The organism is Streptomyces arenae, from assembly GCF_022343545.1.
GTDB lineage: Bacteria > Actinomycetota > Actinomycetes > Streptomycetales > Streptomycetaceae > Streptomyces > Streptomyces humi.
Map to the genome: position 1 here is coordinate 114,645 of NZ_JAKQYH010000097.1, position 171,085 is coordinate 285,729.

Genomic DNA, 171,085 nt, shown 5'->3' on the forward strand with positions numbered 1-171,085 from the left:
CGAAGGTCTCGTCCCCGGTGGTCAGGTCGAGGTCGATCGTGTAGCGGTGGACGTCGAGGAGCTCGGCGCGGCTCTGCGCTTCGTCGCGAGTCAGTACGGACATGCGGGCCATGCTGCCCGATGACACCGACGACGCACAGGGGTGGGTGCGCTACGCGGCTTATGTCCGCCGCGCGGCCGCGGTACGGGACGCGTAGGCGCTGGTGGACGCGCCGTCCCGCGCCGTGCGCGGCCCGCAACCGCGCGCCCGTTCGAGCGCCCCGGCCCGCGGGGGTCGCCCGGCGGCGCCGGGGCGCTCTGCCAGGCGTACGGCGCGCGCTCCGGTCAGTGCGGGTCCGCCGCCGCCCCCTTGGTGTTGACCGTGTCCTCGGCGATGGACTCGTGGTGCCGGATCACCTCGGCGATGATGAAGTTCAGGAACTTCTCGGCGAAGGCCGGGTCGAGTTTCGCGTTCTCGGCGAGGGCGCGCAGCCGGGCGATCTGCCGGGCCTCGCGGGCCGGGTCGGCCGGGGGCAGCCGGTGGACCGCCTTGAGGCGCCCGACCTGCTGGGTGGCCTTGAAACGCTCGGCGAGCATGTGGACGACGGCCGCGTCGATGTTGTCGATGCTGTCGCGCAGCCGGCCGAGCTCCGCGCGGACGGCGGGGTCGACGTCACCGGTACCGGTGTTGCTGGTGGTCATGGACGTCAACCCTACGGGGGGCGGTCGCGTGCTCCCTAAGGGCCTTCGGCGGGGCCCGGCGCCGGCGGACCGGATTCGCCGGGCTCCGGGAGGTCGTCGTTCCAGTCCTCGGGCACGGCCCGGCTCTGCTGGGCGCGGAAGCGCACGGGGGCCGTGCCGACGCGGCGGGTGAACAGGCGGGAGAAGTAGGCCGGATCGTCGTAGCCGACGCGGCGGGCGACGGCGGCGACGGACAGTTCGGTGGTGGCGAGGAGTTCCTGGGCGCGGCCGAGCCGGATGCCGATCAGGTAGTCCTTGGGGCTGCACCCGGCGACCCGGCGGACGGCGGTGCGCAGCTCGGCGGGGGTCATGCCGTGCCGGGCCGCGTGGTCGGCGACGGTCATGCCGGTGCAGGCGTCCCGGGCGAGCGCGTGCAGCACCGGGTCGCCGTCGGGGGCGAGGTCGGCGCGCGCGTGCCGCAGGGCGACGAGGAGCTCGTGCACGGCGGCGCCGGTCTCGACCTCCAGGAGGGGGTTGCCCCGGCGGGCGGCGCGCGCGATGCGGGCGATGACGTCGCGGGGGCCGGTGGCGTCCGCGAGGGGCACCACGGGCCGCTCGGGCTCGATGTAGCCGAGTTCCGTGTAGGTCGCGGTGTCGGGTCCGGTGAAGGTCACGAACGCCTCGTCCCAGCCGGTGTCCGGGTCGGGCCCGTAGTGGTGCGGGACGCCGGGCGTGAGCCACACCAGCGCGGGCGCCACGACGGCGGTACCGCGCCCGTCGGGCGTGCGGTACCAGCCCCGGCCTGCGCTGATCACCACGGCGACGTGATGGTCCAGCAGGCGCGGGCCGACGGCGGGCACCGCGCCGTACTGGAGTCCGACGCCCCAGCAGACCAGGCCGAGCCGGCGGTGGACGGCGCCGGGTGTGAAGAACCGCATCCAGGTACGGAAGATCGGCGGGCCGCCCGGCACTGCGCGCTCCTTGCTGTCGGCTCTTTCGTCCAAGTGCTGCCGATCTTTGTCCATGGTCCGGGCGCCCGCCGACAGGTCAGGCTGAGCCTATGGGTGACTTCACGGTGGGCGAAACCGATTTCCTGCTGGACGGGCGGCCGGTGCGGCTGCTGTCCGGCGCGCTGCACTACTTCCGGGTGCACGAGGAGCAGTGGCGCCACCGGCTCGCGCTGCTGCGCGCCATGGGGCTGAACTGCGTGGAGACGTACGTGCCGTGGAACCTGCACGAGCCGCGGCCGGGCGGCTTCCGGGACGTCGGAGCCCTCGGCCGGTTCCTGGACGCGGCACGGGAGGCCGGTCTGTGGGCGATCGTGCGGCCGGGACCGTACATCTGCGCGGAGTGGGAGAACGGCGGTCTGCCGCACTGGGTGACCGGGGAGCTGGGCGCACGCGCGCGCACGCGGGACGAGCGTTTCCTCGGGTACGTGGACGCGTGGTTCCGCCGGCTGCTGCCCGAGGTGGTGTCCCGGCAGCTGGACCGCGGCGGCCCGGTGATCATGGTGCAGGTCGAGAACGAGTACGGCAGCTACGGATCCGACGCCGCCTACCTGGCCCACCTCACCGACCTGCTGCGCGCGGAGGGCGTCACGGTGCCGCTGGTCACCTCGGACGGCCCCGAGGACCACATGCTCACCGGCGGCTCGGTCCCCGGCCTGCTCGCCACGGCGAACTTCGGCTCCCACGCGCGCGAGGCCTTCGAGGTGCTGCGCCGCCACCAGCCGGGGGGCCCGCTGATGTGCATGGAGTTCTGGTGCGGCTGGTTCGACCACTGGGGCGGCGAACACGTCGTACGGGACGCGCGGGACGCGGCGGCGGCCCTGCGGGAGATCCTGGAGTGCGGGGCGTCGGTCAACGTCTACATGGCGCACGGCGGCACCAACTTCGCCGGCTGGGCGGGCGCCAACCGGCCCGGCGGCGAACTGCACGAGGGTCCGCTGGAGCCGGACGTGACCTCGTACGACTACGACGCCCCGATCGACGAGTACGGACGCCCCACCGAGAAGTTCTGGCGCTTCCGCGAGGTCCTGGCCGAGTACCACGACGGCCCTCTGCCCGAACCGCCGCCCGCACCGGCCGCGTCGGACGCGCCGGCGGACGTGACGGTGACCGGCTGGGCGCCCCTGACCGCCGTCCTGGAGACCCTGGGCACCCCGGAGCGCGTCCACGCCGTCCCGCCGACCTTCGAGGAGCTGGGCATCGCCCGGGGCCTGATCCGCTACGAGGTGGACGTCCCCGGCCCGCGCCGGCCGTACCCCCTCACCGCGCGGGGCCTGCGCGACCTCGCGGTGGTCTACGTCGACGGGGAGCGGGCCGGGGTGCTCACCGAGGAGGAACCCCAGCTCAAGAAGCCGGTCGCGGGCCCCGCGCGCGTGGAGCTCTGGGTGGAGTCGCTGGGCCGCGTCAACTACGGCCCCCGCTCGGGCGAGACGAAGGGCATCACCGGCGGCGTCCTGCACGAACGCCAGTTCCTGCACGGGGTACGCGCGCGTGGCCTGGATCTCGACGCCTTCGACGGCGGTGTGGCCGCGGTGCCGTTCGGTTCCCCTCCGGCGGACGGCGTCCCGGGCCTGTACCGGGGCACGCTGACGGTGCGCGGGGCCGGCGACGCCCGCCTGCACCTGCCGGGCTGGACCCGCGGCTTCGTCTGGATCAACGGCTTCAACCTGGGCCGCTACTGGTCGACGGGACCGCAGGACTCGCTGTACGTCCCCGGCCCGGTGCTGAAGGAGGGCGAGAACGAGATCTGGATCCTGGAACTCCAGGACACCGAACAGCAGACGGTACGCACGACGCCTCTTTAGGGGCGCGGGGATCGCCGTCCCCCGCATACTGGAAAGGAAGCTCCGGCGGCGTCTGTGGGGGTAAGGGACGTGGCGAACGGCGGCCCGGTGGAACACGGCTACCCGCACCTGGACACCGTGCGGGCCGCCGTCACGGCGTTGTACCGCCGCCTGTCCTACGACACCGTCCAGACCTTCGCCACCAGCGTCGCCCCCGCCGACGTCGCGTTCTGCGACACCGACGACCTCCATCTCGGCTCGCAGCGCGTCGCCCACGGGATCGTGCGGCACTTCCGTCTGCCGGACGCCCGGATGATCGTCGGCTTCAAGGACATGACCCACGCGGCGAACGTCGAACTCACCGCGGGTCCCGAGTACTTCGTCGAACTGAACGACCGTTTCCGCACCCACCGCAGGGACATCGGCGCGGCCCTCGCCCACGAGGTGACGCACGTCTACCTGCACCGTCTGGACCTGTCCTTCCCGAGCACCCGGGAGAACGAGATCCTGACGGACACGGTGACCACCTACCTCGGCGCGGGCTGGCTGCTCCTTGACGCGTACCGGGAGCACGGGGAGGCCTCCCAGAAGCTCGGCTACCTCACGCCCGAGGAGTTCGGCTACGTCCTGGCCAAGCGCTCCCTCGTGTTCGGCGAGGACCCGTCCGTGTGGTTCACCAGCCCGCAGGCGTACACGGCGTACCAGAAGGGCATGGCCAGGGCCCGCCAGGACGAGGAGCAGCCGCCGCTGACCGCGGCCGGCTGGGCGGGCCGCCGCCGCTACGCGCGCGACCGCCGTCACGCGCCCGGCGCGCCCGCCCCGCAGCCCGGTGCCCCCTACGCCTTCACCCCCGACAGCGGCGGCCGGCTGCGGGTCTCGTTCCCGTGCCCGACCTGCCACCAGCGGATCAGGGTGCCGGTACGGGGCCGGGTCCGGGCGCGCTGCTCGCTGTGCCGGACGGTACTGGAGTGCGACACCTGAGGGCCGCCCCCGAGCGGACCGCCAGGGCCGTCCCCGCGCGGCGGCGCACCGGTCACGCCCCGTACACCGCCCCCGGCGGCTCCGCTTCGGCCAGCAGCTTCAGTGTCGCCCCGCCCGCCTCGGCCGGGGTCCACCGCGCCCCTTTGTCGGCGGTCGGACCGGGCCGCCAGCCCTCCATGACGGTGATCCGGCCGCCCTCCGTCTCGAACACCCGCCCGGTGACTCCGGTGCTCGCGGCGGAGCCCAGCCAGACCACGAGCGGGGAGACGTTCTCCGGGGCCATGGCGTCGAAACCGGAGCCGGGAGCGGCCATGGTGGTGGCGAACGTGCGCTCGGTCATCCGGGTGCGGGCGGCCGGGGCGACGGCGTTGACCTGGACGCCGTAGCGGGCGAGTTCGGCCGCCGCGACCAGGGTGAGGCCCACGATGCCGGCCTTCGCGGCGCTGTAGTTGCCCTGTCCGACCGAGCCCAGCAGACCGGCCCCGCTGCTGGTGTTGACGATCCGGGCCACCGGGGTCCGGTCCGCCTTGGCCTCGGCCCGCCAGTGCGCCGCCGCGTGCCGAAGGGGCAGGAAGTGACCCTTGAGGTGCACCCTCATCACCGCGTCCCAGTCGTCCTCGCCGAGGTTGACCAGCATCCGGTCGCGCAGGAACCCGGCGTTGTTGACGAGGGTGTCGAGGCGGCCGTACGCGTCCAGGGCCGTCGCCACCAGGGACGCGGCCCCGGCGTCGGTCGCGATGTCACCCCCGTGCGCCACCGCCTCGCCGCCGGCCGCCCGGATCTCGTCCACGACGGCCCGGGCGGGACTGTCCGGGCCCGGCACGCCGTCGAGGCCGACGCCGAGGTCGTTCACGACGACCCGGGCGCCCTCGGCGGCGAAGGCGAGCGCGTGGGCCCGGCCGAGCCCGCGCCCGGCACCGGTGACGGCCACGACCCGGCCCGCACAGATTCCGCTCATCCCAGTCCTCCTTGTCCACAGTCCTTGTTGGCGGTCGCGGCGTCGAGGAAGGCCGGCCGCTCCCCGCCCCCGTGCACGAGCAGGCTGGCCCCGGTGATGTAGGCGGCCGCGTCGGAGGCGAGGAAGACGGCGGCGGCCCCGACGTCGGACGGAACGGCGAGACGGCCGAGCGGAACGGTCCGTGAGACGGCGTCGATGCCGTCCGGACCGCCGTAGTGGAGGCCGGCCAGCTCGGTGCGGACCATGCCGACGACCAGCGTGTTGACCCGAACCCGCGGCGCCCACTCCACCGCCATGGACCGGGCGAGGCTCTCCAGCCCGGCCTTGGCCGCGCCGTAGGCGGCCGACCCCGGCGAGGGCCGGCCGCCGCTGACGCTGCCGACCATCACCACCGCTCCCCCGGCCCGGCTGAGCCGCTGGTACGCGGCGAGGGAGGCGGTCAGCGGGGTGACGAGATTGAGCTCGATCACCCGGGCGTGCCGCTCCGCTTCGGCGTCGGCGAGCCTCCGGTAAGGGGTGCCGCCCGCGTTGTTGACGAGCACGTCGACCCGCGGCAGGGCGTCGAAGAAGGCGCGGACGGCGGGCGGGTCGCGCAGGTCGAGAGGGGCGAACTCGACACCGTCCAGGGGCTGTTCGGGCGGTCGGCGGGCGCAGGCCAGCACCCGGGCGCCGGTCTCGGCGAAGGCGCGGGCGATCCCGGCGCCCACGCCTCTGGTGCCGCCGGTGACGACCACGATCCTGCCGCTCGGCGAGTTATCCACAGGGCCTCCCGCTCGTCCGCACCGGCTGCTAGCTTCGAAGCCTCACCTAACAAATGTTTGGTGGAAAGGCAGCTGAGTGCGAAGGTAGCTGATGCGTCCATGGGTGTCTCCACCTCGTCCCCGGAAAAGGGAATCTCGCTCGTCACGGTCGACTTCCCGCCGGTGAACGCGCTGCCGGTGCACGGCTGGTGCGAGCTGGCCGACGCCGTGCGCGCCGCCGGCCGCGATCCCGCGGTGCGCTGCGTGGTGCTGGCCGCCGAGGGCCGGGGCTTCAACGCGGGCGTGGACATCAAGGAGCTCCAGGCCGCCGGGAACGAGGCGCTGATCGGCGTGAACCGCGGTTGCGCGGAGGCCTTCGCGGCGGTGTACGAGTGCGAGACCCCGGTGGTGGCCGCGGTGCACGGCTTCTGCCTGGGCGGCGGGATAGGTCTGGTGGGCAACGCGGACGCGATCGTGGCGAGCGAGGACGCCGTGTTCGGCCTTCCCGAGCTGGACCGGGGCGCGCTGGGCGCCGCCACGCACCTGGCCCGGCTGGTGCCGCCGCACATGATGCGGACGCTGTACTACACCTCGCGCACGGCGACCGCGGCCGAGCTGCACGCGCACGGCTCGGTGTGGCGGGTCGTCCCGCGCGGGGAACTGGACGCGGCCGCCCTGGAGCTGGCGCGGGAGATCGCCGTGAAGGACGGCAGCCTGCTGCGGCTGGCCAAGGCCGCCATCAACGGCGTCGACCCCGTCGACGTACGGCGGAGCTACCGCTTCGAACAGGGCTTCACCTTCGAGGCCGCCCTCAGCGGGGTGGCCGACCGGGTCCGTGACACCTTCGGAAAGGAGGGTGCTGGGAGTGCCGAAAACGACTGACAAGACGATGACCGCCGACGAGGTCGTCGCCCGGCTGACGAGCGGCATGACCCTCGGCATCGGCGGCTGGGGTTCCCGACGCAAACCGATGTCCCTGGTCAGAGCGTTACTTCGGGCCGGTATCGACGATCTCACCCTGGTCTCGTACGGCGGTCCCGACGTCGGGATGCTGGTCGCGGCCGGCCGGGTGCGCAGGCTGGTGACGGCCTTCGTCACGCTCGACTCCGTCCCGCTCGAACCGCACTACCGCGCGGCCCGCGAACGCGGCGCACTCGAACTGACCGAGGTGGACGAGGGCATGTTCATGTGGGGCCTGCACGCGGCGGCGAACCGGCTGCCGTTCCTCCCGGTGCGGGCCGGCCTCGGCTCGGACGTCATGCGGGTCAACCCGGGCCTGCGGACGGTCACCTCGCCGTACGACGACGGGGAGACGTTCGTGGCGATGCCCGCCCTCCGGCTGGACGCGGCCCTGGTCCACGTCAACCGCGCCGACCGGCTGGGCAACGGACAGTACCTGGGCCCGGACCCCTACTTCGACGACCTGTTCTGCGCGGCGGCGGACACGGCCTACGTCTCCTGTGAACGGCTGGTGGACACCGCCGAGTTGACGAAGGCGGCGGCCCCGCAGTCGCTGCTGGTCAAACGGCTCGACGTGACGGGGGTGGTGGAGGCCCCGGGCGGCGCCCACTTCACGTCCTGTGCTCCGGACTACGGCCGGGACGAGGAGTTCCAGCGGTGGTACGCGAGCACTCCGTGGGAGGACTTCGCGACACGCTTCCTGGCCGGTGACGAACAGGCCTACCGGTCGGCGGTGCGTGACTGGCAGGAGGAGCAGGCCCGATGAACGTTCTCCGCTCCGAGTACTGCGTGCTGGCCTGTGCCGAGGCCTGGCGCGGCTCCGGTGAGATCCTGGCGAGCCCGATGGGCCTGATCCCCTCCCTGGGCGCACGGCTGGCCCGGCTCACCTTCGCCCCGGACCTGCTGCTCACCGACGGCGAGGCGACCCTGGTCCGGCCGGACGGGACACCCGAGGGCTGGCTGCCCTACCGTCAGCATCTCGCGCTGGTGGCCGGCGGACGGCGGCACGTGATGATGGGCGCGAGCCAGCTCGACCGGTACGGCAACCAGAACATCTCGTGCATCGGCGACTGGGCCCGGCCCCGGCGGCAGTTGCTCGGGGTGCGCGGGGCGACCCTGAACACACTGAACAACCCGACGAGTTACTGGGTGCCGAAGCACTCACGGCGGGTGTTCGTGGCGCGGGTCGACATGGTGTGCGGGGTGGGTTACGACCGGGTGGCCCGGCATCCGGGCACGGAACGCTTCCACCGGATCCACCGGGTGGTCACCGACCTCGGTGTCCTCGACTTCGAGACCCCGGACCACTCGATGCGGCTGGCGGCGCTGCATCCGGGGGTGCGCGTCGACGAGGTCCGGGAGGCGACGGACTTCGAGCTCGTGGTGCCGGACGAGGTGCCGTACACCCGCGAGCCGGACGCGGAGGAGCTGCGGCTGATCCGCGAAGTGCTCGATCCCGGTGGTGCGCGGACGAGGGAGGTCGCCGGCTGATGGAGACGGCGCTGACGCGGCTGGTGGGGATCCGGCATCCGGTCGTGCAGACGGGGATGGGCTGGGTGGCCGGCCCCCGGCTGGTCTCGGCCACGGCCGACGCCGGGGCCCTCGGCATCCTGGCCTCCGCCACGATGACCCTGGACCAGTTGCGGGCCGCGATAGCGGAGGTTCGGTGCCGCACGGACGCCCCGTTCGGGGTGAACCTGCGGGCGGACGCGGCCGACGCCGGTGACCGGGTGCGGCTGATCGTCGACGGGGGTGTGCGGGTGGCGTCCTTCGCGCTGGCTCCCGCCCCCGAGCTGATCACCGAGCTGAAGGCGGCGGGCGTGGTGGTGATCCCGTCCGTCGGGGCCCGGCGGCACGCCGAGAAGGTGGCGGCGTGGGGCGCGGACGCGGTGATCGTGCAGGGCGGCGAGGGCGGCGGGCACACCGGTGAGGTGGCGACCAGCGTGCTGCTGCCGCAGGTGGTGGACGCGGTGCGGATACCGGTGGTGGCCGCCGGCGGTTTCTTCGACGGGCGGGGGCTGATGGCGGCGCTGGCGTACGGCGCGGCGGGCGTGGCGATGGGCACCCGGTTCCTGCTCACCTCCGACTCGACGGTGCCGGACGCGGTCAAGGCGAGATATCTGGCGGCGACGGTCAAGGACGTCACGGTGACCAGGGCGGTGGACGGGCTGCCGCACCGGATGCTGCGGTCCGATCTGGTGGCCGCGTTGGAGCGTTCGGGCCGGGCCCGGAGTCTGCTGCATGCCATACGGCGGGCGGCGGGGTTCCGGAAGCTGTCCGGGCTCACCTGGCGGCACCTGGTCCGGGACGGCCTGGCCCTGCGGCACGGCAAGGAGCTGTCGTGGAGTCAGGTGCTGCTGGCCGCGAACACGCCGATGCTGCTCAGGTCGGCGATGGTGGACGGCCGTACGGACCTGGGGGTGATGGCGGCCGGGCAGGTCGCCGGGGTGATCGACGACCTGCCGTCGTGCGCGGAACTGGTGGAACGGATCATGAAGGAGGCCGAGGAGGTCAGAACCCGCCTCACAACAGCTCGATGAACATGGCCTTCACAGCCGTTCGATGATCGTCACGTTCGCCTGGCCGCCGCCCTCGCACATCGTCTGGAGGCCGAACCGGCCGTCGGTGCGTTCCAGTTCGTGGAGGAGGGTCGTCATGAGCTTGACACCGGTCGCGCCGAGGGGGTGACCGAGGGCGATGGCGCCACCGTTGACGTTGACCCTGGCGGGGTCGGCGCCGGTCTCCTTGAGCCAGGCGAGGACGACCGGGGCGAACGCCTCGTTGATCTCGACGAGGTCGATGGCGTCGATGGTCAGGCCGGTCTTCTTCAGGGCGTGGGCGGTGGCCGGGATGGGCGCGGAGAGCATGCGGATGGGGTCCTCGCCGCGGACGGAGAGGTGGTGGACGCGGGCTCGGGGACGCAGTCCGTGTTCGCGGACGGCCCGTTCGGAGGCGAGGAGCATCGCGGCGGCGCCGTCGGAGACCTGGGAGGAGCAGGCGGCGGTGATGGTGCCGCCGTCGACGACCGGCTTGAGGGCGGCCATCTTCTCCAGGGAGGTGTCCCGGCGCGGGCCCTCGTCCACCGGGACGTGACCGTAGGGGACCGTCTCGCGTTCGAAGCGGCCCTCGTCGATGGCGCTCAGTGCCCGCCGGTGGGAGCGCAGGGCGAACTCCTCCTGGTCCTGGCGGCTGATGCCCCACTTGGCGGCGATCATCTCGGCGCCGGCGAACTGGTTGACGGGCTGCCGTCCGTAGCGGGACCGCCAGCCCTCGCTGCCCAGGAAGGGCCCCTCGGTCAGGCCCAGCGGCTCGGCGGCCTGGCGGGAGGCGAACGCGATGGGGATCTGGGACATGTTCTGGACGCCGCCGGCGACCACCAGGTCCTGAGTGCCCGACAGGACGGCCTGCGCGGCGAAGTGCACGGCCTGCTGCGAGGACCCGCACTGCCGGTCGACGGTGACGCCCGGCACCTCCTCGGGCAGACCGGCCGCCAGCCAGCTGGTGCGGGCGATGTCACCGGCCTGCGGTCCGACCGCGTCGAGGCAGCCGAAGACGACGTCCTCGACGGCGGCCGGGTCCACGCCGGACCGCTCGACCAGGGCGGTCAGCACATGGGCGCCCAGGTCGGCCGGGTGGACCCCGCTCAGTCCGCCCCCGCGCCGACCGACCGGCGTGCGCACCGCTTCGACTATGTAGGCCTCGGCCATGTCATCGACTCCCTGCCCAGAAAGGGGTTTTCAACGAATGGGTGAGCTACTCACGGACGGCGATCCCGTCCAGCACCATCGACAGGTACTGCCGGGCGATCTCCTCCGGGCTGTGCTGTCCGCCCGGCCGGTACCAGGACGCGGCCACCCACACGGTGTCGCGCACGAACCGGTAGGTGAGACGGACGTCGAGGTCGGCGCGGAAGACGCGCGCGGCGACCCCGCGTTCCAGCGTGGCCAGCCACGCCTTCTCGAACCGGCGCTGCGACTCGGCGAGAAAGGCGAACCTGTCCTGCGCGACCAGCTGCCTGCTCTCCTTCTGGTAGATCGCCACGGCGGCGCGGTGCCGGTCGATCTCCCGGAAGGACTCGGTGACGAGGGCTTCGAGGGTCTCGCGGGGGCCGAGCGCGGCGTCCAGGACGGTGTCGTAGCCGTCCCAGAGCTCGTCGAGGAAGGTCCGCAGGATCTCCTCCAACATCGATTCCTTGGAGTCGAAGTGGTAGTAGAGGCTGCCCGCGAGCATGCCCGCGTGGTCGGCGATCTTGCGTACGGTGGTGGCGTTGTAGCCCTGTTCGGCGAAGACCTCGGCGGCGGTCTCGAGGAGTTCACGGCGCCGGGCGGGGGCGGCGGTCACCTGGGGCTTCTTCTTGGTCGGCACGGGTCCATTGTGGTCGCTCCGGGGGTCAGGGATGCTGGCCGCTGACGGAGACGACCTCGCCGGTGAGGTAGGAGGAGTAGCCGGACGCCAGGAAGACGATCGCGTTGGCCACCTCCCAGGGTTCGGCGTGGCGCCCGAAGGCCTCGCGGGCGGTGAGTTCCGCCAGCAGGTCGGCCGAGGTCACCTTCACCAGGTGGGGGTGCATGGCGAGGCTCGGCGCCACGGCGTTGACCCGGACCCCGTACTCGGCGGCCTCGATCGCCGCGCAGCGGGTCAGCGCCATCACCCCGGCCTTGGCGGCGGCGTAGTGCGCCTGCCCGGCCTGGGCCCGCCAGCCGAGCACGGAGGAGTTGTTGACGACCACCCCGCCGTGCCCGCCCTCCCGGAACCGCCGCAGGGCGGCCCGCAGGCACCGGAAGGTGCCGCCCAGGGTGACGTCGAGGACCCGCGACCACTGGTCGTCACTCATGTCGACGAGCGCCGAAGTGCCGCCGAGCCCCGCGTTGTTGACGACGATGTCCAGGCGTCCGTGGTCCCGGACGGCGGTGTCGAACAGGGCCCCCACCTGCGCCTCGTCGGTCACGTCGCACGCGACGGCACCGACGGCGCCGGGGAACTCCCGGGCGAGTCCGGCCTCGTGCTCCTTGAGCCGCCGGGCGTGCGCGTCGCTGATCAGTACGCGCGCGCCCTCCTCCAGGAAGCGCCGTGCGGTCGCCCCGCCGATCCCCGCCCCGGCCGCGGCGGTGATGACGGCGGTGCGGCCCTCGAGCAGCCCGTGCCCGGGCACGTACTCCGGAGTCTCGACGCCTGTCATAGGGCCACGCTAACCTACCAAACACTTGTTAGGGAAGGACGGTGACGGAGGCAGTGGACCTGACCCACACCCCGGCGGACGAGGAGTTCCGCGCCGAGGCCCGCGCCTGGCTGACGGCGCATGTGCCGGCCCGCCCGCTCCCCTCCCTGGAGACCACGGAGGGCTTCGCGGCGCACCGCGAGTGGGAGGCCGAACTGGCCGCCGACCGCTGGTCGGTGGTGTCCTGGCCGGAACGGTACGGCGGCCGGGACGCGGGACTGGTCCGATGGCTGGTCTTCGAGGAGGAGTACTACGCGGCGGGTGCGCCGGGCCGGGTCGGCCAGAACGGCGTCAGCCTGCTCGCGCCGACCCTCTTCGACCACGGCACCGAGGAGCAACGCACCCGGGTGCTGCCGCCGATGGCCACCGGGGAGGTGGTCTGGGCGCAGGCCTGGTCCGAACCGGAGGCCGGTTCCGACCTGGCCGCCCTGCGGTCCAGGGCGGTGCGGACGGCCGGCGGCTGGCTGCTGACCGGCCAGAAGACCTGGTCGTCACGGGCGGCCTTCGCGGACCGCGCCTTCGGCCTGTTCCGCAGCGATCCCGACACCCTCAGACCGCACCAGGGGCTCACGTACCTGATGTTCGACCTGCGCGCGCCGGGCGTGACCGTCCGGCCCATCGGCCGCCTCGACGGGAAGCCCGCCTTCGCCGAACTCTTCCTGGACCAGGTGTTCGTGCCGGACGAGGACGTGATCGGCGAACCGGGCCAGGGCTGGCGGATCGCGATGTCGACGGCGGGCAACGAGCGAGGGCTGACCCTGCGGTCGCCGGGCCGGTTCCTGGCCCGCGCCGACCGGCTGCTGAGCCTCTGGCAGGAGCAGGGGGCCCCGGAGTCCGCCGCGGCCGCGGTCGCCGACGCCGTCATCCGCGCCCGCGCCTATCAGCTGTTCACCTACGCGGCCGCCTCGCGCCACCTGGACGGCGAGGCGCTGGGCCCGGAGTCCAGCCTCAACAAGGTGTTCTGGTCCGAGCTGGACCTCGCGCTGCACGAGACGGCGCTCGACCTGCTGGGCCCGGCGGGCGAGGAGGCCGGCTCACCGTGGTCCGAGGGGTATGTCTTCGCGCTCGCCGGCCCCATCTACGCGGGCACCAACGAGATCCAGCGCGACATCATCGCCGAGCGCCTGCTCGGCCTGCCGAAGGGACGCCGCTGACATGCGTTTCCTCCTCGACACCGAGCAGCGCGACTTCGCGTCCGCCCTGCGGGCGCTGCTGGCGGCGGCGGACACCCCGCGGGTGGTACGGGACTGGAGCCGCGGTGAGCACGCGAGCGGGCGGGCGCTGTGGGGTCGTATCGCCGAGGCGGGGGTGTTCGGTCTTGCGGTGCCGGAGGAGTACGGCGGGGCGGGCCGCCGGCCGGTCGAACTCGCCGTCGCCTGCGTCGAGTTGGGGCGGTACGCGATGCCCGGGCCGGTGGCGGAGACAGTGGCGGCGGCGGTGCTGCTCGATGACGGCGAGGGCCTCGCCAAGCGGTTCCTGCCGGGGATCACGTCGGGAGAGACGATGGCCACGGTGGCGTCCGAGAGCCACGGGTACGGCTTCGCGCTGGACGGGGACGCGGCCGATGTGCGGCTGGCGGCCACGCCGGAGGGGCTGCGGTTGTCGCCCGGTGCCGGTGCGGTGCGCCGGTCCCTGGATCCGGCGCGCCGGCTCACCCCGCTGCCGCCGGTCGGCGAGCTGGTCGGCGCGGAGCCGGTATGGGCGGAGGCAGTGCTCTGGGCCCGGCTGGCGACGGCCGCCCAGGCGCTGGGCGTGGGGCTGGCGCTGCTCGACCGGACGGTGGAGTACGTCAAGCAGCGCACCCAGTTCGGCGTGCCCATCGGGTCGTTCCAGGCGGTCCGGCATCGGCTGGCCGACGTGAAGATCGCGTTGGAGTTCGCCCGGCCGATGGTGTTCGGGGCGGCCGTGACGATGAGTCCGGCGGACGTGGCCGCGGCGAAGCTCAGCGCGTGCGAGGCCGGGTACGCGGCGGCGCGGGCGGCACTGCAACTGCACGGGGCGATCGGGTACACGGCGGAGTACGACCTGTCGCTCTGGCTGACCAAGGCGCGGGCCCTCCGGGGGGCTTGGGGTGCGCCGGAGGAGTGCAGACGGGTGGTCCTCGGTCGTCCTTAGGCTGCGGGCCGGTGGGGGCTGGTCGCGCAGTTCCCCGCGCCCCTGCGGGGCGCGTCAGTGATCGCCTCTTGTCAGCTCCCGGTACTCCTCCTGGGTCGGCTTGGGGATGTGGGTGTCGGGGCCGAACATTCCCCTGGCCAGGCTCGCCCGTACCCGCTGCGAGAGCGTGACCTTCCGCCGTACCCCGTTGGCGTCCTCCAGTGGGCCCAGTTCGTAGGGCGGGTTCTGTTCGTGCTGGGTGAGGGTGAACAGCTGGGCCTGGCTGAGGGGTTCGTGGACCTCGATGTACTCGCCGTGCGGAAGCATCTTGATGAGGCCGGTCTCCCTGCCGTGCAGCACCTTGTCGCGGTCCCGGCGTTGCAGTCCGAGACAGATCCGCTTGGTGACGACGAAGGCGAGGACGGGGGCGACGAAGACGGAGATCCGTACGAACCAGGTGATCGTGTTGATGGAGAGATGCAGGTGGGTGGCCACGATGTCGTTGCCGCCGCCGATCAGCAGCACGAAGTAGACGGTGAGCCAGGCGACGCCGAGGGCGGTGCGGACGGGGGCGTTGCGCGGCCGGTCGAGGATGTGGTGTTCACGTCGGTCGCCGGTGATCCACGCCTCGATGAACGGGTAGACGCCGATGGCGAGGAGGAAGAGCGGGAAGAGCGAGAAGGGGATGAAGACGCCCAGTTCCAGGGTGTGCCCCCAGGCGTTGATCTCCCAGCCGGGCATCACCCGGATCAGGCCCTCGGAGAAACCTAGGTACCAGTCGGGCTGGGCGCCCGTGGTCACCAGGTCGGGGCGGTAGGGGCCGAACGCCCAGACCGGGTTGATGGTGGCGATGCCGCCGATGACCGCGAGGACACCGAAGACGAGGAAGAAGAAGCCGCCGGCCTTGGCCATGTAGACCGGCAGGAAGGGCATGCCGACCACGCTCTTCTGGTCGCGTCCGGGCGCCGGGTACTGGGTGTGCTTGTGGTAGAAGACCAGGATCAGGTGGGCGACGACCAGGCCCAGCATGATCCCGGGCAGCAGCAGGACGTGGATCGGGAAGAAGCGCGAGATGATGTCGTGCCCCGGGAACTCCCCGCCGAACAGGAACATCGAGAGGTACGAGCCGACGATCGGGATGGACAGGATCGCGCCGTCGGCGAACCGGACGCCGGTGCCGGAGAGCAGGTCGTCCGGGAGCGAGTAGCCGGTCAGGCCGGTGAGGATGGCCAGGAACAGCAGGGTCCAGCCGAGCAGCCAGTTGACCTCGCGGGGCTTGCGGAAGGCGCCGGTGAAGAAGACCCGCATCATGTGGACGACCATCCCGGCCACGAAGACCAGCGCCGCCCAGTGGTGGATCTGCCGGATCAGCAGGCCGCCGCGCACGTCGAAGCTGATGTGCAGCGTCGACTCGTACGCCTTGGTCATGATGATGCCGTTCATCGGCTCGTAGCTGCCGTGGTAGACGACCTCGGCGCCGCTGGGCTCGAAGAACAGGGTGAGGTAGACGCCCGTGAGGATCAGGATGAGGAAGCTGTAGAGGCAGATCTCACCGAGCATGAAGGACCAGTGGTCCGGGAACACCTTGCGCATGTTGGCCTTGGCAAGGCTGTAGATCCCGAGCCGCCCGTCCGCCCAGTCCGCGAGTTTCTCGCCCTTGCCGGGCGGAGCCGCCCGGTCCGCTGAACTCCCCAGCCGTGCCTGTCCGTTCACCGTTCGCGCGCCGTCGTCCATACGTCGCCCGCCTCCCCGCCGGATCACCCCTCAGGGTGGCATGCCGGAGCGCTACAGCCAACGGGGCGACGTAAACTCAGGCCGCCCCGACGCCCGGCCCGATGCCCACTCCGGCACCCGGCCCGACGATGCCCGCCGCCCGCGCCGCCGCCAGCCACTGCGGGAACTCTCCGACGACCCGGTCGTACAGCTCCCCGTCCGGGACCTTCCGCGGGTCCGAACCGGCGTGGAAGAAGCCCGCGTTGTCCACCACCCGCTTCCCCGGCACCGCCAGCTCGTCGAGCCTGCGCAGGAAGTCGAACTGCTTGCTGCGCGGGTCGCCGAAGCCGACGAACTGCCAGAACAGCGGCAGCTTCGCCGCCTTGCACAGGTAGCGTTCCGCGGCGAGCTTGTTGACCGGGCCGCCGTCGGTCTGGAAGACGACCAGGGCGGGTGCCGTGGCGCCGCTGTCGAGGTAGTGGTCGATGACCGCGTCCATGGCGAGGTGGTAGCTGGTCCTGCCCATGTGCCCCAGCCCGGCCGCGATCTTCTCGATCCGGCCCTCGTGGCCGGCGAGTTCGATGTCGGTGACCGCGTCGATGTCGGTGGAGAAGAAGACGACGGGCACCCGGCCGTCGTCGTCGAGGTGCGCGGAGAGCCCCAGCACCCGGTCGGCCAGCGCCTGGACGCTGCCGTCCGCGTAGTACGGCTTCATGGAGCCGGAGTAGTCGACGACCAGGTAGACGGCGGCACGCAGGCCGTCGAGTCCGTGCTTGGTGAGGGAGATCCCGGCGGAGCGGTAGGTACCGACGAGGGCGGGCGCCGTCCGCTCCACCTTGCTGAGACTGATCGCGGCCATCGTCTGCTCCCTCAACCCGTGGTCAGGAGGCCGAGGTTACTTGATCAGCGGACATGCGGCGGCGCCTGCCCGGTCGTCCGGTCGGGGACTGTGGGGCAGGCGCCGTCAGTGTTCCGTACGCCTTTGTACGGGACGTTCTCAGGAGGTCGTCAGACCATCAGCGAGCGGTCCGTCGGGCGGATCGGGGCCGGGAGGTCGCTCGCTCCGGTGAGGAAGCGGTCGACGCCCTTGGCGGCCGAGCGGCCCTCGGCGATCGCCCAGACGATCAGGGACTGGCCGCGGCCCGCGTCACCGGCGACGAAGACACCCGGCACGTTGGTCTGGAAGTCGGCGTCGCGGGCGACGTTGCCGCGCTCGTCGAGGTCGAGACCGAACTGCTCGACCAGGCCGTTGGCCCGGTCGGTGCCGGTGAAGCCCATGGCCAGGGTGACCAGCTGAGCGGGGATCTTCCGCTCGGTGCCCGGCTTCGGGGTCAGCTTGCCGTCGACGAACTCCACCTCGGTGAGGTGCAGCCACTGGACGTTGCCGTCCTCGTCGCCCTCGAAGTGGGTGGTGGAGACGGAGTAGACCCGCTCGCCGCCCTCCTCGTGCGCCGAGGTGACCTTGTAGAGCATCGGGAAGGTCGGCCACGGCTGGTGCGGCGCGCGGTCCTCGCCCGGCCGGGGCATGATCTCCAGCTGGGTGACGGAGGCCGCGCCCTGGCGGTGGGCGGTGCCCACGCAGTCCGCGCCCGTGTCACCGCCGCCGATCACGACGACGTGCTTGCCCTCGGCCGTGATCGGAGAGGTGACGTAGTCGCCCTCCTGGACCTTGTTGGACAGCGGCAGGTACTCCATCGCCTGGTAGACGCCCTTGAGTTCACGGCCGGGGACCGGGAGGTCACGGGCGGTGGTGGCGCCGGCGGCGATGACGACCGCGTCGTACCGCTTCTTCAGGTCGGTCGCCTTGAGGTCGACGCCGATCTCGATCCCGGTACGGAAGCGGGTGCCCTCCGCGCGCATCTGCTCGATACGGCGGTTGATGTGCCGCTTCTCCATCTTGAACTCGGGGATGCCGTAGCGGAGCAGGCCGCCGATGCGGTCGGCGCGCTCGTAGACGGCGACCGTGTGGCCGGCCCGGGTCAGCTGCTGGGCGGCGGCCAGACCCGCCGGACCGGACCCGATGACGGCGACGGTCTTGCCCGACAGGCGCTCGGGGGCCTGCGGGGCGACGGTGCCCGCGTCCCACGCCTTGTCGATGATGGAGACCTCGACGTTCTTGATGGTGACAGGCGGCTGGTTGATGCCGAGCACGCACGCCGACTCGCAGGGGGCCGGGCAGAGGCGACCGGTGAACTCCGGGAAGTTGTTGGTCGCGTGCAGCCGCTCCGACGCGGCGGTCCAGTCCTCGCGGTAGGCGAAGTCGTTCCACTCGGGGATCAGGTTCCCGAGCGGACAGCCGTTGTGGCAGAACGGGATGCCGCAGTCCATGCACCGGCTGGCCTGCTTGCTGATGATCGGCAGCAGCGAGCCGGGGACGTAGACCTCGTTCCAGTCCCGGACCCGGTCGGCGACGGGGCGGGTCTCGGCGACCTCACGGCCGTGGTTCAGGAAGCCCTTCGGGTCAGCCATTGATCGCCGCCTCCATCATCTTCTCGTGGGTCTCGGTCTCGGAGAGACCCGCTCGCTCGGCGGCGTCCTTGGCGGCGAGCACTGCCTTGAAAGTACCGGGAATGATCTTGCTGAACCGCTGCACGGCCGTGTCCCAGTCGGCGAGCAGCTTCTCGGCGACCGTGGAGCCGGTCTCCTCGGCGTGCCGGCGCACCACGTCGTGCAGCCACTGCCTGTCGGTGTCGTCGAGCGCCTCGACGGCCTCCAGGTTGCCGGCGTTGACGTTGTCGACGTTCAGGTCGATCACGTACGCGATGCCGCCGGACATACCGGCCGCGAAGTTGCGGCCCGTCTCACCAAGGACCACCGCGTGACCACCGGTCATGTACTCGCAGCCGTGGTCGCCCACGCCTTCCGAGACGACGGTCGCGCCGGAGTTGCGGACGCAGAACCGCTCGCCGGTGCGGCCGCGCAGGAACAGCTCGCCGCCGGTCGCACCGTAGGCGATGGTGTTGCCCGCGATGGTGGAGTACTCCGCGAGGTGGTCGGCGTTCCGGTCCGGACGGACGATCACCCGGCCGCCGGACAGGCCCTTGCCGACGTAGTCGTTGGCGTCGCCCTCCAGGCGGAGCGTGACACCGCGCGGCAGGAAGGCGCCGAAGGACTGGCCGGCCGAGCCGGTGAAGGTGATGTCGATGGTGTCGTCGGGCAGGCCCGCGCCGCCGAACTTCTTCGTCACCTCGTGGCCGAGCATGGTGCCGACCGTGCGGTTGATGTTGCGCACCTTGACCTGGGCGCGCACCGGGTGGGCGTCGGTGGCGCTGGAGGCGGCCAGGGCGTCCGCGGCGAGCTTGATCAGCTCGTTGTCCAGGGCCTTCTCCAGGCCGTGGTCCTGCGCGATCGTCTGGTGCAGGGCCGCGCCCTCGGGCAGCTCGGGCACGTGGAAGAGCGGGGTCAGGTCCAGGCCCTGCGCCTTCCAGTGGTCGACGGCACGGGTGACGTCCAGCGTCTCCGCGTGGCCGACGGCCTCCTCGATGGTGCGGAAGCCCAGCTCGGCGAGGATCTCGCGGACCTCCTCGGCGATGAACTGGAAGAAGTTCACCACGTACTCGGCCTTGCCGTTGAAGCGGTCGCGCAGCACCGGGTTCTGGGTGGCGACGCCGACCGGGCAGGTGTCGAGGTGGCAGACGCGCATCATGATGCAGCCGGAGACGACGAGCGGCGCGGTCGCGAAACCGAACTCCTCGGCGCCGAGCAGCGCGGCGATGACCACGTCCCGGCCGGTCTTCAGCTGGCCGTCGGTCTGCACCACGATGCGGTCGCGCAGGCCGTTGAGCAGCAGGGTCTGCTGGGTCTCGGCGAGGCCGAGCTCCCAGGGGCCGCCCGCGTGCTTCAGCGAGGTCAGCGGGGAGGCACCCGTGCCGCCGTCGTGACCGGAGATCAGCACCACGTCCGCGTGCGCCTTGGAGACGCCCGCGGCGACCGTGCCGACGCCGACCTCGGAGACCAGCTTGACGTGGATCCGGGCCTTCGGGTTCGCGTTCTTGAGGTCGTGGATCAGCTGAGCCAGGTCCTCGATGGAGTAGATGTCGTGGTGCGGCGGCGGCGAGATCAGGCCGACACCCGGGGTGGAGTGCCGGGTCTTGGCGACCCACGGGTAGACCTTGTGGCCGGGCAGCTGGCCGCCCTCGCCGGGCTTGGCGCCCTGGGCCATCTTGATCTGGATGTCGTCCGCGTTGACCAGGTACTCGGAGGTGACACCGAAGCGACCGGAGGCGACCTGCTTGATCGCGCTGCGCCGCGCCGGGTCGTACAGGCGCTCCGGGTCCTCGCCGCCCTCACCGGTGTTGGACTTGCCGCCCAGCTGGTTCATGGCGATGGCGAGGGTCTCGTGGGCCTCACGCGAGATGGAGCCGTACGACATGGCGCCGGTGGAGAAGCGCTTGACGATCTCGGAGACCGGCTCGACCTCGTCGATGGAGATCGACGGGCGGTCGCTCTTGAAGCCGAAGAGCCCGCGCAGCGTCATCAGGCGCTCGGACTGCTCGTTCACGCGGTCCGTGTACTTCTTGAAGATGTCGTAGCGGTTCGAGCGCGTGGAGTGCTGGAGGCGGAAGACCGTCTCCGGGTCGAACAGGTGCGGCTCGCCCTCGCGGCGCCACTGGTACTCGCCGCCTATGTCGAGGGCACGGTGCGCCGGCGCGATGCCGGAGGCCGGGTAGGCCTTGGCGTGCCGGGCGGCGACCTCCTTGGCGATGACGTCGATGCCGACGCCGCCGATCTTGGAGGCGGTGCCGTTGAAGTACTTCTCCACGAAGCCCGCTTCGAGACCGACGGCCTCGAAGACCTGGGCGCCGCGGTAGGAGGCGACCGTCGAGATGCCCATCTTGGACATGACCTTCAGGACGCCCTTGCCGAGGGCGTAGATCAGGTTGCGGATGGCCTGCTCGGCCTCGATGCCCGGCAGGAAGGTGCCCGCGCGGACCAGGTCCTCGACGGACTCCATGGCCAGGTACGGGTTGACGGCGGCCGCGCCGAAGCCGATCAGCAGGGCGACGTGGTGGACCTCGCGGACGTCACCGGCCTCGACGAGCAGGCCCACGTGGGTGCGCTGCTTGGTACGGATGAGGTGGTGGTGCACGGCGGCGGTGAGCAGCAGCGAGGGGATCGGCGCGTGCTCGGCGTCCGAGTGGCGGTCCGACAGGACGATCAGCCGGGCGCCGTTCTCGATGGCGGCGTCGGCCTCGGCGCAGATCTCCTCGATGCGCGCGGCGAGCGAGTCGCCGCCGCCGGAGACCCGGTACAGGCCGGACAGGGTCGCGGCCTTGAAGCCGGGCATGTCGCCGTCGGCGTTGATGTGGATGAGCTTGGCCAGCTCGTCGTTGTCGATCACCGGGAAGGGCAGCACGACGCTGCGACAGGACGCGGCGGTCGGCTCCAGCAGGTTGCCGGCGGGGCCGAGGGACGAGCGCAGGGAGGTGACGAGCTCCTCCCGGATGGCGTCCAGCGGCGGGTTGGTGACCTGCGCGAACAGCTGGGTGAAGTAGTCGAAGAGCAGCCGCGGGCGGGCGGACAGCGCGGCGATCGGCGAGTCGGTGCCCATGGAGCCGATCGGCTCGGCGCCGGCCTTGGCCATCGGCGCCAGGATGACGCGCAGCTCCTCCTCGGTGTAGCCGAAGGTCTGCTGGCGGCGGGTGACCGAGGCGTGGGTGTGCACGATGTGCTCGCGCTCGGGCAGGTCGCCGAGCTCGATCTCGCCGGCCTCCAGCCACTCCGCGTACGGGTGCTCGGCGGCGAGGGCCGCCTTGATCTCGTCGTCCTCGATGATGCGGTGCTCGACGGTGTCGACGAGGAACATCCGGCCCGGCTGGAGGCGGCCCTTGCGGACGACCTTCGACGGGTCGATGTCGAGGACGCCGACCTCGGAGCCGAGGACGACCAGGCCGTCGTCGGTGACCCAGTAGCGGCCGGGGCGCAGGCCGTTGCGGTCGAGCACGGCACCGACCTGGGAGCCGTCGGTGAAGGTGACGCAGGCGGGGCCGTCCCAGGGCTCCATCATCGTGGAGTGGTAGCCGTAGAAGGCGCGGCGGGCCGCGTCCATGGAGTCGTGGTTCTCCCACGCCTCCGGGATCATCATCAGCACGGAGTGCGGCAGCGAACGGCCGCCCAGGTGCAGGAGTTCGAGCACCTCGTCGAAGGACGCCGAGTCGGAGGCGTCGGGCGTACAGATCGGGAAGACCCGGTCGAGCTTCTCCTGCGGGCCGAACAGGTCGGAGACCAGCTGGGACTCGCGGGCGACCATCCAGTTGCGGTTGCCCTTGACGGTGTTGATCTCACCGTTGTGGGCGACGAACCGGTACGGGTGGGCGAGCGGCCACGACGGGAAGGTGTTGGTGGAGAACCGGGAGTGCACGAGCGCGATCGCGGACGCGAAGCGGCGGTCGGACAGGTCCGGGAAGAAGGGCTCGAGCTGGCCGGTGGTCAGCATGCCCTTGTAGACGATGGTCCGCGCGGACAGCGACGGGAAGTAGACGCCCACCTCGCGCTCGGCGCGCTTGCGCAGCACGAACGCCTTGCGGTCCAGCGCGATGCCCTCGCTGGCGTGGTCGGTCACGAAGACCTGCCGGAAGACCGGCATGGTGGAACGGGCGGTGGCGCCGAGCAGTTCCGGGGCGACCGGGACCTCGCGCCAGCCGAGGACGGTGAGGCCCTCCTCGTCCGCGATCGTCTCGATCCGCGAGACGGCGTCCTCGGTGCCGTCCTCCGGGAGGAAGGCGATACCGACGGCGTAGGAACCGGCCGCCGGCAGGTCGAATCCGGCCACCTCACGGAAGAAGGTGTCGGGCACCTGGGAGAGCAGGCCCGCACCGTCGCCGGAGTCCGGCTCGGAACCGGTGGCGCCGCGGTGCTCCAGGTTGCGCAGCACCGTGAGCGCCTGCTCGACCAGCGCATGGCTCGCCTCGCCGGTGAGGGTGGCCACGAAGCCGACGCCACAGGCGTCGCGCTCGTTGCGGGGGTCGTACATACCCTGCGCAGCAGGGCGAGCATCCATGAAGGACCAGTTCTGGCCATTCGCGGAGTGCTGGGACGGCTGGCGCGGCGTACGCATCGGCTCTCCCGTCGTCGTCAGTGGCATATAGCAGGTGCCGAGGGACGACGCTGGCCCTCTGCGTTTTTTGTTGCGAAATTTCACGCAGGTTACATGATGGAGCGATTCTCGGGAACCGGATACACCGTTCCAACATGCGGACGCCGCAGGGGTTTACGGCGGGGTACCGCGCCGGGCGGCGAAGGCGGTGGGGGACCGATCGGGACAGATCCGTGTCCATCGGTCCGCGGGGGGTGGGGATGAGCGTCGTGTCACCCCGAAGGTGCATGACAGGCGTCATTGCCTGCGGCGCTTACGGCTCATGCCCAGTGGTTAAGCATTCGAAACCAGCGAGTAACGGCTACTTATGCGGCCCAACGCATAAGTAGCGGTCCGCCTATCCTACGGCCGTTCCGAACAGTGCGCCCAGGGCGTACGTCACACCGGCCGCCGCGCCACCGAGGGCGAGCTGCCGCAGCCCGCTGAACCACCAGCTCCGTGCGGTCACCTTGGCCACCACGGCACCGCAGCCGAACAGCCCGGCGAGGGCCAGCAGCAGGGCGGGCCAGAGCGCGGTGGCACCGAGCAGGAACGGCAGCACGGGGAGGAGGGCGCCCAGCGCGAACGACCCGAAGGACGACACGGCGGCGACCAGCGGCGACGGCAGATCACCGGGGTCGATCCCCAGCTCCTCGCGCGCGTGTATCTCAAGGGCCTGCTCGGGATCGGCGGACAGCTGCCGGGCGACCTCCCGCGCGAGCGCCGGCTCCACGCCCCTCGCCTCGTACAGCGCGGCCAGCTCGGCCTCCTCGTCCTGCGGATGGCGGCGCAGCTCCCGGCGCTCGACGTCCAGCTCGGCCTCGACGAGTTCGCGCTGCGAGGCGACGGACGTGTACTCGCCCGCCGCCATGGAGAAGGCACCGGCGGCGAGCCCCGCGAGGCCGGTGATGACGATGGTCTGGTGACCGACGGCGCCGCCCGCCACGCCGGTCATCAGCGCGAGGTTGGAGACCAGGCCGTCCATGGCACCGAAGACGGCGGGCCGTAGCCAGCCGCCGTTGACGTCGCGGTGGGTGTGGTTGTCGCGGTGGGCCGCGTGGAGCGTCGCTTCGGTTTCGATGATGGCCATGAGGGTCCCCCAGGAGTCTCGTGAGGCGGCCTCGCATAAGCTGAGGCAAAGCTAACTTTGGACAAGTTCTATCTTTTGACAACGCCACAGTACGTCGCCGCATTCCACGTCGCCAGCAAGGAAAGGCTGGGCTAACCTGCGGTTTTACCGCTCACCGCTCAGGTGTGCGAGGGCTTGCACAGCTGTCGACCGGGTGATGTAGAGACCTGGGAGGCTGCGGTCAACCGCCGTTGGTGGGACACATCCGCAAACGGTTCCGCGCCCGTGCGCGAAGCCCCTCCCGGAGAGGCCCGCCCATGCCATCTGTCGTCTGCGCCACCTCGGTCCCCCTCCCCGACGAGCCCGCCCCCGCCCCGCGCGAGCGGGCCCGGGGCGCGCTGCTCGGGCTGGCCGTCGGGGACGCGCTCGGGGCGCCGGCGGAGAACATGAAGCCCTCCGAGATCCGCGCCCGCTGGGGCCGCATCACGGGGTACGTCACCGACAACCCGGCGGGGACCGACGACACGGAGTACGCGATCTTCTCCGGTCTGCTCCTCGCCCGGCACGGCTCGGCGCTCACCCCCGGCCATGTCGAGGCGGCCTGGCACGAGTGGATCGCCAGCCGCGCCGAGGGCCCCTTCAGGGGCGCGGGCTTCAGCGAACGCGGCACGCTGGAGAACCTGCGCCGGGGCCTCGCCGCGCCGATCTCCGCCCAGCACCGGCACGCCTGGAGCGACGGCCTGGCCATGCGGGCGGCACCCTTCGGGGTCTTCGCGGCCGGCCGCCCCGCCGAAGCGGCCCGTCTCGTCGCCATCGACGGCTCCGTGAGCCACGAGGGCGAGGGCATCTACGGCGGCCAGGCGGTGGCGGCGGGCGTGGCGGCGGCCATGGCGGGGGCTCCCCCCACGGCGGTGGTCGCGGCCGCGCTCGCGGTGATCCCGGACGACTCCTGGACGGCGCGTTCGCTGCGCCGGGCCGTGTCGGTGGCCCACCGCGGGGAGCGGGCGGTCCGCTCGGCGGTGGTCATCGGCGGCTACCCGTGGACCGACCTGGCCCCCGAGGCGGTGGCCCTGGCCTTCGGCGCGTACGCGGCGGCCGACGGCGACTTCCGGGACGCGGTGCTGACCGCCGTCAACATGGGCCGCGACGCGGACACCACGGCGGCGGTCGCGGGCGCGCTGGCGGGGGCGACCCGGGGCGAGGCCGCGATCCCGCCGGAGTGGGGCGCGGCGATCGGCCCGGCTCGCGGGAGCTGCCTGCCGTCGATGGCGGGACAGCACGTACTGGAGGTGGCGGAACGGCTGACGCGGACGGCGCCGACGAGGACGGCGCCGGCAGAGCTGACGGGGACGGCGCCGGCGGAGCTGACGGGGACGGCACCGGCGGAGACCGAGCGCCACTCCTCGGCGTCCGCCTTTCTTCCGAACGAGTCGGGTGGTGGGCGGGCGAGGCTCCGGGGGTCCGGAGGGCGGACCCCCCTGCGCGTCACCGGCAGCGAGGGCCGGCGGTGAACCGGCGCCGGATCGAGGGGCTGTTGCTCGGCCTCGCCGCCGGGGACGCCGCCGGCTGGCCCGCCGCCCGGCACCGCGCCGCCCGCATGCCGGAGTGGACCCGCCGTCTCACCCGCGAACTGGACACCTTCGCCGAACAGAACGCGACCACCACCCTCCCCGTCCCCATCGCCCTCAACCAGTCCCCCGAGCCGCTCCGCCTCGGCCCCTCCGACGACGCCGAATGGGCCGCCTTCGCCGCCGAGGCCGTCCTCCGCGCCGGCGACGACACCCTCCTCGGCGACCTCAGCCGCGAGCTCCGCACCCGCGCCGCCATCGACCTCACCTGGACCGCCGTGGCCTCCGAGGTCGCCGCCGCCGCGGAACGCGCCCCCGAGGTCGAGTCCGCCGTGCTCCCGCTGCGCGCCCGCATCTCCGTGCGCGCCGGTCTCGGCAACCTCGCCACCGGTCTGCGCCCGCCGGCATCCGGTCACGACAACCCGCACTACTTCGACGACGCCGCCTGCGTCCGCGCCTGCGCGCTCGCCGTCGCCCACCCCGGCGACCCGCGACGCGCCGCCGACCTCGCCGAGTTCGACGCCCGCTACACCCAGGACGGCGACGGCGTGCACGGCGCCCGCGCCATGGCCGCCGCCCTCGCCCTCGCCCTGGCCGGCGCCGAGGTCGAGGCGTGCGTGGCCGCCGCCCTCGCCGAACTCCCGGAGTCCACCGAGATCGGCCGCAACGCCCGCCACGCCCTGACCCTCACCGGCGCGGCCGACACCGCGTTCGCCGCCGTCCCCCTCCTCGAACACCAGATCGTCGACCACGTCTACAGCTACGGCATCGCGGCCGCCGAGACCGTCCCGGTCGCCCTCGCCCTGGCCACCGCCGCGCGCGGCCGGATCGCCGAGGCCGTACCGGCCGCCGCCTGTCTGTCCAGGGTCGCCGACTCCGCCCCCGCGCTGGCCGGCGCGCTCACCGGCGCCCTCGGCGGCGCCGAGTCCATCCCGCCGTCCTGGCGGGACGCCTGCCGGACCCTCTCCGGCTGCGCCCTCCCTCGCCTCACCGGCACCGACCTCGTGGAACTCGCCGGACTCCTGGAAGCCGCACAACCGGCCCGTCCAGGTGGATGATTCGGTGCATGACGCCCAAAGGAGAAGAAAGCACCGGCGCTTCGCTCGACGAGCGGATCACCGGGGCCCTCGTCGGGGCCGCCGTCGGCGACGCGCTCGGCGGCCCGGTCGAGGGCTACTCCCCCGACCAGATCCTCGAACGCCACGGCGGCCGCGTGCACGGCATCGTCGGCCCCTGGAACGGCGACGCCTGGCGCACCGCCCGCCCCGTCGCGCCGTACCACAAGGGCGACGGGCACGTCACCGACGACACCTTGATGACCCATGCGCTGGTACGGGTGTACGACCGCGTCCGCGATCACCTCGACGCGTACGCGATCGCCGACCATCTGGTCCCCGACCTGATGACCAACCCGCGCTGGATCCCCGAGCTGGAGGCGGAGACCATCCCGCTGCACCGGATCTTCCTCGCGGAGAAATGGCTGGCGGCCCGCCTCCACTACGGCCACGTCGACCCGCGGGAGGCCGGCGCCGGCAACATCGTCAACTGCGGTGCGGCGATGTACATGGCACCGGTCGGCCTGGTCAACGCGGCGAACCCGGGCGCCGCGTACGCCGAGGCGCTGGACGTCGCGGGCGCCCACCAGTCGTCGTACGGCAGGGAGGCGGCGGGCGTCTTCGCGGCGGCGGTGGCGGCGGGGGCCGCGCCGGGAGCCACCCCGGACTCCGTCGTCACCGCCTGCCTGTCCCTGGCCAAGGACGGCACCCGCGAGGCGATCGAGAGCGTCTGCGAGGAGGCCGTGCGCCACTCCGACTTCGAGTCGGCGCTCGTTCCCCTCCGTGAGGCGGTCGCCCCCTACGACACGGTGGGGCCCGACTACCGCTCCCCCTCGCTCGGCGCCCGCCGCCCCTCCCGCCTCCACTCCATCGAGGAACTCCCGGTCGCGCTCGGCATGTTGCTGGTGGCCGACGGCGACTACCGGCGGGCCGTGCTCGGTGCCGTCAACTACGGCCGGGACTGCGACTCCATCGCGACGATGGCGGGCGCGGTCGCCGGGGCACTGGGTTCGCCGGTGCCGGAGGAGTGGTCGAAGCGGGTGGCGGAGGCGAGCCGCCTCGACCTCTGGGAGCCGCCGCGCGTCCTGACCGGGGTGGCCCGGGAGGTCTTCGCCCGCGACCTCGGACGCCGGCGTGCCCACGAGGAGTCCTTCGCCCGGCTCGGAGGCCCGAGTTGCTCCGCCTGACCTGGGTCCAGCCGGAGGACCTGCTGGGCCACGAGTTGCGCCAGGCGCGGCAGGACGGGCGGGAGCCGGCGGCGGTCGAGGCGCGGTGGCGGGCAGCGGGGGGTGCGGAGGCACCCACGCGGGCCGGGGCGTCGCCGGACCGGGCGTCCCGTTATCTGCGGCAGCTGGCGGAGGACCTGCTGGACGAACTCGCGGATCTGCCGAGCAGGTTGAACGAGCCGACGGAGCTGGCCGACATCAGGGCGCTGTGTCCTGAGTGGCCGGACGCGCCACGGGGAGGGCGGTGCGGGCCGTCGTGCGACTGCGGGGGCGCGGGGGCGGGTCGCGCAGTTCCCCGCGCCCCTATGGGGCGCGCTGCCCAGCCGTGTCCTGCCCAGCTGCGGGCAGGCGTGTCGCAGGGCGGCACGGGTGGGCGCAGCGGCACCATGCTCGCGCCGGTAGGCGACACCCGCCGCCCCCGGCCCCCAGCCCCCCGCGCCTACCACGCCGCCTGGCTCGGCAGAGCCGTCGGGTGTCTGCTCGGCAAGCCCGTCGAGAAGCTGCCCCTGCACGCCATCCGCGACCTCGCCCGGGCCACCGGCAACTGGCCGCTCAACCAGTACTTCACCGCCCGGGGCGTACCGGCCGAACTGCTCGCCGCGCACCCCTGGAACCGCCGCTCGGCGCCCACCTCCCTCGCCGAGAACATCGACGGCATGCCCGAGGACGACGACCTGAACTACCCCCTCCTGAACGTCCTCCTCCTCCAGCGCCACGGCCGTGACTTCACCACCGCCGACGTGGCGCGGCTCTGGCTCGACGAACTCCCCGCCGGCCGTACCTTCACCGCCGAACGCGTCGCCTACCGCAACCTCCTCAGCGGTGTCGAACCCCCGTACACCGCCCGGCACCGCAACCCCTTCCGGGAATGGATCGGCGCCCTGATCCGTGCCGACGTGCACGGCTGGACCAACCCGGGCGATCCGGCCGCCGCCGCCGGGCAGGCGCACCGTGACGCCACCCTCACGCACACCGCCAACGGCGTCTACGCGGCGATGTTCACGGCGGCCGTCATCGCCACCGCCGCCACCGGGACCCATGACGTCCACGCCTGTCTGCGCACCGGCCTCTCCGTGGTCCCGCCCCGCTCCCGCCTCGCCGTCGCGCTCGACCACGCGATCCGGCTCGCCGGGACCCACGAGGACTTCGAGACGGTCGTGGACGAACTCCACCGCGTGCACTCCCCCACCCACCACTGGGTGCACGCCGTCCCCAACACCGCCCTGATCGCCGCCGCCCTCACCCACGCCGACGGGGACTTCACCGGCGCCGTCACCCGCGCGGTGAGCGGCGGCTGGGACACCGACTCGAACGGCGCGACCGCGGGCTCCGTCGCCGGACTGCTGGCGGGTGACCCCGACGCCCTCCCCGACCGCTGGACGACCCCGCTCAAGAACCGACTCGCCACCTCGGTCGCCGGCTTCGACGGCACCGGTTTCGACGCCCTCGCCCACCTCACCCACCTGGAGGCGACCCGCCCATGACCCATATCGCCGTACTCGGCAGCACGAACATGGACCTCGTCGCGTACGCCGAGAAGGCGCCGCGCCTCGGCGAGACCGTGACGGGACGGGAGTTCCGTACGATCCCCGGCGGCAAGGGCGCCAACCAGGCGATCGCCGCCGCCCGCGCCGGCGCCACCGTCTCGATGATCGGCGCGGTCGGCCACGACTCCTACGGCGCCCGGCTGCGCGAGACCCTGGAACACTCCGGCGTGGACACCGACTCGCTGCGCACCATCGAGTGCCCCTCCGGCACCGCGCACATCGTCGTGGACGACGGGGGCGGCAACGCGATCGTCGTGGTCCCCGGCGCGAACGGCACCGTCGACCATCTCGCCCCGGGCGACGAAGGTGTCATCGCGTCCGCCGACACGCTCCTCCTCCAGCTGGAGATCCCCCTCGCGGCGGTCGTGGCGGGCGCGCAGGCCGCCCGCAGGCACGGCGTCCACACCATCCTCACGCCGTCCCCTGTCATCCCCCTCCCGAGCGAACTCCTCGACAGCATCGACCTGTTGGTGGCCAACGAACGGGAGGCGGCGGCACTCACCGAGCGCACGGACCCGCGCGACGCCGCCGCCGCGCTGCTCGGCCTGGTGCCCCAGGTCGTCGTCACGCTCGGCGCGGCCGGCAGCCTCTACCTGACCCGCGACGCCGCTCCTCTCGTCATCCCCGCGCCCCGGGTGGCCGCCGTCGACTCGACAGGCGCGGGCGACACCTTCGTCGGCGCGCTCGCGGTGGCCCTCGCCGAGGAGAAACCGGTCCGCGAGGCCCTGTCCTGGGCCGCCGCCGCGGCCGCGCTCGCCGTCCAGCGGGAAGGGGCGTCGACGTCGATGCCGTACCGCCCAGAGATCGAGGCCCAGTACACGGCATGAGTACGACAACACAGCCCCAGCCCCTCGGCGGACTGCGCGTCCTCGACCTGGCCACCCTCTTCGCCGGTCCGCTCGCCGCCACCCTGCTCGGTGACTTCGGTGCCGAGGTCGTCAAGGTCGAGCACCCCACCAAGCCCGATCCCTCCCGCGGCCACGGCCCGGCCAGGCAGGGCGTCGGCCTGTGGTGGAAGGTCCTCGGCCGCAACAAGCGCGCCATCACCCTCGACCTGTCCAGGCCCGGCGGCCGCGCGACGCTGCTGAAGCTCGCCGCGACCGCCGACGTGGTCATCGAGAACTTCCGACCCGGCACCCTGGAGAAGTGGGACCTCGGCTGGGCGGAGCTGTCCGCCGTGAACCCCCGGCTGATCCTGACCCGGGTCACCGCCTTCGGCCAGTTCGGCCCCTACGCCCACCGTCCCGGCTTCGGCACCCTCGCCGAGGCGATGAGCGGGTTCGCGGCGATCACCGGTGAACCGGACGCGCCTCCCACGCTGCCGCCGTTCGGTCTCGCCGACTCCATCGCGGCGCTCGCGACGGCGTACGCCGTGCTGACCGCGCTCGCCGGCCGGGACCGCACCGGTGAGGGCCAGGTCGTCGACATGGCGATCATCGAACCGATCCTGACGGTGCTCGGCGCCCAGCCCACCTGGTACGACCAGCTCGGCTACGTCCAGGAGCGCACCGGCAACCGGTCCGCCAACAACGCCCCGCGCAACACCTACCGCACGGCGGACGGGGACTGGGTCGCGGTCTCCACCTCGGCCCAGTCGATCGCGGAACGCGTGCTGCGGCTGGTCGGGCGCCCGGAGCTGATCGACGAGCCGTGGTTCGCGACCGGCGCCGACCGGGCCGCGCACGCCGACGTCCTGGACGCGGCCGTCGGTGACTGGGTCGCCACCCGCTCCCGCGCCGAGGTGCTGGCCGAGTTCGAGAAGGCGGAGGCGGCGGTGGCCCCGATCCAGGACGTCCGGGACGTCATGGCGGACCCCCAGTACCAGGCGCTGAACACGATCACCACGGTGCCCGACCCCGAACTGGGGCCGCTGCGCATGCAGAACGTCCTCTTCCGGCTCTCCGCGACCCCCGGCGCGATCCGCTGGGCGGGCCGCCCGCACGGCGCGGACACCGACGAGGTCCTCACCGAGCTGGGTCTGACCGGGGCGCAGGTGCGGGCGCTGCGCGAGGAGGGTGCCGTATGACCGTCGTGCCGTTCCCGCTGACCTGGCTGTACGTCCCCGGGGACCGGCCGCGTGTCGTCACCAAGGCGCTGGCGTCCGGGGCGGACGTGGTGGTGGTCGACCTGGAGGACGCGGTCGCCCCCGACCGCAAGGACTACGCGCGTGCCGCCACCGCCGAGTTGCTCACCCAGCGCCGGCCGGTCCCGGTGCACGTCCGGATCAACGGCCTGGACACCCCCTGGGCCGAGGCCGACCTGACGGCCCTGCTCGGTCTCCCCGGCCTCGACGGGCTGCGGCTGCCGAAGGTGACCAGCCCGGCCGACATCCACCACGTCGCCGGCCGGACCACCGCCCTCCCCCTCTACGCCCTGCTGGAGTCGGCCCTCGGCATCGAGCACGCCTACGCCATCGCCGCCGCCCATCCCGCTCTGCGGGGCATCTCCCTCGGCGAGGCGGACCTGCGGGCCGACCTGGGCGTACGGGACGACACCGGCCTGGACTGGTCCCGCTCCCGGATCGTGGTCGCCGCCCGGGCGGCGGGTCTCGCCCCGCCGCCCCAGTCGGTGCACCCCGACACCCGCGACCTCAAGGGTCTGGCCGCGTCCTGCGCCCACGGCCGTGCCCTGGGTTTCCTGGGCCGCGCCGCCATCCACCCGCGCCAGCTCCCGATCATCGAGCGGGCCTACCTCCCCACGGAGGCCGAGGTGGAACAGGCGGAGACCGTCATCAAGGCGGCCACCACGGAACAGGGCGCCCAGGCCCTCCCGGACGGCAGCTTCATCGACGCGGCGGTGGTGGCGGCGGCCCGCAGAACCCTGTCCCTGGTAAGCCACCGCTGACCTGTTCTCTCCGCCGCACCGCTGACCTGTTTTCTCCGCCGCAGCGGCAAACACGCCCACGGCGCTCTCCGGCGGTGCCGGGCCGACCGCGACCCGTCGGCCCGCATGCGAAGAGGGCACCCGATCGGATCTCGGGCGCCCTCTTCGTCGTATCGCAGCAGGTCAGCTCTTTTTGGTCGCCGACCCGGCCTCGTCCTTGACCTCGTCCTCGGCCTCGTCCTCGGCTTCCGCCTCGTTCTCGCCCTCGGCGTCGGTCTCGGCTTCGGGAGCCTTCTCGGTGTCAGCGGGTTCAGCGGCCTCGCCCGTACCGTCGGCCTCACCGTCGGAGACGCCCGGCTCGACCACCGTTTCCCGGCCCGGCCGCTTCTTCGCGGAGAGCACGATGTACAGCACCGCGAGCAGGAACACGATCATCGCGGTCCAGTCGTTGAGCCGCAGGCCGAGGATGTGGTGGGCGTCGTCGACGCGCATGTACTCGATCCAGCCGCGGCCCACGCAGTACGCGGCGACGTACAGGGCGAAGGCACGGCCATGGCCGAGCTTGAAGCGCCGGTCGGCCCACATCACGAGGAAGGCGACGCCGATGCACCACAGCGACTCGTACAGGAACGTCGGGTGATAGTAGCCCGGGACCCGGCCGCCCTCGGAGGAGGTGATGTGCAGGGCCCAGGGCACGTGGGTCTCGCGGCCGTACAGCTCCTGGTTGAACCAGTTGCCCCAGCGGCCGATCGCCTGGGCCAGGGCGATACCGGGGGCGATGGCGTCGGCGTACGCCGGGAGCGGGATGCCACGGCGCCGGCAGCCGATCCACGCACCCACCGCGCCGAGCGCGATCGCGCCCCAGATACCGAGGCCGCCCTGCCACACCTTGAACGCGTCGACCCAGTCACGGCCCTCGCTGAAGTACAGCTCGTAGTCCGTGATCACGTGGTAGAGACGTCCGCCGACCAGGCCGAACGGCACCGCCCAGACAGCGATGTCGGCCACCGTGCCGGCCCGCCCGCCGCGGGCGATCCAGCGCTTGTTTCCGAGCCAGACGGCTACGAAGACACCGATGATGATGCAGAAGGCGTAGCCGCGCAGCGGAATGGGACCGAGGTGGATCACTCCGCGCGAAGGGCTGGGAATGTAGGCGATTGTTTCCATGGCAGGGTCGACGCTACCGTGCCGGACCGGGCCGACGGCAACCAGCCCGGCTACGGCTCCATAACAGGGGCATGAGAATCGCTTACCCCCGCCTACCCCTTGTTCGCGTCCTCGACCAGCTGCTTCAGCTTCGCCGGGGTCATGGTCTGGTCCTGGTAGATGTTCTTTCCGTCGAGCAGGACCGTCGGCGTGCCGCTGAACCCGCCCGCCTGGAAGGCCTGGTTGGACTTCACCACCCAGGCGTTGTGCGTGCCGTCGTTGACGCACGTGCGGAAGGCCGGCGTGTCGAGGCCCTTGACCTTGCCGGCCAGCCCGATCAGCTTGCCGTTGTCGGCGAAGGCGTCGTCGGTCTCCTCGGGCTGGTTCTCGTAGAGCACGTCGTGGAAGTCGCGGAACTTCCCGGCGTCCTGGGCGCAGGCCGCCGCGTTGGCCGCGTGCCGGGAGCCGCTGCCGCCGAGGTTGCCGTCGATCAGGGTGGCCAGGTGGTACTCGATCCTGAGTTTCCCGGAGTCGACCAGCTCGTGGAGCGTGGGCCGGTACGCCGTCTCGAAGGCCTTGCAGGCCGGGCAGCGGAAGTCCTCCCAGACGGTGAGCGTCGCCTTGGCGCCGTCCTTGCCGACCGGGATCGCAAGACTGTCCTTGCCCTGCGCGCCCGACGGCGCCACGACCGGCCCCGAGCTCTCGCTCTTCTTGTCCTTGCCCGCGTTCGCGGCGACGACGCCGATCACCGCGGCCAGGCCCAGCACGCAGACCACGCTCGCGCCCACGATCAGTGCGCGCCGCCGCCTGTCCGCGGCCCTGTGCTTCTCGCGCTCGGCCGCCAGCCGTTCACGGGCCATCCGCTTTCCGTCACGATTCTTCTCGCTCACACCCCCAGAACGAACCGGGGAGGCGCACCGCGCCTCCCCGGTCCCAGGTCCACCCGTTCGAGTGACCGAATGTTCTGTCATGCCCGGGGGCACCCCCGAGGGTCACGCCTGTCCGCGCACGCCCTTCGCCAGTTCACCGGCGAGTTCACGGACCGCCGTGACACCGGCCGCGGCGTCCGGCGCCTCCAGCATCCGCTTCACGAAGGCCGAGCCGACGATCACCCCGTCGGCGAACCCGGCCACCTCGGCGGCCTGGACCGCGTCGGAGACGCCGAGGCCGACGCAGACGGGCAGCCCGGTACCGGTGGCGCGGGTGCGGTCGACCAGGTCGTGGGCCTGCGCGCCGACCGATTCACGCGTACCGGTGACACCCATCAGCGACGCCGCGTAGACGAAGCCGCTGCCCGCCGCCGTGATCGTGGCGAGCCGTTCGTCCTTGCTGCTCGGCGCCACCACGAAGACCGTCGCGAGGCCGTGCTTCTCGGCGTGTTCCCGCCACAGCGCCGACTCCTGGACCGGCAGGTCGGGCAGGATGCAGCCGACGCCGCCCGCCTCGGCCAGTTCGGCGGTGAAGCGCTCGACGCCGTAGCGGTCGATGGGGTTCCAGTACGTCATGACGAGGATCGGCTTGCCGGTGGCCGCGAAGGCCTCCCGCACGGTCCGCATCACGTCCGCGATCCGGACGCCGCCGCGCAGGGCGATGTCGTCGGCGGTCTGGATGACCGGGCCGTCCAGGACGGGGTCGCTGTGCGGCAGCCCCACCTCGACGACGTCCGCGCCGCCGTCGAGGACCGCCTTGATCGCCTCGATGCCGCCATCCACGGTCGGGAACCCGGCCGGGAGGTAGGCGATGAGCGCGGCACGGCCCTCGCCCTTGGCCGCGGCGAGGGTCTCGTCCAGCAGCTGAATGTTCCCGCTCACTTGGCGTCCCCCTCGATCTCGGCGGTGGCGGTGGCGTCGGCGGCGACCTCGGCGTCGGTGTCGTACAGGCCGAAGTAGCGCGCGGCGGTGTCCATGTCCTTGTCGCCGCGCCCGGACAGGTTGACGACGATCAGGCCGTCCTTGCCGAGCTCCCTGCCGACCTCCAGGGCACCGGCGAGGGCGTGGGCGCTCTCGATGGCCGGGATGATGCCCTCGGTGCGGGAGAGCAGGCGCAGGGCCTGCATGGCCGCGTCGTCGGTGACCGCCCGGTACTCGCCGCGGCCCGAGTCCTTGAGGTAGGAGTGCTCCGGGCCGATGCCCGGGTAGTCCAGACCGGCCGAGATCGAGTACGGCTCGGTGATCTGGCCCTCGTCGTCCTGGAGGACGTAGGACCGGGAGCCGTGCAGGATGCCGGGTTCGCCTGCGGTGAGGGTGGCCGCGTGCTCGCCGGTCTCGATGCCGTGGCCTGCCGGCTCGCAGCCGATGAGGCGGACGGTCTCGTCGGGGATGAACGCGTGGAAGAGGCCGATGGCGTTGGAACCGCCGCCGACACAGGCGACCGCCGCGTCGGGGAGGCGGCCGGCGCGCTCCAGGAGCTGGCGGCGGGCCTCCACGCCGATGACCCGGTGGAAGTCGCGGACCATGGCCGGGAAGGGGTGCGGTCCGGCGACCGTGCCGAACAGGTAGTGGGTGCGGTCGACGTTGGCCACCCAGTCGCGGAACGCCTCGTTGATGGCGTCCTTGAGGGTGCGGCTGCCGGACTTCACGGCGATGACCTCGGCGCCGAGCATGCGCATCCGGGCCACGTTGAGGGCCTGGCGCTGGGTGTCGATCTCGCCCATGTAGATGGTGCAGTCGAGGCCGAACAGGGCGCAGGCGGTGGCGGTGGCGACGCCGTGCTGGCCGGCGCCGGTCTCCGCGATGACCCGGGTCTTGCCCATGCGCTTGGTGAGCAGGGCCTGGCCGAGCACGTTGTTGATCTTGTGGGAGCCGGTGTGGTTGAGGTCCTCGCGCTTGAGGAAGACGCGGGCGCCGCCCGCGTGCTCCGCGAAGCGGGGGACCTCGGTCAGGGAGCTGGGGCGGCCGGTGTAGTTGACCAGCAGGTCGTCGAGCTCGCGGGCGAACTCGGGGTCGCTCTTGGCCTTGTCGTACTCGACGGCGACCTCGTCCACGGCGGCGACCAGGGCCTCCGGGATGAACTTGCCGCCGAAGGCGCCGAAGTAGCCCTCGGCGCTGGGCACCTGACCGGTGGGGTCAGGGAAGAAGAAATCGCTGGGCATGCCAGAACCTCACGGTGAGTGCGTGTGAAAAACACTGTTCGCCGTGGGGCGGGGGGTTGTTCGTTGGCTGCGGGCCGTCAGTGGCTTGTCGCGCAGTTCCCCGCGCCCCTAACGGGGCGCTGCCATCGGCGTCCGTTCACCTGTCCCGGTTCGTCGCCGATGACGTAGCGGACGCGGCGGCCGTAGACTCGGCGGGCCGGCGCACGGCAACCGCGGGGCCGGCAGCCGCGCGCGAGGCGGGCGTACCGGTCCACTGTCGTCGGCACCGGGAGAGTCATCGGGGTCAGCCTAGCGGGTGATCAGCCTCGGCCGTGCCGGAGTGCGGGGTGTTCGCCCGCGGCCACCAGGTCGGCCACCGCCGACTTGGGGTCGCGGCCCGTCACCAGGGACTCGCCGACCAGGACCGCGTCGGCGCCCGCGTTGGCGTACGCGATCAGGTCGTGCGGGCCGCGGACGCCGGACTCGGCGACCTTGACGACGGAGGCGGGGATCTCGGGGGCGACGCGCTCGAAGGTGGTGCGGTCGACCTCCAGGGTCTTCAGGTTGCGCGCGTTGACACCGATGATCTTGGCACCCGCGTCCACCGCGCGCTCCACCTCGTCCTCGTCGTGGACCTCGACGAGCGGGGTCAGGCCGATGGACTCGGCGCGCTCGATCAGCGACTCCAGGGCCGGCTGCTCCAGGGCGGCGACGATCAGCAGCGCGAGGTCGGCGCCGTAGGCCCGGGCCTCCCACAGCTGGTACGACGTGACGATGAAGTCCTTGCGCAGCACCGGGATGTCCACCCGGGCCCGGACCGCCTCCAGGTCGGCCAGCGAGCCGCCGAAGCGGCGCTGCTCGGTCAGGACCGAGATGACGGCCGCGCCGCCCGCCTCGTAGTCCGCGGCGAGCCCGGCCGGGTCGGCGATCGCGGCCAGCGCGCCCTTGGACGGGCTGGAGCGCTTGACCTCGCAGATGACCTTGACGCCCTCACCGCGCAGCGCGGCCACGCCGTCCTTGGCGGCGGGCGCCTTCGCCGCGCGCTCCTTGAGCTCGTCGAGGCTGACGCGCGCCTGCCGCTCCGCGAGGTCGGCACGGACTCCGTCGATGATCTCGTCGAGCACACTCACGCGAGCGGCCCCCTTTCGGACGGTTCTTCCAGGCGGTCAAATCCCATGAGTAAGAAACCCATGGTCAATCCGATGGTATCCGCAGGACGGCGCAGGCCCCGCATCCGGTTGACGGCGATCCCACTACCTGGACTTTCAGTAGTTGATCAAGGATGCAACCAGCCGCCGAACGGCAGGTTCCGGACAACGGTGAAGACCAGCACCAACGCGCCCAGGCTCCACATCTGCACCGGCCTGAGCTCGATCCGGGCGGGCCGGCCGCGCACCGCGCGTACCACCCAGACGGTCCACACCACGGCGAAGGCCGCATAGGCGACGACCCCGGCGGCGTTGTCCTGGAGCGCGGCCAGGAAGTCGCCGTGCACGAGCGCGTGCGCGCCGCGCAGTCCGCCGCAGCCGGGGCAGTACAGGCCGGTGAGCCGGTAGAGCGGGCAGACCGGGTAGTGGCCGGGCTGGTTGGGGTCGACGGTGCCGACGTAGGCGAAGGCCCCCACGACCGCGGCCATCACCCCCGCGGGCACGGCCAGCCGGCCGCGCAGGGCGGAGGGCGCCGGGACGGCTGCGCTGGGTCTGTCGGCGTTCACGCCTCGCATTGTGCCCCGTACCGGTCGGCACGCGCGCGCGAGGGGCGCCCCGGAGACTCCGGGGCGCCCCTCGCGGGAAAGTCCGGGGATCAGCCCTCGACGCCGGCCGGCTCGGCCTTGACGACCGGGGCCGGGGTGGTGGTGTAGGAGATCGCGCCGCTCTCCTTGGGCTGGCCGAGCCCCATGGAGCGCATGATCAGGCCGACCACGCCACCGAGGGCCACGATCACCATGCCGGCCCAGAAGCCCACCGGCTGCGCCATCACCATGAAGGCGCCCGAGACACAGAAACCGATGAAGGCGATGATGACGCCGGTCCAGGCGGCCGGGGTGTGACCGTGGCTGCTGCCCGCCATGACTTGCTCCTCGTTTGACTGGTGCGTGTCGTACGGGCCGTCCGTGCGAGCTCGTACGTGTCCTTCCGGACGCTCGTCCTCCATTGTCCCGTACGCCTGCTCGCGCAGGACGCGGGGGTGGCGTCTGATTCACCACATCCGGTCACCCGCCCCGCAGGGGCGCGGGGGACCGCACCACCAGCCATGACGTACCCGCGGCCGGGTCACGGCGTCAGACAGGGCCTAGGCCCCGGTGGGGTCCTCTCCGCGGTCCAGCGCCTTCCAGATGTCCTCGGGACGGTCGGGGTCCACCGGCTTCGGCGCGCGCCGCGGCCGCTGCGCCCCGGTGCCGCGCTCGTAGCGCCCGGACATCGCGGGCCACAGCCGGCCGTAGCGCAGCGCGAGCAGCCCGGCGACCAGGATGAGCGCACCGCCGACCGCGGCGACGTACGGCCAGCCGGTATGGCTGAGGGCGTCGACCGTGGCCGAGGTGTCGCCGCTGGCCTGGGCGGCCTTCTCGTCGAGCGCGGAGTCGTCGGAGGCACCCAGCAGGGCGGCGGCGGCGATCCCGGCGCCGGACAGCGCGAGCAGTCCGGAGACCATGAAGCGGCCGGCCCTGCGGACGGCGAAGACGGCGACGAGCGCGGCGAGGCCCACTATGGCGAGGGCCGCGGGGACGCCCGTGACGTCGCTGCCCTTGGCGGTCAGCGGGAAGTCGCCGCCGGCCACCGTCGCGGTGCCCTCCGCCCAGCGCTGCCGGGTGGACAGCAGGGCCACGGCCGCGCCGAGCGCACCGAGCAGCAGCGCCGCGGCGAGGCTGCGGCGGCCGGACCGCTCGGGTTCGGCGGCTTCGGATGGGGGGTGAGGAACAGCAGTCACGTACTCCACTATCGCCTGAACCCGGTGCGAACGGTCACCCGGGGTGGGGTGAGAAGCGCCCCACTTGCCGGGTCCGGGCGCCTACTTGCCCAGTCGGTTGGCCGTGTGCACGGCCCGCAGCACCGCCGCCGCCTTGTTGCGGCACTCCTGGTCCTCGGCGACCGGGTCGGAGTCGGCGACGATGCCGGCGCCCGCCTGGACGTACGCCGTGCCGTCCCGCAGCAGGGCGGTGCGGATGGCGATCGCGGTGTCGGAGTCCCCGGCGAAGTCGAGGTAGCCGACACAGCCGCCGTACAGACCCCTTCGGGACGGTTCCAGTTCGTCGATGATCTGCATCGCCCGGGGCTTGGGGGCGCCGGAGAGGGTGCCGGCCGGGAAGCAGGCGGTCAGCACGTCGAAGGCGGTGCGGCCCTCGGCGACCTTTCCGGTGACCGTCGAGACGATGTGCATGACGTGCGAGTACCGCTCGACGGACATGAAGTCGACGACCTCGACGGAGCCCGGTTCGCAGACCCGCCCCAGGTCGTTGCGGCCGAGGTCGACGAGCATCAGGTGCTCGGCGCGCTCCTTGGGGTCGGCCAGCAGCTCGTCGGCGAGGGCCTGGTCCTCCTGCGGGGTGGCCCCACGCGGTCGGGTGCCGGCGATGGGGTGGACCATGGCCCGCCCCTCCTCGACCTTGACCAGGGCTTCGGGGGACGAGCCGACGACGTCAAAACCCTCGAAGCGGAACAGGTACATGTACGGCGACGGGTTGGTGGCCCGCAGCACCCGGTAGACGTCCAGCGCGCTCGCCGTGCACGGGGTCTCGAAGCGCTGGGAGGGGACGACCTGGAAGGCCTCGCCCGCGCGGATGCGCTCCTTGACGTCCTCGACGGCCGCCTGGAAGTCGGGGCCGCCCCACAGGGCGGTGTACTCGGGGAGTTCGGACGGCGGCAGGACGGCGGGCGGCTGGGCGACCGGGCGGGAGAGGTCGGCCTCCATCGCGTCGAGACGGGCGATCGCGTCGGCGTACGCCTCGTCCACGCCCGTGTCGAGGTCGTTGTGGTTGATCGCGTTGGCGATCAGCAGGACCGAGCCCTCCCAGTGGTCCATGACGGCCAGGTCGCTGGTGAGCAGCATGGTCAGCTCGGGCAGCCGCAGGTCGTCGCGCTCCCCCGGGCCGATCTTCTCCAGGCGGCGCACGATGTCGTAGCCGAGGTAGCCGACCATGCCGCCGGTGAACGGCGGCAGGTGCTCGGTGTGCGGGGTGTGCAGGGCCTCGATGGTGGCGCGCAGGGCGGCCAGCGGGTCGCCGTCGACGGGAACGCCGACCGGCGGGGTGCCGAGCCAGTGGGCCTGGCCGTCGCGGGCGGTGAGGGTGGCGGCGGAGCGGACGCCCACGAAGGAGTAACGGGACCATCGAAAGGCGGTGCGGCCGTTCTCGGCGGACTCCAGCAGGAAGGTGCCGGGGCGCTCGGCGGCGAGCTTGCGGTAGAGCGCCACCGGGGTGTCGCCGTCGGCGAGGAGCGTGCGGGTGACCGGGATGACACGCCGGTCGGTCGCCAGCTTGCGGAAGGTCTCGAGGTCCATGGCGGCAGACCTTACTGATCCGAGGCGGGCGGGCCGGAATCGGCGCCGTCACCGCCGTCCTTGAGCAGTACGTCGGCGTCGAAGCAGGTGCGGTCGCCGGTGTGGCAGGCGGCGCCCACCTGGTCGACCTTGACCAGCACGGTGTCGGCGTCGCAGTCCAGCGCGACCGACTTCACCCACTGGAAGTGGCCGGAGGTGTCGCCCTTGACCCAGTACTCACGGCGGCTGCGCGACCAGTAGGTGCAGCGTCCCGTGGTGAGGGTGCGGTGCAGCGCCTCGTCGTCCATCCAGCCGAGCATCAGCACCTCGCCGGTGTCGTACTGCTGGGCGATGGCGGGCAGGAGGCCGTCGGCACTGCGCTTGAGGCGGGCGGCGATCTCCGGGGCGAGGCCGCGGGACGGGGACGTGCCCGTCGTACCGGTCGTACTGGTCATGCCTGCCATTGTGCCGCGCGGCACCGACAGTCACGGACCGTGTCCACTGTCCGGACGGTGAGTGGGGTCGTAGGCTGATCGTATGTCGACCTTCGCCAAGCGTGAACGGCTTCTGCTCGCCGACCTCTTGGAGACCGCCGGTCCCGAGGCGCCGACCCTCTGCGAGGGCTGGCTGACCCGGGATCTGGCCGCGCACGTGGTGGTGCGCGAGCGCCGGCCGGACGCGGCCGGGGGCACGGTGATCAAGGCGCTGGCGCCGCGGCTGGAGAAGACCACGGCCGAGTTCGCCGCGAAGCCGTACGAGGAGCTGATCCAGCTGATCCGGACCGGCCCGCCGCGCTTCTCACCCTTCCAGCTCAAGCAGGTCGACGAGGCCGCCAACACGGTCGAGTTCTACATCCACACGGAGGACGTCCGCCGGGCCCAGCCGGACTGGTCGCCGCGCGGTCTGGACCCCGTCTTCCAGGACGCCCTGTGGTCCCGTCTGGAGCGCACCGCCCGGCTGCTGGGCCGGGGGGTGCCGACCGGGCTCGTGCTGCGCCGCCCCGACGGGCAGACGGCCGTCGCCCATCGCGGCGCCCCCGTGGTCACGGTCACCGGCGAGCCCTCCGAGCTGCTGATGTTCGCCTTCGGCCGGCAGAGCGCGGCGCGGGTGGCGGTGGACGGCGACGAGAACGCGGTCGCCAAGCTGCACGAGTCCAGGCAGCTGGGCATCTGAGGAGCGCGTGATGATCAAGGTCGCGATGACGAACGTCTACGTGGACGACGTGCCGCAGGCGCACGCCTTCTACACGGGCATCCTCGGCTTCGAGACCCGCACCCACCTCGACCTGGGCGGCGGCACGCTGTTCGTCACCGTCGGCGCGCCCGAGGGAGCCCAGCCGGACCTCCAGCTGCTCCTGGAGCCCGGCGGGGGCCCCATCGCGGAGCCGTACCGCAAGGCCGTGTACGAGGCGGGGCTCCCGGCCATCGTCTTCTCGGTGGACGACGTCCGCGCGGAGTACGACCGGCTGCGCGCCCTCGGTGTCCGCTTCACGCACGAGCCGCAGGAACAGGGCCCGGTGATCGCGGCCGTCCTGGACGACACGGTCGGCAACCTCGTCCAGCTGACCCAGCCGAAGGGCTGACCGGCCTCAGCGGGGCAGTTCGGCCCGGCGCACCCCCGGCGCGACCAGGGCGACGACCCCGCCGAGTCCGCAGACGGCGGCGCTGACGACGTACACCGGGGTGGTTCCGTAGGCGCCGACGGCGGCGGCCGAGACGGGCATGCTCAACGGCGCGAGCCCGAGGCTGACCAGCCCGGAGACGGCGCTGACCCGCCCCAGGTAGCCCGGCTCGGTCTCGGTCTGGAGCATCGCCTGGCACAGCGCACCGCTCAGCCCGGCGAGCAGACCCACCAGCAGGGCCACCACCACGGCGCCGACGAGACCGGGCACCAGCGCGAGGGCGCCGATCGCGACCGACCCGGCGAGGATCGTGCACGCGGCGACCAGCCCGGCGCGCGGCAGCCGGCCGCGGACGGTCAGCAGCATTGAGGCGCACCCGGCCCCGACGCCGCACCCGGCGAGCACCCAGCCCATGCCGGCGGCACCCCAGCCGCGCCGGTCGGCGAGCAGGGTGAGCCCGACGTTGAGGGGGCCGACGAAACCGAGGTCCCCGAGCGCGATGGCCAGCATCAGCGGCGCCAGGACCCGGTGGCGGCGGGTGTAGGTGAGGCCGGCCCGCAGATCCTGCCAGGGGGTGGGGGCACGTGTGGGGGCGGCGGAGCGGTCCTCGGCGGGCAGCTCCCGCACCCGTAGGGACACCAGCAGGGGGACGGACACGGCGATCAGCAGTCCGGCGAGGCAGAACGCGGCAGCCGCGCCCCCGACGGCGACTCCGAGGCCGCCCAGGGGAGCGCCGACGACGTAGGAGAGGCGGATGACGAGTCCGCGCATGCCCTGGACGCGGGCGAGCTGGTCGTGGGACGTCACGCGCGCGGGGAGGGCGCCCACGGCGGGCATGAACACGGCGTCGACGGTGCCGAAGACCAGGGCGAGCACGGCCAGCGGCCACAGGCCGGGGCTGGTCAGGAACAGCAGCGCGGCCACGGCGAGCACGGCCGCGCAGCGCACCGCGTCGCTGCCGATGACGACCCGGCGCGGCCCCAGCCGGTCCGCGACCACCCCGCCGAACAGCATCAGCACCGCTCTCGGCAGCGCGCTGACGGACATCACGATCCCGGCCTGCGCGGGCGAGCCGGCCTGGACGGCGGCCCAGGACAGGGCGAGGTAGTAGACGCTGTCACCGACCATGGAGCAGGCGTAGGCGGCGAGCCAGCGCAGGACGTTGGGATCACGGTGGGCGGGGCGGTGAGCGGCGGGTGCGGTGGGTAAGCCGGTCGCGGTCACGGTGACGAGCCCTCCTCAGAGCCGGAACGGGAAGCCGTACGTGTACAGCGCGACGTTCTCGCGCCCGTCCGCTGCGGCGGACCGGCTCTTTTCCGCGTACTTGTAGAGGACAGCGTCCAACTCGCCCTTCATGGCCGCGAGTTCCTCCGCAGTCAGCCTCAGCAGAAACTCGCTGTCGATGACCGCGGCGTTCCACTCGGGAGGCCAGGCCGGGCGTTCGTCCAGGTAACGGCGGTATCGGTCGGCGCGCTGGTCATGGAAGAGCCGGGTGGCGGCGAGGTGGGCGGCGGCCTTCTGCGGTTCGTCACGGAAGTCGGCGTCCCGGATCGTCACACCGTCCGAGGCGGGCTGCCACCAGCGTTCCCGGCCGTCCCCCGACTGCCGCTCCGCCTCCTCGATCAGGCCATGCTCGGCCAGCTTGCGCAGGTGGTAGCTGACGAGGGACACGGCCTCGTCCACACGCGCGGCGAGCTGCGATGCCGTGGCTGCCCGTTCCAGGTACAGCAGACGGTAGAGGTCCGCGCGCAGCGGGTGAGCCAGAGCCTTCAGCGTGCCCACGTCGGTGATCCGGCGGTTCTCCGAACTTGCCATGCCCACGACTCTAGGTAAGGAAAGAAAAGTTGCGCAACAGATTTTGCGCAACTTTCCTTTTGTATCTGCCCGCTGAAAAGCCCCGGCGCCGGCGCCGGGGCTTCAGCTCGGTGGCGCGTCACCGTACGGGGTGACCCGCCTTCCGCAGCGTCTGCTTGACCTCGCCGATCCTGAGGTCGCCGAAGTGGAAGACCGAGGCGGCGAGGACCGCGTCCGCGCCCGCCGAGACGGCAGGGGGGAAGTGGGCGAGGGCGCCGGCGCCGCCGGACGCGATGACCGGGACCGTGACGTGCTTGCGGACCGCGCCGATCATCTCCAGGTCGTAGCCGTCCTTGGTGCCGTCCGCGTCCATCGAGTTGAGCAGGATCTCCCCCGCGCCCAGCTCGGCCGCCCGGTGCGCCCACTCGACCGCGTCGATGCCGGTGCCGCGGCGGCCGCCGTGCGTCGTCACCTCGAAGGACCCCGACTCGGTGCGGCGGGCGTCGACCGACAGGACCAGGACCTGACGGCCGAAGCGTTCGGCGATCTCCCGGATCAGCTCGGGGCGCGCGATGGCCGCCGTGTTGACGCCCACCTTGTCGGCACCGGCGCGCAGGAGCTTGTCGACGTCCTCGGCGGTACGGACGCCACCGCCGACCGTCAGCGGGATGAACACCTGCTCGGCGGTGCGGCGCACCACGTCGTAGGTGGTCTCGCGGTTGCCGGAGGACGCGGTGATGTCCAGGAAGGTCAGCTCGTCGGCGCCCTCCGCGTCGTACACCTTGGCCATCTCGACCGGGTCGCCCGCGTCGCGCAGGTTCTGGAAGTTGACGCCCTTGACGACCCGGCCGTTGTCCACGTCCAGGCAGGGGATGACTCGGACCGCCAGGGTCATGAATCCACGGCTCCTCTGTATGCCTCTAGCTCTACTTCGACCAGGATGCGCGGGTCGACGAAGCCCTCCACCACCAGCAGGGTGGACACCGGGCGCACCGCGTCGAAGAACTCCTTGTGGGCCCGGCCCACCGCGTCCACGTCCCGTACGTGGGTCAGGTACATCCGGGTCCGGAGCACGGACCCGACATCGAGCCCGAACTCGCCGAGCGCCTCGACGGCACTCGCGAAGGCCACCTTGGCCTGTTCGTACGGGTCGCCCTCGCCGTACAGCACCGTGCCTTTGAAGGACGTCGTGCCGCCCACCAGCACCCGGTCGCCCGCCGCCACGGCGCGGGCGAAACCGAAGGACTCTTCCCAGGGACTTCCGCTCTGCACGCGCCGCACGGCATCGGACGTCATCGTGACACTGCCTCCAGTGCTTCTTCCAAGGTGAACGCCTTGGCGTACAGGGCCTTGCCGACGATGGCGCCCTCGACACCGAGGGGTACCAGTTCGGCCAGCGCGCGGAGGTCGTCCAGCGACGACACGCCGCCGGAGGCCACGACCGGCCGGTCCGTCGCCGCGCACACGTTCCTCAGCAGCTCCAGGTTGGGGCCCTGGAGGGTGCCGTCCTTGGCGATGTCGGTGACGACGTACCGGGCGCAGCCCTCCTTGTCGAGGCGGGCCAGCGTCTCGTAGAGGTCGCCGCCGTCGCGGGTCCAGCCGCGGCCCCTGAGGGTCGTACCGCGTACGTCCAGACCGACCGCGATCTTGTCGCCGTGCTCGGCGATGACCTTGGCGACCCACTCGGGGGACTCCAGGGCGGCCGTCCCGAGGTTGACCCGGGTGCAGCCGGTGGCGAGCGCGGCGGCCAGCGTGGCGTCGTCCCGGATGCCTCCGGACAGCTCGACCTTGACGTGCAGTTCGTTCAGGCGATCCGCGACCTCGGCGACCAGGGCGCGGTTGTCGCCCGTGCCGAACGCGGCGTCCAGGTCGACCAGGTGCAGCCACTCGGCGCCCGACCGCTGCCAGGAGAGGGCGGCCTCGAGCGGGGAGCCGTAGGAGGTCTCGGAGCCCGACTCGCCGTGCACGAGGCGGACGGCCTGGCCGTCACGGACGTCGACGGCGGGGAGGAGTTCGAGCGTGCTCACAGTGTTCCGATCCAGTTGGTGAGGAGCTGGGCGCCGGCGTCGCCGGACTTCTCGGGGTGGAACTGGGTGGCCCACAGGGCGCCGTTCTCGACGGCCGCGACGAACGGCTTGCCGTGCGTCGACCAGGTCACCCTGGGCGCGTGCAGCGTCGGGTTGTGCACCTCCAGCGACCAGTCGTGGACGGCGTAGGAGTGCACGAAGTAGAAGCGCGCGTCCGCGTCCAGACCGGCGAACAGCTCGGAGCCGGCCGGTGCGTCCACGGTGTTCCAGCCCATGTGGGGCACGATCTCGGCCTGGAGCGGCTCGACCGAGCCGGGCCACTCGTCCAGACCCTCGGTCTCCACGCCGTGCTCGATGCCGCGCGCGAACAGGACCTGCATGCCGACGCAGATGCCCATCACGGGCCGTCCGCCGGACAGCCGGCGGTCGATGATCCAGTCCCCGCGGGCCTCCTTGAGGCCCTTCATGCACGCGGCGAAGGCGCCGACGCCCGGCACCAGCAGGCCGTCCGCGTTCATCGCCCTGTCGTAGTCACGGGTGATCTCGACGTCGGCCCCGGTACGGGCGAGGGCCCGCTCCGCGGACCGGACGTTGCCGAAGCCGTAGTCGAAGACCACCACGCTCTTGGGCGCGGTCAATTCCACACCTCCAGCCTCATGACACCCGCCACCAGGCACATCGCGGCGCCTATCGAGAGCAGCACGATCAGGCTGGTGGGCATCTTCTGCTTGACGAAGGAGATGATGCCGCCGACCAGGAACAGGCCGACGACGATCAGGACGGTCGAGAGGCCGTTCACAGCGCGCCCTTCGTGGAGGGGAGGATGCCGGCCGCGCGCGGGTCGCGCTCGGAGGCGTAGCGCAGGGCCCGGGCCAGCGCCTTGAACTGGCACTCCACGATGTGGTGGGCGTTGCGTCCGTAGGGCACGTGCACGTGCAGGGCGATCTGCGCCTGGGCGACGAAGGACTCCAGGATGTGCCGGGTCATCGTGGTGTCGTACTCGCCGATCATCGGAGCCATCTTCTCCGGCTCGGTGTGCACGAGGTACGGGCGGCCGGACAGGTCGACGGTGACCTGGGCGAGGGACTCGTCCAGCGGGACCGTGCAGTTGCCGAACCGGTAGATGCCGACCTTGTCGCCGAGGGCCTGCTTGAAGGCGGCGCCGAGGGCGAGGGCGGTGTCCTCGATGGTGTGGTGCGAGTCGATGTGCAGGTCGCCGTCGGTCTTGACGGTGAGGTCGAACAGACCGTGCCGGCCGAGCTGGTCGAGCATGTGGTCGTAGAAGCCGACGCCCGTCTTGATGTCGGTCTTGCCGGTGCCGTCGAGGTCGATCTCGACCAGGACCGAGGTCTCCTTGGTGGTGCGCTCCACGCGCCCTACGCGGGTCATGCGTCCAGCTCCTTCTTGACTTCACGTACCGCGTCGAGGAACGCGTCGTTCTCTTCGGGGGTTCCGGCGGACACGCGCAGGAAGCCGGGCACGCCGTTGTCCCGGACGAGGACCCCCCGGTCGAGGATCTTCTGCCACACGCCGTGCGGGTCCGCGAACCGCCCGAACTGCACGAAGTTGGCGTCGGACTCGGTGACCTCCAGGCCCAGCGCCCGCATCTCGGTCACCAGCCGGTCGCGCTCGGCCTTCAGCTGCTCCACGTACTTCAGCAGCGTGTCGGTGTGCTCCAGGGCGGCCAGGGCGGTCGCCTGGGTGATCGCCGACAGGTGGTACGGCAGTCGTACGAGCTGGACCGCGTCCACCACCGCGGGGTGCGCGGCGAGATAGCCGAGGCGCAGGCCGGCCGCGCCGAAGGCCTTGGACATGGTGCGGGAGACGACGAGATTCGGCCGACCTTCGAGCAGGGGCAGCAGCGAGTCGCCGTGGCTGAACTCGACGTACGCCTCGTCGACGACGACCATTGACGGCCTGGCCGCCTGGGCCGCCTCGTACAGCGCGAGGACCGTCTCGGGCGGTACCGCGTTGCCGGTGGGGTTGTTGGGGGTGGTGATGAACACGACGTCGGGCCGGTGCTCGGCGATCGCGCGCGTGGCGGCCTCGGTGTCGATGGTGAAGTCGGCGCCCCGCGGACCGGAGAGCCAGCGCGTGCCGGTGCCGCGCGCGATGAGCCCGTGCATCGAGTACGACGGCTCGAAGCCGATCGCCGAACGGCCGGGACCGCCGAAGGTCTGCAACAGCTGCTGGATGACCTCGTTGGAGCCGTTGGCCGCCCAGACGTTCTCGAGGGAGAGCGGGTGGTTGCCGGTCTTCGTCAGGTACCTGGCCAGCTCGGTGCGGAGCTGCACCGCGTCCCGGTCGGGGTAGCGGTTCAGGTCGCGGGCGGCCTCGCGGACCCGCTCGGTGATCCGCTCCACCAGGGGCTCGGGCAGGGGGTACGGGTTCTCGTTCGTGTTCAGCCGGACCGGGACGTCCAGCTGGGGCGCGCCGTAGGGGGACTTGCCGCGCAGCTCGTCCCGTACGGGGAGATCGTCGATTCCGAAGTTCACTTGCTCGCCGGTACCTTCCACCCGAACCTTGCCTTGATCGCCGCGCCGTGCGCGGGCAGGTCCTCCGCCTCCGCCAGCGTGACCACGTGGTGCGCGACCTCGGCCAGCGCGTCCTTCGTGTAGTCGACGATGTGGATGCCGCGCAGGAAGGACTGGACGGACAGGCCCGAGGAGTGGCAGGCGCAGCCGCCGGTGGGCAGCACGTGGTTGGAGCCCGCCGCGTAGTCCCCGAGGGAGACCGGCGCCCAGGGGCCGATGAAGATCGCGCCCGCGTTCCTGACCCGGTCGGCGACCGCGGCGGCGTCGGCGGTCTGGATCTCCAGGTGCTCGGCGCCGTACGCGTCGACGACCCGCAGGCCCTCCTCGATCCCGTCGACCAGGACGATCGCGGACTGCCTGCCCTTCAGGGCCGGCACGATCCGGTCGTCGACGTGCCGGGTCGCGGCGACCTGGGGGGTCAGCTCGCGCTCGACCGCGTCGGCGAGCTCGGCCGAGTCGGTGACCAGGACGGCCGCGGCCAGCGGGTCGTGCTCGGCCTGGCTGATCAGGTCGGCGGCGACGTGCACCGGGTCCGCGGTGGAGTCCGCGAGGACGGCGATCTCGGTCGGGCCGGCCTCGGCGTCGATGCCGATCTTTCCGGTGAAGTAGCGCTTGGCGGCGGCCACCCAGATGTTGCCGGGGCCGGTGACCATGTCGGCGGGCGGGCAGGACTCGGTGCCGTGGGCGAACATCGCGACGGCCGTGGCGCCGCCGGCCGCGTACACCTCGTCGACGCCGAGCAGGGCGCAGGCGGCGAGGATCGTGGGGTGCGGCAGGCCCCCGAAGTCGGCCTGCGGCGGCGAGGCGAGCGCGATGGACGCGACGCCGGCCTCCTGCGCGGGCACCGCGTTCATGATCACGGAGGAGGGGTAGACCGAGCGGCCGCCGGGCGCGTACAGCCCGACCCGGTCGACCGGCACCCACTTCTCGGTGACCGAGCCACCGGGCACGACCTGGGTCGTGTGGGTCGTACGACGCTGTTCGCGGTGGACGAGACGGGCGCGCCGGATGGACTCCTCCAGGGCCGCGCGCACCGCCGGGTCGAGCTCGGCGAGGGCCTTCTCCAGCGCCGCGGCGGGGACCCGCACCTGCTCCAGCGTGACCCCGTCGAACTTCTCGGCGAAGTCGATCAGCGCCGCGTCGCCCCGATGATGCACGGCCTCGCAGATCGGACGCACCTTCTCCAGGGCGGCCGAGACGTCGAAGTCGGCTCGGGGCAGCAGGTCGCGCAGGGCGGGTCCCTCGGGAAGGGCGTCGCCGCGCAGATCGATTCGGGAGATCACGGAACCAATTCTCGCAGACCGGTGTGACAGACGGTGCGCGCGTATCAATGGCTGATACAGAACGCGGGCCAACGGCTGGTACATAGCCTGGCCTGAACCCGGAAGATCACCTTCACCTCCTGTGTTCGAAGCGTGACGCACCGGGCATCACCGCTGGGACCACATGACTCACGAGTAGCTGAGGAAGAAGGAAGAGCCGTGACCGAGGGGGACGACGTCCGGGACGGGGAACTGCCGGACGATCTGACCGCCGCCGAGGCCGGTATGTGGCAGGCGTTCCGCAACGGCAGCGTGTACGACCTGAGCAGCGGGGACGCGCGGGTGGACGATCCGCACGGCGGCCACCCGTGGGGTCCGGAGCGGACCGTGCGGGCCCGGATCGTCTGCTGGCTGCTGCTCGACGGGCCGCCGGCCCTCGCGGGCCGGGTGGCCGCGCTGAAGCTGACCGGCGTACGGGTCAGCGGCACGCTGGACCTGGCGGGCGGCACGGTCCTGCCGTACGTGGAGCTGCGCGGCTGCCGGTTCGACGACGAGGTGCTGCTGCCGGAGGCGCACTTCACCACCGCGCGGTTCGTGGACTGCGCGGCACCGCGCCTGGAGGCCGCCCGCGTGCGCACGGAGGGTGACCTGCATCTGCCGCGCTGCCGCTTCCTCGGCGGGGTCCGGCTCACCGACGCGCACATCGGCACCGATCTGCTGCTGAACCAGGCGGTGGTGTACCGGGACCGCAGCGGCCGGTCGATCGCGGCGGACGGCATGACCGTGGGCCAGGACCTCCAGGCAGATCTGCTGGAGTCGCACGGCGAGCTGAGCCTGCGCAGCGCCAAGGTGGGCGTCTCGCTGAGCCTGCGGGGCGCCCGGCTGCTCAACCCCGGCGGGCGGTTCGCCCTCAACGCGCCCCAGCTGACCGTCGGCCGCACCCTGTACCTGACCCCGGCCGGGGTGGGCGGCCCCTGGCAGAGCGGCACCACCCCGGCGCGCGGGACCCGCATCCAGCGGTTCGAGTGCCGGGGCGGGATCCGGCTGGACGACGGGCGGTTCGGGGACGCCGTCGACCTGGAGCGGGCCCGGTTCGCCTTCACGGACGACCAGCAGCTGTCGCTGCGCCGGGTGCAGGCGCCGGAGCTGCGGTTCCTCGGTGAGGAGCCGCAGCGGGGCGGGGTGCTGCTGTCCGGCGCCCGGGTGGTCAACCTGGTGGACCGGGCGGCGAGCTGGCCGGGGCCGGGGCGGCTGCACATGGGCGGGTTCGCCTATGAAAACCTGGTGCCGCAGGGGCCGTTCCCGCTGACCCGGCGGCTCGGCTGGGTGGCGGCGGCGACCGCCGAGTACAACCCGGAGCCCTACGAGCGGCTCGCGGCCGTGCTGCGGGCGGCCGGCGAGGACGAGGACGCGCGCGAGGTGCTGCTCGCCAAGCAGCGCCGGCGCCGCGAGACGCTGCCGCTGGCCGCCAAGCTGTGGGGGTACGCCCAGGACCTGACGGTGGCCTACGGCTACCGGCCGGGCCGGGCCGCGGTGTGGATGGCCGTGCTGTGGGCGGCCGGCACGCTCGCCTTCGCGCACGCCCCGCATCCGCCGATGAGTGCCGGCGGCCACCCGGTGTGGGACCCCGCGCTGTTCGTCCTCGACCTGCTGCTGCCGGTGATCGACCTGGGGCAGGCGGGCCAGTGGCGGCTCAGCGGCGGCTGGCAGTGGGCGGCGGCCGTGATGATCCTGCTGGGCTGGGTGCTGGCGACGACGGTGGCGGCGGGGGCGACGCGGCTGCTGCGCCGGGGGTAGCCGCGCCCGCCATGGCCGCGCCCGCCGTAGCCGCGCCCGCCGTAGCCGCGCCCGCCGTAGCCGCGCCTGCCGTGGCTGCGCCTGCCGTGGCCGGACTCCGGGTACGGCGCCGTACCGGTGACGGACAGCGACCCCGCAGATGAGCAGCAGTCACCTTTTACCCGTCCTTGACTTTGAAACGTACAACTTTCGTGGAGTTGCCGTGACGGTCTGGCGCGGGCCGGACCTGCGGACTTTCAATGGCGGAACCATGGCTTCGCTGCGCGCGCTGTTCCGCTCCGCACGGACGGCAAGACCCACTCCGCGCCCCGCCCACGGCCCGTTCCCGGCCGAGGACGAGGTGCTCCTCGACGTGCCCGACGACCGGCTCGCTCCGGCTCTGGTCGCGGCCGGTCAGGGTGCGTACGGCCCGGCCGCGGCGCTGCTCGCCGGCACCCGGGCCGCCGCCGACTGGGAGGCGCGGGACCGGTACGTCCACCGGCTGGCCCTCTTCGCCCGCTCCCGCGTGGAGTGGCTGGACGACTGGCACGCGGCCGCTCCGCAGGATCCCGACCTGCTCGTGCTGCGGGCCCAGCTTGCGGTGGACCACGCCTGGGACTCCCCGGCCCGCGCAGAGATGCTACGCGCGGTGAATCCCGTGATCACGGCCGCCGCCAGGGGCGACGACCGGGACCCGGTGCCGTGGCGGATCGCGCTGGACCACGCCCGGGGGTCGAACGCCGGTCACCGGTACTTCGAGGAGCTGTGGGAGGCGGCGGTCCGGCGCGCCCCGCACCACTACGGCTGCCATGTGGCGGCCCTGCGCTACCTGGCCACCTACTGGCACGGCTCGCACCACGAATGCTTCGACTTCGCCGACCTCGCCGCCCAGGACGCCCCGGCCGACTCGCTCGTCCAGGCCCTGCCGGCCCGCGCGGCCTTCGCCTACCTCACCGACGACTGCGGCCCCGAGGTGCCCCGGACCCGGCTGGACGCGGCGGCCGACCGGGCGATCGCCCTCTCCGCCCGGTTCCCGGCGGCCGACCTGTGGCCGGCCGAGGTCCGCAACAAACTGATGTACCTGCTGGTCCGCCTGGAGCGCTGGGAGGCCGCCCGCACCCAGCTGCACCTGATCGGCCCGTACGTCACGTCCTTCCCGTGGGACCGGCTGTCCGACGACCCGCTGGGCCACTTCGTACGGCTCCGCGCCGACCTGCTGGCCGGGACGGAACCGCTCCTCGAGGCCGGAACGGTCCCCTCCCCGAGGAGCACCGGGCGCCCACGGACCGAGCACGGCGGACACGTCACCGCCGATGACCACTAGGCTGTGGCGCCGTGACCACCGTCCGTCTTCCCCTCTTCCCGCTGAACTCGGTGCTGTTCCCGGGGCTCGTGCTGCCGCTGAACATCTTCGAGGAGCGCTATCGCGCCATGATGCGCGACCTGCTGAAGACACCCGAGGAGGAACCGCGCCGGTTCGCCGTCGTGGCGATCCGCGACGGCCACGAGGTGGCGCCCAGCGCACCGGGCATGCCCGACCCGACGGCCCAGCCCGACCGGGGCCCGGCGGCGGGCTTCGGCCCCGACCCCCTCAAGTCCTTCCACCGGGTGGGCTGTGTGGCCGACGCGGCGACGATCCGGGAGCGGGCGAACGGCACGTTCGAGGTGCTGGCGACGGGGACGAACCGGGTGCGGTTGCTGTCCGTGGACACCTCGGGGCCGTTCCTGACCGCGGAGCTGGAGGAGCTGTCGGAGGACCCGGGCGACGGGGCGGGCGCGCTGGCCGAGGGGGTGCTGCGGGCCTTCCGCCAGTACCAGAAACGGCTGGCCGGGGCGCGCGAGCGCTCACTGACCGCGGGCATCGAGCTTCCGGACGAGCCGTCCGTCGTCTCCTACCTGGTGGCGGCGGCGCTGATGCACGACACGCCGACCAAGCAGCGTCTCCTCCAGGCCCCCGACACCGCGTCCCGCCTCCGTGACGAGCTGAAACTCCTTCGCGCCGAGACGGCGATCATCCGTAACCTGCCGTCACTGCCCGCGGCGGAGCTGACGCGGACGCCGACGAGCCTGAACTGAGCCGGGGACCTGCGACATGCCGAAGAAGCCGAACAAGAAACAGCAGTCCGCGGGCGGCACCCCGGCGACGGTGGCGCTGACCGCGGCGGGCGTGGACTTCACCGTCCACGCCTACGACCACGACCCCTCCCACCCGTCCTACGGCGAGGAGGCGGCGGAGGCGATGGGCGTGTCCCCGGACCGGGTCTTCAAGACGCTGGTCGCCGACGTGGACGGCACGCTCACGGTGGCGGTGGTCCCGGTGGCGGGCACCCTGGACCTCAAGGCCCTGGCCTCGGCGGTGGGCGGGAAGCGCGCGGCGATGGCGGACCCGGCGCTGGCCGAACGCACGACGGGCTATGTCCGGGGCGGTATCTCGCCGCTCGGTCAGCGCAGGCGGCTCACCACGGTGCTGGACGCGTCGGCGTCGTCCCACGCCACGATCTGCGTCTCGGCCGGCCGGCGCGGCCTGGAGGTCGAACTCGCCCCGGCGTCCCTGGCAGCGCTCACCGGCGCGACCCTGGCGCCGATCGGACGTGCGTGACCCCTCGACGCGGTCGCCGTCCTGGGTTAAGTACGGAAGACATGTCGAAGAAAACCCGAAAACGAAAGTGGCGCACCAAAAAAGGCCGCTCCAACCACGGCCACCGCCCAGCCTGACCCCACCCGCCCCTTTCAGCCCACCCAGCGAGCGCCCACACGCCCGTCAAGCCCCTTTCAGCCCACCCGACGTGACTCCACACGCCCGCAAGCACCCTTCAGCCCGCCGACGTGACCCCACCCGCCTCTTTCAGCCCGCCCAGCGAGCGCCCGCACGCCTCTTTAGCCCGCCCAGCGTGAGCCCACGCGCGTCTTTCAGCCCGTCCGGCGTTTGCGGACGAGGCCGTTCAGGCCGGTGCGGGGGTCCGGGGGCGGCAGCCCCTGGGAGGGGGTCGAAGGGGGCACCCCCCTGGAGGACGGGACGGGTAGGGGCGGCGGGGGCGATGAAACGCTACGCCGGTGGAATCGCGTGCGGACCGTCCTCGTAAGGGAGCTCGGGGTCGCGGGGACCGAACAGCGCCGTCAGCCCCAGGTGCACCAGCAACGCCGCCAGCGACCACGCCAGCAACGCCCCCTTCGCCCCGAGCTTCAGCGGCGCCGAGAACGTCACACCCTTTCCCACGGCCTTGGCATGGGCGATCACGTCCTGCTCCGGCCCCAGCCACATCCCCACCCGCCACGCCAGCAGCGACGCGAGCAGTCCCCCCACACCCAGCGCCACCACCAGCGGCACACCCCCACGCCGCCGCCACAGGAAGACCGCCACCGCGCTCACCGCCCCGAAGGCCAGCGCCAGCAGCGTGAACGTGCCGTCCACACCGGCCGCCTGCTCGCCCTCGGTGTCCTTGAGGTAGACCGCCCAGCCCTTGGCCGACTGGTCCCCGACCAGCGGCACGTGCGGCGCCAGCCACTGCCACAGCAGCCCCAGCAGCACACCGCTGACCGCCAGCACGACCGCGACGACCGCGGCCTCCCGCAGTTCCGTCTTCATCCCGGGACCGTCCTGTCCGTACTCGCCCGACCCGTCCGCGGCCTCCCCGGCAGGCGGCGGCGCCTGCCAGGCCTGGTGCGAGGGCTGGTCGTGCGGCGGCGGAGGCGGCGTCAACGGTGCGGTCACCCTGACATCGTGCCAGGTCGCCCTGCGCGGCGCGTCACCGGACGGCGGCCCTGCGGTACGCCCAGGTCGCGACGGCCAGCGACACCACGCCGACCCCGGCGCACACACCCAGGTCAGCGAGGACGACGGCCCAGTCCGGGTGGGCCCCGAAGGTCCGGGCGTAGGCCTCGACACCGTACGTCGAGGGCAGCAGGTCGCGCGCGAAGCGGATGACCCCCGGCATCCGGTCCGGCGGCAGCACCCCCAGCAGCAGCGCCGCCGACATGCCCAGCTGACCGAGCAGCGTGGCGAGTTCGGGCCGCGGCGCGAGCAGCCCGCAGGCGGCGCCGAGCCCGGCCAGGGCGGCGCCGGCGAGCGGGATCACCGCGACGAGGATCCACAGGTTCCCCAGCGGCAGCCCGAACAGCACACACCCGAAGACCGCCGTCACCAGCGTCCCCGGCACCGTGAAGGAGGCGTACGCGGCGGCGGCCCCGAGCACCACGGAGGCCGGCGGCACCGGCAGCGTCGCGTAGTGGTCGAGCCCGCCGCTCGCCCGCAGCTGCCCGAAGTACTGCGCCAGCAGGTTCAGGGCCACATAGGCGACGACGACCACCGAGGAACCGGCCACCACGGACTGGGCCTCGCCCCGGCTGTCCACCACCCCACGCATCATGATCATGATGCCGACGGACTGGAAGGTCGCGACGAACAGCAGCGGGATACGCGCCACCCGGGCGCGGGACAGCTGCGCCCGGTAGACGGCCGCCAGCGAGGGCCACAGCCGGGCACGCGGCCCCAGCTCCGCCGCCGCGCCACCGCCCGGCGCAGTCCCCTCCACGCCCAGGGCACCGCCCGGCAGGACCTCCGCGGGTACGACACTCACGTCGCGCTGCTCCTCTTCCCAACGGCAACGGCAACCGGGACGGCGTCCACGGCACGTACGGCCGCCGCGCCCTCCCGTACGGGCCCGGCCGTGCCGGCGTTCACTCCCGCGTCCACGTTCACGCCTTCACCAGCCCCTGCCGTGCCGCGCCGCCCAGCGCCAGGTACACGTCCTCCAGGCTCGGCGTGGCGAGGGTGAAGTCGTCGAGCGCGGCGAAGGCGGCCCCGCCGGTCACCGTGGCGACGGCGGCCCGGGCCTCCTCGGGCGCGAGCCGCAGCGTCCAGCGCCGGCCGGACTCGACGGCCCGCTCCCGCAGGACGGCCACCTCGGGCACGTCCAACGGCGCCCGGTCCCGCCACACCAGCTCCACCCGCACCTCGCCGGCGACCCGTTCCTTGAGCCCGGCCGGCGTGTCACAGGCGATGACCCGGCCCTGGTCCAGGACCGCGACCCGGTCGAGGACCGTCTCCGCCTCGATCACGTTGTGGGTGACCAGGACGACGGTCGTGCCCCGTTCGGCACGCCGCCGGTCGACGGCGGCCCACACGGCCCGCCGGGCCACGGGGTCCATCCCGGTCGTGGGCTCGTCCAGCACGAGCAGCGGCCGCTCCCCGACCAGCGCGGCGGCGAAGCAGGCCAGCCGCCGCTGCCCGCCGGAGAGCTTCTTGAGCGCCCGCCCGGCGATCGGCGTCAGACCCAGCTCCTCCAGCACCGCGTCGCGCTCGCCGCGCGCCTGCCGTGCGTCGAGGCCCCGCAGCCGCCCGGTGGTCTCGGCGGCGAGGGAGACGGTCAGTTCGTCGAGGGCGCTGGACTCCTGTCCCAGGTACGCGAGGATCCGCGCGGCCCGCTCCGGGTGCCGCACGATGTCGTGCCCGAGGATCTCGACACCGCCCGAGTCCGGCCGCAGCAGCCCGGTGAGCTGCCGTACGAGGGTCGACTTGCCGGCCCCGTTCGGCCCGAGCAGTCCGAAGATCTCACCGCGCCGGACGTCCAGCTCCACCCCGTCGGTGGCCCGCACCTCGGGCACGCCGGGAGCCCCCCGCCGCCCTTTGACCGCGGCGTAGGTCTTGGTCAGCCCACGCACGGCACACACGACATCACTCTGCTGCCGAAGTGCCCGACCCACGCCCGTACTCACAAGGCACGAGAGTACGGGGTCAACCCCGTTTACTCGCCTTTGGGGCACCTCAGCTCGTGACTCCGCGAGGGACAGCGCCCCGTCAGGGCGCCGGAGGCCGGAGGAGGAACGCCGCGACCAGCCCCCACCCGCCCGCAGCCGGAGTCAGCACCGCAGCCCTCCCCCGTCACTCCGCCGACGCGTGCTCCCCGGCCCCCGCCGGCACGTCGAACTCCCGCCAGAACCCCGCCCGAATGGCGTACCGGTCGTTCTCGTCGATCTGGTCGTCCTTGTGCGCGAGCAGCCCGAACCGGGCCGCGTACCGCAGCAACTCCCCGTCGATCCGGTGCGGGATCCGCGGATACATCCCGGACAGCCGCTGGAGGTGGCTCTGGTCCCCGAGCCGCGAGATCCACCGCCGGGCGAACACCTGCCCGACCTCGTACGGGTCCCCGCCGACGGTCGTGATGTCCTCCTCCCGGTCGGCCCACCGCTGCTCCGCCGTGGTCAGCTGGGCCAGCGTGGGCATGGAGGCCGCCTCCGCCGGCTCCGCGACGACCCCCGGCCGGTCCACCCACCCCTTGTCGGACGACCACCGCAGCGTGGCCGTGGTCGCGGGGTGCACCGGCTGCGCGCCGGGCGCCCGCAGCGCCGCGAGGTCCTTCGGGGTGGGCACCCCCTTCGGGGCCGGCACCCTCTCCTGCGCGCCGTTCTCGGCCACGCTCACCGCGGGCGCGTGCTTCCCCTCCTGGACGCCGGCCTCGGGGGCGGCGGCCAGCGCCGACTCCGGCAGCGGCGCGGAGAGGATCGCGGCGATCTCCGGCCGCGGCACCGGCGCCGGCGCGCAGACCGCGGTCAGTTCCTTGGCCCGGACCGCCTGGGTGATCCACGCCCGGTCCAGGACGCGCCGCTCGTCGGCCTCCGCGACCAGGTCCTCGGACTGGTTGTAGTCGCCGTCGGCGGCCTGCACGGCCCACAGGTGCACGGCGACGCCGTGCTCCTTGGCGGCCATCATGCCCGGCAGCAGATCCCCGTCACCGGTCACCAGCACGATGTCCGAGCAGGCGCGGTTGCGGGCGAGCTCGGTCAGCTCGGCGTGCATGGCCGCGTCCACGCCCTTCTGGGCCCAGCGGCCGTCGCTGCGGGTCAGGGCGCCCAGCCGCACGGTCACCCGGGGCATCACCCGCAGCCTGCGGTGTTCCGGCTGGGGGACGCGGTCGGGGGCGCCGTCGAACCAGTAGATGCGCAGCAGTGGACGCTCGGTTTCGGACTCCGCGCGCTCGCGCAGCGCCTGGATCAGCGCGGCGTGGTCGACGGTGATCCGGGACCGGGAGGGCTCACCGGCGAGGAGACTGGCGGCGGCACCCAGCAGATACCCGGCGTCCACCAGGACGATGCAGCGGTCCACGCGACTCACCCTCTTTCCGGGAGGTTTGCCTTCGGGGCTTCCTTCGAGTCTGCCCGACGGCGCGGGGGTTAACGGCCCGAACTCGATCTTCGGCGTGGCGTTTCGGGGCCTCGCTCTCCGACAAACCCTGTTACGCACGGTAATTATCCGAAATGCGTCTGTTGTCAGCCTATGTGAATCTGAATTCGGCCCCTAGATCCCCCACAGGAGGCAGATCACCATGGCCAAGAACAAGAACCGCAAGCAGGGTGGCTCGCAGAACCGCGCGTCCCAGGCCGAGCAGGCCCACGAGCACGCGCAGCGCACGTCGACGGAGTCCCATGACTCCCCGGTGTCGCACATCCAGGGCAGCCCCGCGGATGTTGCCCGTAAGCAGCAGAAGCGCTTCGGCCACAACTGAGCGGACCGACCCGGTCCCACAGGGCTGTTGCGGCCCAGGCACACAGAAGGGGCGCACCCGATCCGGGTGCGCCCCTTCCGCCATCCGTCTCAGCCGGCCAGGCAGGACGGGCCGAGCAGCACCTTCAGGTCGCCGAACAGCGCCGGATCCGGCTTCACCCGGTGCCGGTCGAGGCGCAGCACCGTCGTCTTGGTCGGACCCTGGAGCTTGATCCGGACCTCGCTGTCGCCCTTGTGGTGGCTGAGGATCTCGCCGAGCCGGCTGACCATCGGCGGGGTGACCCGGGTGGCCGGGATGGTGAGGATCACGGGCGCGTTGGTACCGGCGTTGGAGAGGTCGGGCACCGTCAGCTCCATGCCGACCAGCCGCGGCACGTCCTCGCGCTTGTCGAGGCGGCCCTTGACGAACACCACCGCGTCCTCGACGAGTTGCGTCGAGATCAGCTGGTAGCTCGCCGGGAAGAACATGCACTCGATGGAGCCCGCGAGGTCCTCCACGGTGGCGATCGCCCAGGCGTTGCCCTGCTTGGTCATCTTGCGCTGGAGGCCCGAGATGATGCCGCCGATCGTCACCACGGCGCCGTCGGCGTGCTCGCCGCCGGTCAGCTGGGCGATGCCCGCGTCGGCCTTGTCGGAGAGCACGTGCTCCAGCCCGAAGAGCGGGTGGTCGGAGACGTACAGACCGAGCATCTCGCGCTCCTGGGCGAGCAGATAGGTCTTGTCCCACTCCTCGTCGGTGAAGACGACGTCCAGCCCGAAGCCGGGTTCGTCGCTCTCCTCCTCGCCCATCCCGCCGAACAGGTCGAACTGCCCCTCGGCCTCCTTGCGCTTGACCGCCACCACGTTGTCGATCATCGAGTCGAAGTGCGCGGTGAGGCCCTTGCGGGTGTGCCCCAGGGAGTCGAAGGCGCCCGCCTTGATCAGCGATTCCGTGGTGCGCTTGTTGCAGGCGACCGCCTCGACCTTGTCGAGGTAGTCGGGGAAGGAGCTGTACTTGCCCTTGGCCTTGCGGCTCCGGATGATCGACTCCACCACGTTCGTACCGACGTTGCGGACGGCCTCCAGGCCGAAGAGGATCACGTCGTCGCCCTGCGCGGCGAAGTTGTGCACCGACTCGTTGACGTTCGGCGGGAGCACCTTGATGCCCATGCGCCGGCACTCGTTGAGGTAGACGGCCGACTTGTCCTTGTCGTCCTTGACCGAGGTGAGCAGGCCCGCCATGTACTCGGCGGGGTGGTTCGCCTTCAGATAGGCGGTCCAGTACGAGACCAGGCCGTACGCGGCGGAGTGCGCCTTGTTGAACGCGTACCCGGCGAACGGGACCAGCACGTCCCACAGCGCCTGGATGGCCTCGTCGCTGTAGCCGTTCTTGCGGGCACCGGCCTGGAAGATGGTGAAGTTCTTCGCCAGCTCCTCGGGCTTCTTCTTGCCCATCACGCGGCGCAGGATGTCGGCCTCGCCGAGCGAGTAGCCGGCGATGATCTGGGCGGCCTTCTGCACCTGCTCCTGGTAGACGATCAGGCCGTAGGTGACGGCCAGGACCTCTTCCAGGGGCTCCTCCAGCTCCTTGTGGATCGGGGTGATCTCCTGGAGCTTGTTCTTGCGCAGCGCGTAGTTCGTGTGCGAGTCCATGCCCATCGGGCCCGGACGGTAGAGCGCCGACACGGCGGAGATGTCTTCGAAGTTGTCGGGCTTCATCAGGCGCAGCAGGGAGCGCATGGGGCCGCCGTCGAACTGGAAGACGCCCAGGGTGTCGCCGCGCTGGAGGAGTTCGAAGGTCTTCGGGTCGTCCAGGGGCAGGGACAGCAGGTCGAGGTCGATGCCCTTGTTGGACTTCACCATCTTGACGGCGTCGTCCATGATCGTCAGGTTGCGCAGGCCGAGGAAGTCCATCTTCAGCAGGCCGAGCGACTCGCACTGCGGGTAGTCCCACTGCGTGATGGTCACGCCGTCCGTGTGCCGCACCCAGATCGGGGCGTGGTCGACGATGGGCTCGCTGGACATGATCACGCCGGCCGCGTGCACGCCCATCTGCCGCACCAGGCCCTCGACGCCCTTGGCGGTGTCGATGACCTTCTTCACGTCCGGCTCGTTCTCGTACATCCCGCGGATCTCGCCCGCCTCGTTGTACCGCGGGTGCGAGGGGTTGGTGATGCCGTCGAGGTCGATGCCCTTGCCGAGGACGTCGGCGGGCATCGCCTTGGTGAGGCGGTCACCCATGGCGTACGGGTAGCCCAGCACGCGCGCGGAGTCCTTGATCGCGTTCTTGGCCTTGATCTTGCCGTAGGTGCCGATCATGGCGACCTTGTCGGCGCCGTACTTCTCGGTCACGTACCTGATCACCTCGACGCGCCGACGCTCGTCGAAGTCGATGTCGACATCGGGCATGGAGACGCGCTCGGGGTTCAGGAACCGCTCGAAGATCAGGCCGTGCGGGATCGGGTCGAGGTCGGTGATGCCCATGGCGTACGCGACGATCGAGCCGGCCGCGGAGCCACGGCCGGGGCCCACCGCGATGCCGTTGTTCTTGGCCCACATGATGAAGTCGGCGACGACCAGGAAGTAGCCCGGGAACCCCATCTGGATGATGACGTCCATCTCGTACTCGACCTGCTTCTGCCGGTCCTCCGGGACACCGCCGGGGAAACGGCGGTCCATGCCCCGGCGGACCTCCTCCTTGAACCAGGAGACCTCGGTGTAGCCCTCCGGGATGTCGAACTTGGGCATGAGGTCGCGCTTCTCGAACATGCCCGTGGTGTCGACCATCTCGGCGATCAGGAGGGTGTTGGCGCAGCCCTCCTGCCAGGCGTCCGAGGAGTCGACGGCGTACATCTCCTCGGTGGACTTCAGGTAGTAGCCGGTGCCGTCGAACTTGAAGCGGTCCGGGTCGGAGAGGTTCTTGCCGGTCTGGATGCACAGCAGGGCGTCGTGGGCGGTCGCCTCGTGCGCGTACGTGTAGTGCGAGTCGTTGGTCACCAGCGGCGGGATGCCGAGCTTCTTGCCGATCTCCAGGAGGCCGTCGCGGACCCGGTGCTCGATCTCGATGCCGTGGTCCATCAGCTCCAGGAAGTAGCGGTCCTTGCCGAAGATGTCCTGGTAGTCGGCGGCCGCCTTCAGTGCCTCGTCGTACTGGCCGAGCCGCAGCCGGGTCTGGAGCTCGCCGGAGGGGCAGCCGGTGGAGGCGACGATCCCCTCGGACCACTGGGAGATGGTCTCCTTGTCCATCCGGGGCCACTTCTGCAGCCAGCCCTCGGCGTAGGCGTCGGAGGAGAGCTTGAAGAGGTTGTGCAGGCCGGTCTTGTTCACCGCCCACATAGTCTTGTGGGTGTAACCACCGGAACCGGAGACGTCGTCCCGCTTCTGGTGCGGCTGGCCCCACTGGATCTTGCGCTTGTTGCGCCGGGACTCGGGGGCGACGTACGCCTCGATCCCGATGATCGGGGTGACCCCGGCCTTCTGCGCGCTGTGGAAGAAGTCGTACGCCCCGTGCAGGTTGCCGTGGTCGGACATGGCGATGTGCGTCATGCCCATCTCGTTGCAGGCGTTGAACATGTCCTTCAGCCGCGCGGCACCGTCCAGCAGCGAGTACTGGGTGTGGACGTGCAGGTGCGTGAAGGGCGGCTTCGACACGGTTTCTGCCTCCAAAAGGAACAGGCGTCTACGATCTTCCGACCGGCTGCGGACAGTCTGGGGGGACAGCGTCGAAGTCTATGCCCCGGGACTGACACGAGCCGGGCACTCCCACGTACCTTCGAGCGTTGGGTACGGCAGATACGGCTGTCGTACACGTCATGCACCAGGAGGCACCCAGCGATGTCGGTCCACCCGCTCAACGACGAGCAGCGCGGCGAGGAGATCCTCGCCGTTTTCGACACCGCCTTCGGCGAGCTCCTGGCCGCCGACCCAGCCGCGTTCCGCGTGAAGTTCCGGAAGATGGCGGCCTCGGCCTTCGCCTTCTACCGCGGTACGGCGGGGCTCTTCTACCACGACCTGGACACCGACCGGCGCGGCGGCCCCTACCTGGACGAGCGCACCTCGCGCGTGTGGATCCACGGCGATCTGCACGCGGAGAACTTCGGCACGTACATGGACTCCAACGGCCGCCTGGTCTTCAACGTCAACGACTTCGACGAGGCCTACGTCGGCCCCTTCACCTGGGACCTGAAGCGCTTCGCCGCCTCCATAGCGCTGATCGGGTACGCGAAGGCGCTCAGCGACGAGCAGATCACCGACCTGGTCGAGGTGTACGCGGCCGCCTACCGCGAGCGGATCCGCGCGCTGGCCACCGGCGCCAAGAGCGACGAGGTGCCGCCGTTCACCCTGGACACCGCCGAGGGCCCGCTGCTCGGCGCCCTGCGCGCGGCCCGCTCGCTGACCCGTTTCGAGCTGCTGGACTCGATGACGGAGATCCGGGACTACGAGCGCCGCTTCGCCTCCGGCGGCGGCTCCATCGAGCTGGACGCGGCCACCCGCTACAAGGTCCTCGCGGCCTTCGACGGCTACCTGGAGACCCTCCCGGAGGCGTCCCTGTCCCGCCCGGACTCCTACCGCGTGAAGGACGTGGTCGGCCGTCGCGGCATCGGCATCGGCTCGGCCGGCCTGCCCTCGTACAACATCCTCCTGGAGGGCTCCACGGACGCCCTGGAGAACGACGTGGTGATCTACATCAAGCAGGCCCAGACCCCGGCCGTCTCCCGGCACGTCACGGACCAGGCGATCCGGGACTACTTCCGGCACGAGGGCCACCGCACGGTCATCTCCCAGCGCGCCCTGCAGGCGCACGCCGACCCGTGGCTGGGCTGGACCGAGCTGGACGGCGCGGGGCAGCTGGTCGCCGAGGTGTCCCCGTACGCGGTGGACCTGGACTGGAGCGACCTCGACGACCCGGAGGAGATCGCGGCGGTCGTCGCGGACCTCGGCCGGGCCACGGCGTCCATGCACTCGGCGGCCGACGACCAGTCCGGCGAATCCCTGGTGCCGTTCTCCACCGAGCGCGCCATCGACGCCGCGATCGCCGCCGACGAGGACGGCTTCGCCCCCCTGCTGACCGACTTCGCCCACACCTACGGCGCCCGAGCCCGCGCCGACCACCAGACCTTCGTCGACCTCTTCCGCAACGGCCGCATTCCAGGGCTGTAACCTTCGCGGATTCACAGGGCCCTTTTAGGGGTCCCCTACATGACTACGTGACAGACTCTCCACCGCTATGGACATATCCGGGACCCAGCTCAGAGCCGTGCGCGCGGCGCTGTTCACGGCGTTCGTCGTGACGCTCAGCACCGCGTCGCACGTGCTGCTGTCCCGGGCCCCGCTGCCGGTCACCACGGTGGGCGCGGTCGCCGCCGGGGTGTTCTGCACGGCGTACGCGCTGGCGGGCCGCGAGCGCGGGTTCGGCCGGATCGCCGCCCTGCTGATCCCGCTGGAGCTGGCCGCGGACACGGTGTTCACCACCGGCCAGCACGCCTGTTACGGCCGGGCCGGCGGCCCCATCGCCGGCCCGCTGCGCGCCGTCGGCTTCGACGTGCTGTGTCACGGCGGCACGGTGGGCACCCCGCTGGCGCAGATGGCCGGCGGCTCCCGCGCCTCCGCGGTCCTCGCGCACGCCGACCCCGCCGCCGCCTGGCTGCTGCTCGCCGCGCACGTCTGTGTGGGCCTGCTCGCCGCCGCCTGGCTGCGCCGGGGCGAGCGTGCCCTGACCCAGCTGCTGCGCGCGGTCGCCGCCACCACCTTCCGCCCGCTGCTCCTCGCGGTCGCCGCGGGCGCGGTCCGGCTGGCTCCGGTACGACGGCTGCCGCGTCCGGCGCCGCGGACGGCCGCCGCCCGCGAGCTGGTCCTCGTGCACTCCCTGGGACGGCGTGGACCGCCGTGCTCCGGGGCGCTCGCGCTGCCTTTCTCCTGCGCCTGAGCGCCCCTGCCTCCCGAGCACGCCCTCTCGTCCGAGCACGACGAGTCCCCCACACGTATCCCGCGTACGACATGTGCGCGTCGTCTATGGAGATCACCAACATGAGCAAGCGGAACAGCGCGGCTGCCAAGACCGCGGCCCGGGAGCGGCTGCGCGTCGAGCGCGAGAAGCAGGCCAAGCGCGCGAAGGTCAAGCGGCAGGTCATCGTGGCCTGCTCGGTCGTGGCCGTGCTGGCCGCGGCGGGCGGCATAGGTTACGCGGTCGTCCAGTCGAACAAGCCCAGTCACTGGGAGGCCGTGAAGGACGAGAAGGTCGTCGCCCCGGCCAACACCACGGGCACCAACGGCACCACCGTCGTCATCGGCAAGGCGAGCGCCAAGAAGACCCTCAAGGTCTACGAGGACCCGCGCTGCCCGATCTGCGCCCAGTTCGAGCAGACCGTCGGCCCGACGGTGAAGAAGGACATCGACGACGGCAAGTACAAGATCCAGTACATCGGCGGCACGTTCCTCGACGGCGACTCGCTCGGCAAGGGCAAGATCGGCTCGCGCGGCGAGGGCTCCAAGAGCGCCATGGCCGCCATGGGCGCCGCGCTGAACGTCAGCGACGAGGCCTTCCTGGAGTACAAGACCGCGCTGTACTCGAAGAAGTGGCACCCGGACGAGACCACCGACAAGTTCAAGAACGACAGCTACCTCATCGAGGTCGCCGACACCGTCCCGGCCCTGAAGAACAACAAGTCCTTCCAGGCGGACGTCAAGTCGGGCAAGTACGACGCCTGGGCGCTGGCCATGTCGAAGACCTGGGACACCAACAAGGACGGCGTGACGGGCACCCCGAGCTTCGTCATGAACGGCAAGATCCTGACGGCGGACTCCAGCGGCAACCCGCCGATGACGGTCGAGTCCTTCAACTCCCTGGTGGACGCGGCCCTCAAGGCCTGAGACCGGCCTGACACGGGCGGAATCTCCCGCTCCGCGTGAAGAGCAGGCGAACTTTCCCCGGTTCGCCTGCTCTTGGTCGTACCGGTCAGTAACCTCTCCGGACGTGACCAGTCGATACAGAGCAACAACTCAGGCCTCCGAGGGTGCCGAATCCCTCGCCCCCCGCCGCCGTACGGTCGTCAAGGCCGCGGCGGCGACCGCTGTTCTGGCCGCCCCGCTCGTCGCCGCGCTGCCGGCCCGGGCCGCCTCGGACACCCCGGCCTTCCTGCACGGCACCGCCTCCGGCGACCCGCTGCCCGACGGCATCCTGCTGTGGACCCGGGTGACCCCGGCCGCCGACGCCGTACCCGGCTCCGGGATCGGCCCGGACACCGAGGTCAGCTGGATCGTCGCCACCGACCGGGCGCTGACGAACGTCGTCTCCCGCGGCTCCGTCACCGCGACCGCCGGTTCCGACCACACCGTCAAGGCCGACGTCCGCGGCCTGGCCCCGGCCACCGACTACTGGTTCCGGTTCTCGGCCGGCGGCACGGACTCCCCGGTGGCCCGCACCCGCACCGCCCCGGCGGCCGACGCCACCGTCACCGGTCTGCGCTTCGGCGTGGTCTCCTGCGCCAACTGGGAGGCCGGCTACTTCGCCTCGTACCGCCACCTGGCCGCCCGGGGCGACCTGGACGCCTGGCTGCACCTGGGCGACTACATCTACGAGTACGGCACCGGCGAGTACGGCACCCGCGACACCGTGGTCCGGCAACACGCGCCCACCCACGAGATCCTCACGCTCGCCGACTACCGCATACGGCACGGCAAGTACAAGACCGACCCCGATCTGCAGGCCCTGCACGCCAAGGCGCCGGTCATCGCGATCTGGGACGACCACGAGTTCGCCAACGACTCCTGGTCCGGGGGCGCCGAGAACCACACCGAGGGCGCCGAGGGCACCTGGGCGGCCCGTCAGGCCGCCGCCAAGCAGGCCTACTTCGAGTGGATGCCGGTCCGCCCGGCCATCGCCGGCACCACCTACCGCCGGCTGCGCTTCGGCAAGCTCGCCGACCTCTCCCTGCTCGACCTGCGCTCCTTCCGCTCCCAGCAGGTGTCCACGGGCAGCGGCTCGGTCGACGACCCGGACCGCACCATCACCGGCCGGGCCCAGCTCGACTGGCTGAAGGCCGGTCTGAAGGCCTCCGACACCACCTGGCGGCTGGTCGGCAACTCGGTGATGATCTCGCCGTTCGCCATCGGCTCGCTCTCCGCCGACCTGCTCAAGCCGCTCGCCAAGCTGCTGGGTCTGCCCCAGGACGGCCTCGCCCTCAACACCGACCAGTGGGACGGCTACACCGACGACCGCCGCGAGCTGCTGGCCCACCTGCGCTCCAACGCGATCGGCAACACGGTGTTCCTCACCGGCGACATCCACATGGCGTGGGCCAACGACGTGCCGGTGGACGCCGGGACCTATCCGCTGTCCGCCTCCGCCGCCACCGAGTTCGTGGTCACCTCGGTGACCTCGGACAACCTGGACGACCTCCTCAAGGTCTCCCCCGGCGCCGTCTCCACGCTCGCCGCGCCGGTCATCCAGCTGGCCAACCGGCACGTCCACTGGGTCGACACCGACCGGCACGGCTACGGCATCCTGGACATCACCCCCGCCCGGGCGCAGATGGACTACTACGTCCTCTCCGACAAGACGAAGGCCGACGCGACCTCGTCCTGGGAGCGGTCGTACCGCACCCGCAGCGGTACCCAGAAGGTCGAGCGCACCTACGACCCGGTGTAGGCCCGCCTACAGCGAGTCGAGGAAGCCGAGCGCCACCCGCCAGGTGGCCTCGGCGGCCTCCTCGTCGTAGTCCGGCAGCCCGGGATCGGTGTAGAGGTGCCCGGCGCCCACGTACCGGTGGATCTCCACGTCGGCGCCGACCCGGCCCATCTGCAGATACCAGGCGCTCAGCCAGTCGTCCGGCTCGAAGGCGTCCGGCTCGGCCACGTGCAGCTGTACCGGGAGGCCGTCCACCGTGGCGTTGGCCGCGATGTCCGACGTGCCGTGCAGAAGCAGCAGCCCACGGGCCCGCTCGTCGCCCAGTGCCAGCGTCTGCGCGACCGCCGCGCCCAGCGAGAACCCGGCGTACACCAGACCGCGCTCCGAGTACGGCGCCGCCGCCAGCACGGCCCGCTTCAGCAGTTCCTCCTTGCCGATCGACTCGTTGAACTCCCTGCCCTCCTCGACGGTGTCGAACGTGCGCCCCTCGAAGAGGTCCGGCGTCCACACCTCGTGCCCGGCGGCACGCAGCCGGTCCGCCGCGTCGCGCACCGCGGGCCTGAGGCCGTAGGTCGAGTGAAAGAGCATGATGTTCATGCGCCCATGGTGCCAGCCGCCGCCGACAGCCCCGTCCCACCGCGGTCGGACCGGCCTCGCACCAGGCTCGGACCGGCCTCGTGACCGGGCTCGCACCGGGCTCGTGACCGGGTCCCACCGACCGGTGCCGGCCATGCAGTGACGTCCTTCTCACCGTCCAACATGTTCAGGACCCCGTAGATCCGGTTACGTTCGGAGCCATGGAGATGGAGAACGTACTCCGCCCGCTGATCGTGGTCGGCGGCGCCGTCGTCCTCACCCTGCTGATCGGCTGGGCGACCGACCTACTGCTGCGCAAGGCTGACGCGCGGCACAGCGAGACACCGCTGTGGGGACTGCTGCGCCGTGGCCGTGTCCCCTACCAGCTGGTGCTGTGCTCGGCCATGCTCAGAGGTTCCTACGACCAGGCCGAGGTGCTCCTGGGGCACCGGGGGGCCGTGGGACAGATACTGAGCCTGGTGCTGATCGGGTCGACCGCCTGGCTGGTGGTGCGCATAGCGGCCGCGGTCGTGGAGACCTCGTACTCGCGCTACGCCCGCGTCCACCACGACGCGGCCCGGGTGCGCCGGGTGCGCACCCAGGTGTCGCTGATCATGCGCGTGGTGACGGCGATCGTCGGTGTGGTGGCCGCGGCGGCGATGCTGCTGACCTTCCCGGCGATGCGCGCGGCCGGCGCCTCGCTGCTGGCCTCCGCCGGAATCGTCGGCATCGTCGCCGGTGTGGCGGCGCAGTCCACCCTGAGCAACATGTTCGCGGGGCTGCAGATCGCCTTCGGTGACATGGTGCGCATCGGTGACACGGTCGTGGTCGACGGCGAGTGGGGCACGGTCGAGGAGATCACCCTCACCTTTCTGACGGTACGGACCTGGGACGAGCGCCGGATCACGATGCCGGTGTCGTACTTCACCTCCAAACCCTTCGAGAACTGGTCGCGGGGCACCCCGGAGATGACCGGGATCGTCTACTGGCACCTCGACCACTCGGCGCCGATCGAGGCGATGCGGGACCGGCTCCGGGACATCCTGCGCGAGTGCCCTGCCTGGGACGGGCGGGCCTACGGCCTGGTGGTCACCGACTCCACGCCCAACACCATCCAGGTGCGCGCCCTGGTGACCGCCAAGGACTCCGACGACGTCTGGACGGCCCGGGTCGCCGTCCGCGAGCAGATGATCACCTGGCTGGCCGCCGAGCACCCGTACGCCCTGCCCCGGGTCAACACGGCCGACGCGGTCCTGCCGCCGGGCGGGATCATCCCCACCCAGGACGGCGTGACCCAGGGCCACCGGCTGCACCACCGCACCGCCCCGGTCGCCGCCGACCCCACCCCGCGCCCCGGCCGCTGACCGCGCCCCGCGTCCAGGCCGCTGACCGCGCTCTCGGCCCGGTCAGTGGCCGCGCTCGGCGCCGCCGTTGACCTGGACGATCTGGGAGGTGATGTGGCCGGCGACGGGGGACGCCAGCCAGTGCAGGGTGGCGGCGACGTCACCCGGTACGCCGGCCCGCCCGGTCGACGTCTCGGCGACGAGCCGCTCCCGCCGTGCCTCCTCGACGGGGCCGCCGAAGAACTCGGTGTCCTCGACGTACCCGGGCGCGACCACGTTCACGGTCACCCCGCGCGGCCCCAGCTCTCTGGCCAGGTCGTGGGCGTAGGGGTGCAGGGCCGCCTTGGCCGCGGCGTACGAACCGGTGCCCGAGCCCCGGAACGCCGCGATGGAGCTGAGGAACAGCACCCGCCCGCCCGGGTCGGCGAGCCGGTCCTTCAGGGCCTCGGTGAGCAGCACCGCGGACAGCGTGTTCTGCCGGAAGTTGCCGCTCCAGACGCGGGCGACGGCATCGAGCGGATCACCGGCCCCGGCGTCGGGCGCGAACGCCGCGTTCCCTCCGGCACTGTGGACCAGCACGTCCACGGTTCCGAACTCCTCGGCGACGAACCGCGCCACGCCGCGTACGTCGGCCGGGTCGGTCAGGTCGGCGGCCCGCACGACCGCACCCGGCACTCCCGCCTTCTCCAGCACCTCTCTGCGCCGCCCGAGCAGCAGCACCCGATCCCCGTCGGCCGCGAACACCCGCGCCGCCGCCAGTCCGATACCTGTTCCTCCACCACTGATCACAATGTTCCGAGCCATGATCCGAGACTACGAGCGGGAGGCCGACGCTGCCTTCGGATATCCACAGCCGCCATACGTTTGTATGACTGGCGCCATGTGCGCAGGCGAGCGGCGCGCAGGCGGGCGCTGCCTCGGGGCGGGCCGGAGGTCAGCGCAGGCTCCGGACGTCCAGGTGGCGTAGCACCCGGTCGACGATCTCCGGGTCCGCCCCCGGCTCGCTGCGTGCCGCCAGCACCTCGTGGCGCGCCGCGCTCAGCATCTCCGACTGGATCCGCCGGACCCGCTTGAGCCGCCGCACCCGCCTGTCGTGGCCCTCCCGCCGCTCGTCCTCCGCCACGTCGGGACTGATCCGGAACCCGATCTCGAAGGCGCGCCGCAGCATCTGCTCGGAGAGTTCCTCCGGCAGCTCCTCGACCTGCTCGATCTCCCTCAGCCGCCGCCGTGCCGCCTTCGCCGCCCGCAGCGCCAGCTCCTTCTCGATCTCCTTCTCGTGCTCGGTGTCGGCCCGCACTCCCAGCCGCTTCACCAGCCACGGCAGCGTCAGCCCCTGGAGCACCAGCGTCGCCATGATCACCCCGAAGGCGATGAAGACGATCTCGTCCCGGTCGGGGAAGGGAGACCCGTCGTCGGTCCTCAGCGGAATGGCCAGCGCCAGCGCCACGGACGCCACCCCGCGCATCCCGGACCACCACATCACGACCGTCTCCCGCCAGCTGGTCGGGATCTCCTCGTCGTAGTCCCGCCGGGCGTGCAGCCGCTTGGTCAGCCAGGTCGCCGGCAGCAGCCAGAGCAGCCGTACGACGACGACCACGCCCACGACGGCGGCCGCCCAGCCGAGCAGTTCGCCCCAGCGGCCGGACGCCGTACGGATCGCGTTGTGCAGCTCCAGGCCGATCAGCCCGAACGCCACGCCGGTGACGAGCGTGTCGACGATGTCCCAGAAGGTGTATCCGGCGAGCCGGGTCATCACGTCGTCGGCGTCGGTGGCGTACTCGGCGATGAACAGCGCGGTGGTGAGCACCGCGAGCACCCCGGAGCCGTGCAGTTCCTCGGCGACGACGTAGGAGACGTACGGGACGAGCAGGGTCAGGCCGATCTGGAGCGTCGCGTCGCCGAGCACGTCCATCAGCTTGTTCGCGCCCCAGCCGAGCGCCAGTCCCACGGCGACCGCGACGACGGCGGACAGCAGGAAGTCCAGCCCGGCCCGCCAGGGCGAGAACGTCCCGCTGATCACGGCGGCGATCGCCACGTGGTAGAGCACGATGGCCGTGACGTCGTTGAAGAGTCCCTCGCCCTCCAGGATGGACACCAGCCGGCGCGGCAGCCCGAGCTGCCCGGCGACGGCGGTCGCGGCGACCGGGTCGGGCGGGGCGACCAGCGCGCCCAGCGCGACCGCCGCGGCGATCGGCAGTCCGGGCACGATGGCGCTCGCGACGGCCGCCACGCACAGCGTGGTGAGGAACACCAGGGCCACCGCGAGCAGGAAGATCGGCCGTTTGTTGGCCGCGAACTGCCGCCAGGAGGTGCGCCGGACGGCGGCGTAGAGCAGCGGCGGCAGCAGGCCGGGCAGGATCAGCTCGGGCGGGATGTTCACGTTCGGCACGAAGTCGGCGACCGCGAGGACGATCCCGAACAGTGTCATCAGCACGGGTGCCGGCAGGCCCAGCCGGTCCCCGACCGGGACGCTCACCAGGGCCCCGAGCAGCAGCACGAACAACAGGGCCAGCTGATCCACGGCTTGCGCTCCGGGAGTCGACGATCACACGGCAGGCCTCAAGCCTGCCATGTCGCCCCCGAAGCCCGCCTACAGCGCGCGGCGCATCCCCTGGTGCGGAATGCCCGCCTCCTCGTACTCCGGGCCGTACGGCAGGTACCCCAGCCGTTCGTAGAAGCCCAGTGCGTGGGTCTGCGCGTGCAGGTCGACCGCGGTCAGGCCACGCGCGCGTGCGGCCTCCTCGATGGCCCGGACCAGGGCCACGCCGACGCCGAGGCCACGGGCCCGCGCGTGGACCGCGAGCCGGCCCAGGGAGCCGAGGGACGGGTCCCCGCCGGTCTTCTCCGCGGCCGTCTCGCCGTACAGCAGCCTGCCGGTGCCGAGCGGTAGGCCGTCCGCGTCGACCGCCAGCACGTGCAGGGCCGTGGCGTCGTGGGCGTCGTACTCCAGGTCCTGCGGTACGCCCTGTTCGACGACGAAGACCTGCTTGCGCACCGCGAAGCACGCCTCCAGGTCGGCGGGGTCCTCGGCGACCCGCACCTGGTAGCCGCGGGTGCTCATCCGTACGTCTCCTCACGGACCTGCTCCAGCGCCTTCTGCAGGTCGGCCGGGTAGTCGCTGGCGAACTCGGCCCACTCGCCGTCCCCGGGGTGCTCGAAGCCGAGGCGGACCGCGTGCAGCCACTGGCGGGTCAGGTGCAGCCGCTTGGCGAGGGTCGGGTCGGCGCCGTAGGTGAGGTCGCCGACGCAGGGGTGGCGGTGGGCGGCCATGTGGACGCGGATCTGGTGGGTGCGGCCGGTCTCCAGCTTCACGTCGAGCAGGGAGGCCGCGCGGAACGCCTCGATGAGGTCGTAGTGGGTCACCGAGGGCTTGCCGTCGGCCGTGACCGCCCACTTGTAGTCGTGCTGGGGGTGGCGGCCGATGGGGGCGTCGATGGTGCCGCTGGTCGGGTCGGGGTGGCCCTGCACCAGCGTGTGGTAGCGCTTGTCCACCGTGCGCTCCTTGAACTGGCGCTTCAGGGACGTGTAGGCCCGCTCCGACTTGGCGACCACCATCAGGCCCGAGGTGCCGACGTCGAGGCGGTGCACGATGCCCTGGCGCTCGGCGGCGCCGGAGGTGGAGATCCGGTAGCCGGCCGCCGCCAGACCGCCGATCACGGTCGGCCCCGTCCAGCCGGGAGAGGGGTGCGCGGCCACGCCGACGGGCTTGACGATCACGACCACGTCGTCGTCGTCGTGCACGATCTCCATGCCCTCGACGGGTTCCGCGACGATCTGCACGGGCGCGGGCGCCCCCGGCATCTCGACCTCCAGCCAGGCCCCGCCGCGCACCCGCTCGGACTTGCCGACCACCGAGCCGTCCACCTGGACCTTGCCCGCCGCGGCCAGTTCGGCCGCCTTGGTGCGGGAGAAGCCGAACATGCGGGAGATGGCGGCGTCGACGCGCTCGCCCTCCAGGCCGTCGGGCACGGGCAGGGTACGGATCTCGGGAAGCGTGCTCACCCGTCGAGTATGCCGGACCGCACCGACAGCCTCGTACGCAAGCCCGTACGGCACGCCCCGGCCCCGGTCGGTCCTAGTGCCCCGGCCGGTCCTTGTGCACCGGCCGGTCCTTGTGCACCGGTCGGTCCTTGTGCACCGGTCAGTCCTTGTGCACGGTCCCGTCCGGGTCCAGGCCCCGGAAGGACAGCAGCACGATCAGGACGCCGCCGCAGACGATCGCCGAGTCGGCCAGGTTGAACACCGCGAAGCCCCTGGGTGCGATGAAGTCCACGACCTGGCCCTCGAAGACCCCCGGCGAGCGGAAGATCCGGTCGGTGAGGTTGCCGAGCGCGCCGCCCAGCAGCAGGCCCAGGGCGACCGCCCAGGGGAAGCTGTAGAGCTTGCGGGCCAGGCGGAAGATGACGACGATCACGGCCGCCGCGATCAGGGTGAAGATGATCGTGAAGGCACCGCCGAACCCGAAGGCGGCGCCCGGGTTGCGGATCGCGTGGAACTCCAGCCAGTCGCCGATGACCTCGATCGGCGCGTGGTGCTCCAGCTTGGCGACCACGATCATCTTGCTGACCAGGTCGATGGCGTACGCGAAGGCGGCCACCGCGAACAGCACGGCGATCCGGCGCCCGCGCCCGGGCCGTCGTCCGTCCGGGGCCGGCTGCTGATCCGGGCCGGCCGGGCCGGGCGTCGCCGTCCGCTCGCCGCCGTCGTCCGGGGTGTCCGGCGTACCGATGATGCGCTCCGCCTCTGCCACGTGAGTCCCTCAACCTAGGTGCCTGCCTCGGGACGAGACTACGGCACGCCCCACGCGCCCCCCGTGCTCAGTAGCGGCGTTCCTGCTTCTGCTTGCACTCCACGCACAGGGTGGCCCTCGGGAAGGCCTGCATCCGGGCCTTCCCGATGGGGTTCCCGCAGTTCTCGCAGAGTCCGTAGGTACCGGCGTCCAGCTTCTGCAGGGCCAGCTCGGTCTGTTCGAGCATCTCGCGCGCGTTGGCGGCCAGCGCCAGCTCGTGCTCGCGCGTGATGTTCTTGGTGCCGGTGTCGGCGTCGTCGTCACCGGCGCCGTCCCCGGAGTCCCGCATCAGGCCGGCCAGGGCGCTCTCGGAGGCCTCGATCTCGGCGCGCAGCCGCACCGCCTCGGTCATCAGCTCCGTGCGCGCCTCGGCGACCTCCTCGGGCGTCCAGGGGTCCTCGCCCGGACGCACCGCGAGCTCGCCCGGCGCCGCCGTGGCGACCCGGGCCTTGGGAACGGCGGTCTCCGCCGCAGTGGCCGTGCCAGGGGTCTTCTTCGCAACCACCGTCGTGGCTCCCGTCTGCTTCGCGGCCCGCGCCGCGCCCGCTTTCTTGGCCGTGCTCTTCTTGGCCGTGCTCTTCGCCGCGGTCTTCGTCGCCGCGGTCCTGGACGCGCCCCTCCCCGACTTCCCCGACTTCTCCGCGACGTGCTCGGCCGCGGCCGGTTTCTCAGCCGCCGTCTCAGCCGCCTTCACGGCCGTCCGGTCCGCCGCGTCCTTGCCGGAAGCCTTCCCGGCCGTCGCCTTCTTCACCGGCGTCTTCCTCGCGGCCGTCTTCTTCGCGGCCGTCTTCCTGGCGGGGCTCTTCCCACCCGGCTCGGAGGCGGTCGCGCCTGTGGACCGGCCGGACGCCGACTGCTGAACGGCGGTCTTCTTCGCCACCATGGCCGCGGCCCCTTCACATATTGTGATCTTGCACGCGAATCGTGCTGGGACGATAAATCGACTCGAGTCCCGCGGCAACGGGGCACGCCGCCCGATCCGCCTGCCCCGCACCCCCCACGCAGCAGGTATGCATCCGTTGTGCCCAGCTCCCCACCGGGTAATCCGCCGAGCCGGACATCCCAGGATGCGAACACGCGTACCAGACCATTCGGGTCATCCCGGCGGGCGCGCGGGCGCGCGCGGGCAGGGCCCCTAAATCGGGTCGGCCGCTGTCCGTGCGGCGCCGTACACTGGGCGGAGCGAGAAGCGTGGATGGGGACGAGTAGCGGCGTACGCAGCCCAGAGCGACCCGGGGACGGTGGGAGCCCGGGGGCCGGCGCGACGTGAAGATCACCCCGGAGCCGCCGGAAGAAAGCCGCAGCTGGGAAGCGGTGGCGAGTAGAACCGGTTTCGCGACCCCAATGAGGGGGCTCACCGGCGCGTACGGCGTCCGGCGGGCCAAGGAGGGTGGTACCGCGGGAGCGCGCCGCACACGGCGTCCGCAAGACAAGGCTCTCGTCCCTCCGACGGAAGGCAGCAAGTCCGTTGGAGGAAGCTCGCAGATGACAGCGCCGACGTACCGCCAGGTGCCCGCCCAGGTCGACCTGCCCGCCCTCGAGCACGCCGTGCTCGACTTCTGGCGCGAGCAGAAGATCTTCGCCAAGACCCTGGAGCAGTCCGAGGGCCGCCCTGAGTGGGTGTTCTACGAGGGCCCGCCCACCGCCAACGGCATGCCCGGCGCGCACCACATCGAGGCGCGCGTCTTCAAGGACGTCTTCCCCCGCTTCCGCACCATGCGCGGCTACCACGTGGCCCGCAAGGCGGGCTGGGACTGCCACGGCCTGCCCGTGGAGCTGGCGGTCGAGAAGGAACTCGGCTTCAGCGGCAAGCAGGACATCGAGGCGTACGGCATCGCCGAGTTCAACGCCAAGTGCCGTGAGTCGGTGACCCGCCACACCGACGCCTTCGAGGCGCTGACGACCCGCATGGGGTACTGGACCGACCTCGACGACGCCTACCGCACGATGGACCCCGAGTACGTCGAGTCGGTCTGGTGGTCGCTGAAGACGATCTTCGACAAGGGCCTGCTGGTCCAGGACCACCGCGTCGCCCCCTGGTGCCCGCGCTGCGGCACCGGCCTGTCCGACCACGAGCTGGCGCAGGGCTACGAGACGGTCGTCGACCCCTCCGTGTACGTCCGTTTCCCGCTCACCTCCGGTCCGCTCGCCGGCCAGGCCGCGCTCCTGGTGTGGACGACCACCCCGTGGACCCTGGTGTCCAACACGGCGGTCGCCGCGCACCCCGAGGTCACCTACGTCGTCGCCACCGACGGCGAGGAGCGGCTCGTCGTCGCCGAGCCGCTGGTCGCCAAGGCGCTCGGCGAGGGCTGGGAGACCACGGGCCAGACCTTCACCGGCGCCGAGATGGAGCGCTGGACGTATCAACGTCCGTTCGAGCTCGTGGAGTTCCCGGAACCGGCGCACTACGTCGTGAACGCGGAGTACGTCACCACCGAGGACGGCACGGGTCTGGTCCACCAGTCCCCCGCCTTCGGTGAGGACGACCTCAAGGTGTGCCGCGCCTACGGCCTGCCGGTGGTGAACCCGGTCCGCCCGGACGGCACCTTCGAGGAGGACGTGCCGCTGGTCGGCGGCGTCTTCTTCAAGAAGGCCGACGAGAAACTCACCGAGGACCTGGCGCAGCGCGGCCTCCTCTTCAAGCACCTGCCGTACGAACACAGCTACCCGCACTGCTGGCGCTGCCACACCGCGCTGCTCTACTACGCGCAGCCGTCCTGGTACATCCGCACCACGGCCGTCAAGGACCGCCTGCTGCAGGAGAACGAGAACACCAACTGGTTCCCGGACACGGTCAAGCACGGCCGGTACGGCGACTGGCTGAACAACAACATCGACTGGGCGCTGTCCCGCAACCGCTACTGGGGCACCCCGCTGCCGATCTGGCGCTGCGCGGACGACCACCTCACCGTGGTCGGCTCCCGCGCGGAGCTCACGGAGCTGACCGGCACCGACCAGTCGGAACTGGACCCGCACCGCCCGTTCATCGACGACGTCACCTTCGCGTGCCCCCAGTGCGCGAAGACGGCCACGCGCGTGCCGGAGGTCATCGACGCCTGGTACGACTCGGGTTCGATGCCGTTCGCGCAGTGGGGCTACCCGCACAAGAACAAGGAGCTGTTCGAGAGCCGCTACCCGGCGCAGTTCATCTCCGAGGCCATCGACCAGACGCGCGGCTGGTTCTACACGCTGATGGCGGTCGGCACGCTGGTCTTCGACAAGTCCAGCTACGAGAACGTGGTCTGCCTCGGCCACATCCTCGCCGAGGACGGCCGCAAGATGTCCAAGCACCTGGGCAACACCCTGGAGCCGATCCCGCTGATGGACCGGCACGGGGCGGACGCGGTGCGGTGGTTCATGGCGGCCGGCGGCTCGCCGTGGGCGGCCCGCCGGGTGGGCCACGGCACCATCCAGGAGGTCGTCCGCAAGACCCTGCTGACGTACTGGAACACGGTGGCCTTCCAGGCGCTGTACGCCCGTACGTCGAACTGGGCGCCGTCCGCGGCGGACCCGGCCCCGGCCGACCGTCCGCTCCTGGACCGCTGGCTGCTGTCCGAACTGCACGCCCTCACCGACCAGGTGACGCAGGCGCTGGAGGCGTACGACACCCAGCGGGCCGGCAAGCTGCTGTCCGCGTTCGTCGACGACCTGTCGAACTGGTACGTCCGCCGGTCACGCCGCCGCTTCTGGCAGGGCGACAAGGCCGCGCTGCGCACGCTGCACGAGGTCGTGGAGACCGTCACCAAGCTGATGGCCCCGCTGACCCCGTTCATCACCGAGCGGGTGTGGCAGGACCTGGTGGCGCCGGTGACCCCGGGCGCCCCGGAGTCGGTGCACCTGGCGTCCTGGCCGGAGGCGGACCTGTCCGCGATCGACCCGGAGCTGTCGAAGCAGATGGTGCTGGTACGACGGCTGGTGGAGCTCGGCCGGGCCACGCGCGCGGAGTCGGGCGTGAAGACCCGGCAGCCGCTGTCCCGGGCGCTGGTCGCGGCGGTCGGCTTCGACGCGCTCGACCGGGAACTGCACGCGCAGATCACCGACGAGCTGAACGTCTCGTCGCTGGCGTCGCTGTCCGAGGTGGGCGGCTCGCTGGTGGACACCACGGCCAAAGCCAACTTCCGGGCGCTCGGCAAGCGGTTCGGCAAGCGGGTGCAGGAGGTCGCCAAGGCGGTCGCCGCGGCGGACGCGGCCGCGCTGTCGCTGGCGCTGCGCGAGGGCACGGCGTCGGTGGAGGTCGAGGGCGAGACCGTGACGCTCGCCCCGGACGAGGTGATCATCACGGAGACGCCTCGTGAGGGCTGGTCGGTGGCGTCGGACTCCGGTGCGACCGTCGCGCTCGATCTGGAGATCACGGAGGAACTGCGGCAGGCGGGCCTCGCGCGGGACGCGATCCGGCTGATCCAGGAGGCGCGCAAGAACAGCGGGCTGGACGTGGCCGACCGGATCTCGCTCCGGTGGGTCTCGACGGACCCGGCGGTGATCGCGGCGCTGGCGGAGCACGCTGCGTTGATCGCCGACGAGGTGTTGGCGACCGACTTCTCGCAGGGCGAGGGGGATGACGGATACGGCGCTTCCTTCACCGACGAGGGGCTCTCGCTGACGTTCCGCCTGCGCAAGGCGTAGCCGCCGGCCTGTCCGAGCCGCGCAGGGCGTAGCCGCCGGCCAGTCCGAGAAGGGGCCCGGTCTCCACGGAGGGGACCGGGCCCCCTCTCATGCGCGGGTCGGAACAGGTCTCGTGCGCGGTTCCCCGCGCCCCTTTCAAGCACCCCCCTCTCACGCCTGCGCGTCGGAGTGCTTGCTGTGCGCGGTTCCCCGCGCCCCTATAAACGCTCTCCCCCTCACGCCTGCGCGTCGGAGTGCTTGCCGTGCGCGGTTCCCCGCGCCCCTATAAACGCCCTCCCTCTCACACCTGCGCGTCGGAGTGCTTGCCGTGCGCGGTTCCCCGCGCCCCTATAAACGCCCTCCCCCTCACGCCTGCGCGTCGGAGTGCTTGCCGTGCGCGGTTCCCCGCGCCCCTATAAGCGCCCTCCCTCTCACGCCTGCGCGTCGGAGTGCTTGCCGTGCGCGGTTCCTCGCGCCCCTTCAAACGCCCGCCCTTCTTGCGCCTTCGGGTTGGGGTGCTTGTCGTGCGTTGGTTTCCGTGCGTCTGGTGGGGGCTGGGTGCAACGCGCGTAAAAAGGGCGGGGCCCCGGATCGGAATCCGGGGCCCCGCCCTTTGGTGCTCTGCCGACGGCTACGCGCGCTACGCGCCCGCCGTCAGTTGTCGTCCTCGTCGATGAGGAAGCCGCGCATCGGGGACGGCGCCTGGCCCATCGGAGAGGGGCCCTGCGGGCGTACCGGTGCCATCGGCTGGGTCATCGCCGGCGTCATCTGCTGCTGGCCGCCGTAGGACGGGCCGGCGGGCGACGGGCCGCCACCCATGGGCGGGTTGCCGCCGTAGGACGGGGCGCTCGCGCCGGCCGGAGCCATGGAAGGCGCCGGGGACGGCGGGAGGGAAGCGGCGGCCGGGGTGCGCGGCGGCGCCAGGGAGTCGTCGGCCTGGGTCTCCAGCTGACGCAGCTGGGACTCGAGGTACGACTTCAGACGCGTGCGGTACTCGCGCTCGAAGCCGCGCAGGTCCTCGACCTTGCGCTCCAGCGTGGCGCGCGCGGACTCCAGGGAGCCCATGGCGACGCGGTGCTTCTCCTGCGCGTCCCGCTCCAGCGCGTCCGCCTTGGCACGGGCGTCACGCTCCAGACCCTCGGCGCGGCTGCGGGCCTCGCCGACGATCTTGTTGGCCTCGGAGCGGGCCTCGGCGATCGCCTGGTCGGCGGTCTGCTGGGCCAGCGAGAGGACTCGGGCGGCGCTGTCGCCGCCGGGGCCCTGACCGGGGCCGCCCATCGGACCACCCATGGGGCCGCCCATCGGACCACCCATCTGCTGCTGCATGGGGGGCTGACCACCCATCGGACCGGGGCCCATGCCCTGGCCCATCGGACCGGGACCCTGACCCATGCCCTGGCCCATGCCCGGACCACCCTGACCCATCGGACCCTGACCCATCGGACCCTGGCCCATCGGACCCTGGCCCATGGGGCCCTGACCCATCGGGCCGGGACCCTGCGGACCGCCCTGGCCACTGGGACCGGCCGGCAGCTGCGGGGCACCGCTCGGCAGCTGCGGGGGCCCACCCATGGGGCCGCCCATCTGCTGCTGCGGCGGGCCCGATATGCCGGCGGGCACCGGAGCGCCGGGACCTCGCATGCCCTGCTGCGGCATACCGCCCTGCTGGGGCATTCCACCCTGCTGGGGCATCCCGCCCTGTTGCGGCATGCCGCCCTGCTGGGGCATGCCGCCCTGCTGGTCCGGCTCCGGGGGCTTGCGCATGTTCTGCTGGTTCTGGGCGGCGGCGCGGGTGGCCGCGGCCAGTTTGGCGCGCAGGTCCTCGTTCTCGCGGAGCAGACGGGTCAGTTCGGCTTCGACCTCGTCGAGGAAGGCATCGACCTCGTCCTCGTCATAGCCTTCTCGGAGGCGGACGGTCGTGAACTGCTTGTTCCGCACGTCCTCGGGGGTCAACGGCATCTCTTCACCTCAACGTAGTCGTCGGCGTTCGGCAAGACGGTAGGTCACATCGCTCATCACAGCCGACCAACGATCGCGATCAGGATGTAGACGATGATCATCAGTACGAAGAAGGACAGGTCGAGCGCCACGCCCCCGAGACGCAGCGGCGGGATGAACCGCCGCAGAAGCTTGAGCGGTGGATCGGTGACAGTGTAGGTCGCCTCAAGTACGACCACCATCGCCTTGCCGGGTTGCCATGAGCGGGCGAACTGGAACACGTAGTCCATGACCAACCGGAAGATGAGCACGATGAGGAAGCACATCAGCGCGATGTAGATCACATCCAGGAACACGCTCATGATCCGTGCTTCCCTCTCCCCTGTTCCGTGCTTCGTACCGGTGTTGCGTCTCAGCTCTGGTTGAAGAACCCGCCCTCTGCGATGCGGGCCTTGTCCTCCGCCGTGACATCGACGTTAGCAGGAGACAACAGGAACACCTTCTGCGTCACCCGCTCGATGCTGCCGTGAAGACCAAACACCAAACCGGCCGCAAAGTCGACAAGTCGCTTCGCGTCTGTGTCATCCATCTCAGTCAGATTCATGATCACCGGGGTGCCCTCACGGAAGTGTTCCCCGATGGTACGGGCCTCGTTGTAGGTCCGGGGGTGAAGCGTGGTGATCCGGTAAGGCTCTCTTTCCGACACGACCTTGGGCATGATCACCGGTGCGTTCTTCTCCAGACTTGCGCGTTCTTGTGTGATGGACACCACGGGGCCGATGCGCGCCGGGCGCCCGGATTCCGCTGACACGGAAGCGGAATGCGACACCGGTTCGCGCGGTGGGGACGGTTGCACCACTCGTACCGAATCGTCCCTTTGGGGCTGGTGTGCACTGTGGGACTGGTGCGACGGCTCGTGCCGCCGGTGGTCCCGCTCGGGCTCCGGGTCCAGTTCGGGCTCGAAGTCGTCGTCAGGGTCGAATCCGCGGCCGTCGTAACCATCGTCCTCCACGAGGCCGAGGTAGACCGCCATCTTGCGCATCGCGCCGGCCATGCTCTGAGTCCTCCGCTCTGTGGTGGATCGGTGACGACTGCCAAGTCCCGCGATCCACGAGGCCGTTGCGCCCACATCGGGCGACATTGACCATATTTTCTGCTGTGGTCCGACTTCTTGGCGACGTTACCCGAGCCTGGGGCGGACTCCGAGTACCGCAGTGCCGACGCGTACATGTGTCGCCCCGGCGGCCACTGCGTCCTCGAGGTCCGCACTCATCCCTGCGGAGACCATGTTCGCAGCCGGATGGGCTCGGCGCAGGTCAGTCGACAAATCCATCAACCGCTCGAACGCCGCCCGCGGACGCCCCGCGTACTCCCCGGTGAGCGGGGCGACGGTCATGAGCCCGTCGAGCCGCAGGCCCGGCGAGCCGGCGACCAGGTCGGCCAACTCTTCGATTCCGCCGGGCGCCAGACCACCGCGCTCGCCGCGTCCGCTCGCACCCGCGTCGAGCGCGACCTGGAGCAGGCACCCCACCTCGCGCCCGGCCCGCACCGCCTCCTTGGACAGCGCGTCCACGAGCCGGGAACGGTCCACGGACTGCACGAGATCCGCGTAACCCACCACGGATCGCACTTTATTGGTCTGCAATTGACCGACAAAGTGCCAACTGAGGGGCAGATCCGCACACGCGGCGGCCTTGGGGGCCGCGTCCTGGTCACGGTTCTCGGCGACCTGGCGGACCCCGAGCTCCGACAGGAGCCGCACATCGTCCGCCGGATAGGTCTTGGTGACCACGATCAGGGTCACCTCTTCGCGCTTGCGCCCGGCCGCCGCACAGGCGGCGGCGATGCGCTCCTCCACTTTCGCCAGGTTTCCGGCGAGTTCGGTCCTACGGTCCGTCATGCCCCATCAGTCCAGCCACACATAGCCCGCGAGCCGCCCGGTGGTGCGGTCGCGGCGGTACGAGAAGTGATCCACCGACTCCAGCGTGCACACCGGCGACTGCGCCCGGTCGAGCACCCCGGCGCGCACGAGCTGTGCGTGCACGCCGGCGCTCACGTCGACCGCGGGAGTGCCCCAGCTGGTCTCGGCGTGCGCCGTCGGCTCGACGGTGGCCACCTCGGCGCGCATGGCCTCCGGCACCTCGTAGCACCGCCCGCACACGGCCGGTCCGGTGCGGGCGACGATCCGGGCCGGGTCGGCGCCGAGTTCCGTCATGGCCCGTACGGCGGCGGGGACGACCCCGGCGACCATCCCGGGCCGGCCCGCGTGCGCGGCGCCCACGACGCCCGCGACCGGGTCGGCGAGCAGGACCGGCGTGCAGTCGGCGGTGAGGACGGCGAGGGCGAGCCCGCGGCGCGCGGTGACGACCGCGTCGACCTCCGGCACCGGCCGTTCCCCCCACGGCTCGTCCACGACGGCCACGTCGTTCCCATGCACCTGGTTCATCCAGACCACCAGGCCGGCGTCCAGGCCGAGCGACTTGGCGGCGATCTCCCGGTTGGTCCGTACCGATCCGGGGTCGTCGCCGACCGCCCCGCCCAGGTTGAGCTCCTCGTACGGAGCGGCGCTCACCCCGCCCCACCTGTCGGTGAAGGCGAAGTGCGCGCCGCTCACGGTCTCGCGCTGTGCTGTCACGTCGTAAGGATCACTTGAGGAAGTCCGGTACGTCCAGTTCCTCGGCCGCGCTGTCCGCGTAGGAGCGGGACGGCGGGACCGGCGGGGCGACCGGGATGTCGGCCACCGGCTCGGGGGCCGGCTCCGGGTCCTCCTTGGGGGTCACGCTGCCCAGCGAGCCGAAGGAGGGGCGGGACTCGGGCTGCCGCGCCGGGGCGGGCTCCTCGCGGCGCGCGGAGGCCGAGGACGAGCCGAGGACGTTGTCCCGGCGGGCCGGGGGCTGGCCGCCGTCGAAGCCGGCCGCGATCACGGTGACCCGGACCTCGTCGCCGAGGGCGTCGTCGATGACCGCGCCGAAGATGATGTTGGCCTCGGGGTGGGCGGCCTCGCTGACCAGCTGGGCGGCCTCGTTGATCTCGAACAGGCCGAGGTCGGAGCCGCCGGAGATGGAGAGCAGCACGCCCCGGGCGCCGTCGATGGAGGCCTCCAGGAGCGGCGAGGAGATCGCCATCTCGGCGGCGGCCACCGCGCGGTCGTCGCCGCGGGCCGAGCCGATGCCCATGAGGGCCGAACCGGCCTCGGACATGACCGACTTGACGTCGGCGAAGTCGAGGTTGATCAGGCCGGGGGTGGTGATGAGGTCGGTGATGCCCTGGACACCGGAGAGCAGGACCTGGTCGGCCGACTTGAACGCGTCGAGGACCGAGACCTGGCGGTCCGAGATGGACAGCAGTCGGTCGTTCGGGATGACGATGAGGGTGTCGACCTCTTCGCGGAGTTCGGCGATGCCGTCCTCGGCCTGGTTGGCGCGGCGCCGGCCCTCGAAGGTGAAGGGGCGGGTGACCACGCCGATGGTGAGGGCGCCGAGGGAGCGTGCGATGTTGGCCACGACGGGCGCGCCGCCGGTGCCGGTGCCGCCGCCTTCACCGGCCGTCACGAAGACCATGTCGGCCCCCTTGAGGACCTCCTCGATCTCCTCGCGGTGGTCCTCGGCGGCCTTGCGGCCGACGGCCGGGTTGGCGCCGGCGCCGAGTCCGCGGGTGAGTTCACGGCCGACGTCGAGCTTGACGTCGGCGTCGCTCATCAACAGCGCCTGCGCGTCGGTGTTGATGGCGATGAACTCGACGCCCTTGAGGCCGACCTCGATCATCCGGTTGATGGCATTGACACCACCGCCGCCGACACCGATGACCTTGATGACTGCGAGGTAGTTCTGCGGTGCTGCCACGTCGAAGGCCTCTCGCCTCGAATTACGTTGCCGTCTCCGTGCGGTGTTCCCGCGCGGGACGGCGGATGCCGAATGGGACGGTCCGTAGCGCCGACCCGAACCCTAACCCTGAAGTTTAGGGTTACCAGTGTGTCTGTTCTCTGGAGTCTTCTGAACAGGACACTAAGTCGACAAGTGGCGCCCGTTCAACGAACACGCCGAACCTCCCGTTTTTCTTTTCACCCTATGTGATCAGCCATAGCAGTGCCCAACCAGGGTGCTGGCCTGCGCTGATGTGCGTCAACTCGCCGATGACGCAGGGGCGGTGGGAACGCTCACATCGAAGTGCCGCGCTCCGGAAGCCGCTTTCATCAGCGCGGTGAGCGTGCGCGCCTTGGCGGCGCCGTTCTCGGCACTGCCCCACTGCACGACGCGGCCGCCGGTCAGCAGCAGTGAGACGTCGTCGTAGGAACGGACCTTGAGGGTCCTGGTGTCCCTGCGGACCGCGGCCGGAATGTCACCCGCGATGGTGACCGCCTCCCGCACCAGGCGTTCGGTGCCGAAACGGCGCAGGCTGGCGGTGGCGGAACCCGGCCGGGCGAGGCTCAGTTCCAGCGCCGGAGCGCCTTTCGGCGCCTGCGAAACCGTGGCGAAACGGACGCCTTCCTTGTCCACTTCGGTGAATTTTCCACCCTTTGCGATGAGCAGAACCGGCGTGCGTTCAATGACTTTCAGCCCGATTCCGTGGGGCCAGGAACGAACGACGTCGACCTCGTCGATCCGGGGGAGTTTCCGGCGCAGCCGGGCCTCGATGCCGTCGGTGTCGACGGAGACCATCGGCGCCCCGACGGGGACCGCGGCGGCCGCGAGGACCTGCTCCGGAGTCAGAACGGCCGTACCGGAGACGGAGACATGCCGTACGCGCAGCCACGGGGAGCCGTACAGCAGCCAGCCGGAACCGCCGCCGAGGAGCAGCAGCAGTACGGCCAGGATGACGATCACACGAAGGCGGCGCTTCCTCAACACCCTTGCGGGCGGCGGGCCGGACGACTCCTGCTGGCGTTCACCGCGCTCGGCGGTGGTCGGTCCGGCCACGCTGCTCACTCGCCTTTCGTCATACGGTCCTACCGGCTCGAGGCGATCGCCTCGTACACCATGCCGACGAGCAGGTCGTCGGCGTCCCGGCGGCCGAACTCGCTTGCCGCACGGGACATCTCGTACAGCCGGTGCGGGTCGGCGAGGACGGGCAGCACGTTCTGCTGCACCCACTCCGGGGTGAGTTCCGCGTCGTCGACCAGCAGACCGCCGCCGGCCTTGACCACCGGCTGCGCGTTCAGCCGCTGTTCGCCGTTGCCGATGGGCAGCGGGACGTAGGCGGCCGGGAGTCCGACGGCGGAGAGTTCGGCGACGGTCATCGCTCCGGCGCGGCAGAGCATCATGTCGGCCGCGGCGTACGCGAGGTCCATCCGGTCCAGGTAACTTACCGGGATGTACGGGGGCATTCCCGGCATCTGGTGCACCTGCGGCAGTTCGTTCTTCGGGCCGACCGCGTGCAGGATCTGGATGCCCGCCTGCTGGAGCCAGGGCGCGACCTGCTGGATGACCTCGTTGAGCCGCCGGGCGCCCTGCGAGCCGCCGGAGACCAGCAGCGTGGGCAGGTTCGGGTCGAGGCCGAAGCGGTGGCGGGCCTCCGGGCGGGCGGCGGCGCGGTCCAGGACGGAGATGGACCGGCGCAGCGGGATGCCGATGTAGCGGGCGTCACGCAGCTTGCTGTCGGGCGTGGAGACGGCGACCCTGGCCGCGTACCGGGAGCCGATCTTGTTGGCCAGGCCGGGGCGGGCGTTGGCCTCGTGGATCACGATCGGCACCCCGAGGCGCTTGGCGGCCAGATAGCCGGGCAGGGCGACGTAGCCGCCGAACCCGACCACGCAGTCCGCCTTGGTGCGCTCCAGGATCTGCTCGGCGGCCTTGATGGTGCCGCGCAGCCGGCCGGGGACGGTGATCAGTTCCGGGGTGGGCTTGCGGGGCAGCGGCACCGCCGGGATCAGCGCCAGCTCGTAACCGCGCTCCGGTACGAGCCTGGTCTCCAGGCCGCGCTCCGTGCCCAGGGCCGTGATCCCCACGGTGGGGTCCTGCCTGCGCAGGGCGTCCGCGAGGGCGAGCGCGGGCTCGATGTGGCCGGCGGTCCCCCCACCAGCGAGTACGACATGCACCGAAATTCACCGCTCTCCGGACGAGCGCGCCACCGGGGCGCGCCGTCGCATCGTGTTCCATCTCCGGGGTCCGCGAGGACCCCCGGCTCCCCGCTTTCTACCAAAGCGGGGTTGCCGCATCGCAAGCGCCGCCCGCGCAGCGGGCTCGTCGCGCGCGAAGGCGATCAGCAGCCCGATGGCGAACATGGTCGGCAGCAGGGCGGAGCCTCCGTAGGAGAACAGCGGGAGGGGGACACCGGCGATCGGCAGCAGGCCGAGCACCGCACCGATGTTGATCACCGCCTGGGCGGTGATCCAGGTGGTCACGCCTCCCGCGGCGTACCTCACGAAGGGGTCCTCCGTGCGTCCGGCCACGCGGATACCCGCATAGCCTAGAGCCGCGAAGAGGGCCAGTACCGACAGCGTGCCCGCCAGGCCCAGTTCCTCACCGGTGACGGCGAAGATGAAGTCGGTGTGCGCTTCTGGCAGTTGGCCCCATTTTTCCACACTCGCGCCCAGTCCCGAGCCGAACAGTCCGCCACTGGCCAGGGCGTAGATGCCGTGCACCGCCTGCCAGCAGTCGGCGACCCCGGTCTTCGGCTCGGTGGCGCCGATGCAGGCGAGCCGGGCCATCCGGTTGGGGCTGGTCTTGATGAGGATCACACCGAGCAGGCCGGCGATCGACAGCACACCCGCGAACAGCCGGGTAGGCGCCCCGGCCAGCCACAGCACGCCGAACAGGATCGCGGTCAGGATGATCGCGGTGCCCATGTCGCCGCCGAGCATGATCAGCCCGAGCAGCAGGAAGCTGACCGGGACCAGCGGCACCAGCATGTGCTTCCACTGGGTCAGCAGCCGCTTCTCCTGTTTGCGCGCCATCAGGTCGGCGCCCCACAGCACCAGGGCGAGCTTGCCGAACTCGCTGGGCTGGATCTGGAAGGAGCCGCCCAGCGAGATCCAGTTCTGGTTGCCGTTGACCGACATCCCTATCCCCGGTACCTGCACCAGCACCATCATGAAGACGGCACCGGCGAGGATCGGGTAGGCGAGCGCGCGGTGCAGTTTCACCGGCATCCGGGACGCGACCAGCAGCAGCACCCCGCCGATGCACGCGGCCAGGAACTGTTTGCGGAAGAAGAACGACCCCGGCAGTGACATCTGGAGCGCGGTGATCTGGGAGGCCGAGTAGACCATCACCAGACCGAGCACGATGATCAGCAGGCTGCCGCCGAGGATCAGGTAGTACGCGGTGAGCGGCCGGTCCCAGGCCCGGTGGGCGCGGGTGTAGAGCCGCCGCAGCGGGTTCTCGCGCGTCGTGCGGGAAGCGGCGGGCCTGCGCGCCGCCCGCTGCACGGGCGGGCGGCCGGTGCGGCTACCGGGCATCAACGCCTCCGCTGATCGTCGACCGTCGCACGCGTCCCTCCCAAGGTCGCCCGGCAGGCGGCCGGGTCAGGCGCCGAGTTCGCGAACGGCCTGGGCGAACGCGTCACCGCGCTGGTTGTAGTTGGCGAACATGTCCATGGAGGCACAGGCGGGTGCGAGGAGCACCGTGTCTCCCGGGACGGCGAGCCGCCGGGCCTCCTGGACCGCCGCGAGCATCGCCCCAGTGTCGGTCCGGTCGAGGTCGACGACGGGTACTTCCGGCGCGTGTCGCGCGAGGGCGTCCCGGATGAGGGCGCGATCGGCGCCGATCAGCACCGCGCCGCGGAGCCGCTTCGCCGACTTGGCGACCAGTTCGTCGAAGGTGGCGCCCTTCGCCAGACCGCCCGCAATCCATACGATCGGTTCATATGACGCCAACGAGGCTTCCGCCGCGTGCGTGTTGGTCGCCTTGGAGTCGTCGATGTACGCGACCCCGTCCACGTCGGCGACGTGCGCGATGCGGTGGGCGTCCGGGGAGAAGTTCCGCAGCCCGTCACGGACGGCCGTGGGCGGCACCCCGAAGGCGCGCGCGAGGGCCGCCGCGGCAAGGGCGTTGGCGATGTTGTGCGGAGCCGGCGGGTTGACGTCGGAGACCTCGGCGAGCTCCTGGGCGTTCTTCTGCCGGTTCTCGACGAAGGCGCGGTCGACCAGGATGCCGTCCACGACGCCGAGTTGGGAGGGGCCCGGGGTGCCGAGGGTGAAGCCGATGGCCCGGCAGCCCTCCTCGACGTCGGCCTCGCGGACCAGGTCCTCGGTGAGCTTGTCGGCGACGTTGTACACGCAGGCGACCTTGTTGCCCTCGTAGACGCGGCCCTTGTCGGCCGCGTAGGCCTCCATGGAGCCGTGCCAGTCGAGGTGGTCGGGGGCGAGGTTCAGCACGGCCGCCGAGTGGGCGCGCAGGGAGGGCGCCCAGTGCAGCTGATAGCTCGACAACTCCACGGCCAGGACGTCGTACCGCTCGTCCCCGAGGACCGCGTCGAGGAGCGAGACGCCGATGTTGCCGACGGCGGCCGTGCGCAGGCCCGCGGCCTTCAGGATGGACGTCAGCATCTGGACGGTGGTGGTCTTGCCGTTGGTGCCCGTGACGGCGAGCCAGGGGGCCGCGTCGGGGCCCCGGAGCCGCCAGGCCAGCTCGACATCGCCCCAGATGTCGACGCCGGCCTCGCGGGCGGCCTGGAAGAGCGGCTTGTCGGGCTTCCAGCCGGGCGCGGTGACGATCAGTTCGGTGCCCTCCGGCAGGGTCGCGCCGTCACCGAGCCGGACCGCGACGCCCAGCGCCTCCAGTTCTGCGGCCTGCTCGCGCGCGCGGGCGTCGTCGCCGTCGTTGACGACCGTGACGATCGCCCCGCGCGCGTGCAGCACCTTGGCCGCCGGGACCCCGGAGACGCCGAGCCCGGCGACGGTGACGTGCTTGCCCTGGAAGTCAGAAGGACCGGTAGGCACCGTGGAGGTCACTTGTCCGCTGCCCATCCTGCGTAGAAGAGGCCCAGTCCGACAATCACACAGATGCCCTGGATGATCCAGAAACGGACCACCACAAGTACCTCGGACCAGCCCTTGAGTTCGAAGTGGTGCTGGAGCGGCGCCATCCGGAAGACGCGCTTCCCGGTGAGCCGGAAGGAGCCGACCTGGATGACCACCGACATGGTGATGAGGACGAACAGGCCGCCCATGATGGCCACGAGGAGTTCGGTGCGGGACAGGATCGCGAGACCGGTGAGCACACCGCCGAGCGCGAGCGAACCGGTGTCACCCATGAAGATCTTGGCCGGCGAGGTGTTCCACCACAGGAAGCCGAGGCAGGAACCCATCAGCGCGGAGGCGATGACCGCGAGGTCCAGCGGATCGCGCACCTCGTAGCAGGCGTTGGGGTTGGTCAGCGTCGTCGCGTTGGCGCAGGACTCCTGGAACTGCCAGACGCCGATGAACGTGTAGGCGCCGAAGACGAGCACCGAGGCGCCGGTGGCGAGGCCGTCCAGACCGTCCGTCAGGTTCACGCCGTTGGACATCGCCAGGATCATGAAGAGCGCCCAGACCACGAACAGCACCGGGCCGATGGTCCAGCCGAAGTCCGTGATGAAGGAAAGCTTGGTGGAGGCCGGGGTGTTGCCGCGGGCGTCGGCGAACTGGAGCGACAGCACCGCGAAGGAGATGCCGACGATCAGCTGCCCGGCCATCTTCGCCTTGGCCCGCAGACCCAGCGAACGCCGCTTGACGATCTTGATGTAGTCGTCCAGGAAGCCGACCAGGCCCATCCCGCACATCAGGACGAGCACCAGCAGGCCCGAGTAGGTCGGGGTGTAGCCGGTGATCACCTTGGACAGGAAGTAGGCGGCGACCGTCGACAGGATGAAGGCGATACCGCCCATCGTCGGCGTACCGCGCTTGCTGGCGTGCTCGCGCGGGCCGTCGTCACGGATGTACTGGCCGTAGCCCTTGCGGGCGAGGAGCTTGATCAGCAGCGGGGTGCCGATCAGCGTCAGGAAGAGACCGATGACACCCGAGAAGAGGATCTGCTTCATCATCGGGCATCAACACCCTCGGCACCGGACTCCAGGAGCGCCTGCGCAACGCTCTCCAGGCCCACCGAACGTGACGCCTTCACGAGTACGACGTCCCCCGGGCGCAACTCGCTGCGCAACAGGTCGACCGCCGCCTGTGCGTCGGACACGTGCACCGACTCCTCACCCCACGAACCCTCGTTATATGCGCCCAGTTGCAGCCAGGAGGCTTCCACTCCCCCGACGGCGACGAGCTTGCCGACATTGAGCCGGACGGCGAGCCGTCCGACCGCGTCGTGCTCGGCGAGCGCCTCGTCCCCGAGCTCGGCCATCTTGCCGAGCACCGCCCACGTGCGTCCCCCCCTTGCCTGTGAGGCTGTGCCCATGGCCGCGAGCGCGCGCAGCGCGGCTCGCATGGACTCGGGGTTGGCGTTGTAGGCGTCGTTGACGATGGTCACGCCGTCCGGGCGCTCGGTGACCTCCATACGCCAGCGGGAGAGGGAGCCCGCCTCGGAGAGCGCGGTGGCGATCTCATCCACGGACATGCCCAGCTCATGGGCGACGGCGGCCGCGGCGAGCGCGTTCGACACGTGGTGCTCACCGTACAGGCGCATGGTCACATCGCTTGCACCGGAGGGTGTGTGAAGGCTGAACGCGGGCTGTCCCGTGTCCGTGAGTCGTACGTTCTCGGCGCGTACGTCCGCTTCGGCCGACTCTCCGAAAAGGACCACCTTCGCCTTGGTACGGGAGGCCATGGCCCGGACCAACGGGTCGTCCGCGTTGAGGATCGCGGCGCCGCCCTCGTCGGCCGACGGCAGCGCCTCCACCAACTCGCCCTTGGCCTGGGCGATCTGCTCCCGGCCGCCGAACTCGCCGATGTGGGCGGTGCCGACGTTGAGGACCAGGCCGATCCGCGGGGGCGTCAGGTCCGCCAGGTAGCGGATGTGCCCGATGCCGCGGGCGCCCATCTCCAGCACCAGGAACCTCGTCTCCTCGGTGGCGGACAGGGCGGTCAGCGGCAGCCCGATCTCGTTGTTGAGGGAGCCCGGCGTGAAGACGGTCGGCGCCTTGGTGCGCAGCACCTGGGCGATGAGATCCTTGGTACTGGTCTTGCCGGCCGAGCCGGTCAGCGCCACGAGGGTCGCGCCGAGCCGTCGTACGACATGACGGGCCAGGGCGCCGAGGGCGGTCTGGACGTCGTCCACGACGATCGCGGGCACGCCGACGGGACGCGACGCCAGTACGGCGACCGCGCCCTGTGCGACGACCTGGGCCGCGAAGTCGTGGCCGTCCACGCGTTCGCCCACGAAGGCGGCGAACAGGCTGCCCGGTCCGGCCTCCCGGGAGTCCCGGACGACCTCCCCGGTGACCTGGACGGACGGATCCGGTATGTCGTGCGTCTGCCCGCCGACGACTGCTGCGATCTCGGCGAGAGAGAGGGCGATCACAAGTTCATCCCCTGGGTCTTCTGGATTTTCATCCCTGGGTTTTCCGGATGGCTTCGCGAAGCACCTGGCGGTCGTCGAAGGGACGGATCACGCCGGCGATGTCCTGGCCCTGCTCGTGGCCCTTGCCGGCGACCAGCACGGTGTCGCCGGGGTGCGCCCGGGCGACGGCGGCCTCGATCGCGGCGGCCCGCTCCTCGAAGAGCAGCACCTCCCCGCGCTCGTGGGCGGGCACCGAGGCGGCGCCTTCGAGCATGGTCGCGAGAATGGCGAGGGGGTCCTCGGAACGGGGGTTGTCGGAGGTCAGTACGGCCGTGTCGGCGAGCCGGGCCGCGGCGGCGCCCATCGGGGCGCGCTTGGTGCGGTCGCGGTCGCCGCCGCAGCCGAGGACGATCAGCAGCCGGCCCTTGGTGACCTTGCGCAGGGCCCTGAGGACGGACTCGACGGCGTCCGTCTTGTGCGCGTAGTCCACGACCGCGAGGTAGGGCTGTCCGGCGTCCACGCGCTCCAGGCGGCCCGGGACCCCGGGAACGGCGGCGACGCCGTCGGCGGCGGTCTGCGGTTCGATTCCCGCGGCAGCGAGGGCGACGATCGCGGCGAGGGTGTTCGCCACGTTGAAGGGCCCGGGCAGCGGCGACTTGGCGGCGATCCGGACGCCCTCGGGCCCGACGACGGTGAACGTGGAGTCCATCGGGCCGATGTGGACGTCGGTGGCACGCCAGTCGGCGTCCGGGTGGCCCTCGGCGGAGTAGGTGACCACCGGGACGGTGGCCTCCCGGGCGAGCCGGCGGCCGTACTCGTCGTCCACGTTGACCACGCCCCGCCTGCTGCGCCGCGGGGTGAACAACTGCGCCTTGGCCTGGAAGTAGTCCTCCATGCCGGAGTGGAACTCCATGTGTTCCGGGCTGAGGTTGGTGAAGACGGCGATGTCGAAGACACAGCCGTCGACCCGGCCGAGGACCAGGGCGTGGCTGGAGACCTCCATGGCGACCGCCTCGACCCCCCGCTCGCGCATGACCGCGAACAGGGCCTGGAGGTCGGTGGCCTCGGGGGTGGTGCGCTCGGACTTGATGCGCTCGTCGCCGATGCGCATCTCGACCGTGCCGATGAGGCCGGTGTTGCGGGTCGACTTCAGGCCACCCTCGACCAGGTAGGCCGTGGTGGTCTTGCCCGAGGTGCCGGTGATGCCGATCTGGAGCAGGTCGCGGCCGGGCCTGCCGTAGATGGTGGCCGCGAGCTCGCCCATCCGCGCGCGCGGGTCGTCGACGACCAGGACCGGCAGGCCGGTCGCGGCGGCCCGCTCGGCGCCCGTCGGGTCCACGAGTACGGCGACCGCGCCCAGGCCGGCGGCCTGGGTGACGAAGTCGGCGCCGTGCGCGCGGGCGCCCGGCAGGGCGGCGTACAGATCGCCGGGGCGGACCGCGCGTGAGTCATGGGTGATGCCCGTGACCTCCACGGCGTTGTCCGCGCGGTCCGGGACGGCGGTCCCCAGCTGATCGGCGAGCTCCGCGAGGGGTGTGGCGGGGTTCTGAACCGGTCGTGGCGGCCCCGGATATGTCACGGAAGCGCCCTTCTGGGTGGTTTGGGACTGATCAGCGTGTGGCACGGCGGTGAGCGTACCGGGCGTACCCGCTCCGGGGCGAAGTGAGGGGCGCGGGGTGCCGGGGTTGCCGGGATCGGGAGTGATCGTTGTCACGGGCTCGTTCCTGGTGGTCTGTGCGCGGTGCTGCGGCGCTGATCAGGGCTTGTAGTCGACGGGCAGGTTCGCCGCCCTGGCGCCGGTGGGCGGGATCTGGAGGGTCTTGAGGGCGAACTCCATCACCTGCTTGTAGATCGGGCCGCAGATCTGGCCGCCGAAGTAGCTGCCGGCGGTGGCGTTCTGGATGGCGCAGTACACGGTGATGCGGGGCTTGTCCGCGGGGGCGAACCCGGCGAAGGACGAGGTGTAGCCGCGGTACCTGCCGGTGGCCGGATCCACTCGGTTGGCGGTGCCGGTCTTGCCGGCGACGTTGTAGCCGGGGATGGCCGCCTTGGCGCCGGTGCCCTGCTCGTCGTCGACGACCGACTCCAGCATCTCGGCCAGGGTGTCGGCGGTCTTCGCGCTGACCACGCGGGACTTCTTGGGCTGGGCGGCCGGGGTGAAGCGGCCGTCGGCGCCCTTAGAGCCGCGGATCAGGGTCGGGTCGACGCGGACCCCGCCGTTGGCGATCGTCGAGTAGACGGAGGCCGCCTGCATGGCGTTGATGGAGAAGCCCTGGCCGAAAGGGATCGTGTACTGCTGCGAGGTCGACCACTTGTCCGGGGCGGCCAGGATGCCCTTGGTCTCGCCGGGGAAGCCGAGCCCGGAGTAGCTGCCGATGCCGAACTTGCGCAGGTACGAGTAGAGGACCTGGTTGGCCTGTTCCTGGGTCCTGCCGAGCTGGCCGGCGGCGAGGATGGTGCCGATGTTGCTGGACTTGGCGAGCACGCCGTTGAGCGTGAGGTACCAGGTGTCGTGGTCGACGTCGTCCTTGAAGAGCCGGTCGCCGCGGTGCAGCCGGTTGGGGACCACCACGTGGGTGAGGGGGGTCGCCACGTTCCGTTCCAGGACAGCCGCCATCGACATGACCTTGGCGGTGGAGCCGGGCTCGTAGGCGTCCTGGAGGGCCGCGTTGCCCATCGCCTCGGCGTCCGCCGTCGACAGGTCGTTCGGGTCGAAGCCGGGCGAGTCGGCCATGGCCAGGATCTGACCGGTCCTGGTGTCCTGGACGACCACGTAGCCGCGGTCCGCCTTGGACTTCTTGACCTGCTCGGTGATGGCGTTCTGGGCGGCCCACTGGATGTCGCGGTCGATGGTGAGCTCCACGTCGGTGCCGGGCACCGCGGGCGTCTCGGTGGACGCCACGGTGGGCACCTCGCGGCCGCCGGACTGGGCGTAGCGGATCTTGCCGTCCTTGCCGGAGAGCTCCTTGTCGAGCTGCTGCTCGATACCGCCGCCGCCCTTGCCGTCGGCGTTGACCCAGCCCAGTATCCCGGCGGCCAGGTCGCCGTTCGGGTACACCCGCTGACTGCTGGGGTCGGCGAAGACGCCGGCCAGCACGTTGACGGTGTTGTTGTCGGTCGAGGCCTTGGTGGTGAGCGCGGCCTTCAGGTCCTTGATCTGCTTCCAGACCTGCGGGGTCTGCCGGGTGGCGAGCCGGACGTAGCGCAGCTCCCTGTTCGCCGGCCGGAGCAGCTTGACCAGGTCGGCCTGGGTCTTGCCGAGGATCGGGGCGAGCAGCGCGGCGGCCTGCTCGGGGCCGTCGTCCACCTTGAGCTGCTTGCTGGTGAACATCGTCGGGTCGGCGGTGATGTCGTACGCGTCCTCGCTGATCGCGAGGGCCACGCCGTTGCGGTCGGTGATCCCGCCGCGCTCGGCGGTCAGGGTGTGCACCACGTAGCGGTTCAGCTCGGCCTTGGCCGCGTAGGCGCTGGCGTCGACGGCCTGCACCTGGAGCAGTCGGCCGACGAAGACGAGCAGGACGAGGGTGAGGGCGAGGCCGACCATGCGCAGCCGCGGGCGGGGGCTGCCGAGGCGCAGCGGGGGCTGGGCCGGGGCCCGGGACGCGCTCGGGCGGCGCACCGGGCGGGCACCGGGTCCGGGCTGCCGGCGGACGGCGCCCCGGGGATCGCGGGGGTCCCGGGGGCGGGGCGGCTTGGCGGGGCCGGGCACACGGCGGCGCGGTTCCCTGTCGGACACTTCCGTCACCTGCCGGGGGTCGGGGTCGGGGTGGTCACGGGCGTGGGGGCGGTGGTGGCCGTCAACGGCACGGAGGCGGTGGCCGACGGCGTGTCCGTCAGGGTCTCCGGCGTGTCCGTCAGGGTGTCCGGCGGTGTGTCCACCGGGGCCCCCGGGGTCCCTGTCGGGCCGGCGGCGGACGGCACGCGGAGGGCCTCGGGGGCGAGCGGCCGGGTGCCGTCCGCGCTGGACCCGAGCAGGGCGGCGGGACTCGGGACGCCCTTCACCGTGCCGTCCGGGTCCAGGAAGACCGGGTCGCCGCCGGGCACCATGCCGAGTTCGCGGGCCCGGCGCTGGAGGGCGTCGGGGGCCGAGTAGGCGTCGATGTCCCGCTGGAGGGCCTGTTCCTCGTCGGTGAGGTTCTTGGTCTGCTTCTGGAGGTCGTCGAGTTTGAACGAGCCCTCGCTGAGCGCCGAGTTCAGCACCAGCAGACCGATCAGACCGCCGCCGAGGAGCAGGACGACGAGCAGCACGAACGGGGTGCGGGCGGCCTGGTTGCCCCGGCCGGCCGGAAAGAGCCGGGCGAGGCGGGCGGCCCGCCCCCTCAGCTCGGGTTTCCTACTCACGTGTCCTCCGGAGGGTCCGGACGTCCCGCTCGCTCACGCCGCTCATTCACCCGCTCGCTCACGCCGCTCATTCAATGGACTCCCTGATGCGCTGGGCGCCACGAAGACGCGCGGGCGCGGCCCGGCGGTTCTCGGCGACCTCTTCCTCGGTGGGAAGTTCGGCACCGCGCGTGAGCAGCTTGAGCCGGGGCTGGTACTGCTCGGGCACCACCGGCAGCCCGGGCGGCGCGGTGGAGGCGGCGCCGGCCGCGAACACCTGCTTGACCAGCCGGTCCTCGAGCGAGTGGTACGACAGCACAGCGATCCGGCCGCCGACCGCGAGGGCCTTGACGGCGGCCGGGATCGCCCGTTCCAGGACCGCCAGTTCACCGTTGACCTCGATCCGCAGCGCCTGGAAGGTGCGCTTGGCCGGGTTGCCGCCGGTGCGCTTGGCGGCCTGCGGCAGCGCGTCGCGGATCAGCTCGACGAGCCGGGCGCTGTTGCTGAACGGCTCCTTCTCGCGCTCGCGGACGATCGCCGACACGATCCGCTTGGCCTGCTTCTCCTCGCCGTAGGCGTAGAGGATGCGGACCAGGTCACCGGCCGGGTAGGTGTTGAGGACCTCGGCGGCGCTCATGCCGGTCGTCTGGTCCATCCGCATGTCCAGGGGTGCGTCCTGGGCGTAGGCGAAGCCGCGGCCGGCCTCGTCGAGCTGCATGGAGGAGACGCCGAGGTCGAACAGCACGCCCTGCACGCGCGCGATGCCGAGGCGGTCCAGTACGTCGGGGAGCTCGTCGTAGACGGCGTGCACCAGGGTGGCGCGCTCGCCGAAGCGGGCGAGCCGCTCTCCGGACAGGCGCAGCGCCGCCGTGTCGCGGTCCAGGGCGACCAGGCGGGCCTCGGGGAAGCGGGTCAGCAGCGCCTCGCTGTGGCCGCCGAGGCCGAGGGTGCAGTCGACGACCACGCTTCCCGGCGCCTCCAGCGCGGGTGCCAGCAGGTCCAGGCACCGCTGGAGCATCACGGGAACGTGTCGACTCTGACTCAAGGGGGCCTCTCAGTTCCGGCGCAGAGGACGCACCGCCGGGTCCCCGCCCGCTCGGTACGCGCGCCGCGCACGTGGGGAGACGGCCCGGGCGCCGTGCCGGGGTCTCCGGGGGATGTCACCAGCGGGGAGAGTCTCGCCTCCCGCTTCGCGTCACTTTAGTCCACCGTGTCGCCCGGTCAATCAACCGGCCTGCGCGGCGCGTACGGCATGCCCGGCGGGCGGCGATTGGTGCTCGATCACCCGCCCGGACCCGGTTTGCCCCCACTGTGGGGTAGCTCACAACAAGCCACGATGGCGTTCTTTGTCCCCTCTCACAGGAGGCCGTGACCACCCGTGACCAGTAACGTCGTGACTATGACGACTTCCGCAGCAGCTCCCACTGGATCCGAAGGCGCCATAACCACCGGTGGCACGGTGACGGACCGCCTGGTCGACGCCAACCGGACTTACGCCGACGCCTTCACCGACCCCGGCATGGACGCCCGGCCGGTCCTGCACGTGGCCGTGGTGGCGTGCATGGACGCGCGCCTCGACCTGCACAAGGCCCTCGGCCTGCAGCTCGGCGACTGCCACACCATCCGCAACGCCGGCGGCGTGGTCACCGACGACGTGATCCGTTCCCTCACCATCAGCCAGCGCAAGCTCGGCACCCGCAGCGTCGTGCTCATCCACCACACCAACTGCGGCCTGGAGGCCCTCACCGAGGACTTCCGCTCCGAGCTGGAGATGGAGGTCGGCCAGCGGCCGGCGTGGGCGGTGGAGTCCTTCCGGGACGTCGACCAGGACGTACGGCAGTCCATGCAGCGCGTGCGCACCTCGCCGTTCCTGCTGCACACCGACGACGTCCGCGGCTTCGTCTTCGACGTCCGCGCCGGTCTGCTCCGCGAGATCGACCCCGCCTGACCGTCCTCCTGGACTTCACGGACCTCCTGAAGACCCCGGAACGTCCCTCCGAAAGCTGTCGGCCCGCTGTCCAATCGCCGGTCGAAAGGCCGTAAGACCGACATAGTGCGGGCAGTTGTCCACAGGCGAGTGACACGAATCGGTAACGGCAGCAAGAATGCGGTGTGGGACGTCACGCGGAACCATTCACGCGTGGTGTCCGTGATTCGGGGTGGGCCGGAGATGCGAGACGGAGCGCCGGCCCGGGCAATAACGGGCCGAGGAGGGCCGGGTGACGACCTATGACGATCGAGCGAGCCTTACTGATCTGACCGCCACTGTGGAGCGGGTCCGCAGTTCGGTGGAGGCTGTGATCGAGGGCAAGCCGGAGGTCGTACGGCTTTCGCTGACCGTACTGCTCGCCGAGGGGCATCTTCTGATCGAGGATGTCCCGGGCGTGGGCAAGACGATGCTGGCGAAGGCGCTGGCACGGTCCATCGACTGCACCGTGAGGCGTATCCAGTTCACTCCCGATCTGCTGCCGTCGGACATCACCGGCGTGTCCATCTGGGACCAGCAGCGCAGGGATTTCGAGTTCAAGCCGGGCGCGATCTTCGCGCAGATCGTGATCGGCGACGAGATCAACCGCGCCTCCCCCAAGACCCAGTCGGCGCTGCTGGAGTCGATGGAGGAGCGGCAGGTCACCATCGACGGGCAGACCTATGAACTGCCCAGCCCGTTCATGGTGGTCGCGACCCAGAACCCGGTCGAGATGGAGGGCACCTACCCGCTGCCCGAGGCCCAGCGGGACCGCTTCATGGCGCGGGTCTCGGTCGGCTACCCGAGCGTGGAGGCCGAGTTGCAGATGCTCGACATCCACGGCGCGGTCAACCCCCTGGACGACCTCCAGCCGGTGGCGCACGCCCACGACATCGTGAAGCTCGTCGAGGCCGTGCGCGGGGTCCATGTCGCCGAACCGGTCCGCCGGTACGCGGTGGACCTGGTCGCCGCCACCCGCACCCACCCCGACCTCAGACTCGGCGCCTCCCCGCGCGCGACGCTGCACCTGCTGCGCGCGGCGAAGGCGTCCGCGGCCCTGAGCGGCCGGGAGTACGCCCTGCCGGACGACGTGCAGGCGCTCGCGGTCGCGGTCCTGGCGCACCGGCTGCTGCCCACCGCCCAGGCCCAGCTGAACCGGCGCACCTCGGAGCAGGTGGTCCAGGAGATCCTGCAGTCCACCCCGGTGCCCGCGGCGCCCCAGCAGCAGAGCGGCTTCGGCGGTCTGGGCCGGGGAGTGCCGGCGTATCCGCAGCAGCCCCCGCGGAGTCTGTGATGGGCGCCCCGGCGGAGGCCGACCGCGGGGAGCCGGGCGGGTTCCGCACGGCCCTGGCCGGGCTCACCACCCGAGGCCGCTCCTTCCTGGCGGCCGGTGTCGCGGCGGTGATCTGCGCGTACATCCTCGGCCAGGCCGATCTGCGCCGGGTCGGGATGCTGCTCGCCGTGCTGCCGCTGATCTGCGCGGCCGTGCTCTACCGCACCCGCTACCGGGTGGCCGGCAGCCGCCGGCTCTCCCCCGCGCGGGTACCGGCGGGCAGCGAGGCCCGGGTCCATCTGCGGATGGACAACGTCTCGCGGCTGCCCACCGGCCTGCTGATGCTCCAGGACCGGGTGCCCTACGTGCTCGGCCCGCGCCCCCGGTTCGTCCTGGACCGGGTCGAGCCGGGCGGCCGCCGGGAGGTCTCCTACCGGGTCCGCTCGGACCTGCGCGGCCGCTATCCGCTGGGCCCGCTCCAGCTGCGCCTGACCGACCCGTTCGGGATGTGCGAACTGACCCGCTCCTTCTCCACGTTCGACACCCTCACCGTCATCCCGAAGGTGGAGCCGCTGCCGCCGATCCGGCTCAGCGGCGAGGCGAAGGGGTACGGCGACGGGCGGCAGCGCTCGCTGGCCCTGGCCGGCGAGGACGACGTGATCCCGCGCGGTTACCGCTACGGCGACGACCTGCGCCGGGTGCACTGGCGTTCCACCGCCCGCTACGGCGAGCTGATGGTGCGCCGCGAGGAGCAGCCGCAGCGCGCCCGCTGCACGGTGCTCCTCGACACCCGGGGTGGCGCCTACGAAGGAGCGGGCCCGGACTCGGCCTTCGAGTGGGCGGTGTCCGGCGCCGCCTCGGTCCTGGTCCACATGCTCGAACGCGGTTTCTCGGTGCGGCTGTTGACCGACACCGGCAGCTCGGTGCCGGGCGAGGGCACGGACGGCTTCGCGGGCTCGCAGGAGTCGGCGGACGCGGCCGGGCTGATGATGGACACCCTGGCCGTGGTCGACCACTCCGACGGCGCGGGCCTCTCCCGGGCCTACGACGTGCTGCGCGGCGGGAACGAGGGGCTGCTGATGGCCTTCCTGGGCGATCTCGACGAGGAGCAGGCGGCGGTGGCCGCGAAGATGCGCCGGCGCAGCGGCGGTGCCGTCGCGTTCGTGCTGGACCCGGACACGTGGGTACGCGAACCCACCGACGTGCCTCCGCCGGGCGGCGGCGCCCACGAGGAGCGGCTGCGGATGCTGCGCGAGGCGGGCTGGACGGCCGTCAGCGTGCCGCGGGGTGCCTCGCTCGCCGACCTGTGGCGGCAGGCCGACCGGGAGCGCACCTCGACGGCCGCGCTCAGCGGGGAGGCACGGTGATGAGCGGACGGGCCCGGCTGGCCCTCACCGCGGCCGCGGCGACCCTGATGGCGTCCTGCGCCCTGCTGCCCCTGGTCTCCCCGCGGACCTGGCTGCTCCAGGCGGCGTTCCTGGTCGCGATCCAGACGGGCGTGGGCGCCGCCGCCCGGCGGGTCCCGCTGGCCCGGCCGCTGACCGTGGCCGCACAGGCCCTGGTCTCCCTGCTGGCCCTGACCCTGGTCTTCGCCCGGAGCCACGCCGTCCTCGGTCTGATCCCCGGCCCCGGCACCTTCCGGTACTTCGCCGACCTGCTCCAGCAGGGCTCCGAGGACGTCAGCCGGTACGCGATACCCGCGCCGCTGTCGGACGGCATCCGGCTGATGGTGGTCGGCGGGGTGCTGATCGTCGGGCTGATCGTGGACACCCTGGCGGTGACCTTCCGCAGCGCGGCCCCGGCCGGGCTGCCGCTGCTCGCGCTGTACTCGGTGGCCGCCGGTCTGTCCGACGGGCCGTACGACTGGCTGTGGTTCCTGGTGGCGGCGGCCGGCTACCTGATGCTGCTGCTCGCCGAGGGCCGGGACCGGCTCTCCCAGTGGGGCCGGGTGTTCGGGGGCGTCGCCCGGTCGCCGGGCGGCCCTGAGCTCGGTGCGGTCGCCCCGGTGCGCACCGGACGCCGGATCGGCTTCGCCGTGCTGGGCGTCGCCCTGTTCGTGCCGCTCGCGATGCCCTCGATCGAGGGCGGCCTGCTGGACGGCACCGGGGCCGGGGTCGGCGTGGGCAGCGGGAACGGCGGCACGATCTCCGCGGTCAACCCGCTGGTGTCGCTGCGGGACAGCCTCAACGTGGACGAGGACCGCCAGGTGCTGTCCGTCCGCACCAACAGCGACGACCCCACCGACATGTACCTGCGGATCGTGTCGTTGGACGACTTCGACGGCACCACCTGGAAGCCGGCCCAGCGGCACATCACCGGGGTGCCGGACAAGTTCCCCACCCCGGCCGGCCTGAGCGGCGACGTCAAGCGCGCGACGGTGCGGACGACGATCTCGGCCGCCGACTGGTACGCCCAGGACTGGCTGCCGATGCCGTACCCGCCGAGCGAGGTGCGGGTGGCCGGCACCTGGCGCTACGAGCCGGTCGGCATGACCCTCGTCGGCGACCACGGGCAGAACACCCGCGGTGAGACCTACCAGGTCACCAGCCTGAACGTGCAGCCGACGGCGGAGCAGCTGGCCGCGGCGCCGGAGCCGGCGGCGGCGCTGCGGAAGGAGTACACCAAGGTGCCCTCCTCGCTGCCGTCCGTGGTGGCGCGCACGGCCAGGCAGGTCACCGCGGGCTCGTCCAGCCACTACGAGCAGGCGGTCAAGCTCCAGGACTACTTCGCGGTGACCGGCGGCTTCCAGTACGACACCCAGGTGGCGGTCGGCCGCGGCGAGGGCGCCATCGCGAACTTCCTGAAGCAGAAGCGCGGCTTCTGCGTGCACTTCTCCTTCGCGATGGCGGCGATGGCGCGGACGCTGGGCATCCCGGCCCGGGTCGCGGTGGGCTTCGCGCCCGGCACCCCGCAGGCGGACGGGTCGGTGTCGGTGGGGCTGAAGGACGCGCACGCCTGGCCCGAGCTGTACTTCGAGGGCGTGGGCTGGACCCGTTTCGAGCCGACCCCGACGCGTGGCACGGCGCCGTCGTACACCGTCTCGGACACTCCGGGCTCGTCGGTGCCGAACGAGGCGCTGCCCTCCACGGCCACGTCGACGGCGCCGTCCGCCTCGGCGTCGGAGAGCGCGGGCTGCACGCCCCAGTTGCGCAAGCAGGGCGTCTGTGAGAGCCCGTCGGCGGTGGGCACGGTGCAGCAGAGCGACAGCGGGCCGCCGTGGTGGCAGCTGGCGCTGTGGGCGCTGGCCGGGCTCGCCGTGCCGGTGGTGCCGTTGTCGCCGATGCTGTACCGCAAGCGGGTGCGTGCCCGGCGGCTCGGGGCCCATGACCGGAGCCCCGAGGGCGTGGCGGCGCACACGCTGGCCGTCTGGCAGGAACTGACCGACACCGTCTGGGACTTCGGCGTCCCGCCGGACGACTCGCAGACCCCGCGCGGCACCGCCGCCCGGATCGTCCTGCTCGGCCGTCTCGATCCGGAGGCGGAGGCCTCGGTGCACCGGGTGGCGGACGCGGTGGAGCAGGTGCTGTACGCGCCGCGGCCGCGGCCTGCGGCCGGGCTCGCGGACGACGTCCGCAGGGTGACGGCCGCGTTCAACGACTCGGCCGGCGTCCCGTCCCGCCTCAGGGCGCTGTTCGCTCCCAGGTCGGCCGTACGCGCGCTGTGGGCTGCGTCGGCATGGTGGGAGGGGCTGCGGGAACGCGCGACGGCGGCCCGCCCGACCCTGCGAAAGCCGTCGAGCCAGGAAGGCTGACCGGGGGGAGCTGGAGACGGGGGCACTGGAAGGGGGCGCCGACCGCGGCGCCCTCCAGGGGCGCGAGGAACTGCGCGACCAGCCCCCACCGACCGGCAGCGGCTCACGACCCGCAGCGCAGCGAAGCCCTGTCTGCTGCCGCCCGCCAACGACTGAGGGGTGACCGCCCGATGGCGGTCACCCCTCAGTCACGCTCTGTCCGGCCTCCCGGCGAAGCCGTCACTGGCCCTGTTCGTCGCGGCGCCGCTGCCAGCGCTCTTCGATGCGGTCCATCATGGAGCGCTTCGGCCGCCCCTGACGGCGCGCCTGCGGGCCTCCCGCGGGCTGCTCGCCGGGCTTGGGGGCGTTGCGCCAGCCGGTGACGGCGAGGACCGCACAGCCCAGCATGACGAGGAAGCCCACCACGCTGACCCAGATCTGCTGGACGACCATTCCGGCGATAAGGAGCGCGATACCGACGAGGAAGCCGGCCACCGCCTGGTAGACCCGTCGCCGGGTGTACGTCCGCAGGCCGCTTCCCTCAAGCGCTGTCGCGAACTTGGGGTCTTCGGCGTACAGCGCTCGCTCCATCTGCTCAAGCATTCGCTGCTCGTGCTCCGAGAGCGGCACGGCGTCCTCCTCATCGTGCAGTCGCCGGGGCGACCCGGGGGGTCCCTTCAGGATAGGCAGGGAATCGCCCCCGTGAAACCCGCCCCTCTAGGCCAATTGGCCAACCGGAACCCGCCATGGCGGTCCCGGCTCGCTGAGGCTTCCATTCCCCGGCGGCCGACCCGTCATGCCGGGCGGTCTCCCTCGATCATACGGCGCAAACCGCTCGATCGGGGGGCCTGTGGCGTACTCCATCCGCTGCCGAGCCCCTGATCAGCGGGGTCGTCTCAGGAGTCTCTCAGACACCGGCGGCACCCGGCGTCTCGCCGAGCACGTGGAGCTGGGTGGCGAGGGCATGGAAGGCGGGCAGCTCGGCGGCGGCGGCCTCCAGCGTGAGCAGCGCGTCGAGGGCGCCGGGCTCGGTGTCCACCAGGACGCCGGGGACCAGGTCGGCGAAGACCCGCACACCGTGCACGGCGGCGACGGCCAGGCCCGCGCCCTCGACCAGGCCGGTGAGCTGCTCGGCGGTGAACCGGCGGGGCATCGGGTCGCCGCCGCCCCAGCGGCCGTCGGGGTCGTCGAGGGCCTGCTTGGCCTCCGTGAAGTGGCCGGCGAGGGCGCGGGCGACCACGGCCCCGCCGAGCCCGGCGGCGAGCAGGCTGAGGACGCCCTCGGAGCGCAGCGCGGCCACCGTGTTGCGCACGCCCTCGGCAGGGTCGTCCACGTACTCCAGGACGCCGTGGCAGAGCACCACGTCGTGACTGCCGCGCTCGACCACCTCGAACAGGCCGAGGACGTCGCCCTGGACGCCCGTGACCCGGTCGGTGACGCCGGCCTCGGCGACGCGGCGCTCCAGCGCGAACAGCGCGTTGGGGCTGGGGTCCACGACGGTGACGCGGTGACCGAGGCGGGCGAGGGGGACGGCGAAGTTGCCGCTGCCGCCGCCGGTGTCGAGTACGTCCAGGGACTCCCGGCCGGTGGCCTTGACCCGGCGGTCGAGGGCCTCCTGGAGGACCTCCCAGACCACGGCGGTACGGAGAGAAGCGCGGGGTCGTGTGGGGTCCGGCACGGCAGTTGACTCCTCGGCGCGGCACCGCCTGCTGCCCGGCGGCGCGAACTCGGTGCCTTCCCGGCCCGGGCGCGGGCGGAAGGAAGGCTTCAGGCGTTCTCCACCCTATTGCCTCCGCCGCCTCGCCTGGTCATCCCGCGTCGGGCAGCTCCCTTCCCGGCCCTCCAGGCCCTCCCGGCCTACCCACGCCTCCCGGCCTGCCAGGTCCTCCCTGCCTTCCCACTCCTCCCGGCCTTGCCGCTTCTCCCTGCCTGCGCGGCCGTTCCGTGCCGCCGTCCGGTCGCTCGTCCTCCTGCCGGCGCGGCTGGGGCAGCACGGGCTGGAGGACCAGCATCCGCTCGACGATGCGGACGAACATCGCGACGTCCCGTATCAGGTCGTCGGCGTCCCGGCGGCCGGCCGCGCCCTGGATGCCGGCTTCGGCGCGGGCGCGGCGGCCGGCGCCGGAGGCGAACAGGGCACTCCACTCGGTGAGCTCGGGCGCGACCTCGGGCAGCACCTCCCAGGCGCTGCGGATGCGCGCCCGGCGGCGGGGCGAGGTCTCGGGCTGGGCGCGGGCGGCGAGCACGGCGGCCGCGGTGCGCAGGGCGGCCAGATGGGCCGTCGCGTAGCGCTCGTTGGGGGTGTCGAGGAGTTCGGCCTCGTCGAGGGCCGCGCGAGCCTGGGCGAGCAGGTCGAGGGCGGCGGGCGGGGCCGTGGCCCGGCGGAGCACGGGGTGCACGTCGCTCGCCGGGCCGGTCAGTGAGGGGGCAGGGCCGGTGGCGCGGCGCCGACGGGCGGCGGCTGACGGGTTGGCCATGACGAACCTCCTGTCGTCTGGGTGACGGCTCCGCACACGGGGTGCGTGCCGTATGTGCCCATCGTGAGGTATGCCACTGACAATCCGTTCTGACCTGCGCTTTTGCTTCGATCGCAAGTTCGGGCTAGTTTTTGCACTGACCAGTCAGTTCAAAAACGCGGCCGATGCGGACGAAGAGGGGGTACCCCGTGGACGGGGTTTCTGTCACAGCCCAGGGCCTCGGGCTGAAGGGCCCGCGGGGGTGGGTGTTCCGGGGCGTCGCCCTGGACGCCGGGCCCGGGGCGCTGATCGCGGTGGAGGGGCCGTCCGGCTCGGGCCGCACCTGTCTGCTGCTGACGCTCACCGGCCGGATGAAGGCCACCGAGGGCACCGCGACCGTCGGTGAGGCCCGGTTGCCCAAGCAGTCGGCGGCCGTGCGCCGGATCGGCGCGGTGGCCAACGTCGCCGGGGTGACCGACCTCGAACCCGCCCTGACCGTCGGCGAGCACCTGCGCGAACGGGCCCTGCTGCAGAGCCGGTTCGGTGACTCCCTGCGCGATCTGCTGCGGCCGCGCGCGGAACGGGGCGCGCGGGCACGTCAGCGCGTCGACGACGCGCTGACGGCCGCCGGGCTCGACCTGGAGTCGCTGCCCAAGGGCGCCCGGACCGCCGTACGGGATCTGGAGCGGATCGAGGCGCTGCGGCTGTCCGTGGCGCTGGCACTGATCGCGAAGCCCCGGCTGCTCGCCGTGGACGACGTGGACCTGAAGCTGTCGGGGCCCGAACAAGCCGAGGTGCGGACGCTGTTGACGTCCATCGCCGCGGCCGGCACCACGGTGCTCGCGGTGTGCGCGGAGGCGATGGCGGGGGCCGTCGTCGTACGCACCACCGGCCCACAGACCACGGAGGCGGCCGCGGAAACAACGGAAGCCACGCAGGCGACCGAGGCCGCGGAGGGCACGGAAGCCGCCGACCGGAAGGGGGACGGCGATGCGCTCGCCGCGACTGGCCGCGCTTGAGCTCAGGCGCTTCGGACGAGGGAGGCTGCCGCGCGCGGCCCTGGTGGCCCTGCTGGTGCTGCCGCTGCTGTACGGGGCGCTGTACCTGTGGTCGTTCTGGGATCCGTACGGGCGCCTGGACCGCATCCCGGTCGCGCTCGTCAACGACGACAAGGGGGCGTCGGCGAACGGCCAGAAGGTCAGCGCCGGCGCCGACATCGTGGCCGGGCTGCGGGACAGCGACACCTTCGACTGGCACGAGGTGAGCGACGCCGAGGCCCGCCGGGGTGTCGAGGACGGCACCTACTACCTGTCGCTGACCATGCCCGCCGACCTCAGCGCGCGCGTCGCCTCCAGCGCGGGCGCCGATCCGGAGACCGGCGCGCTCCGGGTGCGTACGAACGACGCGAACAACTACATCGTCGGTCAGATCTCCCGCACGGTCTTCAACGAGGTGCGTTCGGCCGCGTCCACCAAGGCGTCCCGGTCGTTCCTGGACCGGATCTTCATCTCGTTCTCCGACATCCACGGGCAGACCGTGAAGGCCGCCGAGGGCGCCGACACCCTCACCGGGGGCATCGGGAAGGCCGAGAAGGGCTCGAAGGACCTCGCGGACGGCCTGGCGGACGCCAAGACCGGCAGCGGGAAGCTCGCCAAGGGCATCAAGAAGCTGAACACGGGCGCCGGGACCCTGGAGACCGGTTCCCGGCAGGTCGCGGACGGCACCCAGGAACTCGCCGACAAGGTCGACGGTGTCTACGGCAAGGTCGGCCCGTACCTGGCGAAGAACGAGAAGACCATCGGCGACACCGCCCGGCTGGTCGCCGACTCGGCAGGGACCGTCCGGGACAACCTGGGCGTCCTGGTGAAGACGGCCCCGGCGGCGGTGAAGACGGCGCACGCGGCCGCCGGCACCCTGGACGAGGTCTACCGGGCCCGCTGCTCGGGACAGCTGCTGACGGACCCGGTCTGCCCCGACCTGAAGAAGGCCAGGGACGCGGCCGACGACGTGGCGGCCGTCGCCGACGACCTGAACACCCTGATCGCCGACCAGAACGGCGACCTGAAGACGCTCGACGAGAACCTCGGCACGCTCCAGACGCAGGCCCGGGCCCTCGCCGACCGCGCCCCGCACCTCTCCGAGGACGTCGCCGACGCCGTCCAGAAGATCGACAAGCTGAACGACGGCGCCGCCCGGGTCGCCGCGGGCACCGCGAAGCTGCACACCGGTCTCGGCACGGCCGCCACCGGCGCCTCCGACCTCGACTCGGGCGTCGGAAAGCTCAAGACCGGCGCCTACGACCTCGACGGAGGCATGTACAAGCTGATCGACGGCTCCGGAAAGCTCGCCGGCGGACTGCACGACGGCGCGGGCAAGATACCCGACTACGACAAGAAGGACCGCGACCGGCACACCGGGGTCATGGCCGACCCGGTCCAGCTCGCCTCCCACGACCTGCACAAGGCGCCCAACTACGGGACCGGGTTCGCCCCCTACTTCATCCCGCTGTCCCTGTGGGTCGGGGCGATGGTCGCCTACATGCTGATCCCACCGCTCAACCGGCGTGCCCTGGCGGCCGGTTCGGCGGCCTGGCGGATCGCGCTGGCGGGCTGGCTGCCGGTGGTCGCGGTCGGGGTGCTGCAGACGGCCGCCCTGATGGCCGTTCTGCACTGGGCGATCGGGCTGCAGATGGTGCGCGCGGCCGGCACGGTCGGGTTCCTGTTCCTCGTCGCGGCCTGCTTCGGGGCGATCGTGCAGTGGCTCAACGCCCGCTTCGGGGCGGCCGGGCGGATCCTGGTCCTCGCCCTGCTGATGGTCCAGCTGACGTCGGCGGGCGGCACGTATCCCGTCCAGACCAGCCCCCGCTTCTTCAACGCCGTCCACCCGTTCCTGCCGATGAGCTACGTCGTAGCGGCGCTGCGCAGGCTGATCACGGGCGGCGGCCTCGGACCGGTCTGGCAGGCCTGCGCCGTCCTGGTGGCGTTCACGGCCGGCGCGCTGGCACTCACCGCGCTGTCGGCCCGGCGCCGGCAGGTGTGGACGCTGGACCGGCTGCATCCCGAACTGAGTCTGTGAGGCCTCGATGACCTCCTCCTCCCTGACCCCCTCTCCCCTGACCTCCTCCTCCGTACCCGCCGGGGCCGGCGTTCCTGTGAGAATCAGAACCATGGAAAGCAGCAGCACCACGGGCGGCGGCACACGCCGTGAGGCCACCCGGCAGAAGCTCTACGAGGCCGCCGTCACACTCATCGCCGAGCAGGGCTTCTCCGCCACCACGGTGGACGAGATCGCCGAGCGGGCCGGCGTCGCGAAGGGCACGGTCTACTACAACTTCGCGAGCAAGTCGGTTCTCTTCGAGGAGCTGCTGCGGCACGGCGTCGGCCTTCTCACCGCCTCGCTGCGGGAGGCCGCCGAGCGGACCGCGCGGGAGGGCGGCGGCCGGGTCGACGCCCTGGACGCGATGGTCCGCGCGGGTCTCGTCTTCATCGACCGCTACCCGGCCTTCACCCAGCTCTACGTGGCCGAGCTGTGGCGCACCAACCGGGCCTGGCAGTCGACGCTCATGGTGGTCAGGCAGCAGGCCGTCGCGGTCGTCGAGGGCGTGCTGCGCGAGGGCGTGGAGAACGGCGAGTTCAGCGACGAGATCGACGTCCAGCTGACGGCGGCCGCGCTGGTCGGGATGGTGCTGGTGGCGGCCCTGGACTGGAAGTCCTTCCAGCCGGAACGCTCCCTGGACGACGTCCACGCGGCGCTCTCCCGGCTGCTCCAGGGACGGGTGAGCGGGAAGGCCTGAACCGGGGGCCGGACGTGCGAAGGCGCCGGTCCGCCGGTGGCCGCGTCCCCCGCGGGCCACCGTCGGACCGGCGCCTTCCCTGCACCCCCGTACTTCCCCGTTCCCCCGGTTTACCGGAGTTCCCCCGGGTCCCCTCTCCCCCGTGTCTCGCTTCCGCCGACCGACATCGGCGGAAGGAGCGGTCAAGGGCGCCGGCGCCGTTCCGCCGCCCCGTGTCGGCGGTACCGCACCTCGCGCCCTCTTCCGTGCCTCAACTCTCCCGTCCGCGCAGGCCGGGGCCCATCCGCGCGGGTACTCAACTCACCGTCTGGGTACCTGTACTCAGGTCTGCGCACCCGGACCCAGGACGCGCGGCCGCCGACTGGCTACGATCGCGTCCGTGTCGGTACTCCCCTTGGTCTTCACCAGCGGCTGGGCCAGCGGAATCAACGCGTACGCGGTGGTGCTGCTGCTCGGTCTGTTCGGCGCGACGGGCCTGAGCGACGACGTCCCCGAGACGCTCCAGCGGCCCGAGGTGCTGATCGTCGCGGGCGTGCTCTTCCTGTGCGAGGCGGTCGCGGACAAGATCCCGTACGTCGACTCGGTGTGGGACTCCGTGCACACGGTGGTCCGGCCGGTGGCGGGCGCCTGGGTCGGGGCGCTGCTCGCCGGGCAGAGCGGCTCGCTCAACGACGTGGTGGCCGGACTGGTCGGCGGTTCGACGGCACTGGCCAGCCACACCGTCAAGACCGGGACCCGGATGGCGGTCAACACCTCCCCGGAGCCCTTCAGCAACATCGTGCTGAGCCTCGCCGAGGACCTCGGGGTCGCCGGGATCGTGACGTTCGCGATGTTCCATCCGCTGGCGGCGGCGATCATCGCGGCGGTGCTGCTCGCCACGGGTCTGATCGTGCTGGTGTTCCTGATCTCCCGGATCCGGCGGTTCTGGCGCCGCCGGGCCCAGCGCCGGGAGGAGCGGCGGCTCGCGGCGCAGGTGGAGCGGCCACCCGGCTGACGGCCCGCCGGACCGGACTGTCAGTGGCGGTCGATAAGGTCGCGGGCATGGGACGGATTGCGGTGATCGGCGCCGGGATGGGCGCCATGGCGGCGGCCGCCCGGCTGGCCGTCGCGGGCCACCGGGTGACGGTGTACGAGCGTACGGAGACGTACGGCGGTGCGGTGCGCCGCTTCGAGCGCGACGGGTTCGCCTTCGACACCGGCCCGGGGCTGCTGCCGCTGCCCGCCGTGTACCGCGACCTGTTCGTCAAGACCGGCCGGGAACCGCTGGAGGACTGCGTCGAACTGGTCCAGGTCGACCCGTCGGCCCGGCACGTCTTCGCGGACGGCACCGAGGTGTCGCTCCCGAACGCGTCCCGCGCGGGCGTCGTCACCGCCCTGGACGCGGCCCTGGGCTCCGGCGCCGGGCAGCGCTGGGGGGACTTCCTGGTGCGCGCCCGGGAGGCCTGGGACCGCACCCGGCGCCCGCTCCTGGAGGAGCCGCTGTGGCCGAACTGGCAGGTGCTGGCGGAGCGTGAGCCGTACCCGTCGGTCCCGCACAAGAAGCTGCTGCGCACCCGGCGGGCGGCCACGCTCGCCGAGATCGGCGCCTGGGAGCTGCGCGACGAACGGCTGGCGGCCCTGCTGAACAGCCACGCCCTCGCGCACGGCCTCGACCCCCGGACCGCGCCGGCGAGCGCCGCCGTGCTGCCCTACCTGGAGCACGCCTTCGGGGTCTGGTATGTGCGCGGTGGCATAAGGGAGTTGGCGCGCGCGGTGTACGAGCGGTGCCAACGGCGACGGGTCGAGTTCGTCTTCGGCGCCGAGGTCACCGCGGTGCGGGCGAAGGACGGCCACGCGGTGGGGCTGGAACTGGCCGACGGCACCGTGGTCGACGCGGACCACGTGGTGGCCGGGGTGGACCCGGTACGGCTCGACGCCCTCGTCCGGCCGACGGGGTGCCGCCTCGACGCCGACGGCGATGTGAGGGCCGGCACCGGGGCGCTCCGTCCGAGCCGCTGCACGGTGCTGCTCGCGCTCCGCGGCGCGCGCGAGGCGGGTGCCGCGCATCGCACGGTCGTGCACGCGCCCGACGACCAGACCGAACTGGACCTGCTGGTCGCGCCCGGCGGTGACCGGCCGGTGCGCCCCACCGTGACCGTGCTGCGCCCCGACGACCCGGCGCTCCGGCCGGACGGCGGCCACGAGTCCGTGGTGCTGTCGGCGGTGGTGTCGAGCGAGGCCGGCTGGGAGCGGTCGGACACGGTCCGGGCCTACACGGACTTCCTCCTGGAAGCCGGCGAGGCCGCCGTGCCGGGGCTGCGGGAGCGGCTGCTGTGGCAGGAGACCCTGGCACCAGGGCAGGTCACGGGTGCCGCCGCGGCCGGGTCCGGGGCCGGAGAGGTCTCCGCGCCCGCCCTCGCGGCCGGCCACGGCCGCTTCCTGCACCCGGCCAACACCACCCGGCTGCCGGGCCTGTACCGGGTGGGCGACTGGGCGCATCCGGGCGGCGGGCTGCCGCACGCGGGCATGTCGGGCGCGCTGGTGGCCGGGCTGATCGTGGAGGGGCCGGAGTTCCGCGGCTCACAGTGAGTGGCCCGGGTTCCGCGGCTCACAGTGAGTGGCCCGGGTTCCGCGGCTCACAGTGAGTGGCCCGGGTTCCGCGGCTCACAGTGAGTGGCCCGGGTTCCGCGGCTCACAGTGAGCGGCCCGGGTTCCGCGGCTCACAGTGAGCGGCCGGAGTTCCGCGGCTCACGAGTGCGAGCCGTGCTCCTCAGAAACGGTACTGCTCGTCGTACCCGTTGCCCTGGTGAGCCTGGCCCTGGCCCTGCTGTGCCTGGCCGTCGCCCTGGTAGGGGTACTGCTGCTCCTGCGGGAGTTCCCCGCCGTAGGTCTCGTCGGCGCGCTGCTGCGGCACCCAGACACCGCCCGCCGGGGTCTCGCCGTAGCCGCCGGTGCCGTACTGGCCCTGGGCGTAGCCCTGCTGGTCGTACTGCTGGGTGCCGTACGACGTGTCGTATCCGGCCCCGCCGTAGGTCTGGTTGCCGATGTACGGGTCGGAGTAGTTGGCGTACTGCTGCTGGCCGTTCGCGTCGTAGCCGTACTGCTGCTGGCCGTAGCCGGAGTAGTCGTAGGCGTAGTTCTGGTCGGTGCCCTGGGCGGCGTACGCCTGGTCCTGGCCCGCGGTCGCGTAGGCGGCCTGCTGGTCGCCGGCCGCGGCCTGGCCGGAGTCGCGGTAGACGCCGTAGGAGCCGGTGTCCTCGGGCATCGGCTGCGGCTCGTAGACCGTGCCGGCCTCGGCGGCCGGCTCGCCGGAGCGGGGGCCGGGGGTGAAGACGTCGTCGCGGTCGTAGTCGTCGTCGGCGCGGTAGGCGGGGGTGCTGCCGGTGGCGTAGCCGGCCTGCTGGCCGGCGTAGGCGGCGTCGGCCGCGTCCGGGTCGGTGGCCTCCAGGCCCGGGTCCTCGTCCGGCTCGCCGCGGCGGCGCCTGAGCAGGCCGCCGCCGTCACTGTCCGCGTCGGGGCGCTTGACCGCCCAGCCCGCCTCGAAGCCACGGCGGAACGACAGCGTGACGTACGTCTGGCCTACCGCGAAGGCGATCGCGCCCACACCGATGACGATCACGGACGGGATCAGCACACCGAAGACGACCCCGAGGAAGCCGACGAAGGCCAGCAGCCGCCAGCGCAGCCGCGCCTTGTACTGCAGCAGCACCTCGCCGAGCAGCCACAGTGCCACGACGCCGAACGCTACGTAGAGGACCGTCCAGCCCATGTACGCCCCTCCTCCAGTGACCGCTACGCAGTGTGTCCTACTCCGGTGCGGCCGGTCTAGGCCCGCGTGGGTTGGTGCAGGCCCAGGTTCTCGTAGATCTCCAGCGTCGCCGTGGAGTTGTTCAGCGTGATGAAGTGCAGTCCGGGCACTCCCTCGGCCAGCAGCCGGGCGCAGAACTCCGTGGCGTACTCGATACCGATGGAGCGTACCGCCGTCGGATCGTCTTTCGCTGTGAGGATCCGCTCTTTCAGGACGTCCGGGAAGACCGCATTGCTGAGTTTGGGCAGCCGTTCCAGCATCTTCACACTGGTGACGGGCAGGATTTCCGGAATCACGGGGGTCTCGCAGCCGGCCGCGCCGACCCGGTCGCGAAGGCGAAGGTAGGACTCGGGCTGGAAGAACATCTGCGTGATGGCGTAGTCGGCGCCCGCGCGGCACTTGTCGACGAAGTGCCGGACGTCGGTCTCCCAGTCGGCGGACCGCGGGTGCATCTCGGGGAACGCGGCGACGCCCACGCAGAAGTCCCCGGACTCCTTGATGAGCCGGACGAGTTCGGCCGCGTAGGTCAGCCCCTGCGGGTGCGCCACCCACTCGCCCATCGGATCGCCGGGCGGGTCGCCGCGCACCGCGAGCATGTTCCGGATCCCGGCGTCCGCGTACTGGCCGATGATGTTGCGCAGTTCGGCGAGCGAGTGGTCGACCGCGGTCAGGTGGGCGACCGGCGTGAGCGTGGTGTCGGCGACGATCTGCTGGGTCTCCTTGACCGTGCCCGCGCGGGTGGAACCGCCGGCGCCGTAGGTCACGGAGACGAAGTCGGGCGCCACCGCCTCGACCCGCCGGAGCGCGCTCCACAGGTTCCGCTCGCCCTTGGGGGTCTTCGGCGCCGAGAACTCGAAGGAGTACGTGGTCTTGCCGCTCGCGAGCATGTCGCGCACGGTGCGTGCGCGATCAGTCCTGGTTGACGCGGTTCCTAGGGCCATACCCGCAGGTTAGTCAGGGGCGGACGGACACCCAACCACACTCGGGATATTTGCCCGAATTGCCGACCTCGCGTCCGGATACTGGACATGTTTCCGGACAGCCGGGGCGCACGGAGCGTCACGCGGACCGCAGCCGCTTCGCGAACTCGGCCGCGGCCGCGCCGGGGTCGTCGGCCGCGGTGAGCGCGCGGACGACCACCACGCGCCGGGCGCCCGCCGCCAGCACCTGGTCGAGGTTGCCGAGGTCGATGCCGCCGATGGCGAACCACGGGCGGTCGGTGCCCAGGGCCGCGGTGTGACGCACCAGGTCGAGCCCGGGGGCGTGGCGGCCGGGCTTGGTGGGGGTGGGCCAGCAGGGACCGGTGCAGAAGTAGTCCACGCCGTCCTGGACGGCGGCCGCGGCGGCCTCCGCCTCGGCGTGCGTGGAGCGGCCCACGAGGACGTCGGGGCCGAGGATCGCGCGGGCCGCCGGAACCGGCAGGTCGCCCTGGCCCAGGTGGAGCACGTCGGCGCCGGCGGCGTGGGCCACGTCGGCACGGTCGTTGACCGCGAGCAGCTTGCCGTGCCGGGCGCAGGCGTCGGCGAACACGGCGAGGTGCGCCAGCTCCTCGGCGGCCTCCATGCCCTTGTCGCGCAGCTGCACGATGTCGACACCGCCCGCCAGGACCGCGTCCAGGAACTCGGCGAGGTCGCCCTGCTCCCGGCGGGCGTCCGTGCACAGGTAGAGACGGGCGTCGGCCAGCTGGGCGCGGGCGGTGTCGGTCATCGGTGGGTCCCCCGTGGTGTCGGTGCCGGTCGGCTCAGACGGCGAGCGCCTGGGCGCGGCGCTTCACCTCCGTGCCGCGATTCTCGCTGAGCGCCTGCGCGGGGGTGCCGGGCAGGGTCTCGTCAGGAGTGAAGAGCCACTCCAGCATCTCCTCGTCGGTGAAGCCGTCGTCCCGGAGCAGCGTCAGGGTGCCGGCCAGGCCCTTGACGACCTTGTCCCCGTCGATGAAGGCGGCGGGGACGTGCAGCGCCCTGTTCTCACCGCGGCGGACGGCGATGAGCTGGCCCTCCTTGACCAGCTGCCGCACGCGGGTCACCTCGACGTCCATCATTTCCGCGATGTCGGGGAGGGTGAGCCAGGCGGGGACGAGAGCATCGATGTTTGCGTCAATCTCGGTCACGGGGTCAAGGGTAGGCGTTTCGGTGGGTCGGGTGCGATCGGTGGTCCGTCGGGTGCGGCGACGCCGGGGCTTGTCGCGCAGTTCCCCGCGCCCCTTCGGGGCGCGTTTCCCGCAGGGCGCTTTCAGACAGTCGTGGCGTTCTTGAGCGGATTCCCCGGGTCGGACAGGGCATCGGCGTCCATCCGCGCGCCTGCCTCGATCAGGCGGCGGCCCTGGGCCAGGTCACGTGGGCGGCCTACCGCCAGGAGGGCGACCAGGCGGTCCTCGTGGAGCCAGCAGACGCTCCAGGCGGGGGTCGACGGGTCGCCGCGCCAGATCATGCGGTCGGCCCCGGCGTGGTGGCCCGCGTACTGGACGAAGCGGCCGAACTGCTCGGACCAGAAGTACGGCACCGGGTCGTAGACCGCGTCGGACTCACCGAGGATGTTCGCGGCCACCGTGCGCGGGCCCTGGAGGGCGTTGTCCCAGTGGTGGACCAGCAGGCGGGCGCCGTAGCGCCCGGACGGGAAGGAGGCGCAGTCGCCGACCGCGTAGACGTCCGGTGCGCTGCTGCGCAGGTGGTCGTCGGCGAGCACGTCGCCCTGCGCGCCCAGTTCGATGCCGGAGCCGGTCAGCCAGCCGGTGGCGGGGCGGGCGCCGATGCCGACCACCACGGCGCCCGCGGCGATCCGGGAGCCGTCGTCGAGGATCACCGCGCCGGGTTCGACGCGTGCCACGCGCGCGCGGGTGCGCAGTTCGGTGCCGCTGTCGGCGTACCAGGTGGTCATCGGCGCGGCGACCTCGGCCGGCAGCGCGCCCGCGAGCGGCCGGTCGGCGGCCTCGACGACGGTGACCGCGCAGCCGGCCTCGCGGGCCGCGGTGGCGAACTCGGCGCCGATCCAGCCGGCGCCGACCACCACGATGTCGTGCTGCCGGGCGAGCACCGGCCGCAGCCGCTCGGCGTCGTCGAGGGTGCGCAGCAGATGGACGCCGGGCACGCCCTCGGTGCCGGGCAGCCGGACCGGTTCGGCGCCGGTGGCGAGCACCAGCACGTCGTACGGCACCGGTCCGGCCTCGGTGTCCAGCTCGTGGTCGGCGGTGCGCACGCCGAGCGCGTCGCGGCCGAGCGCCAGCTCGATGCCGAGGGCGTCGAAGTCGACCTCGAAGGCGGAGCCCTCCGCCTTGCCGAGCAGAACGGCCTTGGAGAGCGGCGGCCGGTCGTACGGCTGGTGCGGCTCGGCGCCGATCAGCGTGACGGTACCGGTGTACCCGCGCTCGCGCAGGGCGACGGCGGTCTGCACCCCGGCCATGCCCGCGCCGACGACGACCACGCGTCGCGCCTGTGACGTGCCCCGCGACTGTGTCTGCCCGCTCACCTGATCACCATGGACAAGAACGATAGACAACTGACACGGAGTCAGTCAGGGGGCCTGCCGGGTGACCTGTTCCACAGCGTCCGCCGAGGCCGTCCTACCGGGGCGGAGCGGTGCGGGCTAGGGTGGCGTACAAGCACACGCGGGAGTCCGGACGCACCGGGCTGAGAGGGAGGCTGGCGGCCTCCGACCGTACGAACCTGATCCGGGTCATGCCGGCGAAGGGAGGGGCTGGACGCCCATGTCCTCACACACGTCCGACGTCCTCGTCATCGGGGGCGGGATCATCGGCCTGGTCACGGCCTGGCGGGCGGCGCAGCGCGGGCTCGCGACCGTCGTGGCCGATCCCGCGCCGGGCGGCGGGGCCGCGCAGGTCGCGGCCGGTATGCTGGCCGCGGTCACCGAACTGCACTACGGCGAGCAGACCCTGCTGGGGCTCAACCTGGCCTCCGCCCGCCGCTATCCGGGCTTCGCCGCCGAGCTGACCGAGCTCACCGGCCAGGATCTCGGTTACCGGCGCTGCGGCACGCTCGCGGTCGCCCTGGACGCCGACGACCGCGCCCATCTGCGGGAGCTGCACACCCTGCAACGGGAGTCGGGGCTGGAGTCCGAGTGGCTGTCCGGGCGGGAGTGCCGGCGCCTGGAGCCGATGCTGGCGCCCGGGGTGCGCGGCGGGCTGCGGGTGGACGGCGACCACCAGATCGACCCGCGCCGGCTGGCGGCCGCGCTGGTCACCGCGTGCGAACGGGCCGGGGTGGTCTTCCACCGCGACTGGGCCGAGCGGCTGACGGTGGTACGGGAGCGGGCCGCCGGTGCCGTCACGCGCGCGGGCGAGCGACTGGGCGCCGGGCAGGTGGTGCTCGCGGCCGGCAGCCTGAGCGGGCGGCTGGCGGGCGTCCCCGACGACGTGCTGCCGCCGGTGCGGCCGGTGAAGGGCCAGGTGCTGCGGCTGACCGTGCCCCCGCGGTACGCGCCGTTCCTCAGCCGGACGGTGCGGGCCGTGGTGCGCGGTGGCAGCGTCTACCTGGTGCCCAGGGAGAACGGCGAACTGGTGGTCGGCGCGACCAGCGAGGAACTGGGCTGGGACACCACCGTCACGGCGGGCGGTGTCTACGAGCTGCTGCGGGACGCCCACGAGCTGGTCCCCGGCATCACCGAGCTGCCGCTGACGGAGACCCGGGCCGGGCTGCGTCCCGGTTCCCCCGACAACGCGCCGCTGCTCGGGCCGACCCGTCTGGACGGGCTGCTGCTGGCCACCGGGCACTACCGCAACGGGGTGCTGCTCACGCCGGTCACGGGGGACGTGATGGCGGAGCTGCTGGCCGGCGGTGAGGTGCCGGAGGAAGCCCGTCCGTTCACGCCGAGGCGATTCGGCTCCGTTCTCGACGTACTCATGGAGCAGACCGCATGAACATCTCCGTCAACGGGGAGCGCCGGGAGATCGCCCCGGGCACCGCTCTCGACACCCTCGTGAAGTCCCTCACGGCGGCGCCCTCCGGGGTGGCCGCGGCCGTCAACGAGACCGTCGTACCGCGCACGCAGTGGCCGGTGACGGGTCTCGCCGAGGGCGACCGGGTGGAAGTCCTGACCGCCGTGCAGGGAGGCTGAGCGCCGTGGCCGACGATCCCTTCGTCCTCGGGGACACGACCTACTCCTCGCGGTTGATCATGGGTACCGGGGGCGCGCCCAGCCTGGAGGTGCTGGAGCGGGCGCTGGTCGCGTCCGGCACCGAGCTGACCACGGTGGCGATGCGGCGGGTGGATCCGGGGGTACGGGGCTCCGTGCTGTCGGTCCTCGAACGGCTCGGGATCCGGGTGCTGCCCAACACGGCCGGGTGTTTCACCGCGGGCGAGGCGGTGCTGACGGCCCGGCTGGCGCGGGAGGCGCTGGGGACCTCGCTGGTGAAGCTGGAGGTCATCGCCGACGAACGGACGCTGCTGCCGGACCCGGTCGAGCTCCTTGACGCGGCGGAGACGCTGGTGGACGACGGGTTCACGGTGCTGCCGTACACGAACGACGATCCGGTGCTGGCGCGGAAGCTGGAGGACGTCGGCTGTGCGGCGGTGATGCCTCTCGGGTCGCCGATCGGGTCGGGGCTCGGGATCCGCAACCCGCACAACTTCCAGCTGATCGTCGAGCACGCGCGGGTGCCGGTGATCCTGGACGCGGGGGCCGGTACGGCGTCGGACGTGGCGCTGGCGATGGAGCTGGGGTGTGCGGGGGTGATGCTGGCGTCGGCGGTGACGCGGGCGCAGGATCCCGCGCGGATGGCGCTGGCCATGCGGGCGGGGGTGGAGGCGGGGCGGCTGGCCCGGCTGGCGGGGCGGATCCCGCGGCGCCACTTCGCGGAGGCGTCGTCTCCGGCGGAGGGCCTGGCCGCCCTCGACCCGGAGCGCCCCGCGTTCTGACCGCCGGCCGTGTTCTCCCACCCGCGCACCACCCGAAACCGTGTGCTGAAAAAGCAGAGCTCTCCCGCGGGGGCGAAGCGCCGTCGGCGGCTTCAGGGAGTGGGCGAGCAGGGAGCGGGGTGGTCAGGGAGCGGGGTGGGGGGCGGGCGGCCTTCGGGGGTGGCGGGCGGCGCGCCGTCGGCGGGCGCGGGGAGCGGCCTCCGCATGGGGGGCCTTTGTGCCGTCGGCGGCTCCAGGCAAGCGAGGGAGCGGCCTTCACTTGTGGGGGGCCTTTGTGCCGTCGGCGGCTTCAGGGAAGTGGGGCGCGGGGAGCGGCCTTCGCGTGTGGGGGCCTTTGTGCCGTTGGCGGCTTCAGGCAAGCGAGGGAGCGGCCTTCGTTTGGGGGGCCTCTGTGCCGTCGGCGGCTTCAGGGAAGTGGGGCGCGGGGAGCGGCCTTCGCGTGTGGGGGCCTTTGTGCCGTTGGCGGCTTCAGGGAAGTGGGGCGCGGGCTTCGTGTGTGGTGTTCGGTGTCGTCGGCGGAGTCGGGTCAGGGCCTGGACAGTTCCTCGTTCGCGCGGGTTGTGATCAGGGTCAGGACTCGGCCGGCCGTCGCCAGGTCCTCCGTCGGGATGCCGGCGTACAGGCGGGCGGCGATCCCGGCGCTCTCGGTGGAGGTGCGCTCGTACAGGTCCCGGCCGGTGGCCGTGACGTGGAGCCGGGACTCGTGCGCCTCCAGCAGCTCCGCGGCCGTCAGCTCCTCGATCACGCCGTGCACGACCGACGCGTCGGTCTTCAGCGCGCCGGTGACCTCGGCGACGAGCTCGTCACGGTCGACGGAGGCACCGGCGACCACGGCGGCCCGGAGCGTGACGCTCTGGTGGAACGTGATGCCGTAGCGGCTCAGCACGCCCTCCAGGAGGGCCCGCGGGGCGTGGTGCGCCAACGCGATGACACGGGCGTTCAGGGCAGGTGCGGTGGTGGTGGTCATGACTGCTCCTTCTCGTTCTCGGCGTGCGGATCAAGAGGTGCGTCGAGCAGGGCGACGAGGTCGTGGGTGAACTGGTGTGCGCGGTCGGAGTGCTGTCCCCCGAGCGGCTCCAGCAGCTGGTTCAGGAGGCCTTGGACGACCGTGATGGCCCGCCCGGTGACCTCGCGGCCCTGCTCGGTGAGCGTCAGCCGCATGGCCCGTGGGTCGCCGGGATCGCGGGTGCGGGCGACGAGTCCGGCGGCCTCCAGGGCGCGGGCGAGTTTCGAGACGTACAGCGGTTCGAGCCCGGTGTGGTCGGCGAGGCCGCGCTGACTGGGCCGCTCACCGCTGCGTGCCATGCCGTACAGCGACGCGACCAGCGCGTACTGGGCATGGGTCAGGCCCAGCGGTGCGACCGCCCGGTCGACGGCCACCCGCCACTTCATCGACAGGCGCCAGACGAGGAATCCGGCCGTCGCGTTCTCCGCTGCTGTACTCACAGCAAATACAGTACATGGCTACTATGTACATGGCTACTGTTTTGTTCGGCGAGCGTGACGACCGTCACAGCTCCGCTGCAGTCCATGGGCGAAAGCGGTCTCAGCAGTGGGGCCCACGGTGCGGGCTCGTACACTCGCCGGGTGGATACGACCCTTCAGGACCCTCTTGTCGGGCAGGTGCTCGACGGCCGGTACCGCGTCGACGCGCGGATCGCCGTCGGCGGCATGGCCACGGTCTACCGGGCCCTGGACGTCCGGCTGGACCGCGTGCTCGCGCTGAAAGTGATGCACCCGGGCCTCGCCGCCGACGGCTCGTTCGTCGAGCGGTTCATCCGCGAGGCCAAGTCGGTCGCCCGGCTGGCCCACCCGAACGTGGTGCAGGTCTTCGACCAGGGCACCGACGGCACGTACGTGTACCTCGCCATGGAGTACATCGCCGGCTGCACCCTGCGGGACGTGCTGCGCGAGCGCGGCGCGCTCCAGCCGCGGGCCGCGCTGGACATCCTGGAGCCGGTGCTGGCCGCGCTGGGCGCCGCGCACCGCGCCGGATTCGTGCACCGGGACATGAAGCCCGAGAACGTGCTGATAGGGGACGACGGCCGGGTCAAGGTCGCCGACTTCGGACTCGTGCGCTCCGTGGGCTCGGTCACCAGCACCACGGGGGCCGTGCTCGGGACCGTGGCCTACCTCGCGCCCGAGCAGGTCGAGAACGGGTCCGCCGATCCGCGCGTCGACGTGTACGCGTGCGGTGTGGTGCTCTACGAGATGCTCACCGGGGAGAAGCCGCACGACGGGGACTCCCCCGCGGTGGTCCTCTACAAGCACCTCCACGAGGACGTGCCGCGCCCGTCCGCCGCCGTGCCGGGTCTCGCCCCCGCGCTGGACGAGCTGACCGCCCTCGGGACCGCCCGCGACCCCGGGGTCCGGCCGCAGGACGCGGTCGCGATGTTCGCCCTGGCGCGCCGGACCCGGGCCGCGCTCACCGACGCGCAGCTGGACGCCGTACCGCCGCAGGCGCTGGCGGACGGCCACGACATCGCCGACGACCGGACCAGTGTCATACCCCGGTCGCTGGACGTGCCCCGCCCGCTGCCGGTCAACGAGGACGACGGCGGCGTGCTGCGGACCAGCCGGTTCGAGGCGGAGCCGGTGCCGGAGCGGCGGCGCGGGGGCCGTCGCTCACGGCGCGGACCGATCGCGCTGATCGTCGCCGTACTGCTCGTCCTCGGTGTCGGCGCCGGCGTCTGGTACATCAACTCCGGGCAGTTCACCAAGGTCCCCCCGCTGCTGTCGAAGACCGAGGCCCAGGCCACCGCACGGCTGAGGGACGCCGGGCTCGACGTCAAGGCGGTCGAGCACGCCTACAGCGACACGGTGAAGCGGGGCACGGTGATCAGCACCGACCCGGCGGCCGGCAAGCGGATCCGCAGCAACGACTCGGTGACGCTCACGATCTCCGACGGCCCCGAGACGGTGAACGTGCCGGACGTGCAGGGACGGACACTGGCCGGGGCCAGAGCGCTGCTGAGGGCCGACGGGCTGGCCGCGGGCATGGTGACGCGGGAGTTCAGCGACGACGTGCCCAAGGGGTCGGTGATCAGCACGGATCCCGGCGCCGGGAGCAAGCGGCACGCCGGGACGGCGATCGCGCTCGTCGTCAGCAAGGGCTCCCCGGTCGACGTCCCGGACGTCACCGGCGACGACCTGGACGAGGCCCGCCAGGAGCTCCAGGAGGCCGGGCTGAAGGTCACGGTCTCCGCGACCGAGGTCAACTCCGAGTACGACCAGGGGCAGGTGGCCAAGCAGAGCCCCGCGGGCGACGCCCAGCTCGCGGAGGGCGACACGGTGACGCTGACGCTGTCCAAGGGCCCGGAGATGGTCGAGGTGCCCGACGTGGTCGGAGCCACCGTCGAGGACGCGGAGAAGCTGCTCGCGCAGTCCGGCTTCGAGGTCAAGGAGGACCGCGGGCTGCTCGGGCTGTTCGGCGACACCGTGAAGAAGCAGTCGGTGGACGCCGGGGAACAGGCGCCGAAGGGGTCGACGATCACCCTCACCATCCGGTGACGGGAGCCGGGCGCCGCCGTGCCACCCTTGACGGGTGAACGACCAGCAGTCCCGTCCCGCCGGGAACCCTCCGTCCGGCCCCGCCCGCAACCCCGTCGGCGGTCATGTGCCCGTCGCCGGCGGCCTGCACTCCGTGGGGCTGTCCTACGCTCGTGAGCTGAAGGCGGAGACCGTGCAGGTCTTCGTCGCCAACCCGCGCGGCTGGGCGACCCCGGCGGGCAACCCCGGGCAGGACGAGGCGTTCCGCGCGGCCTGCGCGGAGGAGTCGGTGCCGGCGTACGTGCACGCCCCCTACCTGATCAACTTCGGCTCGGGCACCGAGGCGACGGTGGAGAGGTCGGTGGAGTCGCTGCGGCACTCGCTGCGCCGCGGCCGGGAGATCGGCGCGCTCGGGGTGGTCGTGCACACCGGGAGCGCGACCGGCGGGCGGGCCCGGGAGGTGGCGCTGAAGCAGGTACGGGCGCACCTGCTGCCGCTGCTCGACGAACTGACCGCGGACGACGACCCGTTCCTGCTCCTGGAGTCCACCGCCGGCCAGGGCGCCTCCCTGTGTTCGCGGACCTGGGACTTCGGGCCGTACTTCGAGGCGCTGGACGCCCATCCGAAGCTGGGCGTCTGCCTGGACACCTGCCACGTCTTCGCCGCCGGGCACGACCTGACCGGGCCGAGCGGCATGCATCAGACGCTGGACCTGCTGGTGGACACCGTCGGCGAGGGACGGCTGAAGCTGATCCACGCCAACGACTCCAAGGACGTCGTCGGCGCCCACAAGGACCGGCACGAGAACATCGGTGCCGGGCACATCGGCGAGGATCCGTTCCGCGCCCTGATGACCCACCCGGCGACCGCGGGCGTACCGCTGGTCATCGAGACGCCCGGCGGCAAGGAGGGGCACGCGGCCGACGTGGAGCGCCTCAAGCGGCTCCGCGACGGCTGACGCCCGGCGGGCCGGGGCTCACGCCGCCGCCAGCGGCACCGCCGCCAGCAGCAGGCCGGCGGCCAGCAGGGCCATCGAGCGGCGCAGCCACCGGTACTTCGCCGACAGGATCACGCTGACGTCCTGGAACTGGGTGAGCAGCCAGCCGACCCGGTCCGCCGCCGCCTCCGCGGCGGCCCCGCGCAGCGCCTCCCGGTCGACACCGCCCAGCGCGTCGGCGTAGAAGGTCGGGCCGGGTGCCGAGCGGACCGTGCGGGTGCGGGGCACGATCACCGCGAGCAGCAGCAGCGTGCCGGCCGCCCAGAGCGCCCCGCCCGCCGCGAGACAGACCAGGGCGAGGCCGGAGGCGCCGGCCGGTGCCCCTCTGCCGAGCACCAGCGCCGGTACCGCGACGGCGCCCGAGAGCAGGACGGACGCCTTCACGTCCGCCCTGCCCAGGTCCTCGCGCACGGTCAGCAGCAGCCGTTCGGCGACATAGTGCGCGGCGGCGTCGGCGGGGTCGCCCGAGTTCATCGGCGCGCCTCGGGGCTGGAGTCGTCCTCCACCCCCGTCCCCTCTCCGGGGACGGCGTCCGTCGGGGAGACCGGCGGGGCCGGCGGGATCGGCGGGGGCGCGTCGGCCGGGAGCAGCGGGGGCGCCGGCGGCATCGGCGGTATCGGCAGCGAGGTCGGGGCCTGCGGGATGCCGTTCGGGAAGACACCGGTGGAGACCGTACGGCTGTACTCGATCAGGGCCTGCACCTGGTCGTCGATCTGGTGGCGCTGCACCACGCCCTGGTTGATCAGGTTGGTGAGGTAGTCCAGGGCGCCCTGGCGCTGTTCGCGGGCCTGCTGCTGGAGCACGCCGAGGATCTCGTGGGCGCGGCTCGGGTCGGCGGCCATCATGTGGGCGTACTGGGCGGTCTCGCCCGCGCCGATCAGCTTCTGCGCGTCGTCGAGGTTGGCGGCGATCCGCGCCTTGTTGGCGGTGTCGATGGCCTCCTGGACCCTGGAGCCCTTCTCCACCGCGACCATCTGGGCCTGGTGGTCGGCGGCCGCCTGGCCGAGGTCGATACGGACGAACACCTGCGTGGCGAGGCCGAGTTCGGCGCCGAAGTCGCCCCACCGGCCGCTGGCCAGCTCGTCCTGGATGGCCTCGTCGACCTGCTGGGCCGAGTCCAGGCTGTAGCGGCGGCTGAGTCCGCGCAGCCGGGCCTCCAGCGAGGGGCGCAGCATGCGCTCCACGTCGACCACGCGCTTCTCGGCGGCGAGGTAGAAGTCGTGCACCTCCCAGTTGACGTCCGCGCCCGCCCGGAACCGGGACCGGTCGCCGTAGGTGGGCAGCTCCAGCTGGAAGGAGACCTGGTGCTGGCCGCGGGCGATCCAGCACACCGAGGTGGGCTTGCCCATCAGCGGCTTGTTGAAGTGCTCGGCGCCGCGCACCGTGATGACGCTGTGCCCGCCGTTCCTGTAGTAGAGCACCGACGCCACCTGGCTGTTGCGGTGCCGGTAGGCGGCCTGTGGCGCGAACTCGCGGACGAAGGGGCCTCTGAGGTCGTGCGGGAGGACGAACTCCTGGTCCTGCGGGGGCCACTGGTTGTACGTCATGGTGTACTCGCTCCCTGGACCGCCCCCCACAGGCGGCGGACCTGCTGTTCGTTCAGTGGTTGGTCGGGGTCTTCGGTGAGTTCCTTGATGAGGGACAGCAGCCGGTTGCGGTCGTCGTGGCCGTGCACGAGGAGCGGCAGGAACCGCTCCAGCCGGCCGGCCCAGGGCTGGTCGGCCGAGCGGCGCAGCCAGTCGGACACGGTCTCGACGGCCGCCTCGTACGACCGAGGGGTCTGCAACGCCGTCCACAGCAGCCCGGCGAGGTCCGGGGCGAGGGCGGGCCGTACCTCGGCGAGGGCGAGCATCAGCGGCCAGTCGCCGTGGCCCTCCAGGTCCTCGTGCAGGTTCCACAGGTCGCTGGCGGGCAGGCCGGCGAGGTAGACGGTGGACTGCAGGCCGAGGTCCTGCTGGGGCCGGCGTTCGTCGGAGAGCCAGGCGCGGATCCGGCGCAGGGTCTGGGCCTCGGGGTGGGCGCCGGCGAAGTGGGCGACCTGGACGGACGCGGCGGACCGCAGCTTGCCCTCGTCCCGGACGCCGATGCCGCCGAGCAGGTCGAGGGAGTCGCGGACGGTGCCGGTGGCGCGTCCCCGGCCGAGCACCGCGCCCGCGGTCCAGCGCAGTTCCTCGTCGCCGTACCGGGCCCAGGAGGCGACCAGGGCGCGGATGGCGGTGCCGACCTCCGGCGAGCCGAGGGCGACGTCGAGGACGGTCGCGGCGAACAGCCGGCGGGGCGCCCGCTCGGACCGGGCCATGGGCTGGACCAGTTCGTGCACGGTGTGGGAGAGGTCGAGGCGGCACAGGTGCCCGGCGGCCACGGCGGCCCGGACCCAGACCTGCGGCCGGCCGTCCTCGCAGAGCCCGGCCAGCCAGCGCAGCACGGGTCCGCGCGCGTTGTGCCGGTGCTGCCACAGGTGGCCGAGGACGGCGGGGGCGAGCGCCTCGCCCGCGAACCGCACGGTGCGCACCGGCACCTCCTCGGTGCCCACCTCCTCGGTGCCCAGTTCGGCGACCGCGCGGGCGGAGACCAGCCGGGCGTCGACGCCGTCGCTGAACAGCGGGCGGCCGGGGGTGGCCTCGGGGTCGACGGTGACGGCCAGTTCCCAGGCGAGCACCTCGGCGGCCTCGGCGACGGCGCTGAGCGAGGCCCCGTCGAGGACGGCGACGGCGATCCGGTAGGCCGCGTCCCGCAGCCGCTCCGGGGTCTCGGAGCGGAGTCCGCCGGCGAACCACTCGGCGGCCTGGTTCTCGGCGAACTTCCGGCACTCGGCCATGAGTTCGTCGTGGCTGAGCTTGCCCCGGGTGTGCTGGGCCAGCAGGGTGGCGAAGTGCGCCGCCTCCGCCGGCCGCAGGTCGTTCAGGCCGCGCGCCGCGAGGACGTCGGGGTCCAGGGCGGTCGCCCGGGCACGCTCGTAGTCGGGTCCGGCGCCGTCGAGTTCGAGGGCGAGGTGGCCTTCGAGTACGGCGGTCTGGGCGGCCGGGGTGTGGACGCGGTAGTAGCGGGCGCTGCGGGAGAGCACGTCACCGGGTTCGGGGGTGGCGAGCAGGACCGCGTAGGCGTCCTTCCGGCCGAGCAGTTGGCAGAGCCGGTCGAGGCCGGTCTCGTCGGGCAGCGCGGCGCCCGGTTCCAGGGCGTAGCCGTGGCCTCCGCTGATCTGGTCGTCGTCGAGCTTGTCCAGGTCGGTGCGCGGGTCGAGCCGGGAGACGCGGCCGCCGGTCACCCTGTCCAGCAGGGACAGCGCGGTGTAGGCGCGGCCGGTGCCGGGCTGGCCGAACAGCACCAGGAGACGGCCGGTGCTCAGCTGGTCGAGGTGGTCGTCGTACTCCGCGGGCTGCTTGAAGACCTGGCGGAGCCGGAGCAACTGGTCCTCCGGGAGGGGGCCGGCGAGCACGCGTTCCGTGGTCTGCCGGCCGTAGAAGTTCATGGTGCCGACGGAGCCGGAGCTGACCAGGGTGCCGGATCCGTACTGGCTGACGGTCGAGCGGTAGACGCGGGAGGCGGCGGCCGCGGCGCCGGGCAGTGCCTCCTCGCCGAGCGGGTCGGCGGCCGGGCCGCCGATGACGTCGGCCTTCTCCGGCTCGGGTGCGCCGGCGGGCTCGGCGCCCTGCGGCTTGTCCGGTTCGGCCTTCGGCTGTGGCTGCTGTTGCTGTGGTTTCGGGGAGTTCTGGGGCGGCTGGGGGCCCTGTGCGTTCACCGGCCACCACCGTCGGAGAAGTTGATGGTGTCGATGGTGCCGCCGACCACGATCCGGCCGGTGCCGTGCTGGTGGATGTTCTGGACGACACGGTCCCCGGCGGCGGGGGCGGCCGGGGCGGCCTCGGTCGTCGCGCCGGCCTCGTCGGTGTGGGGTGGTGGCTGGCGGGGCGGTTGCGGGCCGGCCGCCGTCGCGTCCAGCGCCTGCCCCCCTTCCGGGCCCGGCTCGGGCGGTTCGGACCGGCCCGGGACCATGAACCAGGCGGTGGTGCGGCCCTCCTTAAGGTCCACGTCGTGCCGGCGGTAGTGCCCGGGATCCACCCAGCGTCCGCCGGGCAGGATGAAGTCCTCGTGCACGCGGTCGGAGGCGGCCACCACCAGCGGCGCGCCGTCCGCGGCCCGGAGGATCGCCTTGGTGACGGCGCAGTCGGCCAGCCGGCAGGCCAGGTCCACGGCGCGCCCGGAGCGGCCGTGCGCGTCGGCGGTGACCCGCCCGATGTGCAGGCCCACGCGCAGCCGCAGCGGCTTCCTTAGGTGCTGGTTGGTCTCGCGCAGGTTCTGGTGGAGCTGTTGGATCCACTCCCCCACCACCCGGACGGGCGGTACGTCGGGCGCCAGGACGCCGAGGATGCCGTCGCCGCGGTCCTCCTGGTAGAGCCGGGGCGGGCGGATGCCGGCCTGCTCGAAGGCGGTGCCCGTGACGTCGTAGAGTCTGCGCCGCATCTCGGGTTTCTCGGTGTCGGTCAGCAGACCCGAGCCCTGTGCGTCCACGTTGACGATGAAGCCGTACGCGGCTTCCCCCTCCATCGCTTTCTCCTCCCAGCTGTCCCGCCGGACCACCGGCTGCCTGGCTGCGATGGTCGCGGAGCCGGCCGGTCGTCGCTGTAGCCGTTTACACAGCACGGGACTCGGTGCTTTCAGGTCTCGTGCGGTTGTCCGGCGGCGAGCAGGCGGAGCGGGTCCAGGTCGGCCACGGCCAGGGTGCCGGGGCCGGTGCGGACCAGGCCCTGTTCCCGTAACAGGCGCAGCGCCTTGGCGACGGCTTCCCGGGTGGAGCCCACGGACGCGGCCAGTTCGTGCTGCGCGAGGGGCAGCCGGATGGTCACGGCCTCGTTCTCCCGGCGGCCCGCGCGGTCGGCGAGTTCGACCAGGCGCTCGGCGAGCCGTTGCAGCACGGTCATCGAGGCCAGCGCCCGGCGCTCGTGGTCCGCGCTGCGCAGCCGCTCGGTGAGCTGGACCGTCATCAGCGCGTTGGCGTGCGGCCGGGAGGCCAGGAACCGGCGGAACCGCTCACCGGGTACGACCAGGCCGGTGACCTCGCCGAGGGTGCTGACCGAGGCGCTGCGCGGACGGCCGTCGAGCGCGGCCATGTCCCCGACGACCTCGCCGGCCCTGCGGAGCGCCAGGATCAGCCGGCCGCCGCGCTCGGTCGGCGTCCACACCGTGCACCAGCCGCTGAGCAGGACCACCGCGAAGGTGGTGCGGTCGCCCTCCGTGATGACCGTGTCGTACGCCGGGTATTCGTGCCGGGTGCCGAGGCTCGCCAGTGCCTCCCGGTCCCCCGGTCCGAGTCCCCCCATGAAGGTATGCCGCTCTCCGAACAGCCCCACCGTCGCCCCCGACCGCTCGCCCCCGAACAGGATCACAAGCGGAACCTCAACGGCCCCTCGGATCCGTCTTCACCCGGCGCGTCTCCCGCCAGGCAAGGATCTCAGCGTAGCGCTCTGGGCACGGAATGTGCTCGCTGTTACCGGAACGAGCCCGAAGCCTTCACGGGAATACCCCAGGGGGGTATACAGGTTGACGTCACAGCAGGATCCGCACCTGACACCGGGGGTCAGCCATGGACCACGACCACACCCTTCACGAGCACACCGCTCACGACCACACCGTTCATGACCACGCCGGCGGGGCGTCCTGGGCCACGGCCGTCCAGGCCACCCTGCACTGCCTCACCGGGTGCGCCGTCGGCGAGGTGCTCGGCATGGTCGTCGGCACGGCCTTCGGCTGGGGGAACCTGCCGACCACACTGCTGGCGATCGTGCTGGCGTTCCTCTTCGGCTACTCGCTGACCATGCGCGGGGTGCTGCGGGCGGGCGTGGACCTCCGTACCGCGGCGCGGGTGGCGCTGGCGGCGGACACCGTCTCGATCGCCGTGATGGAACTGATCGACAACGGCACGATCCTGGTCTGGCCGGCCGCGATGGACGCCCAGCTGGGCGACGCGCTGTTCTGGATCTCGCTGGCCGTCTCGCTCGTGCTGGCGTTCGTGGTGACGACGCCGGTCAACAAGTGGACCATCGGGCGGGGCAGGGGGCACGCGGTGGTGCACCGGTACCACCACTGAACCGGCACCACCGCTGGGGCATCCCGGCTCAGACCCCGGGGCCGTCCCCCGGTCCCTCCTGGTAGGAGTAGCGCTGCTCCTTCCAGGGGTCGCCGATGTTGTGATAGCCGCGCTCCTCCCAGAAACCCCGGCGGTCGGCGGTCATGTACTCGATGCCGCGGACCCACTTGGGGCCCTTCCAGGCGTACAGCTGGGGCACGACCAGGCGGACCGGGAAGCCGTGCTCGGCGGTGAGGAGTTCGCCGTCCTTGTGGGTGGCGAAGAGCGTGCGCTCGGCGGCGAAGTCCGCCAGGCGCAGGTTGGAGCTGAAGCCGTACTCCGCCCAGACCATCACGTGGGTGACCTCGGAGGCGGGCGGCGCGAGCTCCAGGACGGTCCGTGCCGGGATGCCGCCCCACTCGGCGCCGAGCATGCTGAACTTCGTCACGCAGTGCAGGTCGGCGACCACGGTGGTGTACGGCAGAGCCGTGAACCGCTCGTGGTTCCAGGTGTGCGTGTCCCCGTCGGCGGTGGCGCCGAAGACCCTGAACTCCCAGCGCTCGGGCCGGAACTTGGGCACCGGGCCGTAGTGGGTGACCGGCCAGCCGCGCTGGAGCCGCTGTCCCGGCGGAAGCTCGGACCCTGCGGCTCCTCTGGACGCGTGCTCCACCGGATGACCCATGCCTTCCATCCTGACAGACCACGGGCGATGCACCTGACCAGGCAGACCACCGCAGAGATCACCAAAAGGTCCAACTGATGCCAAGCGCGGACTTACTTACTAAGTACGCACTTACTGGACGATCTTCTGTGCCGGTGCAATCATGCGCCGCAAACATCCCCATCCGTCCGGTACGGAACCATGCGGAAGGAGCCTCTGCGATGCAGGGCGACCCCGAGGTCATCGAATTCCTCAACGAGCAGCTCACCGGCGAGCTCACCGCCATCAACCAGTACTTCCTGCACGCGAAGATGCAGGAGAACTTCGGCTGGTACAAGCTCGCGAAGTACACCCGGCACGAGTCGTTCGACGAGATGAAGCACGCCGAGGTGCTCACCGACCGGATCCTGTTCCTGGAGGGGCTGCCCAACTACCAGCGGCTGTTCCACGTCCGCGTGGGGCAGACCGTGAAGGAGATGTTCGAGGCCGACCGGCAGATCGAGGTGGAGGCGATCGACCGGCTCAAGCGCGGGATCAAGGTGATGCGCGAGAAGGGCGACGTCACGTCCGCGAACATCTTCGAGGACATCCTCGCCGACGAGGAGCACCACATCGACTACCTCGACACCCAGCTGGAGCTGGTGGAGAAGCTCGGTGAGGCGCTCTACATCTCGCAGATCATCGAGCAGCCGGAGAGCAGCTAGGCGCTCCGCGGGAAGGGCCGGGGCAGGTCGTCGGCCGGCTGCGGGCCCGTCGCGGCCGCTCGCCATGCTTCCCGCGCCCCTTCGGGACGCTCACCGGCCAGCGCCGTCAGCACTGGCCTGCCCTGTTCCGCCGCCTCGCGGCGGGGGCAGGCGCCGCGGCCGAGGAGCGCCTGGATCCGGCGGACGCACGAGCCGCAGTCGGTGCCCGCCTTGGAGGCGGAGGCTATCTGGCGGGGGGTGCAGGCGCCGTCCGCGGCGTGCTGCTTGACCTGGGCCTCGGTGATGCCGAAGCAGCTGCAGACGTACACGCGGTTCCACCTCCCTGCGGGGACGGTTCTTCCTACTGCCATCCCGCTTGTCGGTGAGGCAAACCTAACCTTACCCATCACCGGGGAACCGCAAAAGTGCGAGGGGCGCGGATCCGGTGTGATCCGCGCCCCAGAGCAGTCGCCCGGTGCCCTTACTGGGCCCGGTACATCTCCGCGACCAGGAACGCCAGGTCCAGGGACTGGCTGCGGTTCAGGCGGGGGTCGCAGGCCGTCTCGTAGCGCTGGTGCAGGTCGTCGACGAAGATCTCGTCGCCGCCGCCCACGCACTCGGTGACGTCGTCACCGGTGAGCTCGACATGGATGCCGCCCGGGTGGGTGCCGAGGGCCTTGTGGACCTCGAAGAAGCCCTTGACCTCGTCGAGCACGTCGTCGAAGCGGCGGGTCTTGTGACCCGAGGCGGCCTCGAAGGTGTTGCCGTGCATCGGGTCGGTCACCCAGGCCACGGTGGCGCCCGAGGCGGTGACCTTCTCGACCAGCTCGGGGAGCTTGTCGCGGACCTTGTCGGCACCCATCCGGACGATGAAGGTCAGCCGGCCCGGCTCGCGGTCCGGGTCGAGGCGGTCGATGTACTTCAGCGCGTCCTCGGCCGTGGTCGTCGGACCGAGCTTGAGGCCGATCGGGTTGCTGATGCGCGAGGCGAACTCGATGTGCGCGCCGTCCAGCTGCCGGGTGCGCTCACCGATCCACACCATGTGCCCGGAGACGTCGTACAGCTTGCCGGTGCGGGAGTCGACCCGGGTCAGGGCGGACTCGTAGTCGAGCAGCAGCGCCTCGTGCGAGGAGAAGAACTCGACGGTCTTGAACTCCTCCGGGTCGGTGCCACAGGCCCGCATGAAGTTCAGCGCGTTGTCGATCTCGCGGGCGAGCTGCTCGTAGCGCTGGCCCGACGGGGAGGACTTCACGAAGTCCTGGTTCCAGGCGTGCACCTGGCGCAGGTCCGCGTAACCGCCCGTGGTGAAGGCGCGCACCAGGTTCAGCGTGGAGGCCGACGCGTTGTACATCCGCTTCAGCCGCTCGGGGTCCGGGATCCGGGACGCCTCGTCGAAGTCGAAGCCGTTGACCGAGTCGCCGCGGTACGTCGGCAGCGTCACGCCGTCGCGGGTCTCGGTCGGCTTGGAGCGCGGCTTGGAGTACTGGCCGGCGATCCGCCCCACCTTCACCACGGGCACCGACGCGGCGTACGTCAGCACGGCACCCATCTGGAGGAGCGTCTTGAGCTTGTTGCGGATGTGGTCGGCCGACACCGCGTCGAAGGCCTCGGCGCAGTCGCCGCCCTGGAGGAGGAACGCCTCTCCCTTGGCGACGGCCGCCATCCGGGCGCGCAGCTGGTCGCACTCGCCCGCGAAGACGAGCGGCGGATACGACTCCAGCTCCGCAACGACTGCGCGCAGAGCCTCGGGGTCGGGGTACTCGGGCTGCTGCGCCGCGGGCAGGTCTCGCCAGGTGTTGCCAGCGCTCGCGCTGGTCTTAGCGTTCACGGTCACCTCGTAAACATTACGGGGTCGTGTCGCCATATTTTCCTCCGGCTCGACTGGTGAGACGCCGTGATTGTCCTGTGGACAGGGCGGCCGGTGGGGTAGGGTTTTCCACATGTTCGCGCACTCGACCCAGAACTGGTGGTGGACCGCTTCTCCGGCGGCCCACTGACTGCGCGTACGCAAGACTTCGCGAAGGCCGCCCGAGGGGCGGCCTTCGGTGTTTCCGGGGTCGTTCCTCTCCCACCTGCCAAAGGACCGCAGAGGAACCATGGACCTGACCCAGTTGCTCCACGACGACCGCCCCTTCGCCCTGCTCCGGCGCCGCACCCCCGGCCACGACGAGAACACGGTGGAGGTCCTGGTCGGCCCCGTCACCGCCCGCGACCGGCTCGCCGACCTGCCGGAGGAGGGTCTGGCCCTGGTGCCGTTCCGGCAGATCCGCGAGCGCGGCTTCGACGTGCGGGACGACGGGACGCCGTTGCTGGTGCTGACCCCCGAGGTGGTGGGCCGGGTGCCGCTGGCCGAGGCCCTCGCCGTGCTTCCCGCGCACGACGTACGGGTGGAGCGTGGCGGCTTCGACGTCGACGACGACGCGTACGGCGAGATCGTGGACCGGGTGCTGCGCGAGGAGATCGGCCGGGGTGAGGGCGCGAACTTCGTGATCCGCCGGACCTACCAGGGGGAGGTGCCGGGCTTCGGACGCGCCGACGCGCTGGCCCTGTTCCGGCGGCTGCTGGCGGGCGAGCGGGGCGCGTACTGGACCTTCGTCGTGCACACCGGGGACCGGACGCTGGTGGGGGCAAGCCCGGAGGTGCACGTGCGGATGTCCGGCGGCACGGTGGTGATGAACCCGATCAGCGGCACGTACCGCTATCCCGCCGAGGGCCCCACCCCCGAGCACCTGCTCGGCTTCCTCGCCGACGGCAAGGAGATCGAGGAGCTGTCGATGGTCGTCGACGAGGAACTCAAGATGATGTGCACCGTCGGCGACATGGGCGGGGTCGTGGTCGGCCCCAGGCTCAAGGAGATGGCGCACCTCGCGCACACCGAGTACGAGCTGCGCGGGAAGTCCTCGCTGGACGTGCGGGAGGTCCTGAAGGAGACCATGTTCGCGGCGACCGTGACGGGGTCGCCGGTGCAGAACGCCTGCCGGGTCATCGAGCGGCACGAGGTGGGCGGGCGCGGCTACTACGCGGGCGCGCTGGCGCTGCTCGGCCGGGATTCCGGGGGCGCCCAGACCCTGGACTCCCCTATCCTCATCCGCACCGCCGACATCGACGCGCGGGGACGGCTGCGGGTTCCCGTCGGCGCCACGCTGGTGCGCGGCTCGGACCCGGCGGGCGAGGTCGCCGAGACCCACGCCAAGGCGGCGGGGGTGCTGGCGGCGCTCGGGGTACGGCCGGCCCGGCCGCGGGGCGAGGAGGGGCGCCCACGGCTGGCGGACGACCCCCGGGTGCGGGCCGCGCTGGACGGGCGCCGGGCGTCGCTCGCCCCCTTCTGGCTGCGGATGCAGGAGCGGACCGGGGAGCTGGCCGGGCACGCGCTGGTGGTGGACGGGGAGGACACGTTCACGGCGATGCTCGCGCACCTGCTGCGCTCGGGCGGGCTCGACGTCACCGTACGGCGTTACGACGAGCCGGGGCTGCGGGCGGACGTGCTCGCGCACCCGGGTCCGGTGGTGCTGGGCCCGGGACCGGGTGACCCGTCCGACCTGGACGATCCGAAGATGCGGTTCCTGCGGGAGCTGACGGCGTCGGTGATCCGGGAGCACCGGCACGGGGTGCTGGGCGTCTGCCTCGGGCACGAGCTGATCGCGGCGGAGCTGGGGCTGGCGGTCGTACGCAAGGAGGTCCCCTTCCAGGGGGCGCAGACGACCGTGGACCTGTTCGGGCGGGCGGAGACCGTCGGCTTCTACAACAGCTTCGTGGCCCGGTGCGACGAGGACGCGGCGCGCGAGCTGGCGGCGCACGGGGTGGAGGTGAGCCGGGCGGCGAACGGCGAGGTGCACGCCCTGCGGGGGCCCGGGTTCGCCGGGGTGCAGTTCCATCCGGAGTCGGTGCTCACGTTGGACGGGGCGTCGATCGTGCGGGAGCTGGTGGCACAGCTGCGGGGTACCGGAACCGTTCAGGCCTGAGCTTCGGGTGCGGGTGCGTGGGGGCTTGTCGCGCGGTTCCTCGCGCCCCTCAGGTCTCCCGCCGTGGCCGTCGCGTCGAAGCCCGGCCCTGCCGTCGCCCCGTTCCGCGGATCTCCGCGGAACGGGGTGTGCGGCGCCGGCCGTCCGGGCTCAGCCGAAGAAGACCCCGGCCTCCTCGTACAGCTTCGGGTCCACCGTCTTCAGCTTGGCCGTGGCCTCCGCGATCGGCACCCGGACGATGTCGGTGCCGCGCAGCGCGACCATCCTGCCGAAGTCGCCGTCGCGGACGGCCTCGATGGCGTGCAGGCCGAAGCGGGTGGCCAGCCAGCGGTCGAAGGCGCTGGGCGTACCACCGCGCTGGATGTGCCCGAGGACGGTGGTCCTGGCCTCCTTGCCGGTGCGCTTCTCGATCTCCTTGGCCAGCCACTCGCCGACCCCGGAGAGCCGGACGTGCCCGAAGGAGTCCAGGGACTGGTCCTTGAGGACGACGTCGCCGTCCTTGGGCATGGCGCCCTCGGCGACGACCACGATCGGGGCGTACGACGCCTTGAAGCGGGAGGTGATCCAGGCGCACACCTGGTCCAGGTCGAAGCGCTGCTCCGGGATGAGGATGACGTTGGCGCCGCCCGCGAGACCGGAGTGCAGGGCGATCCAGCCGGCGTGCCGGCCCATCACCTCGCAGACCAGGACCCGCATGTGGGACTCGGCGGTGGTGTGCAGCCGGTCGATGGCCTCCGTCGCGATGCCGACGGCGGTGTCGAAGCCGAAGGTGTAGTCGGTGGCGGACAGGTCGTTGTCGATGGTCTTCGGGACACCGACGACGGGCACGCCGTACTCGTCGGTGAGGCGCGCGGCGACGCCCAGGGTGTCCTCGCCGCCGATCGCGATGAGCGCCTCGACCTCCAGTTTGGCGAGGTTGTCCTTGATCCGGCGGATGCCGTTCTCCTGCTTGAGCGGATTGGTGCGCGAGGAGCCGAGGATGGTGCCGCCGCGGGGCAGGATGCCGCGCACGGCGGGGATGTCGAGACGGACGGTGTCGCCTTCGAGAGGTCCGCGCCAGCCGTCCCGGAAGCCGACGAAGTCGTAGCCGTACTCCTGCACGCCCTTGCGGACGACGCCCCGGATGACGGCGTTGAGCCCGGGGCAGTCGCCGCCTCCGGTCAGTACTCCGACCCGCATGGAAATGTCCCTTCGCCGCGGTTGCCTGGTGAGGCTCACGCTAGTGGTGATCCAGGTCACACAGGGATGGGCGGGAAGGGCAATTCCGGTGAATCAGTGGGCGGTTGGTTTACTTGCCGTCAAGCGCGAAGATCACATCAGCTGTGGATCATTCGTCGTCGAGGCCGCGCTCTATGGCATACCGGACCAGTTCCACCCTGTTGTGCAACTGCAGCTTGCCGAGGGTGTTCTGGACGTGGTTCTGGACCGTGCGGTGGGAGATGACCAGCCGCTCCGCGATCTGCTTGTAGCTCAGGCCCTTGGCGACCAGCCGCAGCACCTCGGTCTCGCGGTCGGTCAGCCGGGGCGCGTCCGGCCCGTCGGCGTCCGCGGCCGGAGCCGGTTCGGAGGCCAGCCGGCGGTACTCGCCGAGGACCAGACCGGCCAGGCCGGGCGTGAACACCGGGTCACCGACGGCGGTACGGCGCACCGCGTCGAGGAGTTCCTCCGTCGACGCCGACTTCAGCAGGTAGCCGGTCGCCCCGGACTTCACCGCCTCCAGCACGTCGGCGTGCTCCCCGCTGGCGGACAGCACCAGGACCCGCAACGCCGGGTTGTGGCCGACGAGTTCCTTGCAGACCTGGACACCGGGCCTGGCCGGCAGGTTGAGGTCCAGGACGAGGACGTCGGGCGCGGCGGCCTTGGCGCGGCGCACCGCCTGGTCGCCGTCCCCGGCGGTGGCGACCACCTCGAACCCGGCCTCGGCCAGGTCCCGGGCGACCGCGTCGCGCCACATGGGGTGATCGTCGACCACCATCACCTTGATGCTCATCGCCGCTCCGCCTTCCCCGGGGAGACCTTCGGTACCTTCAGCTCCACTTCCGTGCCCTGCCCGGGAGTCGAGAACAGCTCGGCGCTGCCGCCGAGGTCACGCAGCCGGCCGCGGATCGACTGGGCCACCCCGAGCCGCCCCTCCCCCTCGGCCTGGGCGAGCCGCCCCTCCGGGATGCCGGGCCCGTCGTCCCGTACGGTCACCACGATCCCGTCGGGCTCGTCCTCGACCAGGATCCAGGCCCGTGCCTGCTCCCCGGCGTGCCCGCGCACGTTGTCCAGGGCGGCGCCGACGGCGGCGGCCAGCTCGCGTGCCGCGCGCGGCGGCAGCTCCACCGGCGCGCCGGGTTCGGCCAGGTTGACCCGGGACCCCGCGTACGGCGCGAGCAGGGTGCGCAGGTCGACGGGACCGGCGTCGTCCGGTTCCTCGACCAGGCGTACGACCGCGCCCTCGGCCGCGTCCTCCGAGAGCCGGGAGGGCGGCACCAGGCCGCCGGAGACCAGGGTGCGCAGGGCGACCTCCTGCTCCCCCGCGAGCCGTCCCAGCTCGGCCGCCTCACCGCCGAGGACCGCGCCGCGCCGCTGCACCATGGCGAGCACCTGGAGCACGCCGTCGTGGATGTCCCGGGCGAGCCGTTCCCGTTCGCGGGTCGCGGCCTCGATCTCCAGGGCGCGGGCGAGGGTGCGCTCGGAGGCACGGGCGACCTCCACGACGTACCCGATGGCGATGGAGGCGACCCAGACCAGGACCACGCTGTGGACGGTGTCACGGGCCGGGTGGCCGCGCTCGATCAGGTTGGCGGCGGCGACCGGGGTGGAGGCGAACGCGGCCCAGCGCCAGCCGCCCTTGATGGCGTAGGCGAGGACCGCGCCGGCCGTCCATATCGACGGCAGGGTGGGGCCGCCGCGGTCGATGTGGCCCTGGGTGACCACCCAGGGGGTCAGCACGATGCCGGTGAGCGCGACGGCCAGGTCGACGGCGAGGAAGCGCTTGGTGCAGGCCGCCGCGTTCTGCACGCGCGGCAGGGTCGCCAGCGTCCAGACGGTCAGGACGGCGAAGTAGGCGATGGCGACGCCGGGGCGGTCGTAGTCCTCGTAGGCGGAGGCGAACAGGCCGACCGCGTAGAGCAGGGTCAGCACCCGGTAGCCGGTGAGCGCACGCCACAGGGGCTGCTCCACCGACATGCGTACGACACGTTCCCGCTTGGTCATCTCCCCCGGTCCCCCCTCGCCCCCCGGCCGCAGACTACGACTCGGTGGTTCTCTTGTCGGCCTTCGCCGCGTCCTTCTCCGCCCTGGCCGCGTCCTTCTCGGCCTTGGCGGCCTCCGAGATCTGCCGCTTGGCGGCGGTCGCGTAGATGTCGACGTACTCCTGGCCGGAGAGCTTCATGATCTCGTACATGACCTCGTCGGTCACCGCGCGCAGCACGAACCGGTCGTGTTCCATGCCCTGGTAGCGGCTGAAGTCCAGGGCCTTGCCGATCCGGATGCCCGGCCGCATCAGCTTGGGCATCACCTGTCCGGGCGGCTGGATCTTCTCGGTGTCGATCATGGCGACCGGGACCACCGGGGCGCCGGTCGCGAGCGCCACGCGCGCGAGGCCGCCGGGCTTGCCGCGGTAGAGCCGGCCGTCGGGCGAACGGGTGCCCTCGGGGTAGATGCCGAACAACTCGCCGCGCTCCAGCACCTCTATGCCGCTCTTCACCGCCGCCTCGCCGGCGCCGCGCGCCCCGGAGCGGTCCACCGGGAGCTGGCCGACGCCCTTGAAGAAGGCCGCCGTCAGGCGCCCCTTCACGCCGGGCGTGGTGAAGTACTCGGCCTTCGCGATGAACGTGACCTTGCGGTCCAGCACCGCGGGCAGGAAGAACGAGTCCGAGAAGGACAGGTGGTTACTCGCCAGGATCGCCGGGCCCTCGGCCGGGACGTTCTCCAGGCCTTCCACCCAGGGCCTGAAGGTGACCTTGAGCGGTCCCCCGATAGCGACCTTCATCGCGCCGTACAACAACCGAGTGCCTCCTGTTTCCGTCGATGAGACCTTAACCCGGAGCGCCGGGAATGGCCCCGACGACCCTGGTCGGTGTCAGTGCCGTCGCGTACGGTGAAGCACATCCGAAGTCGTCGTTTCCGCCCCTCGCAGTTCCCACCTCTCGCAGTTCCCCGAAGTTCCCGGAAGTTCCCCCCTCTCATGAATTGGAGAGCGAAGGTGCCGGTTCTCCCCGGAGCCGAGCCGTACCGCCATGCCGGCGGGGAGGTCGGCGTCCTGCTCTGTCATGGTTTCACCGGCTCGCCCCAGTCGCTGCGCCCCTGGGCCGAGCACCACGCGGCACACGGCCTGACCGTGTCCCTGCCCCTGCTGCCCGGACACGGCACGCGCTGGGAGGACATGCAGGTCACCGGCTGGGAGGACTGGTACGCGGAGGTGGACCGCGAGCTGCGGCTGCTGCGCGAGCGCTGCTCCCAGGTGTTCGTGGCGGGTCTGTCGATGGGGGGCGCGCTGGCCCTGCGGCTGGCCGCGCGGAACGGGACAGGTGTGGAGGGCGTGGTGATCGTCAACCCGGCGAACAAGGTGCACGGCCTGTCCGCGTACGCCCTTCCGGTAGCCCGGCATCTCGTCCGCACGACGCCGGGCATCGCCAGCGACATCGCCAAGCCGGGCGCCGCGGAGCTGGGGTACGACCGGGTGCCGCTGCACAGCGCGCACTCGCTGAGGAAGTTCTTCCGCCGGGTGGACGGCGAGCTTCCGCAGGTGACCCAGCCGCTGCTGCTCCTGCGCAGCGCCGAGGACCACGTGGTTCCGGCGGTCGATTCCGCCCGGATCCTGAGCCGTGTGTCGTCCACGGACGTAACGGAGGTCGTGCTGGAACAGAGTTACCACGTGGCGACGTTGGACCACGACGCGGACCGGATCTTCGAGGAGAGCCTCGCCTTCATCGGCCGGCTCGCACCCAGTGTCGGCAAGGAAGGGACGGCCGCAGTTGGCTGAGCACGACTCCGACCGCGAGGACCGCGAGCCGGACGAGAAAGGGGTGCCCTTCGACGAGGCGGCCGCCTGGGCGGCGATCGTCGCGGGGTACGGCGAGGAACCGCCGGATCCGCCGGGCACGACACCGTACAAGCCGGTGGAGGACCTGGCGCTGCCGCCCATGGAGGAGGACGAACCCGTGCCGGGGCCGGCGGCTTCGCAGGAGAAGTCCCCGGCCAAGCCGCTGGGCAGTTCCGTCTCCTTCGCGCCGGGCGTGGGCCCGCGTGACTACACGGCGCCGGAGCCGTCCGAGGACGACTTCGACGAGGACGACGAGGGGCACTTCGTGCCGCCCGAGCCGCCGCCGCTGCCGACCGCCGACACGACCGCCAGGTTCGCCTGGCTGGGCGTGGTGGGCGGGCCGCTCCTGCTGCTGCTCGCGGTGCTGCTGGGCTGGGACATGACCTGGTGGCTGGCGACGCTGGGGATCGGCGGGTTCCTCGGCGGGTTCGTCACGCTGGTGACCCGCATGAAGACGGACGACGACGAGGACGGGGACCCCGGCCGGGGCGCCGTGGTCTGAGTCGCGTCAGGACGCCGGAATCCTGAGGGCGGCCAGCACGGGCAAGTGATCCGTGGCCGCTCTCAGGGCAGTACCCCTTGACGCCGCCCTCGCACTGCTCGGCCCCCGGGGGGCCTCACAGGCTTCGGACGGCTGCGCCGGACTCCGTCCGTCGGTTCTGGTTCAGATCGCGGGCAGCCGGAGGGCGGCCAGTACGGGCAAGTGATCCGTGGCCGCCCTCAGGTCCGCTCCGGTCACGCCGGGCTGGTCCAGGGGGACGCCGCAGCCGAGCACCTCGATGCCCTTCGTGGCGAAGATCGCGTCGATGCGCTGGTGCGGGTCGGTGGACCCGGAGGTCAGCTCGCCGCCCCAGGGCGCGGTGGTACGGCAGTCCTGGAAGGCGCCGGCCAGGCGGCGGAAGGTGCGGCCCTCGGGCCGGTCGTTGAGGTCGCCGCCCGCGACGGCGTGCGGCACGCCCAGCGCGGCGACCCGGTCGAGGAGCATGCCGCCCTGCTCGTGGCGCTCGTCCTGCTGGAGGCTGAGGTGAAAGCTCGTGACGCCGAGGCGGACGCCGCCGAACCGGACGACGGCGGTGGCGAAGCCCCGGCGGTGCAGGCCGGGGGTGAGCGGGAGGAGGACGTCCTCGGTGCGCTCGACGGTGGCGCGGAGGTCGCAGAGGATCGCCGGGCCGGCCGCGGTCGCGCCGCCGGTGAGGATCACCAGGTCGCAGGCGGAGGCCAGACGGGCGAGCTTCTTGCGCCAGCGGAAGAAGCGCGGAGCTTCCTGGATCAGGACCAGGTCGGGGGCGCAGGCCCTGATGACGCGCGCGAGGGCGTCGGTGTCGTCCCGCAGGGAGCGGATGTTGTAGCTCAGGACGCGGATGACGGCTGAACCGTCGGGCTCTGTGTGGGAGTTGGGGAGCGACGCCATGTGGATCAATGTACGCCCAATGGCTCGGGGCGCGAGGTGGGTGCGCGACCGCCGGTTCGTGGTGGCTGGTCGCGCAGTTCCCCGCGCCCCTTGGGGGTTGCAGTCGCCGCGCCTCAGGAGGTCCGGGGCATCACATGATCGGGTCGGGCTCTCTCGCCAGGTCGGCCGCGCCCACCAGGCCCGCCTCGTTGCCCAGCTGGGCCGCGATGACGTCGGCCACCGGGCGCCAGTTGCCGCCCACCAGCCAGCGCTTGTAGGACTTGCGGATCGGGTCGAGGACCAGTTCGCCCTCGTCCGAGAGCCCGCCGCCGACGATGAACGCGGAGGGGTCGAAGAGCGAGGCGAGGTCGGCGAGACCGGCGCCGGCCCAGCGGGCGAGCTCGCGGTAGGAGTCGACGGCGACCGGGTCGCCCTGGCGGGCGGCCATGGAGATGTGCTTGCCCTCGATGCCGTCGGGGCTGCCGTCGCCGAGGCCGAGCAGGATCTCGGCGTGCTCGGGGGTGGCGTTGGCGCGCTGCTTGGCGTAGCGGACGAGGGCACGGCCGGAGGCGTACTGCTCCCAGCAGCCCTGCGAGCCGCAGCCGCACAGCAGCCCGTCCGGGACCATCCGGATGTGGCCGAACTCGGCGGCCACTCCGAAGTGCCCGCGGCGCAGCTTGTTCCCGATGATGATGCCGCCGCCGAGGCCGGTGCCGAGGGTGATGCAGATGACGTTGCGGTGGCCCTTGCCCGCGCCGAACTTGTACTCGCCCCAGGCGGCGGCGTTGGCGTCGTTCTCCACCACCACGGGGAGGCCGACGCGGGCCTCGACCTCGGCCTTCAGCGGCTCCTGGCGCCAGTCGATGTTGGGCGCGAAGTAGACCGTGGAGCGCTGCCGGTTCACGTAACCGGCGGCTCCGATGCCCACGCCGACGATCTCGTGCCCGGCACGGGCGCCCTCGACGGCGGAGGCGATGGCGTCCACGATGCCCTCGGGCGTACCCGGGGTCGGCACCTTGTGGGTCGAGAGGATGTTGCCTTCCTCATCGACCACGCCGGCCGCGATCTTCGTGCCGCCGATGTCGACGCCGATGGTGAGTCCCATGAATCCCTCAGTTTCGGTCGAGCCCCGCTACGGCCAACCGTACCCGAGAGGGCTTTCAGTCGAGGTCGATGCGTTCGCCGGGGCCCGGGTCGTCGCCCTTGTCACCCTTGTCGTCCCGGCCGCCGTCGGCGTCGTCGGTGCCCTTGCCTGCCGTCCAGCGGGTCTCCTGGGTCCGGACCGCGGAGCGGTAGGCCGCGAGGAGTTCGCCGCCGGCCGCGGCCAGGTGGTCGAAGACGTCCGGGTTGCGCTCTATGACGGGCTCAACGGCGCTCTTCGCCTGCTGCACGACCTGCCGGACCACCTGCTGGGCGGCGGGTCCCGCGACCGCCCCGAGGAGCGGGCTCTGCAGGCCGGAGAGCTTGTCCGCGACGGCGTCGACGAGCTTGCGCAGTTCCTCGGCGGCCGACCCCGGCGGCGGCCCGTACTGGGTGCGGCGGCGGGCCTTCTCGGCCGCCAGGTCCTCGGCGCAGGCGGTGGCCCAGGCGTCGGCGTCCGTCGCCCGTGCCTCGTCCGCGGCCCCGGAGGCGTCAGCTGTGGGGCGCTCTTCGCTCATGGCGGACTCCTGACTACGGTTCGTCCCTCCGACGTTACCCGAACGGGCGTACCGGTTTCACCGTCAGCGCGGCCACAGCCGCGGGTCGGGCGCGAAGCGCAGCCGCAGCTCGCCGTCGCGCAGGGCGGCCCCGGCGACGGTGCAGCGGCGCAGGGCGGAGGGCAGCGCGACGATCCGGCGGAACCCGCCGACGGTGATGACCACCTCGTCGCCGCGCCGCACCAGGTCGAGGTCGTCCCGTATCGCGCCGGGCAGCGGAACGTGCCAGACCAGGACGCCGTCCTCCGCGGTGCGGTCGACGACGGGCCACTCGACCGGGGGGTGCCCGGTGTTGACGCCGGGCACGGCGAGCGCGGCGAGGTCGTCGGCGCCGCGCGGGTCGTGGCCCAGGTGGGCGACCGGCGTGACCGGGAGGGCGGCCGTCCACTCCGCGAGGGCCTTGCGCTGCTGGGCGACGAGCCCGTGCAGGGGGACGGCCTCGGGCAGCACCCGGTTGGCGACCAGGGTCTCGGTGGGCAGGCCGCGCAGGGCGAGGCCGAGGCGGGCGGTGCGGACGGCGTCGGCGCCGGCCGGGCCGGGTTCGGCGACCAGGCGTACGGCGGTGCGGCGGTCGCCGAGGACGGCCTCGACGGCGGCGAGCTCCACGTCCCAGCGGGCGGCGGTCTCGTAGAGCCAGTCGGCGGGCATCGGGACCCCGGCGAGCCGGCCGAGGACGGGCCGCAGGGCGCGGGCCGCCTGCCGTTCCGGCGGGAGCAGCCGGCGCAGGTAGCGGCGGAGTTCCTCGGGGAGGGCGAGCAGGTCGAGGGCGCGCGGGGTGGGCGGGAGGTCCACGACGAGCAGTTCGTGGCGTTCGGAGAGGGCCGCGTCCCGTACGGCACGGAGCAGGGACAGTTCCTCGGCGCCGGGCAGGGGGGTGAGTTCCTCGGCGTCCAGGCGGGAGGCGCCGAGCAGGTCGAGGACGTTCGCGGCGCGGGTCTGGAAGGCGGTGAGGTCCTCGCGGAAGCGGGCGGCCGCGTCGGGGCGCCAGGCGGTGAGGTTCGGGGTGATCCGGGTCGGCTCCGGTCCTGTCGCCGCGCCCAGGGCCGCGCCGAGGGTGTCGGTGCGGTCGGCGCCGACGACGAGGGTGGGGACGCCTTCGCCGGCGGCGCGCAGGGCGGTGGCCGCGGCGACCGTCGTACGACCGCTGCCGCCGGGGCCGGTGATCAGGATGGTGCGCATGAGGGTGAACCGTAACCGACGTCCAGGTGAGCCCTCGCTGTGGCGGGCGCGGGGGGCGCTTACCGGCGCGGGCAGGGTGCCGCCGCGCCCACCCGTGCCGCCCTGCGGCACGCCTGCCCGCGGCTGCGCGAGGTAAAGAGACACGGCGGCTACAGCGCCCCGTCAGGGGCGCGGGGAACTGCGCGACCGGCCACGACGGACCCGCAACCGGGGTCCTGCCCGCACCCCCGCGACGCGACTACTGCTCGCCCGACTCCACGCGCTTACCCCGCGGCGCGACTACTTCTCGCCTGACTCCACGCGCTTCTTCAGCCCCGCCAGCGCCCGGTCGATGATGACCTTCTCGGCCTTGCGCTTGATCATCCCGAGCATCGGGATCTTGACGTCCACCGTCAGCGAGTACGTGACCTCGGTCGCCCCCGCCCCCGCCGGCTTCAGCAGGTACGACCCGTCCAGCGACCGCAGCATCTGCGACTTCACCAGGGTCCAGGAGACCTCGTTGTCGCCGGTCCACGTGTACCCGAGCGTCTGGTCGTCCTTGATCGCACCCGCGTCCATGACCAGCCGGACCTGTTCGGCCCGCCCCTTGGCGTCGGTCTTCAGCACCTCCGCCTCCTTCACCTCGCCGGTCCAGTCCGGGTACCGGGCGAAGTCGGCGATCACCGCCATGACGTCGGCCGGGGCCGCCTCGATCGTGATGCTCGAGCTGGTGTGTTCCGCCATCGCCGTGGCTCCTCCAGATGCGGGCCGGTGAGACCATTTGAAAGGGGTCGCCGCACGCGTGCGCACGCGTGTGCAGCGTGAAGGCTACCGCGCGCCCGACCAGCCGACTTCACCCCCTGTCCGGGGCGGTCACCATTCCAGCGCCCAGGGCCGCCCCGCACCCGCGAAGTGCCCGACGTTCACGCACTCGGTGGCCCCGATCCGCATCCGCTTCACCAGCGGCTGGTGGACATGCCCGAAGAGCGAGTAACGCGGCTTCGTCCGCCGGACGGCGTCCAGCAGCGCCCGGCTGCCCCGTTCGAAACGGCGCGCCACCGTGTCGTAGACCAGCTCCGGCACCTCAGGCGGGATGTGCGTGCACAGCACGTCGACCTCGCCGACCGCCTCGATCTTCGCTGCGTACTCCTCGTCGGAGATCTCGTAGGGGGTGCGCATCGGGGTGCGCAGCCCGCCGCCCACGAAGCCGAACACCCACCCGCCGATCTCCACCCGCTGGCCGTCCAGGACCGTCGTGCCCGGCCCCGCGTACTCCGGCCACAGCTGCGGCATGTCGACGTTGCCGTACGTCGCGTACGTCGGCGTCGGGAACGCCGCGAACATCTCGGCGTACTGCTTGCGCACCGCCTTCTCGATCGCGGTCGCACGGTCCATGGCGATCCCGCCCCACAGCCGCGCCCCCAGCTCCCTGGCCTCCTCGAAACGGCGGGCGGTGCGCAGTTCGACGAGCCGGTCGGCGTTCTCGACGCCGAACAGGTCGGGGAAGATGCCGCGCGAGTGGTCGGCGTAGTCGAGGAAGAGGACGAGGTCGCCGAGACAGATCAGGGCGTCGGCGCCGTCGCCGGCTCTGGCCAGGTCACGGGCGTTGCCGTGCACGTCACTGACCACGTGGACGCGGGTCTTGCGGGGGCCGGGGGGTGAGGCTGCCATGGTGATCAAGGGTAGGCCTGTGCGGCAAACGTGAACAGGCGATGGGCGCACCTGCGGTTACTGGTCAGTCACTAAAGCGGTGGACTACCGTACGCGAAGGAACACCAACCTGTGTGACGCAGCGAACATCTCGCCGGGACCCCCTGTCGAAGAAGCCATACCGGCGGGTAACGTCCGGGCAGTCCAGTCGTGCTCAGGAATTCAACCAACGGATCTTCCGGCCCGTGGCGAAGCCTGAGTACCTGCCCGAGCCTTGGACCGCACCGTCGCATCGCACAACGTCGTGGCGCCGGCGCCCTATGAGGAGCAGCAGTCTTGCGCGAGTTCAGCCTTCCGGCTTTGTACGAGGTCCCCGCGGACGGAAATCTGACCGACATCGTCCGCAGAAACGCCGCGCAGCATCCGAACGTCGCCGTCATGGCCCGCAAGGTCGGCGGGGTCTGGCAGGACGTGACCGCCACCACCTTCCTCACCGAGGTGCACGCGGCCGCGAAGGGCCTCATCGCCTCCGGGATCCAGCCCGGCGACCGGGTCGGCCTGATGTCCCGCACCCGCTACGAGTGGACGCTCCTCGACTTCGCCATCTGGTGCGCCGGCGCGGTCACCGTGCCGGTGTACGAGACCAGTTCGCCGGAACAGGTGCAGTGGATCCTCAGCGACTCCGGCGCCACCGCCTGCGTCGTGGAACTCGACAGCCACGCGGCCGCCGTCGAGTCGGTGCGCGAGACGCTGCCCGCCCTCAAGCACGTCTGGGGGATCGAGGCCGGCGCCCTGGAGGAGCTGGGCAGGCTCGGCCAGGGTGTCACCGACGCCACCGTCGAGGAGCGCAGCTCGCAGGCGAAGGCGGACGACCCGGCGACCATCGTCTACACGAGCGGTACCACCGGGCGCCCCAAGGGCTGTGTCCTCACGCACCGCAGCTTCTTCGCCGAGTGCGGCAACATCGTGGAACGGCTGCGCCCGCTGTTCCGCACCGGCGAGTGTTCCGTCCTGCTCTTCCTCCCGCTCGCGCACGTCTTCGGCCGCCTGGTCCAGATCGCCCCGATGATGGCGCCGATCAAACTGGGCTGCGTCCCGGACATCAAGAACCTCACCGACGAACTGGCCGCCTTCCGGCCGACGCTGGTCCTCGGCGTCCCGCGGGTCTTCGAGAAGGTCTACAACTCGGCGCGCGCCAAGGCGCAGGCGGACGGCAAGGGCAAGATCTTCGACAAGGCCGCGGACACCGCGATCGCGTACAGCAAGGCGCTGGACACGCCGACGGGCCCGTCCCTCGGTCTGAAGATCAAGCACAGAACCTTCGACAAGCTGGTCTACAGCAAGCTGCGGGCGGTGCTCGGCGGCAAGGGCGAGTACGCCATCTCCGGCGGTGCCCCGCTGGGCGAGCGCCTCGGTCACTTCTTCCGCGGCATCGGCTTCACGGTCCTGGAGGGCTACGGCCTGACCGAGTCCTGCGCGGCGACCGCGTTCAACCCCTGGGACCGGCAGAAGATCGGCACGGTCGGTCAGCCGCTGCCCGGTTCGGTGGTGCGGATCGCCGACGACGGCGAGGTGCTGCTGCACGGCGAGCACCTGTTCAAGGGCTACTGGAACAACGAGGCCGCGACCGCCGAGGCGCTGGCCGACGGCTGGTTCCACACCGGGGACATCGGCACCCTGGACGAGGACGGCTACCTCAGGATCACCGGCCGCAAGAAGGAGATCATCGTCACCGCGGGCGGCAAGAACGTCGCCCCGGCCGTGATCGAGGACCGGATCCGCGCGCACGCGCTGGTCGCGGAGTGCATGGTGGTGGGTGACGGGCGGCCGTTCGTGGGCGCGCTGGTCACCATCGACGAGGAGTTCCTGGGCCGCTGGGCGCAGGACCACGGCAAGCCGGCGGGTGCCACCGCGGCGTCGCTGCGTGACGACCCGGATCTGAACGCTGCGATCCAGGCCGCTGTCGACGACGGCAACGCCGCGGTGTCGAAGGCGGAATCGGTGCGGAAGTTCCGCATTCTGTCCTCCCAGTTCTCGGAGGAGTCGGGCCACCTGACGCCGTCCCTGAAGCTCAAGCGCAATGTGGTGGCGAAGGACTACTCGGACGAGATCGAGGCCATCTACGCGAAGTAGGACGGCAGCCGGTTCACATGTCCGTGGCGAGGACCCGTTCCATCGTGCGCTCGGCGAGCGCGGTGATGGTCACGAACGGGTTCACGCCGATGTTCCCGGGGACCAGCGAACCGTCCGTCACGTACAGCTTCGAATACCCCTTCACCCGGCCGTAGTCGTCGGTCGCCTTTCCCAACACGCAGCCGCCCAGCGGGTGGTAGCAGAAGTCGTCCGCGAACACCTTGCTGCCCGACCCGAACAGGTCGTACCGGTAGATCGTCGCGTTGGCCGCGTTGATCCGGTCGAAGAGCTTCTTGGCCATGGCGACCGACACCGCGCTCTGGGCCGCGGTCCAGCCCAGCTTCACCGCGTCGCTCGCGGAGTCGTAGGTGAAGGACGCCCGTTGGGGGTTCTTGGTGATCGCCAAATACAGGCTCACCCAGGTCTCGAACCCGATGGGCAGCGGGGCGATCTCCGCGAAGACCGGGTTGTCGGTGTTGGCCCAGTCGTCGATGCCCATCACCGGCATGGTCGCCTGGTTGGCGCCGGTGGTGTCCCAGATGTGGTTGGCGCGGCCGAGCATGGTGTTGCCGTTGGTGCTCCAGCCGGCGCCCACACTGGAGTTGAGGGCGGGCAGCGCGCCGGTGTCCCGGGCCCGCACGAGCAGTTCGGTGGTCCCGAGGCTGCCGCCGCCCAGGAACAGGTAGGTGCAGCTGTACTGCTTGCTCTCGACCACGGCCCCGGTGGTGTCGATCCGGTCCACGCTCAGCAGGTACGACCCGTCGCCTGCCCGCGTGACCGACCTGACCTTCTCCAGGGTGTGGATGGTGAGGTTGCCGGTGCCGAGCGCGGCGGCGAGGTAGGTCTTGTCGAGGCTCTTCTTGCCGTAGTTGTTGCCGTAGATGACCTCCTGCGCGAGCGCGGACTTCGTGGCGGTGCCGGCGGCCTCCTGCTGCATGTACCCGAAGTCGTAGACGTTCGGTACGAAGGTGGTCCTGAGCCCGGTGTTGGCGGCGGCCTTCCGGGACGTCCGGGTGAACTGGTACCACTCGGTCGACTCGAACCAGGTGGGGTCGACGGTGTTGACGCCGAGCATGGCGCGGGCGCGCGGGTAGTACGTGTTGTACATCGCGCTCGCGTCCACGGTCGGGAACTGCTCGGCGAAGTACGACTGGAGGGGCGTGACCGCCATCCCTCCGTTGACCAGGGACCCGCCTCCGACACCCCGCCCGACGTACACGGACATGTTGTCGTAGTGCACCCGGTCGAGGACGCCGGGATAGGCGGCGATGTCCTTGTTGACGACGTCCAGCCAGAGGAAGGTGGCGAGCGGGGCCTCGGTGCGGGTCTTGAACCACATGGACCGCTTGTCCGGGGCGGCGGTGGAACAGAAGACCTTGCCGTCGGAGCCGGCCGTGTTCCACAGCTGCCCCATCTCGATCATGAGGGTGCGTACCCCGGCCTGTCCGAGCCGGAGCGCGGCGACGGCCCCGCCGTAGCCCGAACCGACCACGATGGCGGGTGCGTTGTCGACGGCGGCGGCCTCCTCGGCGGCCTGCGCCGACTGGAGTCCGATCCGGGTGAGGCCCGCCGCGGCGGCGGTCTGGAGGGCGATCATGCCCAGGATGTGACGTCTCGTCAGCTGACGCTGCATCAGTTTTGCTGTCATGCGCGCAGCATGTGCGGATTTTCCGCTTCCGCCTAGCCCCGCAACAGAGTTAATGACGAGCGCCCCGTCAGGGGCGCGGGGAACTGCGCGAACAACCCCCACGCACCCGCACCCGAAACGCGACCCACCCCTTCTAAAGCAACTCCTTCAGCCTCTCCGCGAGGAGATCCCACCGCCACCGCTCCTCGACCCAGGACCGCCCCCGCTCCCCCATCCGCTGACGCAGCTCGGCGTCCCCCAGCAGCACCACGATGCGCTCGGCGGCCTCCGCCACCGACCCGCCCCGGACGACCCACCCCGTTTCCCCGTCCAGCACCGCGTCCGGCGCACCCCCGGAGTCCCCCGCCACCACCGGCAACCCGGTCGCGGAGGCCTCCAGGTACACGATCCCCAGCCCCTCCACGTCCAGCCCGCCCCGCCGCGTCCGGCACGGCATCGCGAACACGTCCCCCGCGCCGAAGTGCGCGGGCAGCTCCGCCCACGGCACGGCCCCCGTGAACCGCACCGACGCCTCGACCCCGGTCTCCCGCGCCAGCCGCCGCAGATCGTCCTCGTACGGCCCGCCGCCCACGATGAGCAGCACCGCGTCCGGCTCGGCGGCCAGGATCAGCGGCATCGCGAGGATCAGCGTGTCCTGGCCCTTGCGCGGCACCAGCCGCGACACGCACACCACCACCGGCCGGTCGGCCAGCCCCAGCCGCGCCCGCACCTCGGCACCTCCCGACCCGGGATGGAAGGTCTTCTCGTCCACCCCCGGCGGCAGCTGCACCATCCGCCCCGCCGCCCGCGCGCTGAGCGCCCCGGCGATCCGGGAGCGGGTGTACTCGCCGAGGTAGGTGACCGTGTCGGTGGCGTCCCCGATCCGCCGGAGCAGCTGCCGCGCGGCCGGCAGCTGGGCCCAGCCCGCCTCGTGCCCGTGCGTGGTGGCGACCAGCCGCTCGGCGCCCGCCTTCCGCAGCGCCGGCGCCATCAGCCCCAGCGGAGCCGCCGCCCCGAACCACACGGACGTGCACCCGTGCTCCCGCAGCAGCCCGACCGCCGTCCGGGTCGCCCCGGGCGTGGGCAGCAGCATCGTCGTACGATCGCGTACGACGGTGAAGGGCTGCTCCGCGTCGAACGCGGCGGTGGCCAGGGCGCCCTCCCGGCTCCGCTTCCACGTGGACGCGTAGACGACGAGCCGCTCGGGGTCCAGCCGCAGGGCCATGTTGTGCAGGAAGGCCTGGATCCCGCCCGGCCGGGGCGGGAAGTCGTTCGTCACGATGAGGGTCTTGTGCATCGCCGCAGACCTTACCCGCACAGCGTGTTCGGCCGTGCTTCATGGCCCCCGCACAGGGCGGCGGGAGATCATGTGGCCCACTCGACACGGCACGCCGACGGACAGGGGCTCAGGTGGACAGGACGGGCGTGACGCGTGCGCCGGCGCCGCTGCTCGGGGTCTGGGGGGTCACCCGGCTGGTGCTGCTGCTGTTCGTGTTCAAGGTGTTCCTCTTCCCCGGCGCGGACGTCACCAGCGACGTGTCCGTCATCTACCAGGGCTGGTACGAGGTCCTGCGGCACGGAACGTTTCCGCTGGACGACGTCACCTGGCAGTACCCGCCGGCCGCCGCCCTGGCGATCCTCTCGCCCGGCCTCCTCCCCTTCCTGGACTACCCGACCGCCTTCTTCGTGCTGGCCTTCCTCGCCGATCTGGTGGTGCTGTCCCTGCTCCTGCACACGGGCCTGCGCCCCGGCCGCACGCTGCGCGGCGCCTGGGTCTGGGTGCTCGGCGTGCCGCTCCTCGGCCCGACCGTCTACTCCCGCTACGACCTGATGGTCACCGCCGTCGCCGTGGCCGCGCTGCTCGCCGGGGCCCGGCGCCCCCGGATCATGGGCGCGCTGGCCGGGTTCGGCGCGATGGTCAAGGTGTGGCCGGCGCTGCTCCTGGTGAGTGCCGTACGGCGGCGGGCCTGGGCGTGGGCGGCGCTCACGGCGGGCGCGGTCGGAGCCCTGTTCGCGGTGGCCATGCCGGGCGCGTTCGCGTTCCTGACCTTCCAGCGGGACCGGGGCACCGAGGTGGAGTCCCTGGGCGCGCTGGTCCTCCACATCGCCCGGCACTTCGGCTGGCACGGCGAGGTGCTGCTCAACTACGGCTCGATCGAGTTCCTCGGCCCGCACGTGAAGGCGGTGAGCACGGCGGCCCTGCTGCTCACCGCGCTCGCCTTCGGCTGGCTGCTGCTGTGGCGGCTGTCGGCGGCCCGCTTCCGCTCCCACACGCTCGCGGACGCGGCGTTCACCGCCGTCCTGATGTTCACGGTGACCAGCCGGGTGATCAGCCCCCAGTACCTGGTGTGGCTGGTCGGCCTGGCCGCCGTCTGCCTGTGCTTCCGGGCCGGCCGGATGACCGTGCCGGCGGTGCTGGTGCTGCTGGCGGCCTTCGTGACGGTCCTGGAGTTCCCGGTCGGTTTCGCGCACGTCGTGGTGAGCGACTGGTACGGCATCGCCCTGCTGCTCCTGCGCAACGGCCTGCTGGTCGCGGCGACGGTCACGGCGGCCCGCGCGCTGTGGCGCTCCACGGTGACCGGGGCCCCGACCGCACCCCTGCCGGCCCAGCCGGGCGCCGTGCCGGAGAGGCTCACTCAGTCGCCGAGCTGAGCCGTCAGGTAGTCGTGCCAGCGGGCGGTGAAGTCCGGCAGGGTCGTGCCGAGTTCCGTCTTCAGCGCGTCCTCGACCGCGCCCTTCCTCTCCTTGTGGGCGCCGACGGCCCGGTAGAAGGCGCCGAGCTTCGCCTCGCCCCAGTGGGCGGCGATCATGCGGCAGGCCAGCCAGCCGCCCTCGTAGGCCTCGGCCAGCTTGGTGGGGTCGTCGGTGAAGCCGAAGTCCTGGTCCGCCGGGAGGTCCGCCGGGGCGTTCCCTGCCCCGACGGCACGGGCCAGCTCCGGGGCGGCCTCGGTGGGGGTGCGGCCGGTGCCGAGGTAGCCGATCCAGTCGGCGTAGCCCTCGGAGAGCCAGAGCGGGGTGGCGGACGTGGTGTGGGCGCGGGTGGCCACGTGGGTGGTCTCGTGGGTGAGGACCACCTGCTTCCCGACCGGGGCGAGGACGGCGTAGGCCTCCGGATTGAGGATCACCCGGTCCGCCGGGGCCTGCCCCGAGCCTCCCGCCTCACCGGTGGTGACGGCTGCGATGCCCCGGTAGTTGGAGGCCGGGGCGCCGAGCAGGCCCGCCATGCCGGTCAGCGAGCCGGGGACGAGCAGGACCACCCGCCGGCTCCAGTCCGTGCCCCAGACCTCGGTGACCTCCGGGACGGCGGTGTCGGCGAGGCGGGCGTAGCCGCGCAGCGCGGCCTCGGACTGGCCCACGCCGAGGACCAGGCTGCGGGCGCCCCGGACGGCCCGTACCGTGCCCTGGTCCCAGAGCTGCTGGCCGGTCTTCCCGGCGGGTCTGTCCCGGGAGACGTACCACCGGCCGTCGGCGGTGCGGTCGAGGGTGAGCGTCCGGTCGGTCGTGACCGGCGCCTTGTCGTAGCCCTGGATCCGGTAACGGAGCTGGGCGTCGGCGGTGGCCCCGGCGCCGTCCCGGTGCACGGCGGTCACCCGGTAGCTCCACTGCGCGAACGGCACGGCCCGCAGGTTCGCGTACGGACCGCGGGTGCCCGTCTCGCCGTACGCCTGCTCGTCGTGGCCGAGGACGGCGGCCGCGCGCCGGTCCAGGACCTGCTGCACCTCGGTCGTCGCCGTCCCGGCCGACGGCTGTCCGCCGCCGCATCCGGTCAGCGGTACGAGCAGCAGACACAGCCCCACCGCCCCTGAGCGCCACGCCCGTCCACGACCAGCCACTTTCCGATGGTACGGGGCGGGACGCGGAATTCAGGGCCGGGTGACGGAGGAGACCGGCATCATCCCGACCGGGTCGTAGCGGACCGGGGCGCCCGGGTAGGGGGCGTGGATGACCTGGCCGTTGCCGACGTACATCCCCACATGGCTGGCGTCGGACCGGTAGACGACCAGGTCACCGGGTTGCGCCTGGGAGAGCGGGACCTGGTGGCCGGCGTACCGCTGCTCCTGCGAGGTGCGCGGGAGGTGGAGCCCGGCCTGGGCGTAGGACCACTGCATCAGACCCGAGCAGTCGAAGCCGGAGGGGCCGCTCGCACCCCAGACGTACGGCTTGCCGAGGGCGGACCGGGCGGCGGCGATCGCGGCGGCGGCGCGGCCGTCCGGGGGGACGGCGCCGGCGAGGTCGGGCAGGGAGGCGCGGGCGTCGCCGCGGGAGGCGTGCTCGAAGGCGGCGCGGTCGGCGGCGGGCATGGTGTTGAGCAGGTGCCGGGCCTTGGCGAGCTTCCGCTCCACGACGGCCTTGTGGGAGGCGACCGCGCGGCGGCTGCGCTCCAGTTCGGCGAGTTTCCCGACGGCCTCGGCGCGCTCCTGGGCGAGTTCGCGCAGCGCCGCCTGGAGTTCGTCGAGCTGGCCTGCCCGGCGGACGTCGATGCGGTCGAGGAGCGAGGCCCGGTCGAGGTACTGCTCGGGGTCGTCGGAGAAGAGCAGGGCCACGGTGGGGTCGATGCCGCCGGACCGGTACTGGGCGCCGGCCAGTGAACCGAGCGCCTCCCGCATGGTGTTGACGCGCTGCTGCTGGCGGGCGATCCGGTCCTGGGAGTCGTGCACCTCGCGGCGCAGCGCGCCGGCGCGTTCGTCGGCCTTGTCGTAGGCCTCGGTCGCCTTCTCGGCCTGCTGGTACAGCCGGTCGACCTCGGCCCGGGTGTCGGTGCCCGGGGCGGCGCTCGCCGGTACGGCTCCGAGGGCGGCGGCCGCGGCGGACAGCACACAGAGAGCGGCACCGGCGCCCCGGTTGAACCCGGACGGTGCGAGACGGCGATGAGACCCCACGGCGGTCCTTCTGCTGGCGGACAGGTACCGCTTCCCCCGGCGACGGGGACGGGGGTGCCCCGGCGCCGGAGGAAACGCGCCAGACAGTAGCCGCGCGACCACACCCCGGCCAAAGACCCCGGCGGCCACGCAACGTGAACGCCCCACCGCTGACGCAGGTCACCGGCGGGGCGTGGAGTCAGTGCGGGTCGCCAGGATTCGCCCGTTCGGGCGCCACAGCGAGTTGATCTTCGGCCGTACGGGTGTCGCCGTAACCGGATGGGGTCAGATCCGGACGCCGAACTCGAACGTCATGTCACTCATCGCCTCGTAGCGGACCACGGCACCGGTGTGCGGGGCGTGCAGCACCTGGCCGTTGCCGGCGTACAGGCCGACGTGGTGGTAGTCGCCGTAGAAGATGATCAGGTCGCCGACCTTGAGGTCGCTCTGGTTGTAGATCCGGGTGCCGGCGTTGGCCTGGGCCTCGGAGGTGCGCGGGATGGTGACGCCGGCCTGGGCGTAGGCCCAGGAGGTCAGGCCCGAGCAGTCGAACGACGACGGTCCGGAGGCGCCGTAGACGTACGGCGAGCCGATCACGGACTGGGCGGCGGCGAAGGCGGCGGCGGCCCGGCCGGAGGCGGAGCCGGTGTTGCCGAGGTCCACCCGGGAGGAGGCGCGGCTGGCGGCCTGGGCCTGCTCGGCGTCGAGGGCGGCCTTCTCCTTGGCCGTCAGGGTGTTGAGCAGCTTCTGCGCGTCGGCCAGCTTGGACTGGACGGCCTTCTTCTGCTTGGCCAGCTCGGTGCGGGTGGCGGAGAGGTCCTTGAGCTTGTCGGTGGCCTCGGCCCGCTCCTGGGCGAGTTCGCGCTGTTTGTCCTGGATCTTCTTCAGGGCCTCGACCTGCTGGCTGCTCAACTGGTCGAGCGTGGAGGCCTTGTCGAGGTAGTCGTCCGGGTCGGACGAGAGGAAGAGCTGGACCGACGGGTCGATGCCGCCGGAGCGGTACTGCGCGGTGGCCAGCGAACCGAGGCTGTCCCGCAGCTTGTTGAGGTCTTCCTGACCGCGGGCCACGTTGTCCTGGATCGTGGATATTTCCTTCTGCAGCTTCTGCTGCTTGTCCTTGGCCCCGTCGAGCTTCTCGGTGGCCTGCTCGGCCTCCTCGTAGAGCTTGTCGACCTTCGCCTTGACCTCGTCCTTGCTCAGCTTCTCGCTGGGCGCCGCGTTGGCGGCGTTGGCGCTGAGGACTACGGCTGCGGCGGCTGCGGTGGTGAGCACGGTCACGCGCGCACGGCTCGGCTGCTTGGGTCGACGATGGGACGCCACGGAGACGGGCTCCTTCGTTTGAGTGATCACCCGTGTGGAGGTTCGAGGCCAGACCCTAGTGACCTCATCGTGATCAGTTCAAACCCAGCAGCCAAAAAAGTAGTCACGCAACGCACTCTTTGCACATAACTCACGAGCAGTAATGCGCGATTGACGCTACGTTGCGTGACGGTTCGGTCAATTCGGGCATTGCATATGCGTGTTGCACGTTCAGGACAGTCTCTTCAGAAGCATCGCAGAAGCCACCGGCCGGGCACCCGCCTTCGCGACCCCGTCGGCGACCTCCCGGTCGGTCGAGGCGACGATCACCGGGCGGCCCGGCGGCTCGGCGCGCACCAGCTGACGGATCAGCTCGTCCGCCGTGACACCCGCTTTGGAGAAGAGGACCCGGACCCCGCGCGGCGGGGCGAGCAGCACCGGCGCGGCCAGCTCGGCGCCGTCGAAGACACAGGTGACCTCGGCGCCGGTCTGCGCGGCGAGCTGGGAGAGCTGGCCCAGCAGCCGCAGCCGCTGCTTCTCCAGCGGCATCTGCGGATAGCCGGTCTTGGTCACGTTGTAGCCGTCGACCACCAGGTGCGCCTGCGGCAGGGCGAGCAGCTGGTTGAGGATGGCCGGGTCGTTCTCGGACAGGGCGCGCGCCGCGATGTCCTTCGGGGTCATCCGGCCCGGTTCGACCGCGTCCACGGTCTCGGCCGGCCGGACCGACACCGGCGGCAGCGCCAGTTCACGGCGGAGCCCCTGGGCCGCGTCGAGCACGGTGTCCAGCAGCAGCCGCACCCGCATGTCCTCGACGCTGCGCCCCTCACGGGCGGCCCGGCGGCTGGCCTCCAGCGCGGCCTCGACCTCACCGAGCCGGGCCTTGAGCCGCCGGCTCTCGCTCTCCGCGGCGGACACCTGCGCCTGCCCCTCGGCCCGCCCCGCCTCCAGCTCGCCCTGGAGCTTGCGCAGGGCGGCCTCGCCGCGCCGGACGTCGCTGACGGCGGCACGCAGCTTGCGGTGGAGCGATTCGGCTTCCTTCTTCGCCGCGTCCAGTTCGGCGCGCAGCCGGTCCGTCTCGGCACGGGTCAGCTCGCGGGCCCGGTCCAGCTCCTCGCGCAGCCGCTCCAGCTCGGCCCGGCTCTCCTCGCCGGCCCGCTCGGCGTCGGCCCGCTGGGCCTCCTCGCCGGCGGCCGCCACGAGCTTCACCCAGCCCATGGGCCGCAGTACGTAGGCCGCGGCCGCCACATCGAGCGGGTCCGCGGCCGGGGGCGGGGAGCCGGAGTCCAGGGCGCCGGCCAGTTCCGGCTGGGCCTCTCTCAGCTTCTCGCCGATCCGCTGCCGGAAGAGGGTGTCCGTCTCCAGCGCGGCCGCCATGGCGTTCCCGGCGAACTTCGCCCGCCGATTGGCCGCGAACCGGGCGTACTGGCGCAACTGCGCGGGCAGTTCGGCGACGGTCAGTCCGCCGAACCCGTCCGAGACGATCTGCACGACCCGTCGCCGCACGCCGTCGGGCAACGGACGGTCAAGCACCTCGGCGGTGCCGTCGCCCGGCCCCCCGCCTGTGGTCTCCACCATCCGTCACACCCCATCACCTGTGCGGGGCCGCTCCCGGTCTCAGGAGTCGGCGCCCGGCCTGTCCACGAGTTCCACCTGGTCCACCGCGTTGCACCAGCGGCAGCGCACCGACTCGATGGTCTCACTGACCACCTCACGCTCCTCGACCTTGGGCTCACCGGCCAGGTCGAGGTGGACGTACTCGACGACCTTCGACGAGCGGGTCACGTCGAAGCGCGTGAGGTTGCCGCAGAGGGTGCAGCGCCACCGCGTCGTGGCGGTCGGCAGGGGAACCGTCATCGTGGCTTGTTCGCTTCCTTCTAGTGTCCGTGACGCGCCGTCCCGACGCGTGTGGCTCGTAACCCTACGGCCTGGCGGGGACTCGACGCCGCCCCGTCCACGGCGGCGAGGCGATCTGTACCGGTGCGTCCGCTTACGCCATGCTCTGTGTTCATGATCGGCAACCGGAACACCACGGCCGTCCCCCGTGCCCCGCGGAGCCCACGGGGCACGTCCGCGCCCATGACGTACGCCCTGATCGCCGTGTGCTGCCTGATCTTCGTCGTCGGGCCCGCCTCCGGTTTCAACCCGTCCTACGGCACCGGGGAGGCCCTGGCGGCGGCCCAGCGGGCGTACTTCCGGCGCTGGGGAGTGGTTCCCGCCGATCTGTTCGACGGTCCGGTGCGGGAGGTGCTCACCCCGGCCACGGCGCTGTTCATCCACGGCAGCTGGGTGCACCTGCTCGGCAACATGCTCTTCCTCTTCGTCTTCGGGGCGATGACCGAGGAACGGATGGGCCGCGTGCAGTTCACCCTCTTCTACCTGGGCTGCGGCTATCTCGCCCTGCTCGGCTACGCGGCCGCCAACGCCACCTCCCAGCAGTCGCTGGTCGGCGCGTCCGGGGCGATCTCGGCGGTTCTCGGAGCGTTCCTCTACCTGTTCCCCAGCGCCCGCGTGACCAGTCTCCTGCCCTTCCTCTTCTTCCTGCCGCTGCGGTTCCCGGCGTGGGTGGTGCTGCCGTTCTGGGTCGCGCTGCAGTGGGTGGCCCTGGACCAGGCGCCCTCGGGCCCCGGCGTGGCCTACCTCGCCCACCTGGTCGGCTTCGGACTCGGATTCGGCTACGCGTGGGTGAGATATGGCCGTACGACTAGAGTGAGGACCGCACCGGCTCCGGCACCCGAGGGAGAGAACCAGCCGTGATCACCGCGATCGTCCTCATCAAGACCAGCGTGGACCGGATCCCCGAGATCGCGGAACAGATCGCCGCGCTGGAGAGCGTCAGCGAGGTCTTCTCCGTCACCGGCACGTACGACCTGATCGCCATGGTCCGGGTGCAGCAGCACGAGGACCTGGCCGAGGTCATCCCCGGCCGGATCAGCAAGATCCAGGGCGTGGAGGCCACCGACACGCACGTCGCGTTCCGCACGTACTCGCAGCACGACCTGGAGGCGGCGTTCGCGATCGGCCTGGACAGCTAGCGACGCCTTCTTCCGGACGCCGGGTACGGAAGCGCCCCGTAGGGGCGCGGGGAACTGCGCGACAAGCCCCCACCGGCCGGCAGCTTGGTCCTCTGCGGGTGCGTCGTGGCTGGTCGCGCAGTTCCCCGCGCCCCCAACGGGTAGGTCAGCTCACCGCCGGAACGCAGCGGCCGTCCTCCGTGCGGTACGACCACTTGGCGCCGTTCGTGACCAGCTCCCGTACCGCCGTCACGAAGCGCTCCACGTGCTCGTCCGGGGTGCCCGCGCCGAAGCTCACCCGGATGGCGTTGAGGGACTTCTCGCCCGGTGCCGCCTCGGGCGCCCCGCACTCGCCCTGGCTCTGCGGGTCGGAGCCGAGCAGGGTCCTGACCAGCGGGTGGGCGCAGAAGAGGCCGTCGCGGACGCCGATGCCGTACTCGGCGGAGAGGGCCGCGGCGAAGTGGGAGCTGTTCCAGCCCTCGACCACGAAGGAGATCACGCCGACGCGCGGGGCGTCGTCGCCGAACAGGGAGAGGACCCTGACCTCGGGGACCTCGGCGAGGCCCGCGCGGACCTCGGCGATCAGGTGCTCCTCACGGGCGACCAGGGTGTCCCAGCCCGCCTCGGTCAGCGCCTTGCAGGCGGAGGCGATGGAGTAGGCGCCGATCACGTTGGGCGACCCGGCCTCGTGCCGTGCGGCGCTCTCGTGCCACTCCACGGCCACTCCCCCGTCCTCGCGCCGGGTGACCTTGCGGCTGGCGCCGCCGCCCGCGAGGTACGGCTCGGCGGCCACGAGCCAGTCGGCGCGGCCGGCGAGGACGCCGGAGCCGAAGGGGGCGTACAGCTTGTGGCCGGAGAAGGCGACCCAGTCGACGTCGAGGTCACGGACGGAGACCGGGTGGTGCGGAGCCAGCTGGGCGGCGTCCAGGACGATCCGGGCGCCGTGCGCGTGGGCGGCGGCGGCCAGCTCGCGCACCGGCCACAGCTCGCCCGTGACGTTCGAGGCGCCGGTGACGCAGACCAAGGCCGGGCCGTACGGGTCGCGGTCGGCGAGGGCCCGCTCCAGGGTGGCCACGGCCTGCTGCGGGGTGCGGGGGGCGTCGAGGTAGCTGACCCGGGCGTCCTGCCAGGGCAGCAGGGAGGCGTGGTGCTCGGTCTCGAAGACGAACACCTGGCAGTCGGCGGGGAGGGCGCGGGCCAGGAGGTTCAGGGAGTCCGTGGTCGAGCGGGTGAAGACCAGCTGGTCGTCGGGGCGGCAGTCGAGGAACTCGGCGACGGTCTTCCGGGCGCTCTCGAAGAGGTCCGTGGACAGCTGGGAGAGGTAGCCGGCGCCGCGGTGGACGCTGCCGTAGTACGGGGCGTACGCGGCCACGTCGTCCCAGACCCGCTGCAGGGCGGGGGCGCTGGCCGCGTAGTCGAGGGCCGCGTAGCCGACCTCGCCGCCGGTGACGAGCGGGACGGTGACATCCCGCCCCAGAACGGGCAGGGGGGCACAAACGGACTGGGCGGCGGCAACGGTGGAGACAGACATGGGTGAACTCCCGTGAACGCAGGTGAAATCCGCCGTGCGAGCGGACGCGCTCGGGCAACGGCAGGAAAAAAGGGGGATGCGGAGGCGGGGCTCTGCGGCCCTATCGCATTCGCTTGCTCACGGAAGACTCCTCGACGACCAGGACCCCTGGATCGCGAGGGGTCCGCGCTTGCCGTAGACCTCGCTGCCCACGGCCTGGTCTTCACCCGGGGCACCCCGCCACGGACGGAGGGTTGCCGGACAGTCGGCCGGGGCCTCATGACTGTCACTCATGACCTGGAAAGAAACGTAGGTGAACTGATCGCCGACGCGCAACTCCTGTCCGGATGACGGGACGGAGGCGAGGACAGTTCGGCACCGCCGGAAAGGCGGTGCCTGGTTGCGCGCCGTCGCGGCGGAGAGAAAGAGCGCTGACGCCCAGGATTGTCTCCGCCGCAACGGCGATCAGCCACGACGGCGCGGTCCGGCGGTGTCGTACCGCGCCTCAGCCCCCTGGCAACGCCGCCCCTACTTGTTCGTCGCCGCCGCCCAGCGCTCCAGCGCCCGCTTGGCCGCGCCCGAGTCGATCGACTCCGCGGCCCGGGCCATGCCCGCCCGGAGCTGCTCGGCCAGCGTGCCAGGGCCCGGGTCCAGGGCCACCAGGGCCGCCGCCGAGTTGAGCAGCACCGCGTCCCGTACCGGGCCCGTCTCGCCGTCCAGGAGCCGGCGGGCGACCTCCGCGTTGTACGACGGGTCGCCGCCCCGCAGGGCCTCCACCGGGACCAGGTCGATGCCGACGTCCCGCGGGTCGAAGGTGTCCTCGGTGACCTTGCCGTCGCGGACGGTCCAGACCCGGGACGTGGCGGTCGTCGTCAGCTCGTCGAGGCCGTCGTCACCGCGGAAGACCAGGGAGGAGTTCCCGCGCTCCGCGAAGACGCCCGCGACGACGGGGGCCATACGGGGGTCCGCGACGCCGACCGCCTGGGCGCGGACCCTGGCCGGGTTGGTGAGCGGGCCGAGGATGTTGAACACCGTGCGGATGCCCAGCTGACCGCGGGCGGCGCCCGCGTACCGCAGCGCCGGGTGGAACTTGACGGCGAAGCAGAAGGTGATGCCCGCCTCCTCGGCGACCTCGGCGACCCGCTGCGGGGTCAGGTCGAGGTTGACGCCGAGCTTCTCCAGGACGTCCGACGCCCCGGAGGCGGAGGAGGCCGCCCGGTTGCCGTGCTTGACGACCTTCGCGCCCGTGCCCGCCACCACCAGGGCGGACATCGTGGAGATGTTCACCGTCTTGGCGCCGTCACCGCCGGTCCCGACGATGTCGACCGTGCGGCCCGGCACCTCGATGACGTTGGCGTGCTCGTACATCGTGCGGACGAGCCCGTTGATCTCGTCGACCGTCTCACCCTTGGCCCGGAGCGCGACCACGAAGCCGGCGATCTGGGCGTCGGTGGCCTGGCCGCGCATGATCTGGTCCATCGCCCAGGCCGTGGCGTCGGCACTCTGGTCCTGTCCGTACAGCAGCGCGTTCAGTACCCCGGGCCAGGAACGGCCCGCCGCGGTGTCGCCTCCAGCGGGGGTCACAGCGCTCATAAGGCCGCTCCTGAGTGTCGTACCGGCGGAAAACCCGTTTCAGTGCTCACCCTATCCAGCCCAGCGCACCGCGAAGGGCCCCCGTCCGTACACCGGACGGGGGCCCTTCGACCCTGGCGTGGCGACGCCGTCGATCAGTGGTGGCCGTGGCCGCTCGTGATCTCCTTGTACTCCTCGACGGTCGGCTTCGGGATCTGGTTGTCCTCGCCGTAGTAGGCGTTGCTCAGCTTGGCGCGGAGCTTCTCGGACCCCTTGATCTTGCGCTCGACACCGTTCTCGTCGACCGCCGGGCCGACCTGGGCCGGCTCGTACTGGTGGTGGGCCGTGAGGGTGTGCAGCTGCTCCTGCGAGAGCGGCTCGTGGACCTCGATGAACTCACCGTGCGGGAGCCGCTTGATGATGCCGGTCTCGCGACCGTGCAGCACCTTCTCCTTGTCCCGGCGCTGGAGGCCGAGGCAGATCCGCTTGGTGACGATGAACGCGATCACGGGTCCGGCGAAGAAGAAGATCCGGACGAACCAGGTGACGTCGTTGATCGACAGGTGGAAGTGGGTGGCGATCAGGTCGTTGCCACCACCGATCAGGCCGACCATGTAGACGGTCACCCAGGCGACACCGAAACCGGTGCGGGTCGGGGCGTTGCGCGGGCGGTCCAGGATGTGGTGCTCGCTCTTGTCGCCGGTGACCCAGGACTCGATGAACGGGTAGACCGCGATCGCCGCGAGGACGACACCGAACAGGACCAGCGGGATGAAGACGCCCAGGACCAGGGTGTGGCCCCAGAAGTTGATCTCCCAGCCCGGCATGTAGCGGATCAGACCCTCGGCGAAGCCCATGTACCAGTCGGGCTGGGCGCCGGTGGACACCTGGTCCGGACGGTAGGGGCCCATGGCCCAGATCGGGTTGATCTGGGTGGTCGCCGCGATGGCCGCGATGACACCGAAGACCAGGAAGAAGAAGCCTCCGGCCTTGGCCATGTAGACCGGCAGCAGCGGCATGCCGACGACGTTGTTGTTGGTCTTTCCGGGACCCGCGAACTGCGTGTGCTTGTGGTAGAAGACCAGGATCAGGTGGCCCACCATCAGCCCGAGCATGATGCCCGGCAGCAGCAGGATGTGGATCGAGTAGAACCGGGCGACGAAGTCGTGGCCGGGGAACTCGCCGCCGAAGAGGAAGAACGAGATGTACGAGCCGACGATCGGCATCGACAGGATCGCGCCCTCGGTGAAGCGGACACCGGTGCCGGAGAGCAGGTCGTCCGGGAGCGAGTAACCGGTGAAGCCGGTGAACATGCCGAGGACGAACAGCAGGAAGCCGAACAGCCAGTTGATCTCACGCGGCTTGCGGAACGCGCCGGTGAAGAACACGCGCATCATGTGCACGAACATGCCGGCGAGGAAGATCAGCGCGGCCCAGTGGTGGATCTGCCGGATGAGCAGGCCACCGCGCACGTCGAAGGAGATGTGCAGGGTCGAGTTGAACGCCTCGGACATCAGCTGGCCCTGGAGCGGGACGTAGCTGCCGTGGTACGCCACCTCGTTCATCGACGGGTGGAAGAACAGCGTCAGGTACACACCCGTCAGGATGATGATGATGAAGCTGTACATGCACACTTCGCCCAACATGAACGACCAGTGGTCGGGGAAGATCTTGCGCATGTTGGACTTGGCGAGGGAGTAGATCCCGAGCCGTCCGTCGGCCCAGTCGGCGACACGCTCGCCGGCCGGTGCCTTCCCGCGCGCGCGGGACTCTGAGGTTTCTGAAGTGCTCATCCGCGCTCCCAGAATGCAGGACCGACGGGCTCCTCGAAGTCGCCGAGCGCCTGGAGGTAGCCCTCCTCGCTCACACCGATGCGCAGCTGCGGCAGGGCGTGACCGGCCGGGCCGAAGATCACTCGGGCACCGTCGGAGAGGTCGAAGGTGGACTGGTGGCACGGGCAGAGCACGTGGTGGGTCTGCTGCTCGTACAGCGAGATCGGGCAACCGACGTGGGTGCAGATCTTCGAGTAGGCGACGATGCCCTCGTGCGACCACTCGAGCTCGCGCTTGTCCTTGATGTTGTCCGGCTGCAGCCGGATGATCATCAGGGCCGCCTTCGCCATGACGTTCTGGAAGTCCTCCTGGTCTTCCTCGACGCCCTCGGGCTTGGCGAAGGTCAGCGAACCGACGGCGACGTCGGAGGGACGCAGCGGCTCGTTGGTGTTCATGTTGACGAGCAGCTTGCCCTTCGACCACGCCGTGTGCCGCAGCGAGGTGCCGGGCAGCGGGCCGAGGTCGCGCAGCAGCACGACGCCGGAGAGCGGGACCAGGGTCAGCGCGCCGAACATCGTGTTGCGGATCAGCTTGCGCCGGCCGATCGCCGACTCCTTGGCGCCCTGCTTGAAGTCGGCCAGGACCTTGGCCTTGACCTCGGGCTCGGCCGAGATGGCGTGCCGCTCGTCGGCGACCTCCACGTCGGACATCAGGGTGCGGGCCCAGTGGACCGCGCCCGCGCCGATGCAGAACAGCGCCGTACCGAGGGTCATGCCCAGCGCGAAGTTCAGCGCGCTGATGTGACCGAGCGGGAAGACGAAGATCGACTTGTCGTGCGGGATCGTCACGTACGACGCGATGAAGCCGACGGTGGCCAGCATCGAGATCGTGAACAGCAGGGCGACGACGCGCTCGGACCGCTTGGCGGCCCGCTCGTCGATGTCCTGGATCCGGTGCTCGTGGGGCGGCAGACCGGGGTCCGTGAACGGGTCCCTCTCGTCCGCGACGTCCACGGCGCCGTGCGCGTGGCCCTGCTCAGCGGGCAGGTTCTCTTCTGGAATGTCTTGGCTACTCATGACTTCTTGGCCTTTGCGGTCCGAGCGGCGACCCAGACGGCGACCGCGATCAGGGCACCGAGACCGAAGATCCACGCGAACAGACCCTCACTGACCGGCCCGAGGCCGCCCAGGTTGAGACCGCCGGGGTTCTCCGTGTTGGGGCTGTTGACCGCGTCGATGTACGCGATGATGTCCTTCTTGTTCTTCTCCGTCAGCGTGGTGTCGGGGAAGGACGGCATGTTCTGCGGGCCCGTCTGCATGGCCTCGTAGATGTGCTTCGGGGCTACGCCCTCGAGGTTCGGGGCGAACTTGCCCTTCGTCAGCGCGCCACCGGCGCCCACGAAGTTGTGGCACTGCGCGCAGTTGGTGCGGAAGAGCTCACCACCCTTGGCGATGTCGGCACCGTCCGCGCCGTACTGCTCCGAGGTGGGGACCTCGGGACCGGCGCCCAGCGAGGCGATGTACGCCGCGAGCTGGTCGATCTGTGCCTGGGTGTAGATGTTCTTCTTCTTGACGACCTGCGGGCCCTGCGAGGTGGCGGCCGGCATGCGGCCGGTTGCGACCTGGAAGTCGACGGCCGCGGCGCCCACGCCCACCAGGCTGGGGCCGTCGGACGAGCCCTGACCCTTGGTGCCGTGGCAGCTGGCGCAGCCGACCGAGTAGAGCTTCTGGCCCTCCTCGATCGTCAGGGACTGGGAGGTCTCATCGGCCTGAGCCTTGCCCGCGGGTGCGAGAAAGGCGTAGGCCCCCCCAGTGCCCACCAGCGCGAGGAGTAGGACGACGACCGCCGCCAGCGGATGGCGTCGTCGTGCGGAGAGCTTTTTCACGGATTACCCCGGTGTCAGGATCTTCTGCGTCGATGCTTCTGGAATGTGCGCTTCTACGGCGCGTGGAGCCGGCCCCGGCTACTTGATCAGGTAGATCGTGGCGAAGAGGCCGATCCAGACGACATCGACGAAGTGCCAGTAGTAGGACACGACGATGGCCGCGGTCGCCTGCTCGTGCGTGAACCTCTTCGCCGCGTAGGTGCGCCCCAGGACGAACAGGAAGGCGATGAGGCCGCCCGTCACGTGCATGCCGTGGAACCCGGTGGTCAGGTAGAACACCGAACCGTACGGGTCGGAGGAGAGCGAGATGCCGTCCTCCTTGACCAGGCTCGTGTACTCGTAGATCTGACCGCCGATGAAGATCGCACCCATGACGAAGGTGACGATGAACCAGCCCCGGAGCTTCTTCACGTCCCCGCGCTCGGCGGCGAACACGCCGAGCTGGCAGGTGAGGGAGGAGAGCACCAGGATCGTGGTGTTGGTCGCGGAGAACGGAATGTTGAGATGGCTCGCCATCTCCTTCCAGTGCGCCGGACCGGTCACCGATCGCAGGGTGAAGTACATCGCGAAGAGGGCCGCGAAGAACATCAGCTCGGAACTCAGCCAAATGATGGTTCCGACGCTGGTGAGGTTCGGCCGGTTGACCGACGGGTGCGCGTGCCCGGTATCTACTGTCGTTGCTGTCGCCACGACCGACATTATGTCGGTCGCTTATCTCGCGCTCACTCCGGGGGGTGCCGTTCGGGGTGTCCGCCCGGTGTGTACTGCCCGGATGGCCCATCGAAGCGGTGTTCCAACAGGTGTTGACGAGGTGTTCATGGGAGTAGCATCCGGCGCATCGGTCCTGTCCGTACGACGCTGACGTCTCGGAGGAACAATGCAGCCGACCGCCACGGTGCTGGTCTACAGCGACGACTCCAACACCCGCGAGCAGGTACGGCTGGCCGCCGGCCGGCGCCCGGCTCCCGATGTGCCCCTCGTCGAGTTCCTGGAGTGTGCGACACCCCAGGCGGTCATCGCCGAGCTGGACAAGGGCGGGATCGACGTGTGCGTCCTGGACGGCGAGGCCGTGCCCATGGGGGGCATGGGGGTGTGCCGGCAGATCAAGGACGAGATCTTCAACTGCCCGCCGGTGCTGCTGCTCATCGCGCGGCCGCAGGACGCGTGGCTCGCCACGTGGAGCCGTGCGGACGCCGCTGTGACGCTGCCGGTGGAGCCGGTGGAGTTCGCCTCGGCGCTGGCTTCGCTGTTGCGGCGGAAGAGGCTGCAGAGCGCCTAGGAGGGGGTGGGGCGCGGTGCGTGCGCGAGTGCAGGCCGGTGGGGGCCGTTCGCGCCCGCGCGGCGGTAGCCGCATATCGACTACCGCCCCGCGCCCCTGGGCCGGCTGCCCTGGAGGGCGGGTCACAGTGCGGCAGGCTGCACTCTCGCCGCGTCCGCCGGTTCCGGGGTGTCCGGGGTGCCGTTGACCAGGGCGCTGCCCTTGCGCCAGTCCTTCCAGGTGATGTTCCAGTCGCCGAAGCCGTTGCCGAAGTGCTCCATCTCCTCGCCGTTGGAGTTGACGACCCTCACCAGGTCCCCCGGGTGGAAGGTGTCGAAGAACCACTCCGCGTTCGAGGTGTTCATGCCGGTGCAGCCGTGGCTGACGTTCGCGTACCCCTGGGAACCCACCGACCAGGGCGCGGCGTGCACGTACTCACCCGACCAGGTGACCCTGGTGGCGTAGTAGACCGGGAGGTCGTACGAGTCGGAGGTGCCCTCGGCGATGCCGACCGTGGTGCCGCGCATGCGTACGAAGTACTGCTTCTCCAGGACGACCTTGACGCCGTTGCGGGTCTCGTAACCCGGCTTGCCGGTGGTGATGGGGATCCGGTCGATCACCTTGTCGTTCTTGTACACCGTCATCTCGTGGCTGCCGGCGTCCGTGAGGGCGAGGAGCTTGTCACCGGTGGTGAGTTTCAGCGGCGCGGCCGCGCCGCCCCAGAGGCGGTCGCTGATCCGGACGCCGTCCAGGTTGCTGTGCACCTGGATGGTGGCGTGGGTGGGCCAGTAGTCCTTGGGCCGGTAGTGGAGTTCCTTGTCGCTCACCCAGTACCAGGAGCCCTGCACGGCGGGCACGGAGTCGACCCGCAGGGCCCGCTCGACGACGGCACGCTGGGCCTTGTCCTTGACCGGGTGGTCGAGTTGGGCGGTGACGGGCTGTCCCACGCCGTACTCGCCGGACTTCGGGCCGAAGGTGACCTTCAGGCGCTGCTTGGTGGTGGGCAGGCTGGTGTCGAAGGTGAGGACCTCGCGGCCGGGTGCGCCGTCCTCGTCCTCGGTGCTGACCTGGACCGTGTAGTGGGCGTTGGCGGCCAGCGGGGAGGTGCTGTGCCAGCGGCTGCCGTCGGCGTCGAGTTCGCCCGCCACATGGCGACCGGTGGCGTCCACGGCGGTGACGTCCGTGATCCGGTCGTCGTCGCTCTTGGCGACGACCTCCAGGGGCTTGTCCGGGTCGGCCCGCTTCCCCTTGTCCGTGGGGGTGTTGAAGGAGACCTGGTCCGCCGCGTCGTAGGGCTTGGACGACAGCGGGTTGCCGTCCGAGCCGCAGGCGGCGACGCCCGCACCGAGGGCGGTCACCAGCAGGGTGCAGCTGACGACGGTACGGACGCACGGAGAGTGACTCATATTTTCACGCTATGAGATGTTCTCGGGACCGGCGCGGCAGGTAGTCCGGACGGGGGACGGGCACTGCGCCGAAGGCGGGAGCCCGTGACGCGCGGGAGCCCGGACCCTCCTGACGGAGGATCCGGGCTCCCGGTGCGCTGGGCGCGTGCCTACTGGGTGCGGTTCTCACCGCGGTAGTACTCGAACACCCAGCCGAAGAGACCGATCATGATGATGGGCGCCGAGAAGTACAGCAGCCACCAGCCGACGGCGACACCGAGGAAGGCCAGTGCGCCACCGACACCGAGGGCGAGGGGCTGCCAGCTGTGCGGGCTGAAGAAGCCCACCTCGCCGGCCTCGTCCGCGACGTCGGCCTCCTTGTTGTCCTGGGCACCGGCGTCCACCCGCGAGGCCGTGAAGCCGAGGTAGAAGCCGATCATGATGCACAGGCCGAAGGCCATGAAGAGCGCCGTGGTACCGGCCGCCTCCTTCGACCACACGCCATAGACGATCGCCATGGCGAGGACGAAGACGCTCAGCCACACGAACATGCGGCCCTGGATCTTCACTTGCCGGCCTCCTTGCTGCCCGTGACAGCGGCGGCGGCGTGGCCGTGCTCCAGCTGCTCCAGGGCGGCGATCTCAGGGTGGTGCAGGTCGAACGCCGGGGATTCGGAGCGGATCCGCGGCAGGGTGAGGAAGTTGTGCCGCGGCGGTGGGCAGGAGGTCGCCCACTCCAGCGAACGGCCGTAACCCCACGGGTCGTCGACCTCGACCTTCTTGCCGTACTTGGCCGTCTTCCACACGTTGTAGAGGAACGGCAGGATCGACAGGCCGAGCAGGAAGGAGCTGATCGACGAGATGGTGTTCAGCGTGGTGAAGCCGTCGGCCGCCAGGTAGTCGGCGTAACGACGGGGCATGCCCTCGGCGCCCAGCCAGTGCTGCACCAGGAAGGTGCCGTGGAAGCCGACGAACAGCGTCCAGAAAGTGATCTTGCCGAGCCGCTCGTCGAGCATCTTGCCCGTCATCTTCGGCCACCAGAAGTGGAAGCCGGAGAACATCGCGAAGACGACCGTACCGAACACCACGTAGTGGAAGTGGGCCACCACGAAGTACGAGTCGGAGACGTGGAAGTCCATCGGGGGCGAGGCCAGGATGACACCGGTCAGACCACCGAAGGTGAAGGTGATCAGGAAGCCGGTGGCCCAGAGCATCGGTGTCTCGAAGGACAGCGAGCCCTTCCACATGGTGCCGATCCAGTTGAAGAACTTCACACCGGTCGGTACCGCGATCAGGAAGGTCATGAAGGAGAAGAACGGCAGCAGCACACCGCCGGTGACGTACATGTGGTGGGCCCACACCGTCACGGACAGACCGGCGATCGAGATGGTGGCCGCGACCAGACCCATGTAGCCGAACATCGGCTTGCGGGAGAAGACCGGGATGACCTCGGAGATGATGCCGAAGAACGGCAGCGCGATGATGTACACCTCTGGGTGGCCGAAGAACCAGAAGAGGTGTTGCCAGAGCAGCGCTCCGCCGTTCGCCGCGTCGAAGACATGTGCCCCGAACTTCCGATCCGCCTCCAGCGCGAACAGCGCGGCGGCGAGGACGGGGAAGGCGAGCAGGACCAGGACGGCGGTCAGCAGCACGTTCCACACGAAGATCGGCATGCGGAACATGGTCATGCCCGGCGCACGCATGCAGATGATCGTGGTGATGAAGTTGACCGCACCGAGGATGGTGCCGAAGCCGGAGAAGGCCAGACCCATGATCCACATGTCGGCGCCCAGACCCGGCGAGCGGACCGCGTCCGACAGCGGGGAGTAGGCGAACCAGCCGAAGTCGGCCGCGCCCTGCGGCGTGAGGAAGCCGCCTACGGCGATGGTGGAGCCGAAC

General features: G+C 71.8%; 158 protein-coding genes, 1 pseudogene and 2 riboswitches (1 of these 161 running past the window's edge). Of the genes and pseudogenes, 53 read left to right on the plus strand and 106 right to left on the minus strand.

Annotated elements, in window-relative coordinates; all coding sequences use genetic code 11:
- From pepN to MB828_RS45840, 3 genes are all read right to left on the minus strand, one after another.
- Positions 1-103 carry the 5' end (the start) of an aminopeptidase N gene (pepN, locus tag MB828_RS45830; protein ID WP_301653333.1) on the minus strand. The gene continues 2,381 nt to the left of window position 1, outside the view, so the window shows 103 of its 2,484 coding nt (coding positions 1-103); its start codon is at positions 101-103; its stop codon lies beyond the left edge, outside the window.
- A 221-nt stretch (positions 104-324) separates the two neighbouring features.
- Positions 325-681 (minus strand): chorismate mutase, encoded by a 357-nt coding sequence (locus MB828_RS45835; protein WP_301653334.1) that lies wholly within the window; start codon positions 679-681, stop codon positions 325-327.
- A gap of 35 nt (positions 682-716) precedes the next feature.
- Positions 717-1,613, minus strand: coding sequence for a helix-turn-helix domain-containing protein (locus MB828_RS45840; protein ID WP_301653433.1), 897 nt, complete (start codon positions 1,611-1,613; stop codon positions 717-719).
- Between the two features lie 107 nt (positions 1,614-1,720).
- Here MB828_RS45840 and MB828_RS45845 point away from each other — a divergent pair, with 107 nt between their 5' ends.
- Positions 1,721-3,472 (plus strand): glycoside hydrolase family 35 protein, encoded by a 1,752-nt coding sequence (locus MB828_RS45845; protein WP_301653335.1) that lies wholly within the window; start codon positions 1,721-1,723, stop codon positions 3,470-3,472.
- Positions 3,473-3,541: 69 nt separating this feature from the next.
- Positions 3,542-4,432: a hypothetical protein gene (locus tag MB828_RS45850; protein ID WP_301653336.1), complete on the plus strand. Its 891-nt coding sequence runs from the start codon at positions 3,542-3,544 to the stop codon at positions 4,430-4,432.
- A gap of 52 nt (positions 4,433-4,484) precedes the next feature.
- On the opposite strand, the gene MB828_RS45855 is transcribed toward MB828_RS45850, so the two are convergent.
- Positions 4,485-5,390 (minus strand): SDR family oxidoreductase, encoded by a 906-nt coding sequence (locus tag MB828_RS45855; RefSeq protein WP_301653337.1) that lies wholly within the window; start codon positions 5,388-5,390, stop codon positions 4,485-4,487.
- Positions 5,387-6,151, minus strand: coding sequence for an SDR family oxidoreductase (locus MB828_RS45860; protein WP_301653338.1), 765 nt, complete (start codon positions 6,149-6,151; stop codon positions 5,387-5,389). Before MB828_RS45860 ends, MB828_RS45855 begins: the two co-directional genes overlap by 4 nt.
- A gap of 99 nt (positions 6,152-6,250) precedes the next feature.
- Here MB828_RS45860 and MB828_RS45865 point away from each other — a divergent pair, with 99 nt between their 5' ends.
- From MB828_RS45865 to MB828_RS45880, 4 genes are read left to right on the plus strand one after another with little or no spacing between them, the layout of a single operon-like run.
- Positions 6,251-7,012, plus strand: a complete 762-nt coding sequence (locus MB828_RS45865; protein WP_301653339.1) for an enoyl-CoA hydratase family protein — start codon at positions 6,251-6,253, stop codon at positions 7,010-7,012.
- Positions 7,013-7,019: 7 nt separating this feature from the next.
- A complete protein-coding gene (locus tag MB828_RS45870) occupies positions 7,020-7,856 on the plus strand; it encodes a CoA transferase subunit A (RefSeq protein ID WP_133028426.1) in 837 nt (278 codons plus the stop codon).
- A complete protein-coding gene (locus tag MB828_RS45875) occupies positions 7,853-8,581 on the plus strand; it encodes a CoA-transferase subunit beta (RefSeq protein WP_301653340.1) in 729 nt (242 codons plus the stop codon). The genes MB828_RS45870 and MB828_RS45875 overlap by 4 nt, the downstream gene beginning before the upstream one ends.
- Entirely contained in the window at positions 8,581-9,630 is a 1,050-nt protein-coding gene (locus MB828_RS45880) for an NAD(P)H-dependent flavin oxidoreductase (RefSeq protein WP_301653341.1), read from the plus strand. Before MB828_RS45875 ends, MB828_RS45880 begins: the two co-directional genes overlap by 1 nt.
- 9 nt (positions 9,631-9,639) lie before the next feature.
- On the opposite strand, the gene MB828_RS45885 is transcribed toward MB828_RS45880, so the two are convergent.
- From MB828_RS45885 to MB828_RS45895, 3 genes are read right to left on the minus strand one after another with little or no spacing between them, the layout of a single operon-like run.
- Complete coding sequence (locus tag MB828_RS45885) at positions 9,640-10,797, minus strand: acetyl-CoA C-acetyltransferase (RefSeq protein WP_133028327.1); 1,158 nt, start codon at positions 10,795-10,797, stop codon at positions 9,640-9,642.
- 46 nt (positions 10,798-10,843) lie between these two features.
- Entirely contained in the window at positions 10,844-11,455 is a 612-nt protein-coding gene (locus tag MB828_RS45890) for a TetR/AcrR family transcriptional regulator (protein WP_046729596.1), read from the minus strand.
- Between the two features lie 25 nt (positions 11,456-11,480).
- The gene (locus MB828_RS45895) at positions 11,481-12,269 is read right to left on the minus strand and encodes an SDR family oxidoreductase (protein WP_133028326.1); all 789 of its coding nucleotides are present in this window, start codon (positions 12,267-12,269) and stop codon (positions 11,481-11,483) included.
- 53 nt (positions 12,270-12,322) lie between these two features.
- Here MB828_RS45895 and MB828_RS45900 point away from each other — a divergent pair, with 53 nt between their 5' ends.
- Both MB828_RS45900 and MB828_RS45905 read left to right on the plus strand, forming a co-directional pair.
- On the plus strand, positions 12,323-13,462 hold the full coding sequence (locus MB828_RS45900; RefSeq protein ID WP_301653434.1) for an acyl-CoA dehydrogenase family protein: 1,140 nt from the start codon (positions 12,323-12,325) through the stop codon (positions 13,460-13,462).
- A gap of 1 nt (position 13,463) precedes the next feature.
- Positions 13,464-14,423: an acyl-CoA dehydrogenase family protein gene (locus MB828_RS45905; protein ID WP_301653342.1), complete on the plus strand. Its 960-nt coding sequence runs from the start codon at positions 13,464-13,466 to the stop codon at positions 14,421-14,423.
- 54 nt (positions 14,424-14,477) lie between these two features.
- On the opposite strand, the gene qcrB (MB828_RS45910) is transcribed toward MB828_RS45905, so the two are convergent.
- From qcrB (MB828_RS45910) to MB828_RS45930, 5 genes are all read right to left on the minus strand, one after another.
- Positions 14,478-16,136, minus strand: a complete 1,659-nt coding sequence (qcrB, locus tag MB828_RS45910; protein WP_301653343.1) for a cytochrome bc1 complex cytochrome b subunit — start codon at positions 16,134-16,136, stop codon at positions 14,478-14,480.
- A gap of 76 nt (positions 16,137-16,212) precedes the next feature.
- Positions 16,213-16,974 (minus strand): vWA domain-containing protein, encoded by a 762-nt coding sequence (locus MB828_RS45915; RefSeq protein ID WP_301653344.1) that lies wholly within the window; start codon positions 16,972-16,974, stop codon positions 16,213-16,215.
- 149 nt (positions 16,975-17,123) lie between these two features.
- Positions 17,124-18,584, minus strand: coding sequence for a glutamate synthase subunit beta (locus tag MB828_RS45920; protein WP_133028322.1), 1,461 nt, complete (start codon positions 18,582-18,584; stop codon positions 17,124-17,126).
- A complete protein-coding gene (gene gltB, locus MB828_RS45925) occupies positions 18,577-23,172 on the minus strand; it encodes a glutamate synthase large subunit (RefSeq protein WP_301653345.1) in 4,596 nt (1,531 codons plus the stop codon). Before gltB ends, MB828_RS45920 begins: the two co-directional genes overlap by 8 nt.
- 376 nt (positions 23,173-23,548) lie before the next feature.
- A complete protein-coding gene (locus MB828_RS45930; protein ID WP_133028320.1) occupies positions 23,549-24,280 on the minus strand; it encodes a VIT1/CCC1 transporter family protein in 732 nt (243 codons plus the stop codon).
- Positions 24,281-24,576: 296 nt separating this feature from the next.
- On the opposite strand from MB828_RS45930, the gene MB828_RS45935 reads away from it, so the two are divergent.
- From MB828_RS45935 to MB828_RS45965, 7 genes are read left to right on the plus strand one after another with little or no spacing between them, the layout of a single operon-like run.
- The gene (locus MB828_RS45935; protein WP_301653346.1) at positions 24,577-25,770 is read left to right on the plus strand and encodes an ADP-ribosylglycohydrolase family protein; all 1,194 of its coding nucleotides are present in this window, start codon (positions 24,577-24,579) and stop codon (positions 25,768-25,770) included.
- On the plus strand, positions 25,767-26,885 hold the full coding sequence (locus MB828_RS45940; protein WP_301653347.1) for an ADP-ribosylglycohydrolase family protein: 1,119 nt from the start codon (positions 25,767-25,769) through the stop codon (positions 26,883-26,885). Before MB828_RS45935 ends, MB828_RS45940 begins: the two co-directional genes overlap by 4 nt.
- An 8-nt stretch (positions 26,886-26,893) precedes the next feature.
- The gene (locus MB828_RS45945; protein ID WP_301653348.1) at positions 26,894-28,069 is read left to right on the plus strand and encodes an ADP-ribosylglycohydrolase family protein; all 1,176 of its coding nucleotides are present in this window, start codon (positions 26,894-26,896) and stop codon (positions 28,067-28,069) included.
- Positions 28,057-29,592: an ADP-ribosylglycohydrolase family protein gene (locus tag MB828_RS45950; protein WP_301653349.1), complete on the plus strand. Its 1,536-nt coding sequence runs from the start codon at positions 28,057-28,059 to the stop codon at positions 29,590-29,592. Before MB828_RS45945 ends, MB828_RS45950 begins: the two co-directional genes overlap by 13 nt.
- A complete protein-coding gene (gene rbsK / locus MB828_RS45955) occupies positions 29,589-30,482 on the plus strand; it encodes a ribokinase (RefSeq protein WP_301653350.1) in 894 nt (297 codons plus the stop codon). Before MB828_RS45950 ends, rbsK begins: the two co-directional genes overlap by 4 nt.
- Positions 30,479-31,681: a CaiB/BaiF CoA transferase family protein gene (locus MB828_RS45960; protein ID WP_301653351.1), complete on the plus strand. Its 1,203-nt coding sequence runs from the start codon at positions 30,479-30,481 to the stop codon at positions 31,679-31,681. The genes rbsK and MB828_RS45960 overlap by 4 nt, the downstream gene beginning before the upstream one ends.
- Positions 31,678-32,499 carry an HpcH/HpaI aldolase/citrate lyase family protein gene (locus tag MB828_RS45965; protein WP_301653352.1) on the plus strand — a complete coding sequence of 274 codons (822 nt, stop codon included), beginning with the start codon at positions 31,678-31,680 and terminating at the stop codon, positions 32,497-32,499. The genes MB828_RS45960 and MB828_RS45965 overlap by 4 nt, the downstream gene beginning before the upstream one ends.
- 162 nt (positions 32,500-32,661) lie before the next feature.
- Here MB828_RS45965 and lgt read toward each other — a convergent pair whose 3' ends face one another.
- From lgt to hisI, 11 genes are all read right to left on the minus strand, one after another.
- On the minus strand, positions 32,662-33,645 hold the full coding sequence (gene lgt, locus MB828_RS45970) for a prolipoprotein diacylglyceryl transferase (protein WP_301653353.1): 984 nt from the start codon (positions 33,643-33,645) through the stop codon (positions 32,662-32,664).
- A 92-nt stretch (positions 33,646-33,737) separates the two neighbouring features.
- Positions 33,738-34,514 (minus strand): DsbA family protein, encoded by a 777-nt coding sequence (locus MB828_RS45975; RefSeq protein WP_133028312.1) that lies wholly within the window; start codon positions 34,512-34,514, stop codon positions 33,738-33,740.
- A gap of 102 nt (positions 34,515-34,616) precedes the next feature.
- The gene (trpA, locus tag MB828_RS45980; RefSeq protein WP_301653354.1) at positions 34,617-35,435 is read right to left on the minus strand and encodes a tryptophan synthase subunit alpha; all 819 of its coding nucleotides are present in this window, start codon (positions 35,433-35,435) and stop codon (positions 34,617-34,619) included.
- Entirely contained in the window at positions 35,432-36,715 is a 1,284-nt protein-coding gene (gene trpB, locus MB828_RS45985) for a tryptophan synthase subunit beta (protein WP_133028310.1), read from the minus strand. The genes trpA and trpB overlap by 4 nt, the downstream gene beginning before the upstream one ends.
- A 77-nt stretch (positions 36,716-36,792) precedes the next feature.
- Entirely contained in the window at positions 36,793-36,993 is a 201-nt protein-coding gene (gene trpM / locus MB828_RS47070) for a tryptophan biosynthesis modulator TrpM (RefSeq protein WP_430381525.1), read from the minus strand.
- A gap of 21 nt (positions 36,994-37,014) precedes the next feature.
- Positions 37,015-37,824, minus strand: a complete 810-nt coding sequence (gene trpC, locus MB828_RS45990; RefSeq protein ID WP_133028308.1) for an indole-3-glycerol phosphate synthase TrpC — start codon at positions 37,822-37,824, stop codon at positions 37,015-37,017.
- Positions 37,825-37,970: 146 nt separating this feature from the next.
- The gene (locus MB828_RS45995) at positions 37,971-38,417 is read right to left on the minus strand and encodes a DUF2752 domain-containing protein (RefSeq protein WP_301653355.1); all 447 of its coding nucleotides are present in this window, start codon (positions 38,415-38,417) and stop codon (positions 37,971-37,973) included.
- 80 nt (positions 38,418-38,497) lie between these two features.
- Entirely contained in the window at positions 38,498-38,764 is a 267-nt protein-coding gene (locus tag MB828_RS46000; protein WP_133028306.1) for an HGxxPAAW family protein, read from the minus strand.
- Between the two features lie 222 nt (positions 38,765-38,986).
- Positions 38,987-39,631: a TIGR02234 family membrane protein gene (locus MB828_RS46005; protein ID WP_301653356.1), complete on the minus strand. Its 645-nt coding sequence runs from the start codon at positions 39,629-39,631 to the stop codon at positions 38,987-38,989.
- A gap of 72 nt (positions 39,632-39,703) precedes the next feature.
- Positions 39,704-41,191, minus strand: coding sequence for an anthranilate synthase component I (locus tag MB828_RS46010; RefSeq protein WP_301653357.1), 1,488 nt, complete (start codon positions 41,189-41,191; stop codon positions 39,704-39,706).
- An 11-nt stretch (positions 41,192-41,202) separates the two neighbouring features.
- Complete coding sequence (gene hisI, locus MB828_RS46015; RefSeq protein WP_430381526.1) at positions 41,203-41,634, minus strand: phosphoribosyl-AMP cyclohydrolase; 432 nt, start codon at positions 41,632-41,634, stop codon at positions 41,203-41,205.
- A gap of 73 nt (positions 41,635-41,707) precedes the next feature.
- On the opposite strand from hisI, the gene MB828_RS46020 reads away from it, so the two are divergent.
- Both MB828_RS46020 and MB828_RS46025 read left to right on the plus strand, forming a co-directional pair.
- Positions 41,708-42,343, plus strand: coding sequence for a TIGR03085 family metal-binding protein (locus tag MB828_RS46020; RefSeq protein ID WP_133028302.1), 636 nt, complete (start codon positions 41,708-41,710; stop codon positions 42,341-42,343).
- Between the two features lie 10 nt (positions 42,344-42,353).
- On the plus strand, positions 42,354-42,752 hold the full coding sequence (locus MB828_RS46025) for a VOC family protein (protein WP_301653358.1): 399 nt from the start codon (positions 42,354-42,356) through the stop codon (positions 42,750-42,752).
- A 6-nt stretch (positions 42,753-42,758) separates the two neighbouring features.
- On the opposite strand, the gene MB828_RS46030 is transcribed toward MB828_RS46025, so the two are convergent.
- The 10 genes from MB828_RS46030 to hisD all read right to left on the minus strand — a co-directional run bounded on the left by MB828_RS46030 (position 42,759) and on the right by hisD (position 50,429).
- Entirely contained in the window at positions 42,759-44,015 is a 1,257-nt protein-coding gene (locus MB828_RS46030) for an MFS transporter (protein ID WP_301653359.1), read from the minus strand.
- A gap of 15 nt (positions 44,016-44,030) precedes the next feature.
- Positions 44,031-44,606, minus strand: a complete 576-nt coding sequence (locus tag MB828_RS46035) for an ArsR/SmtB family transcription factor (RefSeq protein WP_301653360.1) — start codon at positions 44,604-44,606, stop codon at positions 44,031-44,033.
- A gap of 118 nt (positions 44,607-44,724) precedes the next feature.
- Positions 44,725-45,480, minus strand: a complete 756-nt coding sequence (gene hisF / locus MB828_RS46040) for an imidazole glycerol phosphate synthase subunit HisF (RefSeq protein WP_301653361.1) — start codon at positions 45,478-45,480, stop codon at positions 44,725-44,727.
- Entirely contained in the window at positions 45,477-45,881 is a 405-nt protein-coding gene (locus tag MB828_RS46045; RefSeq protein WP_301653362.1) for a RidA family protein, read from the minus strand. Before MB828_RS46045 ends, hisF begins: the two co-directional genes overlap by 4 nt.
- Positions 45,878-46,612 carry a bifunctional 1-(5-phosphoribosyl)-5-((5-phosphoribosylamino)methylideneamino)imidazole-4-carboxamide isomerase/phosphoribosylanthranilate isomerase PriA gene (gene priA / locus MB828_RS46050; protein ID WP_133028296.1) on the minus strand — a complete coding sequence of 245 codons (735 nt, stop codon included), beginning with the start codon at positions 46,610-46,612 and terminating at the stop codon, positions 45,878-45,880. The genes MB828_RS46045 and priA overlap by 4 nt, the downstream gene beginning before the upstream one ends.
- Positions 46,609-47,250 carry an imidazole glycerol phosphate synthase subunit HisH gene (gene hisH / locus MB828_RS46055; protein WP_133028295.1) on the minus strand — a complete coding sequence of 214 codons (642 nt, stop codon included), beginning with the start codon at positions 47,248-47,250 and terminating at the stop codon, positions 46,609-46,611. Before hisH ends, priA begins: the two co-directional genes overlap by 4 nt.
- On the minus strand, positions 47,247-47,411 hold the full coding sequence (locus MB828_RS46060; RefSeq protein WP_046729563.1) for a hypothetical protein: 165 nt from the start codon (positions 47,409-47,411) through the stop codon (positions 47,247-47,249). Before MB828_RS46060 ends, hisH begins: the two co-directional genes overlap by 4 nt.
- Positions 47,408-48,001: an imidazoleglycerol-phosphate dehydratase HisB gene (gene hisB, locus MB828_RS46065; RefSeq protein ID WP_133028294.1), complete on the minus strand. Its 594-nt coding sequence runs from the start codon at positions 47,999-48,001 to the stop codon at positions 47,408-47,410. The genes MB828_RS46060 and hisB overlap by 4 nt, the downstream gene beginning before the upstream one ends.
- Positions 47,998-49,107, minus strand: coding sequence for a histidinol-phosphate transaminase (locus MB828_RS46070; RefSeq protein WP_301653363.1), 1,110 nt, complete (start codon positions 49,105-49,107; stop codon positions 47,998-48,000). The genes hisB and MB828_RS46070 overlap by 4 nt, the downstream gene beginning before the upstream one ends.
- Complete coding sequence (gene hisD, locus MB828_RS46075) at positions 49,104-50,429, minus strand: histidinol dehydrogenase (RefSeq protein ID WP_301653364.1); 1,326 nt, start codon at positions 50,427-50,429, stop codon at positions 49,104-49,106. The genes MB828_RS46070 and hisD overlap by 4 nt, the downstream gene beginning before the upstream one ends.
- Positions 50,430-50,627: 198 nt before the next feature.
- On the opposite strand from hisD, the gene MB828_RS46080 reads away from it, so the two are divergent.
- From MB828_RS46080 to ybaK, 4 genes are all read left to right on the plus strand, one after another.
- Positions 50,628-52,205, plus strand: a complete 1,578-nt coding sequence (locus tag MB828_RS46080) for an oxidoreductase (RefSeq protein ID WP_301653365.1) — start codon at positions 50,628-50,630, stop codon at positions 52,203-52,205.
- 250 nt (positions 52,206-52,455) lie between these two features.
- Positions 52,456-53,508 carry a hypothetical protein gene (locus MB828_RS46085; RefSeq protein ID WP_301653366.1) on the plus strand — a complete coding sequence of 351 codons (1,053 nt, stop codon included), beginning with the start codon at positions 52,456-52,458 and terminating at the stop codon, positions 53,506-53,508.
- A gap of 11 nt (positions 53,509-53,519) precedes the next feature.
- Positions 53,520-54,260, plus strand: coding sequence for an LON peptidase substrate-binding domain-containing protein (locus tag MB828_RS46090; RefSeq protein WP_133028289.1), 741 nt, complete (start codon positions 53,520-53,522; stop codon positions 54,258-54,260).
- Between the two features lie 16 nt (positions 54,261-54,276).
- Positions 54,277-54,783 (plus strand): Cys-tRNA(Pro) deacylase, encoded by a 507-nt coding sequence (ybaK, locus tag MB828_RS46095; RefSeq protein WP_301653367.1) that lies wholly within the window; start codon positions 54,277-54,279, stop codon positions 54,781-54,783.
- 447 nt (positions 54,784-55,230) lie between these two features.
- On the opposite strand, the gene MB828_RS46100 is transcribed toward ybaK, so the two are convergent.
- From MB828_RS46100 to MB828_RS46115, 4 genes are all read right to left on the minus strand, one after another.
- On the minus strand, positions 55,231-55,896 hold the full coding sequence (locus tag MB828_RS46100) for a DUF2567 domain-containing protein (protein WP_133028287.1): 666 nt from the start codon (positions 55,894-55,896) through the stop codon (positions 55,231-55,233).
- A gap of 34 nt (positions 55,897-55,930) precedes the next feature.
- Complete coding sequence (locus MB828_RS46105) at positions 55,931-56,761, minus strand: ABC transporter permease (RefSeq protein ID WP_301653368.1); 831 nt, start codon at positions 56,759-56,761, stop codon at positions 55,931-55,933.
- 118 nt (positions 56,762-56,879) lie between these two features.
- Positions 56,880-57,854, minus strand: a complete 975-nt coding sequence (locus MB828_RS46110) for an ABC transporter ATP-binding protein (protein ID WP_046729553.1) — start codon at positions 57,852-57,854, stop codon at positions 56,880-56,882.
- A 211-nt stretch (positions 57,855-58,065) separates the two neighbouring features.
- Positions 58,066-59,286 (minus strand): NYN domain-containing protein, encoded by a 1,221-nt coding sequence (locus MB828_RS46115; protein WP_301653369.1) that lies wholly within the window; start codon positions 59,284-59,286, stop codon positions 58,066-58,068.
- 220 nt (positions 59,287-59,506) lie between these two features.
- On the opposite strand from MB828_RS46115, the gene MB828_RS46120 reads away from it, so the two are divergent.
- Positions 59,507-59,686 carry a hypothetical protein gene (locus MB828_RS46120; protein WP_046729551.1) on the plus strand — a complete coding sequence of 60 codons (180 nt, stop codon included), beginning with the start codon at positions 59,507-59,509 and terminating at the stop codon, positions 59,684-59,686.
- 89 nt (positions 59,687-59,775) lie between these two features.
- Here the strand turns inward: MB828_RS46120 and dnaE are convergent, their stop codons facing one another.
- Entirely contained in the window at positions 59,776-63,315 is a 3,540-nt protein-coding gene (gene dnaE, locus MB828_RS46125) for a DNA polymerase III subunit alpha (RefSeq protein WP_301653370.1), read from the minus strand.
- 183 nt (positions 63,316-63,498) lie between these two features.
- Here dnaE and MB828_RS46130 point away from each other — a divergent pair, with 183 nt between their 5' ends.
- From MB828_RS46130 to MB828_RS46145, 4 genes are all read left to right on the plus strand, one after another.
- Positions 63,499-64,824 carry a DUF2252 domain-containing protein gene (locus MB828_RS46130; RefSeq protein WP_133028282.1) on the plus strand — a complete coding sequence of 442 codons (1,326 nt, stop codon included), beginning with the start codon at positions 63,499-63,501 and terminating at the stop codon, positions 64,822-64,824.
- Between the two features lie 67 nt (positions 64,825-64,891).
- Positions 64,892-65,590, plus strand: a complete 699-nt coding sequence (locus MB828_RS46135) for a hypothetical protein (RefSeq protein WP_301653371.1) — start codon at positions 64,892-64,894, stop codon at positions 65,588-65,590.
- 101 nt (positions 65,591-65,691) lie between these two features.
- Positions 65,692-66,534 carry a thioredoxin domain-containing protein gene (locus MB828_RS46140; RefSeq protein WP_301653372.1) on the plus strand — a complete coding sequence of 281 codons (843 nt, stop codon included), beginning with the start codon at positions 65,692-65,694 and terminating at the stop codon, positions 66,532-66,534.
- Between the two features lie 103 nt (positions 66,535-66,637).
- Positions 66,638-68,311, plus strand: a complete 1,674-nt coding sequence (locus MB828_RS46145; RefSeq protein ID WP_301653373.1) for an alkaline phosphatase D family protein — start codon at positions 66,638-66,640, stop codon at positions 68,309-68,311.
- A 6-nt stretch (positions 68,312-68,317) separates the two neighbouring features.
- On the opposite strand, the gene MB828_RS46150 is transcribed toward MB828_RS46145, so the two are convergent.
- Positions 68,318-68,887, minus strand: a complete 570-nt coding sequence (locus MB828_RS46150; RefSeq protein ID WP_301653374.1) for a dienelactone hydrolase family protein — start codon at positions 68,885-68,887, stop codon at positions 68,318-68,320.
- A 206-nt stretch (positions 68,888-69,093) separates the two neighbouring features.
- On the opposite strand from MB828_RS46150, the gene MB828_RS46155 reads away from it, so the two are divergent.
- Positions 69,094-70,230 carry a mechanosensitive ion channel family protein gene (locus MB828_RS46155; RefSeq protein ID WP_301653435.1) on the plus strand — a complete coding sequence of 379 codons (1,137 nt, stop codon included), beginning with the start codon at positions 69,094-69,096 and terminating at the stop codon, positions 70,228-70,230.
- 42 nt (positions 70,231-70,272) lie between these two features.
- Here MB828_RS46155 and MB828_RS46160 read toward each other — a convergent pair whose 3' ends face one another.
- From MB828_RS46160 to MB828_RS46185, 6 genes are all read right to left on the minus strand, one after another.
- On the minus strand, positions 70,273-71,013 hold the full coding sequence (locus MB828_RS46160; RefSeq protein WP_301653375.1) for an SDR family NAD(P)-dependent oxidoreductase: 741 nt from the start codon (positions 71,011-71,013) through the stop codon (positions 70,273-70,275).
- A 130-nt stretch (positions 71,014-71,143) separates the two neighbouring features.
- Complete coding sequence (locus MB828_RS46165; protein ID WP_133028276.1) at positions 71,144-72,730, minus strand: Na+/H+ antiporter; 1,587 nt, start codon at positions 72,728-72,730, stop codon at positions 71,144-71,146.
- Positions 72,731-72,799: 69 nt separating this feature from the next.
- On the minus strand, positions 72,800-73,270 hold the full coding sequence (locus MB828_RS46170; RefSeq protein WP_301653376.1) for a GNAT family N-acetyltransferase: 471 nt from the start codon (positions 73,268-73,270) through the stop codon (positions 72,800-72,802).
- A complete protein-coding gene (locus MB828_RS46175; RefSeq protein ID WP_133028274.1) occupies positions 73,267-74,211 on the minus strand; it encodes an RluA family pseudouridine synthase in 945 nt (314 codons plus the stop codon). Before MB828_RS46175 ends, MB828_RS46170 begins: the two co-directional genes overlap by 4 nt.
- Positions 74,212-74,350: 139 nt before the next feature.
- Positions 74,351-74,959 (minus strand): signal peptidase II, encoded by a 609-nt coding sequence (gene lspA / locus MB828_RS46180; RefSeq protein ID WP_301653377.1) that lies wholly within the window; start codon positions 74,957-74,959, stop codon positions 74,351-74,353.
- Positions 74,960-75,026: 67 nt separating this feature from the next.
- On the minus strand, positions 75,027-75,881 hold the full coding sequence (locus tag MB828_RS46185; protein ID WP_301653378.1) for a TraR/DksA C4-type zinc finger protein: 855 nt from the start codon (positions 75,879-75,881) through the stop codon (positions 75,027-75,029).
- A 602-nt stretch (positions 75,882-76,483) separates the two neighbouring features.
- Between MB828_RS46185 and ileS the strand changes: the two genes are divergently transcribed.
- Entirely contained in the window at positions 76,484-79,621 is a 3,138-nt protein-coding gene (gene ileS / locus MB828_RS46190) for an isoleucine--tRNA ligase (RefSeq protein ID WP_301653379.1), read from the plus strand.
- A gap of 633 nt (positions 79,622-80,254) precedes the next feature.
- Here the strand turns inward: ileS and MB828_RS46195 are convergent.
- The 16 genes from MB828_RS46195 to rsmH form a co-directional block, all read right to left on the minus strand.
- Complete coding sequence (locus MB828_RS46195; protein WP_301653380.1) at positions 80,255-81,559, minus strand: DivIVA domain-containing protein; 1,305 nt, start codon at positions 81,557-81,559, stop codon at positions 80,255-80,257.
- Positions 81,560-81,615: 56 nt separating this feature from the next.
- On the minus strand, positions 81,616-81,900 hold the full coding sequence (locus MB828_RS46200; RefSeq protein WP_046729537.1) for a YggT family protein: 285 nt from the start codon (positions 81,898-81,900) through the stop codon (positions 81,616-81,618).
- 50 nt (positions 81,901-81,950) lie between these two features.
- Positions 81,951-82,592: a cell division protein SepF gene (locus MB828_RS46205; RefSeq protein WP_046729536.1), complete on the minus strand. Its 642-nt coding sequence runs from the start codon at positions 82,590-82,592 to the stop codon at positions 81,951-81,953.
- Positions 82,593-82,718: 126 nt separating this feature from the next.
- Positions 82,719-83,438 (minus strand): YggS family pyridoxal phosphate-dependent enzyme, encoded by a 720-nt coding sequence (locus MB828_RS46210; RefSeq protein WP_133028269.1) that lies wholly within the window; start codon positions 83,436-83,438, stop codon positions 82,719-82,721.
- A gap of 6 nt (positions 83,439-83,444) precedes the next feature.
- Positions 83,445-84,173: a peptidoglycan editing factor PgeF gene (gene pgeF / locus MB828_RS46215; RefSeq protein WP_301653381.1), complete on the minus strand. Its 729-nt coding sequence runs from the start codon at positions 84,171-84,173 to the stop codon at positions 83,445-83,447.
- Positions 84,174-84,183: 10 nt separating this feature from the next.
- The gene (ftsZ, locus tag MB828_RS46220; RefSeq protein ID WP_133028267.1) at positions 84,184-85,380 is read right to left on the minus strand and encodes a cell division protein FtsZ; all 1,197 of its coding nucleotides are present in this window, start codon (positions 85,378-85,380) and stop codon (positions 84,184-84,186) included.
- A gap of 279 nt (positions 85,381-85,659) precedes the next feature.
- Positions 85,660-86,454: a cell division protein FtsQ/DivIB gene (locus MB828_RS46225; protein ID WP_301653382.1), complete on the minus strand. Its 795-nt coding sequence runs from the start codon at positions 86,452-86,454 to the stop codon at positions 85,660-85,662.
- A gap of 29 nt (positions 86,455-86,483) precedes the next feature.
- The gene (murG, locus tag MB828_RS46230; protein WP_133028265.1) at positions 86,484-87,572 is read right to left on the minus strand and encodes an undecaprenyldiphospho-muramoylpentapeptide beta-N-acetylglucosaminyltransferase; all 1,089 of its coding nucleotides are present in this window, start codon (positions 87,570-87,572) and stop codon (positions 86,484-86,486) included.
- Between the two features lie 6 nt (positions 87,573-87,578).
- Entirely contained in the window at positions 87,579-88,934 is a 1,356-nt protein-coding gene (ftsW, locus tag MB828_RS46235; RefSeq protein ID WP_046729531.1) for a putative lipid II flippase FtsW, read from the minus strand.
- Positions 88,935-89,000: 66 nt separating this feature from the next.
- Complete coding sequence (murD, locus tag MB828_RS46240; protein WP_301653383.1) at positions 89,001-90,443, minus strand: UDP-N-acetylmuramoyl-L-alanine--D-glutamate ligase; 1,443 nt, start codon at positions 90,441-90,443, stop codon at positions 89,001-89,003.
- Positions 90,425-91,495: a phospho-N-acetylmuramoyl-pentapeptide-transferase gene (mraY, locus tag MB828_RS46245; RefSeq protein ID WP_301653436.1), complete on the minus strand. Its 1,071-nt coding sequence runs from the start codon at positions 91,493-91,495 to the stop codon at positions 90,425-90,427. Before mraY ends, murD begins: the two co-directional genes overlap by 19 nt.
- A complete protein-coding gene (locus MB828_RS46250) occupies positions 91,495-92,922 on the minus strand; it encodes a UDP-N-acetylmuramoyl-tripeptide--D-alanyl-D-alanine ligase (RefSeq protein ID WP_133028263.1) in 1,428 nt (475 codons plus the stop codon). Before MB828_RS46250 ends, mraY begins: the two co-directional genes overlap by 1 nt.
- A 28-nt stretch (positions 92,923-92,950) precedes the next feature.
- On the minus strand, positions 92,951-94,480 hold the full coding sequence (locus MB828_RS46255) for a UDP-N-acetylmuramoyl-L-alanyl-D-glutamate--2,6-diaminopimelate ligase (protein ID WP_301653384.1): 1,530 nt from the start codon (positions 94,478-94,480) through the stop codon (positions 92,951-92,953).
- 177 nt (positions 94,481-94,657) lie between these two features.
- Entirely contained in the window at positions 94,658-96,637 is a 1,980-nt protein-coding gene (locus MB828_RS46260) for a peptidoglycan D,D-transpeptidase FtsI family protein (protein ID WP_301653385.1), read from the minus strand.
- 5 nt (positions 96,638-96,642) lie between these two features.
- Positions 96,643-97,242 carry an FtsB family cell division protein gene (locus MB828_RS46265; RefSeq protein WP_301653386.1) on the minus strand — a complete coding sequence of 200 codons (600 nt, stop codon included), beginning with the start codon at positions 97,240-97,242 and terminating at the stop codon, positions 96,643-96,645.
- A gap of 67 nt (positions 97,243-97,309) precedes the next feature.
- The gene (gene rsmH / locus MB828_RS46270) at positions 97,310-98,266 is read right to left on the minus strand and encodes a 16S rRNA (cytosine(1402)-N(4))-methyltransferase RsmH (RefSeq protein WP_133028260.1); all 957 of its coding nucleotides are present in this window, start codon (positions 98,264-98,266) and stop codon (positions 97,310-97,312) included.
- Between the two features lie 354 nt (positions 98,267-98,620).
- On the opposite strand from rsmH, the gene MB828_RS46275 reads away from it, so the two are divergent.
- The 4 genes from MB828_RS46275 to MB828_RS46290 all read left to right on the plus strand — a co-directional run bounded on the left by MB828_RS46275 (position 98,621) and on the right by MB828_RS46290 (position 104,211).
- Entirely contained in the window at positions 98,621-99,169 is a 549-nt protein-coding gene (locus MB828_RS46275) for a beta-class carbonic anhydrase (RefSeq protein WP_301653387.1), read from the plus strand.
- 271 nt (positions 99,170-99,440) lie between these two features.
- Complete coding sequence (locus MB828_RS46280; protein ID WP_133028258.1) at positions 99,441-100,481, plus strand: AAA family ATPase; 1,041 nt, start codon at positions 99,441-99,443, stop codon at positions 100,479-100,481.
- The gene (locus MB828_RS46285) at positions 100,481-101,827 is read left to right on the plus strand and encodes a DUF58 domain-containing protein (protein WP_133028257.1); all 1,347 of its coding nucleotides are present in this window, start codon (positions 100,481-100,483) and stop codon (positions 101,825-101,827) included. Before MB828_RS46280 ends, MB828_RS46285 begins: the two co-directional genes overlap by 1 nt.
- The gene (locus MB828_RS46290; RefSeq protein ID WP_301653388.1) at positions 101,827-104,211 is read left to right on the plus strand and encodes a transglutaminase TgpA family protein; all 2,385 of its coding nucleotides are present in this window, start codon (positions 101,827-101,829) and stop codon (positions 104,209-104,211) included. Before MB828_RS46285 ends, MB828_RS46290 begins: the two co-directional genes overlap by 1 nt.
- Before the next feature lie 219 nt (positions 104,212-104,430).
- Here MB828_RS46290 and MB828_RS46295 read toward each other — a convergent pair whose 3' ends face one another.
- From MB828_RS46295 to MB828_RS46305, 3 genes are all read right to left on the minus strand, one after another.
- Positions 104,431-104,820, minus strand: coding sequence for a DUF3040 domain-containing protein (locus MB828_RS46295; RefSeq protein WP_046734225.1), 390 nt, complete (start codon positions 104,818-104,820; stop codon positions 104,431-104,433).
- 277 nt (positions 104,821-105,097) lie between these two features.
- Positions 105,098-105,868 (minus strand): methyltransferase, encoded by a 771-nt coding sequence (locus MB828_RS46300; RefSeq protein ID WP_133028255.1) that lies wholly within the window; start codon positions 105,866-105,868, stop codon positions 105,098-105,100.
- A 130-nt stretch (positions 105,869-105,998) separates the two neighbouring features.
- Positions 105,999-106,667 carry an SAV_6107 family HEPN domain-containing protein gene (locus MB828_RS46305; protein WP_301653389.1) on the minus strand — a complete coding sequence of 223 codons (669 nt, stop codon included), beginning with the start codon at positions 106,665-106,667 and terminating at the stop codon, positions 105,999-106,001.
- A gap of 188 nt (positions 106,668-106,855) precedes the next feature.
- Here MB828_RS46305 and MB828_RS46310 point away from each other — a divergent pair, with 188 nt between their 5' ends.
- The 5 genes from MB828_RS46310 (at position 106,856) to MB828_RS46330 (ending at position 113,007) form a co-directional block, all read left to right on the plus strand.
- Complete coding sequence (locus MB828_RS46310) at positions 106,856-107,665, plus strand: ATP-binding cassette domain-containing protein (RefSeq protein WP_430381527.1); 810 nt, start codon at positions 106,856-106,858, stop codon at positions 107,663-107,665.
- Complete coding sequence (locus MB828_RS46315; RefSeq protein ID WP_301653391.1) at positions 107,637-109,721, plus strand: YhgE/Pip domain-containing protein; 2,085 nt, start codon at positions 107,637-107,639, stop codon at positions 109,719-109,721. The genes MB828_RS46310 and MB828_RS46315 overlap by 29 nt, the downstream gene beginning before the upstream one ends.
- 91 nt (positions 109,722-109,812) lie before the next feature.
- Positions 109,813-110,439, plus strand: coding sequence for a TetR/AcrR family transcriptional regulator (locus MB828_RS46320; RefSeq protein ID WP_133028251.1), 627 nt, complete (start codon positions 109,813-109,815; stop codon positions 110,437-110,439).
- Between the two features lie 379 nt (positions 110,440-110,818).
- Positions 110,819-111,433: a DUF4126 domain-containing protein gene (locus tag MB828_RS46325; protein WP_301653392.1), complete on the plus strand. Its 615-nt coding sequence runs from the start codon at positions 110,819-110,821 to the stop codon at positions 111,431-111,433.
- A gap of 47 nt (positions 111,434-111,480) precedes the next feature.
- The gene (locus MB828_RS46330) at positions 111,481-113,007 is read left to right on the plus strand and encodes a phytoene desaturase family protein (RefSeq protein ID WP_301653393.1); all 1,527 of its coding nucleotides are present in this window, start codon (positions 111,481-111,483) and stop codon (positions 113,005-113,007) included.
- Positions 113,008-113,188: 181 nt separating this feature from the next.
- Here MB828_RS46330 and MB828_RS46335 read toward each other — a convergent pair whose 3' ends face one another.
- The 5 genes from MB828_RS46335 to MB828_RS46355 all read right to left on the minus strand — a co-directional run bounded on the left by MB828_RS46335 (position 113,189) and on the right by MB828_RS46355 (position 117,688).
- Complete coding sequence (locus MB828_RS46335; protein ID WP_301653394.1) at positions 113,189-114,187, minus strand: hypothetical protein; 999 nt, start codon at positions 114,185-114,187, stop codon at positions 113,189-113,191.
- Positions 114,188-114,243: 56 nt separating this feature from the next.
- Positions 114,244-115,167, minus strand: a complete 924-nt coding sequence (gene metF, locus MB828_RS46340; RefSeq protein WP_301653395.1) for a methylenetetrahydrofolate reductase [NAD(P)H] — start codon at positions 115,165-115,167, stop codon at positions 114,244-114,246.
- Between the two features lie 118 nt (positions 115,168-115,285).
- The gene (gene thiE, locus MB828_RS46345) at positions 115,286-115,933 is read right to left on the minus strand and encodes a thiamine phosphate synthase (RefSeq protein WP_301653396.1); all 648 of its coding nucleotides are present in this window, start codon (positions 115,931-115,933) and stop codon (positions 115,286-115,288) included.
- 34 nt (positions 115,934-115,967) lie between these two features.
- Positions 115,968-116,333: an Rv2175c family DNA-binding protein gene (locus MB828_RS46350; RefSeq protein ID WP_133028246.1), complete on the minus strand. Its 366-nt coding sequence runs from the start codon at positions 116,331-116,333 to the stop codon at positions 115,968-115,970.
- A gap of 122 nt (positions 116,334-116,455) precedes the next feature.
- Positions 116,456-117,688, minus strand: coding sequence for an NAD(P)/FAD-dependent oxidoreductase (locus MB828_RS46355; protein WP_301653397.1), 1,233 nt, complete (start codon positions 117,686-117,688; stop codon positions 116,456-116,458).
- Between the two features lie 129 nt (positions 117,689-117,817).
- A riboswitch (TPP riboswitch) is annotated at positions 117,818-117,929 on the plus strand.
- Here MB828_RS46355 and thiO point away from each other — a divergent pair.
- From thiO to MB828_RS46370, 3 genes are all read left to right on the plus strand, one after another.
- Positions 117,927-119,096 carry a glycine oxidase ThiO gene (gene thiO, locus MB828_RS46360; protein ID WP_301653398.1) on the plus strand — a complete coding sequence of 390 codons (1,170 nt, stop codon included), beginning with the start codon at positions 117,927-117,929 and terminating at the stop codon, positions 119,094-119,096. Its footprint overlaps the riboswitch before it by 3 nt.
- Entirely contained in the window at positions 119,093-119,293 is a 201-nt protein-coding gene (gene thiS, locus MB828_RS46365; protein ID WP_046734211.1) for a sulfur carrier protein ThiS, read from the plus strand. Before thiO ends, thiS begins: the two co-directional genes overlap by 4 nt.
- A gap of 5 nt (positions 119,294-119,298) precedes the next feature.
- Complete coding sequence (locus tag MB828_RS46370; protein ID WP_133028244.1) at positions 119,299-120,093, plus strand: thiazole synthase; 795 nt, start codon at positions 119,299-119,301, stop codon at positions 120,091-120,093.
- Positions 120,094-120,619: 526 nt separating this feature from the next.
- Here MB828_RS46370 and MB828_RS46375 read toward each other — a convergent pair.
- On the minus strand, positions 120,620-121,060 hold the full coding sequence (locus MB828_RS46375) for a MarR family transcriptional regulator (protein WP_301653399.1): 441 nt from the start codon (positions 121,058-121,060) through the stop codon (positions 120,620-120,622).
- On the minus strand, positions 121,057-121,539 hold the full coding sequence (locus MB828_RS46380) for a MarR family winged helix-turn-helix transcriptional regulator (protein WP_301653400.1): 483 nt from the start codon (positions 121,537-121,539) through the stop codon (positions 121,057-121,059). Before MB828_RS46380 ends, MB828_RS46375 begins: the two co-directional genes overlap by 4 nt.
- 141 nt (positions 121,540-121,680) lie before the next feature.
- Between MB828_RS46380 and pknB the strand changes: the two genes are divergently transcribed.
- Positions 121,681-123,603 carry a Stk1 family PASTA domain-containing Ser/Thr kinase gene (gene pknB / locus MB828_RS46385; protein WP_301653401.1) on the plus strand — a complete coding sequence of 641 codons (1,923 nt, stop codon included), beginning with the start codon at positions 121,681-121,683 and terminating at the stop codon, positions 123,601-123,603.
- A 34-nt stretch (positions 123,604-123,637) separates the two neighbouring features.
- Entirely contained in the window at positions 123,638-124,540 is a 903-nt protein-coding gene (locus MB828_RS46390) for a deoxyribonuclease IV (RefSeq protein WP_301653402.1), read from the plus strand.
- A gap of 18 nt (positions 124,541-124,558) precedes the next feature.
- On the opposite strand, the gene MB828_RS46395 is transcribed toward MB828_RS46390, so the two are convergent.
- The 5 genes from MB828_RS46395 to MB828_RS46415 all read right to left on the minus strand — a co-directional run bounded on the left by MB828_RS46395 (position 124,559) and on the right by MB828_RS46415 (position 129,897).
- Positions 124,559-125,053, minus strand: a complete 495-nt coding sequence (locus MB828_RS46395) for a Pycsar system effector family protein (protein WP_301653403.1) — start codon at positions 125,051-125,053, stop codon at positions 124,559-124,561.
- Positions 125,050-126,126 (minus strand): hypothetical protein, encoded by a 1,077-nt coding sequence (locus tag MB828_RS46400; RefSeq protein ID WP_133028238.1) that lies wholly within the window; start codon positions 126,124-126,126, stop codon positions 125,050-125,052. The genes MB828_RS46395 and MB828_RS46400 overlap by 4 nt, the downstream gene beginning before the upstream one ends.
- Entirely contained in the window at positions 126,123-128,318 is a 2,196-nt protein-coding gene (locus MB828_RS46405) for a hypothetical protein (protein ID WP_301653404.1), read from the minus strand. Before MB828_RS46405 ends, MB828_RS46400 begins: the two co-directional genes overlap by 4 nt.
- Entirely contained in the window at positions 128,315-129,124 is an 810-nt protein-coding gene (locus MB828_RS46410; RefSeq protein WP_301653405.1) for a hypothetical protein, read from the minus strand. Before MB828_RS46410 ends, MB828_RS46405 begins: the two co-directional genes overlap by 4 nt.
- Before the next feature lie 110 nt (positions 129,125-129,234).
- On the minus strand, positions 129,235-129,897 hold the full coding sequence (locus MB828_RS46415) for a Crp/Fnr family transcriptional regulator (RefSeq protein ID WP_240528859.1): 663 nt from the start codon (positions 129,895-129,897) through the stop codon (positions 129,235-129,237).
- A gap of 263 nt (positions 129,898-130,160) precedes the next feature.
- On the opposite strand from MB828_RS46415, the gene MB828_RS46420 reads away from it, so the two are divergent.
- The gene (locus MB828_RS46420; protein WP_301653406.1) at positions 130,161-130,664 is read left to right on the plus strand and encodes a DUF4396 domain-containing protein; all 504 of its coding nucleotides are present in this window, start codon (positions 130,161-130,163) and stop codon (positions 130,662-130,664) included.
- A 28-nt stretch (positions 130,665-130,692) separates the two neighbouring features.
- On the opposite strand, the gene MB828_RS46425 is transcribed toward MB828_RS46420, so the two are convergent.
- Positions 130,693-131,325 (minus strand): sulfite oxidase-like oxidoreductase, encoded by a 633-nt coding sequence (locus MB828_RS46425; RefSeq protein ID WP_301653407.1) that lies wholly within the window; start codon positions 131,323-131,325, stop codon positions 130,693-130,695.
- A 200-nt stretch (positions 131,326-131,525) separates the two neighbouring features.
- On the opposite strand from MB828_RS46425, the gene bfr reads away from it, so the two are divergent.
- Positions 131,526-132,008 carry a bacterioferritin gene (bfr, locus tag MB828_RS46430; RefSeq protein WP_046727431.1) on the plus strand — a complete coding sequence of 161 codons (483 nt, stop codon included), beginning with the start codon at positions 131,526-131,528 and terminating at the stop codon, positions 132,006-132,008.
- Between the two features lie 98 nt (positions 132,009-132,106).
- Here the strand turns inward: bfr and MB828_RS46435 are convergent.
- A pseudogene (locus tag MB828_RS46435) lies at positions 132,107-132,358 on the minus strand ((2Fe-2S)-binding protein); the annotation flags it as partial.
- A 110-nt stretch (positions 132,359-132,468) separates the two neighbouring features.
- Positions 132,469-133,821 carry a class II 3-deoxy-7-phosphoheptulonate synthase gene (locus MB828_RS46440; RefSeq protein ID WP_301653409.1) on the minus strand — a complete coding sequence of 451 codons (1,353 nt, stop codon included), beginning with the start codon at positions 133,819-133,821 and terminating at the stop codon, positions 132,469-132,471.
- A gap of 106 nt (positions 133,822-133,927) precedes the next feature.
- Between MB828_RS46440 and MB828_RS47075 the strand changes: the two genes are divergently transcribed.
- Entirely contained in the window at positions 133,928-133,984 is a 57-nt protein-coding gene (locus MB828_RS47075; RefSeq protein WP_071659820.1) for a trp operon leader peptide, read from the plus strand.
- Between the two features lie 99 nt (positions 133,985-134,083).
- Complete coding sequence (locus MB828_RS46445) at positions 134,084-135,949, plus strand: anthranilate synthase family protein (protein WP_301653410.1); 1,866 nt, start codon at positions 134,084-134,086, stop codon at positions 135,947-135,949.
- 150 nt (positions 135,950-136,099) lie between these two features.
- On the opposite strand, the gene MB828_RS46450 is transcribed toward MB828_RS46445, so the two are convergent.
- From MB828_RS46450 to MB828_RS46465, 4 genes are all read right to left on the minus strand, one after another.
- Positions 136,100-137,128 (minus strand): 6-phosphofructokinase, encoded by a 1,029-nt coding sequence (locus tag MB828_RS46450; RefSeq protein ID WP_301653411.1) that lies wholly within the window; start codon positions 137,126-137,128, stop codon positions 136,100-136,102.
- Positions 137,129-137,276: 148 nt separating this feature from the next.
- Complete coding sequence (locus MB828_RS46455) at positions 137,277-137,939, minus strand: response regulator (RefSeq protein ID WP_046727427.1); 663 nt, start codon at positions 137,937-137,939, stop codon at positions 137,277-137,279.
- Positions 137,936-139,150 (minus strand): MacS family sensor histidine kinase, encoded by a 1,215-nt coding sequence (gene macS, locus MB828_RS46460; RefSeq protein ID WP_133028228.1) that lies wholly within the window; start codon positions 139,148-139,150, stop codon positions 137,936-137,938. Before macS ends, MB828_RS46455 begins: the two co-directional genes overlap by 4 nt.
- A gap of 34 nt (positions 139,151-139,184) precedes the next feature.
- Positions 139,185-139,940 (minus strand): lysophospholipid acyltransferase family protein, encoded by a 756-nt coding sequence (locus MB828_RS46465; protein ID WP_133028227.1) that lies wholly within the window; start codon positions 139,938-139,940, stop codon positions 139,185-139,187.
- Between the two features lie 201 nt (positions 139,941-140,141).
- Between MB828_RS46465 and MB828_RS46470 the strand changes: the two genes are divergently transcribed.
- Together MB828_RS46470 and MB828_RS46475 are read left to right on the plus strand one after the other, a co-directional pair.
- Positions 140,142-140,921, plus strand: a complete 780-nt coding sequence (locus MB828_RS46470) for an alpha/beta hydrolase (protein WP_133028226.1) — start codon at positions 140,142-140,144, stop codon at positions 140,919-140,921.
- Positions 140,914-141,483, plus strand: coding sequence for a hypothetical protein (locus MB828_RS46475; protein ID WP_133028225.1), 570 nt, complete (start codon positions 140,914-140,916; stop codon positions 141,481-141,483). Before MB828_RS46470 ends, MB828_RS46475 begins: the two co-directional genes overlap by 8 nt.
- Before the next feature lie 162 nt (positions 141,484-141,645).
- On the opposite strand, the gene MB828_RS46480 is transcribed toward MB828_RS46475, so the two are convergent.
- From MB828_RS46480 to MB828_RS46505, 6 genes are all read right to left on the minus strand, one after another.
- The gene (locus tag MB828_RS46480) at positions 141,646-142,392 is read right to left on the minus strand and encodes an endonuclease/exonuclease/phosphatase family protein (RefSeq protein ID WP_301653412.1); all 747 of its coding nucleotides are present in this window, start codon (positions 142,390-142,392) and stop codon (positions 141,646-141,648) included.
- A gap of 130 nt (positions 142,393-142,522) precedes the next feature.
- Positions 142,523-143,476, minus strand: a complete 954-nt coding sequence (locus tag MB828_RS46485; RefSeq protein ID WP_133028223.1) for an ROK family glucokinase — start codon at positions 143,474-143,476, stop codon at positions 142,523-142,525.
- Between the two features lie 55 nt (positions 143,477-143,531).
- Positions 143,532-144,029: a DUF5304 domain-containing protein gene (locus MB828_RS46490; RefSeq protein WP_301653413.1), complete on the minus strand. Its 498-nt coding sequence runs from the start codon at positions 144,027-144,029 to the stop codon at positions 143,532-143,534.
- Positions 144,030-144,092: 63 nt separating this feature from the next.
- The gene (locus MB828_RS46495) at positions 144,093-145,247 is read right to left on the minus strand and encodes an ArsA family ATPase (RefSeq protein ID WP_301653414.1); all 1,155 of its coding nucleotides are present in this window, start codon (positions 145,245-145,247) and stop codon (positions 144,093-144,095) included.
- 279 nt (positions 145,248-145,526) lie between these two features.
- A complete protein-coding gene (locus MB828_RS46500) occupies positions 145,527-145,970 on the minus strand; it encodes an SRPBCC family protein (RefSeq protein WP_301653415.1) in 444 nt (147 codons plus the stop codon).
- Positions 145,971-146,099: 129 nt separating this feature from the next.
- Positions 146,100-146,897, minus strand: coding sequence for a metallophosphoesterase family protein (locus MB828_RS46505; protein ID WP_133028219.1), 798 nt, complete (start codon positions 146,895-146,897; stop codon positions 146,100-146,102).
- Positions 146,898-147,212: 315 nt separating this feature from the next.
- On the opposite strand from MB828_RS46505, the gene MB828_RS46510 reads away from it, so the two are divergent.
- On the plus strand, positions 147,213-149,009 hold the full coding sequence (locus MB828_RS46510; RefSeq protein ID WP_301653416.1) for an AMP-dependent synthetase/ligase: 1,797 nt from the start codon (positions 147,213-147,215) through the stop codon (positions 149,007-149,009).
- Positions 149,010-149,022: 13 nt separating this feature from the next.
- On the opposite strand, the gene MB828_RS46515 is transcribed toward MB828_RS46510, so the two are convergent.
- Entirely contained in the window at positions 149,023-150,606 is a 1,584-nt protein-coding gene (locus MB828_RS46515; protein WP_301653437.1) for a GMC oxidoreductase, read from the minus strand.
- Positions 150,607-150,790: 184 nt separating this feature from the next.
- On the minus strand, positions 150,791-151,933 hold the full coding sequence (locus MB828_RS46520; RefSeq protein ID WP_301653417.1) for a glycosyltransferase family 4 protein: 1,143 nt from the start codon (positions 151,931-151,933) through the stop codon (positions 150,791-150,793).
- A 113-nt stretch (positions 151,934-152,046) separates the two neighbouring features.
- On the opposite strand from MB828_RS46520, the gene MB828_RS46525 reads away from it, so the two are divergent.
- Positions 152,047-153,288 (plus strand): glycosyltransferase 87 family protein, encoded by a 1,242-nt coding sequence (locus tag MB828_RS46525; RefSeq protein WP_430381528.1) that lies wholly within the window; start codon positions 152,047-152,049, stop codon positions 153,286-153,288.
- Here the strand turns inward: MB828_RS46525 and MB828_RS46530 are convergent.
- The 5 genes from MB828_RS46530 to MB828_RS46550 form a co-directional block, all read right to left on the minus strand.
- Complete coding sequence (locus MB828_RS46530; protein ID WP_301653419.1) at positions 153,273-154,469, minus strand: hypothetical protein; 1,197 nt, start codon at positions 154,467-154,469, stop codon at positions 153,273-153,275. The genes MB828_RS46525 and MB828_RS46530 overlap by 16 nt on opposite strands.
- Positions 154,470-154,499: 30 nt before the next feature.
- Positions 154,500-155,516 (minus strand): C40 family peptidase, encoded by a 1,017-nt coding sequence (locus MB828_RS46535; RefSeq protein ID WP_301653420.1) that lies wholly within the window; start codon positions 155,514-155,516, stop codon positions 154,500-154,502.
- A gap of 264 nt (positions 155,517-155,780) precedes the next feature.
- Positions 155,781-156,815, minus strand: a complete 1,035-nt coding sequence (locus MB828_RS46540; protein ID WP_046727412.1) for a C40 family peptidase — start codon at positions 156,813-156,815, stop codon at positions 155,781-155,783.
- Positions 156,816-157,025: 210 nt separating this feature from the next.
- Positions 157,026-158,369, minus strand: coding sequence for an NYN domain-containing protein (locus tag MB828_RS46545; RefSeq protein ID WP_301653421.1), 1,344 nt, complete (start codon positions 158,367-158,369; stop codon positions 157,026-157,028).
- A gap of 39 nt (positions 158,370-158,408) precedes the next feature.
- Entirely contained in the window at positions 158,409-158,648 is a 240-nt protein-coding gene (locus tag MB828_RS46550) for a hypothetical protein (RefSeq protein ID WP_009309707.1), read from the minus strand.
- A 153-nt stretch (positions 158,649-158,801) separates the two neighbouring features.
- Here MB828_RS46550 and MB828_RS46555 point away from each other — a divergent pair, with 153 nt between their 5' ends.
- Positions 158,802-159,548, plus strand: coding sequence for a rhomboid family intramembrane serine protease (locus tag MB828_RS46555; protein WP_301653422.1), 747 nt, complete (start codon positions 158,802-158,804; stop codon positions 159,546-159,548).
- Positions 159,545-159,826, plus strand: coding sequence for an Lrp/AsnC family transcriptional regulator (locus MB828_RS46560; RefSeq protein WP_133028212.1), 282 nt, complete (start codon positions 159,545-159,547; stop codon positions 159,824-159,826). Before MB828_RS46555 ends, MB828_RS46560 begins: the two co-directional genes overlap by 4 nt.
- Positions 159,827-159,971: 145 nt before the next feature.
- Here the strand turns inward: MB828_RS46560 and MB828_RS46565 are convergent, their stop codons facing one another.
- From MB828_RS46565 to ctaE, 6 genes are all read right to left on the minus strand, one after another.
- On the minus strand, positions 159,972-161,336 hold the full coding sequence (locus MB828_RS46565; protein ID WP_301653423.1) for an aminotransferase class V-fold PLP-dependent enzyme: 1,365 nt from the start codon (positions 161,334-161,336) through the stop codon (positions 159,972-159,974).
- Positions 161,337-161,496: 160 nt separating this feature from the next.
- Positions 161,497-161,613, minus strand: a riboswitch (SAM riboswitch).
- Between the two features lie 230 nt (positions 161,614-161,843).
- Positions 161,844-162,908 carry an anthranilate phosphoribosyltransferase gene (gene trpD / locus MB828_RS46570; RefSeq protein WP_301653424.1) on the minus strand — a complete coding sequence of 355 codons (1,065 nt, stop codon included), beginning with the start codon at positions 162,906-162,908 and terminating at the stop codon, positions 161,844-161,846.
- Positions 162,909-163,042: 134 nt separating this feature from the next.
- Positions 163,043-164,680 (minus strand): cytochrome bc1 complex cytochrome b subunit, encoded by a 1,638-nt coding sequence (gene qcrB, locus MB828_RS46575; RefSeq protein ID WP_133028209.1) that lies wholly within the window; start codon positions 164,678-164,680, stop codon positions 163,043-163,045.
- Positions 164,677-165,735, minus strand: coding sequence for a cytochrome bc1 complex Rieske iron-sulfur subunit (gene qcrA, locus MB828_RS46580; RefSeq protein ID WP_046727404.1), 1,059 nt, complete (start codon positions 165,733-165,735; stop codon positions 164,677-164,679). Before qcrA ends, qcrB (MB828_RS46575) begins: the two co-directional genes overlap by 4 nt.
- On the minus strand, positions 165,732-166,544 hold the full coding sequence (gene qcrC, locus MB828_RS46585; protein ID WP_301653425.1) for a cytochrome bc1 complex diheme cytochrome c subunit: 813 nt from the start codon (positions 166,542-166,544) through the stop codon (positions 165,732-165,734). The genes qcrA and qcrC overlap by 4 nt, the downstream gene beginning before the upstream one ends.
- A gap of 78 nt (positions 166,545-166,622) precedes the next feature.
- Entirely contained in the window at positions 166,623-167,243 is a 621-nt protein-coding gene (ctaE, locus tag MB828_RS46590; protein WP_301653426.1) for an aa3-type cytochrome oxidase subunit III, read from the minus strand.
- Between the two features lie 178 nt (positions 167,244-167,421).
- On the opposite strand from ctaE, the gene MB828_RS46595 reads away from it, so the two are divergent.
- The gene (locus MB828_RS46595; protein ID WP_133028207.1) at positions 167,422-167,823 is read left to right on the plus strand and encodes a response regulator transcription factor; all 402 of its coding nucleotides are present in this window, start codon (positions 167,422-167,424) and stop codon (positions 167,821-167,823) included.
- Positions 167,824-167,945: 122 nt separating this feature from the next.
- Here the strand turns inward: MB828_RS46595 and MB828_RS46600 are convergent, their stop codons facing one another.
- The 3 genes from MB828_RS46600 to MB828_RS46610 all read right to left on the minus strand — a co-directional run.
- A complete protein-coding gene (locus tag MB828_RS46600) occupies positions 167,946-169,208 on the minus strand; it encodes a L,D-transpeptidase (RefSeq protein WP_301653427.1) in 1,263 nt (420 codons plus the stop codon).
- Between the two features lie 149 nt (positions 169,209-169,357).
- Positions 169,358-169,756, minus strand: coding sequence for a cytochrome c oxidase subunit 4 (locus tag MB828_RS46605; RefSeq protein ID WP_046727399.1), 399 nt, complete (start codon positions 169,754-169,756; stop codon positions 169,358-169,360).
- A partial coding sequence (locus MB828_RS46610) for a cytochrome c oxidase subunit I (protein ID WP_301653428.1) occupies positions 169,753-171,085 on the minus strand: 1,333 nt, incomplete at its 5' end. The genes MB828_RS46605 and MB828_RS46610, both read right to left, overlap by 4 nt.

What these genes read in the sequence shown, in the direction of transcription:
- MB828_RS45835 (WP_301653334.1), bottom strand. Translation starts at nt 681, where the DNA reads ATGACCACCAGCAACACCGGTACCGGTGACGTCGACCCCGCCGTCCGC.
- MB828_RS45845 (WP_301653335.1), top strand. Translation starts at nt 1,721, where the DNA reads ATGGGTGACTTCACGGTGGGCGAAACCGATTTCCTGCTGGACGGGCGG.
- MB828_RS45855 (WP_301653337.1), bottom strand. Translation starts at nt 5,390, where the DNA reads ATGAGCGGAATCTGTGCGGGCCGGGTCGTGGCCGTCACCGGTGCCGGG.
- MB828_RS45865 (WP_301653339.1), top strand. Translation starts at nt 6,251, where the DNA reads ATGGGTGTCTCCACCTCGTCCCCGGAAAAGGGAATCTCGCTCGTCACG.
- MB828_RS45870 (WP_133028426.1), top strand. Translation starts at nt 7,020, where the DNA reads ATGACCGCCGACGAGGTCGTCGCCCGGCTGACGAGCGGCATGACCCTC.
- MB828_RS45875 (WP_301653340.1), top strand. Translation starts at nt 7,853, where the DNA reads ATGAACGTTCTCCGCTCCGAGTACTGCGTGCTGGCCTGTGCCGAGGCC.
- MB828_RS45880 (WP_301653341.1), top strand. Translation starts at nt 8,581, where the DNA reads ATGGAGACGGCGCTGACGCGGCTGGTGGGGATCCGGCATCCGGTCGTG.
- MB828_RS45885 (WP_133028327.1), bottom strand. Translation starts at nt 10,797, where the DNA reads ATGGCCGAGGCCTACATAGTCGAAGCGGTGCGCACGCCGGTCGGTCGG.
- MB828_RS45895 (WP_133028326.1), bottom strand. Translation starts at nt 12,269, where the DNA reads ATGACAGGCGTCGAGACTCCGGAGTACGTGCCCGGGCACGGGCTGCTC.
- MB828_RS45905 (WP_301653342.1), top strand. Translation starts at nt 13,464, where the DNA reads ATGCGTTTCCTCCTCGACACCGAGCAGCGCGACTTCGCGTCCGCCCTG.
- qcrB (WP_301653343.1), bottom strand. Translation starts at nt 16,136, where the DNA reads ATGGACGACGGCGCGCGAACGGTGAACGGACAGGCACGGCTGGGGAGT.
- MB828_RS45915 (WP_301653344.1), bottom strand. Translation starts at nt 16,974, where the DNA reads ATGGCCGCGATCAGTCTCAGCAAGGTGGAGCGGACGGCGCCCGCCCTC.
- MB828_RS45920 (WP_133028322.1), bottom strand. Translation starts at nt 18,584, where the DNA reads ATGGCTGACCCGAAGGGCTTCCTGAACCACGGCCGTGAGGTCGCCGAG.
- gltB (WP_301653345.1), bottom strand. Translation starts at nt 23,172, where the DNA reads ATGCGTACGCCGCGCCAGCCGTCCCAGCACTCCGCGAATGGCCAGAAC.
- MB828_RS45930 (WP_133028320.1), bottom strand. Translation starts at nt 24,280, where the DNA reads ATGGCCATCATCGAAACCGAAGCGACGCTCCACGCGGCCCACCGCGAC.
- MB828_RS45935 (WP_301653346.1), top strand. Translation starts at nt 24,577, where the DNA reads ATGCCATCTGTCGTCTGCGCCACCTCGGTCCCCCTCCCCGACGAGCCC.
- MB828_RS45945 (WP_301653348.1), top strand. Translation starts at nt 26,894, where the DNA reads ATGACGCCCAAAGGAGAAGAAAGCACCGGCGCTTCGCTCGACGAGCGG.
- rbsK (WP_301653350.1), top strand. Translation starts at nt 29,589, where the DNA reads ATGACCCATATCGCCGTACTCGGCAGCACGAACATGGACCTCGTCGCG.
- MB828_RS45960 (WP_301653351.1), top strand. Translation starts at nt 30,479, where the DNA reads ATGAGTACGACAACACAGCCCCAGCCCCTCGGCGGACTGCGCGTCCTC.
- MB828_RS45965 (WP_301653352.1), top strand. Translation starts at nt 31,678, where the DNA reads ATGACCGTCGTGCCGTTCCCGCTGACCTGGCTGTACGTCCCCGGGGAC.
- lgt (WP_301653353.1), bottom strand. Translation starts at nt 33,645, where the DNA reads ATGGAAACAATCGCCTACATTCCCAGCCCTTCGCGCGGAGTGATCCAC.
- trpB (WP_133028310.1), bottom strand. Translation starts at nt 36,715, where the DNA reads ATGCCCAGCGATTTCTTCTTCCCTGACCCCACCGGTCAGGTGCCCAGC.
- trpM (WP_430381525.1), bottom strand. Translation starts at nt 36,993, where the DNA reads ATGACTCTCCCGGTGCCGACGACAGTGGACCGGTACGCCCGCCTCGCG.
- MB828_RS45995 (WP_301653355.1), bottom strand. Translation starts at nt 38,417, where the DNA reads ATGCGAGGCGTGAACGCCGACAGACCCAGCGCAGCCGTCCCGGCGCCC.
- MB828_RS46000 (WP_133028306.1), bottom strand. Translation starts at nt 38,764, where the DNA reads ATGGCGGGCAGCAGCCACGGTCACACCCCGGCCGCCTGGACCGGCGTC.
- MB828_RS46010 (WP_301653357.1), bottom strand. Translation starts at nt 41,191, where the DNA reads ATGGACCTCGAGACCTTCCGCAAGCTGGCGACCGACCGGCGTGTCATC.
- hisI (WP_430381526.1), bottom strand. Translation starts at nt 41,634, where the DNA reads ATGGCAGGCATGACCAGTACGACCGGTACGACGGGCACGTCCCCGTCC.
- MB828_RS46020 (WP_133028302.1), top strand. Translation starts at nt 41,708, where the DNA reads ATGTCGACCTTCGCCAAGCGTGAACGGCTTCTGCTCGCCGACCTCTTG.
- MB828_RS46025 (WP_301653358.1), top strand. Translation starts at nt 42,354, where the DNA reads ATGATCAAGGTCGCGATGACGAACGTCTACGTGGACGACGTGCCGCAG.
- MB828_RS46035 (WP_301653360.1), bottom strand. Translation starts at nt 44,606, where the DNA reads ATGGCAAGTTCGGAGAACCGCCGGATCACCGACGTGGGCACGCTGAAG.
- hisF (WP_301653361.1), bottom strand. Translation starts at nt 45,480, where the DNA reads ATGACCCTGGCGGTCCGAGTCATCCCCTGCCTGGACGTGGACAACGGC.
- MB828_RS46045 (WP_301653362.1), bottom strand. Translation starts at nt 45,881, where the DNA reads ATGACGTCCGATGCCGTGCGGCGCGTGCAGAGCGGAAGTCCCTGGGAA.
- hisB (WP_133028294.1), bottom strand. Translation starts at nt 48,001, where the DNA reads ATGACCCGCGTAGGGCGCGTGGAGCGCACCACCAAGGAGACCTCGGTC.
- MB828_RS46085 (WP_301653366.1), top strand. Translation starts at nt 52,456, where the DNA reads ATGGCTTCGCTGCGCGCGCTGTTCCGCTCCGCACGGACGGCAAGACCC.
- ybaK (WP_301653367.1), top strand. Translation starts at nt 54,277, where the DNA reads ATGCCGAAGAAGCCGAACAAGAAACAGCAGTCCGCGGGCGGCACCCCG.
- MB828_RS46120 (WP_046729551.1), top strand. Translation starts at nt 59,507, where the DNA reads ATGGCCAAGAACAAGAACCGCAAGCAGGGTGGCTCGCAGAACCGCGCG.
- MB828_RS46130 (WP_133028282.1), top strand. Translation starts at nt 63,499, where the DNA reads ATGTCGGTCCACCCGCTCAACGACGAGCAGCGCGGCGAGGAGATCCTC.
- MB828_RS46135 (WP_301653371.1), top strand. Translation starts at nt 64,892, where the DNA reads ATGGACATATCCGGGACCCAGCTCAGAGCCGTGCGCGCGGCGCTGTTC.
- MB828_RS46140 (WP_301653372.1), top strand. Translation starts at nt 65,692, where the DNA reads ATGAGCAAGCGGAACAGCGCGGCTGCCAAGACCGCGGCCCGGGAGCGG.
- MB828_RS46150 (WP_301653374.1), bottom strand. Translation starts at nt 68,887, where the DNA reads ATGAACATCATGCTCTTTCACTCGACCTACGGCCTCAGGCCCGCGGTG.
- MB828_RS46155 (WP_301653435.1), top strand. Translation starts at nt 69,094, where the DNA reads ATGGAGAACGTACTCCGCCCGCTGATCGTGGTCGGCGGCGCCGTCGTC.
- MB828_RS46160 (WP_301653375.1), bottom strand. Translation starts at nt 71,013, where the DNA reads ATGGCTCGGAACATTGTGATCAGTGGTGGAGGAACAGGTATCGGACTG.
- MB828_RS46170 (WP_301653376.1), bottom strand. Translation starts at nt 73,270, where the DNA reads ATGAGCACCCGCGGCTACCAGGTGCGGGTCGCCGAGGACCCCGCCGAC.
- MB828_RS46185 (WP_301653378.1), bottom strand. Translation starts at nt 75,881, where the DNA reads ATGGTGGCGAAGAAGACCGCCGTTCAGCAGTCGGCGTCCGGCCGGTCC.
- ileS (WP_301653379.1), top strand. Translation starts at nt 76,484, where the DNA reads ATGACAGCGCCGACGTACCGCCAGGTGCCCGCCCAGGTCGACCTGCCC.
- MB828_RS46195 (WP_301653380.1), bottom strand. Translation starts at nt 81,559, where the DNA reads ATGCCGTTGACCCCCGAGGACGTGCGGAACAAGCAGTTCACGACCGTC.
- MB828_RS46200 (WP_046729537.1), bottom strand. Translation starts at nt 81,900, where the DNA reads ATGAGCGTGTTCCTGGATGTGATCTACATCGCGCTGATGTGCTTCCTC.
- MB828_RS46205 (WP_046729536.1), bottom strand. Translation starts at nt 82,592, where the DNA reads ATGGCCGGCGCGATGCGCAAGATGGCGGTCTACCTCGGCCTCGTGGAG.
- MB828_RS46210 (WP_133028269.1), bottom strand. Translation starts at nt 83,438, where the DNA reads ATGACGGACCGTAGGACCGAACTCGCCGGAAACCTGGCGAAAGTGGAG.
- ftsW (WP_046729531.1), bottom strand. Translation starts at nt 88,934, where the DNA reads ATGCCCGGTAGCCGCACCGGCCGCCCGCCCGTGCAGCGGGCGGCGCGC.
- murD (WP_301653383.1), bottom strand. Translation starts at nt 90,443, where the DNA reads ATGGGCAGCGGACAAGTGACCTCCACGGTGCCTACCGGTCCTTCTGAC.
- mraY (WP_301653436.1), bottom strand. Translation starts at nt 91,495, where the DNA reads ATGAAGCAGATCCTCTTCTCGGGTGTCATCGGTCTCTTCCTGACGCTG.
- MB828_RS46275 (WP_301653387.1), top strand. Translation starts at nt 98,621, where the DNA reads ATGACGACTTCCGCAGCAGCTCCCACTGGATCCGAAGGCGCCATAACC.
- MB828_RS46285 (WP_133028257.1), top strand. Translation starts at nt 100,481, where the DNA reads ATGGGCGCCCCGGCGGAGGCCGACCGCGGGGAGCCGGGCGGGTTCCGC.
- MB828_RS46290 (WP_301653388.1), top strand. Translation starts at nt 101,827, where the DNA reads ATGAGCGGACGGGCCCGGCTGGCCCTCACCGCGGCCGCGGCGACCCTG.
- MB828_RS46305 (WP_301653389.1), bottom strand. Translation starts at nt 106,667, where the DNA reads ATGGCCAACCCGTCAGCCGCCGCCCGTCGGCGCCGCGCCACCGGCCCT.
- MB828_RS46315 (WP_301653391.1), top strand. Translation starts at nt 107,637, where the DNA reads ATGCGCTCGCCGCGACTGGCCGCGCTTGAGCTCAGGCGCTTCGGACGA.
- MB828_RS46320 (WP_133028251.1), top strand. Translation starts at nt 109,813, where the DNA reads ATGGAAAGCAGCAGCACCACGGGCGGCGGCACACGCCGTGAGGCCACC.
- MB828_RS46330 (WP_301653393.1), top strand. Translation starts at nt 111,481, where the DNA reads ATGGGACGGATTGCGGTGATCGGCGCCGGGATGGGCGCCATGGCGGCG.
- MB828_RS46335 (WP_301653394.1), bottom strand. Translation starts at nt 114,187, where the DNA reads ATGGGCTGGACGGTCCTCTACGTAGCGTTCGGCGTCGTGGCACTGTGG.
- metF (WP_301653395.1), bottom strand. Translation starts at nt 115,167, where the DNA reads ATGGCCCTAGGAACCGCGTCAACCAGGACTGATCGCGCACGCACCGTG.
- thiE (WP_301653396.1), bottom strand. Translation starts at nt 115,933, where the DNA reads ATGACCGACACCGCCCGCGCCCAGCTGGCCGACGCCCGTCTCTACCTG.
- thiO (WP_301653398.1), top strand. Translation starts at nt 117,927, where the DNA reads ATGTCCTCACACACGTCCGACGTCCTCGTCATCGGGGGCGGGATCATC.
- thiS (WP_046734211.1), top strand. Translation starts at nt 119,093, where the DNA reads ATGAACATCTCCGTCAACGGGGAGCGCCGGGAGATCGCCCCGGGCACC.
- MB828_RS46375 (WP_301653399.1), bottom strand. Translation starts at nt 121,060, where the DNA reads ATGACCACCACCACCGCACCTGCCCTGAACGCCCGTGTCATCGCGTTG.
- MB828_RS46395 (WP_301653403.1), bottom strand. Translation starts at nt 125,053, where the DNA reads ATGAACTCGGGCGACCCCGCCGACGCCGCCGCGCACTATGTCGCCGAA.
- MB828_RS46400 (WP_133028238.1), bottom strand. Translation starts at nt 126,126, where the DNA reads ATGACGTACAACCAGTGGCCCCCGCAGGACCAGGAGTTCGTCCTCCCG.
- MB828_RS46410 (WP_301653405.1), bottom strand. Translation starts at nt 129,124, where the DNA reads ATGGAGGGGGAAGCCGCGTACGGCTTCATCGTCAACGTGGACGCACAG.
- MB828_RS46415 (WP_240528859.1), bottom strand. Translation starts at nt 129,897, where the DNA reads ATGGGGGGACTCGGACCGGGGGACCGGGAGGCACTGGCGAGCCTCGGC.
- MB828_RS46420 (WP_301653406.1), top strand. Translation starts at nt 130,161, where the DNA reads ATGGACCACGACCACACCCTTCACGAGCACACCGCTCACGACCACACC.
- MB828_RS46425 (WP_301653407.1), bottom strand. Translation starts at nt 131,325, where the DNA reads ATGGGTCATCCGGTGGAGCACGCGTCCAGAGGAGCCGCAGGGTCCGAG.
- bfr (WP_046727431.1), top strand. Translation starts at nt 131,526, where the DNA reads ATGCAGGGCGACCCCGAGGTCATCGAATTCCTCAACGAGCAGCTCACC.
- MB828_RS46445 (WP_301653410.1), top strand. Translation starts at nt 134,084, where the DNA reads ATGGACCTGACCCAGTTGCTCCACGACGACCGCCCCTTCGCCCTGCTC.
- MB828_RS46450 (WP_301653411.1), bottom strand. Translation starts at nt 137,128, where the DNA reads ATGCGGGTCGGAGTACTGACCGGAGGCGGCGACTGCCCCGGGCTCAAC.
- MB828_RS46455 (WP_046727427.1), bottom strand. Translation starts at nt 137,939, where the DNA reads ATGAGCATCAAGGTGATGGTGGTCGACGATCACCCCATGTGGCGCGAC.
- macS (WP_133028228.1), bottom strand. Translation starts at nt 139,150, where the DNA reads ATGACCAAGCGGGAACGTGTCGTACGCATGTCGGTGGAGCAGCCCCTG.
- MB828_RS46480 (WP_301653412.1), bottom strand. Translation starts at nt 142,392, where the DNA reads ATGGCGTCGCTCCCCAACTCCCACACAGAGCCCGACGGTTCAGCCGTC.
- MB828_RS46485 (WP_133028223.1), bottom strand. Translation starts at nt 143,476, where the DNA reads ATGGGACTCACCATCGGCGTCGACATCGGCGGCACGAAGATCGCGGCC.
- MB828_RS46490 (WP_301653413.1), bottom strand. Translation starts at nt 144,029, where the DNA reads ATGAGCGAAGAGCGCCCCACAGCTGACGCCTCCGGGGCCGCGGACGAG.
- MB828_RS46495 (WP_301653414.1), bottom strand. Translation starts at nt 145,247, where the DNA reads ATGCGCACCATCCTGATCACCGGCCCCGGCGGCAGCGGTCGTACGACG.
- MB828_RS46500 (WP_301653415.1), bottom strand. Translation starts at nt 145,970, where the DNA reads ATGGCGGAACACACCAGCTCGAGCATCACGATCGAGGCGGCCCCGGCC.
- MB828_RS46505 (WP_133028219.1), bottom strand. Translation starts at nt 146,897, where the DNA reads ATGGCAGCCTCACCCCCCGGCCCCCGCAAGACCCGCGTCCACGTGGTC.
- MB828_RS46515 (WP_301653437.1), bottom strand. Translation starts at nt 150,606, where the DNA reads ATGATCGCCCTCCAGACCGCCGCCGCGGCGGGCCTCACCCGGATCGGA.
- MB828_RS46520 (WP_301653417.1), bottom strand. Translation starts at nt 151,933, where the DNA reads ATGCACAAGACCCTCATCGTGACGAACGACTTCCCGCCCCGGCCGGGC.
- MB828_RS46545 (WP_301653421.1), bottom strand. Translation starts at nt 158,369, where the DNA reads ATGGTGGAGACCACAGGCGGGGGGCCGGGCGACGGCACCGCCGAGGTG.
- MB828_RS46550 (WP_009309707.1), bottom strand. Translation starts at nt 158,648, where the DNA reads ATGACGGTTCCCCTGCCGACCGCCACGACGCGGTGGCGCTGCACCCTC.
- MB828_RS46555 (WP_301653422.1), top strand. Translation starts at nt 158,802, where the DNA reads ATGATCGGCAACCGGAACACCACGGCCGTCCCCCGTGCCCCGCGGAGC.
- MB828_RS46565 (WP_301653423.1), bottom strand. Translation starts at nt 161,336, where the DNA reads ATGTCTGTCTCCACCGTTGCCGCCGCCCAGTCCGTTTGTGCCCCCCTG.
- trpD (WP_301653424.1), bottom strand. Translation starts at nt 162,908, where the DNA reads ATGAGCGCTGTGACCCCCGCTGGAGGCGACACCGCGGCGGGCCGTTCC.
- qcrB (WP_133028209.1), bottom strand. Translation starts at nt 164,680, where the DNA reads ATGAGCACTTCAGAAACCTCAGAGTCCCGCGCGCGCGGGAAGGCACCG.
- qcrA (WP_046727404.1), bottom strand. Translation starts at nt 165,735, where the DNA reads ATGAGTAGCCAAGACATTCCAGAAGAGAACCTGCCCGCTGAGCAGGGC.
- ctaE (WP_301653426.1), bottom strand. Translation starts at nt 167,243, where the DNA reads ATGTCGGTCGTGGCGACAGCAACGACAGTAGATACCGGGCACGCGCAC.
- MB828_RS46595 (WP_133028207.1), top strand. Translation starts at nt 167,422, where the DNA reads ATGCAGCCGACCGCCACGGTGCTGGTCTACAGCGACGACTCCAACACC.
- MB828_RS46600 (WP_301653427.1), bottom strand. Translation starts at nt 169,208, where the DNA reads ATGAGTCACTCTCCGTGCGTCCGTACCGTCGTCAGCTGCACCCTGCTG.